Origin of the sequence: Streptomyces sp. NPDC005374, from assembly GCF_042872225.1 — a bacterium.
GTDB lineage: Bacteria > Actinomycetota > Actinomycetes > Streptomycetales > Streptomycetaceae > Streptomyces.
Genome location: NZ_JBIAKA010000005.1, coordinates 57,672 through 280,444 on the forward strand (window position 1 = coordinate 57,672; position 222,773 = coordinate 280,444).

Genomic DNA, 222,773 nt, shown 5'->3' on the forward strand with positions numbered 1-222,773 from the left:
GCCTCGGCGGCGACCTGCGGTACGGCACCGAACTGATGTCGTTCGACAGCGAGCCCTCCGGCGTCACCGCGGTGGTCAAGAGCCGGGAGACCGGCGAGCACACCACCATCCGCGCGGACTACCTCGTGGCCGCCGACGGCCCCCGCAGCCCCGTCCGCGAGCAGCTCGGCATCGGTCTGAGCGGCCCCGGCGACCTGTTCAGCAACGTCAGCATCACCTTCCGCTCCCGCCGCCTCGCCGATGTCGTGGGCGAGCGCCGCTTCATCGTCTGCTACCTGACCGACCCGGACGCCGACGGCGCCCTGCTGCCCGTGGACAACCGTGAGAACTGGGTCTTCCACGCCCCCTGGCACCCCGAACACGGCGAAACGCTGGAGGAGTTCACCGACGAGCGGTGCGTCGACCACATCCGCCGGGCGGTCGGCGTCGCCGATCTCGACGTACAGGTCACCGGCAGGGCTCCCTGGCGCGCCGCCCAACGGGTGGCCCGGAGCTACCGGTCGGGACGGGTCTTCCTGGCCGGCGACTCGGCCCACGAGATGTCCCCCACCGGGGCCTTCGGCTCCAACACCGGCATCCAGGACGCGCACAACCTCGCCTGGAAGCTGGCCGCGGTGCTCGGCGGCTGGGCCGGGGAGGGGCTGCTGGACACCTACGACGCCGAGCGCCGGCCGGTCGCGGAGGCCACCAGCGCCCGGGCCGCCGTCCGTTCGGTGGAACACAGCCATCCCGGTTTCACCCCGCCGCCCGGCGCGGGTGGCGGCAGTAACGGCGGCGGCCCGCAGCGCGGCATCCTCAACGTGGCCCTCGGCTACCGCTATCCGCAGGGCGCGGTCGTCGGCACCGACCCCGCGGCGCCCGTGGTCCCCGAACGCCTCGACCTGTCCGGCGAACCCGGCAGCAGAGCGCCCCACATGGCGGTACGGCACCGGGGTGAACCGATCTCCACGCTGGACCTCTACGAGCGGTCGTTCGTCCTGCTCAGCTCCGCCGGCGGTCCGAGCGGCTGGCACGAGGCCGCCGTAGGCCTCGCCGACGCGATGTCGGTGCCCCTGGCCTCGTACCGGGTGGGCGAGGGACCCGACGCCGAGCTGACGCCCGAGGGCGCCGCGGACTGGTCGGCCGCGCACGGGACGACGCCTGAGGGCGCCGTACTCGTGCGGCCCGACGGGTTCGTCGCCTGGCGGTCGTCCGGGCCGGTGCCGGACGCCGGGTCGGCACTGCGCGAGGTCCTGGCCGCGCTGCTGGCGGTGGTCTGATCCGGACGGGAGGGCCGAAGGCACGGGAAGGCCGGAGCGATGCCGCTCCGGCCTTCCCGGCTGAACGGGGCGGGGCGGCTGCCCGGCGCGTCCGTGCGGGGGAACGTGATCCGCCGCTCGTGCCACCGGCCTCGGCCGATGTGAACTCGCCTGCCGGGCAAGCCCGTTGCCTCAGGGCGACAGCCGCTTCGGGCCGGAGCCGCCGGGTCCGGCAGCCGGACGGATTCACCCGGGTGATCGTCTTGGGTGGTGAGGGACGGACAACTGACTGACGGTGGATCACGTCGGGGGCGGGCCACCTCAGCTGACGAAGCACCAGCTGCCCGGTCACCGACGGAAGGATCATCAGATGCGTTCTGCTCGCACCATCCTGGCCATCGCGGCGGCTTCGACCGTCCTCGCTCTCGGTGCCCCCGGCGCCTACGCGGCCGGCGACGACGGGGACCACACCGGCTCCGGCTACAGCAAGGACCACAGCAAGGACCAGGGCAAGGAGAACGGCCAGGAGCACGGCCGCGAGAACGGCCAGGAGCACGGCAAGGGCAGCGACCACGAGTCGCCGCACGGCGGCATGCACACCGGCGGCGGTGCGCTGACCGCGGTGAACGAGGACGACTGGGGCACCGCGAAGGACCCGAAGCACGACCCGGAGACCTACAAGGACAAGGACGAGCAGGACGGGAGCTCCTGGAGCGGCAAGCAGGACGGCTCCGGCTCCTGGAAGGGTGACCACGAGAAGCCCAGCGGTGGCATGCACACCGGCGGCGGCGCGCTGGCCTCGCCGGCCATGACCGCGGGCGGGCTCGCCGTCCTGGCGGTCGCCGGAACCGGGCTCTACGCGGCGCGACGCAAGAAGTTCGCCGGAAGCGTGGCCTGACCCATGCCGGGTGACATAGCCGCTGTGGCCGCCACGCGCGCGCCGCGTGGCGGCCCGGCGGGCCTCCCCCGTCCCTCTTCCGATTTGCTGCCGTGTCCCGGCGAGGTGGTGTCCGATGGCAGTTCGTCCTTCTTCCCCCACAGACAGTCCCGGCGGATACGAGCCGGCCCCCACGGGGCGGGGATCCAACACCAAGGTGATGCTGGGTGCCGTGGCGCTCCTGGTACTGGCGGTGAGCCTGTTCGGCGGCCACGACACGTCGTCCGACGCCCCCCGCACGCAGCGGGCCGCCGCACCCGCACCCGCGTCGGTCCCGCCCGCCGGGCAGCCGGCGGACCGACCGGCGGGTGAGCCGACGGTCAGGTCCCTGCCGCGGTCGGAACCCGTGCGGCTGCTCATCCCGAAGATCTCGGTCGACGCCCCCTTCACGGAGCTCTCGATCGGCAGTACCGGACAACTCGAACCACCCCCCGCCGCCGACACCAACCTCGTCGGCTGGCACGCCAAGGGAGCGTCCCCCGGGGAGGCCGGCACGTCGGTCATCGCCGGGCACGTCGACACGGCGACCTCGGCGGCCGTGTTCGCGGACCTCGGCGAACTGGCGAAGGGGGACGTCTTCTACGTCGACCGGGCCGACGGGCGCCGGGCGTCCTTCGTGGTCGACAGCGCGGAGACGTTCGCCAAGGACGACTTCCCCAGCCGGCGCGTGTACGCCGACACGGCACAGGCCCAGGTCCGGCTCATCACCTGCGCCGGCGACTACGACCACTCGGTCCGGGACTACACGGACAACCTGGTCGTCTTCGCCCACCTCGTCTGAACCGGCCGCCACCTGCGAGCCGGTCCCCGCGTCCGAGCCGGTCCGTCCCGGCGTCCGGGCCGCCGGTCACCCGCACGGTGTCTCCGAGTCGCGCGCTCCGCGGAGCGGGATCAGGATCGAGGCACGCCGACGTCACTCCCCACGTGGCCGACGTCGGCCCGCCGCCGGGTCACCCCCGGCCCCCCGTCCCACCCCACCCGCCCCGCCTCGTCGAGGAGATGTGCGCAGGATGACCACCACGTCCGAACGTGTTTCCCAATCGCTTGCGCAACAGGCTTCGCAGCGTGTCTCGCAGTCCGTGTTCGACGGCTCCAGGCTCCGTGTCGTCCTGCTGGTGGACGTGTACGACGGAGCCCAGCAGCAGTTCCTGGAGGCGTACGAGCAGTTGTGCGCCCAGGTCGCGTCCGTTCCCGGGCATGTCAGCGACCAGCTGTGCCAGTCCATCGAGAACCCCTCCCAGTGGCTCATCACGAGCGAGTGGGAGAGCGCCCCGCCCTTCCTCACCTGGGTGAACAGCGAGGAACACGTGCGGATGGTGGAGCCGCTGCACAGCTGCGTCCGGGACACCAGGTCGCTGCGCTTCCACGTGGTCCGCGAGACCGGCGGCCCGGCCGCGGACACCGGGCCCGGTGAGCGCCGGCTCCAGACGTCCCCCAGGATCGGGGACGGCCTGATCCGTCACGCGCTCACCTTCACCGTGAAGCCGGGCAGCGAGGAAACCGTCGCCAGGATCCTCGCCGACTACGTCTCACCGGAGCCGCGGGTCGACGACACCACCCGGCTGTGCCGGACCTCCCTGTTCATGCACGGCAACCGGGTGGTCCGGGCCATCGAGGTGCGCGGCGACCTGCTCGCCGCGCTGCGTCACGTGGCCCGGCAGCCCGCGGTGCGGGCCGTCGAGGAGGCCATCAACCCCTATCTGGAGCAGGACCGGGACCTCGACGACCCCGAGTCCGCCCGGGTCTTCTTCACCCGCGCGGCGCTGCCCGCCGTACACCATGTGACGACGGGCCGAAAGGGTCCGGACGCCGTACGGCACGCGTTGTACTACCCGGCGCGCGAGGGCCAGGGCATGCGGCTGGCCGAGTTGCTCGCCCGGCAGGACGAGGCGGCGGCCGACGATCCGCGGGGACCGGTACTGCGCAGCACGATCTTCCAGCGCGACGACATCGTGGTGCGGCTGGTCGACGTGAGCGGCGGGCTCGACAGCGACCCCGGGCCGGTGCTCGGTCTCACGGACCGCGCGCACGCGGCCGAGCTGACGGCGCTCCTCGACGGCGAGGCCCTCGGGGTGGACGGTGCGGCGCTGAACGCGGACGCCGCCACCCGCCTCCTCACGGTCTCCCGCATGGAACTCGTCACCGACCGTCGCGCCCCTGACGCCTGACTCTCCGGCACTCCCTGTCGGCCACGCCCCTGTTCGGAGGAACGCCGTGATCAACCGTCATCCCGGAATCGTGGATCTCAGCGAGGTCGAGCCCAACACTCGGCGCGGTGGCGATCTGCGGGCCCTGCTCACCCCGACCACAGTCGGCTCCACCAGCGGTTTCATGGGCGTGGCCATCGTGCAGCCCGGCGACCGCATCGCCGAGCACTACCACCCGTACTCCGAGGAGTTCATCTACGTCGTCCGCGGGCAACTGGAGGTGGACCTGGACGGTGAGCCCCACCCGCTGCGGCCCGAGCAGGGGCTCATGATCCCCGCCCATGTGCGGCACCGCTTCCGCAATGTGGGCGAGGTGGCGGCCCAACTGGTCTTCCACCTCGGCCCGTTGGCCCCCAGTCCGCCGCTCGGCCATGTGGACACCGAGGACGCGAACGGCGTGCCGATCCCGGTGGAGACGGCCGAGCGACCCCGGGTCCGCTCATGAGCAGGCGCGTGGCGGTCACCGGCATAGGTGTCGTCGCCCCGGGCGGCATCGGCGTCCCGGCGTTCTGGGACCTGCTGGCGAGCGGCCGTACGGCGACGCGCGGCATCACGTTCTTCGACCCGTCCGGGCTGCGTTCGCGGATCGCCGCCGAGTGCGACTTCGACCCGGCGGCGCACGGACTGGACGCGGAGCAGATCGCCCGGTGCGACCGGTACATCCAGTTCGCGCTGGTCGCCGGGCAGGAGGCGGTACGGGACTCCGGCCTCGACCTCGCCGCGGAGAACCCCTGGCGCGTCGGGGTCTCCCTGGGCACCGCGGTCGGCGGAACCACCCGGCTGGAGAACGACTACGTCCTGGTCAGCGAAGGAGGCCGGCGCTGGGACGTGGACCACCGGGAGGCCCGGCCGCATCTGCACCGCGCGTTCTCGCCCAGCACCCTCGCCTCGACGGTCGCGGAACGGTTCGAGGCACGCGGGCCGGTGCAGACCGTGTCCACCGGCTGCACCTCGGGGCTCGACGCGGTCGGGTACGCCTTCCAGACCATCGAGGAGGGCCGGGCCGACATCTGCCTGACCGGCGCCTCGGACTCGCCGATCTCCCCGATCACCATGGCCTGCTTCGACGCCATCAGGGCCACGTCCCCGAACAACGACGACCCGGCCCACGCCTCCCGCCCCTTCGACGCCGACCGCAACGGGTTCGTCATGGGTGAGGGCGGTGCCGTCCTGGTCCTGGAGGAACTGGAGCACGCCCGGGCCCGCGGCGCGCACGTCTACTGCGAGCTGAGCGGCTACGCCACCTTCGGCAACGCCTACCACATGACCGGTCTGACCCCCGAGGGCGTGGAGATGGCACGGGCCATCGAGGACGCCCTCGACCAGGCCCGACTCGACGGCACGGCGATCGACTACGTCAACGCGCACGGATCGGGCACCCAGCAGAACGACCGGCACGAGACGGCCGCGGTCAAACGGGTCCTGGGCGCGCACGCGTACGACACGCCCATGAGCTCCATCAAGTCCATGGTGGGGCACTCCCTCGGCGCGATCGGGGCGATCGAGGTCGTCGCCTGTGTGCTGGCCCTGGCCCACCAGGTCGTCCCGCCCACCGCGAACTACGAGACCCCGGACCCCGAGTGCGACCTGGACTACGTCCCGCGCGTCGCACGTGAGCGACGACTGGACAACGTGCTCTCGGTCGGCAGCGGCTTCGGCGGCTTCCAGTCCGCGGTGATCATGAGCCTGCCGAGGGAGACGACACGATGAGCACCTCTCGTCCCCGGCGCGCGGCCATCACCGGAATCGGCGTGGTCGCGCCCAACGGAACCAGCACCGAGACCTTCTGGAAGTCCGCCAGGGAGGGCATCAGCGTCCTGGACCGGATCACCCGCGAGGGCTGCGGGCACCTGCCGCTGCGGGTGGCCGGCGAGGTACGGGACTTCGACCCGCCCTCGGCCGTCGAGGAGCGCTACCTGGTGCAGACCGACCGGTTCACGCACTTCGCGATGGCCGCGGCCGACCAGGCACTCGACGACGCCGGCCTCGACCGGCCCGACACCGACGGCGCCCCGTTCTCCGTGGGCGTGGTCACCGCGGCCGGTTCCGGCGGCGGCGAGTTCGGGCAGCGGGAACTGCAGCAGCTGTGGGACAAGGGCAGCCGCTTCGTCGGGCCGTACCAGTCCATCGCCTGGTTCTACGCCGCGAGCACCGGCCAGATCTCCATCCGCCGCGGCTTCAAGGGCCCCTGCGGTGTCGTCGCCGCCGACGAGGCCGGCGGCCTGGACGCCCTGGCGCATGCCGCGCGGGCCGTGCGGCGCGGCACCGACGTGATCGTGGCCGGCGCGACGGAGGCCCCGCTGGCTCCGTACTCGATGGTCTGCCAGCTCGGTTACGAGGAGCTGAGCACCGTCGGCGAACCGGACCGCGCCTACCGCCCGTTCACCGACGCGGCCTGCGGATTCGTGCCCGCCGAGGGCGGTGCCATGGTCGTCGTGGAGGCCGAGACGTCGGCCCGGGAGCGGGGCGCAAACGTGCGGGCCACGTTGGCCGGGCACGCGGCGACGTTCACCGGCGCCTCCCGCTGGGAGCAGTCCCGGGAGGGCCTGGCGCACGCCATCCGGGGCGCTCTGCGGGAGGCCGCGTGCGCTCCCGAGGAGATCGACGTGGTCTTCGCGGACGCGCTCGGCGTCCCGGAGGCGGACCGTGCCGAGGCGCTGGCGCTCGCGGACGCCCTGGGCGCGCACGCCGGCCGCGTCCCCGTCACGGCGCCGAAGACCGCTTTCGGCCGGGGCTACAGCGCGGCACCGGTGCTGGACAGCGCCGCGGCGGTGCTCGCGATGGAGCACGGACTGATCCCGCCCACCCCCAACGTCTTCGACGTCTGCCACGACCTCGACCTCGTGACCTCCCGCGCCCGTGCCGCCGAACTGCGCACGGCGCTGGTCCTCAGCCGGGGACTCATGGGGTCCAACTCGGCGCTGGTGCTGCGGCTCGGCGCCGGCGACGCCTCCTAGCGAGGCATCGCGAACACACCACCACCCTGCAAGGAGAGGAACCGCATGAGTGACCGAATCACCGTGGAGGAGCTGGCCGAGCTCATGAAGAAGGCCGCCGGAGTCACCGTCGCCCCGGCAGAGCTCCAGCAGCGGTACGACTCCGGGTTCGACACGTTCGGCATCGACTCGCTCGGTCTGCTCGGCATCGTGGGCGAGCTGGAGAACCGGTACGACGCGTCGATGCCGCCGGACGCGGAGAAGAGCGGGAGTCCCCGGCAGTTCCTCGAGCTCGTCAACAGCGCGCTTCTGACGGGGGCCTGACATGACCGGACACACACAGAACGAGGTCACCATCGCCGCTCCGGTCGACCTGGTCTGGGACATGACCAACGACGTCGCGAACTGGACGCAGCTGTTCACCGAGTACGCCTCCGTCGAGATCCTCTCGGAGGAGGGGAACAGGACGACGTTCCGGCTCACCATGCACCCGGACGACAACGGCAAGGTGTGGAGCTGGGTCTCGCAGCGCGAGACGGACCCCGACACCCTCAGCGTGCGGGCCCGCCGCATCGAGACCGGGCCCTTCGCCTACATGAACATCGTCTGGCAGTACGAGAAGGTGCTCGAGGGCACCCGGATGGTGTGGACCCAGGACTTCGCGATGAAGCCGGACGCACCGGTCGACGACGACTGGATGACGGACAACATCAACCGGAACTCCAAAGTCCAGATGGCGCTGATCCGGGACCGTATCGAGCAGGCCGCCACGGAACGCCGGCCCGCACCCATGCTGTCCGACTGATCCGCCGACTGATCCGGACGAAGGACGCAACGATGCACCAATCCCTGATCGTCGCCCGTATGGCCCCGGGCTCCGCCCTGGACATCGCCAAGGTGTTCGAGGAGTCGGACCGTGGGGAGCTGCCGCACCTCGTAGGGGTCACCCGGCGCAGTCTCTTCCAGTTCGACGACGTGTACCTGCACCTCATCGAGTCCGAGCACGACCCCGGGCCCGCCATCGCGAAGGCGGCCGGACACCCCGAGTTCCGGGACATCAGCGAACGGCTCTCGGCGTACGTCACCGCGTACGACCCGGCGACCTGGCGCTCCCCGAAGGACGCCATGGCGCACCGCTTCTACCGCTGGGACCGAAACGCCGCTTCCTGAGCCGGTCGCCGCACCGCCGCCCGCCGGGCACGCGAGTCTCGCGTGCCCGGCGGGCGGCGTTCTCACCGCGCTGCCGTCACTCGGGGACGGTGCAGTCGAAGGCGTGCAGATAGGGGTTGACCGGCCGGATGTCGTCGATGACCAGACCCGCGCCCTTCAGCCTGCCGACCATGCTCTCGGTGGTGTGCTTGGCCCCGCCGACGTTGAGGAGCAGCAGCAGGTCCATGGCCGTGCTGAACCGCATCGAGGGCGTGTCGTCGACGAGGTTCTCGATGACCACGACCCGCGTGCCGGGGCCGCCCGCCTCGATGACGTTGCGCAGGGTGCGGGTCGTGCTGTCGTCGTCCCACTCCAGGATGTTCTTGATGACGTACACGTCGGCCTGGACCGGGACGGCCACCCGGCAGTCACCGGGCACCAGACTCATCCGGTCCGCGAGCGCTCCTCCCGGACGCAGCCTCGGGTCGGCGTTCTCCACCACCCGCGGCAGGTCGAGCAGGGTGCCGTACAGCGCGGGGTACTTCTCCAGCAGGCTCGCCACCACATGCCCCTGGCCACCGCCGATGTCGGCGACCGACTTGCTCCCCGACAGATCGAGGAACTGGGCCACGTCCCGCGCGGACTGCACGCTGGACGTCGTCATGGCGCGGTTGAAGACGTCGGCCGACTCGGGGGCGTCCTCGTTGAGGTAGGGGAAGAACTCCTTGCCGTACAGCTCCTCCACGACGTTGCGGCCGGAACGCACCGCCTCGTCCAGCATCGGCCACGCGTCCCACGTCCACGGCTCGGTGCACCACAGCGCGATGTCGCGCAGGCTGTTCGGGTCGTCCTTACGCAGCAGCCGGGACATGTCGGTGTGCGCGAACGTCCCGTCCGCCTGCTCGGCGAAGATGCCGTAGCAGGTCAGGGCCCGCAACAACCGGCGCAGCGGCTTCGGTTCGGCCTTCACGGCCGCCGCGAGGTCCGCCGCGGCCATGGGGCTGTCACCGAGGGCGTCGGCGACACCCAGCCGGGCGGCCGCGCGCAGGGCGGCCGCGCACGCCGCCCCGAACACGAGCTCCCGGAGCCGCATGGACGGCATGGGAACGGTCTGAGCGGTTGTCATGTGCCGCCTTCCTTCTGTGAGTTCGTCGAGTTCCGTGGATTCTTCGAGTTCTGAGGGGTCACGGCCGGTCAGCACATTCCCGTGGGGCGGGACGCCCGGCAGGAGTTGCCTTCGAAGGTGTTGCCCTGCCCGGTGTCCGCGTTGACGAGGTCCGCCGGGGCGTTGCCCTCCAGCACGTTGTCGGTGATCCGGTTCCGCTCGCTGGTGGTGCCCACGAAGCTCTTGAACAGGACGATGCCGCCCGACATCGACGAGGTACCGACGTTGCCGATGACGCGGTTCCGCGTCACCAGGGTGTCCTCGGCGCCGGTCAGCACGATGCCGGAGCCCTGCAACGCGTCCAGCCGCGCGGTCTTCGGGCACGACTTGTTGTTCCGCGCGATGTGGTTGCCGCGCACGGTCAGCGCGCCGGCCTTCGGCTTGTTCTCGTCACCGACGACGAAGATCCCCGCGCAGTTGCCGGTGAGGTGGTTGTCCTCGACGGCGAGGTTCCTGAGGCGCCGGACGGTGATGCCGATCCGGTTGCCCTCCAGGCGGTTGTGCTCGACCACCGTTCCCCCGGTGTCCGAGGCGCCCGCCTCCTCCTTGATCGTGTTCGCGAGGAACAGGCCGGCGTCGCCGTTGTCCCGGGCGGTGTTCCCGCGGAACACACCGCGGACCGAGCGCTCCGCGGCGATCCCCCACACCCCGTTCTCCACCGCGGTCACGTTCCGCACGGTCAGCCCGTCGGTCGCCATCGCGAACACGCCGGTCCTGGTGAAGCCGGTCACGGTCAGGGAGGCGACGGTGACGCCCTCGACGTCATGGTCCTTCGTGCCGACCACGCAGATGCCGTTGCCGCCCTCGGCACAGCTGTTGGCCGCCTTCGTCGTGGCCGGCTCGATGACGGTGCCGCGGCCCATGCCCCGCAGGGTGATCCCGGGGGTGGTCACCTTGACGCTCTCGCGGTAGGTGCCGGTGGTCAGCAGAACGGTGTCCCCCGGCTCGGCGGAGTCCACCGCTTTCTGGACCGACTCCCCTGGAACGACCACATGGGTCATATGGCGGGCGGCCGCGGGCGGGGCGGCTCCGAGCCCCACCGCGATGAGCGCCGCGGTACATACCAGGTAGGCAATGCGCACTTTCGTCATATTCATGACGGTATGACGAGAGGGTCGCGAACAGGCCCGATAGACCATCCGGTGGCGTGTCATCCCCCGCCCGCGGAGTGACCCGATGCCCGCACCGCTCGTTCGGTTGTCCGGGAACCACCCCGGGATTGTCCGTGATCGGTAACGGACGCATCCCGCGGCCGCCGTCCGTCGTCCTGTCAGGTGGTCACACGGTGACCAAGGGGATCGGCGTGAACTGCGGGAAAGCGGGGCGGACATGGCACGGCACGGCGGCGGGCGTGGCTGGTACGGCAAGGTGCTCGGCGCGGCACTCGGGGTGACACTGCTCGCCGCCGGCGCCTCGGTGTGGACCGCGCAGGCCGGTGCCCTGGGCGGCTCGTCGCCGAAGACGAAGGTGTCGGCCGCGCCCGGCAGCGCCGTCAAGCCGGTCGCGGTGACCATCGTGCACGCCTCCGACAAGGGGGCGCGCGGCGTCAACATCACCATCGACGACGGCCCCGACCCCGCGTGGACCCCCCAAGTGCTGGACGTGCTGCGGGAGTACGGGGTGAAGGCGACGTTCTGCATGGTGGGGACGCAGGCGCAGGCCCACCCGGACCTCGTGAAGCAGGTGGTCGCGGCCGGGCACCGGCTGTGCGACCACTCGGTGTCCCACGACACCACCATGGACAAGAAGTCCGAGGCCTACCAGTCGCAGGAGATCCTCGGCGCCGAACGCATGATCACCGAGGCGTCCGGGGGTGTCCGGCCGATGTACTACCGGGCGCCCGGCGGGGCGTTCACCCCGTACAGCCGCAAGGTCGCCGCCTCCCACGGCATGCGGCCGCTGGGCTGGAACGTGGACACCAAGGACTTCGAACAGCCGGGCACGGACGCCATCGTCGCCACCGTCGAGCGGGAACTGCCGAACGGGCCGACGCTCCTCTTCCACGACGCGGGCGGCGACCGCTCCCAGACCGTCGAGGCCCTGCGCCAGGTCCTCCCCCGCCTCAAGGAAGAGGGCTACGCCTTCGGCTTCCCGGTGCGCTGAGACCACAGGACGGCGATGGCCCCCCACCACTGCGCGGGCCGATGGCGGATGATGGCCGCCATGCGCATCCGCATCGACGCCGTCGACCTGCCCGGGCTCACCTGCCCTGCCCCTGCCGACGGCAGGGTCCCCGTGTACGACAACGTCCATGTCGCCGTGCAGCGGCGGGACCGCCCGGCCGAACTCCTCGATCCACAGCCCGGTGACGCGCCGTCCGCGACCTGGAGCCTGGAGTGCGCCACGAGTTCCTCCGCCGACGGCACCGAGGTCACCGGCCCGTATGTGCAGGACCGCCTGGGCCGGCGGTTCATCTATCTGTCGTGGGGGACGGTCGACGAGGCGGGGACGTTCACGATGTTCCGCCGCGCCAAGCTGCTGCTCGACGTCATCCCCGCCGAGGTGCTCGCCGCCGCCGCGCGCGACGGGCTGCTGGTCGGGCGGCTCGGCCTGACCGACCCGAAGGGCGGGCCCCTGTGCGCACGGGTCGAGCCCCCGCACATCACCTGGACCGCCGCGCGCGCCGGCTCTCCCGGACCGATGTGACCTTCATTGCGTCAGAGGGGTCCCGGCGTGTTCACCGCCGTTGCGCCCGTCAACGGCGACAGCAGCGGCGCACGGCACATCGGCCCAGGTCACGGCCCTGTGGACGAGCACCGGCGACAGGAACACTGCATCCACGCAGGCCAATATCTGTCCTTGCGGAGTGAGAAATAGGTGCGGTGCCCGGCGAGTATTCCTCGAACGCCGACCCGAAGTGGAATTCGCGACCGTACAGGGTCGATCTCGGCATGCTAATGTCACTCTCAGTTGCAGGTGTTGTTGCCAGAAGGTTTATTTTTCCGACGGGTTAATCAGCACGGCACGAGGAATCCGCACAGGGCGAATTCCAAGCATCGTCTCCGAAGGAGAAATAACATGGCTACTGGCACCGTGAAGTGGTTCAACTCGGAAAAGGGCTTCGGCTTCATCGAGCAGGACGGCGGCGGCCCCGACGTCTTCGCCCACTACTCGAACATCGCCGCCCAGGGCTTCCGTGAGCTGCTCGAAGGCCAGAAGGTGTCCTTCGACATCGCCCAGGGCCAGAAGGGCCCGACGGCCGAGAACATCGTTCCCGCCTGACACCCGCAGCATCGCGCTCTTCGCAGCTGGGGCCCGCACCTTGGGGTGCGGGCCCCAGCTCGCTGCATTTCAGGGCGCGCGTCGGTAAGGCCACACCGCATCCGACCCCGCCCACGTCTCTCCGGCTCGTTCTCGCGATTCCCTCCGCAGTCCAATCTGCCGCGGAAATTCCTTGCTACGTGCCTATGCGCCCACATCGAGGAAGGTTTCGCTTGAACCGCGAACGCACCACCCGCACCGCCCGCACCACCACCCGCTCCGCCCGCCCGACCCGTTCCTGGGACTCCGCTCCCGCCCGCTCGGGAGCTCCGCGGCGTTCCAAGGGCAACGACCGTCGACAGACCGCGCCCCAGGGCGAGTTCGCGCTGCCGGTGACGGTCACACCCGCACTGCCCGCGGTCGAGTCGTTCGCCGACCTCGCCCTGCCGGCGCCCCTGCTGACCGCGCTCGGACGCGAGGGAATGACGGAACCGTTCCCCATCCAGGGGGCGACGCTGCCGAACTCCCTCGCCGGACGTGACGTACTCGGCCGCGGCCGTACCGGATCGGGCAAGACCCTCGCCTTCGGCCTCGCGGTCCTGGCCCGCACGGCGGGCCGTCGCGCGGCACCTCGACAGCCGCTCGCCCTGGTCCTCGTCCCCACCCGCGAGCTCGCCCAGCAGGTGACGGACGCGCTCACCCCGTACGCCCGCTCCGTGCAGTTGCGGCTGGCCACCGTGGTCGGCGGCATGTCGATCGGCAGGCAGGCCGGCGCTCTGCGGGCCGGCGCCGAGGTCGTCGTCGCGACGCCGGGACGGCTCAAGGACCTCATCGGCCGCGGCGACTGCCGGCTGGACGAGGTCGCCATCACCGTCCTCGACGAGGCCGACCAGATGGCCGACATGGGCTTCATGCCCCAGGTCACCGCCCTGCTCGACCAGGTGCGCCCCGACGGGCAGCGGATGCTCTTCTCGGCCACCCTGGACCGCAACGTCGACCTGCTCGTCCGCCGCTACCTGAGCGACCCGGTGGTCCACTCCGTCGACCCGTCGGCGGCCGCGGTCACCACGATGGAGCACCACGTGCTCCACGTTCACGAGGCCGACAAGCACCGGACGACCACCGAGATCGCCGCGCGCGACGGCCGGGTGATCATGTTCCTGGACACCAAGCACGCCGTGGACCGGCTGGTCAAGCACCTGCTGAGCAGCGGTGTCCGCGCCGCGGCTCTGCACGGCGGCAAGTCGCAGCCGCAGCGCACCCGGACGCTCGACCAGTTCAAGACCGGGCACGTGACGGTACTGGTGGCGACGAACGTCGCGGCCCGCGGCATCCACGTCGACAACCTCGACCTGGTCGTCAACGTGGATCCGCCCACCGACCACAAGGACTACCTGCACCGCGGCGGCCGTACCGCCCGGGCCGGCGAGTCCGGCAGCGTCGTCACCCTCGTGACACCCGGTCAGCGTCGCGGTATGAGCCGGTTGATGGCCTCGGCCGGCATCACCCCGCAGAGCACCTCCGTGCGGTCCGGTGAGGCCGAGCTGTCACGGATCACGGGCGCCCAGGCACCTTCCGGTGTCCCGGTCGTCATCACGGCACCGGCCGCGGCACGCCCGCGGCGCGCCGGGTCTTCCGGGGCCCCCTCGTCCCGGGGCCGCGACGACCGCAACGGCCAGGGGCGCAACGGCGGACGACCGGGGCGTCGGCGTACGCAGCGGCCCGCCGTCGACTCCGCGGCGTAGAGGCGTCGGTCTGCAGTTCACCCATCTCCGAGGAGGCACCTTGACACCGGTCCGGACACAACGGCGACACGCGGATCTCGCGCCCATGACCATGGGCCACACCATGGACGCCCCCGGCCCCCGGGTCCGGGACGACATGACCGTCGAGGTCGCGCTGTCCGTCATGGCCGGTGCCCGGGTCGAGTACCTCCTGCTGTGCGACGGGGACGACCAGTGCACGGGCTCGGTCACCCGGGCCGAGCTCGCTGTCCACCGTGACAGTTCCGCGTACACGGACCGCATCCGACTGCGGGACGTCCTCGGCGGGCAGCACGTACGGACGTAGGAGAAGGGGGCGCGAGACCGCCCGCGAAGACTGATGAGGGCCCTGCCGACACCCGTCGGCAGGGCCCTCATCGCTGTCCGCGGGCAGGGGATCATCCGTTGCCGCAGGTCAGGCTATCTGCTCCTCCAGAGGGCTGAAATCTACTCTTGCCAGAGTAGACATTGAACTCCGGCATGGTTAGTCTTCTTCTCGTAGACACCGGTCGAGCAAGACCCGGCAGACACGAACTGGCGGGTCGCAGTACATGAAGTTCGCAGGTCAGTGCGGTTCTGGAGCACCGAAGCCAAGGAGTTCGCAGGACGGCGACGGGGCTGGGACCCGCACTGGGAGGCAGCAGGTGAAGGGCCTCCGAGAGCATCACCGCGCAGTACCGCAGTACCTGTTCATCCAGTGGTTGGCTCAGAAGAGGACGGAGGAGCAGACGCCATCAGGATCGCCCGGCCCGAGAGGCACTCGGCCGGGTACCGCAAGACCCCGGATTGGAAGGTGGTCCCCGGTCACGCAGCCGCGATCCCCGCACCCCCCTCTCGCAGGGCTGGTAGCGGAAACAGAAGGTCGGCGCAGCATTAGGGCCGACAGATGGTGTTGAATTTCCTTCGGGGCCCTGGTGCCGTACGGCACCAGGGCCCCTCGACGCGTTGTACAACGAGGTGACATGACAGCAGATATTCCTCTCAGTGATCGTCTGGACGACGACGACTACCCCGCGTACACGATGGGGCGGGCCGCGGCGATGCTCGGCACCACGCCGGCCTTCCTCCGCGCCCTGGGTGAGTCCCGTCTGATCACTCCCCTGCGCTCCGAGGGCGGGCACCGCAGGTACTCCCGCTACCAGCTGCGGATCGCGGCACGCGCCCGCGAGCTCGTCGACCGGGGCACCCCGATCGAGGCCGCCTGCCGCATCGTCATCCTCGAGGACCAGCTCGAGGAAGCTCAGCGCATCAACGCCGAGTACCGCCGCTCGGCCGGGCACGAAGCGCCCGGCAGCTCTGTCCGCGGTATCGGCTGATCACGGGGAGATCACCAGCTGACGGCGTCGTCCATCGACTGCTGCCAGTACGTGACCTTGAGCGAGTCGTCGACGTAGACGCCCTTCGCGGGCAGTGACGGGGTGGCACCCCTGCCGACGGTCCCGTTGCCGGAGGGGCCGTGGAAGTAGACGGTCAGAGACTTCGCCGTGTAGCCGTTCGCGCCGCTGCCGTCGGTGGCGGACAGGGCTACCGAGGCGTAACCGGACTGGCCCGGCTCGAGCGTGACGACCGCCTGCGGCTGCGAGTCCTCGATGACCGGCGGCACGGACTGGGCCTCGCCGAACCTGACGGCCGGGTAGCCGTACAGATAGCAGCTCTTGCTGCCGGTGTTGGTCACCGTGAGCAGCATGTGGTTCACGGGGCGGGTCAGCGGGGCCGCGACCGTCCTGGTGGTGGAGCCCTCGCAGGTGACCGCCTTGCCGGCGGTGGAGCCGGCGGGCGTCTTCGCCGCGGTGGCGGGAGTCGCGGCCCCGGCGCCTGAGGAGCCCGTGGCATCCGTCCGCTTCGTGGAGCCGGAGGTCCCCGGGGTTCCCGAGGACGCTGAAGTCCCGGACGGGTCCGCGGAGTCGGAGGCCGTGGCGAAGGAAGAGGCCGTGGCGGAGGTGGTCCTGGTCCCGCTGCCCTCGTCCTGGGTGCCCGTCCCCTCGGCGCACGCGGTCAGCGAGAGCGCGGCGAGGACGGTCGTCGCGGCGGCGGCGACGAGGCGGGTGCGGGAGGTGCGGAGGTCGGACATGCTGCTGGGCCCCTTGGGTGTTCGGGTGGCGGTGGTGATTGGATGACCGAAGCTTGTGAGGTGATCCGTCCCGGCCGCCAGCCACAGCGGGCAGTTGGGGACGCCGGAACGCCGGAACACGGTCTGACCAGGGAGAACACGGTGGACCTGGAACGCGTTTCCGGGACACGGGGGTTGAGGGGAACGGGTGTCGGAGGCAACAGCGACCGCGGAGACGGAGGCGTTCGCGCGCCGGCTGCGGGAGCTCAAGGACCACTCGCGACTGAGCTACGGGACGCTCGCCAAGCGCCTGCACATGAGTACGTCGACGCTGCACCGCTACTGCAACGGCACCGCGCTGCCGGTCGACTACGCGCCGGTGGAACGCCTCGCGCGGGTCTGCCGGGCCACGCCGGAGGACCTGGTGGAGCTGCACCGGCTCTGGATCCTCGCGGACGCGGCGCGTGGGCGCAGGGCGGACCAGGCCCCGGCTCCGGCGAGGGAGCCGGACGAGGAGGGCGAGAGTGGTGATCCGGTGGTCGTCGAAGCGCCGCGCGAGGTCCCGTCGTCGCGGCCCTCGTGGCTCCGTCGCCGCCGTACCGCGCTGATCGCCTCCGTCGCGGTGGTCGCCGCGCTCGGGGCCGTCGCGTACACCCTGCGTCCGACGACCGTCCGCGCCGGCGATACCACGACGCCGACGTTCACCGGCACCCTGGACGTCGACAGCGGGCTGCCCTCCGCCGCCCCCTCCACCGGCGGCAGCGAACCAGCACCGTCCCCGTCGGCCTCCGCCTCCCCCACCGGGACGACCGGTACCACCGACCCCAAGGACACCGCGACCGGCACGGGCCGGCCCGCCGGAACCGCGGTCCCCCTCACCGTGGCCACCCGCCCGTATGTGTACGACAGCCCGTGCAGCCAGCGTTTCCTCGTCGACAGCGAACCCGCGCAGGTCGGCCCGCCGGCCACCGAACCGGACGCCCCGCGCTGGGCCGCCGCGTACGGGGCGGTGTCCTCCGACGAACAGGAGGTCGCCCTCACCGTGCAGGGCACCGGCGAGGAGACCGTCGTACTGAACGCGCTGCACGTCCGCGTCCTCAGCAAGAACGCGCCGCTCACCTGGAACGACTACTCGATGGGCGTCGGCTGCGGCGGCGGGGTCGGGATCAAGTCGTTCGCCGTCGACCTGGACCAGGGCAACCCCATGGTCACCGTCAAGGGCGGACAGCGCGCCTTCCCCTACAAGGTCAGCGAATCCGACCCCGAGGTCTTCTACGTCGTCGCCCGTACCGGGTCCTACGACGTCCGCTGGGATCTCTCCCTCGACTGGTCCAGCGGCAGCCGCCACGGCACCGTCCGCATCGACGACGGCGGCACCCCGTTCCGCACCAGCGCCGACGTGGACCGCCCGGGCTACGACTATCCGCTGGGCGGCAGCGAGTGGATCGAACGGCAGGGCTGATCCCGGCGTACGACGCGGTTCACAGCAGTTCGGGCTGCCGCTGCGGCTGTGGCGCCGGAACCGGCTTCGCTTCCCACCGGGAAACGGTCCTCAGGTACCCGTAGATCACCGAGGTCATCAGCAGCAGGAGCAGCGGCCCGGTCGCCCAGCGGTACTCGGCCAGCTGCGACGGCAGCCAGCGGTACGACACCAGGAGCGCGGCGAAGACCGCGGCACCGTAGGCGGTCAGCCGGATCCCGGACCGGTCCCCGCCGCGGTCGTAGGTGCGCAGGGCCGCCTCGATGGTGAGCGTGAAGACCACGCCGGCGATGAGGTCCACGCCGTAGTGGTAGCCGAATCCCAGCGTCGCGCAGAGCGTGGCGATCAGCCAGAACGCGCCCGCGATCCGGAGGGCACGCGGGCCCCTGCGGGTGTGGACGAAGATCGCGGTGGCCCACGCCGTGTGGAGGCTGGGCATGCAGTTGCGGGGGGTGAAGCCGTCGAACGGGATGGTGTGCGGGGCGGTCAGCGGTGGTGGCGTCCGCGGCCAGAGGTCGGCCACCGCCCAGTGCGCGCTGGGCGGCATCTTCGGCGCCCACAGGCTGATCGACGCCCAGTGCTCGGTCCCGGTGCCGTAGGCGAAGACCGGTCCGACCACCGGGAAGACCATGTAGAAGGCCGGTCCGAGGAGGCCGATCACCAGGAAGGTGCGGACCAGGTGGTGGCGCGGGAAGCGGCGCGCTCTCGCCACGTCGCGCAGCTGGTACAGCGCGACGAGGACCGCGGCCACCGCGAGCTGGCCGTAGACGACGTCGAGGAAGTTGAAGCCGACCTTGCCGGTGGCCGTGATGATCCGGCCCATGACCCAGGACGGGTTGCCCAGCGCGTGATCGGCGAGCGCCACATACGGGTCGAGTACGTCCGGGCGGGTCTTCGCGGTGATGAACAGCCAGGTGTCACCGGTCTTGCGGCCGGCCACCAGCAGCAGGCCCAGCCCGGCGCCCTTCAGCAGCAGGACGCGTTCCGGGCCGGTGCGGCGGGTGACGGCGAGGACCGCGCAGCCCAGGATCACCCACAACGCGCCGTTGCCGAAGGGATGGCCGTGGTGCACCTCGATGCCGAAGGCCGTGCGCACCAGGAAGAACGCGACGTCGACTCCGATCGCGACCCCGATCGCGACGAACCGCTGGCGCCAGGTGAGCACCACCATCGTCAGCGCCATGCCGGCGTACAGCACAGGGCCCGACTTGGGCGGGCACCACAGCTCTCGCGCCTGGCTGGTGATCGGACCCGGCAGGCCGTAGCGGCGCGCGGCGAACTCCAGCGCGACGAGGAATCCGAGCACCACGATGCCCGCTACGACCCACAGTCTGGGTATTTGTCGCAATTTCATCTCTCCCGATGAGCCGCCCGCTCCGACTGGAGAAGATGAACGGATTATGGCCCTGGTTGCGAAGCGGCGCCCCATTGGTGAACGGGACGCGCTTCCAGGTGCCGTGGACAGGGGTACCACCACTGTCCCAGGTGAAGTCGTCGACCGTACCGGCAGTAAAAATCTGTCCCGATGATGCTAGATATTCGCGCTTGGCCACATCATATCCATGACAGGCCGGGCGTCACGACGGCGGTACCCGAGGCCGAATAACTGTCGCAGCCACAGCAGAATCATGTATGGGGTGCGGCGAGTTTTCGGTTCGTCCGGGTCACGGGTCCAGGCGGGCGTAGATCCCCCCACCTGCCATGTGTTAGCGTGGTAAGAGTTGCAGTTTTGGTTTCCGGAGGCCTTTACGGAGTCCTCCGAGTCTTTCCGGGTCTTCCGGAGGGGAGATCATCGCGGCGACTCGGGTTCCGCACAGTGCGGTTCCCGGCACTGCCCCCTAGGGAGATTCAATATGGCATCTGGCACCGTGAAGTGGTTCAACGCGGAAAAGGGCTTCGGCTTCATTGAGCAGGACGGCGGCGGCGCCGACGTGTTCGCGCACTACTCGAACATCGCCACCTCCGGCTTCCGCGAGCTTCAGGAAGGCCAGAAGGTGACCTTCGACGTCACGCAGGGCCAGAAGGGCCCGCAGGCCGAGAACATCGTTCCTGCCTGACGCTGACGCGTTCTACACGGCTGGGGCCCGCATCTTTCGGGGTGCGGGCCCTTGTCCATTGCCAGAATCTGTTTGTTTGCTTTCTCCTCGGCTCTTTCTTGCGAATTCTCGTGCGGTTTCGCCGCGCCTCGGAGGAATTCCTCGACACGTGCCGCACGCATCGAGGAAGGTTCCCCACCCATGAACGGCACCCGTCGCACCGGGAACAACCCGCCCCGTGGCCGGTCCCGGGGGACGAGCCACCAGCGCTCCCGTCCGGCCGCCGCCCCCCGCGGCGAGTTCACCCTCCCCGCCACGCTCACCGAGGCACTGCCCGCCGTGGAGGCGTTCGGCGACCTCGATCTGCCGGAGCGTATGCAGGCCGCGCTGATCGCCGAGGGCGTCGTCACGCCCTTCCCGATCCAGGCCGCGACCCTGCCGAACTCACTGGCCGGCCGTGACGTCCTCGGCCGTGGCCGCACCGGCTCCGGCAAGACCCTCGCCTTCGGACTGCCCCTGCTGGCCCGCCTCGACGGACAGCGGGCCGAGCCCCGTCGGCCGCTCGCCCTGGTCCTCGTACCGACCCGGGAACTGGCCCAGCAGGTCACCGACGCGCTGACCCCCTACGCACGGGCACTGCGGCTGCGCGCCGCCACCGTGGTCGGCGGGATGTCGATCGGGCGGCAGGCGTCCGCGCTGCGGGCCGGCGCCGAGGTCCTCGTGGCCACGCCCGGCCGCCTCAAGGACCTCATCGAGCGCGGCGACTGCAGCCTGGACCAGGTGGCCATGACCGTCCTGGACGAGGCCGACCAGATGACCGACATGGGCTTCATGCCCCAGGTCACCTACCTGCTCGACCAGGTCCGCCCCGACGGCCAGCGGATGCTGTTCTCGGCCACGCTCGACCGCAACATCGATCTGCTGGTGCGCCGCTACCTGCACGACCCGGTGGTCCACTCGGTCGACCCCTCCTCGGGCACCGTCACCACCATGGAGCACCACCTCCTGCACGTCCGCGACGACGACAAGCACGCCACCGCCACCGAGATCGCCGCCCGCGACGGGCGCGTGATCATGTTCCTGGACACCAAGCACGCGGCGGAGCGGCTGGCCAAGCACCTGCTGTCGGTGGGAGTACGGGCCTCGGCGCTGCACGGCGGCAAGTCCCAGCCGCAGCGCACCCGCACCCTCGGCCAGTTCAAGGACGGCCAGGTGACCGTCCTGGTGGCCACCAACGTCGCGGCCCGCGGCATCCACGTGGACGACGTCGACCTCGTCGTCAACTTCGATCCGCCCGCCGACCACAAGGACTACCTGCACCGCGGCGGCCGTACGGCACGCGCCGGGGAGTCCGGCACCGTCGTCACCCTGGTCCTGCCGCACCAGCGGCGCGCGGTGGACCGTCTGATGTCCGACGCCGGTGTCACCGCCCTGACCACCCGGGTCCGCCCGGGCGAGGCCGAGCTGAACCGCATCACCGGTGCCCGCACCCCCTCCGGTGTGCCCGTCACCCTTCCGGCCCCGCCCGCCGCCGAAGCTCCCCGGCGCACCGGGTCGCCCGCCGGGCGTGGCCGCGGCAGCCGCTCCACCCGCGGCCGCCGCAGTTCCACACGTACCGGCCGCTAGCCGTACGACCCACTGACCGGGCCCGGTGGCCGCGCCACCGGCATCCCCCGTCGCGAAGGAGACGAACAGGGCCGCACCCTGGCCGTTCTCACCGTCACGTCCCGACCGCTCCCCGTGGAGGCACCATGCGCATCGTCATCGCACGTTTTCCCTTCGACCTGACCATGAACGAGGTCGAGAGGCTGGTGGAGAGCGTGACGCCCGAACCCGCCACCGGCCAGTGTGTGACCATCGGTCGCCACGTGTACCCGGTCAAGCAGGTCGGTCAGGTGATCACCCGGCAGGACCGCCGCGACTTCACCGCGCACGAGGTGACCAGGGCGCTGACCCGGCTCGGCTTCACCTGCCACGAGGTGCAGCCGCCCCGCCCGGAGGCCTTCAACGACCCGTCGTCGTCGCTGCCCTGGGCCGACACCCCGCTGGGCTGACCCACCGACCGCGACGACCGGCGACCGCCACCGCCCGTTCCCGCAAGCCAGGTCAACGCGTTGCGTTCCCCATCCATGTCACCCCGTGCAAGACTGCGGCACCTCACGGCAGGGCCGCCGTGTTCCTCCTGTCATCGCTTGAGCGAGGAGCTGCGCGGCGGGACGCTGGGAGCATGGACACCAGGGGCGGTACATCCGGAGGCACCGTGGCAGGGGGCGTACCCGAGGACCTGGCCGTCGTCGTCGACGCCGGCGGGACGGTCACGGTGTGGAGCGCGGGGGCGCGGCAGCTGCTCGGGTACGAGGCCGCCGAGGTCGTAGGGCATCCGGTGGCCGAGCTGCTCGCCTCCGGGCTGTCCGAGTCCGCGAAGCGCCATGTGGCCGACGGACGGCGGTGGGCCAGCGAGGTGGCGCTGCGGCACCGCAACGGCGAGCGGGTCGTCGTCCGGCTGAAGGGGACACCCCTCGCGGACGGCGACGGCGCGCGGCCGTGGCTGGTGACCCCGGCCGCCCCGGAACACATGACCGGGCCCGCCGAACCGGCCGCCGAGGCCCTGTGGGACCTCACGCTCGCGCAGCTCCCCGTGCCGGTGGCGGTCTACGACCGTGAGGCCCGGCTGGTGGCCGCCAACGAGGTGATGGGCCGGGTGATGGGCCGGACCCTGGCCGAGATGCGCGGCCTGACCCTGTGGGAGATCGAGCCGAACCCGCCCTTCGACGAGTACGACCGCCTCCAGCGGCAGGTCCTGCGCACGGGCGAGCCGGTGTTCCACGAGAACCACGGGCAGGCCCCCGGTGAGGTGCGCGGGCACGCCTGGTCGATGTTCCTGTCCCCGCTGAAGGACGGGAGCGGCACGGTCCAGGGCATGTCGGCGGCCGTCTTCGACACCACGGAGCAGTACTGGGCCCGCCGTCGCCTCGCCGTCCTCAACGACGCCAGCCTCCGCATCGGCAGCACCCTCGACGTGACCCGGACCGCCGAGGAACTGGCCGACGTGGCCGTGACGGGCTTCGCGGACTTCGTCACCGTGGACCTGCTGGAGTCGGTGGCCCTCGGCGACGAACCGGAACCGGTGCTGCCGAGCCGGCCGGTCACCGTACGCCGTACGGCCCAGCGGTCGGTCCTCGACGGCTGCCCGGAGTCGGTGGTCCCCTCCGGCGGGACGACGCTCTACCCGGTGGACACGCCCCCGATGCGGGCCCTGATCGCCGGACGCGGCACCCTGCCGCAGCCCGGGGATCCCGGGCTGCGGACGTGGACCGAGTCGTCCCGGGCCCGCGCCGAGTCCGTCTCCAGGTACCGGATGCACTCGGTGATGATGGTGCCGCTGCGGGCCCGTGGCGTCACCCTGGGCCTGGTGCACTTCCTGCGGCACCGTACGCCGGAGCCGTTCAGCGAGGACGACCTGCTGCTCGCGGAGGAGATCGTCGCGAGGGCTGCGGTCAGCGTGGACAACGCCCGCCGCTACACCCACGAGCGCCGCACCGCGCTCACCCTCCAGCGCAGCCTCCTGCCCGACCGACCGCCGGACCTCGCGGCGATGGAGGTGGCGTACCGCTATCTCCCGGCGGGCGCGGGCGCGGACGTGGGCGGGGACTGGTTCGACGTGATCCCGCTGTCCGGCGCCCGGGTCGCCCTGGTGGTGGGCGACGTGGTGGGCCACGGCATCCACGCCTCGGCGACGATGGGCCGCCTGCGGACAGCCGTACGGACCCTGGCGGACGTGGATCTCGCCCCCGACGAGCTCCTCACCCAGCTCGACGACCTCGTCGTCCGGCTCGACCGTGAGGAGGGGCCGGAGGCGCGGGAACGGGCGGCCGGCGAGGATGAGGGGGCGCCCGAGGCGCACGGGCGGGTGCCGGAGGCCGTGACGCCCGGCGAGGTGGGTGCCACCTGCGTGTACGCCGTCTACGACCCGGTGTCCCGGCGTTGCACGATGGCCCGCGCCGGCCACCCGCCGCCCGCCGTCGTCACCCCGGACGGCGACGTCCGCTTCCTGGACCTGCCGTCCGGCCCGCCCCTGGGTCTCGGCGGCCTGCCGTTCGAGTCCGTCGAGGTGGAACTGGAGGAGGGCAGCCTGCTCGCCCTGTACACCGACGGCCTGGTCGAGGCGGCCGACCGCGACATCGAGGTCGGCCTTGAACTGCTGCGCGGGGCGCTGGCCGACAAGGCGGGCCCGCTGGAGGAGACCTGCGACGACGTACTGCGTACGGTCCTGCCGGTCCGCCCGGCCGACGACATCGTGCTGATGCTGGCCCGCACGTCCGCCCTGGACCAGGCGAGCGTCCGCACCTGGCAGCTGCCGCGCGACCCGGCCGCGGTGGCCCGGGCCCGCAAGTCGGCGAGCGAACAGGTGACCGCGTGGGGCCTGGGGGAGACCTCCTTCGCGACGGAACTGATCGTCAGCGAACTGGTCACGAACGCGATCCGCTACGGCACCGACCCGGTCGTCCTCCGGCTGATCCGTGACTCGACGCTGATCTGCGAGGTCTCCGACGGCAGCAGTACGGCTCCGCATCTGCGGCGGGCCAGGGTGTACGACGAGGGCGGGCGGGGGCTGCTGCTGGTCGCCCAGATGGCGGAGAGATGGGGGAGCCGGCAGACGGCCACGGGGAAGACGATCTGGGCGGAGCTGGGGCTGCCGAGCGAGTAGAGCTCTGCTGACGATGCTGACGGGCGCCGCGCTGATCCGTCGGATGAGCCCTGGGCGGCGCGGGACGACAACAGGCCGGCAACGGGACGACAACGGCACGTCAAACGGAAGGTCCAGTTCATCCACCTGTGCGACGATGCGGCCGTGAACGCACCCCCCACCCCCGCCTCCGCCTCCGCTCCCGACGGACCTCCGACTCCGCCGGCCCCCAAGTCGCCTGGTTTCGCAGCGGAGTTCAAGGACGCCGTGACGTTCCGGGCCTTCGCTCTCGTCCTCGGCGGCCTCCTGGTCCAACTGGCTTTCGTCGTGTCGTACGTGGGCGCCTTCCACTCCCCCACCCCGCACCGGATCCCGGTGGCGGTGGTGGCCCCGCAGCAGGCGTCCGCGAAGATCGTCGCGAAGCTGAACGCGCTGGACGGCGACCCGGTGAAGGCGATCGCGGCCTCCAGTACGGCAGTTGCCCGCGACTGGGTCCTGACCCGACGGACCGACGCGGCCTTCCTCTTCGACGCCGCCGGCACCAAGGACACCCTCCTGGTCGCCTCGGCGGGCGGCCCGTCGGTCTCCCAGACGGCCACCCAGATCGCCCAGAAGATCGAGGCCTCGCAGAAGCGCCAGATCACGGTGACGGACATCCGCTCCCCCAACTCCGGTGACGGCCGCGGCATGACGTCCTTCTACCTGGTCCTCGGCTGGGTGATCGGCGGTTACCTGACCGCGACGATCATGGGCATGGCGGCGGGCTCCAGGCCGGCGAGCCGCCACCGCACCCTGATCCGCCTGGCGGTCCTGGTCCTCTACTCCATCGTCTCGGGCATCGCGGGCGCGATCATCGTGGGCCCGGTCTTCGACGCGCTGGGCGGCCACTTCTGGGCACTGAGCGCGATCGGCGCCCTGGCCGTCATGGCCTCGGCGGCAACGGCACTCGCCCTGCAGACCCTGCTGGGCCTGCTCGGCACCGGCCTGGTCGTCCTCCTCTTCGTGGTCCTGGGCAACCCGAGTTCGGGCGGCGTCTACCCGGCCCCCCTGCTCCCCGCCTTCTGGAGCGCGATCGGCCAGGCCCTGCCCCCGGGCGCGGGCACGACCCTGGTCCGCAACACCGTCTACTTCTCTGGCCACGCGACGGCATCGGCACTGTGGGTGCTGGGGGCGTACGCGGTGGGCGGGGCGGTGTTGGCCTGGGGGGCCTCCTGGTGGCGGGAGCACCGGGTCGGCGACGGGGCTCCGGCGGCCGGCTGACCGGCGTCACGGCACCTCGCGCGGTCGTGCGGGGTGCCGTGGTGAGCCCGTCGGCTGCCCTTCAGGCACTCCACGTCGTGGGGTGCTCGCGCAGGTAGTCGGCCAGCAGGGGTGGCTGAAGGTCGAGGGCGACCACGGCAGACATCTCGCGCGCGACCCGCACCGGGAAGAAGTCGCCCGTCTCGGGGTTGTCCAGCTCGGGGCCGCCTCGACGGTTCGGATCCACGTCCAGTATCTCGGCGCGGAAGTAGTGCGCCACGACAGTGACCCTTTCGCCCGGCTCGGTCAGGGTCAGGAACTCGGTGGCAGCGCCGATCGTGGCACCGATCTCTTCCATGACCTCGCGCCGCAGTGCCGCCGCGAGGTCGGCGTCGTAGGGCTCGACACCTCCGCCGACCGTCGTGCAGTACGGCGAGCCGCCCGGCCATCTCCGGCGCAGGAACACCAGTTGACCGCCGTCCACCAGGACCGCGCGAACGTTGTGACGGACCTTCATGCGCGTGACGATAGTGCGCCCGGTCCGCCGTGGAGACCCTCCGGGGGATAATCCGCGCATGCGCATACGACGAGAGGTCCGCTGGGTCCTGTGGGGGCTGTGGCTCGCGTGCCTGGTGTTCTGCGTCTGGTTCTTCGCAGAGGTGATCACGCTGTTCTCGGAGGCCGAGTCCTGGTGACCAGCCGACTGCCGGCGGGGTGGACCCTGGAGGAGATCCGTGAGGTCTCCGGCGACCACAACGCCGTTCCGCTCGACATCGATCGCGTCGTGTCGAGCTGGCCGGCCCAGGACGAACGGCTCCACGCCGAGTACGTCCTGGGGTTCAGCGGCCTGTGCCTGGTGAAGGCCGTCAACGACGACGACTGGTACATGGGCAGCCTGAACGACGACGGCAGCTTCCTCTGCTGGAGCGTGTACGGCGACCTCTACGAGGCGCTCCGGGGCCTGTGACCCGACGGCACCCGCACGGGTACGTGCCCCCGGCCCTACGTCGCCGCCGCGAGCACCGGCCGCGGTGTCCTCGCCATGTGGGCCCTTCGCAGGAACGGTTTCTCGATGGCGTAGTAGGAGAGAAGTGCCATCAGCAGGGTGAGGACGACGGTGGCCGCCAGGCGGCCCTCCTTCATGCCGAGGGAGGCGAGCAGGCGTACGACCGGGTAGTGCCACAGGTAGATGCCGTAGCTCAGGTTGCGGCCCACCCAGGCGAGCGGGGTCAGGGCCAGCAGCCGGGAGAGGCGGTCGTCGGGGCGCAGTTCGAGTGCCGTGACCAGGGTCGCGGACAGGGCCGCCACCGCCAGGAAGCCGATGGTGTACCAGGCGGCCGTCCAGATGCCGAGGTCCTCCGTCACCGGGACCTGCCAGGCCACGAGCCCCAGCAGGGCGAGCGCCGGCCACGCGAGCCGGCCCGCCCAGGTGCGCAGGAGCTCGAGGCGGGGGTCGTCGGCCTTCAGTCGTGCCAGTGCCACGGCGACCAGGGCGCCGGCCAGCAGCTGGTCGGCGCGGGTGTCGGTGCCGTTGTAGATGCGGTGGGCCGCCTCGGGGTTCCACAGGACGCAGCGCCACAGCAGCGGCAGTACGCACAGGGCCGCCGTGCACAGGAGGACCGTACGGGCCCGGAACCGTCGCAGGAGGAAGAGCAGGGCGAGTGGCCACAGGAAGTAGAACTGCTCCTCCACGCCCAGTGACCAGGTGTGCGCGAGCGGGCTGGTGAGGTCGGAGTAGGGCCCCGACTCCATGGCCCGTACGACATTGGTGAGGAACGTCGCCGACAGGCCCGCGGCTTGCAGGGAGCCGTCGAAGCCCCACAGCGAGGTCGTCATGGACAGCACCGCGCAGACCGCGCACAGGGCCAGCAGCGCGGGGACGAGCCGCAGCCAGCGGCGCCGGTAGAAGGACAGGAGGGAGATGCCGCCGCGGCGGACGTACTCGGCGAGCAGCAGGCGGGTGATGACGAAGCCGCTGATGGTGAAGAAGACGTCCACGGCGACCGCGCCGCCCGGCAGGACCTCGGGCTCCACATGGTGGACGATGACCAGCGCGACGGCGAGCGTGCGCAGTCCGTCCAGACCGCCGACCCGCCCGCTGCGGGCCACCGCGGACGGAAAACCCCGGCTCGCACGTGGTGCGACCGGGGCTGCGGCTCTGCGGACGCCGACCGCCGGGTCCGCTCTTTCCCGCTCGGTGTCCGCGGTGTCCGCCAAGGCCGTCGAGTCCGGTGCCTTCGCCATGAAAGAGATCTCTTCTCACCTGCCCGCTGAATCGAGTAATCCCGGTGCGCCTGTCCGGAAATCACGCTCGCATGCGTTTCTGGGCATCCGCTGTGGCGGATCAGGGGAGATCCACAGCCCGCACACAGGGGGAGAGAGAGGGGGGTGGGCCTGTCGGTGCGCCCGGAGTGTTCACGGTGGCGCTGTCGACGGCCGGTTCAGGTCATGGCGAGGGCCGCACCCGGCCGGGTGCGGCCCTTCGTCCGTACAGGCGTCCGACGGTGGGCGTCAGGCCGCTTCGGACCGCGTCGCGGGCATGCCTGGGGCGGCGCTCCCCTGTTCGTCCTCGAACGGGTAGGTCCCGTTCTCGTCCTCCCCGAAGTCCGGGGCCTGGAAGGGGTTCGTCGTCGGAGGCGGCAGCGCTGCGGGGGAGCAGCGGATTTGCCCTTCCGGGGCGGAGAACATCGAGGTCAGATCGATGAGAGGTGTTCCTTTCTCCTACAGCTTGGTCATCTTCGAGTACGGACTCGGGATCCGCATCTGCGACGAGCCGAAATCCACGAGCACAGCGATTCCGTCCTCGACGCCGATTACCCGGCCGAGACCGTACATGTCGTGCGTGACCTGGTCGCCCACCTCGAAGTGCTTGGGGGCGGGTGCGACCGGTGCCTTGAAGGGACTGGTGGCCAAATGACGCTTCTGTGCAGCAGGCTTTGTCATCGTTCTCAGTATGCTCCTACGACCGCCCCGCCCGCGCCGCCTGTCCAGGACCGGGTACGGACACCATTTGGTCACGGCGGCGTGACATCGGTCCGTTCCGGGCCGGGCGGACCTCCCCCCACCGATCAAGAAGTCGGTAAGAACCAGCCCGCACAGGCCCCTCACCTACAACTTTCCGCCGGGGTGCCTCGTCCAACCCCCGCCCGGTACCGGATCACCGTGCCGGGCTCCTTCTGTCCCATGTGGGGGATGCAATGAGTTCTGTCTCCGTCCGGCGTGTGGTGCGCCGCGGGGCATGTGCCGCAGCCGTGGGGGCGCTGGTCGTCGCCGGGCTCGGTGGCGGGGTCGCGTTCGCCGACGACACGGCTCCCAGCGATCAACTCGAGATCCAGGCACCGTATGAGCAGGCAGTCGTCATGGCGCCCGACGGCGGCGGTGCGGCGCAGTACCGGTCGATGGCGCTCGGGCTCCAGCACTACAACAGCGACTACGCCGTGACCGACGGGCGGCTGACCGTCGACATCTCCGGGCTCGCGGGCGTCGCCGAGGTCGCCTGGCCCGACACCTGCACGCCGGACGCCGCCGGTACCGTCGCCGTGTGCGACACCGGTGACGTGCCGGTCCGCTACAGCCCGCAGGTGCAGCTGAGGCTGCGGGCCGCGGCCGGCGCCGTCGCGGGTGCGCAGGGCGCGATCGAGTACTCCGCCACGGCCACCGGCGGCCCCGACGGCACGCTCACCGCCCCGGAATACTCCGCTGAGACCTTCGTCACTGTCGGCTCGGGTCCGGACCTCGGTATCGCCGCCACCCCGGACGTCAGCGGCGTCGCGCCCGGCACCGATCTCACCGTGCCGTTCTCCGTCACCAACACCGGCAACGAGACGGCCCACGGCTTCACCGTGAAGCTGTGGGCGACGTACGGCCTCGACGTCGCCACCCGTTACCCGCAGTGCACCTACACCGGCCCGGACGTCACCGACGCCCAGTACCCGGCCATGACGTACGTGACCTGCTCCTTCGACACCGACGTCGCGCCCGGCGCCACCGTGGAGCTGCCCGAGCCGCTGCGGCTCGGCGTCACCGGCCACGCGCTGTACGAGCGGTTCGACTACGAGGTGGAGCCCGGCGGCGACGTCGCCGACCTCGACACCTCGGACAACGGCCGGGCCTGGCACATCGACGCCGCCAACACCGCCGACTTCGCGGTGCACGGCACCAAGGTGAGCGGTGCGGTGGGCGACACCGTCACCGCCGGTTTCCGCTTCGTCAACCGCGGGCCGGCCTGGGTCGCCGATGTCACCTCCGGTGACCCGGTGCCCGCGATCGACTACTACCTGCCGCCGGGCACCACCGCCACCTCGGTGCCCAGCACCTGCCGCACCGGCTCGTCGTCCGCGGACGCCCCGGCGATCCCGCACTACGTCTGCACCCTGCCGACCTGGAACAGGCCCGACCTGAAGGTCCGCTTCCCGTTCCAGCTCCGCGTCGACGAGGTCGTCCCCGACGCCACGGGCCGGGTCGTCGTGCGTCCCTACGACGGCAGCGCGTCCTTCGCCTTCGACCCGAAGGTCAGGAACAACTCGGCCCAGGTGGTCGTCAACCCGTCATGACCCCGGTGAGGGGGCGGGTCCGCGCGGCCGGCCCCCTCACTCCCGCTCGCCGCCCATCTCCGCCATGAACCCCGTCGGGGTGCTGTCGAAGCCCCGGATCAGTTCCCTGAGGTGCCACGCGCCGGACGCGTCCCGGACGAACTCCGCGATCGTCGCGGCCGTGGCCTCGGGGACGCCCGCGAAGTCGTCGGCCATCAGTCGGCGGTAGCCCTCGACGACGAGCACCGCGGCGTGCGTGAGGTCGCCGAAGGTGCGGGGGCCGCCGTTCTGATGGATGGCGACGCCGACCACCACCCGTCCGTACGCCGAGGACAGGCGCTCGAACTCCAGCTCCATCACCTCGACGAACCCGAGGCCGAGGCCGGTCTCGCTGTGCCGGGTCATGGTGATGGTGCCGTCCGGCGAGCGGCTCTCGGTGTGCACGACGTACTGGGGCCGCCCGTACGGGTCGCCCGCCGCGTAGGTCGCGGCGACGATGTCGAGATGCCGGGCCGGTTCCCCGTAGGGACTCGGATCCCACTTCAGCCGCACCTGGACCTTGCCAAGACCCGCACCATCGGCATGCATCAAGCCGCTCCCCGTCACAGCGCCCCGGGATCCTCCCGCTTGCTGAAGTATGTGCTCTGAGCAGCCTGTTGATACCTCACCGGTGGTTATCTCCTGGTCAGATCCCGGCCAGGCGGGCGTCAGCCGGCCGCCGCGCCCGAGCGGTGCCAGAGGTCGGCCGCCTCCTCGGCGGCGCCCGGTGCCACGAGCAGCAACGGCTGGTTGTGGTCCGGGAGTTCGGGCAGCGCCACCGCCCCCGCCTCCCGCGCGATCAGCAGGGCCGGGAGTCCGTCGACCGCGTGGAACCCGCCGATCGCGGCCGCGGTCGCCCGGCCCGCCGCGACCTGGGCCAGGGAGAGCGCGGTGGAGCCCATCACGCGGACCGTGCAGTGCCGGTCGGCCAGTTCGGCGAGGAGGGCGTCCATGCCGGGCCAGTGGGCGTGGGCCGCCCACTCGGTGAGGAAGACATGGCCGGTGAGGGTGGTGTGGCCGGCCGCGTGGGTGCGGGTGCCGTTCAGATACGCGCCCCCGCCCTGCACCGCGGTGAATGTCTCGCCGCGCCACGGGTCCGCCACCACACCGAGCAGCGGGGTGCCGTCGGGGGCGGCCAGGCCCAGCGAGAAGGAGCACCAGCCGAGGCCGTGGGCGTAGTTGGTGGTGCCGTCGACCGGGTCGATCACCCAGTGCGGGGCGTCGGCGGAGCCCTCCGTGGTGCCGTACTCCTCGCCGACGATCCCGTGGCCGGGGAAGGCCCGCCCGAGCACCTCGCGGACGTGTGTCTCCACCTCTTCGTCGGTGGCGGTCACGATGTCCGCGGGTCCGTCCTTCTCCCGCACCTCGGCAGCCGGGTCGCGCGGGCGCCGGATCGCCTCCGACGCCCATGCCGCGAGCTCCGTCGCGACCTCCAGCGCCCGGTCGAGATCCACGTCAGCCACAGCTCTTCACCCGTCCCTCCACGTCCTCGCCGGTGATCGCGTGCACCGGGATGTCCACTCCCTCAGGAAAGCAGCCCGACGGGCACGGGACCCGGCACGCGGTGACCTCCCGGTGAACCCGGGGTGACACCTGCGCGTCCCTCACCCCGGCCCCTCCGCGCCCGGCTCCCCGCTCACCGACGGCTGCAAGGGCAGCGCCGTACTCACCTCGAAGCCGCCCTCCGGACGCGGGCCCGCCCGGAGTTCGCCGCCGATGGAGCGGGCGCGTTCGCGCATGCCCATGACGCCGAACCCCTTCGCGGGCGCGGTGGGCCCCGGGGTGGCCGCGGTGGGCGGGCCCTCGTCGGTGACCGTGATGAGGAGGCGGGCGCCGGAGTAGACGAAGCGGGCGTGCGCGGTCTGGCCGGCCGCGTGCTTGGTGACGTTGGTGAGGGCCTCCTGCACGATCCGGAAGGCCGTCAGGTCCACGCCCGGGGAGAGGGGCTGCGGCTCTCCCTCGGTGGTGACGGTGACCGTGATCCCCGCGGAGGCGCACGCCGAGACCAGTTCGGGCAGCCGGGCGAGACCGGGGGCCGGTTCCAGCGGGCTGGAGCCGTCGTCGTCGGTCTGCCGCAGCAGGCCCAGCGTGGCCTTCAGCTCGCGCAGGGCGGAGGAGGTGGTGCCGGTGAGGTCGTGAAGGATCTGTTTCGTCTGCTGCGGGTTGGCGAGCGCCAGGTGTTCGGCGGTACCGGCCTGGGCGTTGGCGAGGGCCAGGTGGTGGGCCACGACGTCGTGCAACTCCCGGGCGATCCGCATGCGTTCCTCGGTGACCCGCAGTCGTGCCTCCTCCTCGCGGGTGCGCTCGGCGTGCTCGGCGCGGGCCTGGGTGGCCTCCAGATAGGCGCGCCGCAGCCGGGTCATGGTGCCGGCGGCCAGCGGCAGCAGCAGCCAGAAGACCGGACCGATCGTCCTGAGGATCAGCGCCACATGGTTCATGGAGTCGGAGAAGGCCGCCGCGAGCGTCAGCACCACCATGGTCGGAAAGCCATAGGCGCGGATGGTCTCCCGTTCGGTGAGGGTGGCCAGCCAGTACAGCGACGCCATGACGGGGCCCAGCAGCAGGGGGGTGAGGAGATACCCCTGCGCGATCACGATCGTGGCGCAGACCGCGTTCACCACGACCGTGCTGCGGGGGTGGGTGCGGTGCTTGAGCAGGGCGAGGCAGGACACGCCCATGAGGACCACGGCGATCCTGTCGTCGTCCGGCGGCGCGGCGCCCGGGAGCGTGAGTGAGGCGCCGAGGGTCGCGGAACCCATCAGCGCCAGGACCAGTGCCAGGTCGACGAGGAAGGGATGGCGGTCCGAGAACTCCTCCAGGCGGTCCGTGTAGCGCCGCTGCGGGCTGGTGGTCATCGTGGTCTCCGGTGGGTGGACTCGGTACCCATGGTGATCGAAGGGGCCGCCCGTGTCGTACGACGACACGGGCGGCCCCTGTGGGGGGGGTGGGCCGGGGGTCAGACGCGCACGGCCTCCTGGTCGGCGGGCGCGGGTCCGGGGGTGGCGGTAGCCCGGGTCAGCGCCTCGCCCTCCACGTCCACGCGGGGCAGGATCCGGTCCAGCCACTTAGGCAGCCACCAGGCCCTGGCACCGAGCAGGGCGAGCACCGCCGGCACGATGGCCATCCGGACGACGAACGCGTCGAGCAGGACGGCGGTCGCGAGCCCGAACCCGATCATCTTGATCATGGACTCGCTCTCGCCGATGAACCCGGCGAACACCGCGATCATGATCAGCGCGGCGGCCACCACCACCCGGGCGCTGTGCCGGAATCCGGACGTCACCGCCTCGGCGGGCGTCTCACCGTGGACGTAGGCCTCGCGCATCCGGGAGACGAGGAACACCTCGTAGTCCATGGCGAGGCCGAAGACGATGCCCACCAGGAAGATCGGCATCAGGCTCATGATCGGCCCGGTGGTCTCCACGCCGAGCAGTCCGGCGCCGTGCCCCTCCTGGAAGACCACGACGACCGCGCCGAGGGAGGCGAGGACGGACAGCAGGAAGCCGAGGGCCGCCTTCAGCGGGACCAGCAGGGACCGGAAGACCACCAGGAGCAGCACGATCGCGAGACCCACCACGACGATCAGGTACGGCACCAGCGCGGACTGGACCTTGTCGGAGATGTCGATGTTGAGCGCGGTGGTGCCGGTGACCTCGTAGGTCGCGCCGGTCTCGGACTCGATGCCGGGGCGCTCACCGCGGATCGTCGTGACCAGGTCCTTGGTCTTCTCGGCGGTCGGCGCGGTGGACGGCACGACCGAGAAGACGGCGGTGTCCCCGGCCTCGTTGAAGCGGGCCGGGGTGACGGACACGATCCCCTTCGTCGCGCCGATGTCCTTCGATATCGCCGCCGCGGCCGCCTTGGCGTCGTCGTCGCCCTTGGCGTCCACGACGACGGTGAGCGGGCCGTTGAAGCCCGGTCCGAAGCCGTCGGCGAGCGCGTCGTAGGCCCGGCGCTCGGTGGTGGAGGTCGGCTTGGCCTCGTCGCCGGGCATGCCCAGCTGGAGGGAGGTCATCGGCAGGGCGAGGGCGCCGAGGGCGACCACGCCGAGGATCAGCACGGGCAGCGGGCGGCGCAGTACGAACCGGGCCCAGCGGGTGCCGCCATTGTCCTTGGCCTCCTCCCCGGCACCGGCCCGCTTGCGGTCCTTGCGGCGCAGTACCGCGTTGGGCCAGAAGCCGAGGAACGCCGGGACCAGGGTGAGCGCGATCAGTACGCCGACGACGACCGCGCCCGCCGCGGCCAGGCCCATCTTGGTGAGCATCGGGATGCCGACCACCGCGAGCCCGGCCAGGGCGATGACGACGGTGAGTCCGGCGAAGACGACGGCGGAGCCCGCCGTACCGACCGCGAGGGCGGTCGCCTCCTGGGCTGCCGTGCCCTTGGCGCGTTCCTCCCGGTAGCGGGAGACGACGAACAGGGCGTAGTCGATGCCGACGGCCAGGCCCAGCATCATCGCCAGAGTGCCGGTCGTGGTGGACAGGCCGAGGGCGTCGGAGAGGGCGAGGATCGTGGCCATGCTGACGCCGACGCCGATGAGCGCGGTCAGCAACGGCAGTCCGGCGGCGGCCAGTGAGCCGAAGGTGACGAGGAGGACGACCGCGGCGATCGCGACACCGATCACCTCGGCCGCACCGCCCGCGCCGCCGCCGTCGTCCATCGCGGTCCCGCCGGCGTCGACGGTCAGCCCGCTCCCCCGGGCCTCCTCGATCGCCCTCTCCAGCTGCGCCCTGCTCGCGTCGGTGAGGTCGTTCGCGGCGACCTTGTAGGTGACCGTGGCGTACGCCGTCCTGCCGTCCTTGCTCACGGCCTTCGCCTGGAACGGGTCGACGGCACCCGCGACCTGCGAGCCGTCGGCCAGGTCGGCGACGGCGCTCTCGACGGCCTTCTTGTTCTGGGCCGCGGTGACCTTCTCACCGGTCGGCGCGACGAAGACGACCCGGGCGGTGGCTCCGTCGGCGGTGGCTCCCGGGAAGCGCTGTTCCATCAGGTCGAACGCCTTCTGGGACTCGATGCCCGGCATCGAGAACCCCTCGTCGGCGGCGCCGGGCGCTTTCAGGGCTCCCAGCCCGACGGCGGCCAGGACGGCCGCCCACACCAGGGCGACGTACCAGCGGCGCCGGAAGGCCAGGCGGCCCATGCGATAGAGGAAAGTAGCCACGGCAGGGGATCTCCACATCTGGTGCCGAACGGTCCACCCAGGCTGCCGGGATGACGGCCCCGATGTCGTCGTGCGCCTGCCGACAATCCCCGGTACTCGCCACGCAGTACGTGGCCGTTCACCGGTAGGCCTGCGGGACTACCGACGGGTATGGGGGAGATCCCGTGGGAGTACGGCCCCGGGCCGCTCGCCGAGCGTGTTCCCGTTCCCCTGGAACTGGAGAATCCCCGAACTCATCTTCACCTGTGAGTTCGTTGTGAACCATCCGACCAAGGGGGAACAACCTGTGACATCCGGACGCCTCAGACTCACCGCGGCCGCGGTGACCGCCCTCACCGTGGCCCTGACCGCGCCGCAGGTGTGGGCCGCTCAACAGCCCGTGTCGGCACCCAAGTCGCCGCCCGTGCCCACCCTGTCCTGGTCCGACTGCCAGGACGGCTTCGAGTGTGCGAACGCCCAAGTGCCCCTGGACTACCGGGAACCGCAGGGCAGGACCATCACCCTGGCCGTCATCCGCAAGCACGCGGCCGACCCCTCCAAGCGCAAGGGCACGCTGTTCCTGCAGCCCGGCGGCCCCGGCAACTCCGGCGTCGACTTCGTGCGCAACAACTACGCCGACCTGCCGACCGCCCTGCGCGACGACTTCGACGTCTTCGGATACGACGTGCGCGGGGTGGGCCGCAGCTCCCAGGTCGTGTGCTGGGACGACCCGACCTACACCAAGGCCGTCACCGCCGCCAAGGGCGTCCCCGGCCCGGACGCCTACGAGCCGGCCGTGAAGCAGGCCGCCGACTTCGACCAGGCCTGCCAGACCAACGCGGGCGACCTGCTGCCGTACGTCGGCACCCAGTACGTGGCCCGGGACATCGACCTGCTGCGGCAGGCCCTCGGCGAGCAGCAACTGACCTACTACGGCCGGTCGTTCGGCTCCTACATCGGTACGGTCTACGCCGCGATGTTCCCGAAGCGGGTCCGCGCACTCGCGCTCGACGGGGCGTACGACCCGGAGCACTACACCAGCCGCCCCTACGCCTACGACCGGCCGCAGTACCTCGCGCTGGACGGTGCGATGGGCCGCTTCCTCGACTGGTGCAAGGCCGACCAGGCGACCTGCGGCTTCGGTGACGGCGACCCGCGCGGGGCGTTCGAGAAGCTGAAGGCCGACCTGGACGCCAACCCGGTGCCGACCGCGAACGGCGGCCAGGCGAACGGCTACACCCTGGTGTACCGGCTGATGTTCAACATCAACGAGGGCAAGGTCATCTGGCCGTCCTTCGGCGAGGCCCTGCGCAAGGCGCAGCTGCGCGACAACACGTCGTTCCTGCTGCGGCCGCCGTCCCCGGCCAGCTTCGACTTCCTCAACCCGAACGTCGTCGTCGAGTGCGTCGACAAGAAGTACCCGACCGACCCGGCGCTGCTGAAGCGCCAGGTCACGACCAACGCCAAGCTGGCCCCGCTGCTGGGCCCGGCCATGGCGTACGGCCCGCCGACCTACGACCACCAGCACGCCACCGCGTGCGTCCAGTGGAAGGGCGAGCACACCAGCCGCTACTCCGGCTCGTTCCGCGCGAAGGGCTCCGCGCCGATCCTCGTCATCGGCAACACCGGTGACCCGGACACCCCGTACCAGGACGCGGTGGCCCTCTCCCGTGAGCTCGACAACGGTCGTCTGCTCACCTTCAAGGCCGAGGGGCACACCGCCTTCGGCCGCAGCGCCTGCGCGTCGGTCGCGATCACGGACTACCTGGTGGACCTGAAGGTCCCGGCCCGCGGCGCGAGTTGCGCGGACGAGACCCAGCCGCCGTCCTCCGAGCCGACGGTGGCTCCGCCGGGGACGACGCTGAGCGAGCTGCGCAACGGCGTCAACGAGCGGGTCGACCGCATCGGTTCGCTGCACTAGGCGGTCCGGCTTCGGGGAAGGCCCAGGTCACGGGAGTGGCCTGGGCCTTTCGGCGTTGGGGGTGGGGGTTGCGTGCCCGAGGAGCGGCAACCTCGGTTCCGTCACCTTTAGCTGTTCATGTCACGGGACTGTGACGGTGTCGTCCTGGATCAAGGACGGGGCAACCGTTCGGGTCCTGGGCCCCTCATAGTGATCAAGAACGCGCTGAGGAACCCGCCAAGCTTCAGCCCCCAACACCTCGAACACGCAGGGGAATTGACCCATGATCCGCAACCGTCGCAAGGCATTCCTCGTCTCCGCCGCACTCCTGGGCACCACCCTGCTGATGACGGCGTGCAACCCGGGCGACGACACCGCCGACGGCTCGTCCAGCACCTCCGCCACGCCCTCGGCGTCGAGCACGTCCGGCGCCACGGGGGGCAGCGACACCTCCGCGACCCCCTCCCCCTCGGGTTCCGGGGGCACGTCAGGCGGCAGCGGCACGTCCGGCGGCTCCGGCACGTCCGGTTCCAGCGGCACGTCCGGCAGCAGCGGCACGACCGGCGGCTCCGGCAGCACGTCCGGCTCCGGCGAGACCGTCGTGGAGGGCCTCAACAAGGGCAAGGGCGTCAGCGGCACCTGGTACGGCATCGTGCGGTACGTGGCTCCCGGCAAGTACGAGGTCGACGGTCCCGCGGCCAAGGGCTCCGGCGGTGAGCAGCAGCAGTTCTTCACCGCCGAGGACACCGTGATCCTGGGCGGGGGCCAGATCTGCGGCGTCGAGGGCTCGAAGGTGGACGCCCCGTGCGAGGAGGCCGACCTGGAGAAGGCCGCCAAGAAGGGCGTCGAGGCCCAGGTCGTCCTCAAGAACGGCATAGCCACTCAGATCACCGACGGTGCGCTTGTGTGATCCGTTGGCTCGCAACGAGCAGCGGTGTGACAGCTCATACGCCGAAGGGGTGCCCCTCGAGGAGGGGCACCCCTTCCGACGGTCCTGGTCGGGGTGCCGTCGACGGTGACCTGGTGCCGCGCGCCGTCGGAAACCCGGGCGGTGGCGGGCAGGTCCACGAAGTCGGCGGGTACGGCGGGCTGTTGGGTTTGCACGGCCGACGTCGGGGTGGTGGCCGCGGCCGCGGGCCCATCACCATGTTCGCTGTTCCTTGTGGTGCGTGGGGGATGTCGCTCAAGAGGACCGCGGCAAAAGGAAAATCGTTGATGAAATCTCGTGGATATTTCGTGGATACCCCCCGGTAGATCACCCACGACACCCATTACGGCCATAGCGGACTGATAGCTTCCGCGTCACCGGCCGGGGGGAGCGTCGGACCGGTGTCCCCCACCTTTCAGCCCTTGAACGACCGGACGGAATTCCTTGCGTACTTTCCGTGAGAACACCAGTGGCAGACACCGCTGGCGCGTACCGAAAAGCCGGCGTGGCCGGATAGCGGCGGCCGGCGCGATGTCCGTGCTCTCCCTGGCACTCATCGCCCCGCTGGCCTCGGCGGCCCTGACCGACCCCGCCGACCCCACGGCCGCCCCGGCGGCGGACCACGTCACCGACACCTCACAACTGCCCTCCGGCTGGCAGAAGTCCGGCGACCGCATCGTCACCTACGACGGCGACGCCACCGGACTGCACGTCCTGGTCGCGGACGCGGCGGACGCCTACAAGTGGCACACCGCGGCCACCCTGTCCGAGCCGGGTATCGACACCGACCAGTGGATCGGCCAGACCTGTGTGACCGGGTCCGGCGACCGTGCCGTCGTGGTGTACGCGCCCCGGCAGGCCGTCAACGACCAACAGGGCTTCCAGCAGGGCGCGTTCGCAGCCGTGGTCGACCTGGCCGACGGCACGGTGACCAAGCTGCCCGAGCTGGTCTCGCTGGCCTACTTCAACCCCGGCTGCGGCGACGGCGAACAGGCCGTCCTGACCCGGCCCGAGGGTGAGAACACCGAACTGCTCACCGTCGACACCGCGCAGGCGAAGCTGGTGCGGCAGCAGACCGTCACCGGTCAGCTGACCTCCGCCGTGCCCTTCGGCGACAAGGTCGCGGCCGCTCGGGGCGACTCCGTGGTCTCGGTGAACGCCCGGGGCGCCACCAGCACGCTGGCCAGGACCGGCAGCACACCGTTCCGGCTGGTGCCGGACGCGCACAGCGGGCTCGCCTACCAGGTCCCCGACGGCAACAAGGTGCAGGTCCGCCGCGTCACCTCCGCGGGCTCCGACAAGCTCCTCGGCTCCGGCGCGCTCGGCGCCCTCGCGGTGCACGGCAACGGCGGCCGGGTCTTCCTGACCGGCAGGGACGCACAGGACGCCGTAAAGGCGCTCCCGAAGAGCTGGCGGACGCTGGACGTGCCGGCCTCCGCCGAACTGTCCACCACCGGCGACCTGGCGCTGACCTCCGTCGGCAACGGCGCCGAGGCGGCCGGCGGCAAGAAGGCGGCGGCGGACATCGCCCGGTCCGTCGGCATCGGCGCGGTCCTTCCCGGCAGCGACACCACCGTCGACTTCACGGTCCGGCCCAAGGCCGCCGCCCAGGGCGCCGAGCAGTCCCCGGCCCTGTCCGACGGCGTGCACACGGACAGCGTCAGCGCGCCTAGCACCACCGCCACCACCGCTTCTGACGACGACCCGGCGGCCGTCACCACCGACCCCGACCGCGCCTGCGCCGTCACCCGCAACGACCCGAAGCTCCAGTCGCTCCAGCCCTCGAACGCGCAGGCCGAGTGGGCGACGGACCTCGCCGTGCAGGGCAAGCTCGACGTGCGCCGCCGCAGCGGCTGGAACGGCAGCGAGCTCCCCTCGTACACCCCGCAGGGCCTGTTCCCCTCCACCGCACTCAAGGGCGGCGGCCGGGTGCCCGCGCAGATCATGCTCGGGGTGCTCTCCCAGGAGTCCAACCTGCTCCAGGCGAGCTCCCGGGCGGCCGCGGGCGAGAGCGGCAACTTCGTCCAGGGCGGCTACTACGGCAACGTCGGCAGCGTCCACACCGTCAACTGGGCGGCGGCAGACTGCGGTTACGGCATCTCGCAGGTGACCAGCGGCATGGCGAAGACGGACACCACGTACACCGCCGAACAGCAGCAGGCGATCACCGTGGACTACGCGGCCAACATCGCCGCGGGGCTCCAGATCCTCCAGGACAAGTGGAACCAGCTGTACGACAAGGGTCTGCTCGTCAACGGCGGCGACCCGAAGTACCTGGAGAACTGGTGGCTCGCGCTCTGGGCCTACAACAGCGGCCTCAACCTGCCCAGTTCGACGGACGCGAGCGCCCCCTGGGGCCTCGGCTGGTTCAACAACCCGGCCAACGGCCTCTACCCCGCCGACCGGAAGATGTTCCTGTCGTCCGGCTACGACGACGCCCGCAACCCCAACCTGTGGACGTACCCGGAGCGGGTCCTCGGCTGGGCGGCCTACTCCCAGCAGAAGACGGACCCGGCGACCGGGGCGACCGTGAAGTCGTTCACCGTCGGCGACTGGCCCGCCGGTGCGCCGGCCGCCGAACCGGCGCACGACACGTTCTGCGCGCCCGCCGTCAACGACTGCGACATCAGCAAGCCGCGCAAGGTCGAGGGGTCGAGCCAGCCCGAGGGTCCGTGCCAGCGCGACGACTTCAAGTGCTGGTGGAACCAGCCGGTGAACTGGACGGACTGCACGGCGACCTGTGGCACCGAGGTGCTGAAGTACCAGGCCGGCGACCGCGAGCCGACGGTCACCGCGCCCCATCCGGCCGCCTGCGCGTCCACCCTGCCGGCGAACGCGCTGATCGTGGACGACGTGCCGAACACGGTGAAGTTCCGGGTCGGTGCCGCCAACCCCTGTGCGGGCAAGCGCAATTGGATAAGCCGGGGCACGCTGACGTTCGCCTTCGGGTCGGCGCAGCAGAACGGCGCGACCGTCTATCCGTCGAAGATCGACTTCCATCAGCTGGGCGCGGGTTTCGGCGGGCACTTCTGGCTCACCCACACGCGGGTGCCGAGCTACACCGACTCGGTGGTCACCGGAACCTGGACTCCGGACCGGAAGATCACCGGCTCGGCGGAGGTCATGGTGCACCTGCCCGACCACGAGGCGAACACGCCGTCGGCGAAGTACCGCATCGATCTCGGTGACGGGACGGTCGTGGAGAAGACGATCTCCCAGGACACCGGTGGCAGGAACGCGTGGGTGTCGTTGGGGTCGTACGAGTTCAAGGGCACGCCGAGTGTGTCGCTGGCCTCAGCGACGGCGGACGGGACGGGGGACGACTCGATCGCGTGGGACGCGTTGGCTTTCGTACCCGAAAGGTGAGTGCCTCGGCCGGTTGAATTTCGGCTGCGGCACCGTCGTGGCCGGTCGCGCAGTTCCCCGCGCCCCTTTAGGGCGTTGCAGTACCGGAGTTAGCTCGTGAGCGCCCGTCGTCGGTCCCGGTGGACTGACGACGGGCGCTGCAAGCGCCTTTAGGGGCGCGGGGAACTGCGCGGCCAGCCACGACGGACCCGCACCCGGCGGCGCCCCAGTGGCTCACCCCGCCGGGACGGCCCCCGCACGCACCGCCTCCACGAACGCCGTGATCAGGGCCGGGTCCTTGACGCCCCGGCTGGCCTCCACGCCGCTGGACACGTCGACGCCCCAGGGGCGGGTGACGTCCACGGCCTCCCGGACGTTCTCCGGCGTGAGGCCTCCGGCGAGCAGCCACCTCTCCCCCGCCCCGGCGACCTGCTTGCTCGACCAGTCCCACGCGATGCCGGAGCCCGGCACGGGGGCGTCGAGGAGCAGCATGTCCTCGCCCAGCTCCCCGCAGCGCGGCACGGAGTCACCGAAGGCCGCCGCGCGGATCAACGTCCAGCCGCCGCCGGAGAGTTCGTCGTAGTAGGCGCGGTCCTCGGGGCCGTGCAGCTGGACGGCCCCGATGCCCGACTCGACGGCCACCGAGCGGACGTACTCCAGGGGTTCACGGCGGAACACGCCCACGGTCAGCACGCTCTCCGGAACCCTGGCGGCCAGTCGCGCCGCCGTCGCGGGGTCGATGCGGCGCGGGCTGTCGGAGAAGACGAAGCCGATGGCGTCGGCGCCGGCCTCGACGGCCGTGTCCACGTCCCGCTCGGTCCTCAGGCCGCAGATCTTCACGAAGAGCGTCATGCCGCCCACCGTATCCAATTCGTATGCGTGAACAATGATCACATACATAACCGTTGACGCGGCCATGGCAAGCGCTTACCGTCCGAAGAATACGTGCCCCCGTCACCGCACACCATGGAGACGAACGATGCACCTGAGACCCCTCATCACCTCCGTCGGCCTCCTCGCCGGCACGCTCGTCGCACTCTCCGGCACGACCACCGCCCAGGCCGCCACCACCCGCTACGAGGCCGAGACCTCCCCTGCCGTCTGCACCGGGGCCGTCGAGACCGAGTACGCCGGCTACTCCGGCAGCGGCTTCTGCAACGGCACCAACGCCACCGGCGCATACGCCCAGTTCACCGTGTCCACACCCGCATCGGGCACGGCGACCCTGAGCGTCCGCTTCGCCAACGGCACCACCACCGCCCGCCCCGCGGACATCATCGTGAACGGCACGACAGTCTCCTCGGTGTCCTTCGAATCCACCGCCGCCTGGACCGGCTGGACCACGAAGACGCTCACCGTCCCGGTGAACGCGGGCAGCAACACGATCCGGCTCAACCCGACCAGCGCGAACGGCCTGCCCAACGTCGACTACCTGGACGCCGAGACGTCCGGCACGACGACCCCGCCGCCGTCGAGCACCGCCCTGTACGTGTCACCGAGCGGCACCGACAGCGCGGCCGGCACGGCGACCGCACCCACCACCCTCACCTCGGCGATCAGCCGCATCTCCGCCGGCGGCACCATCTACATGCGCGGCGGGACGTACGCCTACTCCTCGACGGTGACCATCCCGGCCGGCGCCAACGGCACCTCGGCCGCCCGCACCACGCTCTCCGCCTACCCGGGCGAGACGCCGGTGCTCAATTTCTCGGCGCAGAGCGAGAGTTCCACCAACCGGGGCATCCAGCTCAACGCCGACTACTGGAAGATCTACGGCCTCGTCGTCGAGCGTGCCGGAGACAACGGCATCTACGTCGGCGGCAGCAACAACGTCATCGAGCGCACGGTGACCCGCTTCAACCGGGACACCGGACTCCAGCTCGGCCGGATCGCCTCCTCCACCCCGGCGAGCCAGTGGCCCGCCAACAACCTGATCCTGAGCGCCGAGTCCCACGACAACGCCGACTCCGACGGCGAGGACGCCGACGGCTTCGCCGCCAAGCTCACCACCGGCACCGGGAACGTGTTCCGGTACGCCGTCTCGCACAACAACATCGACGACGGCTGGGACCTCTACACCAAGACCGACACCGGCGCGATCGGCCCGGTGACCATCGAGTACTCCCTGTCCTACGGCAACGGCACCCTCACCGACGGCTCCCAGGCCGGCAACGGCGACCGCAACGGCTTCAAGCTCGGCGGCGACGACATCGCCGTCAACCACGTGGTGCAGCACAGCATCGCCTACGGCAACGGCCACCACGGGTTCACCTACAACAGCAACCCCGGCTCGATGACCATCACCAGCAACGTCTCCATCGCCAACACCGAGCGCAACTTCAACTTCGAGACCGGCACCTCGGTCTTCCGCTCCAACACCTCGTGCAACAGCGGATCCAACGACCGCTACGTCGGTGACGCCGACGGCTCCAACCAGTTCTGGTCCGGCACCAACGGCTCCCGCTGCTCCACCTACACGGGCGCCCTCGGCTGGTCCTACGCCTCCAACGGCAGCCTGGTCGTGACCTTCGGCGGCAAGCCGGTCACGCTGTAGGGCACCGAGGGACCCCGGGCGCAGTGATCCGTGCCCGGGGTCCCCTCGCCGTCACTGCTTGGGCGCGGCCTGCTGGACGACCTCGAAGGTCCACAGCGTCGAGCCGGAGGCAGCGGGCTTGGGGCGTCCCTGCTCACCGCCGCCGCCGTGCGAGGACTGCGACATCCCGGACATCCACTTCTCGAAGTCCTCCTCGCTGCGCCAGCGCGTGTACACGAGGTAGGTGTCGGTGCCCTCGACGGGACGCAGCAGCTCGAACCACTCGAAGCCGTCCGAGTTCTCCACGGTCCCCGCGCGGGACGCGAACCGCTTCTCCAGCGTCTCGCGCTGCTCCTCGGGGACCGTGAGTACGTTGATCTTGACGATGCTCATGCCGGCCATTGTGCGCCCACGGGCATCAACAGGACGTCAGCGGGCCGCGGCCCGGGCAGGTACCTCACCCTGCTTGTCGACGACGGCGGTCTCCATCACGGCGCTGGTGCCGGCGAGGGCCTCGGTGGTGATGCCCCGGTCCGGGTCGGTGATGTAGAAGCGGGAGCCGAGCAGCGCGAGGGTCCCCCTGTCGAAGATCCACTCGTCGCGGGTCGCGAACCCGGTGTCGTCGAGGGTGATGGCGATGCCGTGACGGCCGGCCGCGTCCACGCCGTCCGGGATCTCCCGCACTCCGGGCAGTTTCGCGGCCGCCCGGTAGAAGGCGGCGGCGTTGGCAGGCGGCATGACGGCAGCGCCGATCAGGTCGCCGATCAGCGAGAAGACCGCCTGGTCCCGCGACTCCCCCTCGACCGGCCTGGCCTCCTTGTAGAGCCGGGCGAGCAGGGCGTCGGGGTCGGTGGGCAGCGAGGCCAGCCACCGGTAGGTCGGGTGGAAGACGCCCTCGGGGACAGGATCCGTGCTCTCGATCGGGCCCAGTCGGCCCGGCATGATCGCGTCCTTGCCGCTGGACCGGAGCCACCCGGTGACACGCAGGGGGCGGGGGTCCTGGGAGGTCCAGCGCTCCTCGGTGTGCAGGGCGCCGAGCCGGATGGGACCGGTGAAGGTGCCCGTGTTCTCGCGGACCAGCGTCCGGACGTACACGAACTGGTCGTCGCGCACCCGGATCGTGTCGCTCGCCATGGCGGCCGTGGCGATCCGGTTCAGGGTGACGGAGGCACCGGCGGCGGTCGCCGACGGGGTGGACCCGGTCGCCGGGGCCCGGCCGTCCACGGAGAGGGTCACGAGCAGGGTGCCGGCCAGGGCCGCGGAGGCCAGCGGCACCAGTACGGCAGGCCGCAGGAACCGGCTCCGCCGGGGCGTGGCCGCTGTGTCGTGATCTGTGTCGTGCTCTGTGTCGTGATCGATCTGCCGCATCAGTACGTCCTTGAAGTGACCGTGGCGCTCCGGCGGGAGGTCCCATTCCGCCGGGGTCGACAGCAGTTCCTCGGCCTCGCTCATCGGGTCTCCTCCCGCAGGAACAGGGCCGCGAGCGCGGCCTCACTCTCCATCTCTCCGTGGGCCGCGGGCGGTTCCGCCTGCGCACTCAGCCGGGCCAGCCGGGCCCGGGCCCGTGACAGCCGGGACCGCACCGTTCCGACGGGCACCCCGAGCGCCTCCGCGGCCTGCCGGTAGTCGAGGCCCGCCGACACGCACAGCGCGAAGACCTCACGGTCCTGGCGCTTGAGCTGCCCGAGCGCCCGGTGCACCACCGCGAGCCGCCGTGCGTCGTCGATACGGCCGGCGCTCTCCTCGGCGAAGTCCTCGACGGGGCGGGGCTCGGGACTGCGGGCCAAGAAGGCGAGCCGTCTGCGCAGCCCCCGGTTGGCGTTGTACGCCTTGTGCGTGGCGATCCCGAGCAGCCAGGGCTTGAGCGAGTCACCCTCCGGCTCCACGGTCTCCCTCGTCCGCCAGGCCGCGAGGAAGGTCTCGGACATCGCCTCCTCGGCCTCCGCCCAGTTCCCGGTCAGCCGCAGGGCATGGTTGTAGACCGCCCGCGCGTACAGGTCGTACAACTCCCCGAAGGCCGCCCGGTCCCCGTCCCGAATCCGCGCGCGCGACGGCTCCACCGTCTCTGTTTCCCTCACACCAGTAACGCTCCGCTCCCCTGCGCCGGGTTCCTGTGCACTGGGTCACATGCAGTGGCCCCCTTGCGGGCCGCCGACTCCGCACAACCCGGCCGCCCGACCGCATACCCTGCGGAGCATGCAGCAGCGCGAGGTCATGCAGAACGTCGTCGGGATCCTCACCGAGGCCCTTGAGATGCGGCGGCAGGTCCGTGAACACCCCGATCGGCAGGTCTCGTTGACGGGGGCCATCTCCGCGCTGCTCGTGGAGACCCTGCCACGGATCCAGCTCCCCGCGGACGCCAGTGGCCACGCGGCGGCGGACGCCGTCGTCGAGGAGCTGGGGCCCGCCATCGCGAGCATCGCCAACTGCTTCTCGTTCGCCTTCGTGCAGCTGGCCGAGGTCCACGACGAGGGCCGCACCGACACCTCCGCCGCGGAGGTCCTGCGGCGCATCTCGCTGCAGTTCGCCAACGGCTCGGAGCGGTAGCCGGGCGGGCCGGTGACCTCCATGGGGCGGGGCCCCGGCGAGATCTCCGGGCGAAATCTCCGGGCCGAAACGACATCCGGTCCGCCGTGAGCGACGAATACGGCGCGGGGGCGCACCGGAACGGGCTCCCGGAGCGGCGAGGGAGGCGCCGGGAGCCCGTTCGTGTGCTGTGTGCGGCCGGGTCAGGCCGCGGGTCGGTCCGCGGGTCGTCCCTTGGGCAGGCCCAGCCGGCCGCGCGTCACCGCCAGCAGGATCAGGGCGGCCGTCGTAGTGGCGAGCAGGAGCGCGTGGGTGCCCTCGCTCTGGGACATCGTGGGGAACAGGTCCGACCCGGCCATCGAGAAGAAGTTGTTGACGCCGCAGTGCAGCAGCATGACCAGCGGCATGCTCTCGCCGGACTTGTTGAACACCCAGGTCATCACGCAGCTGAAGGTGATCGTCATCGCGATGAACTCCACCGGCACCGTCCACGCCACATGCGGTCCGCCGCCCCACTCCGTCAGGAACAGCGGCAGGTGCCAGGCGCCCCACAGCACGCCGACGACGAGGGTCGCGTTCAGGGGGCCGTAGCGGCGCTGCATCCGCGGCATGGCGAACTCGCGCCAGCCGGGCTCCTCCGCGAGACCGGTGGTGATCAACTGGACGAGCAGGGCCGGGAGATACGCGGCGAAAAGCATCGCGGACGGCAGTACGGGTCCGCGGTCGGACAGCGCGGCCGAGGCGAGGGTCAGCGCGGCCGGCACCGAGGCCAGTACCACCAGGTACCAGCGCCAGCTGACCTTGAACTTCAGCATCCGGCGCCGCCAGGTCCTGAGCCCCGCCCGCCCCTCCGTGATGCCGGTGACGAGGAGCGCCGAGGCGATCGGGCCGAGGTAGGCGCCGGGCAGGACGCCGGTGAGCTGACTGGCCGCGCGGCCGCCGGGGAAGGTGAAGTCCCAGACGCCGAGGCCGTTCCCGGAGAGGACGTAGGGCGTCCAGACGGCCCAGCTCAACGCGAAGGCCAGGGTGAAGAACCAGGTCAGGGGGCGTCGGCGGATGCTGCCGCGCAGGCCCGTGCCCGCTTGCGGAGCCGGTCGGGTCTCGATGCTGACGGGGGCTTGGACGCTCACCGCGGGTCCCTTCCGAGGGGGCTGATGTGATGCGTCCAGCACACCAGCGCCGCGCCCTCGGATCATTGCCGCGCACGCCCCGAGTGCCGGTACAGCAGGCACTACCCGGGGCCTCCTCAGGGCCGTCGGCGCGCGTCCTCCAGGTAGCGGAGCACGGCCGCCACCCGCCGGTCCATCTGGTCCGTCGGGGCGAGGTCCAGCTTCGCGAAGATGCTCCGGATGTGCTTGTGCACGGCCCCGTCGGTCACGAACAGCCGCTCCGCGACGGCACTGTTGCCGAGCCCCTCGGCCATCAGGGCGAGTACGTCCTTCTCGCGCGGGCTGAGCCGTTCCAGCCGGGTGTCCTGACGGGACCGTGAGAAGAGCTGGGCGACGACCTCGGGGTCGATGGCGGTGCCGCCGGACGCCACCCGGCGCAGTGCGTCGAGGAACTCCTCGACCCGGCCGACCCGTTCCTTGAGGAGATAGCCGAGCCCACCGACCCCGCCGGTCAGCAGCTCGGTCGCGAAGCTCTGCTCGACGTAGGCGGACAGCACGAGCACGGCGAGGTCGGGCCTGCGCCGCCGGGCCTCGACGGCGGCGCGGATACCTTCGTCGGTGTGCGTGGGCGGCATCCGGACGTCGAGGATGGCCACGTCGGGCTTGTGCGCCTCGATGGCGTCGAGGGCGTCGTCGGGGGTGTCGGCCGTGGCGACCACGTCCATCCCCTCGGCGCGCAGCAACAGGGCGAGTCCCTCGCGCAGCAGGGCGTCGTCCTCGGCGATCACGATCCGCATGGCAGGTCAGTCTCCAGGGTCGTCGGGCCGCCCGAAGGGAACATCGGGCGGAGGGCAGGGACAGCGGCCGCCCGGCACCATCCGGAACCGGTCACGCACCGCACGGCAACCGGTCCGCATCCGAAACGGGTCGCGCACCGCACCGCGACCAGGCCGCATCCGGAACCGGCCACCCGCCGCACGGCAACCAGGCAACACCCGGAACCGGCCACGCCCCGCGCCGCAACCCGGCCACCCCCACGGCCAGTCACACACCGCACCGCAACCAGGCGGCCCCGCCCACGGTCGGTCACGCGCCGCACGGCAGTTCCGCCTCCAGGACCGTGGGGCCGCCCGGGGGGCTGGTCAGGTGGAGGGTGCCGTCGTGGGCGGCGACGCGGTGGCGGATGCCGGTGAGGCCGGAGCCGCCGTGCTCGTCGGCGCCGCCCCGGCCGTCGTCGGAGACGGTCAGCACCAGCCGGTCACCGGCGGCCCGGACGGTGACGCCGGCCTTTTCCGCCCCGCTGTGCTTGGCGATGTTCGTCAGCGCCTCGGCCACCACGAAGTAGGCGGTCGCCTCGACCGAGGCCGCACACCGCCGGGACATCTCCACGTCGACCGAGCACGGCACCGCGCACTCCGCCGCGAGCCCCGTGAGCGCCCCCGCCAGCCCCCGGTCCGCGAGCACCGGCGGCAGGATGCTGCGGGCGACGGTCCGCAGCTCGGCCAGTGCCTGCTCGGCGGCCGACTGCGCCCGCTCCAGGAGTTCGTCGGCGCCGGCCGGGTCGCGGGCGACCATGCGGCGGGCCGCCCCGAGCAGCACGGTCACCGTGACGATCCGGTTCTGCGTGCCGTCGTGCAACGAGCGCTCGATGCGCCGCAGTTCGGTGGCGTGGGCGTCCAGCGCGCCGGCCCGGGTGGCGGTCAACTCCGCGATGCGCAGGGAGAGATCGGCGTCGGGGCCGGCGGACAGGAGCCGGCGCCCGGGGCCCGCCTGGAGCCGTGCCATGCCGGGTGCGAGCCCCAGGATGATGGCGATCCAGCCCACACCGAGCAGGGTCACGGCGAGGGCGTCCGGCCAGGAGTGCGCATTGCCGATGCCGATGGAGGTGGCGGTCGCGTTCTCCGGGGCGAGCCGCCAGTACAGCGGGAAGGCCGTGTCCCGTACGGCGACCACGGGCAGCAGGAAGCCGAGGATCCCCAGCGGCAGGCCCACGGCCAGATGCCGGACCAGCCAGCGCAGTTCGCGCCGGGTCGTGGGGTCGGTGACAGCGGCCCGCAGTCGCGCGGGCGGCGGCGCGGGGGCGACGACCTCGGGGCCCCAGCGGGCGAGCCGGGCGCGTTCCACACCGGCGAGGGAGTGCAGCGCGCCCACCCCGCCGGGTGCCAGCACCAGCCACAGCAGCACGAACGGCGCGAGGACGGCCGTACCGAGTCCGGAGACGAGTTGTCCGAGCGCGGCGGCCGCGGTCGTCGCGGTCCCCACGACCAGGCCCTTGACGTCGGCGGCGGCCATCCCGGTCCCCTCTGTTCTCTCTGGTCCGTGCGGAAGAGAACGACCCTATGCCGAAAGGGAGTTCGTGCCGCCGCCGACGGCCGGAAAGTACAGCCTGCTGTACCCCGGACCGGGCGGACCGCCGGATCGGCGGGAGCGGGTGCCCACCCGTGGCGTCACCGGCGCGCTGGGCAACGCGGCCCGGGCCTACTTGAGCCCGATCGCCGCGCAGTCCGCCGCGTACTGGGCGGTGCAGATCTGCTGCACGGTGTAGACGTCGTCCTTGATCACCGTCTGCCGGATGTTGTCCTTGGTGAGGGCGACCACCGGCACCAGCAGGGACGGGATGTCCTTCTGGGTGGGGCTGTCGACCGTGTCACGGATGAGCGCGTCGAACTGGAGGCCTCGGCCCTGGACCTTGTACACCGCGATCTGGGCCGCGTTGGTCGCCTCCAGCAGGAACGACTTGTACACGGTCATGTACTGCTCGCCCGACACGACCCGCTGCACGGCGGCGAGGCTCGCGTCCTGCCCGGTCACCGGCGGGATCTTCGTGGCCCCCGCCGCCTTGAGCTCCTCGATGACCGCGCCCGCCATGTCGTCGTTGGCCGAGTAGACGGCGGCTATGTTGTTCAGCCCGACGGAGGCGATCGCCTCCTTCATGTGGGCCTTGGCGACCGACGGCAGCCACTCCTGCGTGTCGTACTGCTTGGCGATGACGACCTTGCCGTTGAGTTCGCTCAGCGCGCCCTTCTTGAACAGGGCGGTGTTGGGGTCGGCGAGGGAACCGTTCATCATGACGATCTTGCTGGTCTCGGCCTTGGCGCCGAGCGCCTCGACGACGGCCCGGCCCTGCACCTCGCCGACGAGTTCGTTGTCGTGGGAGACGTAGGCGTCGATCGGGCCCTGGGCGAGCCGGTCGTAGGCGATGACGGGGATGCCGGCGTCCTTCGCCTTCCGCACGTCGGACGCGATCGCCTTGGCGTCGACCGCGTCCACCAGGATCACGTCCACCTTGTCGGCGACCATCTGCAGGAACTGCCGGCTCTGCTGCTTCGCGCTCGCCCCGGCGTTGGCGTAACTGACCTTGCCCTTGCCGTGCGTGAGGGTCGCGACCTCCTTCTTGATGAGGGGGTAGTCGAACCTGTCGAAGCGGCTGGTGTCCCGGTCGGGCAGCAGCAGGCCCAGCGTGATGTCGTCGCCCTTCTTGGGGCTGACGGCGGTGTTGGTGCTGCCGACTCCGCAGGAGGTGAGCAGGAGGGCCGACACGCAGACGGCCATGACGGAGGGGAGGGGACGCATGGCGATCCTGTGGGTGGGGGGTGTGGGGGCTGTCACGTAGGCGCAACAGTAAGTCCCCTCAATCCCGATCAAACGCCCTGACCGTTTCCTTCAACGGATCACCACTCGGCGTTCGCAACTAGTCATCCATGTGCACACGTTGCACGGCGGCCAGCGCGCGCACCATGAGAATCCCGGCGACGGCCGCGCCGACGACGGCGAGGTCGGCGACCAGCAGGGTGGTCACACCGTGGTAGGCGCGGACGATGAGGTCGTCCGTGTCGCCGTCGTACATCAGGCCGACCCCGGTGACCGTGCCGACCAGCCACAGCGCCCACCACACGTTCACGACGGCGGGCAGCTTGCGGTCCGGGGCGCTCTTGCGGTGGATGTCGGCGACGATGCCGCGCGGGATCCACAGGTTGGCGAGCGGCACGACCCAGGAGGCGTAGACCCAGATACCGGCGTAGCGCGGGCGCTCGCCGGACAGGGCCCGGGCGTTGTCCCGCATCCGCCACAGCCAGCCGATGAACAGGGCCGCGCACAGCAGTGTGAGCAGGTTCGCGGCGGTGCTGACCAGGTGGTAGCCGTCCTCCAGCGCGGTCAGCGGCCGGTGCCGCCCCTCGCCCTGGTCCGGCGGCCCGGCGGCGGGCTCCCCCGCCATGGCGAGCCGGACGTCCCACACGGCCCGCAACGCCCAGGCGGCACCGGCGAGCCCGAGCCCCACGACAGCGAGCGTCGCGGAGCCGCGCACCGTGCGCAGGGCGGGTCGAATTGCGTTCTCACTCACGAAGTCCCCCTTCGGAAGGATCAGTTCACCCTCCCATCGTCGCGAACCCCCGAATCGGTTCACGACAGCGGGGGGCGGCCCATTCCGGGAGCCCTGGGACGCCGGAACCCCGATGGAGAAGCGGTGAAGAAATCCGGCGGGGCGAGGATCGTGGGGGGCATGGACGAACAGCGAAACGACGTGTGGGCGTCCGGCGCCGCCTACGACCGTTACATGGGCCGCTGGAGCCGGGTGGTCGCACGGGAGTTCACCGCCTGGCTCGGCCGCCCGGCCGGACTGCGGTGGCTGGACGTGGGCTGCGGCACCGGCGTGCTGTCGGCGGTGGTCGGTGAACGCTGCCGGCCCGACCGGATCGTGGGCTGCGACCGTTCCGAGGGCTTCGTACGGGCGGCCCGGGCGACGGCCGTGGCGGACGCCATGGCGCTTCCCGTCCGGGACGGCGCCTTCGACGTGGCGGTCAGTGGTCTGACCCTGAACTTCCTGTCCGACCCCCTGGCGGCCGTCACCGGGATGGCCCGCGCGGTCCGTCCCGACGGCGGTCTCGTGGCCGCTTACGTGTGGGACTACGCGGACCGGATGAGCCTGCTGCGCCACTTCTGGGACACCGTCGCCGCACTCGACCCGGCCGCCGCGGACCTGGACGAGGGCCGCCGGTTTCCCGACTGCCGTCCACAGCCGCTGCACGACCTGTGGACGGGCGCGGGACTCGTCGACGTGCTCGTGCGCGCGATCGAGATCCCCACCGTCTTCACCGACTTCGCCGACCTGTGGGGGCCGTTCCTGGCCGGTCAGGGCCCCGCCCCGGGCTATGTCGCCACTCTCGGCCTCGCCGACCGCGACCGTCTGCGCGAGGCCCTGCGCGCGGCCGTCCCCACCGCCTCCGACGGTTCGATCGCCCTCTGGGCACGCGCCTGGGCGGTGCGCGGACGGACCGCGTGAACCGGGGAACCGGGGTTCCGGCCGGGCACGACGACCTCACGCGGCACGAGGAAATCCGAGCACCGGGCGGCCACTTGTGGCTCACGCAACACCTCACGCCCCGGTTACGTTTCCCTCAACCTCTGGTTGCGAGGCGGTGAGCGGGCGACGATGGGCACATGACTCTGGCCGAGCGTGCTCTGGAGCGCCTGGAAGCGTGGTCCGACCTCTCCCCGGGCATACCCGGCTGCGGAGCGGGGCTGGCGCTGCGCTCCGCGCACAGCGAGATCGTGCACTTCCATCCGGGGCGGGACGTGGATCTGCACCTCACCGAACCGGCCATCCGCAGGTTCCACGACGACCTCGAGGAGTCGACCGCGGTCCGGCTGGTGCCGGGGTCCCGGTGGGTCACCGTCCATCTCGACTGCGAGACCGACATCGACCTGCTGATGAGCCTGGTCAGCATGGCCCTCAAGGCCCACCAGGCGACTCACGCACCCGTCGGCGCGGCCGAGTGCAACTTCCACCGGGTGACGGTGGTCCCCCGGGACTCCCCGATCGGCTCGTTTCGGTGATAATCGGACTATGAGTACGGCGACGTTTGTCCTGGCGGCCACGTCGAGCGACGTACTCGACGTGATCGCCGCCTTTGCCGGTGGGCTGTTCATCGCCGGCGCACTGGTGTGGGCCGTGCAGTTCGGCATGCGGGTCCAGGACCGGGAGCTTCCACGGCCGCTCGACCAGGAGCAGCCGCGGCTTCCGGAGACCGGACCGATCCGCGAGGTCCGGGAGATGCGGGAGCCGGACGAGGTGCCGGCCACCCTTGACGGGCGGGAACGGCTGATGCCGTACCAGCTCCATCACTCGGGAAGCAGACGAGGAAAGGACCAGCACCGCAAACGCTGGCTGCCCGGCTCCAGCGGCGGCTTCGGCAGCGGCGGCCTCGGCCACACGTGACGGCCCCCGGGAATCCGGGCTGCCCGGCGGGCACGTAGAAGGTACGGCGGCGCCGGGATCCCCCTCCACGAGGCGACACTCGGCTCGGCGAGCCTGAGCCACGGTGATCGGCGCGAGCAGCGTGCCCGCAGCCGTCCAGGAGGGCCTTCCCGGCAGTCCCGGCGTTCCCGCGAGGATCACCGGGACCGGTTCCGGGTCGTTCAGCAGAGACAGTGCGACGAGGCGGACCCTGTCGTCGAAGGGTCGAAGGTCCCGGCGAGCGAGGCCGGTCCGCAGCACGGCTCTTGCCGACGCCGGGCCCGCCGACGTCGGCGGGCCCGGCCAGGACGCCCCGGCCGGGCCCGCTGCGACGACGTGTCGTGAGTGCCGTTCGGGGATCAGATCCGTTCGCCCGGCTGGTAGACCGCGAGCGCCCAGATGACGAAGAAGTCGATGCCGATCATGATGACCGACCAGACGGGCGCGTAGGGCAGGAAGAGGAACTGGGCGAGCATGCTCAGCGAGGCCAGGAATATGCCGGTCATCCGGGCCCAGGTGGCGCCCCTGAGGATGGACGCGCCGGTGGCGGCGGCCAGGGCACCCAGGCAGAGCAGGATGACGCCCCAGCCGGTGAGGTTGATCTTGTAGACGTAGTCGCCGACGCGGGTCCAGACGTCGTCCTTCGCGAGCAGGGAGATGCCCTGGAAGATCGCCAGGATGCCGTTCATCAGCATCAGCACCCCGGCGAAGACGACCCCGCCGGCGGCCCAGGAGTTCTCGACGGGCGTCGGGCCGAGTCCCGGCGCCGGGGTCGGGGTCATACCGGCCGGCCGCTGGGACTCGCTCCAGCCCTGCCGGCCCTGCTGCTGCCCGCCGGCGGACGGCTCTGTGGCGTGCGGCTGCTGCGTCATGGGGCACCTCACCTCGGTTGGTCGATGTGCTTCGACCATCCGGCGGACCGGTGACGGCCACCACGGGGATACGGCCATTCGGGTGACGCGGGCTCCGAGTCCTCGACCCGGCCGGGGTCACGCCATCCAGAAGAAGACGGCCGTCATCCGCTTCTCCTCCAGCGTGCTGCCGGAGTACCCGGTGGCGCTGTGCACGAGGTTGGCGTTGTAGAGGAGCAGCCGGTTGTACTTGTGCGGCACCTGTACGTCCTCCTCGAAGGCGTCCGGCGCGACGAACCGGGTGCCGAGGGCCTCGACGAGGTTGTTGTGCGGGGCCTGCACGACGTTGCCGCCGAGCCCGCCGCCGGGCAGGGACTGCCGGTAGAAGCTGGTGCCGCAGTTCTTGGGGACAGCCGGGTTGAGATACAGCACGGCCGCGTACCGGCACAGCGCCCGGGAGTCGGTGTGCGGCCGGGGCTCGCTCTCGCCCTCCCCCACGACCTGCACGCAGTTGTGGTTGAGGGTGCCTCCGCCGGGCGCCCGCTGCACCCACAGTTTCGCGGCCCCGGTCGCTTTCCTCACCAGCCGCTCCACCCGCCCGAGTTCGGAGGGTTCGAGCCCCGGCATGGTCCGCAGTCCCGGCCAGGTCTCCGAGGTGTACGGATACCCCTTCGCCCAGTCGTCCTTGGCGAGACAGCGTTCCCGTACGGCGTCGACGTCCGGCAGCACATCGTCGATCACCCAGTAGTCGCGGCCCTTGGTGGGCTTGCGGTAGGGGAGGACGGGAAGGGACCGCTGCGACCGCTGTGGCATGGACATGCGGCGAATCTAGGTCCGGGGTGCGTCAGGTCTCTCCCGCGATTTCCTCCGGACTTCCCCGCGAACCGGTCAAAGGACGGTCAACAGGAAGGGGAGGACCCGTGTGGGGGCCACGGATACACCGGAAGCCCCCCTGTCCGGTCGCCCACGTGCCCGCCACCCTGCCTTGCGAGGTCGCCCCACATGCCTGCCCGGCAGGGCCGCGCCCCTCCTGACCACGTCTCCTCGTGACCGTGTCCCGTACACGATGAACGCCGGCGCCCCCATGTCCGTACTCATGTGCGTCCGACCCGCCTCCCGGCGGGATCCCCGACCGGGCAGGAGGCACGGTGCCACTCTCGCGCAACGCGATGGGAACGCTGTTCGTGGGCGGAGCCCTCACATTGACACTGGGCGCGCTCGCGTACCCGTCGATGCTTGGCGTCAGCCAGGCGACCACCGCACAGGACAGAATCATCGCGCAGACCCAGTGGGGTCCGCTGACCGAGGGCGACCGCGACTTCGTCGTCAAGGTGCGGGCCGCAGGCCTCTGGGAGTATCCGCTGGGGAAGATCGCCCTGCAGAAGGGGACGACCCCGGCGGTCAAGACCGCGGGTGAGCACCTCATCGACGGTCACGCGGCGCTGGACACCGTCGACCGCAAGGTCGCCGCGATGCTCAACATCACCCTGCCGAACGTGGCGAGTCCCCAGCAGGTGGGCTTCGTGAACACGATCGACTCGAGCGCCGGGCAGCAGTTCGACTCGAACTTCGCCAACATCCTGCGCGTGACGCACGGTTCGATCTTCAACACGATCGCCAAGATCCGCTCCACCACCAAGAACTCGCTGGTGCGCGCGCTGGCCGACCAGGCCAACGACACGGTCCTGGACCACATCACGGTGATGGAGAAGACCGGCTTCGTCAATTTCGACCAGGCCCTGTTCATGCAGACCACCCCGCCGAAGCTGCCCGCGGTCGACCTGACCCCGCCGCCGCCGCAGCCCGGCGAGCCGATGGTCGTGCTCACCCCGCCGCCGAACCCGACCTCCACAGAGGTCGCGCTCCCGGGTGACGCCTCGAGCGGCGGCGGCTCCACACCGAGCACGGGCGTCATCCCGAGCCCGACCATCGGGTAGCCAGGTCCTGTCCGGCGGATCAGGCCGGCTCCGAGCAACGGCGCCTTGTCAGCGCAGGTGAGCGCACCAGTCCCCGCGCCGCCGGCATGATCCGCCGGACAGGCCCTATCCCAGCCAGGCGGTGGTGTCCGGCCCCAGCAGCCCGTCCTCCAACGGGCTGCTGGTCAGCAGTACTTCGCCCGCCGGGAGCGGGACGGGCGTGTCCGACAGATTGGTGACGCACCGCCAGCCCTCGTGCCGGGCGAAGTCCAGCACGTCGGCCGGGCCGGTGTCCGTCCAGGTGAGGTCCTCCCCCTGCAGGAGCTTGCGGCGCAGGCGCAGGGCGGCGCGGTAGAGCTCCAGCGTGGAGCCCTCGACGCCGTCCTGGGCCTCGACGGCGTACCGCGCGAACCACTCCGGCTGCGGCAGCCACGAGCCGCCCGCCCCGAAGCCGTACGACGGACCCGTCGCCGTCCACGGCAACGGCACCCGGCACCCGTCGCGTCCCTTGCGCACATGTCCCGTCTGCTCCCAGATCGGGTCCTGGAGCACCTCGAAGGGCAGCTCGGCGACCTCGGGCAGACCGAGTTCCTCGCCTTGGTAGACGTACGACGATCCCGGGAGGGCCAGCATGAGCAGCGTGGCCGCGCGAGCGCGTCGCAGGCCTTGCTGCGCGTCCACGGCGGGCGCGTGGCCGCCGGTCAGCAGCCAGGCGTTCTCGTCGGTGCCCGGCGGGAGCACGAGGCGGGAGGCGTGCCGTACGACGTCGTGGTTGGAGAGCACCCAGGTGGCCGAGGCGTGAGCCGCGTGCGCGGTGACGAGGGAGTCGGCGATGACCTGGCGCAGCTCGGCGGCGTCCCAGGGGGCCTGGAGGTACTCGAAGTTGAAGGCCTGGCCGAGTTCGTCCGCGCGGGCGTACAGCGCGCGGCGCGGGCCCGGCACCCAGGCCTCGGCGACGGCCGTACGGGGCGGGGTGTACGAGTCGAGGATGGTGCGCCAGTCGCGGTAGATCTCGTGGACCTCGTCGCGGTCGAAGAAGGGGTGGGTGCCGGGCGCCATCGAGGCGAGGGCCCGCTCCCCGCTGAGCTCGGGGGTGCCGAGGTCGCGCAGCGGCTCGCCGAGATCCTTGACCAGGGCGTGGGCCACGTCCACGCGGAAGCCGTCGACACCGCGGTCGCACCAGAAGCGCAGGGTGGTGCGGAAGTCCTCACGGACCTCGTCGTCGGACCAGTCGAGGTCGGGCTGCTCGGGGGCGAACAGGTGCAGGTACCACTGCCCGTCCGGCACCCGCCGCCAGGCGCTGCCGCCGAAGACGGACTGCCAGTCGGTGGGCGGCAGTTCACCGTGCGCGCCCTTGCCGTCGCGGAAGACGTAGCGCCTGCGGGCGGCCGAACCGGGCCCGGCCGCGAGGGCTTCCTGGAACCATACGTGCTGGTGGGAGGTGTGGTTGGGGACCAGGTCGACGATCACCTTCAGCCCGAGCCGGTGCGCCTCGGCGACCATGGCGTCGAAGTCGTCGAGGGTGCCCAGGCGCGGGTCGACGTCCCGGTAGTCGGCGACGTCGTAGCCGCCGTCGGCGAGTTCGGAGGGGTAGAACGGGCTCAGCCACAGGGCGTCCGCGCCGAGGGCGGCCAGGTGCGTGAGGCGCTGGGTGACGCCCCTGATGTCCCCGAGGCCGTCACCGTCGGCGTCGGCGAAGCTGCGGGGATAGACCTGGTAGACGACGGCCTGCCGCCACCAGTTCGGGTCATTGCTGGAGAGATCGGGCGCGGGGTCGGGCGCGGTGGTGCGGGCAGTCACGCGTCTCCTCCGGAATATGTGCGGTCTTTTTTCGAGCGACAAATGGGAATCTGTCCACCTCGCCCGAAAGGTGAACCAGGCGTTTTCCGGAGGAGATCATTCCCGGTGTGGCGAAATTGTGATGGTCTTTGAACCGACCTCGTATCACCGCAGGTTGACAGGTTTAAGCATGGAGATCCACGATGTGCGGACACCGTGGCGCATGTGACCAATGGGCCCAGTGTTTCTCAGACCATTTACTCTCATCCTGACGGGATACGTATGTCCATAGCGAGACGTGTCACCATGCGGCGCCTGCTGGGGACGGGCGCCGCGACGCTCGCCTTCTCCGCTGCTCTCGCCTCCGTCGCCTCGGCCTCCGACTGCCCCGGCGGCAAGGGCTGGCAGAACGGCGGAAGCTACAAGCCCGGTACGGGCGCCGGCTCGAAGACCGGCACCGACCGCTGCGAGTTCTCCCTCGACGGCAAGAACTTCTTCGCCTCGGTCAAGGTCGACGACCTGAACCTGAAGCCCGGCGACGACGGCAAGGTCCACGTCAAGGTCCGCGCCGCGGGCGACGCGGCCAGCTGCACCGCCTCCCTGGCGTCCTACCTCGCGCACGGCCCGACGTTCGCGACCTCCGGCGAGCAGGTCTTCCACGACTTCGACACCGTCAACGTCAAGGCCGGCTCCGTCGACACCCTCGACATCGCGATCCCCGACGCGGGCTGCTACGGGCAGGTCGACCTCTACCGGGGCAACACGAAGTTCGACGGCAAGCTCGACGCCAACGACGGCTTCACGCACGGCGACCTCCCCAAGGGCCCGGACCACCCGGTCATCAAGGACAAGCTGATCGCGGCCTGGAACGGCGGCACGAAGGACTGCACGACCACGCAGACCACGCCTCCGGCGACCCCGCCCGCGGAGGAGTCCACGCCGCCGGCCTCGGAGTCGACCCCGCCGGCGTCCGAGTCGACGCCTCCGGCCTCCGAGAGCACGCCCCCCGCGTCCGAGACCCCGTCGACGGAGTCCCCGACCCCGTCCGCCTCGGAGTCCACGACGTCCCCCGCGGCTCCCACCCCGAACGGTGGCGGCGGCGACAACCTCGCCGAGACCGGCGCCAGCAGCAACACCCCGCTGATCGCGGGCGGCGCGGCGGTCCTCCTCGCCGGTGGCGCGGGCATCGTCCTGGCCACGCGTCGCCGCAAGGCCTCGCGCGCCTGACGAATTTCCGCTGAACATCACTGAACAGCGCTGAAGTTCGCTGAACATTCCTGAAGGGGCCGTCCCACCGTCCGCGGTGTGGACGGCCTTTTCGGGTTCGGGTCTGCGGACGGGTCAGTGGAGGGTGGGCCGGTAGACGAACTCCTGGATGTGGCCGCCGAGCGTCCGGTGCTCCAGCAGTTCCAGGTCGAAGTCGGCCGCGCCCCGGAAGACCGGGGATTCCCCGGTCCGGCCGGTGATGACGGGAAAGAGCGTCACCTGGACGCGGTCGACCAGGCCGGCGGCCATCAGCGCCCGGTTCATCGCCAGGCTGCCGTGCGAGCGCAGCGGCACCTCGGACTCCTTCTTGAGCCGGGCGACGACGTCCACCGCGTCACCGTTGACGAGGGTCGCGTCGGGCCAGTCGAGGGGGCCTTCCAGGGTCGTCGACACCACCGTGGTCGGCAGGTTCCGCATCCGGGTGACCCAGGGGTCCCGCACGTCGGAGTCCTCGGTGCTCTCGGCCAGCATCCGCGCGAAGGCCCGGTACGTGGTGGCCCCGAAGACCATCCGCTGCTCCGGTCCGTAGAGGGCGAGGCGGCGGTCGAGCAGTTCGGGCCCCTGCTTGCCCCAGTAGCCGGTCCAGTCGCCCCCGGCGCTGCCGTAGCCGTCGAGGCTGGAGAAGACGTCGAAGGTGTAGGTGGCGGTCATGTCGGGCTCCCCTTCGTCGGACGGGCGCCGGTGTCACTCGCACCCGTAACCCGTAGACCCGGCCCGCCGCCGAAACTCATCGCCGACCGCAAACCGCCGACCGCGGCTCACGTCGTCACGTCATGCCGGGACGCCTTTGGGCTTCCGCGATCCCTTCGGCGTGTCCGTCGGCTTCGGGGCCGACCGGTTCGCGGTGCCCTGGTAGACCGCCAGCGCGAGGAACAGGATCTCGAAGCCCGCGGTGATGCCCGCCGTCCGGAACTTCCCCGAACCCGTCGAAGGCGTACCCACCATCACCGGAATCTTCCCCTCGGTGTCCACGGTGACGGTGAGGGTCTGGCCGACCTTCAGCCCGTCCCCGGACACGACGCCCGGTATCGACCGTCCCCACGGATCAGCCAGCCGTGCGTCGTGCGTCGGCGGATCGGCACCCCCGTTGGCCCAGTACACCTCGGTCACCGTCGCCCGCTCCTCCCGGCCGTGGGCGTGCAGCGCCCGCTGGTCAAGGCCCGAGTAGGTCAGGTGCAGCACGGCCAGGGCACCGATGGGCACCGTGATCAGCGCCACGACGGCCCAGGCCTTGGGCTCATCCTCCACGCCCGGCACCAGCAGCGCGAGGAGAAAGAACGCCGAGAGGTAGACCAATGGATACACGAGCAACGTCACCCAGACGTTCTGCGTGACGTACAGCAGGACGGCGGCGCCGATCTCAACGCCGAGGAACACCACCGTCGAGCGCATCAGGAGCAACGCGGCCACGCCCAGCAGACGGGCACGCCTCAGTATTCGTCCGGCCACAACCCACCCCCGTCATCGGATGTTCCGCGTCGACGCGCCACTGAGAAGCATGTGGCAGCACGTCACACAGGTGGTTATACCCATGGCCCATAAAATCGAACACATGATTGAATCCAGTCATGTGCTCGCTCCCCGCCGACCTCGTCCGGCCACAGCAGGAACGGAACGCCGCCCACCAGCGGCCGACCCGGCACCCCGCTCGGCACCCCACCCGGACCGGGTCTCGCCGATGATGGGCCGGAATGCGGGACCGGACGCTCCGGACGATCCTGAGGACATGTCCGGACCGATTCGCGTGACCGTGCATCCACCGTCCCCCACCGGCGGCCGACGCGTCCGCGTGGACGGCGAGATCCTCGGGCTGGCCCACAACATGGCCGACATAGCCGAGTTCCTCCGGCGGGCGGGACTGGAAATCGACCCGTCCGAGGTGGCGGACTCACCGTGGATCGACTGGCGGGGAGCCGGACCCGGGCAATGGGGCCCGGAATCGAGCGGCTGACACCCTCGCCCCGCATTCTCGGCACCCGTTTTTCCGCGCCTGAATTCGAATGCACCTCCCGCGCGAGAAGTCTTTCGAAGATCATTCGGCTGCCGCCCACCCGCCTCGTGATCGATCAGCCCTGGGCGCCCACAAGTCGGGGCACCTCTCCTCGTTGTCCCGGGTCGGTCACCGCGATCCGGAGCGCGGTACCGCGCTCACGGCGTCCGCCGCGGTCGGCTCTGTGGTGGGCGTGGACGTGGGTGCCTGCGACGCGCCGGCCGTGGTGCGGGGCGTTTCGCCGGGCGTTCGGCTCGGGGCGGAGGGCATCCTGGAGGGAACGTCGTCGGGTCCTGCGGGGTCGCTGGTGGCGGGTTCGGACGGCTGCGGTGTGTCGGGTGACGGTGTCGGCGAGCGGTCGACGGGGGGTGTCAGCGGGCTGCTCGCGGGGGGCGGGGCCTGGGGGACCGTCGGGGAGCGGGGGCTCTGTGCCGTCGTCAGGTTGAGGGGGAGGACGATGAGGGCGGCGACGGCGCAGGCCACGCCCACTCCGGCCGCCGCGCGGGTGCGGCGACGGCGGGTCGCGGTGCGACGGATCTCCTCGTAGCGGCCCGGGGGGGCACCCAGGTAGGCGGGGCCGGACGTGGGCCCGAGGAGGATCAGCAGAGGGTCGTCGGGGTCGTGGTCCGCGGTGGTGGGGTCGAACTCCGGATCTTCGTCGTCGTCAAAGCGTGTGGTCAAGACTTTTCCTCAGGTGGGCACGGAGTAGTTCACGGGCCGCGTGGAGGTCGGCCTTGATGGTTCCTTCCTTGCGTTCGGTCAGCGCGGACACTTCACGAATGGACATGTCAGCGTAGTAGTGGAGGAGGATCGGCACCCGCAGTCGTTCCGGCAACGACTGGACGAGGAGGCGTACGGACGGGTCCGACGGCTCCGTGTGGGTGCGCAGAGCCGCTTCCGTGGTCACGCGCCGCATGGCCTTTCGCTCGCGCTCCATCTTGCGCCAGTGGTCCCGGACGATGTTCGCCGCCGTCACATAGAGGAAGCCGCGCGGCTCCTCCACCGACGTCCAGCGGGCCCACAGGCGCGTGAACGCCTCCGAGGCGATCTCGTGGGCCGTCTCGTCGTCGTCGACGAGGCGGCGGCACCAGCCGGCCAGGCGCGGGTAGAGGGCGGCGAACAGCTCGGACGCTGCCGCCTCTTTCTCGCGGGACCGTTTCAACGCTCTCCATGGGCCTGTTGCCACCGGTGTGGCACTCGTGGGGGAGGACGACGGGCCGACGGCGTACGTTCCGGCGGCCCGCAATCCTTCGTGTTCCAGCGTGCTCACGGTTTCGTGGACGACGTGAGCGAGGCGAAGACGATCACGTTGTCGAGGTAGCCGTCCTCGTCCTTAGGGCCGCCGCAGGTGATGAGCCGCAGCTCCGGCCGGCTCACGTTCCCGTAGACGTCGTCCGTCGGGAAGTCGGCCTTGGCCACCGTCCGCAGGGAGGTGACCGTGAACTCCGTCTCCGTGCCGTTCTCCAGACGCGCCACGATCTTCTCGCCCCGGCGCAGCCGTGAGAGGTCGTGGAAGACGCCGTCCCCGTACGCGCCGACCGTGACATGGCCGAGGATCACCGACGGCCCCGTCTGGCCGGGCGTCGGCGAGTGCTCGTACCAGCCGGCCTGGTCGTGGTCGCTGATCGGAGGGACCTGCACCGTGCCGTCGGACGCCAGCCCCAGCCGCATGACCGGGGTGTCGACCCCGATGGCGGGGACTCTCAGCCGGACGGGGACCGAACGGCCCACCGCCCGGACGGACTTTGCGGCGGTGTGCTTGCCGGCGGTCTGCTGCGACGCGGCGGCGTCGGGAGCCGCGGTCCCCGTCGTCCGTACGCCCTCGGCGCCGGAGGAGCAGCCCACGAGCAGCGAGGCCGCGGCAGCCGTGGCCCCGGTGCCGAACGCCCGCCTGGAGAGCAGGGTCACGCTCCGGTCGCCCGCCGACGGCGTACGACGATCACCGTGGCGCCGGCCACGGCGAACGCGGCGGCAGCGCCACCGCCGATCAGCGCACCCGGCGTTCCGGAGTCCGTCGACGTCGGCGTCACCCCGGTGTCGGGCGCGCCGGCCGGAACCTCGGCGACCTGGGACGGGGAGGTGCGGGGGTCAGTGGTGGGGGCCGCGCTGGGCACCGCGCTGGCCTCGTCGGACGGTGCCCGGGTGCCCTCGCTCGGCTCCGGGGTGGCCTCCGTCGGCGCGGCGGTGGGGGTCGGGACCCGGGACGGGGCCGTGCTGTCGGCGAACGCGGGGGCGGTGCCCGCCAGTACGGCGGTGGCCGCGAGTGCCACGGCGCTGAGGACGGTACGGCGCACGGTACGGCGCATGGAATCGCTCTCTTTCGTCGGTCCGCCCGGAAGGTGGCCCGGCCCTGTGGTCGGGCCGGCCGGGCGGCTGGGTGACGGAACGTGCGGAGAGACGAGCCGGCGGAGAAGTCGGTTGCAAAGGAATGGCAAAGCCGTTGAGGCGGGGCAACTCCGTTGCGGAGCCGGGCTGTTCAGCGGCTCCGGCCTCAGGCGAGGGCGGCGACCAGCAGGGTGAAGGCGGCGATGATGACGGCGACGCGGACGTAGTGGAAGCGGCCCCAGCGGTTCAACTGCTGCTTCCAGTCGGCGGGCCGGTTCTCGGGGGTCCACGCCTTGTTCCGGTTGTTGATCGGGACGAGCAGCAGCAGCGACATGACCACGCTGAGGATCAGCAGCGCGCCCGAGGTGACGACGAGGCCGGTGCCGTCGTGGTGCCGTCCCGCGACAGCCCAGACGCCGACGAGGACGAGCGAGCCGACGTACCAGAACGGCATCACGGCGCCGAGCATCCGGCCCCCGTGGGCGTGGCCGAGTTGTCCGCTGTCCTCCGGGAGTGCGTTGAGGATCGGGGTCATGACGAAGGCGACGCCGAACTCCACCCCCACCATCACGCCGACGACCACGGTGGTGACGACCTCAAGTGCGTTGAGCATGACGACTCCTCCAGAAATCTAGTGTTGCTAGATGACAAGGCAACGCTAGTACTACTGCCGCTTGATTGTCTAGCGGTGCTAGAATCGAGTCATGTCGGTACAGGAACGCAAGGAGCGCGAACGGGCGGCCCGCGAACGCCTCATCGTGGCCACGGCCCGCGAACTCGCCGAGCAGCAGGGCTGGGACGCGGTCACCACCCGCCGGCTCGCCGAGCGCATCGAATACAGCCAGCCCGTCCTCTACAGCCATTTCCGCGGCAAACGCGAGATCATCGGCGCCGTCGCCCTCCAGGGCGCCACCGAGTTGGCGGCGGCGGTACGGGCCGCCACCGCGGCCGTGGACGGCCCACGCGCCCGGGTGCACGCCCTCGCCCGCGCCTACCTCGACTTCGCCGAACGCAACCCGGCGGTCTACGACGCCATCTTCCAGCTCGACGGCGGCCTCGCGTACGCGCAGGAGGAGACCCCGGAACCCCTCAAGGACGCCTTCGCCGCCCTGCTGGAGAGCCTCGGCGAGGTCGCCGGGAAGGGCGTCCACGAAGGGCTGTTCACCGAGGTGTTCTGGGCGTCCCTGCACGGAGTGGCCACCCTGACCCGGGCGCGACGGCTCCCGCCCGAGGACACCGACCGCAGGCTGGAGCTACTGGTGGACCGTCTCCCCGTGACCTGACCCCGGCAGGGCGGCGCCTCTCCTCCGTACGGCCAGGTCGGTGGCATGAGGCCGGCGTCTTCGAGACGCTGCCTCGCGCAAAAGAAGAGCTGCTCGCCCGGCGGCATCTTGAAGCGGTCGAGAGATCCGTTCAGCCAATGGTGAAGCGCTGGTTCTGGGCGCCTCGGTCGCAGCGGGCAGTGCGGTAGTAGCCGTCGTCCTGCTGGTAGAGGCAGCGGCCCGTGCCGACGCTTTGGAGCATGATGGCGCTGCGGGCGGCGGGCTGGACGGTGCGCCACTTCTGGTACGAGCCGCCGTTGCAGCGCAGGGGGTAGACGTCGCCCCGGTCATTGCTGTCGAGGCAGCGGCCCCAGAAGTTGTTCTTAAGCGTGGTGCTGGTGTTGAGGCGGCCGTTCCACTGCCACAGGAGGCTGCCGCGTCCGGTGGAGCAGCGGTCGCCCTTGAGGCCGGTTTCGTCGTTCTCGCGCAGGCAGTCACCGTAGCGGTAGTTCGCGAAGCGGCTGGTGTGGGTGGCAGCCGCTTCGGCGGGTGTGGGGGTGAGGAGGGGGAGAGCGAGGCAGGCTGCGGCGATGAGGGCGGCGAAGGCATTCCGGGTCGGGCGGCGCACTTGGGGTCTCCTTACAGTGGTTTCAGAGGTACCTCGGCAGGATCCCCGAACACCACCACCTACGCCTGAAAAATGAGGAAAACCACCGGATCGAGCCGCTTATGCCGACCGATCCGTCAGGTGGGCCATCGATGACATCAGCTGGACCGTAGTGATCACTAATCGGACAGACACATCCGATCGACTGACCAACCCATCAAAGAGACACGCTCTACGCGTCCCGCCCCATCGGAACATCCAGCTCCGCCCACACCGTCTTGCCCACGGTCAGCCTCTCCACGGCCCAACGCCCCGCCAGCACCCGGACGATGAGCAGACCCCGGCCGAACTGGTCGTCGGGGCGGGGCGGTTGGGTGCCGGGAAGTCGCTCGCCCCTCGGGTCGGTCACCGCGATCCGGAGCGCGGTGTCGTTGAGGGACGTCTCGACGCGGAAGAGCCTGTCCCGCAGGCAACCGTGCAGCAGGGCGTTCGTGCACAACTCGCTTGCCAGCAGCGCCGCGTCGCCGGCGAGGCCGGGTAGCCCCCAGTCGACGGCGAGTTGAGCGACGCGTCTGCGGGCGAGGGGGATGCTGCGCGGGTACGGGGTGTAACTGACCTCGTCGTGGCGGTCGTAGGGCTTGGGGCGTCGGGGCAGGCAGGAGTCGGTCACGGATACCTCCAGGGAGTCGTGTCGTCGGGGTGGCTCCGCCGCGCGGACAGCGCGGTGCCTTCCGCCAACCGGTGCCGGTGAGTGGCCTGTTGAACACTGACGGTAGCCTTTTGGAGGGTTGGCCAGCAATCGAACAGGACAGAAATATTGCTGGCCCACTGAGGCACTGACGAAAGGGAACTCATGGCAGGCAGGGACCCCAACCGCGGTAAGACCGTCACAACCGTTCTCGGGCGACGACTCGGTGGTGAGCTGCTGAGGATGCGAGAGGCTTGCGATCTCCGGCAGGCGCATGCTGCCGAGGCCCTGACGGCATCCGTCACGAAGGTGGCGAAGATCGAGCGCGGGCAGGTGCCATTGCGTGATCCCGACGTCAGGGCCCTGTCCCACCTCTACGGCGAGACCGACGAGACGGCGATCGGCAAACTGCTCGCCCTCGCCAAGGCGGACCGGGAACGGCGCAAGGCCAAGGGCTGGTGGAACCAGTACCCGCAACTGACTGCGCAGATCGAGTATGTGGCCCTGGAAGACATCGCCACGGAAGTCCGCACCTGGCAACTGACCTTCGTGCCCGGCCTCTTGCAGACCCCTGACTACGCCCGCGCCCTCGCTGTCGGGAACGGGTCCTGGGACGATCTCGACGAGATCGAGACCTTCGTCGAAGCGAGGATGGCCCGGCAGGCACGGTTGGGCGGTGACCGCCCGCTACAGCTCTGGGCGTTGCTGCATGAGGGGGCCGTGCGTCAACTGGTCGGTGGCCGGGATGTCATGCGGGCGCAACTGGAACACCTGCTGGAGGCGGCGCACCTGCCCAACGTGCGTGTCCAGGTCGTCCCGTTCATCGCCGGGGCCCACCCCGGGATGACCTGTGCCTTTACCGTCGTCTCCTTCGCCGAGCCCGGTGCTCTGGACGTCGTACAGGTGGATACTTCGTCGACGAAGGTCTGGTTGGAGAGCGAGACTGACGCCGCGCACCACAACGCGGCCTTCGACCGCATCACGCGGCTCGGTCTGGCGCACAGCAACTCCGTGAGACTCATCGACGGCATCCGCAAGGAGATGTAGGGCACCGTGTCCCACTACGACTTCAGGAAGTCCACATACAGCAGCGGCGACGCACACGGCGAGTGCGTCGAAGTCGCCCGCAACATACCCACCACCGTCGCCGTCCGTGACTCCAAGTACCTCGACGGCCCGGTGCTCCGCCTCACCCCCCGCGCCTGGAGCCCCTTCCTGCACTCCCTGCACAGCGAATGACCCTGACCGCCCGCCGCAAGGAGCTGTGGCCCGTGCCGTACTTCGAGTTCGCCAAGTCCAGCCACAGCAGCGGAAACGGCGAGTGCGTCGAAGTCGCCCGCAACATACCCACCACCGTGGCCGTCCGCGACAGCAAGCACTCCGACGGCCCGGTGCTCCGCCTCACCCCCCGCGCCTGGGCCCCCTTCCTGCACTCCCTGCACAGCGAACGGCCCTGACCGCCGGTTCAGGCTCAGGACACCTGCTTCAGCAGCCCCCGCACTCCCTCGTCCACCACCGAGTACCGCACCACGCGCCCCTCCTTCTCCCCCGCCACGACCCCCGCCGCCCGCAGCAGGCGCAGTGCCTGCGAGACGGCGGGGTCGTTCATGCCCGTGGCGATCGCCAGGTCGGAGACCGCGAGGGGGCCGGTCCGGTGCAGGGCGAGGAGGAGGGAGAGGCGGTTCGGGTCGGCCAGGAGGGCGAAACGGTCCGACCAGGCGCGGACTTGGCCGGGGTCGCCGATCGCCGCGATGGCGTCGCACACCCGGTGGCCGTCGATGGTGCGGCGGTCCGCTCGGTCCGCCGGGACGAGATGCATGGGGGTCATCCTCGCAGGCGGCCGGTGTGATCTTCCATACCTGCGCAGGTATGCAGCTATGCAGGAGACGCCTCGCACCCCTACCGTGGTCGGGCCGTGGTGCTCGGGAAGCCGGTGACGACCCCTCAGGGGGTTCATGCCGGCGCGGCCCTCGCCACTGTGATCGGGGAGTTTCCCTCCCACGTCCCTCACGGGACAGCCACTGGCCGTCAGCACGAGGCCGGGAAGGCGGGCAGGGAAACGTACGACCCGTAAGCCAGGAGACCGGCCACGGCAGCTCACGCGTTCATCCACGAGGTGCTGGAGTGACCACCGTATGACTGACCCTGCCCTGCCCGAGACCGCCGCCGCGTCCTTCCGCTGGCGCCGCGAGGACACCGTCAAGACGGTCGGCCTGATGGCCGCGATAGCCGCCCTGCACGTCGTCGCCTTCGGGATTCTCTTCCTGCTCGTCGTTCCGGAGCACTACGAGGTCGGCGACAAGGCCTTCGGCATCGGACTCGGCATCACCGCCTACACCCTCGGCATGCGGCACGCCTTCGACGCCGACCACATCGCCGCGATCGACAACACCACCCGCAAGCTCATGGCCGACGGCAAGCGGCCGGTGTCCGGAGGGTTCTGGTTCGCGCTCGGGCACTCCAGTGTCGTGGTCCTGCTCGCCGCGCTGATCGCCGGCGGCACCCAGCTGGCCGGCAAGGTCATGAACGAGGGCTCAAGTACCCACCAGGTCCTGGGATTTCTCGGTACGACGGTCTCCGGTTCGTTCCTCTACCTCATCGCCGCCCTCAACCTGGTCGCCCTGCTGGGCATCCTGAAGGTCTTCCGGGCGATGCGGGCGGGGACGTACGACGAGAAGGAGCTGGAGCAGCATCTCGACTCGCGCGGGTTCATGAACCGGATCCTCGGGCGGCTCACCAAGTCCATCACCCGGCCGGGGCAGATGTTCCCGCTGGGGTTCCTGTTCGGGCTCGGATTCGACACCGCCACCGAGGTCACGCTGATGGTGATGGCGGGTTCGGGCGCGGCGGCCGGGCTGCCCTGGTACGCGATCCTGTGCCTGCCGCTGCTGTTCGCCGCCGGGATGAGCCTGTTCGACACCCTCGACGGCACGTTCATGAACTTCGCCTACCAGTGGGCCTTCTCCAACCCGGTGCGCAAGGTGTTCTACAACCTCGCCATCACCGGGCTGTCCATCGCGGTCGCCTTCTTCATCGGCACGATCGAGCTGGTCGGTGTCGTGCACGACAAGTTCGACCTCACCGACGCCCTCACCACCTGGATCGCCGAGATCGACCTCGACAACGTCGGCTACGTCATCGTCGGCCTGTTCGTGGTGGTGTGGGCGGCGGCGATCTCCTACTGGCGGCTCGCGAAGGTGGAGCAGCGGTGGAGCGTCAGCAGTTCTTGATGGACCAGATCGGGCCCCAGTTGTAGGAGTTGCTGCTGCCGCCGGGTCCGACCGGTGTGACGACCGCGCCGTTCTGGCCGTAGAAGTACGCGGTCACCCCGCCGGTCTGGGAGTTGCGGTAGGAGCCCGTGCCGGTCCAGTTGGAGAGGGTGTAGGTGTCGCAGTAGTAGAAGTAGTAGACGACGTAGTCGCCCCGCGTGGGGTCGTAGGTCGCCGTGCAGAGATTGCCGCTCTCGCAGGTGATGGACTCGCGTGCCGCCACGTGCAGGATCCTGGCGGGCTTCGGCCAGGCCGTCGGAGGCTCCGCGGCGGCTCCGGCCGGCAGCGCCGAGGCGGGCGGGGCGGCGGGCATGGTCAGGATCTGGCCGAAGTCCCGGTTCGCCGGGGCCGCGTCGGCCGGTCCCGCCGTGAACGCGGCCGTCAGCGCCAGGCCCAGGGCACCCAGGCCCGCGAGCAGAGAACGTCGTTTGTCGCGCATATGGTGTCAAACCCCCTGTGGGAAGGGACATTCCTCGCGTCCACAGGCTGGCTTCGGTCCACCGGTCCCCGCCACACCCTGAAGCCCTGCCTTAAACGGAACCCGTCCCTTCGAGCAACGCCAGCCCCACCGGCGTGACGGTGTGCAGCACATGCCTGCCGCGGCGCACGCTCAGCAGCAGGCCGGCCCGGCGCAGCACCGCCGTGTGCTGGCTCGCGGCCGCGCCGGAGATGCCCAGGCGCTGGGCGAGTTCGCCGGTCGTACGGCCGGTCACGACGTCCTCCAGGATCGCGGCGCGGGTGCGGCCGATGAGGGCGGCGACGTCCTCGCCGGGTGCGGATCGGCCCGGTGGGCGGGCCCAGCCGAGGGCCGGCTGGATGGGATAGACGAGGACGGGCGGCAGGTCGGGCGCGGCGAGCGTGACGGGTCTGCGGAGGCAGAACAGCGACGGCTGGAGCAGCAACCCCCGCCCGTCGAGCCGCAGTTCACGGTCGACGGGATAGTCGGCCTCCAGCACGGGCGGGCGCCAGCGCAGTACGGGACGGAAGCTCGCGAGCAGTCCGTCGGTGCCGTCCCTCAGCACCGCCCGGGTGCGCAGCGCCCGGTCGGCGTCCACCTGGGCCCGGATGCGTGTCCAGAACGGGGCGAGCGCGTCCTGGTGGTAGCCGTGCAGGGCGGCACCCAGACGCCGCAGCGCCGGAGGCTCGCCGTCGGCCAGGGCACGGGCCTCGGACGGCAGCGGGCGGCTCCGGCGCGGGGAGGCGGCGAGTGTGCTCAGGTCCCTGTGCAGCGCGGTGCGCCGGGTGCGCAGCACGGTGTCGACGGCGCGCTCCAGGTCATGGGAGCCGCCGAGGTCGGGGGTGAGGAAGTCCGGTGTGTAGCCGCGCGGTGGCAGCAGCGCGGCGAGCAGCCCGTGCGCCGGGAGCAGCCGTGGCCGTACCGTCCGCCGCCAGTCGCCGAACTGGAGGGGCGCGTCCTGCCCCGCCAGCACCTGGAAGCTGTTGCAGATCTCCCAGAGAGGATCGGGGCCGGCGGCGAGACGCACGCGCGCGATGTCGTCGGTGGTGAAGTGCACCCGCAGCATGGGGGGTTCTCCGATGGTGGTCGGTCATCGGGTGGGTGGCGGTGCACCCCGACAGTGACGGAGCCGCCCTTGCCGGGGCAAGGGGGCATTCGGTCACCCCCGGTGCTGCGGGTGCCGGGGAGTCAGACCCCCTCCACCGCCGTCAGCCACAGCTTCACGTAGCGCTCCACGTCCACGCCCAACGCCACGTCCACGAGGGTGACTTCGCGCTCGCCGCCGTGGATCTCGGACTCGCCGGGGCGGCGGCGGCGGCGGTCGACGACGGTCTGGCCGCGGGTCGGGCCGGGTGCCAACGAGACCTCCACCGGGAGGAGTTCGGTGGCCAGGCCGCCCGGGTCGACGACCGCGCAGACCGCGCCCGCGTCGCCGAGGCCGCCGGTGGGGGTGGGGTCGCCGGAGGTGGCCGGGTCGCGGTGGGCGAGGAGTTCGCCGGCCATGCGCAGGGAGGGTTCCGAACTGGCGCGCAGCCGCTGGACGTCCGCCGCCGGGACGATGACCCGCTCGAAGACGTCCAGGCCGTACATGGTGATCGGCACGCCCGCGGTGAGCAGGACGGCGGCCGCCTCGGGGTCGTGCCAGACGTTGAACTCCGCGACGGGCGTGGCGTTCCCGGTGGCCACCGCGCCGCCCATGAACACGATCCGCTCGATGTTGCGCACCACTTCGGGGTGGGTGCGAAGGAGCAGCGCGATGTTCGTCAGGGGCGCGGTCGGGATCAGGGTGACCGGCCTCGGCGAGGCGAGGATCTCCCGCCTGAGCAGCGTCACCGCGTCCACGTCCACCGCCACCCGGGTCGGCGCGGGCAGCCCCAGGTCGCCCATGCCGTCCCGCCCGTGCACGTGCTGCGCGGTGCGCACGGGCTCGATCAGCGGGCGTTCGGCGCCCCGGGCGACGGGGATGTCACCGGCCCCGGCCTGCTCGAGCACGGTCAGCGTGTTGCGGACCACGCCGTCGACGTCGGTGTTCCCGGCGACACAGGTGACCGCGCGCAGGTCGATGCCGGGATGCCGTACGGCGAACAGCAGGGCCAGGGCGTCGTCGACACCGGTGTCGCAGTCGATGATCACCGGGATGGGCTGACCGGTCACGGCGTGGGTCCTTTCGTCACTGGCGTACGGGACCGACCTTACGCAGCCGCCCAGAGTTCGGCCCCGCGGTCGCCGTCCCGGGCGGCGATCCGGTCCAGCAGTTCGTCGACCGGCACGGCTCCGGGCCTGCGGCCGTCCCGCAGCCGTACGGCCGCACTGCCCGCGTCGGCCTCCCGCGCGCCGATCACCGCCTGGTACGGCACCAGGCGCGCGGCGCGGATGCGGGCGGCGAGGGTGCCGTCGCCGGGAGCGGCGACTTCGGCCCGGACACCGCGCGCGAGGGCCTGGCGTACCACGTCGTGGGCCCGTTCCTCCTGGTCGTCGCCGACCGGCAGGACCACGAGCTGCACCGGGGCGAGCCACACCGGGAACGCGCCGCCGTGCGCCTCGATGAGGTGCGCGACCAGCCGCTCCACGCTGCCGATGATGCTGCGGTGGACCATGACCGGGCGGTGTTTTCCGCCGTCGGGGCCGATGTAGTGCAGGTCGAAGCGTTCGGGCTGGTGGAAGTCGATCTGGACGGTGGAGAGGGTGGACTCACGGCCCGCGGGGTCGGTGACCTGTACGTCGATCTTGGGGCCGTAGAAGGCGGCCTCGCCCTCGACGGACTCGTAGTCGACGCCGTCCAGGACGTCCTTCAGGAGGGCGGTGGCGCGCTGCCAGAGTTCCGGGTCGGGGACGTACTTGCCGCCCTCGCCCGGGAGGGAGAGGCGGTACCGGCTCGCCCGGATGCCGAGGTCGTCGTAGGCGCGCCGGATCAGGTCGAGGGCGGCGCGGGCCTCCTCGACCGCCTGCTCCAGGGTGCAGAAGATGTGGGCGTCATTGAGCTGGATGGAGCGGACGCGGGTGAGACCGCCGACGACGCCGGACGGCTCGGAGCGGTACATACCGCCCAACTCGGCCATCCGGAGCGGGAGTTCACGGTAACTGTGCGATCTCGACCGGTAGATGAGGGCGTGGTGCGGACAGAGACTGGGCCGCAGGACGACCTCCTCGCCGCCCATCCGCATCGGCGGGAACATGTCCTCGCTGTAGTGGTCCCAGTGCCCGGAGATCTCGTACAGCTCCCGCTTGCCGAGCACGGGCGAGTACACGTGCCGGTAGCCGGCGGCCCGCTCGGCGTCCCTGACGTACTCCTCCAGGACATGCCGTACGACGGCCCCGTCGGGCAGCCAGTACGGCAGCCCCGCGCCCATCAGGGGGTCGGTGTCGAACAGATCGAGTTCACGGCCGAGCCGGCGGTGGTCATACATGCGGGTCTCCCTCGGAATGGGGGCGAGGGACCGGCCGGGAACGACGAAGCCCCGGGGCACTCGCCCCGGGGCTTCGGACTGCGTCAGCGGTCAGCGCGCCGGGACCTGCTCCGGCGTCGTCGTGATCGACGGGACTGCTTGGGCGCGCTGCATGGAGGTGACGATAGCGGCAGGAGCGGGGGCGGCGCGAGGGGTTTTCGGCAGGAGCGCACACGGGCCGCCGTGGAACCGGTGTTCCGGGGTGTCCCACCGCACCGCGTAACCCGTACGGCCCGGACCGCTGGTGACCCCGTCGAACCCGGTGATCACTTGAGAGCATGACCCCGCCCCGCGCCCCCCGTGTCGCCGCCTCCGTCCTCACCCTGGCCGGTGTCCTCACCGCCACCGGCTGTTCCGCGCTGTCCAACCCGCCGACCGCCGCCAAGCCGCCGATCACCCGGCCCACCAGCCCGGCCCCGTCCCCGTCCCCGAAGGCCTCTCCCGCAGCCGCCTCCACCCTCACCGAGGCGATGGCCCAGGCCGCCCTCATCACGGACGCGGATCTCGGTGAGCCGTGGACCCCCACCCAGGGCACGGCCACCTGGCACGACGGAGTGCTGAAGGCGAGGAGCGAACTGCCGGACTGCCAGCGGTTGCTCGACGCGCTGTACGCCGACGACCTCTTCGGGGCCGACGCCCAGCCCCGCGCGGTCGTCGGGCTGGACGACCAGTGGAACCAGGCCCAGCTGCACTACCAGGTACTTGGCCGCCCCCCGGCCGAGATCGACAAGACGCTGGCCTGGCTCAGGGGTCTCCCGCGGAAGTGCGCCCGGTTCGCGGCCACGACGACCAGCACCGGGGCCGTACTGGGCGTCCAGGTCACAGAGGCGCAGTTGCCGGAGGCGGGAGACGCCCGGCAGGGGCTGCGGGTGCTGCTGACCGGAGAGTCCCCGGACGGTCAACCGGTGACACTCACCCTGGAGCTCGCCGCCGTCCGGGTGGGCGAGGACGCCATCAGCGTGAGCAACGGCGGCTTCGGTGACGTGCAGACGGATGCCACGCAGGCCGCCGTGGAGCTGGGAGCCCAACGGCTGACGGAGGTCAGGAAGCAGGGCCGGGTCCAGATCTGACCGGTCAGGACCGGCGGGACTGCTCCTCCTCCAGCACGTCCCGGGGGTCGAGGCTGCGCTCGGCCAGCGCGCGGGCGACGGCCGTCAGGGACCGGCGCTCCTTCTCCGCGTGGCGGCGCAGCAGGTCCAGCGCCTCGGAGAAGGAGACGCCCGCGTACTCCGCGAGGAGTCCCTTGGCCAGTTCTACGCTCGCCTTCGCGGAGACCGCGGCCTGCAGCGAGGTGAGCAGGTCGTGCGGGCGCCGGGCCTCGGCGGGCCAGTGGGTCAGGGCCAGCGCGGCGATGTCGCTCATGCCCTGCGCGACGGCGATGTCCTCGCTCGGCAGGGCCGCGCTGTCACGGTTGAGGAGGGACACCGCGCCGATCGGCCGGCCGTCCAGCCGCAGCGGCAGCACATGCACGGAGACATAGCCCGCCTCCAGCGCGTACGCCGTGTACCGGGGCCAGCGGGCCCCCTCGCGCAGATCGTCCGCGGTGACGATCTCGCCGCTGCGGAAGCAGTCGACGGACGGCCCCTCCTCCTGCTGCACCTGGAACAGGTCCAGTGCGAGAAGGTCCTCGTCGGAGGCGGTCATGTTGCGCAGGGCGCCCCGCGCGTCGGCCATCACCACGCCCACCGCGTCGACCGGCAGCAGGTCCGTGCAGTGCCCGCCGAGCCGGGTGAACAGGTCGAGCGGGTCGAAGCCCGCGGCCAGGGTGTCCGCGAGGTCCACGAAGGCGCGGGTGAGCCGCAGTTCCCTGTTCATCCGAGCCTCCTCGCACCGGCACGGCGTCGGCGCGCCGTTCGCCGTGCCCGGGACTTGTCAGTCACGCTCGAACCTCTTCCTGTGCCAGACCACATCGCGCGCCACCTCGACGGCGGTGCGGTTGTCCGCGAAGGCATCGGCGCGCAGCCGGGCCAGCGCCTCGTCGGCACCGACACCGAGCTGCACCATGATCATGCCGACGGCCTGGTAGACCTCGTCATAATCGGTGGCCAATCCGCTCAGCCAGGGCTCGTCTCCATCGGGGCCATTCTCCTCCCCGCGGGGCAGCGCCATCAGGGCTACGGTCATGACTCCGGCCACAAGTTGCGCGGTGCGCAGCTCGCGCGCTTCCAGGGCGCCGGGGACGTCCCGGTAGAGGTCGAGGGTGCCCACGCACACGGCGTCGTTGCCGAGCGGCATCGAGTAGACCGCCTGTACCCCGGCGGCCGTCGCCTCCCGGGCGAACATCGGCCAGCGGCGGGCGTCCCGGCCGTTGGTCAGGTCGTCGGCGAGCACGGGGGCGCCGATCGACGCGGCGTAGACACAGGGGCCGTCGCCCAGGGTGGCCTGGATCTCCGACAGCCGGGCGGCCTCGTCGCTGCTGGAGCTGAGCTGCACGGGCATGCCGTTGCTGCGCAGCGAGACACTCGCCCCGACCACGGGGAGCAGTTTGACGGCGACCACGCAGAGCCTGCCGGGGATCTCGGAGGCATCGGCGCCGCGGACCCCGTCCGCGATCAGGTCGGACGCCCGCACCCGGTCGTGCTCGCGTTCACGCTCGGCGTCCTGCCCCGACAGCCGCTTGTCGTCCAGCCTCATGTCGTCGTCGGGCGCACGCGCGCCCGAACCGCCTCCCGAGGCGGTGAACGGGCCAGGGTCGTCGCCGGCGGCGTCGCCGCGGTCGTCCTTCGGCCGCACGGCCACCGCCTCCTTCGCTCAGCGCGGCCATTATCCGCCATGGGCTCCGGAACCCGCTCACCCGAAGCGGGCGGCGCGACTCGTGGCGCACCCGCCCATGGGCACCGCCCGGCTACCCCTCGCCCTCAGGCCCAAACGCCTCGTGGCCCTGGCCGGGCAGGGGGGAGTTGCGCGGCAGGAGCGGCCGTACGGAGGGCGGCTGCCCGGAGACGCCCTGAACGAGGTCGGCGGCGAGGTCGCGCAGTTTGATGTTGCGGTGCTGCGAGGCCTTGGTGAGGATCTCGAAGGCCCGCTCGGAGGAACAGGCCTCCCGGGCCATGACGATGCCGAGTGCCTGGTCGATGACGGTCCGCGAGGCGATCGCGCTCTGCAGGTCCAGGCTGAACTGGAGCTGGCCCGCGAACTTCAGGGCCACGCCCAGCGCGCCCGAGGCGTGCCCCGCGAAGACGGCGGCCTGTTCGCGCACCGTCAGGTCGAAGCCGTACGGCTCGGTGGAGTACATGTTCAGCACGCCGGCGACCTGCTGCCGGGGCGCGGCCAGGGGCAGCGCGAACATGCTGCGCAGGCCGTACTCACGGGCGATCTCGGGGAACGAGCCGAAGCGGTCCTCCTCGTCGACGTCGTCGACGTGGTGCGAGGTACCGGTCCGCAGGGTCCGCAGACAGGGCCCGTCGCCCTCGTCGTACTGCCGCTGGTCGAACTGGTCCACGAGCTGGTGGCTGGCGGCCGCGGTGTAGGGGTGGGCGCTGTCCTCGGCCCTGAGGGTGATCGAGCAGTACACCGGCGTGGGCAGCGACGTCGAGGCGAGCCGTACGAGCTCGCGCAGGAAGTCGTCCAGCCGGTCGGCCTCCAGCAGCAGTTGCTGCAGTCGTGCCAGGGTCTGCTCACCGCGTGCCGGCCCGTCGGGCGGGGCCGCGGAGGATGTGTCCGTCACAAGGGCGTCCTTCCTCGGTGGTCCGGACCACGGGTACCCGCATGCGGTCTTCACAGACCGCGTACACCTTCTTTACGGTTGGCGGTGACGGTCAGGGAGCGGCCGCACAGCGTCGAACTGTGCCGGAGCCCCCATGTCCCCGCCCGTCCTCTCCGTCCCGCCCCGCCGGGGCCCGTGCCCCGAGCGGCGCCGTACCTCGTCCCTGTTCCCGCGTCGCCGACCGGGGCGTCTCCCGCCGTCCCGAGCGGGACGGGGACCTTCCGGGAGGACCGCGCTGAGGGAGCGGCGCATCCTCCACCGGGGCGGCCGCCGGCCACCGACACCGCGGCCGCCCCGGCCCCCGCTTCAGCGCTTCTCGTAGGGATCCGCCGGCTCCTTCACGTGCCGCACCTCGCTCGCGTCCACGACCGGCGGCCAGGCGCCGTCGGTGCCGAGCTTCCCCTTGGGGTACCAGGTGCCGGTGACAGTGACCCAGGTGTCGACCGGCGGGGCCCCGTCCGCGGCGCCCCGCACCTCGGCCTTGCTGGTCGTGGCATCGGCGGCGCAGCAGGTGACGAGGAGCCGGGTGACGTACCAGGTGCCGTCGTCTCCGTGGGTCACGAACCCGGTCATGCGGACCGTACGGCCCTTCAGCGAGTGCCCGCTGTCGTAGACCGCCCGCGAGCCGAACTCCCCGACGGTGAGCTCGACGGGGTCCCCGGCGGGCAGGGCCGGGAAGGCCCCGACGCCCTGGGCCGCCCGCTGCGCCGCCTCCCGCCCGGCGCTGTACGAACCGAGCGCGGGCGGCGGAAAGAGGAGCAGCGCGAGGGCGGGAAGCGTGAGCAGCCAGGCGACACGGGGGCCGGCGGCGCCGTGACCGTGTCCGTGCGCGTCGCCGTGCGCGTCGCTGTGCGCGTCTTCGTACGCGGCCCCTCGCACGTCGCCGTACGCGGCCTCGTACGCGGCCTCCCGCGCGGTCTCGCGCGCCTCGCCGTACGCGGCCTCCCGCGTGTCACCGCGCTCGTCTTCGTACCCGGCCTCCCGCGCGTCGCCGTACGCGGCCTCGTGCCCGGTCTCGTGCGCGTCGCCGTGCGCGTCTTCCTTCGGGGCCTCGCGCTCGGTTCGCCGTACGGCCGCCATCGCGGTGCCCAGCAGCACCAGCAGCACGCCGGACACCACCAGGTAGGGCCGCAACGCCGCCTGTACGTACCGCAGATACAGGTCGCTGAGCAGGGAGATCCGCAGCACCGCCGCGCCGACCAGGACGAGGAGCAGACAGGATCCGTACCGCCTCACAGCAGCCACCACCCCACGAGCGAGCTGCCGGCCACGGCGGTCACCCAGGTCACGGCCGAGAACCGGACGGCGAAGGCCCGCCCGAAGGTTCCCGCCTGGAGGGCGATCAGTTTGAGGTCGACCATCGGCCCCACCACCATGAACGCCAGCCTGGCGGTCGGGGAGAAGCCGCTCAGGGACGCGGCCACGAACGCGTCGGCCTCGCTGCACACGCACAGCACGACCGCGAGGACGGCCAGGAGCAGGACCGACAGCCAGGCCGAGCCGGTGAAGAGGTCGAGGACGGAACGCGGGACGACGAGGTTGAAGGTGGCCGCGGCCGCCGCGCCGAGCACCAGGAAGCCGCCCGCGTGCAGGAAGTCGTGCTGGAGTCCGGCGCCGAAGGCACGCAGACCACGGGCGGACGTGTCCGTGTGACGCCTCGGTGGCCGCAGCCACTCCTCGCGCCCGAACCGGGCCCACAGCCACCCCATCACCACGGCCGTGGCGAGGGAGGCGAGCAGCCGTCCCAGCACCATCCTCGGCTGGCCGGGGAAGGCGATCGAGGTCGCGACCAGCACCACGGGGTTGATCGCGGGCGCGGACAGGAGGAAGGCGAGCGCGGCCGCCGGGGCGACCCCGCGCCGCATCAGGCTCCCGGCCACCGGCACGGACGCGCACTCGCAGCCCGGCAGGACGACTCCCGCCGCCCCCGCGAGCGGTACCGCGAGGGCCTGGTTGCGCGGCAGGAGCCGGGTGAGGACCCGCTCCGGAACGAAGGCGCCGATCGCCGCGGAGACGACCGTACCGAGCAGGAGGAAGGGCACGCCCTGCACCGCGATCGCCGTGAAGACGGTCCACCAGGCGGCGACCGGCGGGGTGTAGAGGTCCAGGGCGAGGGTGGGCCCGAGGACCGAGGCGACGGTGACGATGGCGAGCAGCGCGGCGCCGCCGACGACGACGTGCACGAGGACCCGCAGAGCGAGCGCCGCGAGCCGCAGTCCGTCGCCCGCCGTCCTGTGGTTCTCCACGCGCCTGTCCCGCCCTCCGGTGTCCCCGCGCAGGCTAACCGGACATACCTGTGCGCAGGCCCGGAATCGTCACAGAGGTGGCTGTGCGGGTGCGGGTCCCAACGTGGTGGTGCCGGGGGCCGTACGGTGCCCGAGGCCCGTCCGGTACGCGTCCAGTGCCGCCTCCACCCGTCCCGTACGGCGAAGCAGATCGCCGAGCAGCCGGCACAGGTCGGCCAGGTCACCGGCGGCGCCCGCCCGCTCCAGGAGGCTCAGGGCGCGGACGTAGTGCTCCTCGGCGACCTCGGTGTCGCGGGCGTCCTCGGCGATGATCCCGAGGAGGCGGTGGGCGGCGGCGGAGTGCAGGGCGCCGCGCTCGGGGCTGAAGTCGCTGAGCACGTCGTGCAGGAGGGCGGCGGCCTCGTCGGACTTGTCGCGCCGGTGCAGTACGTCGGCCAGTTCGACGGCGACCTGGCTGGAGTAGAGGGCGGCCCGCTTGGCGGTCAGCATGTCGAGGGCCTGTCTCAACTCGGCCTCGGCGCGCTCCAGTTCACCGTTCTGGGCGTAGACGTAGCCGCGCATCCAGTGGCAGTTGGCGAGTTCGGTGCGCAGCTGGAGCTGGCGGTAGAGCTCGGCGGCCTTGGCGAGGGAGGCGTCGGCCTCGGCGAGGCGGCCCTCGGCGAGCAGGGTGCGGGCGACGGAGCGGTGCATCCGGGCGACGAGGGCGGGGTCGCCGGAGCGCGGGGCGAGCGCGAGGGCGAGTTCGGCGGCCTGGGCGGCGCGGGCGTGCGCCCCCATGTCCATGTAGGGGCCGATGACGCTCGCGTAGAGGAGGAGCAGGGCGTCGGGGTCGTGCAGTCCACCGCGGTTGAGCTCGTCGATGGTGGATTCCAACAGGTAGACGGAGTAGCGCAGTTCACCGGTGAGGTAGTGGGCCACGGCGCGTCCGCGCAGGGCGGGGACCCGGGCGGGCAGCGGTACGTCGTCGCCGAGGGCCTGTTCGGCCCGCTCGAAGTACCGCCGCGCCGCGCCGAGTTCACCCGTCTCCACGGCGCACTCCCCGAGCCCCAGCAGTGCGGCGGACCGTACGTCGGCGAGGTCCAGCGTGTCGGCCTCGGCGAGGAGGCCGGCGTACTGCGCGGCGGACTCCTCGGCCTCCCCGGTGGCGAGGGTGCGCTGGGCCTCGGTGAGCCTCAGACGCAGATCGGTGACGAGACGGGCCGGCCGCCCGGTCGTCAGCTCCTCGAACCCGACGCCGAGCCGGTCGGCGAGATGCCGCAGCGCGTCGTCGGAGGGCCGCACCCGGCCGGCCTCCAGGGTGGAGATGTAGGCGGGCGTGTAGGCCGGCTCGGCCAACTGTTTCTGGGTCAGCCCGCGTTCGACTCTGAGCTGCTGCACCCGCCTCCCGATGACACCCGGGTCGTCCCGCTCCGACATCGCCAACTCCCCCAGCGCCTCTTGCCGTTCGGCTCGCGCAACCCCTAGGTTAAACGGCGTATTAACCGTGCTTAATACGCTGCCACCGCCATGGATGCTCACCGCCATGGTTGCTGACCGCCACTGCTGCGAGGTCGCCGTGCTCGAACGCACCAGCACCACCGCGCGTTACACCAGGGGTTTCGCCGCCGCGGTCGTGACCGTGGCCACGCTGATCCTCGCGGCGAACGCGGGCCCGGCGAAGGCTTCCGAGCCGCACCCCGCCGGCCAGGCCACGCAGATGACGCCGCGGCACGCAGCCGGAAACACCGCGGACTGATCCCCGGGACAAGCCGGGGCCGCCCTCTCGCGGCTGGTCCACTGAGTCGGCGGCCATCCCGAGCAGCGGAACGCGAACCCCGCGAAGGCGTCCGAGCCGCACCCCGCCGGACAGACCACGCAGACGCGCCAGGCGGCCGCGAACACCGCGGACTGAGCCCCGCGACCAGCCCGGGCCACGACTCTGGACCGGCCCCGCGCGACCCGTCCGCCGTGTCAGGACCGTCCCGAGACCCACCAGGCAGGACAGGCAGCCGACGTGGCTCGTAGCCGGAACCCTGCGGGCTGAGCCGTGTGCCGGGTCCGGGACGGGGCGTGGGTCACCGCCCGGGACCGGGCCCGCATGGGCGGTTGTGCTGTGACGGAGACCATCCCGGGCAGCTCTCCTCCACCGCGCGAAGCGCCTCTACGGTGGGGGAATGTCCCCTCTGGCCAGGATCAGCAGCTCGTTCGCGCCGCGGTTCGCGGAGTTCGCGTTCGAGCCCGCGTTCGTGGCCGCCGTGGACCAGCATGTGGCCGAGCTGCGGGAGCGGCTCGACGCCAACCACGCCGGTCTGGTCCCCCGGCCTCCGCACCGCGAGGACCTCGCCGACTACGCCGTCGGTTTCCTCGACGCGCTCGGCGAGATCGACTGGCGGGAGCCCGTGGGGCACGACTACGCGGTGTGCCGCCTCACTGCCATCAGCTGGCTGGTGACGCGGCACGACCTGCTCGACCGGCAGTAGGTCCCCTCAGAGCTGGAACTCCGCGGGCTGCAGGCCCAGCGCCGCGCAGGCCTCCCGGAGGACCGACTGCTCCGCCTGGGAGAAGTGGCCGTCGGCACCGGCGATGACGATGCCCGTCTGGATCACCGCGCGCGCCTCGGTGGGCTTCTTGGCGGCCTTGGCGATGTCCTGGAGAGCTTCGGCCTTGCCCTGCGGGAAGTTGCGGGTGAGCTGGTCCACATGCTTGTGGAAACGGGTGCGCAGCTGCTCCGGCGGGAAGTTCTGCAGCACCTCGTTGCCGAGGATCAGCGACTCCATCTGCTGGATCTCGTTCCCGTCGACCTGCCCGTCCGCGGCGGCGACCAGGGCGCACATCGCCATGCTGGCGTCCCGGTAGGCGCCGCTCTTCAACTCGGTCTTGAGGGAGCCGAGCTGCGTCTTGAGCACACCGACGAGCTGGGCGCGCGAACCACCGCCGCGCGAACCGCTGCCGTGCGAACCGGCGGGGGGCGTCGCTCCGTACGGCGAACCGTGCGAAGCACCGCCGCCCTGCCCACCGGTCGTGGCGCGGCCGCCCTGGACCTGCTGCTGCAGGTTCTTGGCCTGGTCCTTGAGCCGGTCGAACAGTGCCATCGACGTCACCTCGGTACTCGTTGAGTGATCTCACCCCGGCAACGGCCGGGCCCGGGTAAAGGTTCCCCCAAGTCCGGCCGGAGTGCCGTGCTCCCCGATCACATGCCGTCGGGGTCCCGCATGTTCGTCCTACCGCCCGGCAGGTCCGTGCGCTCCTGGACCGGCTGGTTCCGCAGGGCGTCCTCGCGACCCGCCTGGTAGGCGGCCATGCTGCCCCGGGCCCGCATCGACTCGGTCTCCACCGTGGTCAGGGCCCGCTCCCAGCGCTGCCGCATCGGCTGGATCATGCCGCCGCCGACCCCGACGACCAGGATGCCCACGACCGTGGCGAGCGCCGCGTACAGCAGCGGCCGGGTGACGTCGCGCGCGATGCCCGCCTGGCCGAGGGCGGCGATGACGCCCAGCGCGATGATGCAGGCCCACAGGACGGTGGCGACCGTACGGCCGTAGGAGACGGACGACAGGGCGCCCGAGACGATGCCGCGGACCGCGTTGGCGATGGCCATCGCGACCACGACCAGCACCACGGCCACGATCGCCCGCGGCAGCCAGGAGACGATGCCGTTGATCATCGTGGAGACGGGGTTCGGGCCGAAGACGCCGAGCGCGAGCTGGAGGGTGACCAGCACCAGCGCGTAGTAGACGATCCGGCAGACGATGCCCGTCATGTCGTACGCGGAGTCCCGCAGCAGGCGGGCGGTGCCCGCGCGTTCGGAGAGGCGTTCGGAGCCGACCTTGCGCAGGACCCGGTCCAGGACGCGGGCGATCAGCTTCGAGACGAACCAGCCGATGGCCAGGATGACCAGGAACGCGACGAGTTTCGGCACGAACTGGGCGACCTTCGACCAGGCGTCGTCGAGGCCCTGCGTGAAGTCGATGGAAAGGGTGCTGGCCATACCGGCCTTCCTTCGGTGGGTGCCGTCCCCCTCCCTCGTGGATAGCAGCGGCACGCGCGCGGGGCCGCGCCCAACTGGGCCGAACGGGTCAACCGCACACGCGCTTGTACGGCACCTCCGGCACGTACGTCCGCCACTGGGCCCGGGTCAGCCCGGTACCGCCCGCCCGCGCGCACACCCTCGCCAGGGCCCGCTCCGGATCGACGGCGTACCGCTGGAGCGGGACGTGCGCGCCTCCCGCGTACAGGGTCGAGCCGTCGCCGCCGAAGGCGAGCGTGTCGATCTCCTCGCCGGGTGTGGTCAGCGGGCTGCCCAACGGCTGCTGGGTGGCGACGTCCCACAACTGCAGGCCGCCCGCCGTGCCCGCGACGGCCAGCGTGCCGCCGTCCGGGCTGAAGGCGAGCGCGCTCACGCCCTCGGGGTCGTCGGTGAGCGGGGCGGGGAAGACGTTGCGCAGGACCCCCTCACGGCGGGTGAGACCCCGCGCCCACAGGGCGACCCGCCCCGTGCCGTCGCCCGCCGCCAGCAGCGAACCGTCGGCGGTGAGGGCGAGCGCGCCGATCTGGTCGCCCTGGACGAGGTCGCGCCGGGTGGCCGGGCCCGCGGGCAGCCGGACGGTGCGGCCGTCGGCGACCAGGAGCCCGCCGTCGGGGCTGACGGCCAGGTGGGAGTCGGCCACGCCGTCGACCGCGGCCGTACGGCGTCGGCGGGCGACGTCCCACACCTCGTCGTCGACGACGCCGATCGCCGTGGCCCGGGCGGCGACCAGGGTGCGGCCGCCCGGGCCGAGAGCGAGGCCGATCAGCGCCCCGCCCGGCAGGTCCAGCGTGGTCACGGCCCGCCCGAGCCGTACGTCCCGCACCTCGACCGGCTGCGCCACCATGTTCCGGCCGGACTGCGAGACGCCGTAGGCGATCCGGGTGCCGTCGGGGCTGAAGGCCGCCACCGGCACGAGGTCGCCGGGCACGGTGGGCCGGGCGGGGTCGGCGGAGACGGGGACCGGCACCGGCGGGAAGGTGTGCAGGACACGGCCGTCGGAGGTCGCGCGGAGCTGGAAGACGTAGTGGGCGCCGGTGAGCCGGGCGGTGGCGTAGGCGCGGCCGTCCGGGGCGGTCCAGGTCCCGCCCACCGGGTCGGTGCGCCAGGCGGGGGTGACGGCGGCACCGAGGTCGAGGGTGTGGACGGTGCCGCCCTCGACGTACCGCAGGGTGCGGCCGTCGCGGTCCCAGCGCGGGCCGCCGTAGAGGTGCTGGTTGTTGAGGGTGTGCCGGAAGACGGGCGCGTCCGGGGCGGCGAGCCGCCATACGCGCACCTCCTCGTGGTCGGCGGTGGCCAGGAAGGCGCCGTCGGGGCTGACGGACACGTACTGCACACCGGAGTCGTCGAGGTCGGCGACCCGGCGGCCCGTACCGGTGTCCCAGACCCGCACTCCGCTGTCGGTGACGGCGGCCAGCCGGCCGGTGCCGAGGGCGAGCAGGGAGGTGGCCCCGTCGCACACGTGGTCCTTCCGCCAGGCCCCGGGCAGGACGCGGCCGGTCGAGGTGTCCCACAGTTGCGGGGTCCGCCCCGAGGGGCAGACGGCCACGCGTCCGCCGTCGGCGCTGACCTGGGGTTCCACCGTCTCCGGGGCGCTGGTCCCGAACAGCACCCGGCCGTCGGTGACCGAGCGCAGCCGTACTCGGGCGCCCTGCGAGGTGAGGAAGGCGCGGCCGTCGGCGGTGAAGTGGAGGTCGTCGACGTCTGGCAGGGTGGCGGAGCCGCCGGTCCAGCGGCCGGTGGCGGTGTCCCACAGCCGTACGGCCGAGTCGCTCGTGGTGACGGCGAGCACCCGCGCGTCCGGGCCGGCCTCCGCCACCGTTACCCGCGGCACCCGCCCGGAGCCGATGCGGCGGTGCGTGATCACGTCCCAGGTGCGCCAGCCGCCGCCGTTCACCCCGAGCAGGACGCGGCCGTCGGCGGCGAGCACGCGCCGGGGCTCGTCGCCGGGCGTGGGATCGGTGAAGGTGTCCGTCTCCGCCTGGGCCAGGGAGCCGAGCAGGGCGCGGCGGGTCTCGGGGAGTTCGGCCACCCGCCAGGCGGCCACGCCGAGCAGCAGCGCGGTGCGCGGGTCGGTGGTGCGCAGCGCGTCGGCGACGCCGGCGACCCGGCGGGCCGCGTTCTGGGTGCGCCCGCGCCGGTTGCTGTCGTACTCGTGGTAGACCGCGAAGGCCGTCAGCACGGCGATGGCCAGCACGGCGGACAGGGACCCGGTCAGGGCGCGGTGCCGGCGGCTGATCCGGGAGGCGGCCCGGCGCTCGCTCTCGCGGGCCCGGACCGCGGCGCTGAGGAAGGTCTGCTCGGTCGCGGTCAGTGCCGGGTCGGTGCGGTGGTCCGGGAACAGCTCCTCGGCGCGGGCCAGCCTGGTGCCCCGGTACAGGGCGCCGGGATCGCGGTCGTGCTCCAGCCAGGCGCGGGACGCGTCGGCGAGCATCCGGTGATGACGCAGCCGTTCGCGGTCCGCCTCCAGCCAGCCGTGCAACCGGGGCCAGCAGGTGATGAGCGCCTCGTGGGCGAGCTGGACGCCGTCCTCGTCTGCGGTCAGCAGCCGGGCACAGGTCAGCCGCTCCACCACCGCAGGCACATCCGGGTCCGCCCATTCGGCGAGCTCGGCCCGGCCGAGCGGGCGGCGGGTGTCGGGGGTGCCCTGGCCCGGCACGATCATCCGCAGCAGCAGGCGGCGGGCGGCGCGGGCCTGGGCCGGGGTCAGCGCGCCGTAGACGTCCTCGGCGCTCGCCGCGATCGCGCCGCGCACCCCGCCGGCGGACTCGTACGCGGCGAGGGTGAGCAGGCGGCCCCTGCGGCGGCGCCAGGTCTCCAGGAGGGCGTGCGCGAGCATCGGCAGGCCGCCGGGCTCGCCCCGGACCTCGTCCACCAGGCGGGCGGTCAGCGCCCGTTCGACGAGAGCGCCGACCGCCTGGGCCGGTCCGACCACCGCCTCCCGCAGTTCCCCGGCCGTCATCGGGCCGAGCAGCAGCCCGGCGCCGCGCAGGGCGTCCGCGAGGTCGCGGTGCTCGGCGCAGCGGGCGTAGAAGTCGGCACGTACGGCGACCAGGACGCGCAGTCGGCTCTCCGGGGCGCGCGCGGTGAGCAGCAGGTCGATGAAGCGGGCGCGCTCCTGGGGGTCGCCGCAGAGGGTGAAGACCTCCTCGAACTGGTCCACGACCACCCAGCTCTCCGGCTCCGCCGCGGCCGGGGCGAGGAGGTCGCCGTAGGTGGTGGCGGGTGTCGGGCCCGGTGTGAGGATCCGCAGCACCGCCGGCCGGTCCCGCTCCGCGATCTCCTGCCGGAGCCGGGGGATCAGTCCGGCCCGCAGCAGGGACGACTTGCCGCTGCCGGACGGGCCGAACAGCACGGCGAACCGGTGGTCGCGGACGAGCTCCCCGAGCTCCGCGATCATCTGGTCCCGGCCGAAGAAGAGGTGCTGGTGATCCGGTTCGAACCGGGCGAGCCCGCGATAGGGGGCCGGCGTCTCGGGCTGCTCCTCGGACGGGGACCCCGCGAGTTCCGCCTCCGCCTGCTGCCGGCGCGGCGCCCACTCCCGCGGGTCGGCCCCGCAGGCACGCACGTACCCCTCGACGACGGCGGACGAGGGCAGCCGTTCGCCCGCGGCGGCCTGGGACAGGGTCGTCGCCGAGAAGCCCGCCGCCTCGGCCATCGCCCGGTACGACGGACTTCCCGCCGCCCGGCGCAGCTCGCGCAGCTCGTACGCGAGCCGCTGGACGGGACCGGCCCCGGGGTCCAGGGCTCTCTCGGGACGCCCCATGCGCTCATGCCTCCAACACCCGACATACACCCGACACACCCGACACACACCCGACGAAAGCGACATCGGGCGCGATGACCCTACGAGCCGCCAGGAAACGGAACGGTGGCCCACGGGTGGCGGGCGGGTGTCATCGGATTGTCGACTTTCCTCGGGGCTCACGTTTCCGCAGGTCGGCGGAGGCGGGATTGATTGACCTGACAAAGCGGGGTGCCGAACAACTCCTCCTCCGACCAGTCTCGGAACCGCACCGCCCCGATCCGCCGGAGTCCCCCCGGTAGAGCACGACTGGAGAGCACCCCCCATGTTCAAGACACCCAGGAGCGGCAGGAAGTCCCGCCTCGGCCGAGCCGCCCTCGTCGCGGGCAGTGCCGCCGCCCTCACCGTCGGCCTGACGGGCAGCGCGAACGCCGGCATCCTGAACCCGCTCCCGTGGAGCGGCTCCACGTTCCAGAACAAGTACATGCCGTACTTCGACTACGACTCGGACAGCTGCTTCCCGGCGGCGGCCGTCGATGCGAACGGCAACGTCAACGGTGGCCTGTACCCCTCCGGCTCGATGACCGGCAAGTGCCGCACCAACCACCTCGGCAAGGCGAACACCTACGCGCAGTCGCGGTGCGAGCACGGCTGGTGCGCGTACGTGTACTCGCTGTACTTCGAGAAGGACCAGTGCGACCCCACCGGCATCTCCGGATGCGGGCACCGCCACGACTGGGAGTCCGTCGTGGTCTTCCAGAAGCAGGGCGAGGAGAAGCCGCGCTATCTGGCCGCCTCCCGGCACGGCGGCTACAGCACCCATGCGATCAACGAGGTGCCGATGAACGGCAACCACGTCGAGATCGTCTACCACAAGGACGGTGTCAAGGATCACCCCTTCCGCTTCGCCAAGTGGGGTGAGAAGCCGGTGGCCTGGGGCAACGGCACCTGGGACACCCCCGCGCTGGTCAACTTCGCCGGGCTGAACAGCACCCTGCAGGGCAAGCTGAACGACACGGCCTGGGGGCGCGCCAACTTCCAGCTCGGCAAGAACCTCATCAGCAACGTGAACAAGGCCCGCCCCACCGCGGTCCCCGCGTTCTGACACCCGGCCCCCTGACCGCGGCCGCCGACGCGCACTCCCCCCTTCGCGTCGGCGGCCGCTTCCATCCCCCGTGCCCCCATGCCCCCGTGCCCCGTGACACCGGGCCCGGCATGGTGGAGACGCCCGGACGAGTGACACGCTGACGTCCATGACCTCTGCCGCCGCCCGCACCGCCCTGGAGCTCACCGCGGACCTCCCGGTCCCCGCCCTGGAGGATTTCTACCGGGACCTGCACCGCCACCCCGAGCTGTCCTTCGAGGAGCACCGCACCGCGGCCCGGCTCGCCGAACAGCTGAGGGCGGCCGGCTTCGACACCGCCGAGGGCATCGGCGGCACCGGCGTCGCGGGCCTCCTGCGCAACGGCGACGGACCCACGGTCCTGCTGCGCGCCGACATGGACGCCCTGCCGGTCCAGGAGCAGACCGGACTGCCGTACGCGTCCCAGGCGCCCGGAGTCATGCACGCCTGCGGGCACGACCTGCACGTGACCTGGCTGGCGGGCGCGGCGAAGGCGCTCGCGGCGGGGCGGGAGACCTGGTCCGGGACGCTGCTCCTGGTCGGCCAGCCCGCCGAGGAGACCGGCAGCGGGGCCGCGGCGATGGTCGCGGACGGGCTCTACGACCGTTTCCCGCGCCCGGACGTACTGCTGGGCCAGCATGTGGCACCGGGCCCGGCGGGCCTGTACGCGCACGTGCCCGGGCTGATCATGTCGGCGACGACGGACGTCGAGATCGTGGTGCACGGCCGGGGCGGCCACGGCTCACGCCCGGAGACCACCGTCGACCCGGTCGTCACGGCCGCCTACATCGTCACGCGCCTCCAGACGGTCGTCAGCCGGGAGATCAAGCCGCGCGACCCGGCCGTCCTGACCGTGGGCCGCATAGAAGCAGGCACGGCGGCGAACATCATCCCCGCCACCGCCCGTATCTCCCTCAACCTGCGCACCCAGTCGGAGGCGGTCCGGGACCGGATGCTCGCCGCGATCCGCCGGATCGCCGAGGGCGAGTGCCATGCGGCGGGCTGCCCGCGTGAGCCGGAGGTGACCATGGGCGGCTCGTTCCCGGTCACCGTCAACGACCCGGAGACCGACCACCGGATCGCCGCCGTGCACCGCGAGGTCCTCGGCACCGACACCGTCTTCGACTCCGGCCCGGCGATGGGCAGCGAGGACTTCTCCCTGCTCGCGCTCGGTGAACTCCCGTACTCCTACTGGTTCGTGACCTCCACCCCGGCCGCCACCTGGGAGGCGGCGCCGGGCGCGGACCTGATGGAGAAGTTCGACGCCGTCCCCAGCAACCACAGCCCGCAGTTCGCCCCCGACCTGTCGACGGTCGCACCGGGGGTGCGCACCCTCGTCTCGGGGGCGCTGGCGATGCTCGGTTAGAACGGCGTCGCCTGCAACTCCCGCAGCTGCTTGCGCACGTTCTCCAGCGCACCGGGGCGGCGGCCGGGAACACGGGCACGCAACTGCGCGAGCAGGGCGCCGAGTTCCTGGGCCCTGGCCTTGTCGCGGACCTGCCCCCACTGGTGGTGGGCCCGGTCCACGGCCTTCTCCACGGCCACCGAGTCCGGCGCCTGCCCGGCACCCAACCGCGTCTCCGCCACCGTCAGCCAGACCCGGCAACTGCGCGCCGGATCCCGGGCGAACATGGCGAGATCCGCCCGGACCTCCGCCCAGTGCAGAGCCTGCTCCGAGGCCTCCCCATGAGCCCCCGCCGCAGCCCGCTCATGCGCCAGCGCAAGCACCTCAGCATCCTGATGCCGCCCGGCCTGCACGGCGGCGGTGAGCTGGGTATGGGGGTCCTGCGGAGGTGCCTGCGGCGGCTGCGGAAGGTTCTGGGACGGTACTTGCGGCAGTTGCGGCGGGTTCTGGGACGGTACTCGCCCCGGCACTTGCCGAGGAGCCTGCCCCACACCCACCGGCCCGTCCGGCGCTTGCCCAGGAGCCTGGCCCCCACCAACCAGCCCGTCCGGCGCTTGCCACGAAGGCCCGCCCGCACCCCCCAGCCCCTCCGGCGCTTGCCACGAAGGCCCGCCCGCACCCCCCAGCCCCTCCGGCGCTTGCCACGAAGGCCCGCCCGCACCCCCCAGCCCGTCCGGCGCTTGAGGACGAGGCCGTTCAGGCCGATACGGGGGTCTGGGGGCGAAGCCCCCAGGGACACCGGCCACCGAAGCAGACGGCACCGTCAACACAAGGTCCCCGTACGCCTCAGGCCCCAGCCGCCCGAACGCCTGCTGATGCAACTGCTCAACCGGCGGACGCCACCCGCTGCGCAGAATCGTCCCCAACGTCCGCATATACGCCGGCAAGGCCACCGCACGCCGCGACGGCGGCGGCGCGATCCGCCCGAACACGGCGTTGTTGCGCCCAGAGTCGAGCGCATGCGTCCGCAGCCACCCCCAGGCGTCCGCGTCGGCGTGCAGGTCGAGGAAGAGCGTCGTACTCCCCGGCGTCCGCAGCCGGAACTCCTCGCGGATCCACTGCCAGGGCAACGCGGTGTAGCGGACGGTGGCCGGCGTGGTGCGGGCCAGCGCGAGGTGGGGCAGGTGCTGACGGCGGTCCAGGGCGAGCTGGCCGGTGACGAACACGGTGAGCGGCCCCGGCGTGGCCGCGACGGCACGCAGCCGGGTGAGGACGGCCTGCGGTTCCAGGGGGTCGGCGAGCTCGACGACGTTGGCCGTGTCGGTGCCGGAGAGCACGGCGGGCGGCACGGCGGCGAGGACGGGAAGCACGGACGCCGCGTCCACCAGACAGCTCCTGCCCACCGGTGAGGCGGCGAGCAGCAGCACGGTCCCGGGCATCGGTCCCTCCCCATCCCCCGTCGATCACGTACCGCAGCACGGTAACCGGTCCGGCCGCGAAGGGGAGTTCCCAGGACGCCGAACGTCCCTTTCCTGCCCGCTCGTCGGACCTGCGCCGCCATTCGACTTGCCAGTGCCCGCGCCCAGGTGTGCTCTGGTAGTCGGGGGCGAGGAGAGAGGAGTCCTCTCATGGCTCATGCGGCACCCGTCGGCACGATGACCGGGCCGGCCCGCACACCCGACGTGTTCAGCCCGAGAATCCACCTGGCGGCCCGCTACGGCGTCCCCGTCGTGCTGGGTCTCGTGTACGGCTACTGGGCCGCGGCGAACCGCCGCAGCGGCGGGCCGATCACCGGCTGGAACCTCCTGTTCGGCTTCACGACCGCGCTGGCGTTCATCGTGCTGTGCGTGGCGGTGGCCACGTTCGCCCCCCTGCTGAAGCGGGAGCTGCACTCGGGGGTCAAGTCGGCCTTCGCCGGTGCGGCCGTCGGGTTCCTGTACAGCCAGAGCGGCGAGAGCGTGCTGCGGTCGACGGCGCTGGGACTCGCGGTCACGGCGGGAGTGTTCCTGGTGTTCTTCTACCGCTACTACACGCACGAGGACGGTGAGGGAAACCGGATCCGCTAGAGCTCGCCCGACACACGTGGACCCCGGCCGACTTCCCGCCGGGGTCCGCGCGTTCCCTCATCCCTCCGCTCACCGGACGCCCGGGATCCAGTCCCAGACGTCCGACGAGGATCCGGTCGCGCTCCAGGTCCAGGAGCCGGAAACGCTCCAGGAGACGGAGCCGGAAGCTGCCCAGGAGTCGGAACCGGAGTTCCAGCTCGGGTCGTTCCAGTCGGCGTTGCTCCAGTCGTCGTTCTTCCACTGCGGGCACGGATCGGCACAGGTCGGCACGGAACGCCGTCCGGTGTCGACGAACTCGGCGCTGACCCAGCCCTGGGCGCCGGTGAACCAGTACCAGTACGGGTTGCCGTCGACGCTCTGCCCGCGGACCATGCACTCGACCCGGTCCTGACTGCCCGGTGAGAGCCGGTCGACGACGGCGGAGTGGGTGGTGGGCTCGGCCCGCACGTTGAGCGCGGTACGGGAGACGATGGTGCCCCAGATCGGACCGCCGCCACCGTGGCCTTCGGCGTGGGTGGGCGGGGCTGCCGCCGCGAACGTGCCCACCGCCGTGACGGCGAGCGTTCCGCCGGCGAGCATGGCCACGGCCAGGGTCCGCAGGGCCGTAGTGGTGCGCATGGTCGGCCTCCTTCTTCCCCTTGATCCATGAGACACCCGTTCGGGTGAACCCTCCACCGGAGGACGGAGCAGCCGTTCCGGCAGGAGCCGCGGCGGGCCGCCACCCGTTCGGCGGACGGTGTGCGCCCGGATGCACGCGCGCGGCTCGCGCCCCGGCCCCGGGCGGCCTTGCCTGGAAGGGTGTCCACCCGACTGAGGACCGCCCTGTCGGCCGTACTGATCGCCCTGGCCTGTCTCCTCGTGCCCTTCGGCGCGCTGGCGGCCTGGGTGGTGTACGGCCTCGCCGACACGGGCCGGTACGTCACCGCGATGGCGCCCCTGGCCGCCGACCCGGCCGTACGGGACGCCGTGGAGGGCGAGGTCGGCGAGCCGCTGCGGCCCTTCGTGCACGACTTGGCCCGCACCCCGGCCTACCGCACCGCCTGGGACGCCGGCAACCGGGCCGTCCACGACGCCGTACTGGACGCCCTGCACGACGACAGCCGCCGCGAGGTGCGCGTCGATCTCGCCGAGGTGGAGCAGCAACTGCCGTACGGGCAGCCGTCGTTGGATCTCCCCCACACCGAGGTCGCCGTGCTCCCGGCCGCCGAACTCGACCGCCTGAGGAAGGGCTACGACGTGCTCGAAGTCGCCGGTTTCTGGCTGCCCGTCACGGCCGCCGTCCTCGCCGTCGCCGGTATCGCGGTGGCCGCCTGCCGCCGCCGCGCCCTCACCGCGACCGCCCTCGGCACCGCGCTCGGCGGTGCGCTCCTCGGCCTGGCCGTCGCCGTCGGCCGCCACCTCACCCTCACCGACCTGCCCGACCCGGTGCACCGCCCGGCGGCGGGCGCGATCTACGACGCCCTGACGGTCACGCTGCGCCAGGCCTCCTGGCTGCTGGTCGCCGTGGGCCTGACGGTCGCCCTCGGGGCGTGGCTCAGCGGCTGTGTCCGGGTGCGGGGCGGGGCGCCCGAGGCCGAGCCGCTCATCGCCGACCCACAGGTTGCTGACCTGAACATGACCATGACGTCATCGAATGATCTCCCTGGCGCCACCCGGCCCACGGCAGGGCCGACCAGCCTGGGTTGACGACGGCCGCCGGCACGGAGCCGGCGGCTGCCGTCACCCAAGGAGAACCCCCCGATGATCCGTCCCACCACGAGTCCCACCGTGGGTCCCACCGCGCGCCTCGGCGCCACAGCCGTCGTGTCCGCCCTCGCTCTGTCGCTCGCCGCCGCCCTGCCCGCCCAGGCCGCCGACTCGACCGTCACCGAGGCCCAGTGGCTGTCCGACGTGGCCGCCGTCACCGGCCCCGCGCAGACCTACGTCGACGGGCGGGCCGCAGCGAACACCTCGGGTGCCCGGCAGGCGATCGTGCTCGACATCGACAACACCTCGCTGGAGAGCCACTTCGAGGGCGTCGGCACCAGCACCCCCGCCACCCCACCGGTCCTCGCCCTGGCCCAGGACGCCCATGCGAAGGGCGTCAGCGTCTTCTTCATCAGCGCCCGCAGCAACCTGTTCGACTCGGTGACCACGTCGAACCTGACGAAGGTCGGTTACCCGGTCGACGGGCTGTACGCGCGGACCGTCGCACAGCTGGTGACGGAGTCCGTCGCGGACTTCAAGACCTCGCAGCGCAAGGCGATCGAGGCGAACGGCTACGACATCCTCGCGAACATCGGCAACAACACCACCGACCTCACGGGCGGTTACGCCGACGCGACGTACAAACTGCCCGACTACGACGGCCTGCTGGACTGACCCGCGCCCCGCGAGGCGAGCTCGGCGAGCGTGCGCAGCGCCCGCTCCAGGTCCGCCGGGGGAGCCGAGGCGAGCCCGAGCCGTACCGCGTCCGGGGTGCGGCCGGGGTCGACCGCGAAGGAGGGGCCGGGCGAGACCGCGATGCCGAGCGCCGCCGCGGCGGCCGTGAAGGTCTCCGACCGCCAGGGCGCGGGGAGTTGCCACCAGGCGTAGTAGGCACGCGGATCGGACCGTACGGCGAACCCGGCCAGGCACCGGGCCAGCACCCGCTGTCGGTGCGCCGCGTCGGCCCGCTTTGCCCGGACCAGCCGCGCCACGGTCCCGTCCGTCATCCACCCGGTCGCCGCCTCCAGCGCGAACCGGCCCGCACCCCACCCGCCGGAGCGGACGGCGTCCGCCACCGCCTGCACCCGCGAGGGCGGTACGACGAGGAAGCCGACGGTGAGCCCGGGCGCGACCCGCTTGGAGAGACCGTCGACGACATGGACGAGACCCGGGGCGTGGGCCGCGAGCGGGTCGTCGGTCTCCGCGAGGAACGACCAGATGCGGTCCTCCACGACGGGCAGGTCCAAGTCGCTGACCGCGTCGGCGAGTTGATGTCTGCGCTCGGGGCTGGTCGTCACCGAGGTCGGATTGTGCAGGGTCGGCTGCACATAGAGGGCCGACAGGGGAGCCGTGCGGTGCGCGGCCACGACCGCGTCCGGGCGCAGTCCGTCCTCGTCGGTGGCCAGCGGCACCAGCGTGATGCCGAGCCGCGCCGCGATCTCCACGACCACGGGATACGTCAGCTCCTCGACCCCGACCCGGCCGCCCGGCCGCACCAGGGAGGCGAGGGCGGCGGCGACGGACTGGCGGGCGTTGCCCGTGAAGAGGATCCGGTCCGGGCCGGGGCGCCAGCCGGGGGTGGTGAGAAGGGCGGCCGTGGCCTCCCGGGCGGCCGGGGTGCCGTCGGCGGCGGCCGGGCGGAGGGCCTCGGCCAGGACGTCGGGGCGCAGCAGGGGCGCGAGCGTGGCGGCGAGGAGCTCGGACTGGCCTTCGACGGACGGGTAGTTGAGCTCCAGGTTGACGGCCGCCCCCGCGTCCTCGATGAGCCCCCTGCCGGGCCGCACGGGCGGGGTCGTACGGACGAAGGTGCCGCGTCCGACCTCGCCGACGACCAGCCCCCGCCGTACGAGTTCGCCGTACGCCCGTTCCGCCGTCGACGCGGCGATCCCGTGCCGGCGGGCGAACTTCCTTTGCGGGGGCAGGCGTTCGCCGGGTCGGAGCCGTCCGGCGCTGATGTCGGCGGCTATGCGGTCGGCGATGCGCCGGTAGTCGTGCACGGGTCCCCCTGTGATTGCACCGAGGGCAAAGATCTTATTGCCCCGAGCCGAAAGACCGACCTAGGGTCGACGACATGACGGCACTTCCGCTGGTCCTGGTCCACGGCCACCCCTTCGACCACACGATGTGGCACCCGCAGATCGAGGCCTTCTCCGCCTCCCGCCAGGTGATCGCCCCCGACCTGCGCGGCTACGGCACCGGCCCGCTCACGTCCCCCGTCACGGAGTTCGGGCAGTACGCCCGGGACATCGAGGCGCTGCTGGACGAACTCGGCGTCGAACAGTGCGTGTTGGCGGGGCTGTCCATGGGCGGCCAGATCGTCATGGACTGCTACGGGCGGTTCCCCGGCCGTATCCGGGGCCTGGTCCTCGCCGACACGTTCGCGGCGCTGGAGACCCCCGAGGGCATGCGGTTCCGGCACGCGATGGCGGACCGGCTGCTGCGCGAGGGCATGCGCGGATACGCCGACGAGGTGTTGGAGAAGATGGTCGCGCCGTACGCCTCCTCCGAGGTCAAGGCGCACGTCCACGGCATGATGACGGCCACTCGCCCGGAGGCCGCCGCCGCGGCCCTGCGCGCCCGTGCCGCCCGCCCCGACTACCGCGACCTGCTGACCCGCGTCACCGTCCCGGCGCTGGTGGCCGTGGGAGCCGACGACACCTACACGCCGGTCGCCGACGCGGAGGCGATGCACGCGGCGCTCCCCGAGTCGGAGCTGCACGTGTTCGCCGGCGCGGCGCACCTGCCGAACCTCGAACAGCCGGCGGAGTTCAACACGGTGCTCGGGAAGTTCCTGGCGAAGGCCGACGCCCGCTCGTAGGCTCGGCACGGTGACCCGACGGCGCCTCGGCATCTGGACCGCAGCCCTGCTCTTCGCCGCCGTGAGCGCGGTCGTCGGCTGCCGGCTCGCCGACACGGACGGCATCACCCCCGTCCCCCAGCTCCTGGCCTTCCTGCCATGGCTGCTCGCGCCCGCCGGACTCGGCCTCGCCCTCGCGCTACTCACCCGCTGGTGGCCCGGGACGCTCTGGGCGGCCCTGGTCCTCGGACTGCTGGCGTGGTGCATCGCGCCCTACGGGACGGGCGGCGAACCGGACGGCCGGGCTCTCGCCTCCTTCAGAGTCCTCACCTCGAACGTCGAGTTCGGCCGGGCCACCGACGCCCTCGTCGCCGCCGTACGCCGCGAGAAACCGGACGTCGTGTTCGCGGAGGAGTGCGAGTACGGCTGCTCGGCGACCCTGCGTAGGTCCCTCTCCGGGGACTACCCGTACCGGCGGTCCGTGGAGGGGAGCGGTTCGACGGGGTCCGTCATCCTCAGCCGCTTCCCCCTGAAGCCCGCCGCCGGAATCCCCGGGAGCACCATGGGCATGCCCGGAGCCGTCGCCGACGTGCACGGCCACCCCGTACGACTGCAACTCGCCCACCCGATGCCCCCACTCCCCGGCCAACTGGACGTATGGCGCCGTGAGTTGGGGAAGCTACGTGGCTTCGCGGCTGCCGTGGACAAGACGCCCACCGTCCTGGCCGGCGACTTCAACGCCTCCCAGGACCACGCGGCCTTCCGCGCGATCCTCGACGCCGGCCTGCGCGACGCGGCCCGCCTCGCCGGCTCCGACCGCACCCCGACCTGGCCCGCCCGCACGGCCCCGGCGATCGGTGCGCAGATCGACCACGTGCTGGTCTCGGCGGACTTCTCGGCGAGCGACGCCCGCTTCCTGAACCTGCCGGACACCGACCACCGTGCCCTCCTCGTCGACATCACGCTGCACAAGACCGGATGACCCGGGCGCCGATAATGAGCCCATGTCCCGCATCGGCCTCACCCCGCCCGACTGGCTGGTCCGGAACCTCCAGTCCCAGCAGACGCCCGTCAACCGCCCCGCCGTGGCCCGCGCCGCCCTCGCGATGACCCTCCCGCTGGCGATCGGACTCTCGCTCGACCAGCCCGCGTACGGCGCCCTCGCCTCCATGGGCGCCCTGTCCGGGGTCATCGGCGACACCGCCGACGCCTACCGCATGCGGCTCCTCAACATCGCGATCCCCCAGGTGTTCGGCGCGATCGGCGTGACCCTCGGTTCGCTGGTGTTCGGCCACGGCTGGGTCGCGGTCGTCGCCGTCACCTGCGTGGCGCTGGTCTCCGGGATGATCTCGACGATCGGCGCGGTGGCCTCGGTCTCGGGCCTGCTCCTGCTGCTGAACTCCGTGGTGGGCGCGGGCCTGCCCATGCCGGGCGACTGGTGGCTGGCCCCGCTGCTGATGACCGGCGGCGGCCTGCTCGTCCTGCTGCTCGCCCTCCTCGCCTGGCCGCTCAGGTCCGGAGTGCCGGAACGGGCGGCGGTCGCCCGCACCTACCGGACGGTGGCCGACCTGATGGAGGCCTGCGGCCGCCCGCGCTACGACGAGGCACGGCACGCCGTCACCCAGTCCCTGAACCAGAGTTACGACCTCGTCCTCGCCCGGCGCGCCCGCCACCACGGCCGCAGCCCCGAACTCACCCGGCTGCTCGCCCAGTTGAACGCGATCACCCCGGTGGTGGAGGCGGCCCCCGCGGCCCACCTGTCCGGCACGCCCCTGGCCCCGGAGATCCCGGAGGCCGTACGGCATCTCGCGCACGCGGTGGAGACGGGCTACACGGGTCCGACGGGGTTGAACCTCCCGGTCCCGGTGTCGGAGACCGCGCGAGCCGTCGACCACGCCCTGCGGCACGCCGCCGAGGTCGTCGCCGTACCCGACGTGGACCCGCGCGGCGTCGACGACCGCCTGGGCCGACCGGCCGCGCTCGGCGTCAGGGCCGCCCGCGCAGCCCGCAACGTGGCCCTGTCGGCGGGCTCCTGGCGCTACGGCCTTCGCCTCGCCCTGTGCATCGGCCTCGCCCAGGCCCTGGTCTCGATCGTCCCCGTCCCCCGCTCCTACTGGGTGGCGCTCACGATCACGTTCGTCCTCAAGCCGGACTTCGGCTCGGTGTTCTCCCGGGCGCTGCTGCGAGCACTGGGCACGGTGGCCGGCCTGGTGGTCGCGGCGGCGGTCCTCTCACAGGTCCCCCGCGGCTGGTGGGACGTACCGGCGATGCTCCTGCTGGCCCCCCTCATCCCTTCCCTGACCCCGCGCGGGTACGGCTACCAGACGGCGGCCATCACCCCGGTGATCCTCCTGCTCTCGGACGTCCTGAACCACCAGGGCACGGCCCTGCTGATGCCGCGGCTCCTCGACTCCCTGATGGGCTGCGCAATCGCCCTGGTCGCGGGCTACCTGCTGTGGCCGGAGAGCTGGCACACGCGGGTCGGCGACCGCCTGGCGGACGCCGTGGCGGACACGGCACGGTACGTGGAGTCGGCGTTCGGCGACTCCGGCGAGGGCGCCCGAACCCGCCGCCGCCTCTACCGCGACCTGTCCGCCATCCGCACCGAGTTCCAACGAGCCCTGACCGAACCACCGCCCACCGGACGGCGGGCGGCGGCCTGGTGGCCCCTGGTCGTAGCGGTCGAGCGCATCGTCGACGCGACGACGGCAGCGAGGGTACGGGTACGACACGGGGCGGCCCAGCCGTCCGCCGCGGAGGTGGAGCAAGTGGTGCTCCAACTCCGGGAACTGGCGGACGGCTTGCGCGAGGCGGAAATCCTGTACGCGGTCCGCACAGACCTGACAGGCCCGGCGGGCAGCGTCCTGGAACCACTCCGGCAAGAGGTGGCAGCAGCAAGGGCGATCACGGCACCGACATAGGGGCGCCGGGCCGTATCCGGGGCGTTCAGGAGTGATGTCCGGAACCAGGCCTTGACGCCGAGCGCCCTGCCACCTGCCCCTGACCAAGATCGCAATCCAGGGCCGCTAACCTTACGTGTCCGTCCTGGCCAGGGATTGACGGGCTTCAACTCATGCGAAGGGTTGCGCACATGGGCATTCTCACTCTCCTGCGGAACGCGTTCGGCGGCCGATCACGCAAGGGCGCTGCCACCGAGGCAGAGGGTGCGGAGACGACTCCTTCGCAGGAGACGGAACCGAAGCTCCCGTCCCCGGCGGCCGAGCCGACTCCGCCGACAGCCACGGCTCCGGCGCCGGAACCGGCTCCTGCGAAGGCAACGGTCCCGGAGCCCCGCTCCGCCACGCCGTCCACATCCACGTCCGACTCCACCGATTCCGAGCACGATCTGGTCGCGGCCGCCTTCGACAACGTGGCGGTCCCGAAGCAGACGCCTTCGGCCGAATCCCCGACAGCAACGGAGCCGGTGGCAACGCCCGAGGCACCCGCCGAGGAGCCGGTGGCAGAGCCCGAGGCCCCCGCAGCGGAGCCGGTGGCAGAGGCCACGGCCGTAGAGGAGCCGGTGGCTGAAGCACCGGCACCGGTCGCCGAGGCCACCCCGGAGCCGGAGCCGGAGGTCGAGCCCGAATCGACCCCCGCTCCCGACGCGGCGACCGAGGCCGCCCCCGAACCGGAAGCAACCCTCGAGCCCGAGCCGGCCGCTGAGGCCGCACCGGAGCCGGCCGTCGAGCCCGAGCCGACGCCCGTTCCTGAACCGGTGACCGAGGCTGCTCCCGAGCCGGAAGCGATCGTCGAGCCCGAGCCGGCCACCGCTCCCGAGCCGACCGCCGAGGCCACCCCCGAGCCGGAGGTCGCGCCGGAGCCGGTCGCCGAGGTCGCTCCCGAGGCGGAGCCCGAGACCGTCGCAGAACCCGAGCCCGAGCCGGAGCCGGTCGCCGACGTCACCCCCGACCCCGCCCCCCAGCCGGAGGTGGAGCCGGAACCGGCCACCCCCGCGGCAGCGGACAACGTGCTCGCGGCCGCCGACGGCGAGGACGAGACCGTCACGGGTGGTGCGGGTGGGAACGACAAGGCCGTACCCGCCACCCTCCGCACCGCCTACGACGCCGCCGCCACCACCCTCTCCACCCATGACCTCACCGGCACCACCGCCACCACCTACCTCGTCCTGGACCGCTCCGCGAGCATGCGCGCGTACTACAAGGACGGCTCCGCCCAGGCCCTCGGTGAGCAGACCCTCGCCCTGGCCGCCCACCTGGACCCGGCCGCCAAGGTTCACGTCGTCTTCTTCTCCACCGAACTCGACGGCACTGGCGAACTCACCCTCACCGACCACGAGAACAAGATCGACGACCTCCACGCCGGCCTCGGCCGCATGGGCCGTACCAGCTACCACGCGGCCGTGGAGGAAGTCCTCACGCACCACACCAAGAACGCCCCCGACACCCCCGCCCTGGTCGTCTTCCAGACGGACGGCGCCCCGGACGCGAAGACCCCCGCCACCCAGGCCCTCACGGAGGCGGCGAAGACCCACCCGACCGTCTTCTTCTCCTTCGTGGCCTTCGGTGACCCGGAGAACAAGGCCTTCGACTACCTCCGCAAGCTCAAGCTCGCGAACACGTCCCACTTCCTCGCGGGCGAGACCCCGAAGGAACTCACGGACGCGGAAATCTACGAGGGCATCCTGGCCAACTGGCGCCCGTAGCAACCGGTACGACCACCAGCACCACCACCACGGGGCCCGGAAAATCACCGGGCCCCGTCCCTGTACCGCCAGTACGCTTCCGACCCATGACGTACTACGTCTCCACCCCCATCTACTACGTCAACGACGCTCCTCACCTGGGCCACGCCTATACGACCGTCGCAGGCGACGTACTGACCCGCTGGCACCGTCAGCGCGGCGAGGCGGTGTGGTACCTCACCGGCACCGACGAGCACGGCCAGAAGATCATGCGGACCGCCGAGGCGAACGGCGTCAGCCCGCAGGAGTGGGCGGACAAGCTCGTCGACGAAGCCTGGAAGCCCCTCTGGGAGCACCTGGAGATCGCGAACGACGACTTCATCCGCACCACGGAGAAGCGGCACACGGACCGTGTCCGGGAGTTCGTCCAGGATCTCCACGACAAGGGCGAGATCTACAAGGGCGGTTACGAGGGCCCGTACTGCGTCGGCTGCGAGGAGTACAAGCTGCCCGGCGACCTCATCGAGGCCGGGGACGGCACGCAGCTGTGCGCCATTCACAAGAGGCCGGTGGAGCTCCTCAAGGAGGAGAACTACTTCTTCAGGCTGAGCGAGTACGGCGACCGGCTCCTCGCCCACTACGAGGCGAACCCGGGCTTCGTCCAGCCCGAGTCGGCCCGCAACGAGGTCGTGAACTTCGTACGCCAGGGCCTCCAGGACCTCTCCATCTCGCGCTCCACCTTCGACTGGGGCGTCCCGGTCCCCTTCGACGACAAGCACGTCATCTACGTGTGGATCGACGCCCTGCTGAACTACGCGACGGCGGTCGGCTACAACGAGAACCCGGAGAAGTTCGGGGACACCTTCCCCGCCGACGTCCACCTCGTAGGCAAGGACATCCTCCGCTTCCACGCGATCATCTGGCCCGCGATGCTGATGGCGCAGGGCCTCCCGCTGCCCGGCAGGATCGCGGCCAACGGCTGGCTGATGGTCGGCGGCGAGAAGATGTCCAAGTCGAACCTGACGGGCATCAAGCCGCAGGACCTGACCTCCCACTTCGGCGTGGACGCGTACCGCTGGTACTTCCTGCGCGCGATCGCGTTCGGCCAGGACGGCTCGTTCTCCTGGGAGGACTTCTCGGCCCGCTACACGAGCGAGCTGGCGAACGACTACGGCAACCTCGCGTCACGCGTGGCCGCGATGGTGGGCAAGTACTTCGACGGCACGCTTCCCGAGACGTCCGCAGCGGGCGCCGCGGAGAAGGCGATCCGGGCCGGGCTGGCGAAGGCCGTCACCGAAGCAGACCGCCGGATCGGCGACGACCTCGACTTCCAGGGCGGCATCCTCGCGGTCTTCGACTTCGTGAAGCAGGTCAACGGCTACCTCACGGAACAGGAACCGTGGAAGGTTGCCAAGGACGACTCACCGGAGGCCCGGGGCCGCCTCGCGACCATCCTCTACACGGCCGCAGAGTCGCTCCGCGCGGTGGCGGTCCTCCTCAACCCGGTCATGCCGGACACCTCCCGCAGGCTCTGGGACTCCCTCGGCGCGGAGGCCTCCCTGGGCGCCCTCGCCGACCAGAGGATCCAGGAAGCGGCCGAGTGGGGCCGGCTCCGCCCCGGCGCGACCGTCACGAAGGGCGCGGTGCTCTTCCCACGCCTGGAGGAGAAGCCGAGCGCGTAGTGGTTCAGGACTCGGGTTCGGCCAGCCAGGCGGTCGACTGCCCCGTGTGCCCGGCGACCGTCTCGAAGTCCCGGTCGTGGTGGAGCAGGGTCAGACCCGACAGCTCGGCCGTGGCGGCGAGGAGCAGGTCGGCCGGCCCGGCCGAGCGGTGCTCACCGTTGTCGGTGAGGAGCTGCTGAACCTCGCGGGCGCGCTGGTAGATGCCGTCGGGCATGAGGACCCAGCTGAACAGTTGCCGCAGTTCCTCCTGGATGCCTTCACGGTCCGCTCGGCCACGCGAGGAGAAGAGGATCTCCAACTCGGTCAGATCGCAGAGCGCGACCAGGCCGTTGTCGAGCAGCTGCCCCCACTGCTCGTCGTACACGTCACTGCTGAGCAGGCGGACGGCGGCCGAGGTGTCGACCAGAAACGAGACATCGCTCATCGTCGGTAGTTCCTCTTGTCCAGGAGGATGTCGAAGTCGCCGCGCGCCCCCCTCTCACGGAGCTTGGCCAGCGCTATGGCCCGGCTGCGCCGCTTGGCGACTTCCCGCAGCGCGGTGTTGACGGTGTCCTTCTTGGTCTTCGTGCCGAGCAGGAGCTGGGCTTCCGCCAGAGCCTCGTCGTCGACCTCGATGAGCAGCTTCGACACGAAGGACCTCCTTATATCTGCGAGCCAATCCGGAGATATATTACAGGTCCCCGCGCTCGTCCCGGTCGACTACGATTTCAGAGTTCGTACGACAGCCCGGCCCCGCAGCCGGCAGCGACCTGGGAGCAGCCCCCGATGGCTCGACACCTCATCACCAGCGCCCTTCCGTACATCAACGGGATCAAGCACCTGGGCAACATGGTGGGGTCCATGCTCCCGGCGGACGTCTACTCCCGGTACCTCCGCCAGCGCGGCCACGAGGTCCTCTACATCTGCGCGACGGACGAGCACGGCACCCCCGCCGAGCTCGCGGCCAAGGAGCAGGGCATCCCGGTCGCCGAGTTCTGCGCGCAGGCGCACGACGCGCAGAAGGCGGTCTACGACGGCTTCGCGCTGGCCTTCGACTACTTCGGCCGCAGCTCCAGCGAGCAGAACGTCGAGATCACCCAGCACTTCGCGCGCCGCCTCAACGAGAACGGGTTCATCGAGGAGCGGGCGATCCGTCAGGTCTACTCGCCCACCGACGGCCGCTTCCTCCCGGACCGCTACGTCGAGGGCACCTGCCCCCACTGCGGCTACGACAAGGCCCGCGGCGACCAGTGCGAGAACTGCACGCGCGTGCTCGACCCCACGGACCTGATCAACCCGCGCTCGGCGATCTCGGGCAGCACGGATCTCGAAGTGAGGGAGACCAAGCACCTCTTCCTCCTCCAGTCCAAGCTCCAGCACGAGGTCGAGGAGTGGGTCTCCCGGCACGAGGACGACTGGCCGCAGCTGGCCTCCTCCATCGCCCGCAAGTGGCTGACCGAGGGCCTGCACGACCGTGCGATCACCCGTGACCTGGACTGGGGCGTCCCGGTCCCGTCCGACACGTGGCCGGAGCTGGCGGCGGAGGGCAAGGTCTTCTACGTCTGGTTCGACGCCCCGATCGAGTACATCGGCGCGACGAAGGAATGGTCGGACCTCGACCCGGAGAACCGGGACTGGAAGTCCTGGTGGTACGAGTCGGACACGGGCGAGAACCCCGTCCGCTACACGGAGTTCATGGCGAAGGACAACGTCCCGTTCCACACGGTGATGTTCCCTGCGACCGAGCTCGGCGTGCGCGAGCCGTGGAAGAAGGTCGACTACGTCAAGGCCTTCAACTGGCTGACGTACTACGGCGGGAAGTTCTCCACGTCCCAGAAGCGCGGCGTCTTCACCGACCAGGCCCTGGACATCCTCCCGGCCGACTACTGGCGCTACTTCCTCATTGCCAACGCCCCCGAGTCGGACGACTCGTCCTTCACCTGGGAGCACTTCACGGCGACGGTGAACAAGGACTTGGCCGACACCCTCGGCAACTTCGTCAACCGTGTCCTGTCCTTCTCGAAGAAGCGCTTCGGCGACGAGGTCCCGGCGGGCAGCGAGCCCGGCGAGGCGGAGACCAAGCTGGGCGAGGAGATCGCCCGCCTGCTCGCCGAGTACGAGTCCCAGATGGAGGCGCTCCAGTTCCGCAAGGCGGCGGCCGCGCTGCGCGCCCTGTGGTCGGCGGGCAACTCCTACCTGGAGGAGAAGGCCCCCTGGCTGGAGATCAAGACCGACCAGCCCGCCGCCGCCCTGACCCTGCGCACGGCGATGAACCTGATCCACCTGTACGCGGTGGTCTCGGAGCCCTTCATCCCGTCGACCTCGGCAGCGATGCGCCAGGCCTTCGCCCTCCCGTCCGACACGGCGACCTGGATCACCCCCGAAGAGGCCCGCGCCCTCGCCGCCGTCCCCGCGGGCACCCCCTTCACGGTCCCCCCGGTCCTCTTCGCCAAGCTCACGGACGAGGACCTGGAGAACTACAAGGAGCGCTTCGGCGGCCAACCGGCCGCGTAAGGCACGTAGAACAAAGGGGGTCCTGGATCATCCAGGGCCCCCGTTGGCGTCAGCCCCTCGACGCCGCGTACGTCACGAAGTCCGCCCAGGTCGTCGGCGCGAGCGCGAGACGGGGACTGGCGTCGCGGTGCTTGGAGTCGCGGACGTGGATGGTGCCGGGGGTGGTGGCGAGGCGCTTGACGATCTACAAGGCCAGGGTTGCGAGCTAAAGGAACTCGCTTCGGTAGGTCGAGGCCAACTCGGCGGCCCGGCGGCGGCGTTCGGCGAGTTCGTCGGCCGACAGCTGCGGGGGCCGTGCGTCCTTGCCGGCGACGACATCGCCGATGCGCATGAAGTACTCGTCCTGGCCGGCCGGGGTGCACATGCACAGCATGCGGGCCGGCGCGCCCGACGCGTTGCGGAAGTTGTGCGGTGCGTTGGCCGGGACATTGATCGTGGATCCGGCCCGTACGGTGTGTTTTTCGCCGCGGAAGGTGAACTCGATCTCGCCTTCGAGGATGGTGAACATCTCCTCGAAGTCGTGCCGGTGCGGCGGCGGGCCGCCGCCGTCGGGGATGTGCATGTCGATCAGGCAGTACCGGCCGTCGGTCTGCTCGCCGGTGACCAGCATGCCGTAGGTGTTGCCCACCAGTGAGATGTACGTCGTGCCGGGGTCGTCGGGGTTCGCCACGGTCAGCGAGCGCGACGGATCGTCGTCGGGGATCATCGTGGTCGTCTCCTTCACAGGTCCGTCGGGTGGGCGTCAGGCGTCGGGCGTGACGACGACCTTGCCGCTGGGGAGTGCGCCCGCGGCGGCGTCGGCGTGCAGGGCCGGCAGCTCGGCCAGCGGCACCCGCCGGGCGACCTCGACGCGCAGCTCGCCGCGGTCGACCAGCTCCACCAGGTGCGACAGCTGCTCCGCGTCGCTGCGGACGAACAGGTCGATGCCGCGTACGCCGCGCTCCTCGTCGGTGGGCGCGGGCATCCACACGGTGGTGTTCACCAGGACACCGCCGGGGCTGATCAGGCCGAGGAGCGCGGCCAGTTGCGCGGGTTCGACCGGCGCGAGGTTGAGCACGACGTCGACCGGCCGGCTCACCGCCGCGACGACGTCGGCGGCCGTGTGGTCGACGACCTCGTCCGCGCCCGCCGCCGTGACACTCAGACTGCTGCGCGGGCCGGCCGTGGCGATCACATGGGCGCCGGCCTGCTTGGCCAACTGCACGGCGTAGCCGCCGACCGCTCCGCCCGCGCCGTTGATCAGCACGCGCTGCCCGGCGGTCAACTTGGCGTGCTCGAACAGTGCCTGCCACGCGGTCAGGCCCACCAGCGGGAGCGCGGCCGCGTCGGCCAGCGCGACGCTCTTGGGCGCGGGCGTCAGGGCCTCCGCCGGTGCCAGGACGTACTCCGCGGCGGCGCCGGGTCCCGCCATCGGAAGGAAGCCGATGACCTGGTCCCCGACCTGGATGCCGGTCACGCCCTCGCCGAGCGCGTCGACCGAGCCGGCGACGTCGATGCCGGGTGTGTGCGGCAGGGTCACAGGGATCGGCCCCTGCATGAAGCCGGCGCGGATGTTGGCGTCGACCGGGTTGAACGACGTCGCCGCGACACGGACCCGCACCTGCCCGGCGCCGGGAACCGGCTGCTCCACGTCCTCGTGACGCAGGACGTCGGGGTCACCGTACTGGTGGAAACGCACTGCCTTCATAGTTCTTCTCACTTTCGCCCGCGGTGTCGCGGTCGCCCTGCGCCGCGCGCGTGGTCAAGACGCAGGACAGGCGGTAGATCGTTGGGGAGGTTGAAGCGTCACCCAGCGTAGGAACAGGTGTACGTAGAACGGGTGTACCTTCGCGACACGGAATGGGATTCCGGCGACATCCTCATGGGGGGGCGGAGAGCACATGACGAGCAGGCCGCGATTACTTGGGCCGACCAGCAAGGTGGGCACGTTCCACGTCGACGCCGGCTCCACCGGCACCGGTCGGGGAACGTGGGAGCCGTTCATCGACACCTGGAACGACCGTATGGGGGACCGGTACCCCCTGCCGGAGTTCAGCGCTTCCACGGTCGAAGGCTTCCAGGGAACGATGTGCTCGCTGACGCTGGAAGACACCGCCGTCAACGAACTCTGGGCGTCCTCACCCGTGAGCACCCGGGCGGTCGGGACCCACGAGCACGATGAGATCAGGTTGTACGTCGGGCTGCGCGGCGCGGTGGCCCTGCAGGACCCGCACGATCAGGGCGGTGACGCGTACGTCTCGGCCGGCACCTACTTCATGCACCACGTCGTGACGGAGAACCACTTCCACACCACGCCCGTGATCGGCACCCGCATCTTCATCTTTCCCGGCGACGCCCTGCGGCCCCTGGTCGCCGGGAATCCACGCACCGGCCAGGCCACCTCACCCGCGGCGCAGATCCTCATGGCACACACCACCATGGTGCGGCGGACCATGAGCGGTCTCGGCCCGGCGGGCGCGCACGCGTCCCGCAACGCCCTGCTCGAACTCGCCAAAGGGCTGGTCCTCGACCGCTTCGACGACCGCGAGCCCACCTTCACCCCGGCGCTGGCGCAAGCGGCCAAGGATCTCGCCGATGCCCGGCTCACCGACGCCGAGTTGTCGCCGGCCACGGTCGCCGCGCAACTGCACGTCTCCGTCCGTACCCTGCAGCGAGCCTTCGCGAGTCTGGACGAGTCGTTCAGCGCCTACATCCGCCGCCGACGCCTGGAGGAAGCGGCCCAGGCACTCACCGCCTCCGGGACACGGCTCACCGTCTCCGAGGCCGCCGCGCTCTGGCACTTCACCGACAGCAGCCACTTCATCCGCGCTTTCAAGAAGCAATACCGCGCAACACCAGCACAATTCGCACGCCGCCTGACATAACAATCACCGAAGCCTGACGACCCGTACTCCGGTCCGACCTGCGATCCCCATGAACCACCCACTGGATAGAGGCCCCCCGCGCGCCCAGTCCCGTATCCCGGGCAACAACACCAACTCTCGCGGGCAGAGGGAGCATCCGGGTGCAGCCGGCGGACCCGACGTGTCGGCGTCAGGCCAGTTGTCCCCGTAGCCACGACCGTTCCGCGCGGCTGGTGGTGCGGGCGATGGTGAGCATGCCGCGGCGGTAGGGGTCGTCGGTGTCCTCGGCACCCAGGAGGCGGTCGCCGTCGCGGAAGAAGCTCGCGGGCTGTTCCAGGAAGTCCAGTCGCCGACGCAGTACCGCGTGCTGGTCGGCGCGGTCGGGAAGCCGGGAGAGAAATGCCAGGACCGTGAAGTACCGGGTGCTGTCGCTGATGTCCAGGTCGTCGGCGTCCCGCAGTCGGCGCAGCAGCTCGGTGTGGCCGTCAGCCGTCAGGCTCAGGGTGTGCCGCTGGACGACCGAGGCCCCTGGCTCGGCTCTGCGGTCGAGCAGCCCGGACTTGACCAGGCGGTTGATCGCCGGATAGAGGCTGCCGTCGCTGACCGGACGGGCATGGCCGGACAAGTGCGCTATCCGGCGGCGTAGTTGGTAGCCGTGCAGTGGCTCCTCGGCCAGGAATCCAAGGATCGCGAGTTCCAGCATGCTGCTACTCTCCCACATCGAAACGAGGTACCTCGAATCGAGATAGGGGTGGGGATGGCGTACACCGAGGAATGGGTTACCACGCGAGCACGCGAAGCCTACGAGCACGGCCGGGCGTCGTTCGACGTACGGCCCGATCGCACGGCGCTGCTGGTCATCGACATGCAGGACGAATTCGTCCGCCCCGGGGAGAGCCCTTACTGGGTTCCGGCGGCCACACGGATGGCGCCCCGGCTGCGGCACCTGGTCGAGGACTGCAGGGCCGTCTCGATCCCGGTGATCTGGACCATCTTCGACGACACCCATCTCGGACTGGACCGGCCGCACGCCCTGCGCTTCCTCCCCCACGCCGACACCGACTGGCGCCGCACAGGCCCCGCCGAGGTGTGGGCTCCGATGGGCCGCCGACCCGACGAAGCCCTGATCCGCAAACCCTCCTACGGCGCGTTCTACGACACCCCGCTCGACACCATGCTGCGCAACCTCGGCCGCGACACCGTCATCGTCACGGGCACCCTCACCAACTACTGCTGTGGCACCACGGCCCGGCAGGCTTACGAACGCGGCTACAAGGTCGTCTTCGGGTCCGACACCACGGCCACCGACGACGAGTCGCGCCAGGAACCAGAACTCGCCGTACTGCGCAAAGGCTTCGCGCTCGTGCTGACCGCCGAGGAGATCACGAACCGACTGATCGCAACCACCCCGGCGTCGGAGGGAGGGGACAGAGCGAACATTGCTTGATACGGCACCGGTCGGGCCTGCCGAGGCAGCAACTCGACCACCTGGAGGCGACCCGGGCATCGCCGTGTCCCCGCCAAGCCGTATGGTTTGCGCCATGGCCGTGCCCGGTGTCATTCCTGTCGCCTACGAGCCGAGGCACCGCACCGAGACGATCGGGCGGTATGCGGAGGGTCAGTTCCTGGCGTCGATCACCTATGCCTTCCCCGAGGGGTTCCACCTCGAAGAAGGCTGGGAAGAACAGAAACGCCTCTATGCGGTGCTGCACACCTTCGACGCGGAGGGCAATTACCGCGACTCGGACATCTGGTGTGCCGGCACCTGGGCGGAGCAGAAGCGTGACCCCGAGGGTGCCGCCTCTCCCCTGACCCGTGCCCAGGTCCACCGCGCGACCCTGCTGCGCAGCCTGCCCCGGCGCTCGTACACGGACATCGCGATCCGGCCCTTCAGCGTCACCCACGAGGGCATCCGCTTCGGCCTGGTGATCCGCGAGGACGAGGGCGAGCAGTGGGCGGAGCTCTACCCGGACCGCCTCGCCTTCGCGGAACCGTGGGACGGGACCTACGACACCTGAGTGGGTCGGTACGCGAGGGCCGGGGGCTCGTGGTCACCCGGCCCTCGCGTGTCTTGGGTGTTACTTGAGGACGCCCGCGCCGGTCGTCGTGGCGAGGGACGTCGGGAGGTTCTTCACCGCGGACGCCGTGGTCTCCAGGCCCGCCGTCAGGGTCGGCGTCCAGTTGACCGTGGTCTTCAGGTCCTTCGAGGACGCGGCGTTGTACGCGGCGACCAGGTTGGTCACCGTGCCGTTGACCTGGTTGCCGGAGCCCGCGATGGCGCCCGTGCCGTCTCCGCTGAGGAGCTTGGACACCTTGACCGTGGCCGGGACCTTCCAGTAGTTGCCGGCGGCGACGACCTGGGCCTTGGCGCGGGAGTTGATGCTGTACTGCAGCGCGTAGCCGTTCAGGGCCGTGACGTCGTAGTAGTTGTTGTAGATGTGGATCTGGCCCACGCGGGACAGGGGCGCCCGCTGGACGATGCCCTTCCACACGTTGTGGTGGATCGAGACCCGCAGCTTGCCGCCCGGCTCGCTGTCGCTGCTGCCGATCAGCATCGTCTTGTCGTGGTTGGTGAACTGGTTGCGGGAGACGGTCACCAGGTCCGAGCTCTTGGTGATGTCCAGCTCCCCGTCGTGGATCTGGTACTCGCGGCCGAAGTACTTGAGGTTCGCCGAGTCCAGGTGCGGCACGTCCGTGAACGAATTGTGGTCCGCCCAGACATGGGTGGCGCCGCGCAGGGTCACGGAGTCGTAGTTGGAGTTCCAGTTGCCCGTGGAGCCGTCCGTCGGGTCCCACTGCGGGAAGCAGTCCTCGGTGCCGGAGAAGGCGAGGTTGCGGACGATGACGTTGTTGACGTTCTGGATCTGGAGCATGCCCCCGGTGATCCCGGCCTTCGTGCCCGGCACGCCCACGATCGACGTGTTGGCCGGCACCTTGAAGACGATGTTCGCGGCCTGCTTCTTCTGCGCGGCGGCACGCGCGGTCTCCTGCGTGCCCGACGGCAGCTTCGAGCGGCCGTGGGTCGCGGGATCGAAGGCCTTCAGGTACGACGTCAGCGAATAGCCCGTCCCCGACGCGTAGTTGGCGCACGTCAGCTTCTTGCCGGCGGCGTCCGTGTTGGCGTCGATCGTGCCCTTGACCTTGATGATCCGCGGGGTCGTGTCGGACGCCGACCCCAGCGCCTTCACGAGCTGCGCCCGCGTGGAGACGGTGAAGGTGTGCGCCGCGTCGGCCTTGGTGCCGCCGGTCGTGCCCGTCCCGGAGGACGCCCAGCCGTCCTTCGCGGCGAGCGTCTGGTGGAACAGGTCCACCGGTTGGGCGTTCGCGTTCATCACGACGACGCCGGCACCGACGCCCGCGGCCACCACGGCGGCGGAGACGACCAGGGTGCGGCGGGTGCGGAGGGACCGGCGGTGGGAGGGGGAAGCCACAGGGGAGTTCCTTACGGAGTCGTACGAGGTGAGCGGTGTGTGAAGCCCTCGTGAAAGGTCTTACGACCCCTCAGTTGCCGCTGGTCTCCGCGGGGTTGCCGTGATCTTCGGACGGATTTCCGCCGTCGCCCTTCCGCGGCCGTGAACGGAAGCAGCCCGGGACTTCACCGTCCCGGGCGCCCCTTCATGCTCGGATCACGTCTACGTGCCGTCGTTCGTCGTGTCCGGGTCGACGCCCATCGTGAGGGAGCCGACGACGCCCTTGGCGATGTTCTTCTTGTTGTACTTCAGCTTCAGCAGACCGCCCGTGGTGCCGCTCTGGTCGTAGATCATGTCCTCGGTGAGCGTGGTGCGGGTGGTGGTGCTGGTGGAGTACGGGTCGACCTCGGCGGAGGCGAGCACGGACTCCTCGGAGAAGAACAGCTGGCCGGTGTGGCAGGTGTTGCCGCCCTCGTAACCGGCGTCGGTCCACTCGCCGCCCACATGCACCTTGGTGTGGACGTGCACGCAACGGCCCTGGTACCAGCCCGGGAAGATCGTCCTGAAGGTGACGAGCCCCTGCTTGTCCGTCTTCCAGGTGCCGCGCAGATAGCGGGTGTCGCTGGTCGGCTCCTCGTGCCCGCCGCCACCACCGGTGCCGCCGGAGGGTGCCCCGGACGGGGGCTCACCGGTGGGGGTGCCGGAGGGGGCGTCCGTGGGCGCGGTGCCGCCGCCCTGGGAGAAACTCTCGTACCCCGAGTAGAGGCCGAGCGCGTCGCAGTGCCAGACGTCGACGGCGGCGTCGGCGATGGGCTTGCAGGTCTCGGAGTCGATCACCTTGAGCTGGAGGGTGAGGGGGATGCCCTCCTTGTCCTCCGTGATGTCCCGGCGGATCTTGTCCGCGTCGAGGTAATACGGTCCCTCGGTGGTCTCCGAGGTGAGTTTGTAGCAGGCCTCGGCGGCGGTGGAGGTGCTGCTCGCGGGGGCTGCCGTACTCCTCTCGCCCGCGAAGGCACCCGACGCGGCGAGGGTGCCGGCCGCACCCACCGCCACGGCCGCTCCCGCTCCGGCCACGACGACCTTGCGTCGCGTCAGGTCCTTCTTGTGTTTCGGCCCGTGGGCCGACTGCTGGTGTTGTTCCGGCTGGTTTCCCGTCATGGACAGGGAAGGTAGGTAAGAAGGCTGTCCTCAGCGTGGGAGCGGACTGTGCTTCCCTGTGTTCTCCTTCAGATCCACGGTGGCCCGGTGGCCCCGGAGGTACTTCGCCGCGATCACCGCGAGCAGCGAGGCCGCCGTCAGGGTGTAGAGGCCGCCGTTGGTGCTGCCGGTCGTGTCCTTGAGATAGCCGAAGAGGAACGGCGAGACGAAACCGCCCAGGTTCCCGATCGAGTTGACGAGGGCGAGGCCCGGCGCGGCGATCCTCAGGTCGAGTCCGGACTGGGCCATCGGCCAGAACAGGGTGGCCGCGCACTTCGAGCCGACGCCGGCGAGGGTGATCGCCGCGAGCCCGAACCAGGGGCTGCCCAGGGTGGCGAGGTAGGTACCGACGGCGGACAGCACGAGCATGCCGGCCAGGAAGGGGCGGCGGTCCGGGGCGCGGTCGGTGAAGCGGCTCATGGAGTACATGGCGATCATGGAGCAGACGGCGGGGATCGCCGACAGGACACCGATCTGGAAGGAGGAGAGGCCGCCGATCTCCTCGATCAGGCTGGGCAGCCAGAAGGTGATCGCGTAGCCGGTGAGGGTCATGGCGAAGAAGGCGCCGGTCAGCAGCAGGACCTGCGGGTGGATCAGCAGCCTGAGCCGGGACACCTTGGGCGCGCGGCTGCGGGCCTGCTGGTCCTGCGCCACCGCGGCCCGCAGCGCCGCCTTCTCGTCGGCGTCGAGCCAGCGCGCGTCCTCGATCCGGGAGACCAGGAAGAAGCCCGCGACGATTCCGACGACGACCGAGAAGGTGCCCTCCAGGCCGAACATCCAGCGCCAGCCGGCGATGCCGCCCGCCCCGTGCATCTCGAGGAGGGCGCCGGTGACCGGGCCGGTCACGATGCCGGCCGCGGCCGAACCGCCGAGGAAGATCGCGGTGGCCCGGCCCCGGCTGGAGTCGGGCAGCCACTGGGTGATGTAGAGCATCGCGCCGGGGAAGAAGCCGGCCTCGGCGACACCCAGCAGGAAGCGCAGCACGTAGAACATCGTGACGTTGTGGATGAAGCACATCGCCACGATCACGATGCCCCAGGTGATCATGATGCGGGTCAGCCAGACCCGGGCGCCGAATCGTTCCAGCAGCATGTTGCTGGGGACCTCGAAGAGCGCGTACCCGATGAAGAACAGGCCCGCGCCGAGGCCGTAGGCGGTCGCGCTGACGCCGACGTCCGCCCGGAGGTCGTCCTGGATGAACCCGATGTTGGTCCGGTCCAGATTGTTGACCAGCAGCATCAGAACCAGCAGCGGCATCATGCGGCGCAGGAATTTCCCTACGGCACGGCTCTCGGCTGACATCGTTGTCTCCCTAGCGGTTCACATACATGACCATGCATCACATGCTTGAGTTCCCGTGCGTGGACGATACGGATGACGATCGTCCGGGTCAACGGGTTGGAAGCATGGCCATATATGTGAACTATCCGTGGAGAAGGCGAGCTAGGAGGCCGAGGGCGAGGCCGACGTGCTCGGCCGCGGGCCGCCGCCCTGCCCGTCGTTCGTCGCCTCCGGGTCGACGCCGACCGTGATCGACCCCTGGACGCCCCTGCCGATGTCGTCCTTGCGGTACCTCAGCCTGAGCAGGCCGCCCTGGGTGCCGCTGCCGTCGTAGATCGAGTCCCTGTCGAGCGTGGTGCGCTCCACCGTGTTGGACGCGTACGGCTCCAGCAGCGCCGAGGCCAGGACCGACTCCTCGTCGAAGAAGAACTGGCCGGTGTGGCAGGTGTTGCCGCCCTCGTAACCGGCGTCCGTCCACTCGCCGCCCACGTGCACCTTGACGTGGATGTGCACACAACGGCCCTGGTACCAGCCCGGGAAGACCGTCCTGAACGCGACATGGCCGTGCCGGTCCGTGCGCCAGGTCCCGCGCAGGTAGCGGGTGTCGTCGGTCGGTTCCTGGTGGCCGCCGCCGCCGCCCGGGGGAGGACCGGTGGGGATACCGGTGGGGGCGCCCGTGGGGACCGGTCCGCCGCCACCGTTACCCACGTCCTGGTACCCGGAGTAGACGCCCACGGCGTCGCAGTGCCAGATGTCGACGGCCGCGTTCCTGACCGGCTTGCACGTCTCGTTGTCGATCACCTTGAGGTCGAGGAGGAGCGGGATGCCCTCCTTGTCCTCGGTGACATCCCTGCGGATCTTGTCCGCGTCGATGTAGTACGGGCCCTCGGTGGTCTCCGTGGTCAGCTGGTAGCAGTCCTCGCCGGGCACCGGCTTCTGTGTGACTTCTTCTCCCGTGAGGGCGTCCGCCGCGAACGCGCTGCCGCCCAGGCCCACCGCCGCGACCGCTCCGGCGCCCACCACGACGACCTTTCGACGCGTCACGTCTCGTACGTCTGTTGCCTCTTGAGGCTGTCGGTTCTCCGTCATGCGGCTGGAAGTTAGGTAAGAACCCTGTCAACGAGCTGAGAAAACGTCGCCTTTTCCTCGCGCATGCGAAAGGGACTTGAAATCGTCCGTCGATTTCAAGTCCCTCTGCATTCAGCCCAGTTGGAAGGCTTCCCTTACTTCGGCTGCGGCTTGCGCACCGACAGGTGCAGCTCCCTCAGCCGGGTCTCCTCCAGCTCCGTCGGCGCGCCCATCATCAGGTCCTGGGCGTTGCCGTTGAGCGGGAAGGAGATGGTCTCGCGGATGTTGGGCTCGTCGGCCAGCAGCATCACGATGCGGTCGACACCGGGGGCGATGCCGCCGTGCGGCGGGGCGCCGAAGCGGAGCGCGCGCAGCATGCCGGCGAACTTCTCCTCGACGGTCTCCCGCTCGTAGCCCGCGATCTCGAACGCCTTGAGCATGATCTCCGGCTCGTGGTTCCGGATCGCGCCGGAGGACAGCTCGACGCCGTTGCAGACGATGTCGTACTGCCAGCCCAGGATGTCCAGCGGGTCCTGGGACTCCAGGGCCTCGAGGCCGCCCTGCGGCATGGAGAACGGGTTGTGCGAGAAGTCGATCGCGCCCGTCTCCTCGTCCTTCTCGTACATCGGGAAGTCGACGATCCAGCAGAACCGGAACACGCCCTCCTCGAAGTGCCCGGCACGCTTGGCGGCCTCGACGCGGACCGCGCCCATGATCTTCGAGACCTCGTCGAACTCGCCCGCGCCGAAGAACACCGCGTGACCGGCGGCCAGCGACAGCCGCTTGGTCAGCTCGGCGACGTTCTCCTCGGTGAGGAACTTCGCGATCGGGCCGGTCAGCGAACCGTCCTCGGTCACCCGCACCCAGGCCAGGCCCTTCGCGCCCTGCGAGACCGCGTAGTCACCGAGCTGGTCGAAGAACTTCCGCGGCTGAGCGGAGACGTCCGGCACCGCGAGCGCCCGCACGTGCTTGCCGGCGAACGCCTTGAACTCCGAGCCCTCGAAGACGTCGGTGATGTCGACGAGCTCCAGCTGGGCCCTGAGGTCCGGCTTGTCGGAGCCGTACTTCAGCATCGACTCCCGGAACGGGATCCGCGGGAACGGCGACGTCACCTGGCGGCCGTTGCCGAACTCCTCGAACAGCTCCGTCATGAGCTTCTCGATCGGCTGGAAGACGTCCTCCTGCTCGACGAAGCTCATCTCCACGTCGAGCTGGTAGAACTCGCCCGGCGAACGGTCCGCGCGCGCGTCCTCGTCACGGAAGCAGGGCGCGATCTGGAAGTAGCGGTCGAAGCCGGAGATCATCAGCAGCTGCTTGAACTGCTGCGGCGCCTGCGGAAGGGCGTAGAACTTGCCCGGGTTCAGGCGGGAGGGGACCACGAAGTCGCGGGCGCCCTCGGGGGAGGTCGCCGACAGGATCGGGGTGGCCATCTCGTTGAAGCCGAGGGCGACCATCTTCGAGCGGATCGAGGCGATCACCGAGGAGCGCAGCATGATGTTGCGGTGCATGCGCTCACGGCGCAGGTCCAGGAAGCGGTACTCCAGACGCCGCTCCTCGTTGACCCCGTCCTCGGTGTTGATCGTGAACGGCAGCGGGGCGGCCGCGCCGAGCAGCTCGACCTCGCCGACCTCGACCTCGACCTCACCGGTGGGCAGGTCCGCGTTGATGTTCTCGGCACCGCGGGAGACGACCTTGCCGTCGACGCGGACCGTGGACTCCTTGGTCAGCTTGTCGAGAGCCTCGTAGGCGGGCGTGCCGGGGCGGGCGACCAGCTGCGTGATGCCGTAGTGGTCGCGCAGATCGATGAAGAGGATGCCGCCCAGGTCGCGCCGATTGTGCAGCCAGCCACTCAGCCGGACGTCGGTGCCGACGTCAGAGGAGCGGAGCTCGCCGCAGGTGTGGGACCTGTACCGATGCATCGTCGTTCATCCAGCCTTCGCGGATCGGGGTTTGTTTCACGTGAAACTCCCCCAAGCCTACCGGGCACCCCAAGATCGGCTTGCCCCTTTAAACCTCGGTGATCACCGCTGATCTCGGGCGATCGGTGGCACTCGACGATCCTCTCTCCATAAAGTGGGGCAATGCGCACTGGCGAGCCCCTGCCCCCAGTGGAGGACGTCCTCGCCTCCCTCTCGACCGGACTCTGGCACTGGGACACAGCCGCCGAGCTGGTCACCGTCGACGCCGAGACCGCCCGGCTGCTCGGGCTGCCCTCCGAGCCGACCACCCTCACCCAGTCCCGGGCCCGCTCCTTGTTCCACCCGGTCGACTGGAACGAGAACACGAGCATCACCCAGCTCGCCGCCGCCGAGGGCACCCTCGGCGAGGTCCGGCTGCGGATCATGGACGAGCAGGGCGGGATCGTCCGTACCGTCCGCAGCCGCTTCAGACCGATGTTCGACCGCGAAGAGCGCGTGTACCGGGTGACGGGCACCCTCCAGGAGGTCTCCGAACCGACCCCGGGCACCCCCGCCGGGCGCACCGCGGTCACCGGCGACTGGCGACGCTCCCGCGAGGCCTTCCTGCTGGACGCGGGCCGCGCCCTCGCCGAGGCCCGCTCGACCGCCGAGGTCCTGCGGGTCGCCGCAGGCCTGTCCATGCCCGGCTTCAGCCCCGACGGCCTGGCCGTCTTCGGCGTCGAGGGCGACCGCCTGACGATCATCGGCCACCACGGACAACAGCCCGGTGACGAGAACCCCTTCTCCCACATGTCCCTGGAGACGGACTATCCGGCCGCCGAGGTCGTACGCACCGGCCGTGCCGTCTATCTCTCCAGCCCCGAGGCCTACCGCGCCCGCTACCCGGTCACCTGGCCGCTGGCCCAGCACTTCGACCGCCAGTCCTGGGCGTTCCTGCCGCTGACGGTGGCCGGCCGCACGATGGGCGCGTGGATGGCCGGCTTCGCCTACCCGGTGGCGTTCACACCGGACGAACGCTCGGTGCTGACGACGGTGGCACGCATGCTGGCCCAGGCCCTGTCCCGCGCGGGGGTCACCGAGTCGGAACGCGAACTGACCGACGGCCTCCAGCGTTCCATGCTCCCCACCCTCGGCCCACGGATACCGGGCATGACCATCGCCGCCCGCTACGTCCCCACCGGCGGCGGCCTCCAGGTGGGCGGCGACTGGTACGACATGATCCCGCTGCCCGGAGGCACCTCCCGCACGGAGTCGGGCGGCGGCCGCTTCGCCCTGGTCATCGGGGACGTCCAGGGCCATGACGTGCGGGCGGCGGGCCTGATGGGCCAGCTCCGCATCGCCCTGCGCGCCTACGCCTCCGAAGGCCACCGCCCCGACGCGGTCCTCTCCCGCGCCTCACGCTTCCTGAACGGCATGACCTACGGCTCCGTCGAGGACGGCGACCCCACCGACACTCGGTTCGCGACCTGCCTCTACATCGAGGCCGACCCGGTGACCGGCGTCCTGGAGGTGGCCCGGGCCGGCCACCCCGAGCCGGCGATCCGCATGGCCGACGGCACGGTCCTGGCCCGCCGCACCGAAGGCGGCCTCCCCCTCGGCATCGACCCGGACGCCGACTACCCCACGACCAGGATCGTCCTGGAGCCCGGCGAGACGCTGATGCTCTGCACCGACGGGCTGATCGAGACCGGCGGCCACGACTTCGAGACCGGCTGGAAGCGCGTCCGCACCATCCTGGAGACCCACGAGGGCGACCTGGAGGAACTCGCCGACGCCCTGGTCCAGGCCGTCCACGGCCCCTCCTCCCACCACACCACCGGCCCCCTGGCCGACCGCCGCGAGGACGACATCGCAGTCCTGCTGCTGTCCCGGCAGGGCGAGGGCCCTGACCACGACGACACCGTCAATCCCCGGCCGACTGTCCGCCGCACGATGCTCTCGGTGGCCCAGGCGGAACCACAACGCGTCGGGTTCGCCCGCCAGCACCTGCGCGAACTGCTGCACGACTGGTCCTCGGCCGACCAGGTCGACTCGGCGGTCCTGCTGCTGTCCGAGACACTGACCAACGTCCTGGTCCACACCGACGCGGACGCGCTGCTCCTCGCGGAGGTCCACGGCGAGGCGGGCACCCGCCGACTGCGCATCGAGGTCACCGACACCAGCGACGACCTCCCGCACAAACGCCGCCCCGGCGAACTGGCCTCTTCAGGCCGCGGCCTGATGCTGATCGAACTCCTCGCGGACCGATGGGGAGTGGACCCCCGCGGCGACGGCAAAAGCATCTGGTTCGAATTCCACGAACTCCACGAGCCCTCTGCCGGGACGTCCGACTGAATCGATACTTCTTTCGCTATATCGGGTGAACACCCCTCCTTCGGACACCAGTTGCAGGCGACCGTGCCTACTTTCCGGAGCGGAGGTGATGCTCGATGAGCGAGCAGAACAGCAAGGAACACAGCACAGAACAGCGAAACGACGCGATCGACATCAACGACTTCGTGTTCGCGGCTACGGGGGCGCGGGTGCGGAGAGTGACGGCACCGGATGGTGAGCACTGGTTTGTAGCGGCGGACGTGGCCTCGGATCTCGGTTATGCGAACCCGCGCCAGGCACTCATCTGGCACGTTGCACCAGAGTGCACGAAGCGGCTGAGCGAGTTTGCACAAGGCGTCTATACACTAGACGTCTCGCGCAAACTCGCAGCTCACAGGCTGCAGAAGTCGATGAAGATGGTGAATCTGCGAGGTCTTGTCGCACTCGTCAACGGTTCCACCAAGCCCGAGTGCCTACCTTTCAAGACCTGGGTGTCGGAGGTCATCGAGACCATCCACAAGGAAGGCACCTACTCCCTGGAACCATCCCCCGCGCAAACCCCCACCACCGGCGCCCCCGCCTACGTCATGCCCAAAGCGGTCGCCGACGCGATCGTGCGGCTCGAAGTGAGGAACATTCAGGCCGACGAGATGATGGCCGCGTTCCAGGAGGAGCAGACCGTCCTTCTACGGCAGATCAGCCGAAGCCAGAACACGATCGCGGACGCACTCCAGGACATCGCCCGGACGCTCCGGTCCCCGGGATCGGAACCGCAGTTGACGCCCCAGCAACTCCTCGCCGCCTGGAGGGCGAAGAACCTCGTCTTCACCGAGGACGTCCACGCCGTGGCCGCCTACCTGGCACCGGCCCTCGTTCGCGGCGAGGCCGGTTACCGACTGGAGGAGATCGCCACCCGCGCCGGGCTCACCTCCGCTCGCGTCCACGACTCCTTGCGCCTTCTGCTCAAGCGGGGCTGCATCCGGCAGACGGGCTGCACCGCGGACGGAGCGCCCACCTACGTGCTGCCGTAGCAGCGCGCTCACGGCAAAGGCCCGAAGTCGCAATACGAGGTTGCGACTTCGGGCCTGCGTCGTACCGTACCGGACTTACAGCCCGCCCTCGGTCATTCCGTGCACCGCCGGAACCGTCCCCAGGCGCCCCTTCTGGAAGTCGTCGAACGCCTGCTGCAACTCCTCGCGGGTGTTCATCACGAAGGGGCCGTAGTGGGCCATCGGTTCACGGATCGGTCGGCCGCCCAGGAGCACGACCTCCAGGTCCGGCGTGTGCGAGTCCTGCTTCTCGTCCGCGCGGACCGTCAGGGAACCGCCGGCCCCGAAGACCGCCGTCTGGCCCAGGTGGACCGGTCGGCGCTCGGCGCCCACCGAACCGCGGCCCGCCATCACGTACGCCAGGCCGTTGAAGTCCTCACGCCAGGGGAGCGTGAGCTCGGCGCCGGGTGCCACTGTCGCGTGGATCATGGTGATCGGGGTGTGGGTGATGCCGGGGCCCTCATGGCCGTCCAGCTCACCGGCGATGACGCGGAGCAGCGCGCCGCCGTCGGGGGTCGACAGGAGTTGCACGTTGCCGCCCCGGATGTCCTGGTACCGCGGCGCCATCATCTTGTCCTTGGCCGGCAGGTTCACCCACAGCTGGAGGCCGTGGAAGAGACCGCCGGACATGACGAGCGACTCCGGCGGGGCCTCGATGTGGAGAAGGCCCGAGCCGGCCGTCATCCACTGGGTGTCGCCGTTGGTGATGGTCCCCCCGCCACCCTGGCTGTCCTGGTGGTCGAAGATCCCGTCGATGATGTACGTGACGGTCTCGAAGCCGCGGTGCGGATGCCAAGGGGTCCCCTTCGGCTCGCCCGGAGCGTAGTCCACCTCACCCATCTGATCCATCATGATGAACGGGTCGAGCTGCCGGTAGTTGATCCCGGCGAAGGCCCGGCGTACCGGGAAGCCCTCCCCCTCGAAGCCACTCGGCGCGGTCGTCACGCCGAGGACGGGACGGGCCACCGCGTCCGCGGTCGCGGCCACGCGCGGCAGGGTCAGCGGGTTGTCGACAGTCACTGCAGGCATGTCGGTACCTCCTCGTGGTTCGAGTTTAGTTGAGCATTGAACTTTCTGCCACCCCTAACGGCAGAAGCCCGGAGGACATTCCCTCCGGGCCTCCCCGAATCCCCGCACCCGCTCAAGAGGTCAGACGGCGAGCTCCGGTTCCCGATCGGTCGCCCCCTCCGTCGCCCCCTCCGTCGCCGTCGCCTCGGCGGCCGCTCCCGATTGTGACCGGTCGTCCCGCATCACCAGTGCCGCCAGCAGCGCCGCCGCGAGGACACCGATCGCGCTGACCATGAAGGTCGTGGACATGGAGGCCGTGAAGGCCTCGCGGGCCGCCGTCATCAGGCCGGTGTCCCGCAGTGCGGTCGCCCCGGCGATCGAGTGCTTCGCCTGCTCGGGTGTCCCCTCGGGCATCCGGTCCGCGTAGCCGCTCGACAGGAGCGAGCCCAGGATCGCGATGCCCAGCGCGGTGCCGGCCTGCTGGACGGTGTCGTTGAGCGCCGAGCCGACGCCGGCTTTGTCCTCGGGGATGGTACCCATCAGCGCGGCCACCGCGGCGGGCATCGCCAGACCCGCGCCGAGGCCGAGCAGACCGAGCGCCACCGCCGGGACGGTGAAGCCGGAGTCCGCCGTGACCGTGGTCAGCAGGGCGAAGCAGGCCACCATCACCAGCATGCCCGCGAGGATCACCCACCGGTTGCCGTACTTCGCGGCGAGCTTGACCCCGACGCCGTTGCCGATGAGGGCCGTGACCGCCAGCGGCAGGAACGCCAGGCCCGCCTTGACGGGCGAGTAGTCGAGCACGAACTGGAGGTACTGGGTGAGGACCAGCAGCAGACCGCCGTTGCCGATCTGGACCAGGGCCAGTGAGACCGAACCTCCGCTGAAGTTGCGGTGCTTGAAGAGGACCAGCGGGACCATGGGGGACTTCGTGACGTTCTCCCAGATCACGAAGCCGGTCAGGGACACCAGGGCGAGGGGCAGGGCCGCCGTCCACATGCCGTGCTGCGGGAGCTCGATGATCCACCAGACCAGGGCGGTCATCCCGGCCGCCGACAGCACCGCGCCCAGCGGGTCGGCCTTCTGCCAGGGGGCCTTGGACTCCGGCATCAGTGTCAGGCCGGCGGCGATCGCGAGGGCCACGACCGGCACGTTGAGAAGGAAGATCGACTGCCAGGAGAAGTGGTCGATCAGGACGCCGCCCAGGACGGGGCTGGCCACCAGGCCGAGCATCGCCACCGAGCTCCAGGCCGCCATCGCCCTGCCGCGTTCGTCCTCGTCGAAGACGGTGATGAGGATGGAGAGCGTGGACGGCATGACCAGTGCGCCGCCGACCCCCATCGCGACCCGGACGGCTATCAGCTCGCCGGGAGTGGTGCACCAGATCGCGGCCAGCGATGCCGCGCCGAAGAGCAGGAGTCCGGTCAGCATCACCTTGCGGCGGCCGAAGCGGTCGCCCAGGCTGCCGGAGGTGAGCAGGAGGCCGGCGAAGACCAGGATGTAGGAGTCCAGGATCCACTGGGTGTCCTGGGCGCTCGCCCCGATCTCCTCGGTCATGACCGGCACCGCGACGGTCAGCGCCATGCTGTCGACGACCAGCACCAGGCTGCTGAGGCAGAGCACGACCAGAATCCACCAGCGGCGTGGGTCGCGGGTTTCCAAGGCGTCCATGACAGTTCCCCTCCAAGGTCGGAACACCGTTCCTTCGTTGCGAACACTGTACGCATATGGATTCACCGTTCGCAATACCCTATTCATGTACGCTCAACGCGAACGACGTACGCCGAAGGTCGGACCGGCGCCAGAAGGAGTACCGATGACGACGAACCCGAGCCCCATCCCCTCCGTCTGGGCCCGCCCCGCACGGGCGTCCGACCAGCCGGCGCTCAGCCGCACCGCGATCGTGCGCGAGGCGATCGTCATGCTGGACGCGGAGGGTGTCGAGGCGCTGAGCATGCGCAAGCTGGCCACCCGGCTGAACGCGGGCGCTGCCTCCCTCTACCGGCACGTGGCCACGAAGGACGAGCTGATGGAGCTGGCGGTGGACGAGGTCGCCGCGGAGCTGCACGTACCGTCGGCGGGCGGCTCGGACTGGCGCGCGGCCGTCACGGAGGCGACCCGCTCCTTCCGGACGACCGCGCTACGGCATCCGTGGCTGCCCCCGGTCCTCGGCCAGGCGGGCCTCGCCTATCTCGGACCCAACCTCATGTCGTACTCGGAGCGGCTGGCGGCCCTGTTCACGGCGGCCGGATTCCCGGATCCCGGCACGGCGATCGACGCGGTGCTGTCGTACGTGATCGGCATGAGCACCACGGAGGCCGCCTGGCTCACCACGGTCGCCCGGTCCGGCGACTCCGAGTCGGCTCTCATCGCCCGCCTCCTGCCCGCGGTCCAGCAGGCCACGGCCCCCCACAGCCACCTGGCCCAGGGTTACGCCGAGACGGAGGAAGCCGCCACGACCGACCCGGCCGCCCTGAGGGACGCGAAGTTCACGGCAGCGCTGGGCGTCGTCCTGGACGGCCTGTCACTGCGCCTGACGACCCAGGCTCCCTGAACGCGCCCCCTGGACCCCTGGGAGAGCGCACCGGCACCCTCACCCCGCGAAGCGCTACCCGTACATCCGCCGCATCGCGAACTCCACCATCTGTTCCACGGCCTTCGCGTCGAACACGATCCGGTGCTCGCCCTCCATGTCGAGGACGAAGCCGTAGCCGGTCGGCAGCAGGTCGAGGACCTCGGCGCCGGTGATGACGAAGTACTTGGACTCCTTGCCCGCGTACCGGCGCAGTTCCTTGAGCGTGGTGAACATGGGGATCACCGGCTGCTGGGTGTTGTGCAGGGCGAGGAATCCGGGGTTGTCGCCGCGCGGGCAGTACACCTTGGACGTGGCGAAGACCTGCTGGAAGTCCTCGGCGGCCAGCTGGCCGGTGGTGAAGGCGCGCACCGCGTCCGCGAGGGAGGGCGGGGACGGCTCGGGGTACAGCGGCGGCTGCTGGCCGTACCCGCCCGCACCGCCGGCCATGGGCTGCTGCGGCGGGACGCCGTACTGCTGCTGGGCGCCGCCATTCTGGTCGTAGCCGTACATGGGCGTAAGCGTACCGAGAGGCGGGTGGCGGGTGGGCGGCTGTGGATACCTGAGAAACCGACAGGCACCTGACAGCGGCCGTTCTGGTTTTCGGGCGGCGCGGGCTCGTAGCGTCGTTTCATGCGCCGACATGACGACGAAGAGGTCCACGAGCACGACAGAGGCCTCGCCTACGACCTTCCCGTTCTCGCCCGCCGGCGGATGATCCGGCTCATGGCGGGAGCGGGGGCCGCCCTGGTGCCCCTGGCGGGGTGTACCACCGACAGCTCCTCTTCTCCGACGGCCGCGAGCACACCCTCGTCGTCGACAGGCGACGCGAGCCCCGCCGAGTGCGCCACCATCCCCGACGAGACCGCCGGCCCCTATCCCGGTGACGGTTCGAACGGCGTGAACGTGCTGAAGGAGAGCGGGGTGGTCCGCGGTGACATCACCCGGAGCTTCGGCGACTCCGCGGGCGGCACCGCCGAGGGCGTGCCCCTGACCTTCACGCTCACGGTCGTGGACGCCGAATCCGGCTGCGGGACCCCGCGGAAGGGCGCCGCCGTCTATGTCTGGCACTGCGACCGCGAGGGCGGCTACTCCCTCTACACCGAGGGTGTCACCGACGAGAACTACCTGCGCGGCGTCCAGGAGACCGACGAGCGGGGGCAGGTGACGTTCACCAGTGTCTTCCCGGGCTGTTACCCCGGCCGCTGGCCGCACATCCACTTCGAGGTCTACGGCAGCCTCCGGGACGCGACGGGAGCCACCGCGATCACGAACACCTCGCAGCTCGCCCTGCCGAAGGACGTCTGCGAGACGGTGTACGCCACGCAGGGGTACGAGGGGAGCGTGGACAACCTGGGCCGGCTCTCCCTGGACACGGACATGGTCTTCCGCGACGGCCACGACCAGCAGCTCGCGACGGTGCGGGGGAGTGTCCGGGAGGGGTACAGCGCCACGTTGACCATCGCGGTGTGAACCGTCACAGATGGCGGGATCGGGTTGCGACTTATTACCGACGGGTAGCATCATCGTAGCTACTTGTTGGTATGTGAACTGGTGCGAGGAACCAAGTGCCTCGCCGATCTCAACGGAGCCGGAGCCATGGGGCACTACAAGTCGAATCTCCGCGACATCGAGTTCAACCTCTTCGAGGTGCTCGGGCGCGACAAGCTGTACGGCACGGGCCCCTTCGCGGAGATGGACGTCGAGACCGCGAAGAGCATCCTGGAGGAGCTGGTCCGCCTCTCGGAGAACGAGCTGGCGGAGTCCTTCACGGACGCCGACCGCAACCCGCCGGTCTTCGACCCGGAGACGAACACCGCGCCGGTCCCGGCGTCCTTCAAGAAGAGCTACAAGGCCTTCATGGACTCCGAGTACTGGCGGCTCGGCCTGCCCGAGGAGATCGGCGGCACGACGGCTCCGCCGTCCCTGATCTGGTCGTACGCGGAGATGGTCCTCGGCTCGAACCCGGCCGTGTGGATGTACTCCTCCGGCCCGGCGTTCGCCGGGATCCTCTTCGACGAGGGCAACGACGTCCAGAAGCACATCGCGAAGATCGCGGTGGAGCGGACCTGGGGCTCGACCATGGTGCTCACCGAGCCCGACGCGGGCTCCGACGTCGGCGCCGGCCGTACGAAGGCGACCCAGCAGGAGGACGGCTCCTGGCACATCGAGGGCGTCAAGCGCTTCATCACGTCCGGTGAGCACGACATGGAGGAGAACATCCTCCACTACGTGCTCGCGCGGCCCGAGGGTGCCGGTCCGGGCACCAAGGGGCTGTCCCTCTTCCTCGTCCCGAAGTACCTGTTCGACTTCGAGACCGGCGAGCTGGGCGAGCGCAACGGCGTCTACGCGACCAACGTCGAGCACAAGATGGGCCTCAAGGCGTCCAACACCTGCGAGATGACCTTCGGCGACCAGCACCCCGCCAAGGGCTGGCTGATCGGCGACAAGCACGACGGCATCCGCCAGATGTTCCGCATCATCGAGATGGCCCGGATGATGGTCGGCACGAAGGCGATCTCCACGCTGTCGACGGGCTACCTCAACGCCCTCGAGTACGCCAAGGAGCGCGTCCAGGGCCCCGACCTGGCGAGCTTCATGGACAAGGCCGCGCCCAAGGTCACCATCACCCACCACCCCGACGTGCGCCGCGCGCTCATCACGCAGAAGGCGTACGCGGAGGGCATGCGCGCCCTCGTCCTCTACACGGCCTCGATCCAGGACGCGATCGCCGTCAAGGAGGCCGCGGGCGAGGACGCGAAGACCGAGCACGCGCTGAACGACCTGCTCCTGCCGATCGTCAAGGGCTACGGCTCCGAGAAGGGCTACGAGCAGCTCGCCCAGTCGCTCCAGACCTTCGGCGGCTCCGGGTTCCTCCAGGAGTACCCGATCGAGCAGTACATCCGGGACGCGAAGATCGACACCCTGTACGAGGGCACCACCGCGATCCAGGGCCAGGACTTCTTCTTCCGGAAGATCGTCCGCAACCAGGGCGCGGCCCTCAACTCCCTCGCCGAGGACATCAAGAAGTTCCTGGCGCTGGGCACCGGCGGCGAGGACCTCGCGGGCGCCCGTGAGCACCTGGCGAAGGCGGCCGTGGAGCTGGAGGCCATCGTCGGCATCATGCTGACCGACCTCGCGGCCACCGAGCAGGACGTCAAGAACATGTACAAGGTGGGCCTCAACACCACCCGCCTGCTGATGGCCTCCGGTGACGTCGTCGTCGGCTACCTGCTCCTCAAGGGCGCGGCGATCGCCGCCGAGAAGCTGGAGACGGCCTCCGCGAAGGACAGGCCCTTCTACACCGGCAAGATCGCGGCGGCGAAGTTCTTCGCGGCCGACGTCCTGCCCGGCGTGACCCTGGCCCGCAAGATCGCCGAGGGCGTCGACCTGGACGTGATGGAACTGGACGAGGCCGCGTTCTAGGACACATCTGTACAGCTGCACACGTCCTCGCGAGAGCCCGCTCCCCATCCCGGGAGCGGGCTCTCGTACGTCGTTAAGGTGAACCCCATGAGCGCACCCCACCGCCTCGACCGCGGCCACACCGACGACCTCATGACCTTCCTGGCGGCGAGCCCCACGCCGTACCACGCGGTGGCGAACGCCGCCGAGCGGCTGGAGAAGGCCGGCTTCCGCCAGGTCTCGGAGACGGACGCCTGGGACGCGGACACGGCGACGGGTTCCGCCGCGGGAAGCGGCGGCAAGTACGTGCTGCGCGGCGGCGCGATCATCGCCTGGTACGTCCCCGAGGGTGCGGCGCCCCACACGCCGTACCGGATCGTCGGCGCCCACACCGACTCGCCCAACCTGCGGGTCAAGCCGCTGCCCGACGCCGGCGGGCACGGCTGGCGCCAGGTCGCCGTGGAGATCTACGGCGGACCGCTGATGAACTCCTGGCTCGACCGTGACCTGGGCCTGGCGGGCCGTCTGACCCTGCGGGACGGTTCGACGCGGCTGGTGAACGTGGACCGGCCGCTGCTGAGGGTGCCCCAGCTCGCCATCCACCTGGACCGCGCGGTGTCCTCCGAGGGGCTCAAGCTCGACAAGCAGCGGCATCTGCAGCCCATCTGGGGTCTCGGGGACGATGTGCGCGACGGCGACCTGATCGCGTTCCTGGAGGAGGAGTCGGGGCTCGGCGCGGGCGAGGTGACCGGCTGGGACCTGATGACGCACTCCGTGGAGGCGCCCTCCCACCTCGGCCGGGACAAGGAGCTGGTGGCCGGACCGCGGATGGACAACCTGCTGTCCGTGCACGCGGGCGTGGCCGCGCTGACCGCGGTGTCCACCCGCCCGGAGCTGCCGTACATCCCGGTCCTCGCCGCCTTCGACCACGAGGAGAACGGTTCGCAGTCGGACACCGGCGCGGACGGGCCGCTGCTCGGCGGGGTCCTGGAGCGCTCGGTGTTCGCGCGGGGCGGGTCGTACGAGGACCGGGCGCGGGCCTTCGCGGGGACGGTGTGTCTGTCCTCCGACACCGGGCACGCCGTGCACCCCAACTACGCGGAACGGCACGACCCGACCCACCACCCGCGCGTCAACGGCGGGCCGATCCTCAAGGTCAACGTCAACAACCGCTACGCCACGGACGGTTCGGGCCGGGCCGTGTGGGCCGCCGCCTGCGAGAAGGCCGGCGTGCCCTTCCAGACCTTCGTCTCCAACAACTCCATGCCCTGCGGCACGACCATCGGCCCGATCACCGCGGCCCGGCACGGCATCAAGACCGTCGACATCGGTGTGGCGATCCTTTCGATGCACAGCGTCCGGGAATTGTGCGGCGTGGACGACCCGCATCTGCTGGCGAACGCTCTGGTGGCGTTCCTGGAGGGGTAGTTCGCGGAAAGTGGGGGTACCCGCGAGGTCGGACCGGAACGACCGGACCGGACAGGGAGGCGACACTCATGGGCCTCGGCGGGTGCATCATCCTCATCGCCGTGGGAGCAATCCTCACGTTCGCCACCGACTGGCACATGCAGGGGGTCAACCTCGACCTGGTCGGTGTGATCCTCATGATCGTGGGACTGATCGGCGTGACGACGTTCAGCAGCATCGCCCGGCGGCGGCGCGTGGTGGTACCGCCCGCGACTCCGACGGTCATCCAGGAGGAGCGCGGGCGCCGGGACGGATACTCCGACGGATACGGCATGTAAGTCGAATTCACGGACAACCGTGAGCAATCCGTGATCAGGGTTGACTTGTGGTGTTGTGTGTAAATCGTGAAGACTCGGGATCCTTGAGAGCCCGGGGGGTCAGCAGTGCCGGGCGCGAACCACCAGCGCACCCGGGGGCTCCCCGTGCTCCACTCCACGACGACCGTCACGGCACCCGGTCCGGCCTCGACGCGCCCGCATCGGCACGCGGCGCGCCGCGCCCATGCCGCACCCGACGGACTCGACGGCCCGCAGCGCCTGGTGGTGCTGATCCCGGCCCACAACGAACAGGACCGCATCGCCGACGCGATCCAGGGCCTGTGGCGCCAGACCCGTCGCCCCGACCTGATCGTCGTGGTCGCCGACAACTGCACCGACGCCACCGCCGAGATCGCGGCCGGGCACGGCGCGCAGGTCTTCGCCACCCAGGGCAACACGCACAAGAAGGCGGGCGCCCTCAACCAGGCCATCGCCTGGGTGCTCCCCCATCTCGAGGACCGTGACCTGCTGTTGGTGCAGGACGCCGACACCGTGCTGGCCCCGTCGTTCAGCGAGACGGCGATCGGGACCTTCAACCGCAAGGTCGGCGCCGTCGGCGGAGTCTTCTACGGCGAGGATGGCGGAGGTCTGCTCGGCCTGCTGCAGCGCATGGAGTTCCACCGCTACGCCTGGGAGCTGGAGCGCACCGGCGGCAAGGCCCAGGTGCTCACCGGCACCGGCACCATGTTCCGGGCCCGCGTCCTGCGCGAGGTGCGCGCCGCCCGCCGTGACGGAGTGCTCGGTGGCGGGCACAGTTACTACAGTCTCGCCTCGCTCACCGAGGACGACGAGATGACCAAGGCGGTCAAGACCCTCGGTTACCGGGCCATGTCCCCGGCCGGCTGCGCGGTCACCACCGAGGTCATGCCCACCCTGGGCAAGCTGTGGCACCAGCGGCTGCGGTGGCAGCGCGGGGCCCTGGAGAACCTGCGCGACTACGGGTGGACCCGCGTCACCGCCCGCTACTTCGTGCAGCAGTTCCTCATGGGGTTCGGCGCGCTGTCCTTCCTGGTCTACCTGACCTACATGGTCACGTACACCACCCTGTACGGCTGGCCCGGCTTCTCGCCCTTCTGGACGGGGATCGGGCTGGTCTTCGTCGTGGAGAAGACCGTGTCCGTGCGGCGGGCCGGGTGGCGGGCCGTCGTGGTGGCGGCGCTCATGGTGCCCGAGATGCTCTACGACCTTTTTCAGCACGCCGTCTACTTCTCCTCGCTGTGGGGCCTGTTGCGCCGCAGCGAGGAGAAGTGGGTGGCCACGTGACCCCAGTGGCCACGTAACCCCAATGGAAACCCACACAGGAGAAGCGCGATGTACGGAAGAGTGATCGGAGTCGGCACCACCGGGGCCGGCGGTGCCACGCTGGCCGCGACGGGGCTGTGGCTCAACAGCATGGCGATGGTGGTGACGGCCACCACGTTGGTGGCGGCGGGAGTCGCCCTGTTCAAGCTCGCCCCGCGCAGGCGGACGGTGACGGGTCGCTGACCGTCCACGAGGACGGTCTGATCACGGGCGGGGTCACCGGTGCAGCGCGTGGCCCGTCGTCACGTCCACATGGGACGGGACCTCGTCGTGGCGGTCGCCGACCGTGGAGGTGCCGGCGGGTTCGAGGAGCAGGATGTCCGTCGGGACGGGCGCGTACGGCTTGTGCTCGACGCCTCGCGGGACCGTGAAGACGGAGAGCCGGGGCAGGACGACCGTGCGCTCGCCGGCCGGCTCCCGCAGTGAGATGTGCAGCTCGCCCTCCAGGACCAGGAAGAACTCGTCGGTGTCGTCATGGACGTGCCAGAGGTGTTCGCCCTCGACGTGGGTGACGCGGACGTCGTAGTCGTTGACGGCCGTGACGATGCGGGGGCTCCACCGCTCGGTGAAGGAGGCCAGGGCGGCGGGCAGCGAGACGGGTTCGTCGGTCATGTCGTCATCGTGCGGGGTGGCCCAGATGGCGCGCGAGTGCTAGGAATCGCACATGCCGCAAGGATCCTCTCAGACGCAGCACCGTCCGCACCGGGTCGCGGTGATCGTCGACGAGGGCACCAACCCCTTCGAAGTGGGCGTCGCCACCGAGATGTTCGGGCTGCCGCGCCCCGAACTGGGCCTGCCGGGGCCGTTGTACGAGGTGACGCTGTGCACGCCGGTCCCCGAGGTGCGGATGAACCACGGCTTCTTCACGCTGACCGGGGTGCCCGGACTGGAGGCCGTGGACGGCGTCGACACCCTCGTCGTGCCCGGACGGCCGGACAACGTCGTACCGCGCGGGGCCGCCGTACGGGAGGCGATCCGCCGCACGCACGCGCGTGGCGCCCGGGTGATCAGCCTGTGCACCGGAAGCTTCGCGCTCGCCGAGGCCGGGTTGCTGGACGGCCGACTGGCCACCACCCACTGGATGTGGGCCGACGCCTTCCGCGAGCTGCACCCGCGCGTGCGGCTGGAACCCGACGTGCTGTTCGTGGACGAGGGGGACGTCCTGACGGCGGCGGGCAGCGCGGCCGCGCTCGACCTCGGCCTGTACGTCGTCCGGCAGGACCATGGCGCCGAGGTCGCCAACGCCGTGTCACGACGGCTCGTCTTCGCCGCGCACCGGGACGGCGGGCAACGGCAGTTCGTGGAGCGGCCCGTGCCCGACGTACGGGACGAGTCGCTGGGCCCGCTGCTCGCGTGGGCCCAGGAGCGGCTCGGGGAACCGCTGACCGTGGCCGATCTGGCGGCCCGCGCGGCCGTCTCCCCCGCGACCCTGCACCGCCGCTTCCAGGCCCAGCTCGGCACGACCCCGCTGGCGTGGCTGACGGGGGAGCGCGTGGCGCTGGCGTGCCGGCTCATCGAGCGCGGCGAGGAGCGCCTCGACGTGGTGGCGGCCAGGAGCGGTCTGGGCACCGCCGCCAACCTTCGCGCGCGTGTGCGAAGGGGGACGGGACTCAGCCCGTCGGCCTACCGGCGGCGTTTCGGGCCGGGCGCCGGGGAAGCGCTGAGAGCATGAGATTTCTCGTACGCGACCGGCTCCTCGGCTTCGGTGACGACTACTGGATCGAGGACGACCAGGGCAACAAGGTGTTCCTGGTCGACGGCAAGGCCATGAGGTTGCGGGACACCTTCGAGCTGAAGGACACCCGCGGGCGGGTCCTGATCGACATCCGCCAGAAGATGTTCGCCCTGCGCGACACCATGCTGATCGAACGGGACGGCGAGCCGCTGGCGACGATCAGGCGCAAACGCCTGTCGCTGCTGCGCAACCACTACCGGGTCGCCCTCGCCGACGGCAGCACCGAACTCGACGTCAGCGGCAAGATCCTCGACCGGGAGTTCGCCGTGGAGTACGACGGTGAGCTGCTCGCGGTGGTCTCACGGCGGTGGCTGCACGTCCGCGAGACCTACGGCGTCGACATCGTCCGCGAAGACGCGGATCCGGCGCTGCTCATCGCGGTGGCGGTGTGCGTGATCCACCTCGCCGAGAAGGAGCGGGAGGACGACTGACCGCCCCAGGGTGCGGTGTCAGAGCACCCGGTCCTTCAGGGCTGGGAACTGTTCCCGGGTCGCGGCCACCTTCGCGAGGTCGATCTCCACGGTGAGGACCTCCTCGCCCGCGCCCGCCTCCGCCAGTACCTCGCCCCACGGATCCACCACGATCGAGTGACCGGCCTGTGGAACTCCGGCGTGCGTCCCGGCCGTTCCACAGGCAAGCACGAACGCCTGGTTCTCGACCGCCCGCGCCTGGGCCAGCAGCGTCCAGTGCGCCCTGCGGCGCTCCGGCCAGCCCGCGGGGATCACCAGGGTCTCGGCGCCCGCGTCGACGAGACCGCGGAAGAGTTCGGGGAAACGGAGGTCGTAACAGGTGGCGACGCCCACGGTCGTCCCGGGAAGCCGGACCGTCACCAGGTCCTCGCCCCGGCCCATCAGCACGGCCTCGCCCTTGTCGAAGCCGAAGCGGTGGATCTTGCGGTAGGTGGCGGCCAGTTCGCCCGAGGGGGAGAAGAAGAGGGAGGTGTTGTAGAGAGTGCCGTCGGGGGACCGCTCGGGGATCGAGCCCGCGTGCAGCCACACGCCCGCGTCACTCGCCGCCTTCGACATCGCCTCGTACGTCGAGCCTTCCAGCGGCTCGGCCTCGCGCCCGAACTCCTCGAAGGCGAACGCCCCGGTGGTCCACAGCTCCGGCAGCACGACGAGATCGGCACCTGCCTGATCCCGTACCAGCGAGGCCACTCGACCCCGACGCGAATCGACCGATTCGCCCTCATCCACGGCGATCTGGATCAGAGAGGCGCGCACACTACCACCGTCCTGGCATTCGAGCCGTTCACACGGGCCTACGATCGTCACACGAAAGCACTGCCGGGGTGCCTCACAGCAGCGTAACTTAGCGTTTCAAGACACCCGCCGACAGCCACCACCTCCACTGGCAACGACGCCATCACCAGCCCGTGCTCCGACCGCCGAGGGGTCCCGTTCCGTGAGTCTGCATCCCACCCTCCAGCCCTACGCCGACGCCTGGACCCACTCCATCGAAGCGATATCCGAGCTGGTGAACCCTCTCGTGGAGGGAGAGTGGAACCGTCGTACGCCGTGCCCCGGCTGGTCGGTCCGGGATGTGGTGTCTCATGTCATCGGCCTGGACACCGAGATGCTGGGAGACCCGCGCCCCATCCACTCGCTGCCCCGCGACCTGTACCACGTCACCAACGAGCACCAGCGGTACACGGAGATGCAGGTCGACGTCCGCCGCCACCACACAGCTCCGGAGATGACGTCCGAGCTCGAGTACGTGATCATCCGCCGCAACCGCCAGCTGCGCAACGAGTCGCGCGACCCGGGCACCAAGGTCCGCGGCCCGCTCAGCACCGAACTCACGCTCGAAGAGTCGATGCGCCGGCACGCCTTCGACGTGTGGGTGCACGAACAGGACCTGCGGACCGCCCTCGGCCGGCCCGGCAACCTCGACTCCCCCGGCGCCCACATCGCCCGTGACGTCCTTCTCGCGGCGCTCCCCGACATAGTGGCCACCAAGGCCGAGGCGCCCCGCAGTTCGGCCATCGTCCTCGACGTCCACGGACCCATCGAGTTCCTGCGCACGATAAGGGTCGACATCCAGGGCCGCGGCACCCTGGAGACCGCGCCCGCCCTGGGCCCGGCCGCCACCCTCACCCTCGACTGGGAGACGTACGTCCGTCTGGCCTGCGGCCGCGTGAGCCTGGAGGCGGTGGCGGACCGGGTGAAGGCGGAGGGCGCCCCGGAACTGACCTCGGCGATCCTCAGGAACTTCGCGGTGACGCGGTAGGCGCGGCTGCGGGCAGTCGTGCCGCCGGGGCGGCACGGGTGGGCACAGCGGCACCCCGCGAGCGAGACCACCCGGCTCCGTCGGCGTGCGCCTACGCGGGTACGTGCACCGTCTCCACCCGGCTGGCCACCAGCCGCTCCCGCTCCCGCCGTGCCGCCCGCTTCCGCAGCCGCAGGATCTGGCTGACGCCCAGCGCCTGGAGCACGAAGACGGACGAGAAGGCGACGCTGTAGTTCCCGTCGGTGGCGTCGAGGAGCACACCTACGGCGAACAGCGTGGTCATCGAGGCGACGAACCCGCCCATGTTCGTGATGCCGGAGGCGGTGCCCTGCCGTTCCGGCGGATTCGCCGGTCGCGCGAAGTCGAAGCCGAGCATCGAGGCCGGCCCGCACGAGCCGAGCACCGCGCACAGCACGATCAACAGCCACATCGGCGCGTGGTCACCGGGGTAGGCCAGCGTGACCGCCCACAGCAGCGCCGTCGCCCCCACCGTCCCGAGCGCGAGCGGCAGCCGCGCCCCGTGGTGCCGGGCGACGACCTGGCCGTAGACGAGACCGACGACCATGTTGGAGAGCACGACCAGCGTGAGGAGTTCGCCCGCCGTCGCGCGGGACAGCCCCTGCGCCTCGACGAGGAACGGCAGGCCCCACAGCAGCAGGAACACCATCGCCGGGAACTGGGTCGTGAAGTGCACCCACAGCCCGAGCCGGGTGCCCGGCTCCCGCCAGGACGCGGTGATCTGCCGCCGTACATAGGCCGCGCCCCGGTGCGGGAACGGCTCCGGCTCGTGGCCCTCGGGATGGTCCTTGAGGAAGAGGAGCAGCAGGACCAGCACCACGACACCGGCGAGCGAGCTGCCCGCGAACGCGGCCGTCCAGCCGACGCCGTGCAGCAGCCGGGCCAGGACCAGGGTGGAGACCAGGTTGCCCGCCATGCCGGCGAGCCCGGCGAGCTGCGCGACCATCGGCCCGCGCCGCGCCGGGAACCAGCGGGTGCCGAGCCGCAGCACGCTGATGAAGGTCATCGCGTCGCCGCAGCCGAGGAGGGCGCGCGAGGCGAGGGCGGTGCCGTACGACGGTGAGAACGCGAAGCCGAGCTGTCCCGCCGTGAACAGCACCACGCCGAGCGTCAGCACCTTCTTGGTGCCGAGCCGGTCGACCAGCAGGCCGACGGGTATCTGCATGCCGGCGTACACGAGGAGCTGGAGGATCGAGAAGGTCGACAGGGCCGAGGCGTTCACATGGAAGCGGTCGGCCGCGTCGAGGCCGGCGACCCCGAGGGACGTACGGAAGATGACGGCGACGAAGTACACGGAGACGCCGATGCCCCACACGGCCATGGCGCGTCGGCCGCCCGGAGGGTCGCCGGGGAGCCTCGTGTGGCTCATCGGACTTCACCCCGGGCGAGGTGGGAGAACCACTCGACATGGCTGTGGATCAGGCCTACGACCGCCTCCGCGTCGCCGGAGCGCAGGGCGTGAAGGATCTGCTCGTGCTCGGCGAGGGTCTTGGTGATGCGGTCCGGGTGGGCGTGCATCACGGCGACGCCCATCCTGAGCTGGCGGTCGCGGAGCTGGTCGTAGAGCCGGTTCAGGATCTCGTTGCCGCCGCTGCGGACGATCTCCGCGTGGAAGCAGCGGTCGGTGACGGCGGCGCCCGCCAGATCCCCGGCGGCGGCCTGCTCCTTCTGCTGGGCGAGCAGTTCCTCGAGGCGGGCGATGAGCCGCGGGGACGCCGGTACGGCCTTGCGCGCGGCGTGTTCCTCGACGAGCTGCCGCGTCTCCACCACGTCCGCGATCTCCTGGGCGGAGACGGGCAGGACCAGCGCCCCCTTTTTCGGGTAAAGCTTGATCAGCCCCTCGACCTCCAGGCGGAGCAGTGCCTCGCGGACCGGGGTCCGGGACACTCCCACGGCCACGGCGAGCTCGCCCTCGGTGAGCAGGGTCCCGCCCTCGTAGAGGCGGTCCAGAACGCCGTGCTTGACGTGGGCGTATACGCGGTCGGCGGCGGGGGGCTGTTTCACGGCCAGGCTCATGCCGACAGCTTAGATACAACGCGTACGCAAGATAGGACCCGTCCAGCATGCGGACCCCCGGCGGTCACCCCGGGCGCGGAAATCCACACCCGCCCCAACTGGCGCACAACCTTCCGTGCTATCTACGAGTCAGACATGTGCGGCCTCAGCTTTTTCCCCACCAACTCGGCCGCACCACAGGGTCATTCGACGTATTCGGGGTATTTAAGTTGATTACCGCCACCAAGGGCTTCCGGACCCGCAGAGCCGCAGCCGTCGCCCTGACGACCGGCGCAGTGCTCGCCACCGGAGCCCTCACCGCGGCACCCGCGCAGGCGCTGACGACGCCCACCATCACCGCCAAGGGCGGATTCCTGATGAACAGCGCGACCGGCGCGACGCTCTTCAGCAAGGCGCCCAACACGAAGCGGCTCACCGCTTCCACCACGAAGATCATGACCGCGAAGGTCGTCCTGTCGCAGTCGAACCTGAATCTCGACACCAAGATCACCATCAAGAAGGCGTACAGCGACTACATCGTCGCCAAGGGCGCCTCCTCCGCCCACCTGATCGTCGGCGACAAGGTCACCGTCCGTCAGCTGCTCTACGGGATGATGCTGCCGTCCGGCTGCGACGCCGCGATGGCCCTCGCCGACAAGTTCGGTACCGGCTCGACGGTCTCCGCGCGCACGAAGTCGTTCATCGCGAAGATGAACACGACGGCGAAGAGCCTCGGCATGACGAACACCAAGTTCGACTCGTTCGACGGCAACAGCAACGGCGCGAACGCCTCGACGCCGAAGGACCTCACGCTGCTCGCCCGCAACGTGATGAAGAACTCGACCTTCAAGTCCGTCGTCAAGACCAAGTCGTACACGGCGAAGACGGTCACGAAGACCGGCAGCACCCGCACCATGGCCGCCTGGGCGAACACCAACACCCTGCTCGGCTGGAACGGCACGCTCGGCATCAAGACCGGTTCGGGCACCCAGTCCAAGTACTGCCTCGTCTTCGCCGCCACGAAGAACGGCGAGTCCGTCATGGGCGCCGTCATGACGGCCCCCGACGCGGCCAACCGCACGGCCGACGTGAAGAAGCTCATCACGTACGGCTACGCGAAGATCAGCTGACGCCGGTCACGAAAGGGGTCCGTCGCCTGTGGGCGATGGGCCCCTTTCGTCATGCCTGACGCAAGGGGAACAAGAGAACTTCCCTCGCAATAGTGAACATCACTCGACTGGTTGGCATATTCGATTTCCTTCGCCCTAAGTTCCGCAGCGGAGGTGGTTCACATGATCGAACCCAGTAAGCGGCCCGAGGCGGGCAAAAGGCATGAGGCTATCGACGTCGGCGACTTCGTCTACGCGGCTACGGGAGCCCGGGTACGGAGGCTGACCATGCCGGACGGGGCGCATTGGTTCCCGGCGGTGGATGTGTGCAAGCGATTGGGGCACACCAACTCTCGGCAGGCTCTCGCCGACCATGTCCCCGACGACCACCGAGAGATTCTCGAGACCGTAACTGGAGCTTACGGTCTCAGCGTTCCTGCAGGTAGGGAGTGGCGCCGAGACCTGAATCTCATCGATCTCCAGGGTCTGATCCTTTTGGTCAACGCCTGTACGAAGCCCGCCTGTCTGCCCTTCAAACAGTGGGCCGCCGAGGTGATCGAAACCGTCCAGCGAGAGGGTTCCTACACCCTCGAAGAAGCCGAGGTACAGCCGTCCGAACCAGGCGCTCCCATCGCCTACGCCATGCCGGAGCAGGTCGCCGAGGCCATCGTCCGGCTTGAGGAGCGCAACCTTCACGCGGACGAACAACTCGCCGCCGCACAGCACAAGTCGATCGCGCTGCAAGAAGCGATCCTGGATACGCAGCGGGAAATGCTCGACATGCAGCGCGCCACCCTCGTCACGCAGCAAGCCATCGCCCTGGCAATGGAACGCATCGCGGACCGGTTCGACGCCCTTACTCTCGAACGCCCGGTATCCGCCGCCGAATTGTCCGCCGAGCCGACCACCGAGTCCGTGCTGGCCGACTGGCGGCGGCGGTTGTCGGTGACGGAGGACGTCTGGACCGTGGCCGTCGTCATCGCGCCGGTGCTCGTCGAGGAGGGTGAGCTGCGGCAGCCGCTCGAAGTGATCGCGGCCCGGACCGGACTGTCCGTGCGCCGCGTCAACGAATGCCTGCGGCTCCTGCGCAAGCACGCCTGCATCCGTGCTCAAGGGCCCACGGAGGACGGGGCCCCGGTGTACGTGCTCCATCAGCGCTGATCCCGTGAACGACTGAAGGGGCGGCCGCAATCCGAAGTTGCGGCCGTCCCTTCACCGTTGAACAACCTGTCCGGGCCGGACAGGTCACGCCCAGGTGATGAGTTTCTTCGGCTGTTCCAGGATCGCCGCCACGTCGGCCAGGACCTTGGAGCCCAACTCCCCGTCCACGAGACGGTGATCGAAGCTCAGCGCCAGTGTGGTGACCTGGCGGGCCTTGACCTTGCCCTTGTGGACCCACGGCTGGAGCCTGATCGCGCCGACGGCGAGGATCGCGGACTCGCCGGGCGGGAGGATCGGGGTGCCGGTGTCGACGCCGAAGACGCCGACGTTGGTGATGGTGACCGTGCCGCCCTGCATCGCGCCGGGGGAGGTGCGGCCGTCCTTCGCCGTCGCCACCAGCTCGCCCAGTGCCTCGGCCAGTTGCGGCAGCGTCTTCGCGTCGGCGTCCTTGATGTTCGGGACGATCAGGCCACGCGGAGTGGCCGCCGCGATGCCCAGGTTGACGTAGTGCTTGAGGACGATCTCCTGGTTCGCCTCGTCCCAGGACGCGTTGATGTCCGGGTGGCGTTTGATCGCGACGAGGAGTGCCCTGGCGATCAGCAGCAGGGGGTTCACGCGCAGCCCGGCGAACTCCTTGTCCTGCTTGAGCTCCTCGACCAGTTTCATCGTCCGCGTCACGTCCACTGTCACGAACTCCGTGACATGCGGGGCGGTGAACGCGGAGCCGACCATCGCCAGCGCCGTGGCCTTGCGGACTCCCTTGACGGGGACGCGGGTTTCACGGACGGCGTCGTACGACGCGGCAGGGGCCGCCGGCACGGGGGCCGTGACCGGAGCCGGGGCCTGCGTCACCGGTGCGGATGCAGGTGCGGATACGGATGCCGGCGCTTCGGCAGGGGCCGCCGCGTGTACGTCCTCGCGCGTGATGATGCCGTCCGGGCCGGTCGGGACCACCGTGGTGAGGTCGACGCCCAGATCCTTGGCGAGCTTGCGCACCGGGGGCTTGGCGAGCGGGCGGGACTCCACCACGGGGGCCGCCCCATGGCCGTTCAGCTCGGTCTGGATCGCCACCGACGCCTGCTGGACCGGGACGTCGGGGCCCTTGCGGGGCCGGCGCTTGGTCGAGGAGGTGGCCACGCCGTAACCGACCAGGACCGGCTGCCGCTTCTGCGGAACCCCGGGAGCCTCCGGGGCGGCGGGGGTCACGGGAGCCGCGGCCTCGGCCGGCTGCTCCGCTACCGGTGGCGCCGCCGCGGTGCCTCCCGACACGTCCACCGCGATGATCGACGTGCCCACGTCGACGGTGGTGCCCTCGGGGAAGCGCAGCTCGCGCACCACCCCGTCGTAGGGGATGGGCAGTTCGACGGCCGCCTTGGCCGTCTCCACTTCGCACACCACCTGGCCGTCCGTCACCGTGTCCCCGGCCTTGACGTACCACTTGAGGATCTCTGCCTCGGTGAGCCCCTCGCCCACGTCGGGCATCTTGAACTCGCGCACGGACGCTTCCGTCATCGTCGTCACGACCCTCTCCTCAGTACGCCAGGGCACGGTCGACGGCGTCGAGCACCCGGTCCAGGCCCGGCAGGTACTCCTCCTCCAGGCGGGCCGGCGGATAGGGGGCGTGGTAGCCGCCGACCCTGAGCACCGGGGCCTCCAGGTGGTAGAAGCAGCGCTCGGTGATCCGGGCCGCGATCTCCGCGCCCGAACCGAAGAACACCGGGGCCTCGTGGACCACGACCAGGCGCCGGGTCTTCTCCACCGAGGTCTGGATCGCGTCGAAGTCCAGCGGTGAGACCGACCGCAGATCCAGCACCTCCAGCGACCTGCCCTCCTCGGCGGCCGCGTCGGCGACCTCCTTGCACAGCTTCACCATCGGCCCGTAGGCGACGAGTGTCAGGTCGGTGCCCTCGCGGACCACCTGGGCCTTGTGCAGCGGACCGGGGATCGCCTCGGTGTTGACATCGCCCTTGTCCCAGTACCGCCGCTTGGGCTCGAAGAAGATCACCGGGTCGTCGCTCTGGATGGCCTGCTGCATCATCCAGTACGCGTCGAAGGAGTTGGACGGCGAGACCACCTTCAGCCCCGCCACGTGCGCGAACAGCGCCTCCGGGGACTCCGAGTGATGCTCGACCGCGCCGATGCCGCCGCCGTAGGGGATGCGCACCACGACGGGCATCTTGACCTTGCCCAGCGAGCGCGCGTGCATCTTCGCGAGCTGGGTGACGATCTGGTCGTAGGCCGGGAACACGAAGCCGTCGAACTGGATCTCGACCACCGGGCGGTAGCCGCGCAGGGCGAGGCCGATCGCGGTGCCGACGATCCCGGACTCGGCGAGCGGGGTGTCGATGACCCGGTCCTCGCCGAAGTCCTTCTGGAGGCCGTCGGTGACGCGGAAGACGCCGCCGAGCTTGCCGACGTCCTCGCCCATGACCAGGACCTTGGGGTCGGTGTCCAGGGCGCGCCTGAGCGACTCGTTGATCGCCTTGGCCAGGGCGATGTTTTTGAATGTCACAGTTTCCGCCGACATGATCAGGCCCCTTCCCCATCCGCGAACGACGCCTGGTAGGCGGCGAACTCGGCCCGCTCCTCGTCCACGAGCGCGTGTCCGTCCGCGTAGGCATGCTCGAACATGGCGAAACGGTCCGGGTCCGGCATGGCACGGACCGCCTCACGCACTCGCTTGCCCAACGCCTCGGACTCGGTCTCCAGTTCCGCGAAAAATCCCTCGTCCGCGTGGTTTGAGGCCTCCAGGTACCGGCGAAGGCGCAGGATCGGGTCCTTCGCCTCCCACGCCTCGCGCTCCTCGTCGGCCCGGTACTTGCTCGGGTCGTCGGAGGTGGTGTGGGCGCCCATCCGGTAGGTGTACGCCTCGACGAGCGTCGGGCCCTCGCCGTTCCGGGCGCGCTCCAGGGCCCACTTCGTGACGGCCAGCGACGCGAGCACGTCGTTGCCGTCGACCCGTACGCCGGGGAAGCCGAAGCCCTGCGCGCGCTGGTAGAGCGGGACGCGGGTCTGCTTCTCGGTCGGCTCGGAGATCGCCCACTGGTTGTTCTGGCAGAAGAACACCACCGGGGCGTTGTAGACCGCGGAGAAGGTGAACGATTCCGCCACGTCGCCCTGGCTGGAGGCCCCGTCGCCGAAGTAGGCGATGACCGCGGAGTCGGCGCCGTCCTTGGCGATGCCCATCGCGTAGCCGGTGGCGTGCAGCGTCTGGGAGCCGATGACGATCGTGTAGAGGTGGAAGTTGTTGCCGTTCGGGTCCCAGCCGCCGTTGTTCACGCCGCGGAACATGCCGAGCAGGTTGGTCGGGTCGACCCCGCGGCACCAGGCCACGCCGTGCTCGCGGTAGGTCGGGAAGACGTAGTCGTCGTCGCGCAGGGCCCTGCCGGAGCCGATCTGGGCGGCCTCCTGGCCGAGCAGCGAGGCCCACAGACCCAGCTCGCCCTGGCGCTGCAGGGAGGTGGCCTCGGCGTCGAAGCGGCGGGTGAGCACCATGTCGCGGTAGAGGCCGCGGAGCTCGTCGGGGGTGATACCGGCGACGTACTTGTCGTACGTGGCGTTCTTGACGCGCTTGCCCTCGGGCGTCAGCAGCTGAACCAGTTCGGGCTTGGTGCTCGGGGACTTCCTCGTCCCGGCGCTGCGTCGCGGCTTGCGCGCGGCAGTGCTCTCCACGGTCACGTGTGCTCCTCCGTCGGTCCGGCCCTCGGGGTTGCCGGGAGCTGGGGATCCCCCCAGCTCGTTCAGAGCCTGGGGAAGCGGCTCACCTGTTTCCGACTCCCGTGCACGGGGTGGGTGCCGCTCGGCCGGAACAGGCGTGACAGGTGCCCCGGCGAGCGCCCTGCAAGAATCACGTTACCCAGTGCCCCACATTTCTGTGAAACCCCCTTTGACCTGCGATTTTGCTTGGATTTCCAAGTAAATCGGGAAAGGGTCGTAGCAGCGCTGGTCACAGCCTTGCAGGAGGCCGGAGCAACGGCACGTTATCCCGTCTACCCAGGTCACCGGAAGACTTTCCGTGTTTGACTTACCGAGTGCGCGAAATCCGAAAAATCAGGGTATTTCTTGTCGACGACCATGAGGTGGTCCGGCGGGGTGTCCACGAACTCCTCTCGGTCGAGGGTGACATCGAGGTGGTCGGCGAGGCGGGTACGGCGGCCGACGCGCTGGTGCGGATTCCGGCCACCCGGCCCGACGTGGTGGTGCTGGACGTACGACTCCCCGACGGCAGCGGGGTCGAGGTGTGCCGGGAGATCCGCTCGCGTGACGACTCCGTGAAGTGCCTGATGCTGACCTCCTTCGCCGACGACGAGGCCCTCTTCGACGCGATCATGGCCGGCGCGTCCGGATACGCCCTCAAGGCCATCCGTGGCGCCGAACTGCTGGCCGCCGTCCGGGGTGTGGCCGCGGGCCGGTCCCTGCTGGATCCGGTGGCCACCGCGCGCGTGCTGGAGCGGCTGCGCGACGGCGGCGCCAAGCAGGACGACAGGCTCGCGCACCTCACCGACCGGGAGCGCAGGATCCTCGATCTCGTCGGCGAGGGTCTCACCAACCGGCAGATCGGTGAGCGGCTGCACCTCGCCGAGAAGACGATCAAGAACTATGTGTCGAGTCTGCTGTCCAAACTCGGCATGCAAAGACGCTCCCAGGCGGCCGCGTACGTGGCGCGTATGCAGGTCGAGCGGCGCCAGGACGTTTCAAGGACCTAGGTCCCTGTTGCTCGCCCTTCTTGTCGCGCACAGTTCCGGTATGTCCTCTGCCACGTCCTCTGCCACGCCCTGTGCCGAACAGTTCGCCGTCCGGCTGCTCGCCCGTACGGATCACGGCCGGGTCGCGACCAGCGTGCGCGCCCTGCCTTTCCTCGCCTTCGCCCGTCACATCGTGGCGGACGGCCGGGTCCTGCTCCGGATGCCCAGGAGCGTCGGCCACCACCGGGCGTGCGCGGGCAGCGTGGTGGCGTACGGCTCGGACAACCTGGGCTGCGCCCGGCCGGGGGAGGACCTGTGGTCGGCGCAGGTTGTGGGCGAGTGCGCGGCGTACGAACCCAGCGCCGCCGAGATCGACCGCTTCGGGGCCGCTCCGCGCCTCGTCGACGGGGAGCCGTACGAGCCCGTCTATCTGTCCGTGCGGCCGCGGTTCGGGACCGTGCACCTGACGGACAGCGGCCGGGAAAGCCTTTTCGGGCACCGCACATGACCGAAGGAGACTGACAGCGACCACCAGTGATCGTCCATGACTTGCTGTGACAACGCCCAGCTCACAGCATCGGCTCGTGCCCTAGCATCTGGCGCGTGCCGCGCTCTTCTGTACCACCCCTGATGCCTCACGCGCCCCCGCTGAGCGCCCTCCTCCGCCAGTACTCGGCCGGATCCGCCCTCGCCTGCGACCCCGTCGAACAGGGCCTCCTCAACCGCGGCTACCGGCTGCGCACGACCCGCGGCCGCTACTTCCTCAAGCACCACTTCGACCCCGAGACGGCCGCCCCGGAGGCCATCGTCCGCCAGCACCGGGCCACCCGGCGCCTGGCCGATCTCGGCGTCCCGGTGGCCCCGGCGCTCCCCGGCCGCGACGGCCGTACGGTCGCGGTCGTCGGCGGCCACGCCTACGCCCTCCATCCCTGGGTCGACGGCGGCCACCGTCACGGCGCCCAGCTCACCACCGGTCAGTGCGAACGGCTGGGGGCCCTGCTGGGGGTGGTGCACGCGAGTCTGGAGCGGGTGATGCCGACGCACGCACGCGTGCGTACCTGCCCCGTCGGCACCGACGCGGGCGCCGACCCCGTCACCACCTTCGCCCTCATCGACGACCTCCTCGCGCGCGTGCGCCGGCACCGGCCGGCCGACAGCTTCGACGAGCTGGCCCGGCACAGGCTCACGGAACGACGCGAACTGCTCGAGCAACACGTGGACCGGCGCCCTCCGCTCGGTGGCCCGGTGGGCTGGGTGCACGGCGACTTCCACCCCTTCAACCTGCTCTACCGGGGCGACGCGCCCGCCGCGATCGTCGACTGGGACCGGCTCGGCATGAAGCCCCGCGCGGAGGAGGCCGTACGGGCCGCCGCGATCTTCTTCGTACGGCCCGCGGGGACACTCGATCTGCCGAAGGTGCGGGCGTACGGGCGCGCCTACCGGCGTACGGCGGGAGCCAGTCCGTCGGAGCTCGCGGCGGCCGTGCACCGCGTGTGGTGGGAGCGCCTCAACGACTTCTGGATGCTGCGCTGGCACTACGAGCGCGGCGACACCCGCGCGGACCCCCAGTTCCCGGCGGCCTCGGCGCTGGTGGTGTGGTGGACGCGGGAGTACGACGCGGTGTGCGACGCGTTCGTGGGCTGAACCGATCGCGCACCTTCGTGGGCCGGACCGACCGTGAAACAGCACGCGCGCGTGAGACCCGTTTCCGGGCCCACGCGCGCGTGGAGGGCTCAGCGGATCAGACGCCGTCTCCGCCGTCCGAGCCGGCCACGAGGCCGCCGCCGTCGGTCGGATCGCCCGTGTCGGTGGGATCCGCGGGCGCCGTGTCCGTCGGCTCGGGTGCCGTGTCCGTCGGCTCGGGCGCCGTCTCGCTCGGCTCCGTCGCGGTGGGAGAAGGCGTGTACGACTGTGTGTACGACGGCGTATAGGACGGCGTGTAGCCCGAGCCGCCGGAGCTGCCGCTGTTGTCCGTGGACGTCTCGGTCGACTCGTCCGTCGCCTCGTCGCTCGGCGTCTCGCTGGCCGTCTGGTCGTCGGTGGTCTGCGAGGTGGTCGGCGACTTGGTGGTCCCGGTGCCGCCACCGCCCCCGCCACCGTTCTGGAGCGCCAGCGCGACGCCCGCCGCGATGGCGATCACCGCGAAGACGGCGAGTATCCACAGCTTGCCGCGGCCGCTGCCCCGGTTGCCGTGCCCCTCGAAGCCGCCGTCGTCCCCGCCGCCGTAGCCGGAGGGCAGGATCGGCTGGGGGATCTGGGTGGTGCCGGACGCGGCACCGGGGTGCGGCAGCACGCTGGTGCTCGCGAAGCCCGCGGAGGGCGTGTTCCGGCCGTCGTGCGCCGCCACCGGGCCGGTGTTCCAGGTGCCGGTGTGGCCACCCTGGTCGTACAGCATCTGCAAGCCGTACTGGACGAGCCCGCGCATCTCCTCGGCCGTCTGGAAGCGGTCGTCCGGCTCCTTGGCGAGCGAGCGCATGACCAGGCCGTCGAGCTCCGGCGGCACGGCCTGCGAGACCTCCGACGGGGGCGTCGGAATGTCCTGGACGTGCTGGTAGACCACCGAGAGCGGGGTCTCGCCGGTGAACGGGGGCCTGAGCGCGAGGAGTTCGTAGAGGAGGCAGCCCGTCGCGTACAGGTCGGAGCGGTGGTCGACGGCTTTGCCGAGCGCCTGCTCCGGGGAGAGGTACTGCGGAGTTCCCATGACCATGCCGGTCTGCGTCATCGTCGTCGACGCGCCGTGCAGGGCGCGGGCGATGCCGAAGTCCATCACCTTGACCGCGCCGTTGTGCGTGATGATCACGTTCGCCGGCTTGATGTCGCGGTGCACGATGCCGTGCTGGTGCGAGTAGGCGAGCGCCTCCAGCACACCCGAGACGATGATCAGGGCCTGCTCGGGCCCGGGCGCCTCGGCGTTGATCAGCAGGTCCCGGATCGTCCGTCCCTCGACGATCTCCATGACGATGTACGGCACCGACAGGCCGCCCACGAAGTCCTCGCCGGAGTCGTACACGGCGACGATCGCGTGGTGGTTGAGGCCGGCCACGGACTGGGCCTCGCGCGTGAAGCGGGCCTTGGAGGTCGGGTCCTCGGCGAGGTCGGCGCGGAGCAGCTTGACCGCCACGGTCCGGCCGAGCCGTACGTCCTCGGCCGCGAACACCTCGGCCATACCGCCCCGGCCGAGTCTGTGGGTCAGCCGGTACCGGCCGTCCCCGACCAGTCCGCCGTTACCCCACAGCTCTGGCGCATCCGACATTCCGCCGCCAGCCGCCTCGGGGTCGGACGGGCCCTGAGCGCGCTGCTGCTGTGCCATCGGTCCTCGCCGTCGTTTCTGCCCGCGGTGCGCGCGGTGTTGTTACGGTCTCCGTCGGCCACGCTACAGCCTTCACGCAAGCCGCCGGTCCGGGATGAGCCCGGGGACCGGCCCTGCACGGACCGGTCATCAAACCTGTACTACGTCTCGGCGTGCAAATCCTGTGTACCGGCGATGGAGCACCTGTAACGCCCGCGCGACCCTTCTTTCGCCCACGGTCACGCAACGGGCACCGCGCCGGACCCGTCGGCCGATGTCGCCGGGGCACCGAAGAAAAACCCTAACGAGCGTTTTCCACAGGCGAGACGAAGGGCCCGGCAGCGGACGCTGCCGGGCCCTTCACGAGTCCAGGGGGTTTACGGTCTTTACAGGTACGGCCCGCCCGAGCGGCCGACGGTACGCGGGTCACCGCCCTCCTCGTGGCCGCCGACGCCCGGGGGCAACGCGCGGCGCATCTGCTCCAGCTGGGCCCGCGCGGCCATCTGCTGGGCGAACAGCGTGGTCTGGATCCCGTGGAAGAGACCCTCCAGCCACCCCACCAACTGGGCCTGCGCGATCCGCAGTTCCGCGTCGCTCGGGGTCGAGTCCTCGTTGAAGGGCAGCGAGAGCCGCTCCAGCTCGTCCACGAGCTCGGGGGCCAGGCCGTCCTCCAGCTCCTTGACCGAGCTGTGGTGGATCTCCTTGAGGCGGGCCCGGCTGGCCTCGTCGAGGGGAGCCGCGCGCACCTCTTCGAGCAGCTGCTTGATCATGCTGCCGATCCGCATCACCTTCGCGGGCTGCTCGACCATCTCCGTGACCGGAACCTCGCGGGAGTCCTCGTCACCCCCGCCGCCCAGCGCCATCCCGTCCTGGCCCACGACCAGGATCTGGGGGGTTTCCGGCGAACCTTCGTTCCTCGGCATCTCCATGCCGCCATTCTCTCGCACCCGTACACCTGACTACTGGGGTGCCCCCGCCGAGCGCTGATCCACCGTCCACAGCACAGATGAACACCACAGATCCGCCCGGAATGCCGGTTCAGCGCCGGAATGCCAGTCTTGTTCCGTGACTCCCTGGCTGCACGCGACGGTACTGGTGATCGTGGTCGGGTCGAGCACGGCCGTCGTACCGCCGGGGGACCGGCCGCACGGGACGGAACACAGGTACGGCATCGAGCGGTCGTACGGCACGGAGCCGAGGCCACTCACCCCGACGGCCGTGTCCGCATCCCCCTCCGGTACCCCGGCACACCCGGGGCCGGCTCATGGACCGCGGTACCTGTCGGGTCCGTCGTCCCCGGGCCACGGCCCGCCGCGCGCCTCTCGCTCCCCCTCGGCCTCCGTCGCGCCCTCCCCCTCCGCCGCCACTCCCTCGCGTGCCGGAAGCCGCGCGGGTGAGGGCCGGGAGCGGCCCGGGCGGCGGGAGGAACCGGTGACGGAGGACGTGGACGACTCAGGTGACGACACCTCCGCCACCGAATCCGCCGAATCCACCGGTACCGACTCCGGCGACGGCGACCTGGCAGCCGTACCTCGGCGACCCCGGCAGACCGCCGTCGCATCACCCGCGCCACCGCCACGCTCGGAGCAGCGGCCGGTGGCCGGGCCCAAGGTGTTCATCCTGCCGCTCGGCACCGGGATGGTGCTGATCGGACTGGGGCTCGGGCTCGGCCTCCTCGCGCTGCGGTCGCGACGGGGCTAGGACGTGACCAGCAGGACCTTTCCGATGTGCCCGCTCTCCTCCACGACCCGGTGCGCGGCGCCCGCCTCACTCATCGGCAGCGCCCGGTCGACGACGGGACGGATGTGCCCGGCGTCCAGCAGCGGCCACACATGCTCCCGTACGGCCGCCACGATCGCCGTCTTCTCCTCCAGGGGCCGCGCCCGCAGCGAGGTCGCACTGATCGCGGCCCGCTTGCTCAGCAGCGTGGCGATGTTCAGCTCGCCCTTGATGCCGCCCTGCATGCCGATGATCGCGAGCCGCCCGTTGACGGCGAGGGCCTGGACGTTGCGGTCCAGGTACTTGGCGCCCATGTTGTCGAGGATGACGTCGGCACCCGCCCCGTCGGTGGCCTTCGCGATCTCCTCGACGAAGTCCTGCTCGCGGTAGTTGATCAGGATGTCCGCACCCAGCTCGGCACAGCGGTCCAGCTTCGCGCGCGTGCCCGCGGTCACCGCGACCTTGGCGCCGACAGCCTTGGCCAGCTGGATCGCCATCGTGCCGATGCCGCTGGAGCCGCCGTGCACCAGGAGCGTCTCGCCGGGGCGCAGGTGGGACACCATGAAGACGTTCGACCAGACCGTGCAGACCACCTCGGGCAGGGCCGCCGCCTGCTGCACGTCGACACCCTTGGGCACGGGCAGCAGCTGGCCCGCCGGTACGGCGACCTTCTGCGCGTAGCCGCCGCCCGCGAGCAGCGCGCACACCTCGTCACCGACGGACCAGCCGGAGACGCCGGTGCCGAGCGCCGCGATCCGTCCGGAAACCTCCAGGCCGGGGTAGGGGGAGGCGCCGGGCGGAGGGTTGTAGAAGCCCTGCCGCTGGAGGATGTCGGCGCGGTTGACGGCTCCGGCCACCACCTCGACCAGCACCTCGCCCTCACCGGCCACAGGATCCGGTACCTCGCTCCAGACCAGCGCCTCGGGCCCACCGGGTTCGGGAATCGTGATCGCATACATGGCCCCGACGCTACTCCCCGCCCTCCTCATGGCTAGCTCGACCTGTCCGGCCCCGAAATTGTCGTGCACGACCGATGAATTCGCGCGACGGTAAAGGTCTCCCCATGCGTAACCCAAGTACGCGGAAGGACACACCATGAGCCAGCCCACGTCAGCCATGGCCATCGAAACCGCAGGCCTGGTGAAGACGTTCGGCGAGACCAGGGCCGTCGACGGAGTCGACCTCGCCGTGCCGGCCGGCACGGTCTACGGCGTCCTGGGGCCGAACGGCGCCGGCAAGACCACCACCGTGAAGATGCTCGCCACTCTCCTGCGGCCCGACGGCGGCCAGGCCCACGTCTTCGGCCACGACGTGGTCCGCGAGGCCGACGAGGTCCGCGGCCGGGTCAGCCTCACCGGGCAGTACGCCTCCGTCGACGAGGACCTCACCGGCAGCGAGAACCTGATCCTGCTGGGCCGCCTCCTCGGCCACCACAAGAAGGCCGCACGCGTGCGTGCCGGTCAGCTCCTGGAGGCCTTCGGGCTCACGGACGCGGCCGGAAAGCAGGTCAAGCACTACTCCGGTGGCATGCGGCGCCGTATCGACATCGCCGCCTCCATCCTCAACACCCCCGATCTGCTCTTCCTCGACGAGCCGACCACCGGGCTCGACCCGCGCAGCCGCAACCAGGTGTGGGACATCGTGCGTGCGGTCGTCGCCCAGGGCACGACCGTGCTGCTGACCACGCAGTACCTGGACGAGGCCGACCAGCTGGCCTCCCGGATCGCCGTCATCGACCACGGCCGGGTGATCGCCGAGGGCACCAAGGGTGAGCTGAAGGCCTCCGTGGGGGCCGGAACCGTACATCTGCGACTGCGCGACGGCCGGCAGCGGCCCGAGGCGGCGGAGATCCTGCGCCGGTCCCTGGACGCGCAGGTGCAGCTGGAACCCGACTCGGTCGCCCTGACGGCCAGGCTCGACTCCGCGGCCGGTGACACGGCCGCCGAACAGGCCTCCCGCGCCCTCGCCGAACTGGCTCGCACCGGCATCACCGTCGACAACTTCTCGCTGGGCCAGCCCAGCCTGGACGAGGTGTTCCTCGCCCTCACCGGACACCCCACCCAGGACAGCCAGAACACCGAGGAGATCGCGGCATGAGCACCGTGACCCAGACCGAGGCCCAGGATCTCGCCCCCGTCAGCGCCGAGTCGCTTGCCGCACTGCTGGTCACCGGGGAGCGGCCGCCGCGCCCGAGCGCGCTGTCGGCCTCGTTGACCTTCGGCTGGCGGGCGATCCTCAAGATCAAGCACGTGCCGGAGCAGCTCTTCGACGTCACCGCGTTCCCGATCATGATGGTGCTGATGTACACGTACCTGTTCGGGGGCGCCCTGGCCGGGTCCCCGACGGAGTACATCCAGTTCCTGCTGCCGGGCATCCTGGTGATGTCGGTCGTGATGATCACGATGTACACCGGTGTCTCGGTCAACACCGACATCGAGAAGGGCGTCTTCGACCGCTTCCGCACGCTGCCGATCTGGCGGCCCTCGGTGATGGTCGGCTATCTGCTCGGTGACGCCCTGCGCTACACCATCGCGTCCGTGGTCATGCTCGTCGTCGGCCTGGTCATCGGCTACCGCCCCGACGGCGGGTTCGGCGGGGTGATCGCCGGGATCGCGCTGCTGGTCGTGTTCTCGTTCGCGTTCTCGTGGATCTGGACCATGTTCGGGCTGCTGCTGCGCACCGAGAAGTCGGTGATGGGCGTCAGCATGATGGTGATCTTCCCGCTGACCTTCCTGTCCAACGTCTTCGTCGACCCGAGGACCATGCCGGGCTGGCTCCAGGCCTTCGTCAACAACAGCCCGATCACTCATCTGTCCTCGGCCGTCCGGGAACTGATGGCGGGTGACTGGCCGGCCGACGAGATCGCCTGGTCCCTGGGGTGGGCGGGCCTGTTCGTCGCGGTCTTCGGGCCGGTCACGATGCGGCTCTACAACCGCAAGTGATCAGTTCGGAGGCAGGGGGGCGGACGTCGGGCACAAGTGATCAGTTCGGGGGCAGGGGTCGCATGTCGGGTGCCACCTGGGTGCCCGGCGACGCCCGCACGATCGTGATCAGCCGGTCCGTCAACTCCAGTGTCCCGACGGCCGGATCGTCGTATCCGAGCACCCGGTGTCCGCGGACGATGCTCACCACCAGGTCCTCCGTCTGCCGCGGCTTCATTCCCACCTCGGCCTTTATGACCGGCCGTTCGACGATGTCGAGCCCGCTGCCCTGCTGGATCAGGTCCTCCATCACCATGCCCGCGGCAGGGCTCAGCACCGAGAGACCGAGGAGCCGGCCGGCCGCGCTGGCGCTGGTGATCACCGCGTCCGCGCCGGACTGCTTGAGGAGCGGCGCGTTCTCCTCCTCACGCACGGCGGCCACGATCTTCGCTGTCCTGTTCATCTGCCGGGCCGTCAGCGTCACGAGGACCGCGGTGTCGTCACGCTGCGTCGCGATGATGATCTGGCGGGCCCGGTGCACCTCTGCCTGCTTGAGCACATCGCTGCGCGTCGCGTCCCCCATGACACCCGCGTAGCCGTCGGCGGTCGCGGCCTCGATGACCTTGCCACTCGGGTCGACCACCACGACCTGCTCCTTCTTCAGCCCGGTCACACAGACGGTCTCGATCGCCGACCGCCCCTTCGTGCCGAAACCGACGACGACGGTGTGGTCGCGCAAGGTGGACCTCCAGCGGTTGAGTCGCCACTCCTCCCGGGTGCGTTCGGTGAGAACCTCGAGCGTCGTACCGACCAGGACGATCAGGAACAGCACCCGCAGGGGCGTGATGACGAAGATGTTGGTGAACCGGGCTGCGTCACTGACCGGGGTGATGTCGCCGTATCCGGTGGTCGAGAGGGTGACGGTCGCGTAGTAGAAGGAGTCGAGCAGGTCGACGGACCCGTCGGAGTTGTCGTTGTAGCCGCCATGGTCGGCGTAGACGATCAGAGCGGTGGCGACCAGCAGGAACAGGGCCAGGAACAGCCGTTTGGCGACCTGTCTGAAGGGATGCTCCACCATCTTCCTGGGGAGCTTCACCTTGCGGGTCACGAGATGCTCGTCCGCCTGCCGGGCGATCGCGTCATGGCCCGGAAGTTTCACGTGAAACACACCCCGATTCCGGCGGACGCCCAGGGCAGATCGAGGAGTTCGGTCTCCTGCCCCGGCCGGGCACCTCCGGGCGGTACGACGGCGAGCGCGTCGGCGGCGGCGATGCCCCGCAGCATGGCCGGACCGTTGTAGTGCAGCGGAACCGCCTCGTCGCCGCGCAGGACGACGGGGACGAGCCGGGTGTCGTACGGGTGGCCGTGCGCCTCGTCCCTCAGGGGCAGTGTGTACGGCTCCGGGGTCGGATGCGCGGCCAGGGCGCGCAGCAGCGGCTCGGCGAGTGTGAGCAGGCCGGAGACGGCGGCCAGGGGATTGCCCGGCAGACCGACGAGGTGCTGGTTCTCCTTGGTGCGGGCCAGCAGCATGGGGTGGCCGGGGCGCACCTTGACGCCGTCGACCAGGAGTTCGGCGCCGATGCGGCGCAGGGTGGGATGGACATGGTCGACGGGTCCGGCCGCGGTGCCGCCGGTCGTGACGATCACATCGGCCGCGGAACGGGTGACCGCCTTGTGCAGGGCCTCCGCCGAGTCCCCGAGTCGGCGTACGGCGGTGACCTCGGCGCCGACAGCGCGCAGCCAGGGCGGGAGCATCGGGCCGAGCGCGTCCCGGATCATGCCGTCCCGCGGGGTGCCCTCGGTGAGCAACTCGTCGCCGAGGACGAGGACTTCGACGCGAGGACGGGGCACGGCGGCGACCGTGTCGTACCCGGCGGCCGCGGCCAGGCCCAGGACGGCCGGGGTGACGAGGGTGCCGGGGGGCAGGAGCTGGTCGCCGCTGCGGCACTCCTGTCCGCGCGGCCGGATGTCCTGGCCGTGCACGACCTCTCGGGTGGCGTGCAGCCGGCCCTTCTCGTCGATCTGTCCATGCTCGCTGCGCAGGACGCCGGTGGTGTCCGGGGGGATGCGGGCGCCGGTGGCGATACGGGCCGCCTCGCCGTCGGTGAGGGGAGCGGACTCGGCCTGCCCGGCCAGTACGCCCCCCTCCCGCACGGCCCAGGGGCCCGGCCCGGCGACCGCCCAGCCGTCCATGGCCGAGGTGTCGAAGGAGGGAAGGTCGGTGAGGGCGTCGAGGGGGGCGGCCAGGGTGAGGCCCAGGGCGTCGTCGAGCCGTACGGAGACCGGGGCGCGGCGGGCGCTGCGGGTGACGGCGTGCGCGGCCCGGGCGGCGGTCGCGCGAGCCTCGGGCCAGGGGGTCGCCTTGTGGTGAGCCTCCGGGCGGTGTCCTGGCCCGTGCCGCGGTCCGTGCTCCGGGTCCGGGGCGCCCGGCGCGGGCACCTGGTCGCCCGGGGTGCGGTCGTGGTCTTCCCTCACGAGGGCCAGCGCCTCCTCGACGTCGAGTTCGTCGGCGTCTTCGGCGTGTCCGGCACTCTCGCCGGTGCGCAGTGACCGGGCCGTCATCCGGCGTCCGGGCGGGCGTCGGAGGCCCCGTCGGGTGTGGCGGCGGCGTCCTCGTCGGCCCAGCGCAGGGCCAGGGCAGCGGCCTTGCGGGAGGCCTCGGCGACAGCCTCGGGACCGCCGCCTGCCTGTGCGGCCGCATAGCCGACCAGGAAGGTGGTCAGCGGTGCCGCGGGCCTGGCCACGCCGTGGGCGGCGTCACGGGCGAGGTCGAGCAGCACGCCGGTGTCGACGTCGAGGTCGATGCCCAGCTCGTCCTTGACTGCGGAAATCCATTCATCCAACACGTGCCCATGCTCCCTGATGCGTGCCCTGGCGGTGGCGATGTCGTCCCAGGTGTCGCAGTCGAAGGACGCGACGGGGTCGGGGACGCGGGTGAGGTCGAGCACTGCGGTCAGCCGGCGCAGGGGGAGGCCGGTGAGGCTGCCGTGCTCCTTCGTGAGTGCGGTGAGCTCATGGCGCAGTGAGGGCGAGCGGTACGCGGCCACCAGCGGCTGGTCGCGGCCGTCGGCGTCGGTGAGCAGCACACCGTCGGCGCCGCCCGTGCGCAGGACGGTCAGCAGCAGCCGTACGGTGCCCTCCTGGAGGAAGGGCAGGTCGGCGGAGACCACCAGGACGTGCCTGGCCGTGGTGTGCCTGAGGCCGGCGTCGAGGGCGGCCAGCGGACCGCCGCCGGGCGGGTCCTCGCGGGCCCAGGTCACCGGTCGGGCGGTGGGACGGGGGTCGGCGACGACGACGGTGGTGCGGGCGCCGACGCAGGCCGCGAGGACCCGGTCGAGCAGGGCCCGCCCGCCCACCCTGACACCGGGCTTGTCGGCACCGCCGAGCCGCCGGGCACCACCCCCGGCGAGCACGACCACGTCGTACACGGGATCGGCGCCCGGGTCGGCCAGGGGCTCGTACGAGGTCACCCCCTGAGTATGCGTGCCACCGCGATCACAGGGAACGTGCGGGCGGCGCCGCGATCGCCGGGGCGGCCCGCGCACGGCACCGCCATGACGGGAGGCGCGAGGCGGCGCCGCGATCAGAGCGTGCGCAGCAGGACCGTCGGCTGTTCCACGCAGTCCGCCACGTACCGCAGGAAGCCGCCCGCCGTGCCGCCGTCGCAGACCCGGTGGTCGAAGGTGAGCGAGAGCTGGACGACCTGGCGCACCGCGAGCTCGCCCTGGTGCACCCACGGCTTGGGGACGATGCGGCCGACGCCGAGCATGGCCGCCTCGGGGTGGTTGATGATCGGTGTCGAGCCGTCGACACCGAACACGCCGTAGTTGTTCAACGTGAAGGTGCCGCCGGTGAGTTCCGCGGGGGTGAGGGAGCCGGTGCGGGCCGCCTCGGTCAGCCGGGTGAACTCGGCGGACAGCGACTCGGCGTCGCGCGCGTGGGCGCCCTTCACGACCGGGACGACCAGTCCCCGCTCCGTCTGCGCGGCGAACCCGAGATGCACGGCGTCCAGCCGCACGATCTCCCTGGCCGCCATGTCCACGGTGGAGTTGAGCTCGGGGAAGCGGGCGAGGGCGGCGGTGCAGATGCGGGCGAGCAGCGCGAGCAGGGAGATCTTCGGCCCCCCGGCGGCGTTCATCGCCGCCCGTGCCCGCATCAGCTCCGTCGCGTCCGCGTCCACCCAGCAGGTGGCGTCGGGGATCTCGCTCCGACTGCGCGACAGCTTGTCGGCGACGGCGCCTCGGACGCCCTTGAGGGGAACACGGGTCCCTCCGGGGGGTGTCACAGGGGCTGTCTCCGGGGCGGCGGTCGGCGCGGGGGTCGCAAGCGTCTGTACGGCCGCGGCACGCAGGGCGTACTCGACGTCCGCCCGCAGGATCAGCCCGTCGGGGCCGGTGCCGATGAGCTTCCTGAGGTCGAGGCCGTTCTCGCGCGCGAGCCGGCGCACCAGGGGCGAGATCACGGGAACGGGCCCGTCCACCACGGCCTCGGACGCACCGGCCCGCCCGGGCGCGATCGCCCCGGACCCGTCGACCCGCCCTGCCCCGGGCGCGTCCCGTCCGGCCGTCTCCGCCGGGAGCCCGTCGTTCCGCTCCACAGCCGGCTCGGCGGCGATGCTCCGGCCGTTCGCCGCCGCGGCCACGCGAGGGGCCGGCCGTACCCTCTGCCGCCGCGCGGGTGCCTCCGAGGTGCCGTACCCGACAAGTACGTTCCCCGAGCCCTCCGTCGAAGCGCCGGAGTCCGCCGCTCCGACCGCCACCGTGATCAGCGGCGCCCCCACGGGAAGCTCCGTGCCCTCCTCGCCGAAGCGGGCCGTGACCACCCCGGCGTAGGGGCAGGGGACGTCGACCATCGCCTTGGCCGTCTCGACCTCGACGACCGGCTGGTCGACCGCGACGACGTCGCCGACCTCGACCAGCCAGCGGACGATCTCCGCCCCGGTCAGGCCCTCGCCGAGATCCGGCAGCCTGAACTCCAGCACCTGCGCCATCAGCTCTCCGCCTCCCACTGAAGACGCCCCACGGCGTCCAGGATCCGGTCCACACCGGGCAGGTGGTGACGTTCCAGCATCGGCGGCGGGTAGGGAATGTCGAACCCTGCGACGCGGAGCACCGGTGCCTCCAGATGGTGGAAGCAGCGCTCGGTGACCCGGGCCGCGATCTCTCCGCCCGGTCCGCCGAACCCACCCGACTCGTGCACGACGACCGCACGTCCGGTCCGCCGTACCGAGGCCGAGACCGTGTCGTCGTCGAACGGCACCAGTGAGCGCAGGTCGACGACCTCGAGGTCCCACCCCTCCTCGCGCGCGGCCTCGGCGGCTTCGAGGCACACGGGGACGGACGGCCCGTACGTGATGAGTGTGGCGCTCCGGCCCGAGCGCCGCACCACCGCGCGGCCTATCGGTTCAACGGGCTGTGGATCGTCCGGGTTCCAGGAGTCCTTCGACCAGTACAGCCGTTTCGGCTCCAGGACGACGACCGGGTCGTCGGAGGCAATGGCCGCGCGCAGCAGGCCGTAGGCGTCGGCGACGGTCGCGGGCGTGACGACATGGAGCCCTGGGGTCGCCATGTAGTACGCCTCGGAGGAGTCGCTGTGGTGTTCGACCCCGCCGATGCCGCCGCCGTAGGGGACGCGGATGGTGATCGGGAGCGGCATCGCGCCGCGTGTGCGGTTGCGCATCTTCGCCACGTGGCTGATGAGCTGCTCGAACGCCGGGTAGGCGAAGGCGTCGAACTGCATCTCCACGACCGGGCGCAGCCCGTACATCGCCATGCCGACGGCTGTGCCGAGGATGCCCGCCTCGGCGAGGGGGGTGTCCGTGCAGCGGTCCTCGCCGAACTCCTTGGCGAGTCCGTCGGTGACGCGGAAGACACCGCCGAGGGTGCCGACGTCCTCGCCCATGACGTGCACGGTGGGGTCGGCCGCCATCGCGTCGCGCAGCGCGCGCGTGAAGGCCTGTGCCATGGTGGCCGGCTTGAGGGCGACGGTGGTCATCGGGTGTCCCCCTCGGCCTCCAGCTCGGCCTGCAGCACGGCCTGCTGCTCGCGCAGCTGCGGGGTGGGCTCGGCGTAGACGTGCGCGAAGAGGTCCATGGGGTCGAGGACCGGGTCCTGGTTCATGCGCTCGCGCAGGGCGGCGGCGAACACCTCGGCGTCCTGGCGTACGGCCTCGATGCCGGCCTCGTCGATCAGTCCGCGCTCGGTCAGTTCGTGCTCCAGGAGGGCGATCGGGTCGTGCCCGCGCCAGGTCTCGACCTCGGCGTCGCCGCGGTAGCGGGTCGCGTCGTCTGCGTTGGTGTGGGCGTCCACGCGGTACGTGATCGCCTCGACCAGGGTGGGACCGCCGCCCGCGCGCGCGTGCCGTACGGCGGCGCTGAGGACCTCGTGCACGGCGGCCGCGTCGTTGCCGTCGACCAGACGGCCCGGCATGCCGTAGCCGACGGCCTTGTGGGCCAGTGAGGGGGCCGCGGTCTGCTTGGCGAGCGGGACGGAGATGGCGAAGCCGTTGTTCTGGACGAGGAAGACGACCGGCGCCTGCCAGACGGCGGCGAAGTTCAGCGCCTCGTGGAAGTCGCCCTCGCTGGTGCCGCCGTCGCCGACCATGGCGAGCGCGACCACGTCGTCGCCCTTGAGGCGGGCGGCGTGCGCGAGCCCCACGGCGTGCGGGAGCTGGGTGGCGAGGGGGGTGCACAGAGGGGCGACGCGGTGCTCGCGCGGGTCGTAGCCGGTGTGCCAGTCGCCGCGCAGGAGGGTCAGCGCCTGGACGGGGTCCAGGCCGCGGGCGACGGCGGCGAGGGTGTCGCGGTAGCTGGGGAAGAGCCAGTCGCGGTCCTGCAGGGCGAGCGCGGCGGCGACCTCGCAGGCCTCCTGGCCGGTGCTGGAGGGGTAGACCGCGAGACGGCCCTGCTTGGTGAGGGCGGTGGCCTGCGTGTTGTAGCGGCGACCGCGGACCAGTTCGGCGTGCAGTCGGCGCAGGAGGGCCGGATCGGCCTTCGCGGCCGCGTCGGTGCCGAGGACCCGGTACGGCTCGGGGTCGGGCAGCAACGGCGCGGGGTCCGTGCGGGGCTGCCAGGCGGGCGGCGGTGATGGCCGGTACGCGCCCCGCTGCTCCATGACCGTCATGACGGCACCTCCTCGTGGGAGACGGCTTCGGACGCATCACGGCTGTGAGGCGTCTCACCTACCGATTGTTCGGTCGTCGGCACATTTTGGCTACAGGCCCCCTCAGGCTGTGGACAAACGGTTCTCCACAACCTGAGATGGACGCAGTACGTCCATGGTAGGGAGGCGGGGGGACATGGCACCTGAACAAATGGCCGACGGCACGGAGGGCGGCACCCCGCTCCCGCCCCCGCGTCCCCTCGACGCCATCGATCAGGACATCCTCCAGATGCTCCAGGCGGACGGCCGTGCGTCGATACGGTCGGTCGCCGAGCGGGTCCATGTCTCGCGCGCCAACGCCTACGCGCGCATCAACCGCCTCGTCGAGGACGGCGTCATCCGCGGCTTCGGGGCCCGCGTCAACCACGAACGCGCGGGACAGGGCACCTCGGCCTACATCACCCTGAAGATCGTCCAGAACTCCTGGCGCACGGTCCGCGAGCAGCTCAGACAGCTGCCCGGGGCTTCGCACATCGCGCTGGTCGGCGGTGACTTCGACGTGCTGCTCCTCGTCCACACCCCGGACAACAGATCCCTGCGCGAACTCGTCCTCACCCGCCTCCAGGCGATCCCCGAGGTCCTCAGCAGCCGCACCCTGCTGGTCTTCGAGGAGGAGGACCTGGAGCCGCAGAGCTGACCTCAGGACGTCTTTCGCAGCCCTTCGAAGACCAACTGCGCCACCGCGTCCGTCACTTCGCGCTCACTGCCGCCCCGTCCGTCCGGCCGGTACCACTCCACGACGGAGTTGATCATGCCGAACATCAGCCGGGTCGCGAGCCGTACCTCCACGTCACCGCGCACGTCCCCGTCCGCGGCCGCCGCCTTCAACAGCTCGGCGACCCGGTGGTCGAAGTCGCGGCGCCGCTCCAGGGCCCAGCGCTCGGTGCCGGTGTTGCCGCGCACCCGCAGCAGCAGTGTCACGTACGGGAGTTCGGCGATCAGTACCTCGACCATGCGCCGCACCACGTACTGCAGGCGCTCGGAGGCACGCCCCACGCGCGCGTGCTCCTCGTCGAGGATCCCGAAGAGGCCGTCCAGGGCCCGGCTGACCGCCCGGCGCAGCAGCTCCTCCTTGCCGGAGACATGGTGGTAGATCGACGACTTGGAGATGCCGGCGGCCTTGGAGAGGTGCTCCATGGACGTGCCGTCGTAGCCGCGCTCGTTGAAGACCTGGACGGCGACGGACAGCAGCGTGTCCGGGGTGTACGTGTCGCGCTTGGCGGTCGTCATGAGGTGCTGCCCTCCCGCTTGTCGGAGGCGTACGCGTGGCGGTACAGGGCGAGCGACGGCGCGTACCGCCCCGAGGGGTCGCGCATGTGCAGGTCGTCGAGGAGGGCGTAGGCCCAGTTGCGGCCGAGCCTGCGGCTCCACTCGAACGGGCCCAGCGGATAGTTCACGCCGAGTCGCATCGCGGTGTCGATGTCCTCCTCGGTGGCCACGCCCTTGGCCACGGCGTCGTGCGCGAGGTCGACGATCCGGGCGACCGTACGGGCGACGATCATTCCGGGGACGTCACCGATGACGCTGACGTCCTTGCCGAGCGCCTGGAACAGCCCGACGGCCTCGGCAAGGGTCTGCTGCGAGGTGTCCTGGGAGGCGGACAGCGCGATGCGGGTGGCCCTGCGGTAGTCCAGCGCGAGGTCGAAGTAGACGACGTCCCGGAACTCCACCGAGGTCTGCCCGTCGGCGAGCGCGAGCTGACCACCGCTCGGCATGACCAGCCGGGTGCCGTGGTCCTCCTCGTCCTCGCGGACCTGGATGCCCGTCTCGCGGATCAGGGCGAGCAGTTCGGACGCGGGGCCCAGGTCGCCCTCGGCGACGACGTACGCGGGCGGCTGGGCCGGTTCCGCGGTGTGCGGCTCGTCGCGCTCGGCCCCGTCCGTGTAGTCGTACCAGCCCTGCCCGCTCTTGCGGCCCAGCCGGCCCGACTCCACCAGGCGTTGCTGGGCGAGCGAGGGCGTGAAGCGCACGTCCTGGAAGAAGGCCCGCCACACGGAGTGCGTGACGGACTCGTTGACGTCCTGGCCGATCAGATCGGTCAGTTCGAACGCGCCCATCTTGAAGCCGCCGGACTCGCGCAGCACGGCGTCGATGGTGGCGGGCTCGGCGCCCTGGGCCTCGTGGACCGCGAAGGCCTCGGCGTAGAACGGCCGGGCGATGCGGTTGACGATGAAGCCGGGGGTGTCGGCGCAGGCAACCGGCGTCTTGCCCCACGCGCGCGCCGTCTCGTACGCGCGTGTGGCCGACGAGACGTCGGTGGCGAACCCGGAGACCACCTCGACCAGCGGCAGCAGGGGCGCCGGGTTGAAGAAGTGCAGGCCGACGACACGGCCCGGGTTGCGCAGGGCGCCGGCGACGGCGGTCACCGACAGGGAGGAGGTGTTGGTGGCGAGCAGGCAGTCCTCGTCGACGACGTCCTCCAGCTCGCGGAACAACTGCTGCTTGACGTCCAGCCGCTCCAGGACGGCCTCGACCACCAGGGCGCAGTCCGCGAGGTCGGTGAGGTGCTCGGCGGGTACGAGACGGGTGCGCGCCGCGTCCCGGTCCGACGCGGTGAGCCGGTCCTTCTCGACGAGCCGGTCCAGCCGGGCGCCGATCGCGTCGGCGGCCTCCCGTGCGCGACCGGGCACGGCGTCGTACAGCCGCACGAAGTGCCCGGCGACCAGCGCGACCTGGGCGATGCCCTGGCCCATGGTGCCGGTGCCGACGACGGCCACGGGGCTGTTGAGGTCGAGTGCTGTCATGTGCGCGATCCTCCCGCACGGCGTTTTCCACAGATGCGGCGGACCCCCTTGTCCCGACCGATCGTTCGGTTACTCTAACCCTGAGTGGCTGTTCCTGCCCATGTTTCTGCCCAGGTCATGAGCTCGACGAAGAGTTCGAAAGACGAGGAGTTGGTCCCGCATGGCCGCCGAACCGACCGCCCACCAGCTGATCGCCAAGCACCGGCCCACCCTCGACCAGGCGCTCGAAGCGATCCGCACACGCGCGTACTGGTCCCCGCACCCCGAGCACCCCAAGGCCTACGGCGAGAACGGCAGCCTCGACATGGCGGCGGGGAAGGCCGCCTTCGACGCCCTTCTGGGCGCCCGCCTCGACCTCGGCCAGCCCGGCACGGACGACTTCGTCGGCGGTGAGGTCTCGCCGTACGGCATCGAGCTGGGCATCGAGTACCCGCACGCGGACGTCGACGTGCTGCTGCCCGCGATGAAGGCGGGCCAGAAGGCCTGGCGCGACGCGGGTGCGGAGATCCGCGCGATGGTCTGTCTGGAGATCCTGGGGCGGATCAGCGCCCGGACCCACGAGTTCGCTCACGCGGTCATGCACACCAGCGGCCAGGCGTTCATGATGGCGTTCCAGGCGGGCGGCCCGCACGCCCAGGACCGCGGCCTGGAAGCGGTGGCGTACGCGTACGCGGAGCAGGTCCGCACACCCGACACCGCGCAGTGGAGCAAGCCGCAGGGCAAGCGCGACCCGCTCGCGCTCACCAAGCGGTTCACGCCGGTCCCGCGCGGGATCGGCCTGGTCATCGGCTGCAACACCTTCCCGACGTGGAACGGCTACCCGGGCCTGTTCGCCTCTCTCGCCACCGGCAACGCCGTGCTGGTGAAGCCGCACCCGCGCGCGGTGCTGCCGCTCGCGCTCACGGTTCAGATCGCGCGCGAGGTCCTGAGCGAGACCGGCTTCGACCCGAACCTGGTCGCGCTCACCGCCGAGCGCCCCGGCGAGGGCATCGCGAAGACCCTGGCCACGCGCCCGGAGATCCGGATCATCGACTACACGGGCTCGACGGCGTTCGGCGACTGGCTGGAGGCCAACGCCCGCCAGGCGCAGGTCTACACCGAGAAGGCCGGCGTCAACACCGTGCTCGTGGAGTCGGCCGGCGACTACAAGGGGATGCTCGCCAACCTGGCCTTCTCTCTGTCGCTGTACAGCGGCCAGATGTGCACGACCCCGCAGAACCTGCTGATCCCCCGGGACGGCATCCGCACCGACGAGGGCCCCAAGACCTTCGACGAGGTGGTCGCCGACCTGGCCCGCTCGATCGACGGCCTCCTCGGCGACGACGCACGCGCGAACGGCCTGCTGGGCGCGATCGTGAACCCCGATGTGAAGTCCCGTCTGGAGGCGGCTGCGGGGCTGGGTGAGGTCGCCCTCGCGTCCAGGGAGATCCGCAACCCGGAGTTCCCGGACGCGGTCGTCCGTACGCCCGTCGTCGTCAAGCTGGACGGCGCCAAGCCGGACGACGAGGCCGCCTACATGAGCGAGTGCTTCGGACCCGTCTCCTTCGCCGTCGCGGTCGACTCGGCGGCCGACGCGGTGGAGCTGCTGCGGCGCACGGTCCGTGAGAAGGGCGCGATGACGGTCGGGGCGTACACCACGGACGACGAGGTCGAGCAGGCCGTCCAGGAGGTCTGCCTGGAGGAGGCGGCCCAGTTGTCGCTGAACCTCGCCGGCGGGGTGTACGTCAACCAGACGGCCGCGTTCTCCGACTTCCACGGCTCGGGCGGCAACCCGGCGGCGAACGCCGCCCTGTGCGACGGCGCGTTCGTCGCCAACCGGTTCCGCGTGGTCGAGGTCCGCCGGGACGCCTAGGAACCGGCGAGACTCCAGTGGTAGAGCGTCATCGCCACGCTCGTCGCCAGGTTGTAGCTGGAGACCTGGGGGCGCATGGGAAGCGCGACCAGGTGATCGGCACGCGCGCGTAGTTCGGCGGACAGGCCACTGCGCTCGGAGCCGAACGCGAGGACGGCGTCGTCCGGGAGCTTCACACCCCGGATGTCGTCGCCCTCGGGGTCCAGCGCGAACACCGGGCCGGTCGGCAGCTCGGCGACGGTGAGCCGTTCCACCGCGGTCGCGAAGTGCAGGCCCGCCCCGCCGCGCACGACCGTCGGGTGCCAGGGGTCGAGGGTGCCCGTGGTGACCACTCCCGTCGCCCCGAACCCCGCGGCCAGCCGGATCACGGCCCCCGCGTTGCCGAGGTTGCGCGGGTTGTCGAGGACCACGACGGGGGCGGTACGCGGCGTGTGCGCCAGCTTCTCGAGATGGACGGCCCGGGACGGTCGTACGGCCAGTGCCGCCACCTCGGTGGGGTGCGGGCGCGGCACGAGGGCCCGGTACACCGTCTCCGGGACCTGTGTCAGCAGCGCGTCCAGGGTGGGCCGTACGTCCGGCGCCATTTCCTCGGCCAGGGCGAGCGCGGCACCCCTGTCGACGGTGACCGCTACCGGGACCTCGGCCCCGAAGCGCACCGCGTGCTTGAGGGCGTGGAAGCCGTCGAGCAGCACGGAGGTGTCGGCGAGCCGGTGCCACAGGCTCACGGGATCGGTACCGGTCATGCGGGGAAGCCTACGTGCGTGTGATCGGGGTTCTCGGGGTCGCCAGGGTCGCCGGAGCGGCCGTCCGGGCCGTCGGCGCACTGCGGGTACTGCGCGGCCCTGGGCTCCTTCGGTGCGCGCTGCCCCGGCAGCCCCGGATCCGGGCCGCCTCCGCCCGCGAACCGCGCCCACAGCCGGCCACGCGTGCGTGCGGCCCCGTCGCCGAGCCGGCGCAGGAACGACGTCGGCAGGAAGACCGAGTCGGCGGCGATCATCGCCAGCGAGAAGAACGGCAGGCCGAGGACGACCGCGATCACCGCGTGCTCGGTGATCATCGCCGCCAGCAGGACGTTCTTGACCCGCCGGTTGAACAGCGTGAACGGGAAAGCGACCTGCACCGCGACCGTCCCGTACGTCACCAGCATCACCATGACGCCGTGGGACGACAGCAGATGGGCGAGAGCGGGCCACGGCGAGAAGGACTCCAACTGGAGGGGGTAGTAGACGGCGGTGCCGTCCTGCCAGCGCGAGCCCTGGATCTTGTACCAGCCCGCTGTCGCATAGATCAGACAGGCCTCCGCCATGATCACGAGCAGGGCGCCGTTGTGGACGATGTTGGCGACCACGTCGAGCATGATCCGCGGCTGGTCCGACCGGACGAAGCGTCGGACCACCCACCACAGGGCCTGCGTCAGCCACAGGCCCCACAGGATGGCCGGAACAACCCAGTCGCCGCCAAGCCTGCCAAGGAAGGTCGCCGACGTCAGCACGAACCCGAGCACCACCCACAGGGCGGGGCCGACCCTGTCGACGACGTGTTCCCCACGCGCGCGTGCCTCACGGGTGCGCCGGGCCCGTCGCCCGTCCAGCGACCAGACCTGGCCGCAGCGGGTGAAGACGAGGTAGATGCACATCAGGTGCAGCACGTTGTCGCCGCCGTCGCCCATGAAGATGCTGCGGTTCTGCAGCGAGAGCACGCCGACCATGAACAGCACGGACATCGTGCGGGTGCGCCAGCCGAGCAGCAGCAGGAGGCTCGACAGGACGGCGAGCACATAGACGGTCTCGAACCAGATCTGGCCGTCCGACCACATCAGGGCCGTGAACGCGCCATTGGTCGAGATCAGCTGCTCGGCGAGATTCCAGTTCCAGGGGCCGTCGGGGCCGTACAGCTCCTGGCGGTGCGGGAACTCCCGCACCAGGAACAGCAGCCAGGTCGCGCTGAAGCCGATGCGGATCATCGCGCTCTGCCAGGGGCCCAGTGCCGCCTCGGTGACACGGGCGATGGCGTTCGACACCGACAGGGCGAATCGGTTCACCGGACGCTCCCCTCGGTGTCGTCCGCCGTCACGGCCCACCAGGACAGCTCGCGGTAGACCGGCTGCACCGAGATCTTCTCCTCGCTCCACTTCGGCGGGGGGACGCTGGCAGTCCTGGAACGGACCTGGACGCTCGTGAGGACGTCGCCCCGCGCGGTCGCGTCCTCGCGCTCCAGCCGCAGCACCACGATGCGGCGCAGATACGTCTCGGACAGGGTGCCGCGCAGACCGATCGGACGGTTGTCGGCATCATGCGTGGCGACGAAGAGGTCCCAGGCGCGGCGCAACTCGTTCTGCTGGGTGTGACTCGGCAGCAGATTGCCGTCTATGGAACGGCCGTCCTGGGCGGACAGGTCGTACCACCCCGTCGTACGGCTGCCACCGTCGGCGCTGCGGACCCGGGCACGCACCTGCACGGCGATGTCCTGTTGCAGCGGGTTCGGCGCGAACAGCTTCCAGTTCTGCTCGAACTCCGGATAGATCCAGTCGTCGATCGCCCTGCCGTGCTGCTTGGTCACCGTGTTCGGCGGCGCGACATACAGAAACACCATCCCGATGTGCACACAGACGGCGACGGCCACGACGGCCAGGGCGAGGGCCACACCGATCTGGTACCGGAGGGAGAGTGCGGCGACACCGGTGCGGGGGCCGGGGTCGCCGCCCGAATCGGGGAAAGCGGCATAGGTACCGTCGTGCTCGGAGAACGGCCGAGGCACTCCGGGGTGGGAGCCGTCGGGTTCGTGGCGGGTACGAAGGGCGGCCCGGCGTATCGCGGTGCGGGCCGTGGGCCGGGTGTCCGTGAGCTCGGCGGGTCCACCGGCGGCGAACGGCCGCACCTGCGCGGGCGCGCGGCCCGGGTCAGAAACGGTCGGCCACGCGTCCGCGGACGTACGGCCCGGTCCGGAGACTTCCTCGCGCGACTCGGTGGACTCGGTGGACTCAGCCAGTCCGGCCGAAGCAACGGGAGCAATCAGATCAACCGGATCTGCCGACGAGCTCGGCCGGGGCGCCTCCGCCGGCTCAACGGACCCGGTCGAGTCGGTCGGCTCGGTCGAGTCGGTCGAGTCGGTCGGCTCGACCCGGTCGGCAGGATCGGGGGCACCGCCGGGCCCGCCCGGTCCGCTCGCGGCACCCGGTCGCCGCCGGGCGTCCGAGTCTCCGTCGTACGCGTCCATCCCGCCCCGTTCCCGATTCCGGTCCGACTTCCGGCCGCCTCGGCCGCAGGGCGCCATGGCCCCTGCGAACGGCGCCGGCGCCCGCGTCGACGCGGCGGCTCGCACCGGCACGGTACTCAGGCCCGACCGTCCCGCACAGCCCTCGTCGGCAGTCCCCGCCGTGGCCGTTCTCACTTCCGCCCCGGTTTTCCACAGGGGCACCCGCGGGTTTTCCACAGCGGTTGACACCTTACGGCGCCCGGCACACCATGGAATCGCACGAACCGAACGATCGGTCGGGAGCGGATTCCGGCAGAGCCCAGGTCGAGGGGGCCTCATGGCGACAGCAGCCGTGCACCAGACGGCGAGTACACAGGCGTACGGCGCTCAGGGCGCCGTCGGCGACCCAGCAGCGTTCGAGAGCGTCTTCGACGCCGCCGTGGCCGCCGACGAGCGCATCGAGCCGCGCGACTGGATGCCCGACGCCTACCGCGCGACCCTGGTCCGCCAGATCGCCCAGCACGCCCACTCCGAGATCATCGGCATGCAGCCGGAGGCGAACTGGATCACCCGCGCGCCCTCCCTGCGCCGCAAGGCCATCCTGATGGCCAAGGTCCAGGACGAGGCAGGGCACGGCCTCTACCTGTACAGCGCGGCCGAAACGCTCGGCACCAGTCGCGAGGAGCTCCTGGACAAGCTGCACTCCGGCCGCCAGAAGTACTCCTCGATCTTCAACTACCCCACCCTGACCTGGGCGGACGTCGGTGCGATCGGCTGGCTGGTGGACGGTGCCGCGATCACCAACCAGGTCCCCCTGTGCCGCTGCTCCTACGGCCCGTACGCGCGCGCCATGGTCCGGGTCTGCAAGGAGGAGTCCTTCCACCAACGCCAGGGCTACGAACTGCTGCTGGCCCTGAGCAACGGCACCCCCGAGCAGCACGCGATGGCCCAGGACGCGGTGGACCGCTGGTGGTGGCCGTCACTGATGATGTTCGGGCCGCCCGACGACGAGTCCGCGCACTCCGCGCAGTCGATGGCGTGGAAGATCAAGCGCCATTCCAACGACGAACTGCGCCGGCGCTTCGTCGACATCTGCGTCCCCCAGGCCGAGTCCCTGGGCCTCACCCTCCCCGACCCGGACCTCCGGTGGAACGAGGAGCGGGGGCACCACGACTTCGGCCCGATCGACTGGACGGAGTTCCGGGAGGTCCTGAAGGGCAACGGCCCGTGCAACGAACAGCGCATCACCCAGCGCCGGAAGGCGCACGACGAGGGCGCCTGGGTGCGGGAGGCGGCCGCGGCCTACGCGGCGAAGCACACCGGCGAGACAGGAGCGGCACGCGCATGACGAACACCGACTGGCCCCTGTGGGAGGTCTTCGTGCGCTCACGCCGCGGTCTCTCCCACACCCACGCCGGCAGCCTGCACGCCCCGGACGCGGAGCTCGCCCTGCGCAACGCCCGCGATCTGTACACCCGGCGAGGCGAGGGCGTCTCGATCTGGGTCGTCCCCTCGTCCGCGATCACGGCCTCCTCACCCGACGAGAAGGACCCGTTCTTCGAGCCGTCCGCCGACAAGCCCTACCGGCACCCGACGTTCTACGAGATCCCGGAGGGGGTGAAGCACCTGTGACGACACCGGAGACGACGGCTGCTCCCGTGACCCCCGCCCCGGCCGCGCACCCGCCCGCCCCGATCACCGCGGCGGCCGCCCTCGCGCTCGGCGACGACGCGCTGGTGCTCTCGCACCGCCTGGGCGAGTGGGCGGGCCACGCCCCTGTCCTGGAGGAGGAGGTCGCCCTCGCCAACATCGCCCTGGACCTGCTCGGCCAGGCCCGGGTGCTGCTGTCCATGGCCGGCGACGAGGACGAGATGGCGTATCTGCGCGAGGAGCGCGCCTTCCGCAACCTCCAGCTGGTGGAGCAACCCAACGGCGACTTCGCCCACACCATCGTCCGTCAGCTCTACTTCTCCACCTACCAGCACCTGCTGCACGCCGAACTGGCCGCGGGCGGCGGCCCCTTCGCCCCCCTCGCCGCGAAGGCCGTCAAGGAGGTCGCCTACCACCGCGACCACGCCGAGCAGTGGACCCTGCGGCTCGGCGACGGCACCGAGGAGAGTCACGCGCGGACGCGACGGGCGTGCGAGGCGCTGTGGCGGTTCACCGGAGAGATGTTCCAACCGGTGGAGGGCGTGGACGTTGACGTGGAGCGCATGGAGGCCGCCTGGCTCGCGTCCGTGGGGGACGTGCTGCGCCAGGCCACCCTGGCCGTTCCCGAAGGGCCACGCACGGGCGCGTGGGCGGCCGGAGCGGGACGACAGGGCCTGCACACCGAGTCCTTCGGCCGGATGCTCGCCGAGATGCAGCATCTGCACCGCAGCCACCCGGGGGCGTCATGGTGACGCTCACCCGGCTGGAGGCCGACCTGTTCGCGCTCGCCGGTTCGGTACCCGACCCCGAACTGCCCGTCCTCACCCTGCGCGAGCTGGGCGTGCTGCGCGCGGTGCGGGTACGGGACGCGGACTCGGTCGAGGTCGAGCTGACTCCGACCTACACCGGCTGCCCGGCCGTCGAGGCGATGTCCATGAACATAGAGCGGGTGCTGCGCGAACACGGCATGCGGGAGGTGACCGTCCGCACGGTCCTCGCACCGGCCTGGTCGACCGACGACATCACGGCCGAAGGCCGCCGCAAGCTGCGGGAGTTCGGCATCGCCCCGCCCCGCGCGACATCGGCGGTGGGGCCGGTCGCGATGCAGCTGGGACCGACACGAACGCGCGACGCGAAAGCCGCCCCTGCGTCGCCCGCACCGCAGCCGACCACTCCCACCGCCCCCACCGCATTCACCGAGCCCCTCCGCTGTCCGCACTGCGGCTCCGCCGCGACGGAGCTGCTCAGCCGTTTCTCCTCCACCGCGTGCAAGGCGCTGCGGCGGTGTCTCGACTGCCGTGAACCGTTCGACCACTTCAAGGAGTTGTGATGGCCCGCTTCCACCCGCTCCCGGTGGCCGCGGTCGACCGGCTCACCGACGACTCCGTGGCCCTGACCTTCACCGTGCCGCCCGGGCTGCGCGAGGAGTACCGGCACGCCCCCGGCCAGCATCTCGCCCTGCGCCGCACGGTCGACGGCAAGGAGATACGCCGGACCTACTCGATCTGCTCCCCGGCACCCGACAGTGAGGGACCGCGCGAACTGCGGGTCGGCGTGCGGCTGGTGGAGGGCGGGGCCTTCTCGACGTACGCGCTCAAGGAGATCAACGTCGGTGACGAACTGGAGGTGATGACACCGGCGGGGCGGTTCACTCTGGACCCGGCGCCCGGGCTGTACGCGGCGATCGTCGGCGGCAGCGGCATCACTCCGGTGCTGTCGATCGTGGCGACACTGCTGTCGCGCGAGCCCGAGGCCCGGTTCTGCCTGATCCGCAGCGACCGCACCTCCGCGTCCACGATGTTCCTGGAGGAGGTCGCCGACCTGAAGGACCGCTACCCCGAGCGGTTCCAGCTCGTCACGGTGCTCTCGCGGGAGGAGCAGCAGGCCGGCCTGCCGTCCGGTCGGCTCGACCGGGAGCGGCTGACCGCACTGCTTCCGGCGCTGCTGCCGGTGGAGCGGGTGGCGGGGTGGCTCCTGTGCGGACCGTTCGGACTGGTGCAGGGCGCGGAACGGGCATTGCGGGAGCTCGGGGTTCCCCGCGCCCGAGTCCACGAGGAGATCTTCCACGTGGATGCGGGCACGGCCCCGGCACAGACCGTGCCCGCGCCCGCGCACAGTACGGTGACCGCCCGGCTCGACGGACGCGGGGGCAGCTGGCCCGTCCAGGACGGTGAGTCACTGCTGGAGACGGTGCTGCGCAACCGCCCGGACGCGCCCTACGCCTGCAAGGGCGGAGTGTGCGGGACCTGCCGGGCGTTCCTCGTCTCGGGAGAGGTGCGCATGAACCGCAACTTCGCGCTGGAACCGGAGGAGACGGACGCCGGGTATGTGCTGGCGTGCCAGTCGCACCCGGTGACGGAGAAGGTGGAGCTGGACTTCGACAGGTAGGCCGGGGGAGCCCGTTCCCTTCTTCTAGAACCTGTTCTATCTTGACGGACCGTCAGATCGGCTGCCCCGATCTGCCGACCCTTCGGAAGGACAGGGACCGTGGACTTCACCTTCAGCGAGGAGCAGCAGGCAGCGGCCGAGGCGGCACGGGGGGTGCTCGCCGATGTCGCCCCGGACGCGGTGCCGAGTCCGGCGCTGACCACGGGAGCCGTGGCCGACGAGTTCGACCGCGCACTGTGGGCCAGGCTCGCCGACGCGGACCTGCTGAGCCTGCTGGTGGCCGAGGATCACGGCGGGGCGGGTCTGGACGCCATCGCCCTGTGCCTGGTGCTGCGCGAGTCGGCGAAGGTGCTGGCCCGGGTGCCGCTCCTGGAGAACAGCGCGGCCATGGCGACCGTACAGGCCTACGGCGAGCCGGAGTTGAGGGCCGAGCTGCTGGAACGGGCCGGGCGCGGAGAGCTCGTGCTGACCGTCGCCGCGAGCGGCCGCACCGGCCACGACCCCGCCGAACTCGCCGTCACCGCGCGGCAGAACGAGGAAGCGGGCGGCGAATGGACCCTCGACGGAGTACAGACGGCGGTGCCGTGGGCATACGACGCGGACTACGTCGTCGTACCGGCACACACGGCCGCGGGCCGTACCGTCCTCGCGCTGGTACCCCGGGTCCATGACGGGGTCGCGCTCGGCGAGCAGTTCTCCACCAGCGGGGAGCGGCTGGGCGAGCTGCGACTGGAGTCGGTGCGGATCGCCGCGCGGGACGTGATCGACGTCGAGGGCGCGTGGGAGTGGCTGCGCAATCTGCTGACCACGGGGACGTGCGCGCTGGCGCTCGGTCTGGGCGAGCGGGTACTGCGGATGAGCAGCGAATACACCAGCAAGCGGGAGCAGTTCGGGTTCCCGGTGGCCACCTTCCAGGCCGTCGCCGTGCAGGCCGCCGACCGCTACATCGACCTGCGCGCGATGGAGGTCACGCTCTGGCAGGCCGCGTGGCGGATCGCCTCGGGGGCTCGGGGCGCGTTGCCGGTGACGGGGGACGTCGCCGTGGCGAAGATCTGGGCCTCGGAGGGAGTGCGGCGGGTGGTGCAGACAGCACAGCATCTGCACGGCGGCTTCGGCGCGGACGTCGACTACCCCCTGCACCGGTACCACGCCTGGGCCAAGCATCTCGAGCTGTCGCTCGGCCCGGCGGCGGCGCACGAGGAAGCGTTGGGGGACCTCCTGGCGGCGCATCCCCTGGGGTGAGGCGGACCGCGATCGCAGAAGAGGCTGAGCAGGTTGGAGCTCGCCCTGGCCGGCGGCGTCCTCGTGCTCGCCATCGGCGGATGTGTCCGCGTCCGGTGGACAACACGGGGCGGCCCGCACCGGGCCCGCGCGGTGGCCGGCCCGACCTCGCGGCGGGTGCTCCCGCCCATACCGCGAACCACAGGGCCGGCCGGAACCGAACGGAGGGGACGACTGAGCACAGCACCCGTCACCTGAGGGGCTACCGGCCGGCAGTCGTAGGCCGCCCGGAAGCTGTCGGCCCGGCCGGAAGCTGTCGGCTAGAGCACGAACCCCGGCCGGCCGTCGTCGGTCACCACGGGACGCCCCGCTTCGGCCCACAGCTGCATGCCGCCGTCGACGTTCGCGGCGTCGATGCCCTGCTGGGACAGATACATCGTGACCTGAGCGGACCGGCCGCCGGAGCGGCAGATCACGTGGACGCGGCCGTCCTGCGGGGCGGCTTCGGTCAGCTCGCCATAGCGGGCCACGAACTCACTGATGGGGATGTGCAACGCCCCTTCGGCGTGACCCGCCTGCCACTCGTCGTCCTCGCGGACGTCCAGCAGGAAGTCACTGTCCTTGAGGTCCGTGACCTGGACCGTGGGCACACCAGCACCGAAATTCATGGGCCCGACGCTACCTGACGCCCGCGCAGGCCCGTCCGGTCACTCCTGTGCGAGCAGCTCCGCGAGTTCCGCCTCGCGCGTGGAGACATCGGCAAGCAGCTTCTCGGCGATCTCCTCCAGGAGACGGTCCGGGTCGTCCGGCGCCATCCGGAGCATCGAGCCGATCGCGCCCTCCTCCAGCTCCCGCGCGACCACGGAGAGCAGCTCCTTGCGCCGGGCGAGCCATTCGAGGCGGGCGTAGAGCTCCTCGCTGGGTGTGGGGCCCTGCTCCGGAGGCTTCGGACCGGCGGCCCACTCCGCGGCCAGTTCGTGCAGGAGTACCTCGTCGCCGCGGGAGTAGGCCGCGTTGACCCGGGTGATGAACTCCTCGCGTCGCGCCCGCTCGGTCTCGTCCTGGGCCAGGTCCGGGTGGGCCTTGCGGGCGAGCTCACGGTAGAGCTTGCGGGCCTCGTCGCTGGGACGCACCCGCTGCGGGGGCCGCACCGGCTGGTCGGTGAGCATCGCGGCGGCCTCGGGGAACAGGCCCTCCCCGTCCATCCAGCCGTGGAACAACTCCTCCACGCCGGGCATCGGCATCACCCGGGCGCGGGCCTCATCCGCTCTGCGCAGGTCCTCCGGGTCGCCGGTGCGGGCGGCCCGGGCCTCGGCGAGCTGGGCGTCCAGTTCGTCGAGGCGGGTGTACATGGGGCCGAGCTTCTGGTGGTGCAGCCGGGAGAAGTTCTCCACCTCGATGCGGAAGGTCTCCACCGCGATCTCGTACTCGATGAGCGCCTGCTCCGCGGCCCGCACGGCCCGCTCCAACCGCTCCTCGGGCCGGGGCGCGCCCTGGCCCTCGGCAGCCACCTGCTCCGCACCGGCGCCACCACCGTGCCGCTCAGCTTCCGGGGTCGTCATCCGAACAGCGTAGGCCACGACCGGAGCGCCACCTCAACGATCACTCCGGGTACCTCCGAACCGGCTCTCGGCAAGGTGCCTCACACTCCCGGCTCCCCCGCGATCCGCCCCGCCCGAACTGCTGTCACCAACTCCGCGTGGTCAGCCTCCGTGCGGTCCGCGTAGGTCACGGCGAACGTGGCGATCGCCTCGTCGAGTTCGTCACTCTTGCCGCAGTAGCCGGCGACGAGACGGGGGTCGACGCTGTGGGAGTGGGCGCGGGCCAGCAGGGCGCCGGTCATGCGGCCGTAGTCGTCTATCTGGTCGGCGGAGAGGGCGGCGGGGTCGACGCTGCCCTTGCGGTTGCGGAACTGGCGGACCTGGAAGGGACGGCCCTCGACGGTCGTCCAGCCGAGCAGGATGTCGCTGACGACCTGCATCCGCTTCTGACCGAGCACGACACGGCGGCCCTCGTGGTCCACCGACGGTGTCTCGAAGCCCGCGGTGGCCAGGTGGGGCAGCAGGGCGGAGGCCTTGGCCTCCTTGACCTGGAGGACCAGCGGTTCCCCGCGGTGATCCAGCAGCAGCACCACGTACGAACGCATCCCCACACTGCCCGTGCCCACGACGCGGAACGCCACGTCGTGCACCGCGTGGCGGGCCAGCAGCGGGAGGCGGTCCTCGGAGAGGGTGGTCAGGTAGTGCTCGAGGGCGGCGGCAACAGCCGCGGCCTCCTCGTCCGGCACCCGGCGCAGCACCGGAGCGGCGTCCACGAAACGGCGACCGCCGTCCTCGGTGAGCTCCGTCGACCTGGCCGCGAAGCGACCGCTGGTATTGGCTCGTGCCTTCTCCGAGACCCGCTCCAACGTGCCGACCAGGTCGTGGGCGTTCGCGTGGGAGACGAGTTCCTCGTCCGCGATCGCGTTCCACGCGTCCAGCACCGGCAGCTTGGCCAGCAGCCGCATGGTGCGCCGGTACGCGCCCACCGCGCCGTGCGCTGCGGCGCGGCAGGTGTCCTCGTCGGCGCCGATCTCCCGGCCCGCGAGGACCAGGGAGGCGGCGAGCCGCTTGAGATCCCACTCCCAAGGGCCGTGCACGGTCTCGTCGAAGTCATTCAGGTCGATGACCAGATCACCGCGCGCGTCGCCGTACAGACCGAAGTTGGCCGCGTGCGCGTCTCCGCAGATCTGGGCACGGATCCTGGTCATGGGGGTGCGGGCCAGGTCGTACGCCATGAGGCCCGCGGAGCCGCGCAGGAAGGCGAACGGTGTGGCAGCCATCCGGCCCACCCGGATCGGCGCGAGCTCCGCGATGCGGCCACGGCTCGACTCCTCGACCGCGCTCACCGCGCCGGGACGGGAGATGTCGAGGTCGAGCGCGGCATGGGCGCTGCGCGGGACGCTCGAGCGGAGGGCCTTGCCCTCCTTCTTGGGCGAGCCCTCGACGGGCCACTGGGCGAAGCCGCGCACCAGGGGCCGCCGTGCCGCTCCCGCGACCGCCGCCGTCACAGCCGGCGCCTCCTGAGCACCGGCCGGCTCACCGGCTCGCGTCCCGACCGCCGACCCCGCACCGACCTCGGTCACAGCGACCGCCTCCCCCGAAACTGGCAAGAACATCAACTTGTGCCGACCGTACAACCACTGGCCGAAACGCGTCAGACCCTGTGGACAACTCCACAGCTGTGGAAAACCCGCTGGGGAAAACCCACAGCCCTCGCAGCAGCCACCGTCAACCGGCCACTGCCAACCGGCTGCCGCCTGCCGCCTGCCGCCTGCCGACAGCGCGCAACCCCACGCCCCCCCCCCGACAGCCGTACGCGCCCCTGCACCCCACACCCCTCACGCCCGCAAGTACGCGAGCACCGCCAGCACTCGTCGATGCGTCTCTTCCGCCGGTGGCAGGTCCAGCTTTGTCAGGATGCCGCCGATGTGCTTGCCGACCGCCGCCTCGGACACCACCAGTTCCCGCGCGATCGCCCCGTTGGACTTGCCCTCCGCGATCAACGCGAGGACCTCCCGCTCGCGCGGAGTGAGCCGCTCCAGCGGATCACGGCGACGGCGCAGCAACTGCCGTACGACTTCGGGATCCACGACCGTGCCGCCGGCCGCGACCTCGGACAGGGCGTCGATGAACTGCTCGACCTGGCCGACCCGGTCCTTCAGCAGATAGCCGACCCCCGTGCCGTCGCCGGAGTCGAGGAGTTCGGAGGCGTAGGCCCGCTGCACGTACTGGCTCAGGACCAGCACCGGCAGGCCCGGGTGCCGCTCCCGCAGGCGGACCGCCGCGTGCAGCCCCTCGTCCTGGAAACCGGGTGGCATACGGACGTCCGTCACGACGATGTCCGGGGTGTGCTCCTCGGCCGCGACGAGCAGTGCCTCGGCGTCGCCGACCACCGCGACGACCTCGTGACCGCAGCGGCCGAGCAGGCCGACGAGTCCCTCACGCAGCAACACGCTGTCCTCGGCGAGCACTACACGCAGCGACCGGCCTCTGCCGTCGTTCCGCCCGCCCGGCACGTGCCGCTCATTCCGTGCGGCCGGGTCAACTCGGTCACCTCGCAAGGAAACTCCACACGCAACAGGGTCGGGCCGCCCGGCGGGCTGGACAGGGAGAGTGTGCCATCGAGCACCGACACCCGGTCGGCGAGCCCGGTCAGCCCGCTGCCCGCCGAGACGTCGGCGCCGCCCGCACCGTCGTCACGCACCTCCAGAACCAGCCGTCCGTCGAAGTGGCCGCCGCGCACTTCGGCCCGCCTCGCCCCGCTGTGCTTGGCGATGTTGGCAAGGGCCCTCGCAGACCACGAAGTAGGCTGCCGCCTCCACAGCCTGCTCCAGCCGCCCCGGCACCGACAGATCGACGTCGACCGGTACCACGGAACGGTCCGCGGCGTCGGCGACAGCGGCGGTCAGCCCGTAGTCCGCGAGGACCTTGGGGTGGATGCCATGGACCAGCTCGCGCAGTTCGGCCAGGGCCGTGCCCGCCTCGTCGTGGGCCTTTGCCAGCTGGTCGGCGAGCGGCCCGGGCGGGACATCGAGGCGGGCAAGACCCAGGGTCATCGTCAGGGCGACCAGGCGCTGCTGGGCACCGTCGTGCAGGTCGCGCTCGATACGCCGGCGCTCCGCCTCGAAGGCGTCCACCAACCGCACGCGCGAACGGCTCAGTTCGACGACCCTGGCGTCCAGCTCACCATCGCGTGACGCGATCAGCAGACGCGTCAGACCGGCCCGGGCACCCGCGACGACTCCCAGCGCGTACAGGCCCAACGCCAGGCACAGCAGCCCCAGTACGGACACTGCGAAGGCCGTCGGCCACGTGGTGACCGTCCACTGCTTGAGCACCTTCGCCTCCCGGCCGTCGCCGACCGTGGCCATGAGCAGCGGGGCGGCGGCCATGGAGACGGGAAAGAGCAGCGCCACGGTGATCGCGAGTGCGTCGACCGGCCAGAGCAGTCCGGCGAACAGCAGGGTGTACCCGAGTTCACGCCATGTCGCCTGCTCCTTCAGTCGTGTCGTCAGCCAGGCCCACAATCCCGTGGCCACGGGCTCCCGGTGCGGATCGGGAGCCGGGTCCAGGTCGACCAGCCGCAGCCGCCACCGCTCCACCCGGGCCACCACGACACCGGACAGCGCCAGCATGACGAGCAACGGCAGCCCCACGAGTACGACGGTGAGCACACCGCCGACCGCCGCCAACGTCACGAATCCCACCAGGGCGACCATGCCGACCACCGCACCGGTCAGCAGATAGCCGACCGCACGCCAGGGCCACACCGAGCGCAGGTAGCCCGGCCGGGACATGGCCTGCCACAGATTCCGAGGATGCATGCGCATCACCGTAGAAGCGCGGCGCGGGGCGGTGCCATGGGCCGGGGCAGAGCACTCGGGGTATGGCCGGCCCTACCCCGGGTCTCGGTCCTGCCGCACTGCGCGCAAGCACCTCCGAACGGTTTCGTGGACCCATCGAAGACACCGGACGAATACCGGAGACACCGGAGACACCGGACGAATGGGGACCCATGAACACCGACGCCATCAGTCTGCGGTCCGTCAGCAGGACATACGGCAGGAACCGGAGCAGGAACAGCAGACGCCCCTCGCCCGGGGACACCGCTGTCACGGCACTCGACGACGTCACCCTCGCCTTCCCCCGCGGCACCTTCACCGCCGTCATGGGCCCATCCGGCTCCGGCAAGTCGACCCTCCTGCAGTGTGCCGCCGGGCTGGACCGGCCCACCTCCGGCTCGGTCACCATGGGCGGCACCGAACTCACCACGCTCAGCGAGACCAGGCTGACCTTGCTGCGGCGGGAGCGGATCGGGTTCGTCTTTCAGGCGTTCAACCTGCTGCCCTCATTCACCGCCGAGCAGAACGTCGCCCTGCCACTTCGGCTGGCCGGCAAACGCGTACCGAAGACCCGGATCCGTGAGGTGCTCCAGCAGGTCGGCCTCGGCGAGCGTGCCCGGCACCGGCCCACGGAACTGTCGGGCGGCCAGCAGCAACGCGTAGCCCTGGCCCGTGCCCTGGTGACCCGCCCCGAGGTCCTCTTCGGCGACGAGCCGACCGGCGCCCTGGACTCGCAGACCGGACGCGAGGTGCTGACCCTGCTGCGTTCCATGGTCGACGACGAGGGCCAGACGGTCGTCATGGTCACCCACGACCCGCTGGCCGCGTCCTATGCCGACCGTGTGGTGTTCCTCGTCGACGGCCGGATCAACGGCGAGTTCGACGCAGCCCGCCCTGACGACATCGCCACCCACATGACCAAGCTGGAGGCCCTACCACCGGCCCCGTCACCGGTCCCGCCACCAGCTCTGACACGGGCCCTGCCGCCGCCCTCACCACCCACCCCGCCGACCAACCTCCCTTCACCCCGCACCCACGCCCCCACTCCCCCCACCCGCACCACACCCAGCCCAGAGCCCCAGACCTCCTCCAAGGGCCTCCCGTGCTGACCATCGCCTTCCACACCCTCCGCACCCGCTGGATCACCTTCATCGGCACCTTCGTCGCGCTCTCCCTGGGTGTCGCCCTGCTCACCGTGATGGGCCTGGCCCTCGACTCCTCGCTGAACGCTCCGGAGAGGCAGCCGGAGCGGTTCGCCGCGGCGCCGGTCGTCGTCCAGGGACAGAACTTCCTGAGCATTCCGACCTCGATCGACGCCCATGTTTCACGTGAAACACTCAAGCTCGCCCACCCCCGCGCGGTCCCCGAGGCCATCGTGGCGAAGCTGAAGAAACTCGGCACCGTCGTTGAGGACCGCTCCTTCGCCGTACGAGACAGCCAGGTCGCAAGCAGCGAAAGCGCGCCCGCCGGAAACGCTGTGCGCCCCGAAAGCGACCCCGGCCAAACCGTCGGCGGCCCCGCCGACCTCGTCGGCCACCCCTGGTCCACCGCCGCCTTCGCACCGTACGAGATCGCGGAAGGCCGCGCCCCCCGCACCGCAAACGAAGTCGTGGTGACCGGCCCTTGGGCTCACCCCGGCGACCGGCTGCGCACCGACCACGGCACCGTACGTGTAGTCGGCGCCGCTGCCTCCCTCGGCTTCGAGAACGCCGTCTTCTACACCGACGCCCGCGCCGCCGAGCTGTCACCGAAGAGCACCCAGCTCGTGGTGAAGGCAGACGCGGCAGAGGTACGAGAAGCAGCACAAGGCGAACCCGTCCAGGTGCTCACCGGCAGCGCCCGCCGCCTTGCCGACCCGGACCCGGACCCGGACCGTGAAGCGCTCACCGCCATGAACGCCCTCTTCGGCACCGCCGGGGGCGTCACCACCTTCGTGTCGGTGTTCGTCGTGGCGTCGACCTTCGCCTTCTCGGTCGCCCAACGGCGCCGGGAATTCGGCCTGCTGCGCATCGCGGGAGCCACGCCCGGCCAACTTCGCCGGACGGTGTGCGCGGAGGCCCTGCTGGCAGGCGTGATCGCTTCGGCGACCGGCTGCGCCCTCGGCATGTACGGCGCACCACGGCTCGCGAAATGGGTGGTCGACGTCGGCCTGGCTCCGGCCTGGTTCACCATCGGCGACTCCACGTGGCCGTTCCACATGGCGTTCTGGACCGGCCTGCTCGTCGCTCTGCTCGGTGTGGTCGCCGCGTCCTGGCGAGCCGGCCGCACCGGCCCCACCCAGGCTCTGCGCGAAGCGTCCGTGGACGCGAAAGCGATGACATGGGGACGCCTGCTGTTCGGGGCCTGCCTGTTGCTGACCGCGGTGGCGACGCTCGCCGTGCTCCTGGTGACCGACCCGGGCGACCTGCTGCACCGCAAGACCTACGTGAGTCGTCCAATGCTGTCGATCACCGCGGTGGCGCTGCTCGCGCCGGCCCTGGTGCGGCCGCTGACCCGTATGCTGACCTGCCTGCCGGCCCGGCTGCCGGGCGCGGGCGGGATGCTGGTGCGGGAGAACGCCGCCGCGGGAGTCCGCCGTACGGCAGCCGTCGCCGCGCCCGTCCTGGTCACCGTCGCCCTCACGGGCTCGTTGCTGGGCGCGACCGCCACGCTGAACGCGGCCAAAGCGGCCGAGACGCGCGAGCGGACCACCGCCGACTTCGTGGTCACCCCTGCCGACGACACAGGCCCCGGCGAGAGCTCAGACACCGTCGAGGCCAGGGGCTTCGACGCGGCCACGCTCCAGAAGCTGCGCGCGGTCCCGGGCACCGTGGTCTCCCCGAGCTCGTCGAGCGCCGTGTATGTCCTGGAGGACGGCGTGGCCCTCATCAGGTCCCAGGCCCGTGCCGCCGAGCCCACAGCGCTCGCCGCGACCGCCGACCTCCCTCTGGCCGCCGGAAAGGTGGGCGAGCTCGACGACGGGTCGATCATCGTCAACGAGGAGTGGGAGAGCCACACCGTCGGCCGGAGCGTGGATGTATGGCTCGGCGACGGCACCAGGAGGTCGTTGCGGATCGCCGCGGTGATGACGACCGGCACCGGCGACAACGGCGTCTACGTCACCCCGGCCAACGCCCCCGGCGCGCCCGTCGACCGCGTGGACGTCGCCCTCGCCGAAGGCGCCGACCCCACCACCGTGGCCGCCGGACTGCGCAAGGCGGGTGGGCGGGTCCTCACCGGGGGCCAGTGGGTGCGGGCGAGCAGCCCCGGAACCGACCAGACCACGCGTTACGGCTTCCTGCTGGTCCTCGGCATCGCCCTCCTCTACACCGGAATCGCTCTGGCCAACACGATGGTCATGGCGACCTCGGACCGCGTGCGCGACCTGGCGGTTCTCCGGCTGGCCGGAGCCACCCGCCGGCAGGTGCTGCGGCTGGTCGGTGCAGAAGCGCTGACGGTCGTGGCAGTGGGCGGGGTACTGGGGCTCCTGGTCGCCGGGCTCAACCTGGCGGGCATGCGGGGCGCGCTCGGTCTGCTGTCGGTGCAGAGCCCGGTGCGGATCCCGTGGCCGGAGCTCGGCGCGGTCACCGGCGCCTGCGCGGTTCTGGCCGTGGTGTCCTCGGTGGTCCCGGCCGCCTGGGCCATGCGCCACAGGACGGTGGAACCAGCCGGAGGGCAGTGAGAGAGACCTCACAGCACGGGAATTCACACAGCCGACAACCTGACGGCCGGGAGGGCAACGAGAAACCCCCTCAGGTCCGAGGAGACCTGAGGAGAGCCGAGGAGACCTGAGGGGGCTTCGCTGCGGGCACCGACGGAACGCGCCGACCAGGGCGTCCACGAGTGCCCGTCAGAGTCCAAGTCGCCCGGTCCTACGACGGCTGTCATCGGCTCGGCGGAGGCAGCGGACACCATGCCCCTCCTACCCCAGCCCCTCAACGACGCCACCAAGGACCTGATCGCCGCGAAGATCGACAAGTAGCCCTGGATCGACCGTATCCACACCCTCCACGGCGACCGGCCCCACCACCGACCCGCCGCCGACCCACGTGGCCGCAAGACCAAGTCATCGGGCACCCGGACCCCCAAGGGCTACGTCACCAACCCTGAGAGCTTCCTCACAAGCCACCAGTAGTTGCCGCCGGCGCCGACCAGGACCGGCCCACCGGCCCACTCCACCCCAGCCCAACACACCCGTCCGCACTGGAGTACTGGGGAGGAGCGTCAGCAGGGCCGGAGTCGCTGAGTCTGTCCGTCGACTGTAGGGCGGCCAGGAGTTGCCGGGCCGCCGGCCCATCGCGCGGGGAGTGCGGGGCCGGCGGCACCGGTCGGCGGTCAGGCTCCGGGGTGCAGGCCGAGCCAGCCCGGTGAGGGGTCGCCCTTCACCTCACCGAAGTACAGGGCGAAGGTCTGCTTCCAGCGCTCGATCGCCGCGCGGTCGGCCATGAAGCGAGGGAAGCCGTCGAGGTTGCCGTTGGGGTACTCCCAGACGGGCTTCAGCCCGGTCGGCGGAGTGACATCGGTGCGGACCGACCAGCCGTTGGTGGCGGCCTTCTGCTGCTCGACGGAGAGCCGCCAGTTCAGATACAGCTTGGCGGCGGTGGGGTTCTTGGCCTGCTTGAGGATCGCGGCCCGCTGTCCCCAGGACATGAACGGCGCCTTCTCGGGCAGCACCCACTTGACCGGCCCGGTGGACAGCGGCGCGCCGGAGCCGCCGATGCCGATGGCCTTCTGGCCGCTGGTGACGGCCGCGCTCGGGGTGTAGCTGCCGCGGGCGAACTGAAGGTCTTGGGTGGCCAGTCGAGCGAGCCAGTCCCAGCCGTACTTCTGCACGTAGAGGGTGTAGAGGTAGAGGACCGCGTCGTCGTCGTGCGGGTAGGAGGACGCGATCTTCCCCTTCCAGCGGGGGTCGGCCAGGTCGAGCGGACCGCTGGGGATGTCGGAGCCGACCGCGGCGGGACCGTACATGTAGCTGAAGGCACTGACCTGGACGGCGACCCACGCGCCGTGCGGGTCCTTGAAGGGAGCGTAGAGCTTGGAGAAACCGGCCGGCTTGTAGGCGAGCAGGCGGCCCTGCTCCTTCCAGCGCACGAAGTCCTGCACGGTCTGGAGCTGTACGACGTCGGGTATCAGGGTGTCGGTCGCGAACTGGTTGTCGACGCGGACGTCGTGGTACTTGCTGTAGTCGACGACCACCGTCAGGTCGATGTCCGGGAACCGGCTCTTGAAGCCGTTGCGGATCCCGTCCGCCTGGCTGGAGATGTCACCGCCGGCGTAGAGCACGAGCTTGCCGCCCTCCGCGAGGGCTGCCTGGTAGAGCTCGTCAAGGGTCCGCTTCTCCTCGGCGCCGCCCGTTGCCACGCCGCCCGCGGAGGCTTGGCCGGTGGCGGCCTGAGCGGGGGTGACGGAGGCAGCGGCGACACCGAGACCGAGAGCGGCGCCCGCTCCGGTGGCAAGCAGGCGGCGTCGGCTGGGAAGGCTGGTCATGGTGGGGGGAGCCTCTCTGTCCGTTATGTTCTGTTCGGTTGTCTATGTGGTACGGCTGGACCACGGCAGCGGAGCAGCACGGCGCCCGAGTACGGCACGGATGCCGTGCTGCTGCTGTGGGGTCAGAACATGGTGTTGTCGTTGGCGCTCTTCTCGGGCACCTCCTGGATCACGTCCCAGTGCTCGACGATCTTTCCGTCGGCGACGCGCCAGAAGTCCGCGACGGCCATACCCCGGTCGCCGGGCTTGAGGTGCAGGTTGCTGTGGGTGACCACCAAGTCCCCTTCGGCGATCACACGCTTGATGTCCAGACGCAGGTCGGGGAACTGCCCGCGCAGCCAGTGCACATAGCCGACGAAGGCTCCCGGGCCGTCCTGCGCCTCAGGGTTGTGCTGGGTGTAGCTCTCGCCGAGGTGTGCGGTGGCGGCGACCTCGGGCTGGTAGTCGTTGAACGCCTGCTCGTAGAAGGCGGTCACGAGTGCCTTGTTGTCCGCAGCGGACATGTCTGTCTCCTGCCTCGCGATGGGTGCGGTACGAATCAGTCGTTCATCGCGTAGCGGACGAGCGCCGTGTCGACGAACTGTTCGAAGCGGACGATGAGTCCACCCCGTACGACGAAGTGGTGCGCGACCCGGACGTCGATCGGCTTGCCCGTGGCCTTGTTGGTCGCGGTGTAGCGGGCGAGGACGACGACGTTCTCGCCGTCGACGACGTAGGCGTCGTCGTGGGCCGCCCAGCCCTCCCACTCCTTGCCGAGCTGCTCCATGACGTTCGAGGTGACGCCCTCGGGCGTGCGATAGGTCCCGGCCAGCGGGAAGCCGGCCATCTCCGTCCACTCCACGTCGGGGGCGAGGGTGGCGCGCAGGGCGTCCAGGTCACCGGCGGCCGAGGCCAGGTACTGGCGCCGTACGACGACGGCGGGCTCGGTGGAGGTGGCGAACTCACTCATGGTCAGCCCCACTTCATCTCGCCCTTGGCGACCTTCGAGCCGATCTGCGCGGCGATCAGCATGCCGTTGTCCGGGAAGCGCTTGACGAGGGCGTCGTTCAGCGCGGCGCCGTCGGCGGCCTTGCCCAGCTCCTCCTCGAAGGCGAGCAGGTAGTCGCGGGTGGCGCTGATGGCGGAGCTGTCGGCCGCGGTGCCGGGGAGGCGGTGGCCGGGGACGACCAGTTCCGGGTCGAGGGCGGCCATCTCGTCAAGCAGGTCGATCCAGGCGGCGCGGTCGCCGGGGGTGGGGGTGTCGGCGACCCAGACGTGCTCCTGCTGGAAGAGCAGGACGCCGCCGAGCAGGGCGCGGTGCTCGGCCTGCCAGAGGTAGTGCCGGTCGGACAGCTCCTCGGGGCCGCCCTTGAGCTCGAAACGGTGGCCCTCCAGGGTGAGGTCGCCGGTGAGCGGGGTGAGGTCGACCAGGCGGGTGGGGAGGTTGGGGCCGAGTGCCGCCCAGGCCTTGAGCTTGCCCTCGTAGGAGTGGGCGATGTGCTCGATGACGAGCGGAGTGGCGAGGAACTTCGCCTCGGGGAACGCGTCGGCGATCACCTCGGCGCCAAAGTAGAAGTCGGGGTCGGCGTGGCTGACGAAGACGGTGGTCAGCGTCTTGCCGGAGTCGAGGATCTCGGCCACCAGGCGGTGGCCGTCGGCGCGGGTGAAGGCGGCGTCCACCAGCAGTGCCTCACTCTCGCCGGTGACGAGGGTGGCGGTCTTGTTCTTGCTGCCGGCCGGGAAGTCGAGATCGAGGACCTTGAAGGAGAGAGTGCTCATGCGTGCTTCCTCGGGTGAAGGGTGATGGTCGGGGAAATCGCCTAGCGGCGAGGTGTACGACGTGAACCGGGCCGAGGCGGGCAGCCCGTGTCGAGCAGGGGTTCAGCCTTGGGTGCCCTGCTGGTCGGTCGGGTGGATGCTGAGGACGTGGGGTCGGACGGGTTGGCGCCGTGTACCTCGTCGACGCAGAGGCTGAGGCGGGCCTTGTAACGGTCGAGGCCAGCGCGGTCGCTCATGAACTGGCCGAGGCGGAGCGGGTTCATGGCGGTGTGGTCGAAACTGCCTTTGCGGCGGGCGGGGCGGCGCCCGTGCGGGCGCTCCAGGTGCCGATTGCGTGCTGCTGCCCGTCCTTGGAGAGCAGCCGGCTCAGGTACGGCTTGACGGCGGCCTGGTACGGAGCGTTCCTGAGGAGGGACGCCGGTCTGCGGCCAGGCCGCCCAGGGGGACTTGCGGCGCAGGGTGAGCGTCGAGAGACCGTTGGGGCTGTCGCCGCCGCCGGAGTCCGCCACGAGGTCGCCGGTTCCCACCAGGTCGGCGGAGTCCCCGGTGCCCCGCACGAACCTCGGGTGCTGGGCGAGCGGCTTCTTCAGGTAGTCGAAGCGGTAAGTGCCGGTGAGGGCCTTGATCTGCGGGTGGACCGTCTTCCAGCCGACCGGTGCGCAGTTCTCCAGTGACCCTTCCTTCTTCCAGCATGGGAAGTCGTCGAGGGTCTGCCGGTGGATGACGTCGGCGACCACGTGGTGCTCGGCGGCCGGCCGGTACAGCGCCCGCAACTGGGCCTCCTCGCTCGAGCCGGTCCGCTCGGCGGTGGAGGAGGTAGCGGCGTCCGCCGAAGTGGGTGCCGCAGACAGGCCGGACGCAAGGACGACGTTCATGGGAGCTGCGACGCCGAAGGCGGCCAGGACGCGCTTTCCCATGGGGCGGACTCCACATCTGTGGGGGTGGCACGGCGAAGTGCCTGCCGACGCAGACAATATACCTGCCGCAACAGATATTGCAACGGCAGATTCTTCCGCTCGTGTCCTTCTGTCATCCTTGAGGAGTGAACGAGCAACTGCTGTACGACGACGACGTGACACTCTTCGGTCTCTTCGTGGAGGCCCACAGCCGTATCAAGCCCCTGGTGAACCGCGATCTCGACATACCGCAGACCTGGTTCGAAGTGCTGCTGCGACTGGGCCGCTCCCCCGGCCACCAGCTCCGCATGACGGACCTGGCAGAGGCCGTGTCCTTCAGCTCGGGCGGCTTCACCCGGCTCGCCGACCGCATGGAAAAAGAAGGACTCCTCCGCCGCGACCCCGATCCCGCCGACCGACGAGCCGCACTCGCCGTACTGACCGACAAGGGCGGTCAGGCGCTCGACCACGCACTGACCGCCCACGTCTCCCACCTGCGCAACCACCTCGCCGGACCACTCTCAGCCGAGGACCGCCGCCACCTCGAGCGCATCCTGCGCACGCTCCGCGACGCGAACGCGTAAGTCCCGTCCTCGATCCGGATCACCGTCGCGGGCTTCGGACGCAGCCATTGAGCGAGTCATCGCAACGCGGCGGGGCGCGGCGGGGCGCGGTGGGGCGAGCAAGCGGAGTGCCCGGTACGTGGCAGGTCGTGGACGGTGGGGGTGGAGCGGTCGAGGGCGGCCGTGTGCTGCTCGGATCGTCGCCGGGTCCGGGCATGCCGTCAGCGACGAGCACCACGGAACGGCGTTACGGAAGCGCCGAGGCCGAACGCCTCAGGAACACCTTGAACACCCTCTGTCCTCCAGGGCAGTTGGGAACGTGGACCCCTACGCACCCGACACCCGCCCCGAGACGGCGGCCGGCCAGGCCAGCGGCGCCTGGGAGGCGGCCGACGGCCTCCGCGCCCGGGCGGCGTTCGCCACTGTGCACGTCGACGGACCGGGGCGGGACCGACGGGTGGGGCCCCGGCCTCTAGAACATGCCGTTGCCGTTGGCGGAGGTTTCCGGGACGTTCTGGATGACATCCCAGTGCTCGACGATCTTGCCGTTCCGCACCCGGAACAGGTCCAGGATCGCCGTGCCCCGGTCTCCCGGATAGTTGACGTAGTCGCTGTGGATGGCCACCAGGTCGCCCTCGGCGATGATCCGCTTCGGGGTGACCGTCAGCTGCGGTGCCGAGGCGAAGTAACCGCCGAGGCCGGCCTTCGCGGCGGGCACGCCGCTCTGCATCTGCGTGTTGTGCTGGAGGTAGCCGGGGTCCCAGTAGCGGTCGAGGGCGCTCAGGTCCTTGTGGACTATGAGCTCGTCGAAGGCCTTGACGACCAGAGCCTCGTTGGCCTTGGTGAGCCGGTGGTCCAGGGGCTGCGAGACCTGCGGTGAACTCAGCGTGGAGAACATGTCGTTGCCGCTGGCCGTGGTGTCCGGCACGTTCTGGATCACGTCCCAGTGCTCGGCGATCTTGCCGCCCTGGAAGCGGAAGATGTCGATGACGGCCGCGCCCTTGGTCCCCGGGACCAGCACCACGTTGGAGTGGAGCATCACGAGGTCGCCCTGGGAGATGACCCGCTTGACGTTGTACCGGGCGTCGGGGAACTGCTGGTGGATCGAGGTGGCCAGGGCCTTGAGGCCCGCCGCCCCGTCGGCCGCGGTCGGGTTGTGCTGGATGTAGTCCGGCCGTACGTAGCGGTCGACGACCGAGGTGTCACCGTGCTCGAACACCCTCTTGGTGACGGTGATGGCGACGGTCTTCTGGTAGCCGAGGCGGGCGGCATCACCGTAGCCGCCATGGCCGTCGTAGCCGCCCTGTCCGTGCGCCGCGTGCCCGGCGGCCGGGCCGTGCGGGGCCGCCACGGCGGGTACGGCGGTTGCGCCCAGGACCGCGGCGGCGGCGAGGAAGGTGACGACGGCCCTGCGGGCGGGGGTGGTGGGGGCAGTACGGGGCATGGTGCGCTCCAAACGTCTCATGCATGCGAAACCGGGGAGTAATTTTAAGTTTCAAACTCTGCATCGGCAGATAATCACCGTGGAGCGGCCCATGTCAACCGTCTTTGCCGCCCCTTGGCGTTCCTTGACCCGCCTCGACGCTCTTGCCTTAAGCGCACTCGCAGCCGTGGGCCAGGTGGTCATGAAGTACACACAGCTCGGACGCACGGGCCTCAAGGTCAGCCGACTGGCCCTCCGCACCATGAACTTCGGACCGCAGACGACCGCAGACGAACGAGGCCGACAGTCACGCGATCATGGACGCGGCGCGGGACACCGTCTTGTCGCCTCGTGTCCTCCGGGCTCTTGAACGGTTCAATCCCGCCTGCCCCTGGGGCCACAACGCCTCACTACCACCGCTGGATTCTGAGGCAGCTACTGAGACGGTTTGACCGTGCTCTGGATGTCGGCTCCGGCAGCGGTGACCTCGCAAGGCTCCCGGCTCGACGTGCCGCAACAGTGACAGCAGTCGATTCTGGCGGGGCGGCGTCGGAGGTGCCGCTGCTGCGGTCCCGCCTGCTCGGGCGTCAGACCCACGTACCGGCCGTCGGCGGTGGTCTGCCAGAGATCGATCACCGCGCCGGGCAGCGGCTTGCCCGAGGTGGAGCGTACGGTGCCGGAGACGAGCAGGGTTGCGCCGGGCTCGTCGGGCGCCATCGGCAGCACGCCCGGGTTGTCGATCTCCGGTGCCCCGGTCACGTAGGCGGGCCCGGTCGCCATCCACGTGGAGGCGCCGTCCTTCGCCGGGTGGGCGTAGGCCCTGCCGTAACTGACCTCCATCGTGCGGTTGGTACGTCAGTTGTTGTCACGTCACTCCAGTCCGGCGTCGCCGTCGACGGACGGCGCGCCTCAGGTCGGACAGCTGTGGTGCATGAGGTGGGTGTGGATCATGGAGTGGGTCATCCTCGTGTGTTCCAGACGAGGGGGGCTTTGCGGATCCAGGTGTCGTCCTCGATCGTCTGGACGAGGAACTGGGCGAGGTCGGCGCGGTTGATCCGTGCGCCGGGCTTTTCGGTGCCGGCTTCGGCGGCCCGTACGGGGCCGCTGAGGGGCTTGTCGGTGAGGGTGACGGCGCGGGCCAGGGTCCAGTCGATGCCGGACGAGGCGCGGAGGACCTGGTCGACGCCGGTGTGGTCCTCGAAGCCCGCCTTGATGTTCGACAGGTTGATGAACGCCTTGACCAGCGGGTTGAGCCGGTCCCAGTCGTCGCCGGAGCCTTGCGTGGACGTCAGCACGATGCGGTGTATGCCCTGTTCGCCCATGACGGTGAGCGTGTTGCGGGTGGCGTCGGTCATGAACATCGGCGGGCTGACCGGCTTGGCCCACGGGTTGTCGGAGGCGCGGGAGTTGTTCAGCGCGCTGATCACCGCCTGGGTGCCTTCGGCGGCCTTGCGGATGTCGTCGATGTCCGCGGGGGTGCCCTGGATCAGCTCGACACCGGCGGGTGCCTGCACCGTGTCGGGGTTGCGGACGAGGGCGCGGACGCGGTGGCCGCGCTCGGCGGCCTGCTTGAGGACGTGGGCGCCGGTGCGGCCGCTGCCGCCGAGGACCAGGAAGTTGCTCATGGTGTTCAAAAGCCTTTCGGGCAGTTCAAGGCTGGATCAGGCGGCCTGTCGGCCGGTCAGGACAGAGCCCAGGCGGCGGGCCTCGTCGTGCGCCTTGGTCATGGACGCCTCGTGCACCGGCAGCAGCGGGGCCATCATCGGCACGTACGGGGCCATGGTCAGCTCCGGCAGGACCGTCGTCAGGTCGAGGCCGAGGTTGTCCGGGTGGCCCAGGACGGTTTCCAGCGTGGGCACCAGGTGGTCCATGCCGTGCTTGGGCGCGCCTGGGCCGTAGCCGCCGCCGCGTGCGGAGATCACCGTGGCGGGGCGGCCGAGGGTGGGAGGGGGTCCGTCGAAGCTCAGGGTGCGCCCGCCGACAATGATCTGGTCCAGCCACGCCTTGAACACGGACGGCATCGTGAGGTTGTACAGCGGCACGGTGAACAGGTAGGCGTCGGCGCCGAGGAATTCCTCGATCAGCTCGTCCTGGACCGCGGCGGCCTTCGCCTGCTCGGGGGTGCGGGCGGCGGGGTCGGTGGTGCGGGCGGTGATGCCCGCCGCACTGAGGTGCGGTGCGGGTGAGACGGCCAGGTCGCGGTGGACGACCGCGCCCTTCCACGCGTCACGGAAGGACTCGGCGACCTGACGGGAGACGGAGGCCTCGCCGAGCGAGGAGGCGTCGATGTGCAGCAGGTAGGACATGGAGAGGTCAGCCTTTCGAAATGATCAAGGGTGTGTCGTTGGGTGAATGGTGGAGGTCAACTGCGGGCCGGTACGGCGCAGCCGTCGGGGCCGCAGACCGCAGCGTCGCCGCCGGTCGCCAGAGTGAGCGGGTGGGACTCGTCCCAGGCCGTGCGCAACACGTGGAGAAGACCGTCGCTGTCCTGCGCGCCGGGGATGCCGTACCTGCCGTCGACGACGATGAAGGGCGCGCCGGTGGCGCCCAGGCGCTGGGCGCGGGCGGCATCGTCGCGGACCTGCCGCTGGTAGCGGTGCTCGGTGAGCGCCCGGCGGGTGCCCTCGCGGTCCAGGGCGATCTCCTGGCCCAGGTCGAGCAGGTCGTCCATGCTGAAGACGGGGCGGGCCTGGCCGAAGTAGGCGCGGAAGATCGCGTCCCAGGCTTCGCGGTTCCTGCCCTCGGCGGAGGCGTGGGCGAGGAACTCGTGGGCCAGGTCGGTGTTGCCGACCAGGTTGTCCAGCACCCGGTAGGGGGTCAGCCCCTCGGCCTCGGCCAGCGCCTCGATCCGACGCGTGGACGCCTCGGCCTGCGAGTCGCCCATGCCGTGCCGGCGCAACAGCGCGTCACGGACGCTGAACGTCTCCCCCACGGGGAAGGAACTGCCCAGCGGGAACGAGTGGTGGACGACCTCCACCTCCTCGCCGTGCTCGAACCGCTCCACAGCCCGGTCCACACGGTGGCTGCCCAGTCCGCACCAGGGGCAGGTGACCTCGGCCCAGATCTCGATCTTCATGACGCGCGCCTCCCGTGCCTGCGCTTGATTCCTACGTTTTGTTCGTAGCGCCATGATGGGCCAGTATGGAGGTCGATACAAAAGGCACATCGGTGTTCGTGCCGGAGAGGAATGTGCGTCATGGAGGTCACCGGAGGTTCGGGCGGCGCGGCGGCGGCGGGGCCCTGTGCCCACATCCCCGCCGAGCACATGGAGTTCATCCGGCAGGTCCTCGACCGCGTCGGCGACAAGTGGAGCCTGCTGCTCATCGCGGTCGTGGAGGCTGGCCCGCTGCGCTACACCGACCTGCAGCGCCAGGTCCCCGGAATCTCCCAGCGGATGCTCACCCTCACGCTCCGCCAGCTCCACGAGGACGGTCTGATCACCCGCACCGCATACGCGGAGGTCCCACCACGCGTCGAGTACGCCCTCACCCCGCTGGGGCGCGGCCTCCACGAGATCGTGACCTCCCTGATCGGCTGGGCCACCGACCACCACGACGAGATCCGCGCGCACCGGGCCCGCGCCGCGGCACCAGCAGCCCGGTCCTGACCGCAGGATCAGCCCCGTCCGCACGTTCTCCCGCGGCCGTCGCACCAACGGACCCGAGCTCGCCACCGACCCGGACGCCGACTGGTACGTACGCGAAGGCGACCACCGCGACCCGGACGTCCCGGTGTCCGACGCCATGCGCCCGCCTCCGCCGCCCGCCAGGAAGGGCAAAGCCAAGACGCCTCTGGGCAAGAAGAAGTACCTCTACGGCTACGACGCCCACCTCATCGTGACCCGTGACACCGAACACGACGCCGTACTCCTCGACGACGGCACCCCGAACCCCGACGTCCTGCCCGTCGTCGTCCTCGGCGTCACCCTCGACAAGCCCGGCCAGCGCCCGGCGTACAACGGCCTTGCAGTCCTCGACCGACTCCAGGAACGGGGCTACAAACCCGGCTACCTTGCGGGCGACCGCGCCTACAACAACTCCGAGCCCGCAGAGTGGCAGCTTCCCATCCGGGCCATGGGCTACAAGCCCGTATATGACTACCGGGCGGACCAGCTCGGCGAGCAGAACGGAACGCAGGGCGCGATCCTCGTCGAGGGCCGCTGGTACTGCCCGTCCATGCCGAAGCCCCTCATCAACGCCACCATCGACCTGCACGCCGAGCGCATCGACCGGGAGACGTGGATCCGGCTGATCGCCGCCCGCCGCGGCTACCGCCTCATGCCGAAGCAGAACGCTGACGCCGACGGCTACCAGCGGATGATGTGCCCCGCCGAAGCAGGCAAGGCCCAGTGTTCCCTCAAGCCCCACACCATGGGACGCGGCCCGGTCAAGGTCTGCCGCCAGCACGCCATCACCATCGGCCCGGAAGCCGGCGCCAAGCAGTGGCAGTCCCTGGAGTACGACGGCCCGCAATGGCAGAAGATCTACTTCCGGCTCCGCAACAGCGTCGAGGGCTACAACGGCTACGCCAAGAACCCCCTCGCCGAGGCCATCGAAGCCGCCGGCTCCCGCCGCATCCGCGGCATCGCGGCATCGCGGCCCAGACCATCCTCCTGGCCTTCCAGCTCGCCCACGCCAACCGCCGCAAGATCATGAAATGGCTGGAGACGCTCGCACTCGGAGGCGAACGCCCCCGGCGCCGCACCCACCACAGGCGGAAGACCAAGGAACCCGGGACCTGGACACCCACCGGCCATCTGCCGTCGGCCGCGTGAACCGGCCGAGGTCACCCCAGCACCACCCGGAGAACAACCAGCAGCTCACATAGCAGGGCCCCGGCCGTGAGATACCTCACCGCCGGGGCCCTGCCACGTCCCTGTCCGGACCAGGTCCGGACAGACAACGAGAAACGGGCCCCCACCGGTGACTTCCGTCACTGGTGAAGACCCGTTCCGTCGGTTCTTCGCTGTGCGCGAGGGGGGAGTTGAACCCCCACGCCCTTTCGGGCACTGGAACCTGAATCCAGCGCGTCTGCCTATTCCGCCACCCGCGCATTGGGTGTGTCCTCCGGCCCCGATCCTCGCGGTGCGGCGCCCTCCGACATGCAGAACATTAGCACGCAGCAAGGGGTGGGTTCACATCCCTTATCAGGGGGCAGCCGCCCACCAGCGGGTTCGGAAACGGCACCCGAACCGGGGCGCCCCGGCCACGTATCAACCTGTGCTGGTTCACGTATCAACCTCGTACCGGTAACCCCCGTCTCCCCAGGAGCCGGTCGGGGTCCACAGTCAGGTGCGGGACACTGGTCCACGGCCGCCTCTACGATCCTTGACAAAGGAGTTCGACAGCGGAGTTCGAAGTGGAGCTCCACAGGGAACCTCGGAGGCGTCGACACCTGTCGACAGTGCCGACAAGGGGAACCAGCCGATTCACCGGCGCGTGGATACGATCAGTAAGCAGTACCAGGTAGGCAGCACGCAGAGCAGTACCCAGGACGGCAAGGACGGAGGAGGTGCCTCATGGGAGTCCTGAAGAAGTTCGAGCAGCGTCTCGAAGGTCTGGTCAACGGCACCTTCGCCAAGGTGTTCAAGTCCGAGGTCCAGCCCGTGGAGATCGCGGGAGCGCTCCAGCGGGAGTGCGACAACAACGCGACCATCTGGAACCGCGACCGCACGGTCGTACCCAATGACTTCATCGTGGAGCTGAGCACGCCGGACTTCGAGCGGCTCAGCCCCTACTCGGGCCAGCTCGGCGACGAGCTCGCCGGCATGGTGCGCGACTACGCCAAGCAGCAGCGATACGCCTTCATGGGCCCGATCAAGGTCAACCTGGAGAAGGCGGACGACCTCGACACCGGTCTGTACCGGGTGCGCAGTCGTACGCTCGCCGGCTCCACCGACCAGCAGGCCCCCGGAACCGCGGCCCCGGCCGGCCGCCCCGGCGCGCAGGGAGCGGGCGGTTACGGCTACCCGCCGTCGGCCGCTCCGCCCATGCCGGCCGCCCCGCCGCCCGGCCGCGGCGCCCCCGGCGGCTACGGCCACCCGCAGCAGGCCCAGCCCCAACGCCCGGCAGGCGGCCCGGTCGGCGCGCCCGCTCCGGGCTCCCGCACCCGCCACTGGATCGAGATCAACGGCGCCCGCCATCAGATCTCCCGCGCAACGCTGGTGCTGGGACGCAGCACCGAAGCCGACGTGCGGATCGACGACCCCGGCGTCTCGCGCCGGCACTGTGAGATCCGGACCGGAACGCCCTCGACGATCCAGGATCTCGGGTCCACCAACGGCATCGTGGTGGACGGGCAGCACACCACCCGCGCTACGCTCCGCGACGGCTCGCGGATCGTCGTGGGCAGCACCACCATCATTTACCGGCAAGCCGAAGGGTGAAGCGGGGGCAATGTCAGAGCTGACCCTCACGGTCATGCGGCTGGGTTTCCTGGCCGTACTGTGGCTGTTCGTGATCGTGGCCGTGCAGGTCATCCGCAGCGACCTCTTCGGTACGCGCGTCACCCAGCGCGGCGCCAGGCGAGAAGCCGCACGGCCCCAGCAGGCCGCCCGGCAGCAGGCGGCGCCTCCGCAGCAGCGCCAGCAGGCCGGCGGCCGCCAGCGCCGTAACGCACCCACCAAGCTGGTCGTGTCCGAGGGCACCCTCACCGGCACCACGGTCGCCCTCCAGGGCCAGACCATCAGCCTGGGCCGGGCGCACGACAGCACCATCGTGCTGGACGACGACTACGCCTCCAGCCGCCATGCCAGGATCTACCCGGACCGCGACGGCCAGTGGATCGTCGAGGACCTGGGCTCGACCAACGGCACGTATCTCGACCGATCGCGGCTGACGACTCCCACACCGATTCCGCTGGGCGCGCCGATCCGCATCGGCAAGACCGTCATCGAGCTGCGGAAGTAGTGCTACATCATGAATAGGCGCGAGCGGAGCGAGCACGCGGCGTGGGCCCCCACCCCGGGCCCCGGCGCGCTCCCGACCGGAGGGTGGGCACCGTGCGGATGTACCCGGAGCCGACAGGCGAGGTGCGCATGAGTCTGTCACTGCGCTTCGCCGCCGGATCGCACAAAGGCATGATCCGGGAGGGCAACGAGGACTCCGGATACGCCGGACCCCGCCTGCTCGCCATCGCCGACGGCATGGGCGGCGCCGCCGCCGGCGAGGTCGCCTCCTCCGAGGCCATCTCCACCATCGTCGCCCTCGACGACGACGTCCCCGGCTCCGACGTCCTCACCTCGCTCGGCGTGGCCGTACAGCGCGCCAACGACCAACTGCGCTCCATGGTCGAGGACGACCCCCAGCTGGAGGGCATGGGCACCACGCTCACCGCCCTGCTCTGGACCGGCCAGCGACTCGGTCTCGTCCACGTCGGCGACTCGCGCGCCTACCTCCTGCGCGACGGCGTCCTCACCCAGATCACGCAGGACCACACCTGGGTGCAGCGCCTGGTCGACGAGGGCCGCATCACCGAGGAAGAGGCCACCACCCACCCCCAACGCTCCCTGCTGATGCGGGCGTTGGGCAGCGGCGAACACGTCGAGCCCGACCTCTCCATCCGCGAGGTCCGCGCCGGCGACCGCTACCTGATCTGCTCCGACGGCCTGTCCGGCGTGGTCTCCCACCAGACCCTCGAGGACACCCTCGCCAGCTACCAGGGCCCCCAGGAGACCGTGCAGGAGCTCATCCAGCTCGCCCTGCGCGGCGGCGGCCCCGACAACATCACGGTCATCATCGCCGACGTACTCGACCTGGACACCGGGGACACCCTCGCCGGGCAGCTCTCCGACACCCCGGTCGTGGTCGGCGCGGTCGCCGAGAACCAGAACCACCTGCACGACCCCGGCCTCATGCAGACACCCGCGGGCCGCGCCTCCGGACTCGGCAGGCAGGTACCCGGACAGGGCGGCGGCGAGTTCGGCCCGCCCGGCTCCGGCGACACCACCGGCTACGCCCCCGCGGGCAGCTACGGCGACTACACCGACGAGGACTTCGTCAAGCCCCGCAAAGGCCGCAGGTGGCTGAAGAGATCCTTCTACTCGGTCCTCGCGCTCGCCGTCATCGGCGGCGGCCTGTACGGCGGCTGGCGCTGGACGCAGACGCAGTACTACGTCGGCACCAACGGCGAACACGTCGCCCTGTACCGGGGCATCAGCCAGGACCTGGCCTGGGTCTCGCTCTCGAAGGTCTCCAAGGACCACCCCGAGATCGAACTCAAGTACCTGCCGCCGTACCAGCAGAAGTCGGTCGAGGGCACCATCGCCGAGGGCGGCCTGAAGCCGGCCCAGAAGAAGATCACCGAACTAGGCGTGCAGGCCTCCGCGTGCAAGAAGCAGGCCGCGGCGCAGGCCACGGAGAGCAAGAAGAACTCCACGACGGGCGAGGGCGAGGCCGGCGGCACCACGGGAACCACACCGTCCTCCCTGACGTCCAAGGCCACACCGACCCCGACGAGCACGACCTCCCCGTCCCCGAACGCTTCCGCATCCCCGACCGCGCCCACTCCCACCCCCGGCCCCACTCTCTCGGACGAGGAGAAGCAGGTCGTCGGGAACTGCGGTACGCAGTAGGCCAGCCGTGAGAGGCCCTGTCACACGATGAGCAGCAGTACTTCGAACACCTCGACGCACCACACGTCCACGATCGGCGCGATCGGCGCACCGAGCCGCCGCAACACCGAGCTGGCTCTCCTGGTGTTCGCCGTCCTCATCCCGGTCTTCGCCTACGCCAACGTGGGCCTCGCCCTCCACGACGAGGTGCCCTCGGGCCTGCTCAGCTACGGCCTGGGCCTCGGTCTGCTGGCCGGCGTCGCCCACCTCGTCGTCCGCAAGTTCGCCCCGTACGCGGACCCGCTGATGCTGCCGCTCGCCACCCTGCTGAACGGCCTCGGACTCGTCGCCATCTGGCGCCTGGACCAGTCCGCGCTGCTGCGGGGACTCGGCGTCGCCGGCGGCAAGGCCACCAACCAGCTGATCTACACGGCGCTCGGCATCGCCCTGTTCTCCGTCGTACTGATCTTCCTCAAGGACCACCGCGTCCTCCAGCGCTACACCTACATCTCCATGGTCGGCGCGCTGGTCCTGCTGCTGCTCCCGCTCGTCCCGGGCCTCGGCGCCAACATCACCTACGGCGCCAAGATCTGGATCCAGGTCGGCAGCTTCACCATCCAGCCCGGAGAGTTCGCCAAGATCGTCCTGGCGATCTTCTTCGCCGGCTACCTGATGGTCAAACGCGACGCACTCGCCCTCGCCAGCCGCCGCTTCATGGGCCTCTACCTGCCCCGCGGCCGCGACCTCGGACCGATCATCGTCGTATGGATGATCTCGATCCTCATCCTGGTGTTCGAGACCGACCTCGGTACGTCGCTGCTGTTCTTCGGAATGTTCATCATCATGCTGTACGTCGCCACCGAGCGGACCAGCTGGATCGTCTTCGGTCTGCTGATGTCCGCGGCCGGCGCCGTCGGCGTGGCCAGCTTCGAACCGCACGTCCAGACCCGTGTCCAGGCCTGGCTCGACCCGATGCGCGAGTACACCCTCAGCCGCAACGGCAGCACCGACGGCATCCTCCACTCCGAGCAGGCCATGCAGGCCCTGTGGGCCTTCGGCTCCGGCGGCACCCTCGGCACCGGCTGGGGACAGGGCCACTCCGAGCTGATCCGCTTCGCCGCCAACTCCGACTTCATCCTCGCCACCTTCGGCGAGGAACTGGGCCTCGCCGGCCTCATGGCGATCCTGCTGATCTACGGCCTGATCGTGGAACGCGGCGTACGCACCGCCCTCGCCGCCCGCGACCCCTTCGGCAAACTCCTCGCCATCGGCCTCTCCGGCGCCTTCGCCCTCCAGGTCTTCGTGGTCGCCGGCGGCGTGATGGGCCTCATCCCGCTGACCGGCATGACGATGCCCTTCCTGGCGTACGGCGGATCCTCCGTCATCGCCAACTGGGCCCTGATCGGCATCCTGATCAGAATCAGCGACACCGCCCGCCGCCCGGCGCCCGCCCCCGCCCCCAGCCCCGACGCCGAGATGACCCAGGTGGTCCGCCCGTCATGAACAAGCCCCTGCGCCGGATCGCGATCTTCTGCGGCCTCCTGGTCCTCGCCCTGCTCATCCGCGACAACTGGCTCCAGTACGTCAAGGCCGACACCCTCCGCGAGGACCCCGACAACCGCCGCGTCCTCATCGCCCGGTACGCCACACCACGCGGCGACATCATCGTCGACGGCAAGGCCATCACCGGGCACGCCGAGACCACCTCGGGCGACTTCAAGTACAAGCGCACCTACCAGGACGGCGCGATGTGGGCGCCGGTCACGGGCTTCGTCTCCCAGTCCTACGGCGCCACCCAGCTGGAGTCCATCGAGGACGGCATCCTCACCGGCAACGACGACCGGCTCTTCTTCCGCAACACCCTCGACATGCTCACCGGCAAGCCGAAAGAGGGCGGGAACGTCGTCACCACCCTCAACGCCGCCGCCCAGAAGGCCGCCTACGACGGTCTGAAGAAGCAGGGCGGCAAGGGCGCGGTCGCCGCCCTGGACCCCACCACCGGCAAGATCCTGGCGCTGGCCTCCTACCCCTCGTACGACCCCTCGACGATCGCCGGCGGCAGCAAGGCCGACGGGGAGGCCTGGAAGAAGCTCGACAAGAAGAACAACCCCGCCGACCCGATGCTCAACCGGGCCCTGCGCGAGGTCTACCCCCCCGGCTCCACCTTCAAGGTCGTCACCGCGGCCGCCGCGCTGGAGAACGGCCTGTACAAGGACGCCGACTCGCCCACGAAGTCGCCTCTGCCGTGGACCATGCCGGGCACCACGACCCAACTGCCCAACGAGGGCAACATCCCCTGCAAGAACGCCACCCTGCGGGTCGCGCTCCAGGTCTCCTGCAACACCGTCTTCGGCAAGGTCGGCTCCGACCTGGGCAACGACAAGATGCTGGAAGAAGCCAAGAAGTTCGGCTTCGACGAGGAGCAGTTCACCCCGGTGCGCTCCAGCGCCTCCGTCTTCTCCAAGGACATGGCGCCCTCCGAGGTGGCACTGTCCTCGATCGGCCAGTTCAACACCGCCGCTTCCCCGCTCCAGATGGCCATGGTCGCCTCCGCGGTCGCCAACAACGGCACCCTGATGAAGCCGTACATGGTCGACTCCCTCCAGGCCCCCAACCTCGACCCCCTCGAGCAGACCGAGCCGGAGAAGATGAGCGAGCCGCTGTCCGCGGAGAACGCCCAGATCCTCCAGTCGATGATGGAAACGGTCGTCAAGGACGGCACCGGCAAGAAGGCGCAGATCAGCGGCGTCACGGTGGGCGGCAAGACCGGTACCGCCCAGCAGGGCGAGAACAACAGCAAGAACCCCTACGCCTGGTTCATCTCGTACGCCAAGGTCGGTGACAGCTCGCCGGTGGCGGTCGCCGTCGTGATCCAGGACGACGATGCCGAGGCCCGCGAGAACATCTCCGGCGGCGGCCTCGCGGCCCCCATCGCGAAGAACGTGATGGAGGCCGTCATCAACTCCCAGAAGTGACCCCGCTCACGTCCCCTTCGCATCGGTGCACGTTGCGATACCGGTCCTGTATCGGGTGACGCACTTGGCCAGGTCACACAAAGCCAGACGGGTACGGTAGGCCCGGACGGCAGCCTCCGACCGCACACACGTGCCGGTCGGGACCGACGGAGAGGGCTGGTAGGAAGCTATGGAAGAGCCGCGTCGCCTCGGCGGCCGGTACGAGCTGGGCCAGGTGCTCGGCCGTGGTGGCATGGCGGAGGTCTACCTCGCCATGGACACGCGCCTCGGCCGCACCGTTGCGGTGAAGACGCTCCGCGCGGACCTCGCGCGCGACCCGTCCTTCCAGGCCCGGTTCCGCCGGGAGGCCCAGTCGGCCGCCTCGCTCAACCACCCCGCGATCGTCGCGGTCTACGACACGGGTGAGGACTACATCGACGGGGTCTCGATCCCGTACATCGTCATGGAGTACGTCGACGGCTCCACCCTGCGTGAACTCCTCCACAGCGGCCGCAAGCTGCTGCCGGAGCGCACGCTGGAGATGACCATCGGCATCCTCCAGGCCCTGGAGTACTCGCACCGGGCCGGCATCGTCCACCGCGACATCAAGCCCGCGAACGTCATGCTGACGCGCAACGGCCAGGTCAAGGTCATGGACTTCGGCATCGCCCGCGCCATGGGCGACTCCGGCATGACGATGACACAGACCTCCGCGGTCATCGGCACCGCCCAGTACCTCTCCCCGGAGCAGGCGAAGGGCGAACAGGTCGACGCCCGTTCCGACCTGTACTCCTCGGGCTGCCTCCTCTACGAACTGCTGACGGTACGGCCGCCCTTCGTCGGGGACTCCCCGGTCGCGGTCGCCTACCAGCACGTACGGGAGGAACCCCAGCCCCCGAGCGTCTTCGACCCCGAGATCACGCCCGAGATGGACGCCATCGTCCTCAAGGCCCTGGTCAAGGACCCGAACTACCGCTACCAGTCGGCGGACGAGATGCGCGCCGACATCGAGGCCTGCCTCGACGGCCAGCCCGTCGCGGCCACCGCCGCCATGGGCTCCGTGGGCTACGGCGGCTACCCCGACGACCAGCCGACAACAGCCCTGCGCTCCGACGGCGGCGCCACCACCATGCTGCCGCCCATGAGCCCGGACGACGGCGGCTTCGGCTACGACGACCGCCCCGACCGGCGCCGCCAGAAGAAGTCCAACACCTCGACGATCCTGCTCGTGGTCGCGGGTGCCCTGGTGCTCGTCGGCGCGATCCTCATCGGCAAGTGGATCTTCAGCGGCAACGGCGGCGCGAACAACGACACGGTCGCCGTGCCGAACCTCGTCAACCAGTCGCAGGCCGACGCCACGAAACTGCTCACCAACAGCGACCTCAAACTCGGCCAGGTCACCCAGAAGACCTGCGAGAACACCGCCAAGGGCAACGTGTGCTCCACGGACCCGGCGAGCGGCCAGACGGTCGACAAGCAGTCCAGCGTCAACATCGTCGTGTCCACCGGAGCCCCGAAGGTCGCCGTCCCCAGCGTCCTCGGCCAGGACATCGACGACGCCACGCAGGCGCTGACGGACGACAAGTACCAGTTCGTCGTCAAGACCAAGCAGCGGGAGTCCACCGAGAAGGCGGGCACCGTCCTGGATCAGGACCCGAAACTGGGCGCCGAGGTGGAGAAGGGTTCCACCGTCACCCTCACCATCGCCAAGGCCGAGGAGAAGTCCACGGTCCCGGACGTCACCGGCCAGTCCTGCGACGACGCCAAGGCACAGATGCAGGCGAACGACCTCGTCGGCAACTGCACCGAAGTGGAGACCGACGACACCAACCAGATCGGCAAGGTCATCTCGACCTCGCCGCAGGCCGGCAACCAGGCCGACAAGAACTCGTCGGTCAACATCCAGATCGGCAGGGCGGCGGACAAGACCGAGGTCCCGAACGTCGTCGGCCAGACGGTGGGCCAGGCCAAGCAGATCCTCAACAACGCCGGCTTCAACAAGATCCAGTTCACGAACGGCAGCGATCAGAGCGATACCGCGCTCGTGGCCCAGCAGAGCCCGAACGCGGGTGACGAGGTCGACGACCCGGGCAACACCCAGATCACCCTGGCCAGCGTGAGTGTCGGCAACGGCAACAACAACGGCGGTGGCAACAACGGCGGCGGCTTCTTCGGAGGCGGCACCGGAACGGCGGCCCGCACGGAGGACTGACACCCCTCCCCGCACCACGAACAGCGGCCCCGGACCTCGCTACTTACGGAGGTCCGGGGCCGCTGTCGCATGCATGTGCGTCATTCGATCGTGTCGTCATACCTGATGCCTCGTTGATCGGACGGGGAGGGTTCCACAGCTCTGCCCTGACCACACGAGTGAAAGGGCAGAACATGATCAACGAATCCGCACTCCTGGAATCGAAGACCCTGCGCCACAGCGTGCTGGAACGAACGGACGTACTCGACAGGGTCAAGGCACTGTCACTGCTGCCGGACGGAATGCATGTGACCACGGCGATGGTGGCGGCGTACTTCGAGGTCGGCCTCACAGCCATTCGCTCCCTCGTACTCGACCACCGCGCCGAGCTGGAGGCCAACGGGTACCACGTCTTGACAGGTTCAGAACTGAGTTCCTTTAAGGAGCTCAGTGGGATCCAGTCGCGCTCCGCATCCCTCGCTCTCTTCTCCCGCCGAGCCGTCCTCAACGTCGCCATGCTCCTCCGCGACAGCGAAGTCGCACGTCAGGTGCGTGTGTACCTCCTGGACATGGAGTACCTGGCACGCACACAGCCTGTGGACAACTCCGTCCACAGGGAGGCCGTCCCCCTCGAAGACCCCCTTGACGACCGCATCGACCAGCGCATCACCGCCATCCTCGGCAAGACCGTCGTCCCGATGTTCAACGTCCTCATCGCCACCTCCGGCGAACACCGCCGTGAACTCATCGAACTCCGGCAGGACATCGAGAACGTCGAACGCAGGCTGTGCTGGCACCACAAGCGCCTCAGCATCCTGGAAGGGGAAGCGCCCGCGGACAGCGTGCGGCACAACCTCAAAGCGATGACCTGGCAGGCGTTCGAGCATCACGTGGCCGAGCTCCTGCGCCGTGACGGCTGCACGGACGTCGTCGTACGCAAAGCCCACACCGACCGGGGCATCGACATCACCGCTCGCACCGCGGACGGCCGAACCGTCGCCGTGCAGTGCAAGAACCGCTCCGGCCGCTGGACCGTCCCCAGCGCCGACATGCAGAAGTTCGCCGGCGCGGCCCGGGCCATCGACCGTGTCGACATCGCCCTGTTCGTCGCCACCTGCAACTTCAGCAGCGAAGCGCAGACCGTCGCCGATCTGAGCGGGGTCGTCACCGTGAACCGGGACGACCTGGAGACCTGGAGCGCGGGAGCCCGGCTCAAGGCGCTGCGCTGAACCCAAGGAAAGAGGCCCGAAGCCGCAAGAGAAAGTTGCGGCTTCGGGCCTCCACCATGCTAGGTCAGTTCCTTCGGCAACGTCCGCTCGCTGTCCACCTTCTCCGTGCGGACCAGCTCGCCCCACACCACGTACCGGTACCGCGAGGTGTACACCGGCGTGCACGTCGTCAGGGTGATGTAGTGGCCGGCCTTCTTCTTGCCGGACTCCTTGGGGATCTGGCCGAGGACCTTGACGTTGTACTTCGAGGTCTCGGACAGGACGGCGTAGACCTTGTAGACGTACCACTCGTCCTTGGTCTCGAAGACGACCGCGTCGCCCTTCTTGACCTTGTCGATGTTGTGGAACTTCGCGCCATGGCCGTCACGGTGGGCGGCCAGGGAGAAGTTGCCCGTCTTGCCGGTGGTGGGGAGCACGGCCTTCACGGGATCCGTGTAGTAGCCGGCGACACCGTCGTTGAGGATCTTCGTCGAGGTGCCCTTCTCGACCAGCACCTCGCCGTTCTTCATCGCGGGAACGTGCAGGAACCCGATCCCGTTCTTGGTGTCCAGCGCTCCGGGACCGCCGGTGGTCCGCTCGTTCCAGCTGTCGCGCACCTTGTCGGCCTGTTTGTCCGCCTCGCGGTCGGCGACGACGTTCGTCCACCAGAGCGAGTAGACGACGAACAGGCCGAGTACCAGGCCGGCCGTGATGAGGAGTTCGCCGAAGACGCTCACCGCCATGGCGATCCGCCCGGGGCCGCGGCGGCGCGGCGCGGGCTCTTCGGATCCCCGGGTGTCGGTGTGCTCTGCGGTGCCGTCGGTGGTCGGTGCCACTAGTCATCTGCCCTTACTGGACGAGCTCATCCGGCTTGCCCTTGCTGCGCGGCCGTTCCTCGACCATCTTGCCCCAGACGATCAACCGGTACTTGCTGGTGAACTCCGGCGTACACGTGGTGAGAGTGATGTAGCGCCCGGCCGTGGTGAACCCGGACCCCTTGGGGATCGGGGCGATCACGCTCGTGTTGCTCGGAGCCGTCACCGGAAGCGTCGACGTCATCTTGTAGACGAAGTACTCGTCCTGCGTCTCGACGACGATCGAGTCACCCGGGCTGAGCTTGTTGATGTAACGGAAGGGCTCGCCATGCGTGTTGCGATGCCCCGCGAGAGCGAAGTTGCCGGTCTTGGCGTCGGGCATCGCCGTCTTCAGCGCACCCTCGCTGTAGTGCCCCACCATGCCCTTGTCGAGCACCTTCTTGTTGCTGACACCCTCGGCGATCGGCACGACCACATCCAGCTTGGGGATGTGCAGGAGGGCGAAACCCTGACCCGGCTCGAAGGTGCCCGGGGCGCCCTTGCCGCTCGCCCAGTCGTTCTGGAGGCTGCTCGCCTCCTTGTCCGCCGCCGCGTGCGCACGGACGTTGGTCCACCACAGCTGGTAGCTGACGAACAGCAGCATCAGCACGCCGGTGGTGATGAACACCTCACCTATCGCCCGGCTCGCGACGACGGCCGGACCGGGTTTGCGGGCCTTGGCCTGCTTACGGGCCTCGACGCGGGAAAGCGGCTTCCCGTCAGGCGACTCCAGCGACTCCGTCTCCGACTCGGGGACGGCCGCGCCACCATGACGCCCGTGACGGCCCTTGGCGGCCTTTCTCCGGGCCGCACGGCCACCATGTGGGGTTCCAGTGGCGGATGTGACGGAAGCGCCCCCAGGGGCGGATATGGAGGGAGGCGGCGGATCGGGTATCCGCAGCGCCACCGTCTCGTCATCGGCGAGCGGCACATACGGCGCCCGCGCCCGACCGGACGTTGCGCCACCCGAAGCCGCGCCACCCGAAGCGGCACCATCCGAACCCGCGCCCCTGGAAGCCGCACGACGCGAAGACGCCCTACCGCCCGAGGACACTCCGCCCGAGGGCACCCCACCCGGGGCCCCCTCGGCGTAAGGCTCCTCCGCGTAGGCCCGCCCTGCGTGGGAACCACCCCCCAAAGGCTCCCCGCCATAGGGATCGCCACCGTAGGACTCGTACGACGCGTCGCCGTGCAAGTCCTCGCGCTCGGGGCGCAGAGCCGTCACGCCGTGGCCCTGCCCACCACCGGGGCGAGCCCCGCCGACCTCGCCACCGCGCCCTGGTCCCCGCACTCCACCAGCCAGTTGGCCAGCATCAGGTGCCCGTGCTCCGTCAGCACCGACTCCGGGTGGAACTGCACACCCTCGACCGGGAGTTCACGGTGCCGAAGCCCCATGACGATCCCGTCGTGCGTCCGCGCGGTGACCTCCAGCTCGGCCGGGACCGTCGCCGGCTCGGCGGCCAGGGAGTGGTACCGGGTCGCCGTGAACGGCGTCGGCAGACCGGCGAAGACACCCTTGCCCCCGTGCTCCACGAGGGAGGTCTTGCCGTGCAGCAGCTCCGGCGCGCGGTCCACGACACCGCCGTACGCCACCTGCATCGACTGCATACCCAGGCAGACACCGAAGACGGGCACCCCGGTCGAGGCGCAGTGGCGGACCATGTCCACGCACACGCCCGCCTCCTCCGGCGTCCCCGGACCCGGCGACAGCAGCACGCCGTCGAAGCCGTCCTGGGCGTGCGCCGTCGACACCTCGTCGTTGCGCAGCACCTCGCACTCGGCGCCCAGCTGGTACAGGTACTGGACCAGGTTGAAGACGAAGCTGTCGTAGTTGTCGACGACAAGAATGCGCGCGCTCACTGGTTGTCCACCGTCACATCGTTGAAGGGCAGCAGTGGTTCAGCCCACGGGAAGACATACTGGAAGAGGACGTAGACCACAGCAATCGCCAGCACGAGCGAGAGCAACGCCTTCACCCATGCGTTCCCCGGCAGATGCCGCCAGATCCAGCCGTACATGCCGTCCCTTCCGTCGCACCACGGCACCAGACACACGCCGTACCGCACCAGACTAACGGCGCAGGGCAACAGGCTTGCCGTCCTCCACAGGCTGTGTGGAGTCCAGATGTGCCCAGACGATCAGCCGGTGACTGTGTCCCCACTCCGGATCGCACGTGGTCAGCGTGAGATAGCGGCCAGGCCGCGTGTACCCGGAATTACGTGGCACAGGATCGATCACCTCAATGTCGGTGGGCACTGTTTTGTAAGGCCCTTTGTCGATCCGATACGTGAACCAGGTCGTCCCGTCGGTCAGCACCACCGCGTCACCGCGCCGCAGCTTCGGGAAGTCCTTGAACGGATCGCCGTACGTGCGCCGGTGCCCGGCGACCGAGAAGTTGCCCTGCTGCCCGAGCTGCGCGGTGTTCGCGTAGTGGCCGAGCCCCTTCTTCAGGGTGCCGACCTCGGTGCCCTCAAGAACCGGCTTGTTCCACGTGAAACCAAGCCTCGGGATGTACATGATCGCGAAGGGCTTCCCGCTCCGGTACGGCGCCGGCTCAGCCGCGGACGCGGCGGTGGCACCGGCGGTCACCTTCGGCTGCCGCACGCTCCCCTGCGACCACTGGTTCTGTAACTGGTCGATCTGGTCGTTCATGACGGTGTCGGCCTTCACACCGGTCCAGAACAGCACATAGGCGACGAACAACACGATCAGGGCGCCGACGGTGAAGCACAGCTCGCTGACGGTCCTGACGACGACACGCACCGGCGACTCCAGGGACTCACACCGTGCTCACTCCACGGGCTTGGCGTACTGCAGATCCACTGTGCCCGAGTAGCCGGGAAGAGTCACCGTGCCGTCGTCGACGACATTCCAGCCGAGGCCGTAGACATTGACGTAGACCATGTAGTTCTGGATCGCCTTGGAGTCCGCGAGCGCCTGCTTCAGCTTCCCCCGGGCCCCGACCGCCTGAATCCTGTACGGCGGCGAGTAGACGCGGCCCTGGAGGATCAGCGTGTTGCCGACGCAGCGCACGGCACTGGTGGAGATCAGCCGCTGGTCCATCACCTTGATGCCCTTGGCGCCGCCCTTCCACAGGGCGTTGACCACGGCCTGCAGGTCCTGCTGGTGGATGACCAGGTAGTCGGGCTGCGGCTCGGGATATCCGGGGAGCTTGGCGGTCGCGTTCGGCGGAGCGTCGTCGAGCGTGACCGTGACCGCGTCACCCTTGATCTTCTGGGTGCCCGCCCTGTCCTCCAGGGCGGCGAGCTTCTCGTCCTCGGCCTTGGTGCTGCCGTCGTCCCGCTCGGCGAGCGACTCGACGTCCCGGCGCAGCGAACCGTTCGACTCGTCGAGCCCACCGTTCTTGTGACTGCGCTCCTGGATCAGGTCCGAGAGCTTCAGCAAGGACGCGTCGGTGCGGATGTTGGTGCCCTTGGCGGTGTTGAAACTCGTGAAGAAGATGAGTCCCGCGAGAGCGAAGACGCCCACCGTGAGCACCCTGACCGGCCGGAAACCCCGCCTGCGGACAGGACTGGATCCGGACTGGGGAGAGTCGGCAGAATTGCTCAACGTACCCTTATCTCCTTCGGCGCCGCGGAAGCACTACGCTAACGGACGCCCGGGGGAGTGCTCAGTGTCCCCTTGTACGCTGCCCGGAGCCCGACCCAGTTACCTGCGCGGCCACGCAGCGCATCGACAGGAGAGACCCTCGTGCCGAAGTCACGTATCCGCAAGAAGGCCGACTACACGCCGCCCGCGGCGAAGCAGACGACCGTCATCAAGCTGAACAGCCGCGCCTGGGTCGCCCCTGTGATGCTGGCCATGTTCCTCATCGGGCTGGCCTGGATCGTCGTCTTCTATGTGACCGACGGTTCGCTGCCCATCGATGCTCTGGACAACTGGAACATCGTGGTGGGCTTCGGCTTCATCGCCGCCGGATTCGCCGTGTCCACCCAGTGGAAATAGCTCTGCCCACGGGTATCCGCTGAGTTATCCACAGCCCCTGTCCACACGCTGGGGAAAAAAGACGACGATCTGTGGATAACTCATGGGGTGTTGACGCCGGTACGACCATCGCACCGCCCTCGCAAGCCTGTTCGCCCCCTGCCTGACCTGCAGAAACACGGGTCGGGGACAGGGGGCACAGCTGTTCCCGCACTCTATGCACAAGATTCGCCACTCACTGTGGACAACGTGCTGGTCAGGTCAGCTGTGCGGTCCTCACCAGGGTCACGACCACGACGACCAGCAGGACCAGCGCGCTGGTGCCGTACTGCACCAGTGACCGCCGCTCGCGCGGGGCGTGGACCATCCCGTACCCCGTGACGATGCCGGCGACCAGGCCGCCGATGTGGGCCTGCCAGGAGATGTTGAACGCCGGGTTGAAGGTGAAGATCAGGTTGATCACCAGCAGCGCGATGATCGGCCGCAGGTCGTAGTTGAGCCGGCGCATCAGGACCGCGGTCGCGCCGAAGAGGCCGAAGATGGCACCGGAGGCGCCGAGGGTCGCCGTGCTCGGGGACGCGAGGAGGTAGGCCAGGGCGCTGCCCGCGAGACCGGAGACGAAGTAGACCGCGAGGTAGCGGGTGCGGCCGAGGGCGGCTTCGAGGGGGCCGCCGAGCCACCACAGGCTCAGCATGTTGAAGCCGATGTGCCAGTACTCCTGGTGCGCGAACATCGAGGTCACCAGGCGGTAGTACTGCCCGTCCGCGACGCCTTCGGTGGCGGTGAAGGGGGGCGGCGGCCAGGCGCCGACGAGGCTGAGGTCCGCGGCGAGGGAGGCCTTGGCCTGGATGGCGATGAACACGGCGACGTTGATCGCGATCAGGATCTTCGTGAACAGCCGGGGGTCCGCCGTGACGGTGCCGCCCGCGATGGTGCGGGGCCGGGCCGCGGCCGGGGCGGGTCCGGCGCCGCCTCCGTCGCGCACGCACTCGGGGCACTGGAAGCCGACGGAGGCGCTGACCATGCACTCGGGGCAGATCGGGCGCTCGCAGCGGGTGCAGCGGATGCCCGTCTCACGGTCCGGGTGCCGATAGCAGCCGGGCAGGTCCCGGGCCTCGGGTGAACCGCCTGCCGCCTGTTCCATGACATCCCCTAGGTCGTCGTACGCACATGCACCGCCCCGCTCATCCTTACGGTTGAGCGGGGCGTTCGGTTCCCTTCGCGGTGTTTTCCGCGGGGCCTCAGCGTGTCTCGACGACGACCGACTCGATGACGACGTCGTTCACCGGGCGGTCGTTGGGCCGGCTGGTCTTGACGCCGGCGATGGTGTCCACGACCTTCTGGCTGGCCGCGTCCGTGACCTCGCCGAAGATGGTGTGCTTGCGGTTCAGCCAGGCCGTCGGGGAGACGGTGATGAAGAACTGCGAGCCGTTGGTGCCCGGGCCGGCGTTGGCCATGGCGAGCAGGTAGGGCTTGTTGAAGCCGAGGTCGGGGTGGAACTCGTCCTCGAACTCGTAGCCCGGGCCGCCGATGCCGGTGCCCAGGGGGTCGCCGCCCTGGATCATGAAGCCGCTGATGACGCGGTGGAAGACCGTGCCGTCGTAGAGCTTGTTGGTGGACTTCTCGCCGGTGCCGGGGTGGGTCCACTCGCGCTCGCCCTGGGCGAGTTCCACGAAGTTCCTGACGGTCTTCGGGGCGTGGTTCGGCAGGAGCCGGACCTCGATGTCGCCGTGATTGGTCTTCAGGGTGGCGTAAAGCTGCTCGGCCACGATGTGCCTTCCGTTGTCTTCTTTTGCCCCACCGATCCTCGCACGGATCCGGCCGAGGAGGCTCCGGGCAGGGGCGCCCGGCGGCGATCCGTGGCATTGTCGTCGACAAGCTCCTGTTGCCACGTATTCATCCGCTATTGATCCGGATGCCCGTCCCTCGAGTGCCGGGTTGTGCTCCGGCATGCATGATCCGGAAAAGGGTGGAAAGTCGAATTACCGTACGCCACCGAGGAGGAGGATCCCGTGACCCGCATTGACAGCGTGCGCGCCGCGACCGGCTCGGCGAAGGACAGCGTGCTGCACGCCGCGGAAGTGGTGGCGCCCTACGCCGACACGGCCAAGGACAAGGCCTCGCACTATGCGCAGGAGGCACGCGTACGGCTCGCGCCGAAGGTCACCCAGGCGGCCGGGCAGGCGCGTGTCCAGTACGGCGCTCATGTCGCGCCGCGTCTTGAGCAGGCTCGCACGCATGTTCCGCCGAAGGTCGATCAGGCCGCCCACGAGGCGGCCACCCGTACCCGCAAGGCGGCCCGCCAGGCCGCCGACTACTCGCGTCCGAGGATCGAGCAGGCCGTCGCCGCGGCCGGTCCGGTCCGGGAGGAGGCCACGGCACGGAGCGCGGCCGCACTGGCCGCGCTGCGTGGCCAGGTCACGCCCAAGGAGGTCCGCAAGCTGGTCCGCAAGCACGAGCGGCGGGCACGGGCCGGACGGCTCGCCAAGGCGCTGGCCGTCGCGGGCATCGTCGCGGGCGGCGCCTACGCCGCTTGGAAGTGGTGGGACAAGCAGGCCAACCCGGACTGGCTGGTCGAGCCCCCTGCCGCGACCGAGGTGCCCGAGACCGGTCGTCTGACGTCCGTGGACGGCAGCGGCCAGTCCGCGCTGGACCCGGAGGTCCAGGCGAAGGAGGCCGAGGAGGACGCCGCGAGGCACGACGAAGGGCGCTGACGCCGTTTCGACGGCGCGTGTACCAGTGGTGGGGCGGAAAGTTTCCGCCCCACCGTGGTGTTCACCCGACGGTGTGACCGGGCCGGTGCGGGAGGGCTCGGGTGCGTCACAGTCTCGGGACCATGTCTCCCGAACCGGATGGACCGCCGCCTCATGAAGCCCTCGTGTCGTGGGCTGCCCGCCCTGGCCACCGTACTGCTGCTCCTGGCGGTTTCCTCCTGTACCGCTCGCGCTCCTGAACCGGCTTCGGTTTCCGCTTACGGCGCCTATGTCGGCTACGAGCCCTCCGACGTGCGGCGTCTGGGCGAGCTCGGTGCCTGGCTCGGCGGGCCCGCGCCGCGGGTCGGTCACGTGTACCTGCCCGGTGACCGTTGGAGCAACATCGAGGGTGCGCCGGGTTATCTGGAGTCCTGGGCGGCGTGGCGGCGGGCCGGCGCGAAGCGGATGTTCGTCCTCAATGTGCCGATGCTGGAGCGCACCGAGGGCCATCTGTCCGACAGTGTGGTCCGTGCGGAGCTCCGGCGCGGGGCGAGCGGCGCCTACGACGGGCATTTCCGTGCCCTGGCCCGGCGATTGGTGGGTCTCGGCGTCCCGGACACGGTCGTCGTGCTGGGCTGGGAGATGAACGGCACCACGTACACCCATCGGTGCGGCCCGGACCCGGCCGCCTGGAAGGCGTACTGGACGAGGATCGTGCGTGCGATGCGCTCGGTGCCGGGACAGCGTCTGCGCTTCGAGTTCACGCCCAACCGCGGCCGCGACGCGATCCCGTGGCCGCGCTGCTATCCGGGTGACGAGGTCGTCGACATCATCGGTATGGACGCCTACGACGCCCCGCGCGGGCTGGGCTTCACCGCCCAGGTCGAGGAGCCGTACGGTCTGCGCGCTCACGTCCGCTTCGCGCGTGCCCACGGCAAGCCGGTCTCGTACCAGGAGTGGGGGCTGTACGAGAACGGTGACAATCCGGCCTATATGCGCGGCATGCTCACGTGGTTCGCCCGTCAGCGTCCTCTGTACCAGTCGATCAGCGACTACTGCCCGCACGGCGTGTGGGGGTGCCGTTCCCATCCGAGGTCGTCGGCGGTGTACCGCTCCTTGATGGGCGGCGGCGCTGAGTCGGCCGAGCGGTGAGTGGAGTGGGCGGGAGGAGGCCGGGCGCGTGGGTCAGTCGTGTGCGGCCCGCGCCAGGTCCAGGGCGTATTGGGGCCACCAGTGGCCGGCCGGCGGTCCGCCGCGGCAGGTTCCGTCCGACTCCCCCGGCCGTTTGATCCACAGGTAGGCGTCCACGCCCGGGATCCCGGTGTCCGTCGTGGGCGGGCTGCCCAGCGCGCGGCCCGGCGGATTGCACCAGGCGTCCACGCCCATGTGGGGGCCGTTGCCGTTTCGGCTGGTGTCGACGACGAAGTGCGCGCTGCCGCCGAGGGCGTCCGCCACACGTCCTCCGTACGACAGGACGGTCTCCGTGGTCTGGAAATTGGAGACGTTGAGCGCGAAGCCGTCGGCCCCGTCCACGCCCGCCCGGCGCAGTGCGCGGGCCAGCCAGGGCACGTCGGTGATCCATCCGGGGTTCCCGGCGTCGACGTAGACCCGGGTGCGGGGCTGCTGCGTGAGACGTTCCACGGCGTGGGCGAGCAGGGCGAGTGGGTCCGCGGTGTCCGTCTGGGGGCAGTCAGCCAGGGCCTGTGGCACGGCGTCGGGTTCGAGGACGACGAGGGCTGCCCGGTCGCCGAGGCCCTCGGCGAAGGAGTCGATGTAGGCCCGGTAGTCCTGTGCGTCGTCCGCGCCGCCCGCGGAGAAGGATCCGCAGTCGCGGTGTGGGATGTAGTAGGCGACGAGCAGCGCGGTACGTCCGGTGAGGGCGGCCTCGGTGGTGAGGGCGCGGACGGTGGGGCCGGGGTTCGCGCCGGTCAGCCAGGTGGCCTGCGGGCGGGTGGCGATCCTGTCGATCAGCGCCGCGTCCTCGGTCCGGCCCAGGCGTCGGTACTCGGCGGCCTGGAGCGCGGCGGGGGTGTTCGGATCCACCCAGAGGGACAGTGGCCCGGGGGCCCACGGTGCGGTCGTCTGCGGCGCGGATGGGTGCGGCGCGGATGGGTGCGGCGCGGGGGATGTCGGGAGGCCGGCGGCCGGTGCGGCGGCGGCGATCAGCAGGCCGAGGGCCGCGAGAAGTCGGGGGAGGGATCGAGCGTGGCGTCGGTGCATGGCGTGTCCGCTGTGCGGTCGGGAGTGGGAGGTCGGCCTGGTCCGATCATGACCCGGCAGGACGCCACCGGCATTCCGTGCCCGACATCGTCCCACCTCACGCACCAAAAACCCCTCCGCCCGCGTTTTCGCAGGTCGGAGGGGTTTTTCGGAGTGGAGCCTAGGGGAGTCGAACCCCTGACATCTGCCATGCAAAGACAGCGCTCTACCAACTGAGCTAAGGCCCCGGGAGGAGAAGCGTCCGCCGGAAGAACCACTTACCGGTGGGCGCCGCAGACCAGAGTACCGGGTCATCCCCGGTATTCCGCAAACAGATTGGGGTCCCCGCGAACGACCACTCTCCGTAAGATGCTCGGCGTGGTTCGCTGACGCGAACCACGGATTTTTGGGGAAGCGATGGGGAGACGCACATGGACGCCGCACAACAGGAAGCGACCGCAAGAGCGCGGGAGCTTCAGCGGAACTGGTACGGGGAGCCGTTGGGGGCGCTCTTCCGTAAGCTCATAGACGACCTCGGCCTCAACCAGGCTCGTCTCGCGGGGGTACTGGGACTGTCCGCTCCGATGCTGTCACAGCTGATGAGCGGTCAGCGGGCGAAGATCGGCAATCCCGCCGTGGTCCAGCGGGTGCAGCTGTTGCAGGACCTGGCGGGGCAGGTCGCCGACGGCAGCGTGAGCGCGGCCGAGGCGACCGAGCGCATGGACGAGATCAAGAAGTCGCAGGGGGGCTCGGTGCTCAGCAACACCACGACCACGACGAGCAGTTCGGGTGCGCCGACGGTCAAGCGGGTCGTCCGTGAGATCCAGTCGCTGCTGCGCTCGGTGGCCGCGGCCGGAGACATCATCGACGCGGCCGACTCCCTCGCCCCGACCCATCCGGAACTGGCAGAGTTCCTCCGGGTCTACGGTGCCGGCCGTACGTCCGACGCGGTCACGCACTACCAGTCCCACCAGAGCTGAACCGTCCGCCCGGCCGCCGAAGGGGGTTCGGCAGCCGGGCCGAGGGTCGTGCGGGTGGCACGGGGGAGCGCGAGGGGGTCGCGCTCCTCACCGGTGGCTGACACACGGGGGTGTGTCAGCCGTCGAGGAGACGAGGAACACGGGGCCGTATCTCTCATCCGGGAGGCCACGAGGGGTCGTACCGCTCATCGAGGGGGATGCAAGGGGGGAACCGCAGGGGGAGGAGCGACGCGCAGTCATGGGTGAGGTGTTCGCCGGCCGGTACGAACTGGCCGACCCGATCGGACGCGGAGGCGTCGGCGCCGTCTGGCGTGCCTGGGATCATCGGCGCCGCCGCTTTGTGGCCGCCAAGGTCCTGTTGCAGAGCGATGCGCACTCTTTGTTGCGCTTCGTCCGCGAGCAGGCCCTGCGGATCGACCACCCCCATGTGCTCGCGCCCGCCAGCTGGGCCGCCGACGACGACAAGGTCCTGTTCACCATGGACCTGGTCGCCGGCGGCTCGCTCGTCCACCTGATCGGGGACTACGGCCCCCTGCCACCCGCCTTCGTCTGCACCCTGCTCGACCAACTCCTCTCCGGACTGGCGGCGGTGCACGCGGAAGGCGTCGTCCACCGCGACATCAAACCCGCCAACATCCTGCTCGAGGCGACCGGCACCGGACGGCCCAGGCTGCGCCTGTCCGACTTCGGTATCGCCATGCGGCTGGGCGAGCCACGCCTGACCGAGACCAACCTCGTCGTGGGCACGCCCGGCTATCTCGCCCCGGAGCAGATGCTGGGCGCGGAACCTGACTTCCCCGCCGACCTGTTCGCCGTGGGCCTGGTCGCGCTGTATCTCCTGGAGGGCGCCAAGCCCGACGCCAAGGCGCTCATCCAGTACTTCGCCGCCCACGGCACCCCGGGCGCGCCCCAGAGCGTCCCCGAGCCGCTCTGGCAGGTGGTGGCCTCGCTCCTCCAGCCGGATCCCCAGGCACGCTTCCGCACCGCCACGGGCGCCCGTAAAGCCCTCGCGGCCGCCAGGGAGCTCCTCACGGATCCCGGTCCCGACGACGAGTCGATCGAGATCTTCGACCAACTCGGGCCCCTGCCCCCTGGGTTCGGCCCGGAGGGACCGGTCAAGCAAGCACCGGGGGTGGATCCGAGCAGGACGCGCAATGGGGGCTCCTGGACGGGGGAAGAGGCTCGCTTCCGGACCGGTGACGGTGGCGAGGGTTCTTCGGGGGGCAGCGGAGAACGGGGCGCGCCGTCCGGGCCCGGTGGAGCGAGCGCGGATTTCGGCGCGGGCGGCGGAAACGGGAGCTCTTCCTGGCCTGGTTACGGTGCTGGTCCTGGTCCTGGTGTTGGTGCTGGTGCTGATTCCGGTCCTGGCCCTGGTCCTGGCGCTGGTGCTGATTCCGGTGACGCGGGCGGGGTGTCTTCCTGGCCCGGCGACGGGAACGGGATGGCTTCCCGACCTGGGGAGGCGGGCGGGGGGTCCTCCTGGTTCGGCGAGGGAAGCGGAAGGCCTTCCCATCCACTCGATGCAGGCGGGGCGCGGGCGCCCATACAGCCCCGTGGGGCGCACAGAACGGCTCCTCGGCCCGGTGAAAGAGACGAGCCGTCCTGGCGCGGGGAGGGAAACGAGGAGTCCTGGAGCCGGGACGGAAACGCAGCCGTCCGGCCCGGCGAGGGAGGCGCGCAGCCCTGGCCCGGTGAGACGAGTTCGCCCTCCTGGCCGGAGCAGGCGAACCCGGTGCCTTGGTCCGAGCAGACCGGCCCGCCATCCTGGCCCACCGGAGCAGACCTCCCGCCCTCTCCAGGTGCCGGCGCCCCCGCCGCCCAGTCCGGCGCCGACACGTCCTCCCCGACCGGCGACTCCGGAGCGGGCTCCAGAACTTCCTGGTCCACGCACCATGCCCCGCCCGCTCCCACCCGGCCGCCCTCGATGCCGGACACCGGCAGCTTCCATCTGCCACCGCCCCAGCACCCCACCCCACCGGAACGCCAGGAACAGCCACACCGTCACCGCCCACAGACGCAGGCCTACTCCTCCTACGCCTCCCCCCACGACCCCACACCCCCCACTCACGTCCTGCCCTCCCCCCAACCTCCCGCCGCACGCTTCCCCACGCGGGCCCCGACGCCGATCCCGCACCAGCCCCGTGCCGATGCCTCTACTGCTTCGTACACCGCTCGGAGCCCACAGGTTCCGCCTCCCGGCCGGGCAATTTCACGAGCACGCCGCAGCGGGCCACCCGCCAGGGTGGCGATTCCCCTCCTGCTCCTGGCCCTGGCCTGCTACGCCGTGGGTTTCTGGGCGCTCACCCAGATCTGAGAGCCCGGCATTCCGGAGCGACCCGCGAGCCGGAGTTGCCCGCGAGCCGGAGTTGCCCGCGCCACGGGGAGCCCGGCGGTCATGCAGCGGGCCCGCTTCCGGGGTACCGAGGGGGCCCTGAACCTGCAGGCCGAAACGCCACGCACTCCGGAACCCCTACCGAAGTCCCAGCGACCCGGAGCCCCGAGCTCCGTGCGCCCACAACCCTGAAGCACCACTCTCAGCCTTGGAACGGAAGCGCAACCGCCTGCCCGCTGACGCCCGAGCCGCCCTCCGCCCTAAACCCCCGCAGCCCTCCGCCGCCCCACCACGGTCCACACCCCGAGAACCACCAGCACTACGGTCCCCGCTCCGATCCCCCCGACGGCCACGAGCTTCATCCCGGCGTCCCCGCCTCCACCACCGTCGCCTTCACCAGCAGCCGCCCCGCCCACAGCCCCCGGCTCCCGCCCAGGAAGCCCGACCTGGAAGATCCCGGAGGGCTCGGACTGCCCCGCGTACCCGGGCCCGGCCGTCGCCTCCCCCTTCACGCGCACGCGCAGCGTCAGCCCGAGCGGCCCGTCGCCGTACTCCTCGCCCATCCGCGCGGCGAGATGCACGACGAGGTAGTAGGCCCCGGCGAACCGCATCCCGTTGACCCGGTCGGAGACGGCGTACCGGTTGGCGTATTCGACCGGTGGCAGGGCGGCGAGGGCACCCGATTTCCGGCTGCCGTTGTAGCTGATGCTCGTGGCGTCGACGAGCCCGCGCGCGGGGTTGTACAGGGCCAGATTCACGGCCCCCGGCACGAAGCCGTTGCCGCCCGTCCCACCGCCGCCCAGGCTGCTCAGGTCGGCGGTGGCGTACAGCTGCTGCCCCCAGTCGACCGGCACCTCGTAGAACAGTGTCTGTCCGGGTCGTAGGTCATCCCGCCAGACCCCTTGCTCCAGCGCGGCCGCCGAGCCGAATCCCGCGCCGCCCCGGAGCCGTGTGGCCGCGCCGGCAGGAGGCGAGGGGGTGGCGGAGTCCCAGGCCTCGGGCGCACTGGTCGAACCGGCCTGCCGCAGCCGCGGTTCCCGTACGGGTGAGAGCTCCAGGTCCCAGGCGTCCGGCGAGGACTCGGTGCGCAGAACCCGTTCGACGACGACGTAGTACGTCCCGGCGCCCTGGCACAGTGACCGGTTCGACGGGAGCACGCGCGCGCCCCAGGCGGTGAGGGGACGTGGGCTACGGCCGGAGCCGATGGTGGCGGTGTCCGCCGCGGAGCAGGAGTGGCCGTCGGCGTCCTGCACGGAGACCCGGACGCCTTCTGTGGCGGTGACCTCGGCATCTGCGGGGGGTACGGCTGTGGCGGCGACGTAGACGGTCGACGTGCCGTCGAGTTGGAGGCGGTAGTGGACTTTGCCGGCGCTCGGCAGTGAGCTCCGGTACGTCGTGCCGGGCTCGAGAAGTCCGGCGTCCTCGGTGCTCACGGTGCCCGTGACCGACGGGGCGCCTTCGGCGAAGGCGTACGAGGACGCCGTGGCGGAGGAAGACGGAGAGGTCGAGGGAGAGCCGGAGTCGGGGGCGGACGTAGGAGAAGGAGAACCGGAGGCCGCGAGGACGGGAAAGCCGGGCACTCCGGCCAGCACGCCCAGTACCGCCCCCACGACGGCCGCCCGCCACCCCGCCGTACGCCGCCCCATCCCGCGCCACCTCTCCGTGCCCGCGTCCGCGCTGCCACGGCCGTTCATGCGACGCGGCCGTCTCTGTGACGGACCCTCGTGCGACATGAGCACCCGTACGACCCTGACTGCTCTGCGACCTGAATGCCGTTGCTGCCGACAGCTCGTGCGGCCGGCCGTGGCCCATCCTGCCCCGCCGGGCCGCCGCCCACGCCGGCAATCCGCACGGCCGTCCGAAACCCCTGTCCGACCCGCAGGCAACACAAAACCCCGACCGCAACCACGGCCGGGGTCTGCTCAGAATCGGATCTCGGTACTCACGAACCCGTGGGCACGGAGTCAGTCGCCTCCGTCCACAGATCCTGCTCGGCGCGATCCGCCTGGATCTGGCGGTACACGAGGAGCCCGCCAATAGCGGCCAGTGCGACCAGGAGAAGCTTCTTCACCGCGCGACCTCGTCTTTCCTTGACGTAGAGGACCTCTGGCGCCCGACTATACACACCGACCGATACCGATCGGTGACCTGCGCCGGGCCCTCAACTCCCGCCTGGGACAGCCCAGTAGAAGTGGAATAAGGACCTCCGATCAGAGGGTGATCACACCTTGACGGAAGGTCACTTCGACCCCGCTCACCCCGTTTCTCCTCCTTTTCCACCTGCTTGCACCCATCCGTGTGGTGTTCATCTGAAGATCGACGCGCCACAGGCGGCGGTCCGTGATTTCGCGGCGCATATACACATCATGAGGAAAGTACGCAAATCGCCCAAGCCGAAAGTGAGGGACCATGGCCCAGAACAAGGTCATGAAGCTGTGGACCGCCGTCATCACCGCCTTCCTCGCGCTGTGCACCGCGCTCGGACTCATCACGACGACCGCCGCGGCCGCACTACCGCAGACCCAGCCGGCCCGCAACAGCGCAGCCGCACACCCGGAGCCGCCCTCGGTGTCCTCGGCGCTCTGGTCCCACACCAGGTCGCTGCCCCCCACGATGAAGCAGCGCATCCGCGCCGAGGCCCACGGCAAGACCCCCCACTGCCGCCACCGCTCCCCCGCGGACACGGAGACGGAGGCCGACGCGGACACGATGACGACTGTGGAAACGATCGCAGCCCAGACCGACTGCGCCTCTGACGCTGTTCTCGAACGCTGACGGCACACCACCACCCGGAAACACCCAGGCAAAAGCCGAAGACCCCCAACCTGTATCGGCTGAAGGTCTTCGTGGTGGTGGGGCTAACAGGATTTGAACCTGTGGCCTCATCCTTATCAGGGATGCGCTCTAACCAACTGAGCTATAGCCCCGCCGCGCTCTGCGGGGTGTGTCCCGCGCGCTGACTCCTGAAGATTAGCGCACGACGTGGGCAGTCCCAAAATCGGTTACCCGAGGGCCGCCCCACAGGTTTGAAGCAGTGGTTACTCGTCTTCGGCCAGCGTCAGCTCGACGCCGCCGACGAAGCCCGCGGAGAGGTTGTAGATGAACGCGCCGAGAGTCGCGAGTGCCGTCGCGAGAACGACGTCGATGACCGCGATGATCGACGTGAACATCAGGACGTTCGGCAGGGAGAGGAACGCCTGGAGGTCGAAGCCGTTCGACTCGTTCGAACCGGTCGCCTCGGAGATCGTCCCGCCGACCGTCGAGAAGACACCCATCGCGTCCATGACCATCCACAGCACGGCGGCCGCGACGATCGTGCAGATGCCGAGCGCGATGGAGAGCAGGAAGCTGACTTTCATGACGGACCACGGGTCGGCCTTGGCCACCCGCAGACGTGCTTTGCGCGTACGGGGCGTGGTGCGCGCACCGGTACGCGGGCGCCGTACGGCACCGGCAGGAGTGGCCTGTGTCGGGTAGGCCTGAGGCGGGTGGTACGGACCGGTCTGCTGCTGCGGCTGCCGTTCCCCCGGCAGCGGCGAGAGCGGCTGGGGCGGTGCCGCGGGCTGGGGCTGCGGCTGGGCCGCCGCCTTCGGTGGTGCGGCGGGCGCCGTCGGCTGGGCCGGCGGCTGGGTGTCCGTCACAGGTCCCCCCTGGGATCCATGCGTCTCAGGCGAGCGCGGCTCCGTCGCGGGAGGCTTGATCGCCTTGAGTTGAGTCGTGTGCGTATCCGTCGTGTTCGCTTCTGTCGCACGCGCGGCAGAGCCACGGCCGCCGCCGTCTCCCCCCGTGCCGGGGGAGGACCCCGTAGAGGTTCCGGTCGATCCGGCGCCCGTGGCTCCGCTCACGATGACTCTCTCCTCGTGCTACTCGACCGAGGGCGACTCACCCTCGTCCGTGCCGATGGTCTCGACGGCATCCTCGGCGGTCTCGTCGTCGGCCACATCGCCGTCGACCTCCTCCGCCTCACGTCCCGCCTCGGCGTTACGCGCGATGCCGACCACGGCATCGCGCTTGCCCAGGTTGATCAGTTGGACGCCCATGGTGTCACGGCCCGTCTCCCTGACCCCGCTGACTCGCGTACGAATCACACCGCCGGACAGCGTGATGGCGAGGATCTCGTCGCTCTCCTCGACCACCAGCGCACCGACGAGTGATCCACGGTCCTCCACGATCTTGGCGGCCTTGATACCGAGGCCACCGCGACCCTGGACGCGGTACTCGTCGACAGGGGTCCGCTTCGCGTACCCGCCGTCCGTAGCAGTGAACACGAACGTACCGGGTCGAACAACATTCATCGAGAGCAGCTCGTCACCTTCACGGAAGCTCATGCCCTTGACACCCGAGGTGGCACGCCCCATGGGACGAAGGGTGTCGTCCGAGGCGGTGAACCTGATCGACTGTGCCTTCTTGCTGATCAGAAGCAGATCACTGTCGGCCGAGACGAGTTCGGCGCCGATCAGTTCGTCGTCCGAACCGTCCTCGCGCTCACGCAGGTTGATGGCGATGACGCCACCGGAACGCGGAGAGTCGTAATCCTTCAGTGACGTCTTCTTGACCAGACCCGCCTTCGTGGCGAGCACCAGGTAGGGCGCCGCGTCGTAGTCGCGGATCGCGAGGATCTCGGCGATCGCCTCGTCCGGCTGGAAGGCCAGCAGGTTCGCGACGTGCTGCCCGCGCGCGTCACGGCCGGCGTCCGGCAGTTCGTACGCCTTGGCCCGGTAGACGCGGCCCTTGTTGGTGAAGAACAGCAGCCAGTGGTGCGTGGTCGACACGAAGAAGTGGTCGACGATGTCGTCTTCCTTGAGCTTCGTGCCGCGTACGCCCTTGCCGCCGCGCTTCTGCGAGCGGTAGTCCTCGGTCTTGGTGCGCTTGACGTAGCCACCGCGCGAGATGGTGACGACGATGTCCTCTTCGGCGATCAGGTCCTCGATGGACATGTCACCGTCGTAGGGCACCAGCATGGTCTTGCGGTCGTCGCCGAACTTCTCGACGATCGCGGCCAGTTCCGCGCTGACGATGCCACGCTGGCGGACCGGCGAGGCCAGGATCTCGTTGTACTCGGTGATCTTCGCCTGGAGTTCGTCGTGCTCCTGGATGATCTTCTGGCGCTCCAGGGCGGCCAGTCGGCGCAGCTGCATCTCGAGGATGGCGTTGGCCTGGATCTCGTCGATCTCCAGGAGCTCCATCAGGCCCCCGCGCGCGATGTCGACGGTGTCGCTGCGCCGGATCAGCGCGATGACCTCGTCGATGGCGTCCAGGGCCTTCAGCAGGCCGCGCAGGATGTGCGCCCGCTCCTCGGCCTTGCGCAGCCGGAACTTCGTACGCCGGACGATGACCTCGATCTGGTGCGCCACCCAGTGCCGGATGAACGCGTCGAGCGAGAGGGTGCGCGGGACACCGTCGACGAGCGCCAGCATGTTGGCGCCGAAGTTCGACTGCAGGTCCGTGTGCTTGTAGAGGTTGTTCAGTACGACCTTGGCGACCGCGTCCCTCTTGAGCACGATGACCAGACGCTGACCGGTACGGGAGCTGGTCTCGTCCCGGACGTCCGCGATGCCGCCGACCTTGCCGTCCTTCACCAGGTCGGCGATCTTCTGCGCGAGGTTGTCGGGGTTGGTCTGGTACGGCAGTTCCGTGACCACCAGGCACTGGCGGTTCTGGATCTCCTCGACCGCGACGACGGCACGCATGGTGATCGAGCCACGACCGGTGCGGTAGGCCTCCTCGATGCCCTTGCGGCCCACCACAAGGGCGCCGGTCGGGAAGTCGGGGCCCTTGATGCGCTCGATGAGGGCGTCGAGCAGCTCCTCGTGACTGGCTTCCGGGTTCTCCAGGTACCACTGGGCGCCGGACGCGACCTCGCGCAGGTTGTGCGGCGGGATGTTGGTCGCCATGCCGACCGCGATGCCGGCGGAGCCGTTGATCAGCAGGTTGGGGAACCGGGCCGGCAGGACGGTCGGCTCCTGGGAGCGGCCGTCGTAGTTGTCCGTGAAGTCGACGGTCTCCTCGTCGATGTCACGGACCATCTCCATGGACAGCGGCATCATCTTGCACTCGGTGTACCGCATGGCGGCCGCCGGGTCGTTGCCGGGAGATCCGAAGTTGCCGTTGGAGTCCACCAGCGGCATCCGCATCGACCACGGCTGCGCGAGGCGGACCAGCGCGTCGTAGATCGAGGAGTCGCCGTGCGGGTGGTAGTTGCCCATGACGTCGCCGACGACGCGGGCGCACTTGTAGAAGCCCTTCTCGGGCCGGTAGCCACCGTCGTACATGGCGTACAGGACGCGGCGGTGGACGGGCTTGAGACCGTCCCGGACGTCCGGCAGCGCACGGGACACGATGACGGACATCGCATAGTCCAGGTACGAACGCTGCATCTCCGTCTCGAGCCCGACGGGCTCGACACGCATCACGATTTCGCCGCCTTCTTCAGGGGCGATGGGAGTGTTCTCGTCGGCCATTGCTGGTGAAGATCCTTTCTGGTGCGGTCAGCTGAGACCGACTCAGATGTCGAGGAACCGGACGTCCTTGGCGTTGCGCTGGATGAACTGGCGGCGGGCCTCGACGTCCTCGCCCATCAGGACGGAGAACAGGTCGTCGGCCTGGGCGGCGTCGTCCAGGGTGACCTGGCCGAGGACGCGGTGCTCCTGGTCCATGGTCGTGATGCGCAGTTCCTCGGCGTTCATCTCGCCGAGGCCCTTGAAGCGCTGGATGGAGTCCTCGCGGATGCGCTTGCCGCGCTGCCGGCCCATCTCGATCAGCGCGTCGCGCTCGCGGTCGGAGTACGCGTACTCGATGTCGTCCCGGCCCCACTTGATCTTGTACAGGGGGGGTCGGGAGAGGTACACGTGCCCGGCCTCGACCAGCGGCCGCATGAAGCGGAACAGGAAGGTCAGCAGCAGGGTGGAGATGTGCTGGCCGTCGACGTCGGCGTCCGCCATCAGGATGATCTTGTGATAGCGCAGCTTCTCGATGTCGAAGTCCTCGTGGACTCCGGTGCCGAAGGCCGAGATCAGCGCCTGGATCTCCTGGTTCTGCAGGATCTTGTCGATCCGCGCCTTCTCGACGTTCAGGATCTTGCCGCGGATCGGGAGGATCGCCTGGTACTCGGGGTTCCGGCCGGACTTGGCCGAACCGCCGGCGGAGTCACCCTCGACGATGAAGATCTCGCACTTGGTCGGGTCGTTCGACTGGCAGTCGGAGAGCTTGCCCGGCAGGGACGCCGTCTCCAGCAGGCCCTTGCGCCGGGTCAGGTCGCGGGCCTTGCGGGCCGCCACGCGCGCGGTGGCCGCCTGGATGGACTTGCGGATGATGTCCGCGGCCTCGACGGGGTTGCGGTCCAGCCAGTCCGTGAGGTGCTCGTAGACGACCTTCTGGACGAAGGTCTTCA

Annotated in this window: 214 protein-coding genes, 3 tRNA genes, 4 pseudogenes and 1 riboswitch (2 of these 222 cut by a window edge); of the genes and pseudogenes, 105 read left to right on the top strand and 116 right to left on the bottom strand. The window is 70.6% G+C overall.

The window, feature by feature from the left end:
• From ACFYRX_RS13980 to ACFYRX_RS14025, 10 genes are all read left to right on the top strand, one after another.
• Positions 1-1,259, top strand: the 3' portion of a protein-coding gene (locus ACFYRX_RS13980; RefSeq protein ID WP_389099196.1) for an FAD-dependent oxidoreductase. Its footprint begins 424 nt before the window's first position; 1,259 of the gene's 1,683 nt are visible here — the last part of the coding sequence; its start codon lies off the left edge, out of view; the stop codon is at positions 1,257-1,259.
• A 349-nt stretch (positions 1,260-1,608) separates the two neighbouring features.
• Positions 1,609-2,136, top strand: coding sequence for a hypothetical protein (locus ACFYRX_RS13985; RefSeq protein ID WP_389099198.1), 528 nt, complete (start codon positions 1,609-1,611; stop codon positions 2,134-2,136).
• 115 nt (positions 2,137-2,251) lie between these two features.
• A complete protein-coding gene (locus ACFYRX_RS13990) occupies positions 2,252-2,956 on the top strand; it encodes a class F sortase (protein ID WP_389099200.1) in 705 nt (234 codons plus the stop codon).
• 229 nt (positions 2,957-3,185) lie between these two features.
• On the top strand, positions 3,186-4,343 hold the full coding sequence (locus ACFYRX_RS13995; protein WP_389099202.1) for a SchA/CurD-like domain-containing protein: 1,158 nt from the start codon (positions 3,186-3,188) through the stop codon (positions 4,341-4,343).
• Between the two features lie 46 nt (positions 4,344-4,389).
• Positions 4,390-4,827 (top strand): cupin domain-containing protein, encoded by a 438-nt coding sequence (locus tag ACFYRX_RS14000; protein WP_389099204.1) that lies wholly within the window; start codon positions 4,390-4,392, stop codon positions 4,825-4,827.
• Positions 4,824-6,092, top strand: coding sequence for a beta-ketoacyl-[acyl-carrier-protein] synthase family protein (locus ACFYRX_RS14005; protein ID WP_389099206.1), 1,269 nt, complete (start codon positions 4,824-4,826; stop codon positions 6,090-6,092). The genes ACFYRX_RS14000 and ACFYRX_RS14005 overlap by 4 nt, the downstream gene beginning before the upstream one ends.
• On the top strand, positions 6,089-7,339 hold the full coding sequence (locus ACFYRX_RS14010) for a beta-ketoacyl synthase N-terminal-like domain-containing protein (protein ID WP_389099208.1): 1,251 nt from the start codon (positions 6,089-6,091) through the stop codon (positions 7,337-7,339). The genes ACFYRX_RS14005 and ACFYRX_RS14010 overlap by 4 nt, the downstream gene beginning before the upstream one ends.
• Before the next feature lie 45 nt (positions 7,340-7,384).
• A complete protein-coding gene (locus ACFYRX_RS14015; protein ID WP_389099210.1) occupies positions 7,385-7,642 on the top strand; it encodes an acyl carrier protein in 258 nt (85 codons plus the stop codon).
• Position 7,643: 1 nt separating this feature from the next.
• Positions 7,644-8,123, top strand: coding sequence for an SRPBCC family protein (locus ACFYRX_RS14020; RefSeq protein ID WP_389099212.1), 480 nt, complete (start codon positions 7,644-7,646; stop codon positions 8,121-8,123).
• Positions 8,124-8,155: 32 nt separating this feature from the next.
• Positions 8,156-8,488, top strand: coding sequence for a TcmI family type II polyketide cyclase (locus ACFYRX_RS14025; protein WP_389099214.1), 333 nt, complete (start codon positions 8,156-8,158; stop codon positions 8,486-8,488).
• A 76-nt stretch (positions 8,489-8,564) separates the two neighbouring features.
• Here the strand turns inward: ACFYRX_RS14025 and ACFYRX_RS14030 are convergent, their stop codons facing one another.
• Positions 8,565-9,593 carry a methyltransferase gene (locus ACFYRX_RS14030; RefSeq protein WP_389099216.1) on the bottom strand — a complete coding sequence of 343 codons (1,029 nt, stop codon included), beginning with the start codon at positions 9,591-9,593 and terminating at the stop codon, positions 8,565-8,567.
• Between the two features lie 68 nt (positions 9,594-9,661).
• Positions 9,662-10,723 carry a nitrous oxide reductase family maturation protein NosD gene (locus tag ACFYRX_RS14035; RefSeq protein WP_389099218.1) on the bottom strand — a complete coding sequence of 354 codons (1,062 nt, stop codon included), beginning with the start codon at positions 10,721-10,723 and terminating at the stop codon, positions 9,662-9,664.
• Between the two features lie 238 nt (positions 10,724-10,961).
• On the opposite strand from ACFYRX_RS14035, the gene ACFYRX_RS14040 reads away from it, so the two are divergent.
• The 6 genes from ACFYRX_RS14040 to ACFYRX_RS14065 all read left to right on the top strand — a co-directional run bounded on the left by ACFYRX_RS14040 (position 10,962) and on the right by ACFYRX_RS14065 (position 15,912).
• Positions 10,962-11,735 carry a polysaccharide deacetylase family protein gene (locus ACFYRX_RS14040; protein ID WP_389099220.1) on the top strand — a complete coding sequence of 258 codons (774 nt, stop codon included), beginning with the start codon at positions 10,962-10,964 and terminating at the stop codon, positions 11,733-11,735.
• Positions 11,736-11,795: 60 nt separating this feature from the next.
• Positions 11,796-12,278: a DUF5990 family protein gene (locus ACFYRX_RS14045; protein WP_389099222.1), complete on the top strand. Its 483-nt coding sequence runs from the start codon at positions 11,796-11,798 to the stop codon at positions 12,276-12,278.
• 372 nt (positions 12,279-12,650) lie between these two features.
• Positions 12,651-12,854: a cold-shock protein gene (locus tag ACFYRX_RS14050; protein WP_006143946.1), complete on the top strand. Its 204-nt coding sequence runs from the start codon at positions 12,651-12,653 to the stop codon at positions 12,852-12,854.
• A 185-nt stretch (positions 12,855-13,039) separates the two neighbouring features.
• Positions 13,040-14,578, top strand: a complete 1,539-nt coding sequence (locus ACFYRX_RS14055; RefSeq protein ID WP_389099225.1) for a DEAD/DEAH box helicase — start codon at positions 13,040-13,042, stop codon at positions 14,576-14,578.
• Positions 14,579-14,663: 85 nt separating this feature from the next.
• On the top strand, positions 14,664-14,903 hold the full coding sequence (locus tag ACFYRX_RS14060; protein ID WP_389099227.1) for a hypothetical protein: 240 nt from the start codon (positions 14,664-14,666) through the stop codon (positions 14,901-14,903).
• Between the two features lie 655 nt (positions 14,904-15,558).
• Complete coding sequence (locus tag ACFYRX_RS14065; RefSeq protein WP_389099229.1) at positions 15,559-15,912, top strand: helix-turn-helix domain-containing protein; 354 nt, start codon at positions 15,559-15,561, stop codon at positions 15,910-15,912.
• A gap of 11 nt (positions 15,913-15,923) precedes the next feature.
• Here the strand turns inward: ACFYRX_RS14065 and ACFYRX_RS14070 are convergent, their stop codons facing one another.
• Positions 15,924-16,667, bottom strand: coding sequence for a DUF4232 domain-containing protein (locus ACFYRX_RS14070; RefSeq protein ID WP_389099231.1), 744 nt, complete (start codon positions 16,665-16,667; stop codon positions 15,924-15,926).
• 187 nt (positions 16,668-16,854) lie between these two features.
• Between ACFYRX_RS14070 and ACFYRX_RS14075 the strand changes: the two genes are divergently transcribed.
• Positions 16,855-18,108, top strand: a complete 1,254-nt coding sequence (locus ACFYRX_RS14075) for a helix-turn-helix domain-containing protein (protein WP_389099233.1) — start codon at positions 16,855-16,857, stop codon at positions 18,106-18,108.
• Positions 18,109-18,127: 19 nt separating this feature from the next.
• Here the strand turns inward: ACFYRX_RS14075 and ACFYRX_RS14080 are convergent, their stop codons facing one another.
• Positions 18,128-19,480 carry a phosphatase PAP2 family protein gene (locus ACFYRX_RS14080; protein WP_389099235.1) on the bottom strand — a complete coding sequence of 451 codons (1,353 nt, stop codon included), beginning with the start codon at positions 19,478-19,480 and terminating at the stop codon, positions 18,128-18,130.
• Between the two features lie 499 nt (positions 19,481-19,979).
• On the opposite strand from ACFYRX_RS14080, the gene ACFYRX_RS14085 reads away from it, so the two are divergent.
• From ACFYRX_RS14085 to ACFYRX_RS14105, 5 genes are all read left to right on the top strand, one after another.
• The gene (locus tag ACFYRX_RS14085; RefSeq protein ID WP_007383480.1) at positions 19,980-20,183 is read left to right on the top strand and encodes a cold-shock protein; all 204 of its coding nucleotides are present in this window, start codon (positions 19,980-19,982) and stop codon (positions 20,181-20,183) included.
• 180 nt (positions 20,184-20,363) lie between these two features.
• The gene (locus ACFYRX_RS14090) at positions 20,364-21,788 is read left to right on the top strand and encodes a DEAD/DEAH box helicase (protein ID WP_389099237.1); all 1,425 of its coding nucleotides are present in this window, start codon (positions 20,364-20,366) and stop codon (positions 21,786-21,788) included.
• A gap of 125 nt (positions 21,789-21,913) precedes the next feature.
• Entirely contained in the window at positions 21,914-22,216 is a 303-nt protein-coding gene (locus tag ACFYRX_RS14095) for an SCO5918 family protein (protein WP_389099239.1), read from the top strand.
• Positions 22,217-22,389: 173 nt separating this feature from the next.
• Positions 22,390-24,870 (top strand): SpoIIE family protein phosphatase, encoded by a 2,481-nt coding sequence (locus ACFYRX_RS14100; protein ID WP_389099241.1) that lies wholly within the window; start codon positions 22,390-22,392, stop codon positions 24,868-24,870.
• 144 nt (positions 24,871-25,014) lie between these two features.
• A complete protein-coding gene (locus ACFYRX_RS14105; RefSeq protein ID WP_389099243.1) occupies positions 25,015-26,109 on the top strand; it encodes a DUF3533 domain-containing protein in 1,095 nt (364 codons plus the stop codon).
• Positions 26,110-26,170: 61 nt separating this feature from the next.
• Here the strand turns inward: ACFYRX_RS14105 and ACFYRX_RS14110 are convergent, their stop codons facing one another.
• On the bottom strand, positions 26,171-26,605 hold the full coding sequence (locus tag ACFYRX_RS14110; protein WP_389099245.1) for an NUDIX domain-containing protein: 435 nt from the start codon (positions 26,603-26,605) through the stop codon (positions 26,171-26,173).
• A 174-nt stretch (positions 26,606-26,779) separates the two neighbouring features.
• On the opposite strand from ACFYRX_RS14110, the gene ACFYRX_RS14115 reads away from it, so the two are divergent.
• Positions 26,780-27,055 carry a hypothetical protein gene (locus ACFYRX_RS14115; protein ID WP_389099247.1) on the top strand — a complete coding sequence of 92 codons (276 nt, stop codon included), beginning with the start codon at positions 26,780-26,782 and terminating at the stop codon, positions 27,053-27,055.
• A 35-nt stretch (positions 27,056-27,090) separates the two neighbouring features.
• Here the strand turns inward: ACFYRX_RS14115 and ACFYRX_RS14120 are convergent, their stop codons facing one another.
• Both ACFYRX_RS14120 and ACFYRX_RS14125 read right to left on the bottom strand, forming a co-directional pair.
• Positions 27,091-28,332 carry an acyltransferase family protein gene (locus ACFYRX_RS14120; protein ID WP_389099249.1) on the bottom strand — a complete coding sequence of 414 codons (1,242 nt, stop codon included), beginning with the start codon at positions 28,330-28,332 and terminating at the stop codon, positions 27,091-27,093.
• A gap of 477 nt (positions 28,333-28,809) precedes the next feature.
• On the bottom strand, positions 28,810-29,031 hold the full coding sequence (locus ACFYRX_RS14125) for a hypothetical protein (protein WP_389099251.1): 222 nt from the start codon (positions 29,029-29,031) through the stop codon (positions 28,810-28,812).
• Positions 29,032-29,285: 254 nt separating this feature from the next.
• On the opposite strand from ACFYRX_RS14125, the gene ACFYRX_RS14130 reads away from it, so the two are divergent.
• Positions 29,286-30,641: a hypothetical protein gene (locus ACFYRX_RS14130; protein ID WP_389099253.1), complete on the top strand. Its 1,356-nt coding sequence runs from the start codon at positions 29,286-29,288 to the stop codon at positions 30,639-30,641.
• A 36-nt stretch (positions 30,642-30,677) separates the two neighbouring features.
• Here ACFYRX_RS14130 and ACFYRX_RS14135 read toward each other — a convergent pair whose 3' ends face one another.
• The 4 genes from ACFYRX_RS14135 to ACFYRX_RS14150 form a co-directional block, all read right to left on the bottom strand.
• Positions 30,678-31,208: a TerD family protein gene (locus tag ACFYRX_RS14135; protein ID WP_389099255.1), complete on the bottom strand. Its 531-nt coding sequence runs from the start codon at positions 31,206-31,208 to the stop codon at positions 30,678-30,680.
• A gap of 119 nt (positions 31,209-31,327) precedes the next feature.
• The gene (locus ACFYRX_RS14140) at positions 31,328-32,122 is read right to left on the bottom strand and encodes an inositol monophosphatase family protein (RefSeq protein WP_389099256.1); all 795 of its coding nucleotides are present in this window, start codon (positions 32,120-32,122) and stop codon (positions 31,328-31,330) included.
• Between the two features lie 141 nt (positions 32,123-32,263).
• Positions 32,264-33,514: a sensor histidine kinase gene (locus tag ACFYRX_RS14145; protein ID WP_389099258.1), complete on the bottom strand. Its 1,251-nt coding sequence runs from the start codon at positions 33,512-33,514 to the stop codon at positions 32,264-32,266.
• 101 nt (positions 33,515-33,615) lie between these two features.
• The gene (locus ACFYRX_RS14150; protein ID WP_389099260.1) at positions 33,616-35,820 is read right to left on the bottom strand and encodes an MMPL family transporter; all 2,205 of its coding nucleotides are present in this window, start codon (positions 35,818-35,820) and stop codon (positions 33,616-33,618) included.
• A gap of 286 nt (positions 35,821-36,106) precedes the next feature.
• Between ACFYRX_RS14150 and ACFYRX_RS14155 the strand changes: the two genes are divergently transcribed.
• From ACFYRX_RS14155 to ACFYRX_RS14165, 3 genes are all read left to right on the top strand, one after another.
• Positions 36,107-37,720, top strand: a complete 1,614-nt coding sequence (locus ACFYRX_RS14155; protein ID WP_389099262.1) for an alpha/beta hydrolase — start codon at positions 36,107-36,109, stop codon at positions 37,718-37,720.
• A gap of 262 nt (positions 37,721-37,982) precedes the next feature.
• Entirely contained in the window at positions 37,983-38,609 is a 627-nt protein-coding gene (locus ACFYRX_RS14160; RefSeq protein WP_389099264.1) for a hypothetical protein, read from the top strand.
• Between the two features lie 462 nt (positions 38,610-39,071).
• Positions 39,072-41,993: a hypothetical protein gene (locus ACFYRX_RS14165; protein WP_389099266.1), complete on the top strand. Its 2,922-nt coding sequence runs from the start codon at positions 39,072-39,074 to the stop codon at positions 41,991-41,993.
• A gap of 213 nt (positions 41,994-42,206) precedes the next feature.
• On the opposite strand, the gene ACFYRX_RS14170 is transcribed toward ACFYRX_RS14165, so the two are convergent.
• A complete protein-coding gene (locus ACFYRX_RS14170) occupies positions 42,207-42,824 on the bottom strand; it encodes a phosphoribosylanthranilate isomerase (protein ID WP_389099267.1) in 618 nt (205 codons plus the stop codon).
• 127 nt (positions 42,825-42,951) lie between these two features.
• Between ACFYRX_RS14170 and ACFYRX_RS14175 the strand changes: the two genes are divergently transcribed.
• Positions 42,952-44,526: a carbohydrate-binding protein gene (locus ACFYRX_RS14175; RefSeq protein ID WP_389099269.1), complete on the top strand. Its 1,575-nt coding sequence runs from the start codon at positions 42,952-42,954 to the stop codon at positions 44,524-44,526.
• A 51-nt stretch (positions 44,527-44,577) separates the two neighbouring features.
• Here the strand turns inward: ACFYRX_RS14175 and ACFYRX_RS14180 are convergent, their stop codons facing one another.
• From ACFYRX_RS14180 to ACFYRX_RS14190, 3 genes are read right to left on the bottom strand one after another with little or no spacing between them, the layout of a single operon-like run.
• Complete coding sequence (locus ACFYRX_RS14180) at positions 44,578-44,898, bottom strand: antibiotic biosynthesis monooxygenase family protein (protein WP_389099271.1); 321 nt, start codon at positions 44,896-44,898, stop codon at positions 44,578-44,580.
• A gap of 36 nt (positions 44,899-44,934) precedes the next feature.
• Entirely contained in the window at positions 44,935-45,957 is a 1,023-nt protein-coding gene (locus ACFYRX_RS14185) for a CU044_5270 family protein (protein ID WP_389099273.1), read from the bottom strand.
• Positions 45,954-46,583, bottom strand: coding sequence for an RNA polymerase sigma factor (locus ACFYRX_RS14190; RefSeq protein WP_389099275.1), 630 nt, complete (start codon positions 46,581-46,583; stop codon positions 45,954-45,956). Before ACFYRX_RS14190 ends, ACFYRX_RS14185 begins: the two co-directional genes overlap by 4 nt.
• A 118-nt stretch (positions 46,584-46,701) precedes the next feature.
• Between ACFYRX_RS14190 and ACFYRX_RS14195 the strand changes: the two genes are divergently transcribed.
• Entirely contained in the window at positions 46,702-47,052 is a 351-nt protein-coding gene (locus tag ACFYRX_RS14195) for a hypothetical protein (protein ID WP_389099277.1), read from the top strand.
• A 182-nt stretch (positions 47,053-47,234) separates the two neighbouring features.
• On the opposite strand, the gene ACFYRX_RS14200 is transcribed toward ACFYRX_RS14195, so the two are convergent.
• The 5 genes from ACFYRX_RS14200 to ACFYRX_RS14220 all read right to left on the bottom strand — a co-directional run bounded on the left by ACFYRX_RS14200 (position 47,235) and on the right by ACFYRX_RS14220 (position 52,482).
• Positions 47,235-48,161, bottom strand: coding sequence for a CPBP family intramembrane glutamic endopeptidase (locus ACFYRX_RS14200; protein ID WP_389099279.1), 927 nt, complete (start codon positions 48,159-48,161; stop codon positions 47,235-47,237).
• Positions 48,162-48,277: 116 nt separating this feature from the next.
• Positions 48,278-48,937, bottom strand: a complete 660-nt coding sequence (locus ACFYRX_RS14205; protein WP_389099281.1) for a response regulator transcription factor — start codon at positions 48,935-48,937, stop codon at positions 48,278-48,280.
• A 289-nt stretch (positions 48,938-49,226) separates the two neighbouring features.
• On the bottom strand, positions 49,227-50,432 hold the full coding sequence (locus ACFYRX_RS14210) for a sensor histidine kinase (RefSeq protein ID WP_389099282.1): 1,206 nt from the start codon (positions 50,430-50,432) through the stop codon (positions 49,227-49,229).
• A gap of 186 nt (positions 50,433-50,618) precedes the next feature.
• Positions 50,619-51,713, bottom strand: a complete 1,095-nt coding sequence (locus ACFYRX_RS14215; RefSeq protein WP_389099283.1) for a sugar ABC transporter substrate-binding protein — start codon at positions 51,711-51,713, stop codon at positions 50,619-50,621.
• 118 nt (positions 51,714-51,831) lie between these two features.
• Positions 51,832-52,482: a DUF4328 domain-containing protein gene (locus ACFYRX_RS14220; protein WP_389099284.1), complete on the bottom strand. Its 651-nt coding sequence runs from the start codon at positions 52,480-52,482 to the stop codon at positions 51,832-51,834.
• A 159-nt stretch (positions 52,483-52,641) separates the two neighbouring features.
• Between ACFYRX_RS14220 and ACFYRX_RS14225 the strand changes: the two genes are divergently transcribed.
• From ACFYRX_RS14225 to ACFYRX_RS14235, 3 genes are all read left to right on the top strand, one after another.
• On the top strand, positions 52,642-53,421 hold the full coding sequence (locus tag ACFYRX_RS14225; RefSeq protein WP_389099286.1) for a class I SAM-dependent methyltransferase: 780 nt from the start codon (positions 52,642-52,644) through the stop codon (positions 53,419-53,421).
• A gap of 158 nt (positions 53,422-53,579) precedes the next feature.
• Entirely contained in the window at positions 53,580-53,975 is a 396-nt protein-coding gene (locus ACFYRX_RS14230) for a luciferase family protein (protein ID WP_389099288.1), read from the top strand.
• Between the two features lie 10 nt (positions 53,976-53,985).
• Positions 53,986-54,357, top strand: coding sequence for a DUF6479 family protein (locus ACFYRX_RS14235; RefSeq protein ID WP_389099290.1), 372 nt, complete (start codon positions 53,986-53,988; stop codon positions 54,355-54,357).
• Between the two features lie 377 nt (positions 54,358-54,734).
• Here the strand turns inward: ACFYRX_RS14235 and ACFYRX_RS14240 are convergent, their stop codons facing one another.
• Both ACFYRX_RS14240 and ACFYRX_RS14245 read right to left on the bottom strand, forming a co-directional pair.
• The gene (locus tag ACFYRX_RS14240; RefSeq protein WP_389099292.1) at positions 54,735-55,247 is read right to left on the bottom strand and encodes a hypothetical protein; all 513 of its coding nucleotides are present in this window, start codon (positions 55,245-55,247) and stop codon (positions 54,735-54,737) included.
• A gap of 117 nt (positions 55,248-55,364) precedes the next feature.
• Positions 55,365-56,045, bottom strand: a complete 681-nt coding sequence (locus tag ACFYRX_RS14245; protein ID WP_389099294.1) for a DUF6445 family protein — start codon at positions 56,043-56,045, stop codon at positions 55,365-55,367.
• Between the two features lie 350 nt (positions 56,046-56,395).
• Here ACFYRX_RS14245 and ACFYRX_RS14250 point away from each other — a divergent pair, with 350 nt between their 5' ends.
• Positions 56,396-57,163 carry a DUF4142 domain-containing protein gene (locus tag ACFYRX_RS14250; protein ID WP_389099990.1) on the top strand — a complete coding sequence of 256 codons (768 nt, stop codon included), beginning with the start codon at positions 56,396-56,398 and terminating at the stop codon, positions 57,161-57,163.
• A 105-nt stretch (positions 57,164-57,268) separates the two neighbouring features.
• Here the strand turns inward: ACFYRX_RS14250 and ACFYRX_RS14255 are convergent, their stop codons facing one another.
• Positions 57,269-58,942: a glycoside hydrolase family 13 protein gene (locus ACFYRX_RS14255; RefSeq protein ID WP_389099295.1), complete on the bottom strand. Its 1,674-nt coding sequence runs from the start codon at positions 58,940-58,942 to the stop codon at positions 57,269-57,271.
• A 261-nt stretch (positions 58,943-59,203) separates the two neighbouring features.
• On the opposite strand from ACFYRX_RS14255, the gene ACFYRX_RS14260 reads away from it, so the two are divergent.
• A complete protein-coding gene (locus tag ACFYRX_RS14260) occupies positions 59,204-60,148 on the top strand; it encodes an LAETG motif-containing sortase-dependent surface protein (protein ID WP_389099296.1) in 945 nt (314 codons plus the stop codon).
• 114 nt (positions 60,149-60,262) lie between these two features.
• Here ACFYRX_RS14260 and ACFYRX_RS14265 read toward each other — a convergent pair whose 3' ends face one another.
• Both ACFYRX_RS14265 and ACFYRX_RS14270 read right to left on the bottom strand, forming a co-directional pair.
• Positions 60,263-60,838 (bottom strand): dihydrofolate reductase family protein, encoded by a 576-nt coding sequence (locus ACFYRX_RS14265; protein WP_389099298.1) that lies wholly within the window; start codon positions 60,836-60,838, stop codon positions 60,263-60,265.
• 120 nt (positions 60,839-60,958) lie between these two features.
• The gene (locus tag ACFYRX_RS14270; RefSeq protein WP_389099299.1) at positions 60,959-61,636 is read right to left on the bottom strand and encodes a hypothetical protein; all 678 of its coding nucleotides are present in this window, start codon (positions 61,634-61,636) and stop codon (positions 60,959-60,961) included.
• Positions 61,637-61,913: 277 nt separating this feature from the next.
• Here ACFYRX_RS14270 and ACFYRX_RS14275 point away from each other — a divergent pair, with 277 nt between their 5' ends.
• Positions 61,914-62,138 carry a hypothetical protein gene (locus ACFYRX_RS14275; RefSeq protein WP_389099301.1) on the top strand — a complete coding sequence of 75 codons (225 nt, stop codon included), beginning with the start codon at positions 61,914-61,916 and terminating at the stop codon, positions 62,136-62,138.
• Between the two features lie 168 nt (positions 62,139-62,306).
• On the opposite strand, the gene ACFYRX_RS14280 is transcribed toward ACFYRX_RS14275, so the two are convergent.
• From ACFYRX_RS14280 to ACFYRX_RS14300, 5 genes are all read right to left on the bottom strand, one after another.
• Positions 62,307-62,858 carry a hypothetical protein gene (locus tag ACFYRX_RS14280; RefSeq protein WP_389099303.1) on the bottom strand — a complete coding sequence of 184 codons (552 nt, stop codon included), beginning with the start codon at positions 62,856-62,858 and terminating at the stop codon, positions 62,307-62,309.
• The gene (locus tag ACFYRX_RS14285; protein WP_389099305.1) at positions 62,842-63,339 is read right to left on the bottom strand and encodes an RNA polymerase sigma factor; all 498 of its coding nucleotides are present in this window, start codon (positions 63,337-63,339) and stop codon (positions 62,842-62,844) included. The genes ACFYRX_RS14280 and ACFYRX_RS14285 overlap by 17 nt, the downstream gene beginning before the upstream one ends.
• Positions 63,340-63,443: 104 nt before the next feature.
• On the bottom strand, positions 63,444-64,085 hold the full coding sequence (locus ACFYRX_RS14290; RefSeq protein ID WP_389099307.1) for a class F sortase: 642 nt from the start codon (positions 64,083-64,085) through the stop codon (positions 63,444-63,446).
• Positions 64,082-64,471 (bottom strand): sortase-dependent protein, encoded by a 390-nt coding sequence (locus ACFYRX_RS14295; protein WP_389099992.1) that lies wholly within the window; start codon positions 64,469-64,471, stop codon positions 64,082-64,084. Before ACFYRX_RS14295 ends, ACFYRX_RS14290 begins: the two co-directional genes overlap by 4 nt.
• 197 nt (positions 64,472-64,668) lie before the next feature.
• Positions 64,669-65,115: an anthrone oxygenase family protein gene (locus tag ACFYRX_RS14300; RefSeq protein WP_389099309.1), complete on the bottom strand. Its 447-nt coding sequence runs from the start codon at positions 65,113-65,115 to the stop codon at positions 64,669-64,671.
• 91 nt (positions 65,116-65,206) lie between these two features.
• Between ACFYRX_RS14300 and ACFYRX_RS14305 the strand changes: the two genes are divergently transcribed.
• A complete protein-coding gene (locus tag ACFYRX_RS14305; RefSeq protein ID WP_389099311.1) occupies positions 65,207-65,785 on the top strand; it encodes a TetR/AcrR family transcriptional regulator in 579 nt (192 codons plus the stop codon).
• 130 nt (positions 65,786-65,915) lie between these two features.
• Here ACFYRX_RS14305 and ACFYRX_RS14310 read toward each other — a convergent pair whose 3' ends face one another.
• Complete coding sequence (locus ACFYRX_RS14310) at positions 65,916-66,392, bottom strand: hypothetical protein (protein ID WP_389099313.1); 477 nt, start codon at positions 66,390-66,392, stop codon at positions 65,916-65,918.
• A gap of 211 nt (positions 66,393-66,603) precedes the next feature.
• Positions 66,604-67,041, bottom strand: coding sequence for an ATP-binding protein (locus ACFYRX_RS14315; RefSeq protein ID WP_389099315.1), 438 nt, complete (start codon positions 67,039-67,041; stop codon positions 66,604-66,606).
• 183 nt (positions 67,042-67,224) lie between these two features.
• Here ACFYRX_RS14315 and ACFYRX_RS14320 point away from each other — a divergent pair, with 183 nt between their 5' ends.
• The 3 genes from ACFYRX_RS14320 to ACFYRX_RS14330 are packed head-to-tail and all read left to right on the top strand — an operon-like array spanning position 67,225 to position 68,516.
• Positions 67,225-68,106 (top strand): helix-turn-helix domain-containing protein, encoded by an 882-nt coding sequence (locus ACFYRX_RS14320; protein WP_389099317.1) that lies wholly within the window; start codon positions 67,225-67,227, stop codon positions 68,104-68,106.
• A gap of 6 nt (positions 68,107-68,112) precedes the next feature.
• Positions 68,113-68,298, top strand: a complete 186-nt coding sequence (locus ACFYRX_RS14325) for a DUF397 domain-containing protein (protein ID WP_389099319.1) — start codon at positions 68,113-68,115, stop codon at positions 68,296-68,298.
• A gap of 32 nt (positions 68,299-68,330) precedes the next feature.
• The gene (locus ACFYRX_RS14330) at positions 68,331-68,516 is read left to right on the top strand and encodes a DUF397 domain-containing protein (RefSeq protein WP_389099994.1); all 186 of its coding nucleotides are present in this window, start codon (positions 68,331-68,333) and stop codon (positions 68,514-68,516) included.
• 14 nt (positions 68,517-68,530) lie between these two features.
• On the opposite strand, the gene ACFYRX_RS14335 is transcribed toward ACFYRX_RS14330, so the two are convergent.
• The gene (locus ACFYRX_RS14335) at positions 68,531-68,878 is read right to left on the bottom strand and encodes an ArsR/SmtB family transcription factor (RefSeq protein WP_389099321.1); all 348 of its coding nucleotides are present in this window, start codon (positions 68,876-68,878) and stop codon (positions 68,531-68,533) included.
• Between the two features lie 80 nt (positions 68,879-68,958).
• A riboswitch (cobalamin riboswitch) is annotated at positions 68,959-69,166 on the top strand.
• 28 nt (positions 69,167-69,194) lie between these two features.
• On the opposite strand from ACFYRX_RS14335, the gene ACFYRX_RS14340 reads away from it, so the two are divergent.
• On the top strand, positions 69,195-70,289 hold the full coding sequence (locus ACFYRX_RS14340) for a HoxN/HupN/NixA family nickel/cobalt transporter (RefSeq protein ID WP_389099323.1): 1,095 nt from the start codon (positions 69,195-69,197) through the stop codon (positions 70,287-70,289).
• On the opposite strand, the gene ACFYRX_RS14345 is transcribed toward ACFYRX_RS14340, so the two are convergent.
• The 4 genes from ACFYRX_RS14345 to thrS all read right to left on the bottom strand — a co-directional run bounded on the left by ACFYRX_RS14345 (position 70,276) and on the right by thrS (position 74,192).
• The gene (locus tag ACFYRX_RS14345) at positions 70,276-70,767 is read right to left on the bottom strand and encodes a hypothetical protein (RefSeq protein ID WP_389099325.1); all 492 of its coding nucleotides are present in this window, start codon (positions 70,765-70,767) and stop codon (positions 70,276-70,278) included. The genes ACFYRX_RS14340 and ACFYRX_RS14345 overlap by 14 nt on opposite strands.
• A gap of 91 nt (positions 70,768-70,858) precedes the next feature.
• Positions 70,859-71,851, bottom strand: coding sequence for an ArsR/SmtB family transcription factor (locus ACFYRX_RS14350; protein WP_389099327.1), 993 nt, complete (start codon positions 71,849-71,851; stop codon positions 70,859-70,861).
• Positions 71,852-71,973: 122 nt separating this feature from the next.
• Positions 71,974-72,939 carry a nucleoside hydrolase gene (locus ACFYRX_RS14355; protein WP_389099329.1) on the bottom strand — a complete coding sequence of 322 codons (966 nt, stop codon included), beginning with the start codon at positions 72,937-72,939 and terminating at the stop codon, positions 71,974-71,976.
• A 38-nt stretch (positions 72,940-72,977) separates the two neighbouring features.
• Positions 72,978-74,192, bottom strand: a complete 1,215-nt coding sequence (gene thrS / locus ACFYRX_RS14360; protein ID WP_389099331.1) for a threonine--tRNA ligase — start codon at positions 74,190-74,192, stop codon at positions 72,978-72,980.
• 317 nt (positions 74,193-74,509) lie between these two features.
• On the opposite strand from thrS, the gene ACFYRX_RS14365 reads away from it, so the two are divergent.
• On the top strand, positions 74,510-75,301 hold the full coding sequence (locus tag ACFYRX_RS14365) for a hypothetical protein (RefSeq protein WP_389099333.1): 792 nt from the start codon (positions 74,510-74,512) through the stop codon (positions 75,299-75,301).
• Between the two features lie 4 nt (positions 75,302-75,305).
• On the opposite strand, the gene ACFYRX_RS14370 is transcribed toward ACFYRX_RS14365, so the two are convergent.
• From ACFYRX_RS14370 to ACFYRX_RS14395, 6 genes are all read right to left on the bottom strand, one after another.
• Positions 75,306-76,046, bottom strand: coding sequence for a GAF and ANTAR domain-containing protein (locus tag ACFYRX_RS14370; protein WP_389099335.1), 741 nt, complete (start codon positions 76,044-76,046; stop codon positions 75,306-75,308).
• Between the two features lie 57 nt (positions 76,047-76,103).
• Positions 76,104-76,970 (bottom strand): GAF and ANTAR domain-containing protein, encoded by an 867-nt coding sequence (locus ACFYRX_RS14375; protein WP_389099336.1) that lies wholly within the window; start codon positions 76,968-76,970, stop codon positions 76,104-76,106.
• A 106-nt stretch (positions 76,971-77,076) separates the two neighbouring features.
• The gene (locus tag ACFYRX_RS14380) at positions 77,077-77,898 is read right to left on the bottom strand and encodes an ANTAR domain-containing protein (protein ID WP_389099338.1); all 822 of its coding nucleotides are present in this window, start codon (positions 77,896-77,898) and stop codon (positions 77,077-77,079) included.
• 345 nt (positions 77,899-78,243) lie between these two features.
• The gene (locus tag ACFYRX_RS14385) at positions 78,244-79,173 is read right to left on the bottom strand and encodes a TIGR03943 family putative permease subunit (RefSeq protein ID WP_389099340.1); all 930 of its coding nucleotides are present in this window, start codon (positions 79,171-79,173) and stop codon (positions 78,244-78,246) included.
• The gene (locus ACFYRX_RS14390) at positions 79,170-80,183 is read right to left on the bottom strand and encodes a permease (RefSeq protein ID WP_389099342.1); all 1,014 of its coding nucleotides are present in this window, start codon (positions 80,181-80,183) and stop codon (positions 79,170-79,172) included. The genes ACFYRX_RS14385 and ACFYRX_RS14390 overlap by 4 nt, the downstream gene beginning before the upstream one ends.
• Before the next feature lie 69 nt (positions 80,184-80,252).
• Positions 80,253-81,599: a tetratricopeptide repeat protein gene (locus ACFYRX_RS14395; RefSeq protein WP_389099343.1), complete on the bottom strand. Its 1,347-nt coding sequence runs from the start codon at positions 81,597-81,599 to the stop codon at positions 80,253-80,255.
• A gap of 139 nt (positions 81,600-81,738) precedes the next feature.
• Here ACFYRX_RS14395 and ACFYRX_RS14400 point away from each other — a divergent pair, with 139 nt between their 5' ends.
• Entirely contained in the window at positions 81,739-81,918 is a 180-nt protein-coding gene (locus tag ACFYRX_RS14400) for a hypothetical protein (RefSeq protein WP_389099996.1), read from the top strand.
• Between the two features lie 418 nt (positions 81,919-82,336).
• Positions 82,337-82,642, top strand: a complete 306-nt coding sequence (locus tag ACFYRX_RS14405; RefSeq protein WP_389099345.1) for a DUF6401 family natural product biosynthesis protein — start codon at positions 82,337-82,339, stop codon at positions 82,640-82,642.
• A gap of 6 nt (positions 82,643-82,648) precedes the next feature.
• Here ACFYRX_RS14405 and ACFYRX_RS14410 read toward each other — a convergent pair whose 3' ends face one another.
• The 3 genes from ACFYRX_RS14410 to ACFYRX_RS14420 form a co-directional block, all read right to left on the bottom strand.
• The gene (locus ACFYRX_RS14410; protein WP_389099347.1) at positions 82,649-83,254 is read right to left on the bottom strand and encodes a tellurite resistance TerB family protein; all 606 of its coding nucleotides are present in this window, start codon (positions 83,252-83,254) and stop codon (positions 82,649-82,651) included.
• Between the two features lie 98 nt (positions 83,255-83,352).
• On the bottom strand, positions 83,353-84,150 hold the full coding sequence (locus ACFYRX_RS14415) for a hypothetical protein (RefSeq protein ID WP_389099349.1): 798 nt from the start codon (positions 84,148-84,150) through the stop codon (positions 83,353-83,355).
• Between the two features lie 88 nt (positions 84,151-84,238).
• The gene (locus ACFYRX_RS14420; RefSeq protein ID WP_389099351.1) at positions 84,239-87,952 is read right to left on the bottom strand and encodes a hypothetical protein; all 3,714 of its coding nucleotides are present in this window, start codon (positions 87,950-87,952) and stop codon (positions 84,239-84,241) included.
• A 304-nt stretch (positions 87,953-88,256) separates the two neighbouring features.
• Here ACFYRX_RS14420 and ACFYRX_RS14425 point away from each other — a divergent pair, with 304 nt between their 5' ends.
• Positions 88,257-89,036: an NPP1 family protein gene (locus ACFYRX_RS14425; RefSeq protein ID WP_389099353.1), complete on the top strand. Its 780-nt coding sequence runs from the start codon at positions 88,257-88,259 to the stop codon at positions 89,034-89,036.
• A gap of 148 nt (positions 89,037-89,184) precedes the next feature.
• Positions 89,185-90,420, top strand: a complete 1,236-nt coding sequence (locus ACFYRX_RS14430) for an amidohydrolase (protein ID WP_389099355.1) — start codon at positions 89,185-89,187, stop codon at positions 90,418-90,420.
• Here ACFYRX_RS14430 and ACFYRX_RS14435 read toward each other — a convergent pair.
• The gene (locus tag ACFYRX_RS14435; RefSeq protein WP_389099357.1) at positions 90,417-91,838 is read right to left on the bottom strand and encodes a hypothetical protein; all 1,422 of its coding nucleotides are present in this window, start codon (positions 91,836-91,838) and stop codon (positions 90,417-90,419) included. The genes ACFYRX_RS14430 and ACFYRX_RS14435 overlap by 4 nt on opposite strands.
• Before the next feature lie 189 nt (positions 91,839-92,027).
• Here ACFYRX_RS14435 and ACFYRX_RS14440 point away from each other — a divergent pair, with 189 nt between their 5' ends.
• Positions 92,028-92,465 (top strand): hypothetical protein, encoded by a 438-nt coding sequence (locus tag ACFYRX_RS14440; protein WP_389099359.1) that lies wholly within the window; start codon positions 92,028-92,030, stop codon positions 92,463-92,465.
• Positions 92,466-92,534: 69 nt separating this feature from the next.
• Here ACFYRX_RS14440 and ACFYRX_RS14445 read toward each other — a convergent pair whose 3' ends face one another.
• Positions 92,535-93,083, bottom strand: a complete 549-nt coding sequence (locus ACFYRX_RS14445; protein WP_389099361.1) for an SH3 domain-containing protein — start codon at positions 93,081-93,083, stop codon at positions 92,535-92,537.
• Between the two features lie 180 nt (positions 93,084-93,263).
• Between ACFYRX_RS14445 and ACFYRX_RS14450 the strand changes: the two genes are divergently transcribed.
• Positions 93,264-94,151 carry a hypothetical protein gene (locus ACFYRX_RS14450; RefSeq protein WP_389099363.1) on the top strand — a complete coding sequence of 296 codons (888 nt, stop codon included), beginning with the start codon at positions 93,264-93,266 and terminating at the stop codon, positions 94,149-94,151.
• A gap of 54 nt (positions 94,152-94,205) precedes the next feature.
• Entirely contained in the window at positions 94,206-94,826 is a 621-nt protein-coding gene (locus tag ACFYRX_RS14455) for an HAD family acid phosphatase (RefSeq protein ID WP_389099365.1), read from the top strand.
• Here ACFYRX_RS14455 and ACFYRX_RS14460 read toward each other — a convergent pair.
• Positions 94,805-96,148 carry a PLP-dependent aminotransferase family protein gene (locus ACFYRX_RS14460; protein WP_389099367.1) on the bottom strand — a complete coding sequence of 448 codons (1,344 nt, stop codon included), beginning with the start codon at positions 96,146-96,148 and terminating at the stop codon, positions 94,805-94,807. The two genes, ACFYRX_RS14455 and ACFYRX_RS14460, sit on opposite strands and share 22 nt — an antisense overlap.
• 74 nt (positions 96,149-96,222) lie before the next feature.
• On the opposite strand from ACFYRX_RS14460, the gene ACFYRX_RS14465 reads away from it, so the two are divergent.
• The 5 genes from ACFYRX_RS14465 (at position 96,223) to metG (ACFYRX_RS14485) (ending at position 103,272) form a co-directional block, all read left to right on the top strand.
• Positions 96,223-96,969: an alpha/beta fold hydrolase gene (locus ACFYRX_RS14465; RefSeq protein ID WP_389099368.1), complete on the top strand. Its 747-nt coding sequence runs from the start codon at positions 96,223-96,225 to the stop codon at positions 96,967-96,969.
• Between the two features lie 10 nt (positions 96,970-96,979).
• Entirely contained in the window at positions 96,980-97,930 is a 951-nt protein-coding gene (locus ACFYRX_RS14470; protein ID WP_389099370.1) for an endonuclease/exonuclease/phosphatase family protein, read from the top strand.
• Between the two features lie 22 nt (positions 97,931-97,952).
• Complete coding sequence (locus ACFYRX_RS14475; RefSeq protein WP_389099372.1) at positions 97,953-99,869, top strand: FUSC family protein; 1,917 nt, start codon at positions 97,953-97,955, stop codon at positions 99,867-99,869.
• A 170-nt stretch (positions 99,870-100,039) separates the two neighbouring features.
• Positions 100,040-101,611: a VWA domain-containing protein gene (locus ACFYRX_RS14480; RefSeq protein WP_389099373.1), complete on the top strand. Its 1,572-nt coding sequence runs from the start codon at positions 100,040-100,042 to the stop codon at positions 101,609-101,611.
• Between the two features lie 86 nt (positions 101,612-101,697).
• Positions 101,698-103,272, top strand: coding sequence for a methionine--tRNA ligase (gene metG / locus ACFYRX_RS14485; protein ID WP_389099375.1), 1,575 nt, complete (start codon positions 101,698-101,700; stop codon positions 103,270-103,272).
• A gap of 4 nt (positions 103,273-103,276) precedes the next feature.
• Here metG (ACFYRX_RS14485) and ACFYRX_RS14490 read toward each other — a convergent pair whose 3' ends face one another.
• Together ACFYRX_RS14490 and ACFYRX_RS14495 are read right to left on the bottom strand one after the other, a co-directional pair.
• Positions 103,277-103,696, bottom strand: a complete 420-nt coding sequence (locus ACFYRX_RS14490; protein ID WP_389099377.1) for a PIN domain nuclease — start codon at positions 103,694-103,696, stop codon at positions 103,277-103,279.
• Positions 103,693-103,902 (bottom strand): type II toxin-antitoxin system VapB family antitoxin, encoded by a 210-nt coding sequence (locus ACFYRX_RS14495; RefSeq protein ID WP_389099379.1) that lies wholly within the window; start codon positions 103,900-103,902, stop codon positions 103,693-103,695. Before ACFYRX_RS14495 ends, ACFYRX_RS14490 begins: the two co-directional genes overlap by 4 nt.
• 135 nt (positions 103,903-104,037) lie before the next feature.
• On the opposite strand from ACFYRX_RS14495, the gene metG (ACFYRX_RS14500) reads away from it, so the two are divergent.
• The gene (metG, locus tag ACFYRX_RS14500; RefSeq protein ID WP_389099381.1) at positions 104,038-105,765 is read left to right on the top strand and encodes a methionine--tRNA ligase; all 1,728 of its coding nucleotides are present in this window, start codon (positions 104,038-104,040) and stop codon (positions 105,763-105,765) included.
• A 49-nt stretch (positions 105,766-105,814) separates the two neighbouring features.
• Here metG (ACFYRX_RS14500) and ACFYRX_RS14505 read toward each other — a convergent pair.
• From ACFYRX_RS14505 to ACFYRX_RS14515, 3 genes and pseudogenes are all read right to left on the bottom strand, one after another.
• Positions 105,815-105,937, bottom strand: a pseudogene (locus tag ACFYRX_RS14505) (DUF397 domain-containing protein); the annotation flags it as partial.
• Between the two features lie 33 nt (positions 105,938-105,970).
• Complete coding sequence (locus ACFYRX_RS14510; RefSeq protein ID WP_389099382.1) at positions 105,971-106,471, bottom strand: cupin domain-containing protein; 501 nt, start codon at positions 106,469-106,471, stop codon at positions 105,971-105,973.
• Between the two features lie 36 nt (positions 106,472-106,507).
• Entirely contained in the window at positions 106,508-107,452 is a 945-nt protein-coding gene (locus tag ACFYRX_RS14515) for an NADP-dependent oxidoreductase (protein ID WP_389099384.1), read from the bottom strand.
• Between the two features lie 193 nt (positions 107,453-107,645).
• Here ACFYRX_RS14515 and ACFYRX_RS14520 point away from each other — a divergent pair, with 193 nt between their 5' ends.
• Positions 107,646-108,629 carry a helix-turn-helix domain-containing protein gene (locus ACFYRX_RS14520; RefSeq protein WP_389099386.1) on the top strand — a complete coding sequence of 328 codons (984 nt, stop codon included), beginning with the start codon at positions 107,646-107,648 and terminating at the stop codon, positions 108,627-108,629.
• A 169-nt stretch (positions 108,630-108,798) separates the two neighbouring features.
• Here ACFYRX_RS14520 and ACFYRX_RS14525 read toward each other — a convergent pair whose 3' ends face one another.
• On the bottom strand, positions 108,799-109,311 hold the full coding sequence (locus ACFYRX_RS14525) for a PadR family transcriptional regulator (protein ID WP_389099388.1): 513 nt from the start codon (positions 109,309-109,311) through the stop codon (positions 108,799-108,801).
• 54 nt (positions 109,312-109,365) lie between these two features.
• Here ACFYRX_RS14525 and ACFYRX_RS14530 point away from each other — a divergent pair, with 54 nt between their 5' ends.
• Entirely contained in the window at positions 109,366-110,055 is a 690-nt protein-coding gene (locus ACFYRX_RS14530; RefSeq protein WP_389099390.1) for a cysteine hydrolase family protein, read from the top strand.
• A gap of 94 nt (positions 110,056-110,149) precedes the next feature.
• Positions 110,150-110,626, top strand: a complete 477-nt coding sequence (locus ACFYRX_RS14535) for a hypothetical protein (RefSeq protein ID WP_389099392.1) — start codon at positions 110,150-110,152, stop codon at positions 110,624-110,626.
• 60 nt (positions 110,627-110,686) lie between these two features.
• On the opposite strand, the gene ACFYRX_RS14540 is transcribed toward ACFYRX_RS14535, so the two are convergent.
• The 5 genes from ACFYRX_RS14540 to aspS form a co-directional block, all read right to left on the bottom strand.
• Positions 110,687-112,039 (bottom strand): polysaccharide lyase family 1 protein, encoded by a 1,353-nt coding sequence (locus ACFYRX_RS14540; protein WP_389099394.1) that lies wholly within the window; start codon positions 112,037-112,039, stop codon positions 110,687-110,689.
• A 201-nt stretch (positions 112,040-112,240) separates the two neighbouring features.
• Positions 112,241-113,176, bottom strand: a complete 936-nt coding sequence (locus ACFYRX_RS14545; protein ID WP_389099396.1) for an intradiol ring-cleavage dioxygenase — start codon at positions 113,174-113,176, stop codon at positions 112,241-112,243.
• A 30-nt stretch (positions 113,177-113,206) separates the two neighbouring features.
• Positions 113,207-114,517, bottom strand: coding sequence for an MFS transporter (locus tag ACFYRX_RS14550; RefSeq protein ID WP_389099398.1), 1,311 nt, complete (start codon positions 114,515-114,517; stop codon positions 113,207-113,209).
• 141 nt (positions 114,518-114,658) lie between these two features.
• The gene (locus ACFYRX_RS14555) at positions 114,659-115,585 is read right to left on the bottom strand and encodes an intradiol ring-cleavage dioxygenase (protein ID WP_389099400.1); all 927 of its coding nucleotides are present in this window, start codon (positions 115,583-115,585) and stop codon (positions 114,659-114,661) included.
• Between the two features lie 134 nt (positions 115,586-115,719).
• Positions 115,720-117,483, bottom strand: a complete 1,764-nt coding sequence (aspS, locus tag ACFYRX_RS14560; protein WP_389099402.1) for an aspartate--tRNA ligase — start codon at positions 117,481-117,483, stop codon at positions 115,720-115,722.
• A 162-nt stretch (positions 117,484-117,645) separates the two neighbouring features.
• Here aspS and ACFYRX_RS14565 point away from each other — a divergent pair, with 162 nt between their 5' ends.
• Both ACFYRX_RS14565 and ACFYRX_RS14570 read left to right on the top strand, forming a co-directional pair.
• The gene (locus tag ACFYRX_RS14565; RefSeq protein WP_389099404.1) at positions 117,646-119,817 is read left to right on the top strand and encodes a SpoIIE family protein phosphatase; all 2,172 of its coding nucleotides are present in this window, start codon (positions 117,646-117,648) and stop codon (positions 119,815-119,817) included.
• 95 nt (positions 119,818-119,912) lie between these two features.
• Positions 119,913-120,827, top strand: coding sequence for a Bro-N domain-containing protein (locus tag ACFYRX_RS14570; protein ID WP_389099406.1), 915 nt, complete (start codon positions 119,913-119,915; stop codon positions 120,825-120,827).
• A gap of 75 nt (positions 120,828-120,902) precedes the next feature.
• Here the strand turns inward: ACFYRX_RS14570 and ACFYRX_RS14575 are convergent, their stop codons facing one another.
• Together ACFYRX_RS14575 and ACFYRX_RS14580 are read right to left on the bottom strand one after the other, a co-directional pair.
• Positions 120,903-121,874: a pirin family protein gene (locus ACFYRX_RS14575; RefSeq protein ID WP_389099408.1), complete on the bottom strand. Its 972-nt coding sequence runs from the start codon at positions 121,872-121,874 to the stop codon at positions 120,903-120,905.
• 120 nt (positions 121,875-121,994) lie between these two features.
• Complete coding sequence (locus ACFYRX_RS14580) at positions 121,995-123,524, bottom strand: MFS transporter (protein WP_389099410.1); 1,530 nt, start codon at positions 123,522-123,524, stop codon at positions 121,995-121,997.
• 145 nt (positions 123,525-123,669) lie between these two features.
• On the opposite strand from ACFYRX_RS14580, the gene ACFYRX_RS14585 reads away from it, so the two are divergent.
• Entirely contained in the window at positions 123,670-124,407 is a 738-nt protein-coding gene (locus tag ACFYRX_RS14585) for a TetR/AcrR family transcriptional regulator C-terminal domain-containing protein (protein ID WP_389099412.1), read from the top strand.
• A 54-nt stretch (positions 124,408-124,461) separates the two neighbouring features.
• On the opposite strand, the gene ACFYRX_RS14590 is transcribed toward ACFYRX_RS14585, so the two are convergent.
• The gene (locus tag ACFYRX_RS14590) at positions 124,462-124,938 is read right to left on the bottom strand and encodes an SseB family protein (protein ID WP_389099414.1); all 477 of its coding nucleotides are present in this window, start codon (positions 124,936-124,938) and stop codon (positions 124,462-124,464) included.
• A gap of 120 nt (positions 124,939-125,058) precedes the next feature.
• Between ACFYRX_RS14590 and ACFYRX_RS14595 the strand changes: the two genes are divergently transcribed.
• The 6 genes from ACFYRX_RS14595 to ACFYRX_RS14620 all read left to right on the top strand — a co-directional run bounded on the left by ACFYRX_RS14595 (position 125,059) and on the right by ACFYRX_RS14620 (position 131,099).
• Positions 125,059-125,898, top strand: a complete 840-nt coding sequence (locus tag ACFYRX_RS14595) for an intradiol ring-cleavage dioxygenase (protein WP_389099416.1) — start codon at positions 125,059-125,061, stop codon at positions 125,896-125,898.
• 126 nt (positions 125,899-126,024) lie between these two features.
• Entirely contained in the window at positions 126,025-127,851 is a 1,827-nt protein-coding gene (locus ACFYRX_RS14600; protein ID WP_389099418.1) for an acyl-CoA dehydrogenase, read from the top strand.
• Between the two features lie 87 nt (positions 127,852-127,938).
• Positions 127,939-129,258, top strand: a complete 1,320-nt coding sequence (locus ACFYRX_RS14605) for a M18 family aminopeptidase (protein ID WP_389099420.1) — start codon at positions 127,939-127,941, stop codon at positions 129,256-129,258.
• A gap of 68 nt (positions 129,259-129,326) precedes the next feature.
• On the top strand, positions 129,327-129,575 hold the full coding sequence (locus ACFYRX_RS14610; RefSeq protein ID WP_389099422.1) for a DUF6458 family protein: 249 nt from the start codon (positions 129,327-129,329) through the stop codon (positions 129,573-129,575).
• 261 nt (positions 129,576-129,836) lie between these two features.
• Positions 129,837-130,877 carry a glycosyltransferase gene (locus ACFYRX_RS14615; protein ID WP_389099998.1) on the top strand — a complete coding sequence of 347 codons (1,041 nt, stop codon included), beginning with the start codon at positions 129,837-129,839 and terminating at the stop codon, positions 130,875-130,877.
• 48 nt (positions 130,878-130,925) lie between these two features.
• A complete protein-coding gene (locus tag ACFYRX_RS14620) occupies positions 130,926-131,099 on the top strand; it encodes a hypothetical protein (protein WP_389099424.1) in 174 nt (57 codons plus the stop codon).
• A 33-nt stretch (positions 131,100-131,132) separates the two neighbouring features.
• Here the strand turns inward: ACFYRX_RS14620 and ACFYRX_RS14625 are convergent, their stop codons facing one another.
• Positions 131,133-131,528, bottom strand: coding sequence for a cupin domain-containing protein (locus ACFYRX_RS14625; RefSeq protein ID WP_389099426.1), 396 nt, complete (start codon positions 131,526-131,528; stop codon positions 131,133-131,135).
• A 52-nt stretch (positions 131,529-131,580) separates the two neighbouring features.
• On the opposite strand from ACFYRX_RS14625, the gene ACFYRX_RS14630 reads away from it, so the two are divergent.
• Together ACFYRX_RS14630 and ACFYRX_RS14635 are read left to right on the top strand one after the other, a co-directional pair.
• Positions 131,581-132,588 (top strand): GlxA family transcriptional regulator, encoded by a 1,008-nt coding sequence (locus tag ACFYRX_RS14630; RefSeq protein ID WP_389099428.1) that lies wholly within the window; start codon positions 131,581-131,583, stop codon positions 132,586-132,588.
• Complete coding sequence (locus tag ACFYRX_RS14635) at positions 132,585-133,082, top strand: LURP-one-related/scramblase family protein (RefSeq protein ID WP_389099430.1); 498 nt, start codon at positions 132,585-132,587, stop codon at positions 133,080-133,082. Before ACFYRX_RS14630 ends, ACFYRX_RS14635 begins: the two co-directional genes overlap by 4 nt.
• 18 nt (positions 133,083-133,100) lie before the next feature.
• On the opposite strand, the gene ACFYRX_RS14640 is transcribed toward ACFYRX_RS14635, so the two are convergent.
• Positions 133,101-133,874 (bottom strand): carbon-nitrogen family hydrolase, encoded by a 774-nt coding sequence (locus ACFYRX_RS14640; protein ID WP_389099432.1) that lies wholly within the window; start codon positions 133,872-133,874, stop codon positions 133,101-133,103.
• A 181-nt stretch (positions 133,875-134,055) separates the two neighbouring features.
• Here ACFYRX_RS14640 and ACFYRX_RS14645 point away from each other — a divergent pair, with 181 nt between their 5' ends.
• On the top strand, positions 134,056-134,880 hold the full coding sequence (locus ACFYRX_RS14645; RefSeq protein WP_389099434.1) for a maleylpyruvate isomerase family mycothiol-dependent enzyme: 825 nt from the start codon (positions 134,056-134,058) through the stop codon (positions 134,878-134,880).
• Between the two features lie 91 nt (positions 134,881-134,971).
• Here ACFYRX_RS14645 and ACFYRX_RS14650 read toward each other — a convergent pair whose 3' ends face one another.
• Complete coding sequence (locus ACFYRX_RS14650; protein WP_389099436.1) at positions 134,972-136,267, bottom strand: nitrate/nitrite transporter; 1,296 nt, start codon at positions 136,265-136,267, stop codon at positions 134,972-134,974.
• A complete protein-coding gene (locus tag ACFYRX_RS14655) occupies positions 136,264-136,914 on the bottom strand; it encodes a GntR family transcriptional regulator (RefSeq protein WP_389099438.1) in 651 nt (216 codons plus the stop codon). The genes ACFYRX_RS14650 and ACFYRX_RS14655 overlap by 4 nt, the downstream gene beginning before the upstream one ends.
• A gap of 209 nt (positions 136,915-137,123) precedes the next feature.
• Here ACFYRX_RS14655 and ACFYRX_RS14660 point away from each other — a divergent pair, with 209 nt between their 5' ends.
• A complete protein-coding gene (locus ACFYRX_RS14660; protein ID WP_389099440.1) occupies positions 137,124-138,023 on the top strand; it encodes a D-alanyl-D-alanine carboxypeptidase family protein in 900 nt (299 codons plus the stop codon).
• Between the two features lie 162 nt (positions 138,024-138,185).
• Positions 138,186-139,163 (top strand): Bro-N domain-containing protein, encoded by a 978-nt coding sequence (locus tag ACFYRX_RS14665; RefSeq protein WP_389099442.1) that lies wholly within the window; start codon positions 138,186-138,188, stop codon positions 139,161-139,163.
• A gap of 84 nt (positions 139,164-139,247) precedes the next feature.
• Here the strand turns inward: ACFYRX_RS14665 and ACFYRX_RS14670 are convergent, their stop codons facing one another.
• From ACFYRX_RS14670 to pdhA (ACFYRX_RS14680), 3 genes are read right to left on the bottom strand one after another with little or no spacing between them, the layout of a single operon-like run.
• Positions 139,248-140,684 carry a dihydrolipoamide acetyltransferase family protein gene (locus tag ACFYRX_RS14670; protein ID WP_389099444.1) on the bottom strand — a complete coding sequence of 479 codons (1,437 nt, stop codon included), beginning with the start codon at positions 140,682-140,684 and terminating at the stop codon, positions 139,248-139,250.
• 10 nt (positions 140,685-140,694) lie between these two features.
• Positions 140,695-141,690, bottom strand: a complete 996-nt coding sequence (locus ACFYRX_RS14675) for an alpha-ketoacid dehydrogenase subunit beta (protein ID WP_389099446.1) — start codon at positions 141,688-141,690, stop codon at positions 140,695-140,697.
• Positions 141,691-141,692: 2 nt separating this feature from the next.
• The gene (gene pdhA / locus ACFYRX_RS14680) at positions 141,693-142,841 is read right to left on the bottom strand and encodes a pyruvate dehydrogenase (acetyl-transferring) E1 component subunit alpha (RefSeq protein ID WP_389099448.1); all 1,149 of its coding nucleotides are present in this window, start codon (positions 142,839-142,841) and stop codon (positions 141,693-141,695) included.
• 353 nt (positions 142,842-143,194) lie between these two features.
• Here pdhA (ACFYRX_RS14680) and ACFYRX_RS14685 point away from each other — a divergent pair, with 353 nt between their 5' ends.
• From ACFYRX_RS14685 to ACFYRX_RS14695, 3 genes are all read left to right on the top strand, one after another.
• On the top strand, positions 143,195-143,869 hold the full coding sequence (locus ACFYRX_RS14685; protein WP_389099450.1) for a response regulator: 675 nt from the start codon (positions 143,195-143,197) through the stop codon (positions 143,867-143,869).
• Between the two features lie 40 nt (positions 143,870-143,909).
• Positions 143,910-144,356, top strand: a complete 447-nt coding sequence (locus tag ACFYRX_RS14690; protein ID WP_389099452.1) for a pyridoxamine 5'-phosphate oxidase family protein — start codon at positions 143,910-143,912, stop codon at positions 144,354-144,356.
• A gap of 122 nt (positions 144,357-144,478) precedes the next feature.
• The gene (locus tag ACFYRX_RS14695; RefSeq protein ID WP_389099454.1) at positions 144,479-145,492 is read left to right on the top strand and encodes a phosphotransferase; all 1,014 of its coding nucleotides are present in this window, start codon (positions 144,479-144,481) and stop codon (positions 145,490-145,492) included.
• Positions 145,493-145,589: 97 nt separating this feature from the next.
• Here the strand turns inward: ACFYRX_RS14695 and ACFYRX_RS14700 are convergent, their stop codons facing one another.
• Positions 145,590-147,158 carry a protein kinase gene (locus ACFYRX_RS14700; RefSeq protein ID WP_389099456.1) on the bottom strand — a complete coding sequence of 523 codons (1,569 nt, stop codon included), beginning with the start codon at positions 147,156-147,158 and terminating at the stop codon, positions 145,590-145,592.
• Positions 147,159-147,523: 365 nt separating this feature from the next.
• Entirely contained in the window at positions 147,524-148,066 is a 543-nt protein-coding gene (locus ACFYRX_RS14705; protein ID WP_389099458.1) for a bacterial proteasome activator family protein, read from the bottom strand.
• A gap of 502 nt (positions 148,067-148,568) precedes the next feature.
• Here ACFYRX_RS14705 and ACFYRX_RS14710 point away from each other — a divergent pair.
• On the top strand, positions 148,569-148,838 hold the full coding sequence (locus ACFYRX_RS14710; protein WP_389099460.1) for a hypothetical protein: 270 nt from the start codon (positions 148,569-148,571) through the stop codon (positions 148,836-148,838).
• Here the strand turns inward: ACFYRX_RS14710 and ACFYRX_RS14715 are convergent.
• Complete coding sequence (locus ACFYRX_RS14715; RefSeq protein WP_389099462.1) at positions 148,835-149,815, bottom strand: NAD(P)H-quinone oxidoreductase; 981 nt, start codon at positions 149,813-149,815, stop codon at positions 148,835-148,837. The genes ACFYRX_RS14710 and ACFYRX_RS14715 overlap by 4 nt on opposite strands.
• A gap of 136 nt (positions 149,816-149,951) precedes the next feature.
• Here ACFYRX_RS14715 and ACFYRX_RS14720 point away from each other — a divergent pair, with 136 nt between their 5' ends.
• Positions 149,952-150,953, top strand: coding sequence for an ATP-binding cassette domain-containing protein (locus ACFYRX_RS14720; RefSeq protein WP_389099464.1), 1,002 nt, complete (start codon positions 149,952-149,954; stop codon positions 150,951-150,953).
• A complete protein-coding gene (locus ACFYRX_RS14725) occupies positions 150,950-151,798 on the top strand; it encodes an ABC transporter permease (protein WP_389099466.1) in 849 nt (282 codons plus the stop codon). Before ACFYRX_RS14720 ends, ACFYRX_RS14725 begins: the two co-directional genes overlap by 4 nt.
• A gap of 40 nt (positions 151,799-151,838) precedes the next feature.
• On the opposite strand, the gene ACFYRX_RS14730 is transcribed toward ACFYRX_RS14725, so the two are convergent.
• From ACFYRX_RS14730 to pdhA (ACFYRX_RS14755), 6 genes are all read right to left on the bottom strand, one after another.
• Positions 151,839-152,936 carry a potassium channel family protein gene (locus tag ACFYRX_RS14730; RefSeq protein WP_389099468.1) on the bottom strand — a complete coding sequence of 366 codons (1,098 nt, stop codon included), beginning with the start codon at positions 152,934-152,936 and terminating at the stop codon, positions 151,839-151,841.
• Positions 152,933-154,339 carry a molybdopterin molybdotransferase MoeA gene (locus tag ACFYRX_RS14735; protein ID WP_389099470.1) on the bottom strand — a complete coding sequence of 469 codons (1,407 nt, stop codon included), beginning with the start codon at positions 154,337-154,339 and terminating at the stop codon, positions 152,933-152,935. The genes ACFYRX_RS14730 and ACFYRX_RS14735 overlap by 4 nt, the downstream gene beginning before the upstream one ends.
• Positions 154,336-155,247, bottom strand: coding sequence for an NTP transferase domain-containing protein (locus ACFYRX_RS14740; protein WP_389099472.1), 912 nt, complete (start codon positions 155,245-155,247; stop codon positions 154,336-154,338). Before ACFYRX_RS14740 ends, ACFYRX_RS14735 begins: the two co-directional genes overlap by 4 nt.
• Before the next feature lie 113 nt (positions 155,248-155,360).
• On the bottom strand, positions 155,361-156,767 hold the full coding sequence (locus ACFYRX_RS14745) for a dihydrolipoamide acetyltransferase family protein (RefSeq protein WP_389099474.1): 1,407 nt from the start codon (positions 156,765-156,767) through the stop codon (positions 155,361-155,363).
• Positions 156,767-157,771: an alpha-ketoacid dehydrogenase subunit beta gene (locus ACFYRX_RS14750; RefSeq protein ID WP_389099476.1), complete on the bottom strand. Its 1,005-nt coding sequence runs from the start codon at positions 157,769-157,771 to the stop codon at positions 156,767-156,769. The genes ACFYRX_RS14745 and ACFYRX_RS14750 overlap by 1 nt, the downstream gene beginning before the upstream one ends.
• On the bottom strand, positions 157,768-158,898 hold the full coding sequence (gene pdhA, locus ACFYRX_RS14755; protein ID WP_389099478.1) for a pyruvate dehydrogenase (acetyl-transferring) E1 component subunit alpha: 1,131 nt from the start codon (positions 158,896-158,898) through the stop codon (positions 157,768-157,770). The genes ACFYRX_RS14750 and pdhA (ACFYRX_RS14755) overlap by 4 nt, the downstream gene beginning before the upstream one ends.
• 175 nt (positions 158,899-159,073) lie before the next feature.
• On the opposite strand from pdhA (ACFYRX_RS14755), the gene ACFYRX_RS14760 reads away from it, so the two are divergent.
• Complete coding sequence (locus tag ACFYRX_RS14760; protein ID WP_389099480.1) at positions 159,074-159,574, top strand: Lrp/AsnC family transcriptional regulator; 501 nt, start codon at positions 159,074-159,076, stop codon at positions 159,572-159,574.
• A gap of 2 nt (positions 159,575-159,576) precedes the next feature.
• On the opposite strand, the gene ACFYRX_RS14765 is transcribed toward ACFYRX_RS14760, so the two are convergent.
• Both ACFYRX_RS14765 and ACFYRX_RS14770 read right to left on the bottom strand, forming a co-directional pair.
• Positions 159,577-160,167: a TetR/AcrR family transcriptional regulator gene (locus ACFYRX_RS14765; protein WP_389099482.1), complete on the bottom strand. Its 591-nt coding sequence runs from the start codon at positions 160,165-160,167 to the stop codon at positions 159,577-159,579.
• Positions 160,164-161,681: a 3-hydroxyacyl-CoA dehydrogenase gene (locus ACFYRX_RS14770; RefSeq protein ID WP_389099484.1), complete on the bottom strand. Its 1,518-nt coding sequence runs from the start codon at positions 161,679-161,681 to the stop codon at positions 160,164-160,166. The genes ACFYRX_RS14765 and ACFYRX_RS14770 overlap by 4 nt, the downstream gene beginning before the upstream one ends.
• A gap of 160 nt (positions 161,682-161,841) precedes the next feature.
• On the opposite strand from ACFYRX_RS14770, the gene paaN reads away from it, so the two are divergent.
• A complete protein-coding gene (gene paaN / locus ACFYRX_RS14775; protein ID WP_389099486.1) occupies positions 161,842-163,533 on the top strand; it encodes a phenylacetic acid degradation protein PaaN in 1,692 nt (563 codons plus the stop codon).
• On the opposite strand, the gene ACFYRX_RS14780 is transcribed toward paaN, so the two are convergent.
• From ACFYRX_RS14780 to ACFYRX_RS14790, 3 genes are read right to left on the bottom strand one after another with little or no spacing between them, the layout of a single operon-like run.
• Entirely contained in the window at positions 163,530-164,276 is a 747-nt protein-coding gene (locus tag ACFYRX_RS14780) for a TrmH family RNA methyltransferase (RefSeq protein WP_389099488.1), read from the bottom strand. The genes paaN and ACFYRX_RS14780 overlap by 4 nt on opposite strands.
• Positions 164,273-165,574 (bottom strand): HTTM domain-containing protein, encoded by a 1,302-nt coding sequence (locus ACFYRX_RS14785; RefSeq protein ID WP_389099490.1) that lies wholly within the window; start codon positions 165,572-165,574, stop codon positions 164,273-164,275. The genes ACFYRX_RS14780 and ACFYRX_RS14785 overlap by 4 nt, the downstream gene beginning before the upstream one ends.
• Complete coding sequence (locus tag ACFYRX_RS14790; protein WP_389100000.1) at positions 165,571-166,290, bottom strand: DUF5819 family protein; 720 nt, start codon at positions 166,288-166,290, stop codon at positions 165,571-165,573. Before ACFYRX_RS14790 ends, ACFYRX_RS14785 begins: the two co-directional genes overlap by 4 nt.
• A gap of 775 nt (positions 166,291-167,065) precedes the next feature.
• On the opposite strand from ACFYRX_RS14790, the gene paaA reads away from it, so the two are divergent.
• The 6 genes from paaA to ACFYRX_RS14820 all read left to right on the top strand — a co-directional run bounded on the left by paaA (position 167,066) and on the right by ACFYRX_RS14820 (position 172,008).
• Positions 167,066-168,076 (top strand): 1,2-phenylacetyl-CoA epoxidase subunit PaaA, encoded by a 1,011-nt coding sequence (gene paaA, locus ACFYRX_RS14795; RefSeq protein WP_389099492.1) that lies wholly within the window; start codon positions 167,066-167,068, stop codon positions 168,074-168,076.
• Positions 168,073-168,360 carry a 1,2-phenylacetyl-CoA epoxidase subunit PaaB gene (gene paaB, locus ACFYRX_RS14800; RefSeq protein WP_020119451.1) on the top strand — a complete coding sequence of 96 codons (288 nt, stop codon included), beginning with the start codon at positions 168,073-168,075 and terminating at the stop codon, positions 168,358-168,360. Before paaA ends, paaB begins: the two co-directional genes overlap by 4 nt.
• Positions 168,357-169,130, top strand: coding sequence for a 1,2-phenylacetyl-CoA epoxidase subunit PaaC (gene paaC / locus ACFYRX_RS14805; protein ID WP_389099494.1), 774 nt, complete (start codon positions 168,357-168,359; stop codon positions 169,128-169,130). The genes paaB and paaC overlap by 4 nt, the downstream gene beginning before the upstream one ends.
• Positions 169,124-169,708: a 1,2-phenylacetyl-CoA epoxidase subunit PaaD gene (gene paaD, locus ACFYRX_RS14810; RefSeq protein ID WP_389099497.1), complete on the top strand. Its 585-nt coding sequence runs from the start codon at positions 169,124-169,126 to the stop codon at positions 169,706-169,708. Before paaC ends, paaD begins: the two co-directional genes overlap by 7 nt.
• Positions 169,708-170,766, top strand: coding sequence for a 2Fe-2S iron-sulfur cluster-binding protein (locus tag ACFYRX_RS14815; RefSeq protein ID WP_389099499.1), 1,059 nt, complete (start codon positions 169,708-169,710; stop codon positions 170,764-170,766). Before paaD ends, ACFYRX_RS14815 begins: the two co-directional genes overlap by 1 nt.
• A 99-nt stretch (positions 170,767-170,865) precedes the next feature.
• Positions 170,866-172,008, top strand: coding sequence for an acyl-CoA dehydrogenase family protein (locus tag ACFYRX_RS14820; RefSeq protein WP_389099501.1), 1,143 nt, complete (start codon positions 170,866-170,868; stop codon positions 172,006-172,008).
• 299 nt (positions 172,009-172,307) lie between these two features.
• On the opposite strand, the gene ACFYRX_RS14825 is transcribed toward ACFYRX_RS14820, so the two are convergent.
• The 5 genes and pseudogenes from ACFYRX_RS14825 to ACFYRX_RS14845 form a co-directional block, all read right to left on the bottom strand.
• The gene (locus tag ACFYRX_RS14825) at positions 172,308-172,637 is read right to left on the bottom strand and encodes a rhodanese-like domain-containing protein (protein ID WP_389100002.1); all 330 of its coding nucleotides are present in this window, start codon (positions 172,635-172,637) and stop codon (positions 172,308-172,310) included.
• 57 nt (positions 172,638-172,694) lie between these two features.
• Complete coding sequence (locus ACFYRX_RS14830; protein ID WP_389099503.1) at positions 172,695-173,549, bottom strand: J domain-containing protein; 855 nt, start codon at positions 173,547-173,549, stop codon at positions 172,695-172,697.
• 80 nt (positions 173,550-173,629) lie between these two features.
• Entirely contained in the window at positions 173,630-175,144 is a 1,515-nt protein-coding gene (locus ACFYRX_RS14835; protein ID WP_389099504.1) for a DUF2252 domain-containing protein, read from the bottom strand.
• A 222-nt stretch (positions 175,145-175,366) separates the two neighbouring features.
• Entirely contained in the window at positions 175,367-175,999 is a 633-nt protein-coding gene (locus tag ACFYRX_RS14840; protein ID WP_389100004.1) for a response regulator, read from the bottom strand.
• Positions 175,999-177,352, bottom strand: a pseudogene (locus ACFYRX_RS14845) (sensor histidine kinase). The gene ACFYRX_RS14840 and the pseudogene ACFYRX_RS14845 overlap by 1 nt, the downstream one beginning before the upstream one ends.
• Positions 177,353-177,543: 191 nt before the next feature.
• On the opposite strand from ACFYRX_RS14845, the gene ACFYRX_RS14850 reads away from it, so the two are divergent.
• A complete protein-coding gene (locus tag ACFYRX_RS14850) occupies positions 177,544-178,479 on the top strand; it encodes an ABC transporter ATP-binding protein (protein WP_389099506.1) in 936 nt (311 codons plus the stop codon).
• Positions 178,473-181,031 (top strand): FtsX-like permease family protein, encoded by a 2,559-nt coding sequence (locus tag ACFYRX_RS14855; protein WP_389099508.1) that lies wholly within the window; start codon positions 178,473-178,475, stop codon positions 181,029-181,031. Before ACFYRX_RS14850 ends, ACFYRX_RS14855 begins: the two co-directional genes overlap by 7 nt.
• Positions 181,032-181,684: 653 nt before the next feature.
• Here ACFYRX_RS14855 and ACFYRX_RS14860 read toward each other — a convergent pair.
• The 5 genes from ACFYRX_RS14860 to ACFYRX_RS14880 all read right to left on the bottom strand — a co-directional run bounded on the left by ACFYRX_RS14860 (position 181,685) and on the right by ACFYRX_RS14880 (position 185,511).
• Positions 181,685-182,836 (bottom strand): ABC transporter substrate-binding protein, encoded by a 1,152-nt coding sequence (locus tag ACFYRX_RS14860; protein WP_389099510.1) that lies wholly within the window; start codon positions 182,834-182,836, stop codon positions 181,685-181,687.
• Between the two features lie 122 nt (positions 182,837-182,958).
• A complete protein-coding gene (locus tag ACFYRX_RS14865) occupies positions 182,959-183,339 on the bottom strand; it encodes a nuclear transport factor 2 family protein (protein ID WP_389099512.1) in 381 nt (126 codons plus the stop codon).
• Positions 183,340-183,374: 35 nt separating this feature from the next.
• On the bottom strand, positions 183,375-183,785 hold the full coding sequence (locus tag ACFYRX_RS14870) for a nuclear transport factor 2 family protein (protein WP_389099514.1): 411 nt from the start codon (positions 183,783-183,785) through the stop codon (positions 183,375-183,377).
• A 2-nt stretch (positions 183,786-183,787) separates the two neighbouring features.
• Complete coding sequence (locus tag ACFYRX_RS14875) at positions 183,788-184,594, bottom strand: MBL fold metallo-hydrolase (protein WP_389099516.1); 807 nt, start codon at positions 184,592-184,594, stop codon at positions 183,788-183,790.
• Positions 184,595-184,635: 41 nt separating this feature from the next.
• Positions 184,636-185,511, bottom strand: coding sequence for a hypothetical protein (locus tag ACFYRX_RS14880; protein WP_389099518.1), 876 nt, complete (start codon positions 185,509-185,511; stop codon positions 184,636-184,638).
• A 125-nt stretch (positions 185,512-185,636) separates the two neighbouring features.
• On the opposite strand from ACFYRX_RS14880, the gene ACFYRX_RS14885 reads away from it, so the two are divergent.
• A complete protein-coding gene (locus tag ACFYRX_RS14885) occupies positions 185,637-186,074 on the top strand; it encodes a MarR family winged helix-turn-helix transcriptional regulator (protein ID WP_389099520.1) in 438 nt (145 codons plus the stop codon).
• Between the two features lie 451 nt (positions 186,075-186,525).
• On the opposite strand, the gene ACFYRX_RS14890 is transcribed toward ACFYRX_RS14885, so the two are convergent.
• Positions 186,526-187,497 (bottom strand): ester cyclase, encoded by a 972-nt coding sequence (locus ACFYRX_RS14890; RefSeq protein WP_389099522.1) that lies wholly within the window; start codon positions 187,495-187,497, stop codon positions 186,526-186,528.
• Between the two features lie 181 nt (positions 187,498-187,678).
• Between ACFYRX_RS14890 and ACFYRX_RS14895 the strand changes: the two are divergent.
• Together ACFYRX_RS14895 and ACFYRX_RS14900 are read left to right on the top strand one after the other, a co-directional pair.
• Positions 187,679-187,811: pseudogene (locus tag ACFYRX_RS14895) on the top strand (aldo/keto reductase); the annotation flags it as partial.
• Positions 187,794-188,014: pseudogene (locus ACFYRX_RS14900) on the top strand (SAM-dependent methyltransferase); the annotation flags it as partial. The pseudogenes ACFYRX_RS14895 and ACFYRX_RS14900, both read left to right, overlap by 18 nt.
• On the opposite strand, the gene ACFYRX_RS14905 reads toward ACFYRX_RS14900, so the two are convergent.
• The 4 genes from ACFYRX_RS14905 to ACFYRX_RS14920 form a co-directional block, all read right to left on the bottom strand.
• Positions 187,912-188,316, bottom strand: coding sequence for a hypothetical protein (locus ACFYRX_RS14905; protein ID WP_389099524.1), 405 nt, complete (start codon positions 188,314-188,316; stop codon positions 187,912-187,914). The pseudogene ACFYRX_RS14900 and the gene ACFYRX_RS14905 sit on opposite strands and share 103 nt — an antisense overlap.
• 119 nt (positions 188,317-188,435) lie before the next feature.
• On the bottom strand, positions 188,436-189,101 hold the full coding sequence (locus tag ACFYRX_RS14910) for an NAD(P)-dependent oxidoreductase (protein ID WP_389099526.1): 666 nt from the start codon (positions 189,099-189,101) through the stop codon (positions 188,436-188,438).
• A 36-nt stretch (positions 189,102-189,137) separates the two neighbouring features.
• On the bottom strand, positions 189,138-189,782 hold the full coding sequence (locus ACFYRX_RS14915; RefSeq protein ID WP_389099528.1) for an FMN-dependent NADH-azoreductase: 645 nt from the start codon (positions 189,780-189,782) through the stop codon (positions 189,138-189,140).
• A 56-nt stretch (positions 189,783-189,838) separates the two neighbouring features.
• Positions 189,839-190,552 carry a DsbA family protein gene (locus tag ACFYRX_RS14920; RefSeq protein ID WP_389099530.1) on the bottom strand — a complete coding sequence of 238 codons (714 nt, stop codon included), beginning with the start codon at positions 190,550-190,552 and terminating at the stop codon, positions 189,839-189,841.
• A 120-nt stretch (positions 190,553-190,672) separates the two neighbouring features.
• Here ACFYRX_RS14920 and ACFYRX_RS14925 point away from each other — a divergent pair, with 120 nt between their 5' ends.
• Complete coding sequence (locus tag ACFYRX_RS14925; RefSeq protein ID WP_389099532.1) at positions 190,673-191,083, top strand: winged helix-turn-helix transcriptional regulator; 411 nt, start codon at positions 190,673-190,675, stop codon at positions 191,081-191,083.
• A gap of 124 nt (positions 191,084-191,207) precedes the next feature.
• Positions 191,208-192,131: a hypothetical protein gene (locus ACFYRX_RS14930; RefSeq protein WP_389099534.1), complete on the top strand. Its 924-nt coding sequence runs from the start codon at positions 191,208-191,210 to the stop codon at positions 192,129-192,131.
• A gap of 313 nt (positions 192,132-192,444) precedes the next feature.
• On the opposite strand, the gene ACFYRX_RS14935 is transcribed toward ACFYRX_RS14930, so the two are convergent.
• Positions 192,445-192,528, bottom strand: a tRNA-Leu gene (locus tag ACFYRX_RS14935).
• 466 nt (positions 192,529-192,994) lie between these two features.
• Between ACFYRX_RS14935 and ACFYRX_RS14940 the strand changes: the two genes are divergently transcribed.
• From ACFYRX_RS14940 to ACFYRX_RS14970, 7 genes are all read left to right on the top strand, one after another.
• Positions 192,995-193,861 carry an FhaA domain-containing protein gene (locus ACFYRX_RS14940; RefSeq protein WP_389099535.1) on the top strand — a complete coding sequence of 289 codons (867 nt, stop codon included), beginning with the start codon at positions 192,995-192,997 and terminating at the stop codon, positions 193,859-193,861.
• A 10-nt stretch (positions 193,862-193,871) separates the two neighbouring features.
• Entirely contained in the window at positions 193,872-194,384 is a 513-nt protein-coding gene (locus ACFYRX_RS14945) for an FHA domain-containing protein (RefSeq protein WP_389099537.1), read from the top strand.
• Positions 194,385-194,482: 98 nt separating this feature from the next.
• Positions 194,483-196,048, top strand: a complete 1,566-nt coding sequence (locus tag ACFYRX_RS14950) for a Stp1/IreP family PP2C-type Ser/Thr phosphatase (protein WP_389100006.1) — start codon at positions 194,483-194,485, stop codon at positions 196,046-196,048.
• Positions 196,049-196,075: 27 nt separating this feature from the next.
• Positions 196,076-197,530: an FtsW/RodA/SpoVE family cell cycle protein gene (locus tag ACFYRX_RS14955; RefSeq protein WP_389099539.1), complete on the top strand. Its 1,455-nt coding sequence runs from the start codon at positions 196,076-196,078 to the stop codon at positions 197,528-197,530.
• Entirely contained in the window at positions 197,527-199,002 is a 1,476-nt protein-coding gene (locus ACFYRX_RS14960) for a peptidoglycan D,D-transpeptidase FtsI family protein (RefSeq protein ID WP_389099541.1), read from the top strand. The genes ACFYRX_RS14955 and ACFYRX_RS14960 overlap by 4 nt, the downstream gene beginning before the upstream one ends.
• Before the next feature lie 169 nt (positions 199,003-199,171).
• Positions 199,172-201,193 carry a Stk1 family PASTA domain-containing Ser/Thr kinase gene (gene pknB / locus ACFYRX_RS14965; RefSeq protein WP_389099543.1) on the top strand — a complete coding sequence of 674 codons (2,022 nt, stop codon included), beginning with the start codon at positions 199,172-199,174 and terminating at the stop codon, positions 201,191-201,193.
• Between the two features lie 173 nt (positions 201,194-201,366).
• Positions 201,367-202,401: a restriction endonuclease gene (locus ACFYRX_RS14970; RefSeq protein ID WP_389099545.1), complete on the top strand. Its 1,035-nt coding sequence runs from the start codon at positions 201,367-201,369 to the stop codon at positions 202,399-202,401.
• A gap of 59 nt (positions 202,402-202,460) precedes the next feature.
• Here the strand turns inward: ACFYRX_RS14970 and ACFYRX_RS14975 are convergent, their stop codons facing one another.
• The 6 genes from ACFYRX_RS14975 to ACFYRX_RS15000 are packed head-to-tail and all read right to left on the bottom strand — an operon-like array spanning position 202,461 to position 206,804.
• Positions 202,461-203,216, bottom strand: a complete 756-nt coding sequence (locus ACFYRX_RS14975; RefSeq protein ID WP_389099547.1) for a class E sortase — start codon at positions 203,214-203,216, stop codon at positions 202,461-202,463.
• A 13-nt stretch (positions 203,217-203,229) separates the two neighbouring features.
• Positions 203,230-204,459, bottom strand: coding sequence for a class E sortase (locus ACFYRX_RS14980; RefSeq protein ID WP_389099548.1), 1,230 nt, complete (start codon positions 204,457-204,459; stop codon positions 203,230-203,232).
• Positions 204,456-205,094, bottom strand: coding sequence for an aminodeoxychorismate/anthranilate synthase component II (locus tag ACFYRX_RS14985; RefSeq protein ID WP_389099550.1), 639 nt, complete (start codon positions 205,092-205,094; stop codon positions 204,456-204,458). The genes ACFYRX_RS14980 and ACFYRX_RS14985 overlap by 4 nt, the downstream gene beginning before the upstream one ends.
• A complete protein-coding gene (locus tag ACFYRX_RS14990) occupies positions 205,091-205,252 on the bottom strand; it encodes a hypothetical protein (protein WP_389099552.1) in 162 nt (53 codons plus the stop codon). The genes ACFYRX_RS14985 and ACFYRX_RS14990 overlap by 4 nt, the downstream gene beginning before the upstream one ends.
• A 52-nt stretch (positions 205,253-205,304) precedes the next feature.
• Positions 205,305-205,997, bottom strand: a complete 693-nt coding sequence (locus ACFYRX_RS14995) for a class E sortase (RefSeq protein ID WP_389099554.1) — start codon at positions 205,995-205,997, stop codon at positions 205,305-205,307.
• Between the two features lie 27 nt (positions 205,998-206,024).
• Positions 206,025-206,804 (bottom strand): DUF881 domain-containing protein, encoded by a 780-nt coding sequence (locus tag ACFYRX_RS15000; RefSeq protein ID WP_389099556.1) that lies wholly within the window; start codon positions 206,802-206,804, stop codon positions 206,025-206,027.
• Positions 206,805-206,945: 141 nt separating this feature from the next.
• Here ACFYRX_RS15000 and crgA point away from each other — a divergent pair, with 141 nt between their 5' ends.
• A complete protein-coding gene (crgA, locus tag ACFYRX_RS15005; RefSeq protein ID WP_389099558.1) occupies positions 206,946-207,200 on the top strand; it encodes a cell division protein CrgA in 255 nt (84 codons plus the stop codon).
• Between the two features lie 235 nt (positions 207,201-207,435).
• Here crgA and ACFYRX_RS15010 read toward each other — a convergent pair whose 3' ends face one another.
• Both ACFYRX_RS15010 and ACFYRX_RS15015 read right to left on the bottom strand, forming a co-directional pair.
• Positions 207,436-208,323: a rhomboid family intramembrane serine protease gene (locus ACFYRX_RS15010; RefSeq protein WP_389099560.1), complete on the bottom strand. Its 888-nt coding sequence runs from the start codon at positions 208,321-208,323 to the stop codon at positions 207,436-207,438.
• Between the two features lie 97 nt (positions 208,324-208,420).
• Positions 208,421-208,948 carry a peptidylprolyl isomerase gene (locus ACFYRX_RS15015; RefSeq protein WP_389099562.1) on the bottom strand — a complete coding sequence of 176 codons (528 nt, stop codon included), beginning with the start codon at positions 208,946-208,948 and terminating at the stop codon, positions 208,421-208,423.
• Between the two features lie 243 nt (positions 208,949-209,191).
• On the opposite strand from ACFYRX_RS15015, the gene ACFYRX_RS15020 reads away from it, so the two are divergent.
• Entirely contained in the window at positions 209,192-209,893 is a 702-nt protein-coding gene (locus ACFYRX_RS15020; protein WP_389099564.1) for a DUF5324 family protein, read from the top strand.
• Positions 209,894-210,046: 153 nt separating this feature from the next.
• On the top strand, positions 210,047-211,024 hold the full coding sequence (locus tag ACFYRX_RS15025; protein ID WP_389099566.1) for a glycoside hydrolase family 26 protein: 978 nt from the start codon (positions 210,047-210,049) through the stop codon (positions 211,022-211,024).
• Between the two features lie 33 nt (positions 211,025-211,057).
• On the opposite strand, the gene ACFYRX_RS15030 is transcribed toward ACFYRX_RS15025, so the two are convergent.
• Together ACFYRX_RS15030 and ACFYRX_RS15035 are read right to left on the bottom strand one after the other, a co-directional pair.
• Complete coding sequence (locus tag ACFYRX_RS15030) at positions 211,058-211,915, bottom strand: glycoside hydrolase family 6 protein (RefSeq protein ID WP_389099568.1); 858 nt, start codon at positions 211,913-211,915, stop codon at positions 211,058-211,060.
• A gap of 331 nt (positions 211,916-212,246) precedes the next feature.
• A tRNA-Ala gene (locus ACFYRX_RS15035) sits at positions 212,247-212,319 on the bottom strand.
• Between the two features lie 183 nt (positions 212,320-212,502).
• Between ACFYRX_RS15035 and ACFYRX_RS15040 the strand changes: the two genes are divergently transcribed.
• On the top strand, positions 212,503-213,051 hold the full coding sequence (locus tag ACFYRX_RS15040; protein ID WP_328748744.1) for a DNA-binding protein: 549 nt from the start codon (positions 212,503-212,505) through the stop codon (positions 213,049-213,051).
• A 238-nt stretch (positions 213,052-213,289) separates the two neighbouring features.
• Positions 213,290-215,365 (top strand): protein kinase, encoded by a 2,076-nt coding sequence (locus ACFYRX_RS15045; RefSeq protein ID WP_389099571.1) that lies wholly within the window; start codon positions 213,290-213,292, stop codon positions 215,363-215,365.
• Positions 215,366-215,643: 278 nt separating this feature from the next.
• On the opposite strand, the gene ACFYRX_RS15050 is transcribed toward ACFYRX_RS15045, so the two are convergent.
• Together ACFYRX_RS15050 and ACFYRX_RS15055 are read right to left on the bottom strand one after the other, a co-directional pair.
• Positions 215,644-217,029 (bottom strand): hypothetical protein, encoded by a 1,386-nt coding sequence (locus ACFYRX_RS15050; protein ID WP_389099573.1) that lies wholly within the window; start codon positions 217,027-217,029, stop codon positions 215,644-215,646.
• Between the two features lie 296 nt (positions 217,030-217,325).
• Positions 217,326-217,454, bottom strand: coding sequence for a DLW-39 family protein (locus tag ACFYRX_RS15055; RefSeq protein ID WP_003999697.1), 129 nt, complete (start codon positions 217,452-217,454; stop codon positions 217,326-217,328).
• A 338-nt stretch (positions 217,455-217,792) separates the two neighbouring features.
• On the opposite strand from ACFYRX_RS15055, the gene ACFYRX_RS15060 reads away from it, so the two are divergent.
• Entirely contained in the window at positions 217,793-218,158 is a 366-nt protein-coding gene (locus tag ACFYRX_RS15060) for a DUF6344 domain-containing protein (RefSeq protein ID WP_389099575.1), read from the top strand.
• Positions 218,159-218,233: 75 nt separating this feature from the next.
• Here the strand turns inward: ACFYRX_RS15060 and ACFYRX_RS15065 are convergent.
• From ACFYRX_RS15065 to gyrB, 4 genes are all read right to left on the bottom strand, one after another.
• Positions 218,234-218,310, bottom strand: a tRNA-Ile gene (locus tag ACFYRX_RS15065).
• A gap of 111 nt (positions 218,311-218,421) precedes the next feature.
• Entirely contained in the window at positions 218,422-219,228 is an 807-nt protein-coding gene (locus ACFYRX_RS15070; protein ID WP_389099577.1) for a DUF3566 domain-containing protein, read from the bottom strand.
• 18 nt (positions 219,229-219,246) lie between these two features.
• Complete coding sequence (gene gyrA, locus ACFYRX_RS15075) at positions 219,247-221,844, bottom strand: DNA gyrase subunit A (protein WP_389099579.1); 2,598 nt, start codon at positions 221,842-221,844, stop codon at positions 219,247-219,249.
• Positions 221,845-221,886: 42 nt separating this feature from the next.
• Positions 221,887-222,773: the 3' end of a DNA topoisomerase (ATP-hydrolyzing) subunit B gene (gene gyrB / locus ACFYRX_RS15080; protein ID WP_389099581.1), read on the bottom strand. Its footprint extends 1,186 nt past the window's final position; only the last 887 of its 2,073 coding nucleotides appear in the window; its start codon lies off the right edge, out of view — the gene reads right to left on this strand; the stop codon is at positions 221,887-221,889.

Excerpts from the sequence above, each read along its gene's own strand:
- ACFYRX_RS13985 (WP_389099198.1), top strand. The coding sequence starts at position 1,609 with ATGCGTTCTGCTCGCACCATCCTGGCCATCGCGGCGGCTTCGACCGTC.
- ACFYRX_RS13990 (WP_389099200.1), top strand. The coding sequence starts at position 2,252 with ATGGCAGTTCGTCCTTCTTCCCCCACAGACAGTCCCGGCGGATACGAG.
- ACFYRX_RS13995 (WP_389099202.1), top strand. The coding sequence starts at position 3,186 with ATGACCACCACGTCCGAACGTGTTTCCCAATCGCTTGCGCAACAGGCT.
- ACFYRX_RS14005 (WP_389099206.1), top strand. The coding sequence starts at position 4,824 with ATGAGCAGGCGCGTGGCGGTCACCGGCATAGGTGTCGTCGCCCCGGGC.
- ACFYRX_RS14010 (WP_389099208.1), top strand. The coding sequence starts at position 6,089 with ATGAGCACCTCTCGTCCCCGGCGCGCGGCCATCACCGGAATCGGCGTG.
- ACFYRX_RS14015 (WP_389099210.1), top strand. The coding sequence starts at position 7,385 with ATGAGTGACCGAATCACCGTGGAGGAGCTGGCCGAGCTCATGAAGAAG.
- ACFYRX_RS14020 (WP_389099212.1), top strand. The coding sequence starts at position 7,644 with ATGACCGGACACACACAGAACGAGGTCACCATCGCCGCTCCGGTCGAC.
- ACFYRX_RS14025 (WP_389099214.1), top strand. The coding sequence starts at position 8,156 with ATGCACCAATCCCTGATCGTCGCCCGTATGGCCCCGGGCTCCGCCCTG.
- ACFYRX_RS14030 (WP_389099216.1), bottom strand. The coding sequence starts at position 9,593 with ATGACAACCGCTCAGACCGTTCCCATGCCGTCCATGCGGCTCCGGGAG.
- ACFYRX_RS14035 (WP_389099218.1), bottom strand. The coding sequence starts at position 10,723 with ATGACGAAAGTGCGCATTGCCTACCTGGTATGTACCGCGGCGCTCATC.
- ACFYRX_RS14040 (WP_389099220.1), top strand. The coding sequence starts at position 10,962 with ATGGCACGGCACGGCGGCGGGCGTGGCTGGTACGGCAAGGTGCTCGGC.
- ACFYRX_RS14045 (WP_389099222.1), top strand. The coding sequence starts at position 11,796 with ATGCGCATCCGCATCGACGCCGTCGACCTGCCCGGGCTCACCTGCCCT.
- ACFYRX_RS14050 (WP_006143946.1), top strand. The coding sequence starts at position 12,651 with ATGGCTACTGGCACCGTGAAGTGGTTCAACTCGGAAAAGGGCTTCGGC.
- ACFYRX_RS14055 (WP_389099225.1), top strand. The coding sequence starts at position 13,040 with ATGCGCCCACATCGAGGAAGGTTTCGCTTGAACCGCGAACGCACCACC.
- ACFYRX_RS14060 (WP_389099227.1), top strand. The coding sequence starts at position 14,664 with ATGACCATGGGCCACACCATGGACGCCCCCGGCCCCCGGGTCCGGGAC.
- ACFYRX_RS14065 (WP_389099229.1), top strand. The coding sequence starts at position 15,559 with ATGACAGCAGATATTCCTCTCAGTGATCGTCTGGACGACGACGACTAC.
- ACFYRX_RS14070 (WP_389099231.1), bottom strand. The coding sequence starts at position 16,667 with ATGTCCGACCTCCGCACCTCCCGCACCCGCCTCGTCGCCGCCGCCGCG.
- ACFYRX_RS14080 (WP_389099235.1), bottom strand. The coding sequence starts at position 19,480 with ATGAAATTGCGACAAATACCCAGACTGTGGGTCGTAGCGGGCATCGTG.
- ACFYRX_RS14085 (WP_007383480.1), top strand. The coding sequence starts at position 19,980 with ATGGCATCTGGCACCGTGAAGTGGTTCAACGCGGAAAAGGGCTTCGGC.
- ACFYRX_RS14090 (WP_389099237.1), top strand. The coding sequence starts at position 20,364 with ATGAACGGCACCCGTCGCACCGGGAACAACCCGCCCCGTGGCCGGTCC.
- ACFYRX_RS14095 (WP_389099239.1), top strand. The coding sequence starts at position 21,914 with ATGCGCATCGTCATCGCACGTTTTCCCTTCGACCTGACCATGAACGAG.
- ACFYRX_RS14100 (WP_389099241.1), top strand. The coding sequence starts at position 22,390 with ATGGACACCAGGGGCGGTACATCCGGAGGCACCGTGGCAGGGGGCGTA.
- ACFYRX_RS14110 (WP_389099245.1), bottom strand. The coding sequence starts at position 26,605 with ATGAAGGTCCGTCACAACGTTCGCGCGGTCCTGGTGGACGGCGGTCAA.
- ACFYRX_RS14120 (WP_389099249.1), bottom strand. The coding sequence starts at position 28,332 with ATGGCGAAGGCACCGGACTCGACGGCCTTGGCGGACACCGCGGACACC.
- ACFYRX_RS14125 (WP_389099251.1), bottom strand. The coding sequence starts at position 29,031 with ATGACAAAGCCTGCTGCACAGAAGCGTCATTTGGCCACCAGTCCCTTC.
- ACFYRX_RS14130 (WP_389099253.1), top strand. The coding sequence starts at position 29,286 with ATGAGTTCTGTCTCCGTCCGGCGTGTGGTGCGCCGCGGGGCATGTGCC.
- ACFYRX_RS14135 (WP_389099255.1), bottom strand. The coding sequence starts at position 31,208 with ATGCATGCCGATGGTGCGGGTCTTGGCAAGGTCCAGGTGCGGCTGAAG.
- ACFYRX_RS14145 (WP_389099258.1), bottom strand. The coding sequence starts at position 33,514 with ATGACCACCAGCCCGCAGCGGCGCTACACGGACCGCCTGGAGGAGTTC.
- ACFYRX_RS14160 (WP_389099264.1), top strand. The coding sequence starts at position 37,983 with ATGATCCGCAACCGTCGCAAGGCATTCCTCGTCTCCGCCGCACTCCTG.
- ACFYRX_RS14170 (WP_389099267.1), bottom strand. The coding sequence starts at position 42,824 with ATGACGCTCTTCGTGAAGATCTGCGGCCTGAGGACCGAGCGGGACGTG.
- ACFYRX_RS14175 (WP_389099269.1), top strand. The coding sequence starts at position 42,952 with ATGCACCTGAGACCCCTCATCACCTCCGTCGGCCTCCTCGCCGGCACG.
- ACFYRX_RS14180 (WP_389099271.1), bottom strand. The coding sequence starts at position 44,898 with ATGAGCATCGTCAAGATCAACGTACTCACGGTCCCCGAGGAGCAGCGC.
- ACFYRX_RS14185 (WP_389099273.1), bottom strand. The coding sequence starts at position 45,957 with ATGAGCGAGGCCGAGGAACTGCTGTCGACCCCGGCGGAATGGGACCTC.
- ACFYRX_RS14195 (WP_389099277.1), top strand. The coding sequence starts at position 46,702 with ATGCAGCAGCGCGAGGTCATGCAGAACGTCGTCGGGATCCTCACCGAG.
- ACFYRX_RS14205 (WP_389099281.1), bottom strand. The coding sequence starts at position 48,937 with ATGCGGATCGTGATCGCCGAGGACGACGCCCTGCTGCGCGAGGGACTC.
- ACFYRX_RS14210 (WP_389099282.1), bottom strand. The coding sequence starts at position 50,432 with ATGGCCGCCGCCGACGTCAAGGGCCTGGTCGTGGGGACCGCGACGACC.
- ACFYRX_RS14215 (WP_389099283.1), bottom strand. The coding sequence starts at position 51,713 with ATGCGTCCCCTCCCCTCCGTCATGGCCGTCTGCGTGTCGGCCCTCCTG.
- ACFYRX_RS14225 (WP_389099286.1), top strand. The coding sequence starts at position 52,642 with ATGGACGAACAGCGAAACGACGTGTGGGCGTCCGGCGCCGCCTACGAC.
- ACFYRX_RS14230 (WP_389099288.1), top strand. The coding sequence starts at position 53,580 with ATGACTCTGGCCGAGCGTGCTCTGGAGCGCCTGGAAGCGTGGTCCGAC.
- ACFYRX_RS14235 (WP_389099290.1), top strand. The coding sequence starts at position 53,986 with ATGAGTACGGCGACGTTTGTCCTGGCGGCCACGTCGAGCGACGTACTC.
- ACFYRX_RS14240 (WP_389099292.1), bottom strand. The coding sequence starts at position 55,247 with ATGACGCAGCAGCCGCACGCCACAGAGCCGTCCGCCGGCGGGCAGCAG.
- ACFYRX_RS14245 (WP_389099294.1), bottom strand. The coding sequence starts at position 56,045 with ATGTCCATGCCACAGCGGTCGCAGCGGTCCCTTCCCGTCCTCCCCTAC.
- ACFYRX_RS14250 (WP_389099990.1), top strand. The coding sequence starts at position 56,396 with ATGGGAACGCTGTTCGTGGGCGGAGCCCTCACATTGACACTGGGCGCG.
- ACFYRX_RS14260 (WP_389099296.1), top strand. The coding sequence starts at position 59,204 with ATGTCCATAGCGAGACGTGTCACCATGCGGCGCCTGCTGGGGACGGGC.
- ACFYRX_RS14265 (WP_389099298.1), bottom strand. The coding sequence starts at position 60,838 with ATGACCGCCACCTACACCTTCGACGTCTTCTCCAGCCTCGACGGCTAC.
- ACFYRX_RS14275 (WP_389099301.1), top strand. The coding sequence starts at position 61,914 with ATGTCCGGACCGATTCGCGTGACCGTGCATCCACCGTCCCCCACCGGC.
- ACFYRX_RS14300 (WP_389099309.1), bottom strand. The coding sequence starts at position 65,115 with ATGCTCAACGCACTTGAGGTCGTCACCACCGTGGTCGTCGGCGTGATG.
- ACFYRX_RS14305 (WP_389099311.1), top strand. The coding sequence starts at position 65,207 with ATGTCGGTACAGGAACGCAAGGAGCGCGAACGGGCGGCCCGCGAACGC.
- ACFYRX_RS14320 (WP_389099317.1), top strand. The coding sequence starts at position 67,225 with ATGGCAGGCAGGGACCCCAACCGCGGTAAGACCGTCACAACCGTTCTC.
- ACFYRX_RS14335 (WP_389099321.1), bottom strand. The coding sequence starts at position 68,878 with ATGCATCTCGTCCCGGCGGACCGAGCGGACCGCCGCACCATCGACGGC.
- ACFYRX_RS14340 (WP_389099323.1), top strand. The coding sequence starts at position 69,195 with ATGACTGACCCTGCCCTGCCCGAGACCGCCGCCGCGTCCTTCCGCTGG.
- ACFYRX_RS14345 (WP_389099325.1), bottom strand. The coding sequence starts at position 70,767 with ATGCGCGACAAACGACGTTCTCTGCTCGCGGGCCTGGGTGCCCTGGGC.
- ACFYRX_RS14350 (WP_389099327.1), bottom strand. The coding sequence starts at position 71,851 with ATGCTGCGGGTGCACTTCACCACCGACGACATCGCGCGCGTGCGTCTC.
- thrS (WP_389099331.1), bottom strand. The coding sequence starts at position 74,192 with ATGTATGACCACCGCCGGCTCGGCCGTGAACTCGATCTGTTCGACACC.
- ACFYRX_RS14365 (WP_389099333.1), top strand. The coding sequence starts at position 74,510 with ATGACCCCGCCCCGCGCCCCCCGTGTCGCCGCCTCCGTCCTCACCCTG.
- ACFYRX_RS14370 (WP_389099335.1), bottom strand. The coding sequence starts at position 76,046 with ATGAACAGGGAACTGCGGCTCACCCGCGCCTTCGTGGACCTCGCGGAC.
- ACFYRX_RS14395 (WP_389099343.1), bottom strand. The coding sequence starts at position 81,599 with ATGTCGGAGCGGGACGACCCGGGTGTCATCGGGAGGCGGGTGCAGCAG.
- ACFYRX_RS14405 (WP_389099345.1), top strand. The coding sequence starts at position 82,337 with ATGTCCCCTCTGGCCAGGATCAGCAGCTCGTTCGCGCCGCGGTTCGCG.
- ACFYRX_RS14410 (WP_389099347.1), bottom strand. The coding sequence starts at position 83,254 with ATGGCACTGTTCGACCGGCTCAAGGACCAGGCCAAGAACCTGCAGCAG.
- ACFYRX_RS14415 (WP_389099349.1), bottom strand. The coding sequence starts at position 84,150 with ATGGCCAGCACCCTTTCCATCGACTTCACGCAGGGCCTCGACGACGCC.
- ACFYRX_RS14420 (WP_389099351.1), bottom strand. The coding sequence starts at position 87,952 with ATGGGGCGTCCCGAGAGAGCCCTGGACCCCGGGGCCGGTCCCGTCCAG.
- ACFYRX_RS14425 (WP_389099353.1), top strand. The coding sequence starts at position 88,257 with ATGTTCAAGACACCCAGGAGCGGCAGGAAGTCCCGCCTCGGCCGAGCC.
- ACFYRX_RS14430 (WP_389099355.1), top strand. The coding sequence starts at position 89,185 with ATGACCTCTGCCGCCGCCCGCACCGCCCTGGAGCTCACCGCGGACCTC.
- ACFYRX_RS14435 (WP_389099357.1), bottom strand. The coding sequence starts at position 91,838 with ATGCCCGGGACCGTGCTGCTGCTCGCCGCCTCACCGGTGGGCAGGAGC.
- ACFYRX_RS14440 (WP_389099359.1), top strand. The coding sequence starts at position 92,028 with ATGGCTCATGCGGCACCCGTCGGCACGATGACCGGGCCGGCCCGCACA.
- ACFYRX_RS14445 (WP_389099361.1), bottom strand. The coding sequence starts at position 93,083 with ATGCGCACCACTACGGCCCTGCGGACCCTGGCCGTGGCCATGCTCGCC.
- ACFYRX_RS14455 (WP_389099365.1), top strand. The coding sequence starts at position 94,206 with ATGATCCGTCCCACCACGAGTCCCACCGTGGGTCCCACCGCGCGCCTC.
- ACFYRX_RS14465 (WP_389099368.1), top strand. The coding sequence starts at position 96,223 with ATGACGGCACTTCCGCTGGTCCTGGTCCACGGCCACCCCTTCGACCAC.
- ACFYRX_RS14475 (WP_389099372.1), top strand. The coding sequence starts at position 97,953 with ATGTCCCGCATCGGCCTCACCCCGCCCGACTGGCTGGTCCGGAACCTC.
- ACFYRX_RS14480 (WP_389099373.1), top strand. The coding sequence starts at position 100,040 with ATGGGCATTCTCACTCTCCTGCGGAACGCGTTCGGCGGCCGATCACGC.
- metG (WP_389099375.1), top strand. The coding sequence starts at position 101,698 with ATGACGTACTACGTCTCCACCCCCATCTACTACGTCAACGACGCTCCT.
- ACFYRX_RS14490 (WP_389099377.1), bottom strand. The coding sequence starts at position 103,696 with ATGAGCGATGTCTCGTTTCTGGTCGACACCTCGGCCGCCGTCCGCCTG.
- metG (WP_389099381.1), top strand. The coding sequence starts at position 104,038 with ATGGCTCGACACCTCATCACCAGCGCCCTTCCGTACATCAACGGGATC.
- ACFYRX_RS14510 (WP_389099382.1), bottom strand. The coding sequence starts at position 106,471 with ATGATCCCCGACGACGATCCGTCGCGCTCGCTGACCGTGGCGAACCCC.
- ACFYRX_RS14515 (WP_389099384.1), bottom strand. The coding sequence starts at position 107,452 with ATGAAGGCAGTGCGTTTCCACCAGTACGGTGACCCCGACGTCCTGCGT.
- ACFYRX_RS14520 (WP_389099386.1), top strand. The coding sequence starts at position 107,646 with ATGACGAGCAGGCCGCGATTACTTGGGCCGACCAGCAAGGTGGGCACG.
- ACFYRX_RS14525 (WP_389099388.1), bottom strand. The coding sequence starts at position 109,311 with ATGCTGGAACTCGCGATCCTTGGATTCCTGGCCGAGGAGCCACTGCAC.
- ACFYRX_RS14530 (WP_389099390.1), top strand. The coding sequence starts at position 109,366 with ATGGCGTACACCGAGGAATGGGTTACCACGCGAGCACGCGAAGCCTAC.
- ACFYRX_RS14535 (WP_389099392.1), top strand. The coding sequence starts at position 110,150 with ATGGCCGTGCCCGGTGTCATTCCTGTCGCCTACGAGCCGAGGCACCGC.
- ACFYRX_RS14545 (WP_389099396.1), bottom strand. The coding sequence starts at position 113,176 with ATGACGGGAAACCAGCCGGAACAACACCAGCAGTCGGCCCACGGGCCG.
- ACFYRX_RS14550 (WP_389099398.1), bottom strand. The coding sequence starts at position 114,517 with ATGTCAGCCGAGAGCCGTGCCGTAGGGAAATTCCTGCGCCGCATGATG.
- ACFYRX_RS14555 (WP_389099400.1), bottom strand. The coding sequence starts at position 115,585 with ATGACGGAGAACCGACAGCCTCAAGAGGCAACAGACGTACGAGACGTG.
- aspS (WP_389099402.1), bottom strand. The coding sequence starts at position 117,483 with ATGCATCGGTACAGGTCCCACACCTGCGGCGAGCTCCGCTCCTCTGAC.
- ACFYRX_RS14565 (WP_389099404.1), top strand. The coding sequence starts at position 117,646 with ATGCGCACTGGCGAGCCCCTGCCCCCAGTGGAGGACGTCCTCGCCTCC.
- ACFYRX_RS14570 (WP_389099406.1), top strand. The coding sequence starts at position 119,913 with ATGAGCGAGCAGAACAGCAAGGAACACAGCACAGAACAGCGAAACGAC.
- ACFYRX_RS14575 (WP_389099408.1), bottom strand. The coding sequence starts at position 121,874 with ATGCCTGCAGTGACTGTCGACAACCCGCTGACCCTGCCGCGCGTGGCC.
- ACFYRX_RS14580 (WP_389099410.1), bottom strand. The coding sequence starts at position 123,524 with ATGGACGCCTTGGAAACCCGCGACCCACGCCGCTGGTGGATTCTGGTC.
- ACFYRX_RS14585 (WP_389099412.1), top strand. The coding sequence starts at position 123,670 with ATGACGACGAACCCGAGCCCCATCCCCTCCGTCTGGGCCCGCCCCGCA.
- ACFYRX_RS14590 (WP_389099414.1), bottom strand. The coding sequence starts at position 124,938 with ATGTACGGCTACGACCAGAATGGCGGCGCCCAGCAGCAGTACGGCGTC.
- ACFYRX_RS14595 (WP_389099416.1), top strand. The coding sequence starts at position 125,059 with ATGCGCCGACATGACGACGAAGAGGTCCACGAGCACGACAGAGGCCTC.
- ACFYRX_RS14600 (WP_389099418.1), top strand. The coding sequence starts at position 126,025 with ATGGGGCACTACAAGTCGAATCTCCGCGACATCGAGTTCAACCTCTTC.
- ACFYRX_RS14605 (WP_389099420.1), top strand. The coding sequence starts at position 127,939 with ATGAGCGCACCCCACCGCCTCGACCGCGGCCACACCGACGACCTCATG.
- ACFYRX_RS14610 (WP_389099422.1), top strand. The coding sequence starts at position 129,327 with ATGGGCCTCGGCGGGTGCATCATCCTCATCGCCGTGGGAGCAATCCTC.
- ACFYRX_RS14620 (WP_389099424.1), top strand. The coding sequence starts at position 130,926 with ATGTACGGAAGAGTGATCGGAGTCGGCACCACCGGGGCCGGCGGTGCC.
- ACFYRX_RS14625 (WP_389099426.1), bottom strand. The coding sequence starts at position 131,528 with ATGACCGACGAACCCGTCTCGCTGCCCGCCGCCCTGGCCTCCTTCACC.
- ACFYRX_RS14630 (WP_389099428.1), top strand. The coding sequence starts at position 131,581 with ATGCCGCAAGGATCCTCTCAGACGCAGCACCGTCCGCACCGGGTCGCG.
- ACFYRX_RS14635 (WP_389099430.1), top strand. The coding sequence starts at position 132,585 with ATGAGATTTCTCGTACGCGACCGGCTCCTCGGCTTCGGTGACGACTAC.
- ACFYRX_RS14650 (WP_389099436.1), bottom strand. The coding sequence starts at position 136,267 with ATGAGCCACACGAGGCTCCCCGGCGACCCTCCGGGCGGCCGACGCGCC.
- ACFYRX_RS14655 (WP_389099438.1), bottom strand. The coding sequence starts at position 136,914 with ATGAGCCTGGCCGTGAAACAGCCCCCCGCCGCCGACCGCGTATACGCC.
- ACFYRX_RS14665 (WP_389099442.1), top strand. The coding sequence starts at position 138,186 with ATGATCGAACCCAGTAAGCGGCCCGAGGCGGGCAAAAGGCATGAGGCT.
- ACFYRX_RS14675 (WP_389099446.1), bottom strand. The coding sequence starts at position 141,690 with ATGTCGGCGGAAACTGTGACATTCAAAAACATCGCCCTGGCCAAGGCG.
- ACFYRX_RS14690 (WP_389099452.1), top strand. The coding sequence starts at position 143,910 with ATGTCCTCTGCCACGTCCTCTGCCACGCCCTGTGCCGAACAGTTCGCC.
- ACFYRX_RS14695 (WP_389099454.1), top strand. The coding sequence starts at position 144,479 with ATGCCTCACGCGCCCCCGCTGAGCGCCCTCCTCCGCCAGTACTCGGCC.
- ACFYRX_RS14700 (WP_389099456.1), bottom strand. The coding sequence starts at position 147,158 with ATGGCACAGCAGCAGCGCGCTCAGGGCCCGTCCGACCCCGAGGCGGCT.
- ACFYRX_RS14705 (WP_389099458.1), bottom strand. The coding sequence starts at position 148,066 with ATGGAGATGCCGAGGAACGAAGGTTCGCCGGAAACCCCCCAGATCCTG.
- ACFYRX_RS14715 (WP_389099462.1), bottom strand. The coding sequence starts at position 149,815 with ATGTATGCGATCACGATTCCCGAACCCGGTGGGCCCGAGGCGCTGGTC.
- ACFYRX_RS14720 (WP_389099464.1), top strand. The coding sequence starts at position 149,952 with ATGAGCCAGCCCACGTCAGCCATGGCCATCGAAACCGCAGGCCTGGTG.
- ACFYRX_RS14725 (WP_389099466.1), top strand. The coding sequence starts at position 150,950 with ATGAGCACCGTGACCCAGACCGAGGCCCAGGATCTCGCCCCCGTCAGC.
- ACFYRX_RS14735 (WP_389099470.1), bottom strand. The coding sequence starts at position 154,339 with ATGACGGCCCGGTCACTGCGCACCGGCGAGAGTGCCGGACACGCCGAA.
- ACFYRX_RS14745 (WP_389099474.1), bottom strand. The coding sequence starts at position 156,767 with ATGGCGCAGGTGCTGGAGTTCAGGCTGCCGGATCTCGGCGAGGGCCTG.
- ACFYRX_RS14750 (WP_389099476.1), bottom strand. The coding sequence starts at position 157,771 with ATGACCACCGTCGCCCTCAAGCCGGCCACCATGGCACAGGCCTTCACG.
- pdhA (WP_389099478.1), bottom strand. The coding sequence starts at position 158,898 with ATGACGGTCATGGAGCAGCGGGGCGCGTACCGGCCATCACCGCCGCCC.
- ACFYRX_RS14760 (WP_389099480.1), top strand. The coding sequence starts at position 159,074 with ATGGCACCTGAACAAATGGCCGACGGCACGGAGGGCGGCACCCCGCTC.
- ACFYRX_RS14765 (WP_389099482.1), bottom strand. The coding sequence starts at position 160,167 with ATGACGACCGCCAAGCGCGACACGTACACCCCGGACACGCTGCTGTCC.
- ACFYRX_RS14770 (WP_389099484.1), bottom strand. The coding sequence starts at position 161,681 with ATGACAGCACTCGACCTCAACAGCCCCGTGGCCGTCGTCGGCACCGGC.
- paaN (WP_389099486.1), top strand. The coding sequence starts at position 161,842 with ATGGCCGCCGAACCGACCGCCCACCAGCTGATCGCCAAGCACCGGCCC.
- ACFYRX_RS14780 (WP_389099488.1), bottom strand. The coding sequence starts at position 164,276 with ATGACCGGTACCGATCCCGTGAGCCTGTGGCACCGGCTCGCCGACACC.
- paaA (WP_389099492.1), top strand. The coding sequence starts at position 167,066 with ATGGCGACAGCAGCCGTGCACCAGACGGCGAGTACACAGGCGTACGGC.
- paaB (WP_020119451.1), top strand. The coding sequence starts at position 168,073 with ATGACGAACACCGACTGGCCCCTGTGGGAGGTCTTCGTGCGCTCACGC.
- paaD (WP_389099497.1), top strand. The coding sequence starts at position 169,124 with ATGGTGACGCTCACCCGGCTGGAGGCCGACCTGTTCGCGCTCGCCGGT.
- ACFYRX_RS14815 (WP_389099499.1), top strand. The coding sequence starts at position 169,708 with ATGGCCCGCTTCCACCCGCTCCCGGTGGCCGCGGTCGACCGGCTCACC.
- ACFYRX_RS14830 (WP_389099503.1), bottom strand. The coding sequence starts at position 173,549 with ATGACGACCCCGGAAGCTGAGCGGCACGGTGGTGGCGCCGGTGCGGAG.
- ACFYRX_RS14835 (WP_389099504.1), bottom strand. The coding sequence starts at position 175,144 with ATGTTCTTGCCAGTTTCGGGGGAGGCGGTCGCTGTGACCGAGGTCGGT.
- ACFYRX_RS14850 (WP_389099506.1), top strand. The coding sequence starts at position 177,544 with ATGAACACCGACGCCATCAGTCTGCGGTCCGTCAGCAGGACATACGGC.
- ACFYRX_RS14860 (WP_389099510.1), bottom strand. The coding sequence starts at position 182,836 with ATGACCAGCCTTCCCAGCCGACGCCGCCTGCTTGCCACCGGAGCGGGC.
- ACFYRX_RS14865 (WP_389099512.1), bottom strand. The coding sequence starts at position 183,339 with ATGTCCGCTGCGGACAACAAGGCACTCGTGACCGCCTTCTACGAGCAG.
- ACFYRX_RS14870 (WP_389099514.1), bottom strand. The coding sequence starts at position 183,785 with ATGAGTGAGTTCGCCACCTCCACCGAGCCCGCCGTCGTCGTACGGCGC.
- ACFYRX_RS14875 (WP_389099516.1), bottom strand. The coding sequence starts at position 184,594 with ATGAGCACTCTCTCCTTCAAGGTCCTCGATCTCGACTTCCCGGCCGGC.
- ACFYRX_RS14880 (WP_389099518.1), bottom strand. The coding sequence starts at position 185,511 with ATGGGAAAGCGCGTCCTGGCCGCCTTCGGCGTCGCAGCTCCCATGAAC.
- ACFYRX_RS14890 (WP_389099522.1), bottom strand. The coding sequence starts at position 187,497 with ATGCCCCGTACTGCCCCCACCACCCCCGCCCGCAGGGCCGTCGTCACC.
- ACFYRX_RS14905 (WP_389099524.1), bottom strand. The coding sequence starts at position 188,316 with ATGGAGGTCAGTTACGGCAGGGCCTACGCCCACCCGGCGAAGGACGGC.
- ACFYRX_RS14910 (WP_389099526.1), bottom strand. The coding sequence starts at position 189,101 with ATGAGCAACTTCCTGGTCCTCGGCGGCAGCGGCCGCACCGGCGCCCAC.
- ACFYRX_RS14915 (WP_389099528.1), bottom strand. The coding sequence starts at position 189,782 with ATGTCCTACCTGCTGCACATCGACGCCTCCTCGCTCGGCGAGGCCTCC.
- ACFYRX_RS14920 (WP_389099530.1), bottom strand. The coding sequence starts at position 190,552 with ATGAAGATCGAGATCTGGGCCGAGGTCACCTGCCCCTGGTGCGGACTG.
- ACFYRX_RS14925 (WP_389099532.1), top strand. The coding sequence starts at position 190,673 with ATGGAGGTCACCGGAGGTTCGGGCGGCGCGGCGGCGGCGGGGCCCTGT.
- ACFYRX_RS14940 (WP_389099535.1), top strand. The coding sequence starts at position 192,995 with ATGGGAGTCCTGAAGAAGTTCGAGCAGCGTCTCGAAGGTCTGGTCAAC.
- ACFYRX_RS14945 (WP_389099537.1), top strand. The coding sequence starts at position 193,872 with ATGTCAGAGCTGACCCTCACGGTCATGCGGCTGGGTTTCCTGGCCGTA.
- ACFYRX_RS14950 (WP_389100006.1), top strand. The coding sequence starts at position 194,483 with ATGTACCCGGAGCCGACAGGCGAGGTGCGCATGAGTCTGTCACTGCGC.
- ACFYRX_RS14955 (WP_389099539.1), top strand. The coding sequence starts at position 196,076 with ATGAGCAGCAGTACTTCGAACACCTCGACGCACCACACGTCCACGATC.
- ACFYRX_RS14960 (WP_389099541.1), top strand. The coding sequence starts at position 197,527 with ATGAACAAGCCCCTGCGCCGGATCGCGATCTTCTGCGGCCTCCTGGTC.
- pknB (WP_389099543.1), top strand. The coding sequence starts at position 199,172 with ATGGAAGAGCCGCGTCGCCTCGGCGGCCGGTACGAGCTGGGCCAGGTG.
- ACFYRX_RS14970 (WP_389099545.1), top strand. The coding sequence starts at position 201,367 with ATGATCAACGAATCCGCACTCCTGGAATCGAAGACCCTGCGCCACAGC.
- ACFYRX_RS14990 (WP_389099552.1), bottom strand. The coding sequence starts at position 205,252 with ATGTACGGCTGGATCTGGCGGCATCTGCCGGGGAACGCATGGGTGAAG.
- ACFYRX_RS15010 (WP_389099560.1), bottom strand. The coding sequence starts at position 208,323 with ATGGAACAGGCGGCAGGCGGTTCACCCGAGGCCCGGGACCTGCCCGGC.
- ACFYRX_RS15025 (WP_389099566.1), top strand. The coding sequence starts at position 210,047 with ATGAAGCCCTCGTGTCGTGGGCTGCCCGCCCTGGCCACCGTACTGCTG.
- ACFYRX_RS15040 (WP_328748744.1), top strand. The coding sequence starts at position 212,503 with ATGGACGCCGCACAACAGGAAGCGACCGCAAGAGCGCGGGAGCTTCAG.
- ACFYRX_RS15045 (WP_389099571.1), top strand. The coding sequence starts at position 213,290 with ATGGGTGAGGTGTTCGCCGGCCGGTACGAACTGGCCGACCCGATCGGA.
- ACFYRX_RS15050 (WP_389099573.1), bottom strand. The coding sequence starts at position 217,029 with ATGGGGCGGCGTACGGCGGGGTGGCGGGCGGCCGTCGTGGGGGCGGTA.
- ACFYRX_RS15060 (WP_389099575.1), top strand. The coding sequence starts at position 217,793 with ATGGCCCAGAACAAGGTCATGAAGCTGTGGACCGCCGTCATCACCGCC.
- gyrA (WP_389099579.1), bottom strand. The coding sequence starts at position 221,844 with ATGGCCGACGAGAACACTCCCATCGCCCCTGAAGAAGGCGGCGAAATC.